This is a genomic window from Sutcliffiella halmapala (assembly GCF_002019665.1).
GTDB lineage: Bacteria > Bacillota > Bacilli > Bacillales > Bacillaceae_I > Sutcliffiella_A > Sutcliffiella_A halmapala.
The window spans coordinates 2375561-2606246 of record NZ_KV917375.1; the positions used below are offsets into that span (position 1 = coordinate 2375561).

Here is a 230686-nt window from a genome sequence, read left to right on the forward strand (position 1 = left end):
CATTGGCCTGTAGTAATGCCACCAAATAATCAATACATACTAACCTTTGAAGACGGTCGAGTGGTAGTAGGAGCTACACATGAGGATAATGTCGGCTTTGACTACCGAGTAACTGCAGAAGGTGTCAATGGTATTCTAAGTAAAGCAGTAGAAGTTGCTCCAGGATTAGCTTCTAGTACGTTATTGGAAACTAGAGTTGGTTTCAGGCCATTTACTCCTGGATTTTTACCCATTATCGGACCATTGCCAAACATAGAAGGAATCTATATAGCTAATGGACTGGGTGCATCCGGTTTAACGAGTGGTCCATATCTAGGAAGAGAACTTGCTAATCTTGCATTAGGAGAAGCGACTGAACTGGATATCAAGCATTATGATGTAGGTGGTGCGCTAAAATAATTAAAGCTTTTCCAATCAAACTGATCGTAACTACAATAGCTTTTCCCACACATGTGTGATACCATATATCTCTACAGAAAAAGAGGACGTGACTAAACATGATAAAAATAGACATACCAAAACCGAGCATATCTATTACAGAGCGCCAACAAATAAGAAGAGATAACGAACCCATGATCACTCCAATCAATGGATTTATCGACCTTCACCAGATTCCAAGAGACTTGGGCGGAATCTTCCTATTCTTCAACATTAATGACGAGCTACTTTTTGTTGGAAAAGCAAGAAAGCTTAGACAACGCGTTAAAAAACATTTTGAAGACAATGTCTCTCCCATTAAAAACCATCGTGATGAGGTGTACAGAATTGATGTATGCATCGTGGAGGACCCAATGGAAAGAGAGATTTATGAAACATACATTATTAACGAGTTAGAATCGAAATATAATGTAGATAAAGTTTTTTACAAGTAATAAAGTGACGGATATATAGAAGAGCTATCTCCTAAACTTGTGAGAGGCTCTTTTTTCTTTGTGTTTGATTAATTGTTCTGAATATAACACGCGATTATATTCCTTATTTTTTACTTTACAGTTAAAAGCTGACTAACAATTTTTTGTTAGTCAGCTTTTTCATATTTTGATAAAAAAGGTCATTTTATCAGAAAAAGTGACGGATTTGGGTTATTTTTTTGAACCGAAAGAAAGAGGAATAGGAATAAATGATAATAAAAATTAGATACTTGCTAAATTAGCTAGTTATTAGGACCTAAAACCACTACTATTTGTCTAACATTTTTGTTTGGAAGCAAACAGAATTATCCCAATTTACACGCTTATTAACCTGTGACATATTTAATAAAAAGAGGGGAGGGAATTATCGAGAGAGAGGCTTTACTAATCCAAACTAAATAAAGTTGGTGAACATCTATGAAGAACAAAAAGGGAAAGAGAATAGCACAATTAGTATTTTTCCTACTACTAATATTGATTATCTACATGGCTGTATCTATCTATCAAGCCAAAAAAAATGGGGCTGATTTACCTCAATTCTTTGGTTATACACCGTTAGTTGTCCTTTCTAATTCGATGAATCCTTATTTGGAAACAGGTGACTTAGTTTTTGTCAAACGAATTCCATTAGACGACAATATTGCAGTTGGAGATGTTGTCACTTTCCGGGAAGAGGCCGATAAGTTCATTACCCATAGGGTCGTTGAGATCGTGGAAGAGAATGGACAAGCTGGGTTAATAACTCAAGGAGACAATAATAATACCTCAGATGAAAAGATTGTCGTTGCTGATAATTTTATAGGCAAAGAGGTACTATCGATTCCAAAAATCGGACTGTTTTCAAATTTACTCTCTCAACCTATAGGATTTATGTTGTTTTTAGTTTTACCCTTCACAGGATTTGTTTTTTTAACCGTTTATGAAAAATTGGTTACGCCGAAAGGAAAAAAAGCCTAAATACTATCTTAAAGGAGAAAAGATAATGAAAAAATTAGTAGCTGCAAAAAAAGCATTATTAGGAGCAACTTTAGCTGGAGCAATCGTAATTGGAGGAAGCTATGGCACTTATTCATGGTTTACATCTGAAGTGAAAGCCACTGGAGAAATCATAAACGGAACACTTCAGTTAAATAACGGAGAAGATATTAGTACGAGTATTGTTTCTATCGATAACTTCGCTCCTTCTCAATTAGTATGGGGTGATTGGATGACTTTAGAGAACACCGGAACGATGGATGCTCATTTACAAGCAACACTTCATCAACAACTAGATAAACAAGTATCAGTTGATACATATAAGCTTGGCTATGTTGCTTATAAATACAAGGTTCAATTAGATGATGAAACATTAGAAGCAGCTCAACTTGCGTTTGAAGAACTTTTTGATGGTACAACAAATGAAAGAACTTTTTCTGCACCAACCGTTAAAGAGATTGCACCTGGAGTAGAAATGATTTATGGATTTGTAAATGTAGAAGAAAAACAAAAGACAGCTGGGAATATTGGTGAAAAGACAGTATTACTAGGAGATGGAGCTGAATCAGGTCATATCAACGAATTCTGGCAGCTTGATTCCGATGAGTATATTGACTTATCCTTTGCAATTAAGTTAGATGAGCATGCAGGAAATGAATACCAAGGAGTAACATATAACGCTGAACTAACAGTAAAAGCAAAACATAAAGATGACGGATCTGAGTATAATTAATCAATTAAGTTTAATATGAAATGAAACACACACCACAGAAAAGTCGTGGTGTGTGTTTATTAAGTTCACTAATCTTATCTTTATAGCTACCTGATACCTGCTGCACGTTCTACCTGCAGTTGGTGTGTTGGATCAGGCATACCATCTTTATGGCGAGTACTGTTAGAGAAATATACATCAAAATGGCCAGTTATCCCATTATTGGCTATATATTCGACATCATGTGGCATAAAGCTCATACTTCCAGCTAGTTTCCTACCATCGACTTCGACAATTACAGCTCTTGGCGTCCATGAAAAACCACCCCAAATGGACTTAGCAATTTCAGTATCAATAACAGATACCGTTTCCGAATCTGCGTGATTTGCACCGATGGTTCGCTTAATATAAAAACTTTTCCCTGTAGCAAAATCTGTTACTTTAGCGGTCTTACCTATCGAGAATACATATTGAGCTTCTGTCCACCAATCTAAGAGCTCGCCGTGTTTTTCGCTGACAGTACTTTTAACAGCTATGTGGTGAACAGGAATAGTTAGCATTTGTCCTATAGTTAACACACTACTATTAGTTAAGTTATTAGCTCGCATTAATTCTGATTGTGGCAAGCCGTAACGTACACTTAATCCCCAGAGCGTATCACCTGAAACAACTCTGTAGGAAGTAAAGGTAAGTGTATTACTATTTGTTTGAGCAGGAGCGTTTTTACCTTCTTGTATTACTAACGCTTGGCCTATCTGTAAAACATCTGACTTCAAGTTATTTACTGATCGAATAGAGTCAACCGTCACGCCAAAGCGATTTGCTATAAGCGACAAGGTATCTCCTGATATGACCCGATAAGTAAATGTGGATATTTTTAATTCAGACGGTATAGTCGGTTGAGATGGAGCTATTTGTTCTCCCGCAATAGGAATAATTAAGGCTTGACCAATATGAAGATTATCCGTTTGTAAGTTGTTTGTGCTTCTCAAGGCATCAATCGTCGTTCCTAACAGCTGTGCTATTTTCCATAAATTATCGCCTGCTACTACAGTATAAGTAGTGGTAATCGGCTGCACTGGTATTGGTTCAGGTGTTGGTTTCGAAGTTGGCGGTGCCACTGGTTGAGATGGAGTAACTTGCTCTCCACCAGTAGGAATGATTAATGTCTGGCCAATCTGCAGATTATCCGTTTGTAGATTGTTTGTGCTTCGCAAGGCATCAATCGTCGTTCCTAACAGCTGTGCTATTTTCCATAAATTATCGCCCGCAACTACAGTATAAGTAGTATTTGGTTGTGCTGGAGCTGGTTCTGGCGTTGGTTTTGGTGTTTGTACAGGTTCAGGAGTAGGATCCGGAACAGGTGTGCTATTTCCATTATTTTTCGGAAGGATAAGTATTTGTCCAAGCTGTAAAATATCTGACTTAAGATTATTCGTCGTTCGTAAGGCATCCACAGTAACACCATAGTGTTTGGCTATGACTGATAAACTCTCTCCAGCAATCACTGTATGTACAGGATTATTGATTGGTTTTTCAGGAGTAGTACTAGTCAGATTACCAGATGGGATGATTAAATTCTGCCCAACTCGGATTACATCAGAAGATAAATTATTTGCGCTTCGAATCGTTTCTAAAGAAACACCAAATCTTTTTGCAATTACAGATAAGCTATCGCCTGAAACAACAGTATAAGTTTTAGTCTCCTCTTGTGCAGGCGGTTGGGTAGGTGCTGGAGATGATGATGACCCCTTTTGATTAACGAGAACTGGTATGAGTAATAGTTGCCCTAATCGAACATTATCACTTGTTAAGTTATTTGCTTCTCGAATAGCTGCTACACTAGAATTATAGTCTCTAGCTAATACAGATAGATAATCACCAACTGCAACAGTATGAAAAGCTTTAGGGATGATTAATTTTTGGTTTAATTGCAACGTATCTGATTTTAAACTATTTCCTTTTTTGATAAAATCAACGGATGTGTTAAACGTTTTAGATAAAGACCAGAGTGTGTCACCTGGTAAAACATGATAATAAATAGCTGATGCCTGTGTTGTCTGAGTAGCAGTGGTATTTCCTTGCGCTGATACAGATTGCGGATTAGTGAGAAGTGGCAGGGAGGAAACAATCATCCCTCCCATCATCACATTTACTACAGTTATTCTTATTCCTGGATATTTTTTACTTATTAATAGTAAGGCTGTCTTTTTTATATTTTCCTTCGTGCGAGGTTTTGTGCCTAATTCTTCAGCAAATTCTGTAAACTGTGAATCAAGATGAATTACTAGTGCATATTCTTCTGTATTAGGACTGATTTTTTTCAACTCATGTTTCTTATAATAATCCATATTTTCATCCCCCTAAAATAGTTGTAACAACTGTAGTTTCCTACCGTGTTAAATTTTTTATTCCAAAGTATGAACATAGGTATACTAATGAAAAATCTTAATTAATGAATAAAATAAATATTGCGCTCATTTGAATATTTCGGTAAGATGAAATCAGAAACAGTACCTTTTTATTCTAGGTAGGTGAAAAACTATGTTTAACCGTGAGTTAGTTAAAGGGAGTACTTCTTTAATCCTGTTACAGCTCCTTGCAGAGAAGGATATGTATGGCTATGAAATTGTGAAAGAGATGGAAGCTCGTAGCGGGAACGTGTTACAGGTAAAAGAAGGTACATTGTATCCAGCATTACACAAATTAGAGAAGCAGCTCTACATCGAGGCATATTGGAGAGAGCCTGATAAAGGACCAGCTCGAAAATACTATCGCATCACTGATGAAGGAAAGACGATTCTGAAGGAAAAAACGAGTGAGTGGCAGGATTTTGTAAAAACCATTGATAAGGTAATTGGGAGAAAAGGATATGATTCAATCTAAACAAGCATATTTAGAAGAATTGCATAAAGAACTTAAGAAACTTCCGAATTGTGAAGAATTGTTGAGAGAATATGATTTACATCTATCAGAAATGTTAGCTGATCTCATTGAGATAGAAGGATTAGAGGAGAAAGAGGCAATGGGAAAAATCGTTCTACGCTTCGGAGCTCCAAAGGATATCGCAGCTTGTTATAAAGAAAATCTCGATATTACTCCAACAAAAATGAAATGGACCTTTATTTCTGTCAATCTGTTCTTTTTTATCAGCGGTATTAGTTTAACTGTTATGTATAATCTCCTACCCTTTCCGTTTATCAGCATACTGTGGAATATACTGACGAGTATCCCAACTTTATTGATTCTCTTATATATGTTTTTCTGGGTACTTCTAGGGTATGAAATAGGGAAAGAGTTTGGACTTGGCGGAAGAAAATTGTTGAGGAATACCTTTTATTTTTCACTTATCCCAAATTTGGTGTTGATGTTGCTAGTGATTTTCCGTGTAGTACCTGAAAGTTGGTTTGGTCCTCTGTTAACTCCAAGTTTTATTGCAATATGTATTGTTTGTACATTAATCTTGTTTCCAATTAGTTATGCCGCATATCGTTGGGGAACGATTCGGTCTATCTAATTTTTTTTGAAGTACTATATAGAAATTCTAGGTGTACTTTTTACTTAACTATTTAGAAATTCTCAGTATTTTTTTATTTATCTATATAGAATAACTATGTAGTTGAAAGGGAGTATAAAAAATGAAAAAAGAGTGGTTATTTTTTATCGGATGTCTTGTATTGGGAATAGTAGCAGAAGCGACTATTTTTATCGAAAGTATTGGAATTTCGTACAGTGTTTTTATCGCAGCTTTTTATAGTTTTTTCTTTTATCAACATCGTAAAAGAGCATTGCATCATAAACAAATCAATGGATTCTTATTTCTAGCAATTTGGGTGTTGACGTTGACATTTACCATCTATTCAAATCCGATTTTTTATGGATTGAACTATTTGCTGCTTCCAATACTCGTAGTTCTTCATACTGTTTTGTTAACTAGTTCCAAAAAAACAAATTGGTATACGTCTATGTTTGTGGTACTTATAATAAAAAAAATCTCACAGTTTTTTCATTTCTTAAAAGTAACGTCCAAATTTTCAGGAAGAAAACTAAAAAGAAGAGTGAACGAAGATACGTATCAAACAGGTAAAAAGGTATGTATAGGGATAATAATTTCTATTCCATTACTCTTTGTCATTACAACTCTTTTGTCCTCGGCTGACGAAAAATTTTCGAGAGTGCTTTCATCGATACCCGATATATTTTTTAGCTTTCAAACGGATATTTTATGGCGTGTTTTGTTCATCAGCTTTTTGACTATTCTCTTTTACTGCTATTTAAAAGTAGTAGGGAAGAAAACGAATATTGCGACCGTAATCCTAAAAGAAAGACAAAAAAACTGGGATGCTATAATTGTTACCACTATTCTCCTAGTTATTAATCTTATTTATGTTCTTTTCATCGCGGTACAGTTCCAATATTTCTTTAGCGGCACACTTCAGAACGGGCTTTCCTATGCAGAATATGCACGAAAAGGTTTTTTTGAACTGTTACTAGTTACATGTATTAATTATGTTATTTTAATCTTTACAATGTCATTTACGATACAAGATAAATTCCGAATGGTAAAGGTATTGCTTTCTTTATTGATTGTATGTAGTAGCGTATTATTAGGCTCTGCGTTTATCCGATTACTGCTTTATGAAGCAGCTTATGGGTTTACGTATACTAGAATTTTTGCTCATGCTGCGATGATTTATCTATTTGTCATGTTCGTCTATACACTTATTAAGGTTTGGGCGAATCGTTTAATTCTATCGCGCTTTTATTTAATGTCCAGTCTCTTATTCTATGTTGGACTAAATATCGTGGGGATAGATCAATATATTGTTACGAAAAACATCGAACGTTATGAGGAAACAGGGAAGATTGACATAGAGTATCTTGGAAATCTATCATATACAGTTATCCCTCCTTTAGTTGAATTATATGAAAAGAATCCAAATGTAAATGGGCTAAAGCTTATGCTTGAAAATAAGAAAAGGGAGCTAAAGGAAGAAAAAGCAACATGGCAATCCTATAATCTGTCAAGAGAGAGGGGGAGGGAAGCATTATCTAGATTAGAATAGTCCAATTAATTGGGATTACATGTAGGAAAAGGATGCCTAGGTATTTCACCCAACTGGCATCCTTTCTAATATTAATTTCTTCTCCTAGTTTTAGAATATTCAAGAGATATAGACAAAATTACAAAGTTAATTGCATGTTCTTTTATAACCTTCAGGTATATTTACACTTAAATGTTATCCGTAATATTCCAAATACCTTGCAGCGATTTCATTTGCTTTTTGGTACTGAGAAGTATTTCGATAGTGATAAAACAATTCTTTTTCATACATACTGAGAAGTGACAGATTGCCAACTTCTCTTAAATGCGGAAGAAAGGTCGTTTTCAAAAATTCGAAGTAGTCGTTGTTCTTTCCAGTGTCCATCATTATTTCAAGCAAATAAAAAACATGCAGAAAGGTTTCATTCCCTTGTCTCTTAGCTAATGCTTTTCCTTTTGCAAATAAAGCACTCATTTCTGTTTTGCTGTAATTCCCTAATTGTAGGGAACAATGAATATATCCCCTTAACGCAAATAGTTCCATTTTAAGATAGTTCGTTTGTTTGCTCTTTTCTAGTACATTATTAAATGCATGTTTCGCTTCCTCATAACAATCTTTTCTCTCATACTCTACTCCTAGATTGTGCCAAAGCATGGTTTCCTTTGCTATTTCCTTAAATGTATGACAGGTTTTTATTAACGAATGATATTTTTGGACAGTTTCTTCAAAATGAAATATGTCATTGTAGCCAATTTGGAGTAACATTAACGTTTCAGTATCTAGTGTTCTTTTAAAGTTGTTTGTTTTTCTAAAATAAGAAAGAGCTAAATTTCCGTAATGGTAAGCCTTTACTTTAGCTTGTATTTGATGCGATGCACATGCGAGGTGGTAGTAAAATTCATGGTTATTATATTCAATTGGATTTATATTCTTAAGATAATCAATGGCTTTCTTGCTTTTTCCTAGTGAAAAATAATAGATTCCCCAAGTATGGTCGAGTAAATGCTTTTCATAGCGATCGATAAGATTCCACTTTGATTGGCAGTTTTCTAATATATCTTTTGCCTTACTTAGATTACCTTTTAATATAAAATATCGTCCTAATAAAATACGATAAGAGTGTTGTACTTCCGAAATATGAACATATGTATTATCTTCAATTTCTTTTTTTATTTGCTCCAAGTCTTCCATTTGTTGTTTTACCATTACTTCGAGCCATTCTTGTAGCTTCTTTTCTAATAGATCATACTGTTCTTTTTCCTTTTGTAAATCAATATTTAGTCTCTGGCAAATTAAATTTGTTATCTCTGATGAATATTGTGTATTTCCTCTTTCGATTTTACTTACATGAGTGACTGAGCAAATACCTTCTCCTAGTTGCGTCTGTGTTAAGCCAGCTCGCTCACGATACAATTTAATGATTAAACCTTCCTTCATGTATCCTCACTCCAACTATGTTTTTCCCTATATTAGCACGTTTTTTTGCACTTAAACAGATAGTAGTGCATGGTTAGATGTCAGTTGTTAATGGCTGATAAAAAACCAACTATATCTATGTGTTTGGTTATTCTTTTTGTACTGACGGAAGGCTGAATCTAATTATGGTGTACATTCAGTTAGTAGAAAATAGACTTACTTATCGGATAAACGATACTACTTAATGTACATAATAAATTTCTTAAAAGAATGTCTATGATAGATGTTTCTTTATTTTGATTTTACGTCTATCTGATTATTCTATTATTTGGTAATATTAAAAAGTGAAACTAGTAAAGAACGAGGGATTAGTATGATGATGCGTAGCAAAAGAAAGAAGCAAACAGTTTTAATTTTAGGAGTAGCACTACTACTATATAGCGGAATATTCAGCTATTCTTTTTATCAAAATCAAACTTCGGATGATCTACTAATTCAGGATGTAAGTAGATTAAATCCAGTAAAAGTACAAAAGATAATACAAGGGGAGGTAGAGGAGGGGCTACAACAGGCAGTACGAGAAGCGGGAGAAAAAAATTTAAAGATATCGATTGCTGGAACCCGACATAGTCAAGGTGGTCATTCTTTTTATGAAGATTCTTTATGGTTGGATATGCGAAGCTACAATAAAATACTTAATTTCGATGAACATGCAAAAACCATCACAGTTCAGAGTGGAACTACCTGGAATCAAATTCAAGATTATATAAATCCGTTTGGGCTATCGGTTAAGGTGATGCAATCGTCTAATGTATTTACTGTCGGTGGTTCATTGAGCTCTAATGTTCATGGACGAGATCCGAACTACGGACCGATTATTGAAACTGTTCAATCCTTTCGACTACTACAAGCAGACGGTTCCATTTTGGAGGTTAGTAGAAACGAAAATGAAGAACTATTTCATCTAGTGATTGGTGGTTATGGTTTGTTTGGAGTGATTTTGGATGTGACTATCGAACTAACAGAAGATGAGCTCTATGTTTCCAAAACAACAAAAATGAATTATCAAGATTACTATACCTATTTTCAGAAACATATTAAAGGTAATAACGATATTGGTCTACATTTCGCTCGCCTATCAGTAACACCCGAAACGCTGTTAGACGAAATGTATATGACAACCTTTGAAAAATTAGAGGAAGGGGATAAAGATTATCCGTCAAGCACAGAATTAGAAGAACTTAGAACGCTTAAAGAAGAGAAAAATGTTCAACGAGACAAGTTTTTTCTTGGATTATCAAGAAAATATGACTGGGGAAAAACCTTAACTTGGTACCTTCAAAAGCGAATTTATGGAGATGGTACAGAAGGGGAAATTGTGAGTCGTAATAATGCAATGAAGCCTCCTATACAATTTTTAGACTATGAATCTTCTAGAGACACTGATATATTACAAGAATACTTTATTCCCACTGAAAATTTCGCTAGCTTTGTCGAGACTCTAAGAGAAATTGTTCAAGAGGAAGAATTAAATTTACTGAATGTGACAGTGCGCTATACACCTAAGCATGACGAAGGAATGCTACGATACTCAGAGGAGGAGACCTTTGCACTTGTCCTCTATTTCAATCAAAAGCTATCAGATAAAGGAAAAAAACATATGGAGCAAGCTACTCAAAGAATGGTCGATGCAGCAATAGCCTTAGATGGAAAGTATTATTTAACGTATCAATTATATCCAACCAATGACCAAATTCGTGCTGCATATCCGAAAGTAAATTTATTCTTTGAACACAAGCTAAAATACGATCCAGATGAACGATTCTTCAATAACTTTTATGAAAGATATGCTCACAATGAATCTTAAGTGGGTGATCATCTCTCAAAGTGTTGTGTTGTTTGGAACAGGGCTGGTGTTTCCGTTTTATATTCTTTTTTTAAGAGAGGTTGGCGGAAACTTTTCAGAGTTTGGTCTCGCCTATGGTTTATTTACAATAAGTGCAGCGTTAGTTCATCGTTGGATTGGATCGTACTCCGACAAATGGGGAAGAAAAATCTTTCTCTTATTAAACGCCTGGGGAACGGCTACCCTATTTCTATTGTTTCCATTGGTTACGACTATTTGGCAAGTGTACCTGTTACAAGTTATTTTAGGAGTTTTCGGTGCCATGCAGAAAACAAGTGAAAAAGCTATTATTGCTGATTTTACGGACGGTAATAGTCGCGGCCGTGCTATTGGCCATTATCACTTTTGGATCTCAATTTTTTCTGGCTTTGCTGTAATAGCAGGAGGCTATGTAATCGATTTTCTTACGATAGATTTAATTTTTTACATAGGTTCTTTGATTTTGTTTATAAGTGGTTGGTTTGTAATGAAAGTAGTAGAAACGCCTTTATTACAAGATGTAGCAACAGAAGATAAGTAGATTGTACCTGTTTTAGTGTTGATGCAAAAAAAGAAAAATATATATCGATAAAAAGTGGAAGTAAACTTTTGAATTACTAATCTTTCTACTCAAAATTTAAACAGTTGTGGAATAAACCACTTCATTAAAATCGGCCCTTCATCTTCTGTCATACCAGCGAGATGAAGGGCTTTTTTTCATCCCTTCGTTATCTCCCCAATATCTAAACAATAAAGAACAGACCCCATTCTATTTTTTCTACAAACCCCTACAATAGCTGACCAACCTAAACAATGAAACGAAAAATTGCACCATGGATGATGAAGAAGAGCGTAAAGTATCCACGTCTCCCCTGCAACGGAGATCTACAGGGAGTTTAAAGGTGAGACCATATTTTCAGAGTAGAAAGCCATGTAATGTAAAGATTAGTACTTTCATCGTATGTTTATCCTTTTTCTAGGGATAATAACAAAAATATCCATTCTATACAGAGTTAGGTGAAGGCAATGAAACGAAGAAATATAAAAAAATTACTCAATAACATTGGAGACATTGAGGATACTGATGCAGATGGAAAAGAGTTAGTACCTGACAAACAACCTAAAGAACCACCAACTGAAGAAAAGTTGACTTCCTTTAATCAATTACTGGAAGAATTCAAAAAATCCGATGATTTTATTCACTCTGTCTATCATCAAGCAAATACACCTTTCCATTTATATTACTTTAGTTCATTAGTAGAGAACGATATTATTCAAAGAGATATTCTACCTTGCTTCAATAACTTCCAATTAAGTACTTTAGAAGAGTTAATTCAAAAAATACCGATTGATGATATAAAAAAAACGGATGATTGTACTAAAATTAAAGAGTATTTATTATACGGATATATTGCAATCCAATTAAACAGGGAAGACTCAACTGTTGCTTTACTACCAGCAGTTGCACAAAAAGGGCGACAAGTATCATTACCAGAAGTAGAATTCAGTGTTGTTGGTCCCAAAGAGGCATTTGTCGAGTCACTAGATGTGAATTTAAATTTGGTGCGTAAAAGACTGCCAGTACCTGAGTTAGAGGTAAAAGAATTTGTCGTTGGAAAGCTGTCGAAAACCAGAGTCGCAGTTGTATATTTAAAAGATATCGCTAACAGTGAGAATATTCACACGGTTATACAGAGAATTGAAGATATTACATTTGATCAAATAAATGATAGTTCTTATATTACTCAGTTAATTCAAGACAATAATAATTCCCCTTTTCCTCAATTCATTGATACAGAACGACCAGATAGGGTGGCATCTGTTTTAGCCGAGGGGAAAATTGTCATACTTGTTGATGGTGCCCCGCATGGTTTAATAGGTCCGACAACACTTTTTGAATTTTTTTCTGCTTTTGAGGACTATTTTTTAAATTGGATTATCGCATCATTTTTTAGGTTGGTTCGTCTATTCGCTGTTATTTTCTCTATTTTAGTAACTCCGATCTATGTGGCGGTTTTAACGTATCATTATGAATTAATCCCAAAGGATTTAGTCAGTACGTTGGTTACATCCAGAAGTCCAATCCCTTTACCACCTATATTAGAAGCGATTATCTTAGAACTTGCAATCGAATTGTTACGAGAAGCAGGCGCAAGACTACCTACAAAGGTAGGTCAAACAATTGGTATCGTAGGCGGGATTGTAATCGGAACTGCATCTGTAGAAGCAGGACTTACAAGTAATGTATTACTAATAATTGTGGCATTATCTGCACTCGCTTCCTTTACAACTCCTGTCTACCAGATGGGTAATACTATTCGTTTAATTCGGTTTCCATTTTTAATTTCAGCCCACTTTTTAGGGCTATTAGGCGTAACCTTATGTTTTTGTTTCTTGCTGATTCACTTGTTGCGGTTAACTTCTTTAGGAAGACCATTTTTAGAACCTATTTACCCTTTAAGGCTTGCAGATTTAAGAGATGCTATTATACGGTTACCGTTTACTCTTCAATCCAAGCGTCCTATTGAAGTTCAGTCAGAAGATACTGTCAGATTTAAACCAAATAATAATAATAAGAAAAAGCTTAAAGACATTGACGAGTTTTACTCATAGGAAGGTTTGTATGACAAAGAAAATAAACGAAGTCTTTCAAGTATCTCCATATTTTGTGTTTTTTCTCGTTCATTCTGTTCAAGTTGGTGTTGGAATTTTGGGGTTTCAGCAATCACTTGTTGCTGAGGCTGGTAATGATTCTTGGATAGTTGTAATACTTGCTGGAATAGGTGTTCACATCATAATTTGGATTATCTATCAGTTATTGAATCGAGCTCAAATGGATCTAATTGACATCCATAAGTTTCTTTTTGGTAAATGGTTGGGTAATTTTTTTAGTCTAATTTGGGTAGCTTACTTTACAAGTGTGGGAATAACGGTTTTATTTTCCTATTTTGAAGTAATTCGGGTGTGGATGTTCCCAGAGATCAGTGTATTTTTGATGTCACTTTTATTTGGTTTGCTTGTACTCTACTGCGTTTTTGGTGGGTTCAGAACAGTAGCGGGCATTTGTTTTTTAGGAGTAGTGATACCAGCTTATTTAATCCTTACATTTTTCTTCCCTGTTCCTTATGCAGATTTCCTATCCTTGCTCCCTGTTTGGAATCACTCTATTCAAGAGATGGGAAAAGCTTCACAGGAGATGACACTAAGTTATTTAGGATTTTCCACCATCTTATTTTATTATCCGTTTATAAAAGAAGCGAAAAGCTCTCAAAAATGGGCTCAATTAGGCGCTCTATTAACGATGCTTACTTATCTTTTAATAATAGTTATTTCCTTATGCTATTTTAGTGAAGAACAATTATCTAAACAGTTGTGGGCCACATTGACCCTATGGAAAATTGTCGAAATGCCCGTAGTAGAGCGGTTCGAATATATAGGCATTACCTCTTGGGCAGTAATAATCTTGCCAAATGTATGTCTCCTTTTTTGGGCAGCCTCAAGAGGATTTAAGAAGATTTTTCATATGAACCAAAAACATGCAATGATGGGGATCATCGTATTAGTTCTGATATTAAGTTTTTTCTTTATTAAGAGAGAAGATATTCTAACATTAAGTAAATGGACTACAAGAGTAGGTTTATATTCAGAATTTGTTTACGTCCCTATTTTATTTCTACTATACCTTATCCTTTCAAAGGTAAGGAGGAAAAAAAATGAATAAGTATCTTTGTATAGTAATCATTCTATTGCCATTATTTTTGACTGGTTGCTTAAAACAAAAAATATTAGATGATGTTCAATTAGCTACTGCAGCAGGATTTGAATTAGGAGATGATGAAAATACACTAATAGCTACTGCTGTTGTTCCGATATATAAACCAGACCTTGCTGTTATCAATAAAACATACACTTCCTCTTCAACTCTAAGTAAGATAATTCGTGATCAACTGAATAGAAAGTCACCTAAACCGTTTGTAAGTGGAAAAATTGAAGTTGCCTTATATGATAAAAAATTGGCAGCAAAAGGAATACATGAGATTGTCGATACATTTCGACGTGATCCATCCACAGGAGCTAATATGTTTCTTGCGGTAGTAGATGGAGATTTGAAAAAGCATTTACAAATCCAATATGGGGAAACAGATAACGGAATGTACCTTTCAAATTTAATTGAACACAATATAGAAAGCGGCATACTTCCAAAAACAAACCTCCATTTGTTTACAAAAAACTATCATGAAGAGGGAAGAGATCCCATTCTCCCTTTTTTAAAGATGGATGATAAAGAAGCTATTATTCAAGGAATTGCTTTATTCAAAGAAGATAAATACATCGATTATATTAAAGGAGAAGATAACTACATTTTTATGTTTATTAATGAGAAGTTCACTTCAGATGCAACTTTAACAGTGAGTCTTGGGGAAGAAGGTATTTTTGCATCTGTCTTTCATGTGCATTCGACGAGAAAATATAAGGTGAAGAATGCAGAAACTAATCCGGAAATTTCATTAACAGTTAAAGCAGAAGCCATCATTCAAGAGTATTCAGGTCAAGAGTTAACTAGTGAGATAAAGGAAGAAATCGAGAAGAAAATGGAGGAGGATATTAAGTTTAAGGCTGAAAGGTTAATTGGTCAATTTCAAGAGTTAAACATTGATCCTTTAGGTATTGGATTTCAAGTAAGGCATCGATCGAGGAAATGGGATTTAAAAAAATGGGAAGACCTTTATCCCAATATACCTATTGAAGTAAACGCTGCAATTAAAATTTCAGAAGCTGGTGTTACAAATTAAGATTTTATTCTAATAAAGGTATTCGCTATAAGAGGCTGGGACAAAAGAATATTAGTTAAAGAAAAATACGAACTATTATGCGAAATTCTAAGTAGAGTATTGCATAAGTTCGTATTTATTTCGTTTGGTTGTTTAACAGATCCTTTATATTGAGGCTCTCTTTAGGTTAAATTGTTCGTAAATGAAGCTGGGAATTTAATGTATGTCCTAGCCTCTTTAACTGTTAATGTGAATAGTCTAATATTTTCTAGTAAAATATTAATTTACTACTCGAAATTTGTGAAAATAATGGTAAAATAGTCGATATGACAACATTTGGAATAGAAAATAGGGGGATTTAATGTATGAGAGAACAATTAAACAAGCCAAAAGGGTTTGGAGAGATTTTGGATGTCACGTTTCGATTAAGTAAACACCGTTTTAAAGATTTTTTTATGATTTTTCTCATTTTAGTAGGACCAATCTACCTGCTACAAGCTATCATTCAGTTAGCTGCTGGAACAAGTTTTTTAAGAGAAGTTGGGGAAGGTAATGGCTGGTTGGAACAATTGATGGCTAGCTTTGATGAGACGGAACCTGTAATCACTTCTAATCTCGGTGCTGACATAGGTCTGATACTAGTAGGCCTTATAAGCTTTTTTATGTATCCAGTTGCACAGGCTGCTATTCTTTATGGGGTTAATCAGTTAAAGCATAATGAAGACTTTACAGCTGGATCATTAATAAAGAGGAGCTTTAGTCGTTTTTGGCCAATTATTGGTAGTAGTATTCTTTATGGAATTATAATGTTTTTCATAATTGCTCCAGCTATATTCTTAGTAGTATTTTTTGGATTTTTTATAGTGGCATTTGATTTAGTTATAGGAATTATTGTTACAATATTTTTAGCGATTGGTACTGCTATTTTGGTAGGGTACTTATTAACAAGGTGGAGTTTTTACTTTGGTTCTGTTGTTATTGATAAGCAAGCTCCTGGTTTATCTAGAAGTTGGAAACTTTCAAAAGGACGCACTTGGGTTTCCATGGGACTATATATCATTTTCTTTTTAATTATTAGTTCAATTAGTTTTGCCATAGAGTTGTCATTTACATTATTTTTAGGTAATAGTGTACTTCTGGGAATGATTGTAAGTCTTGCTACATTATTTACGACGTTTATTATGTCAGTAGGATATGCTGTTATGTACTTAGATTTAAAAACGAGACATGATGCAGATGATTTAAAAGATATGATCGACGACTATCATGTTAGCTAATAATTCCTTCTTCCTAGTGAAAGTTAGGTGATGATTCATTGTTAAATGAAGAGAAAGCAAGAGAAGAGTTAGAAAACATCTTACAACAAAAGGAATATCAAGACTATTACGTAGACACAAGAAACACATTTGAAATTCTATGGGATAAATTACTGAGTTGGTTAGCAGAATTGCTAACCAAGTTTTTCCCTTCCTTAGAGGCGACAAGTGGTACAGCAGGCAATATATTGTTTGTAGTCATTTGCCTTGTCATTGTGACGTTAGTGATTATTTTTATTATGATCATGAGTAAACATCGACGAGACCGCTCGATTCGTAATCAACAACCTTTTCAATCCGAAAATGAACTGGAATGGACGTATTATCAACATTTAACTGAATCAAAAAAACAAGAAACCTTAGGTGATTATACTTTATCTACACGTCATTTGTTTCTTGCTTTACTTTTATATTTTCACGAAAAGACTTGGTTAGAAGCTAGGATATGGAAAACAAATTGGGAGTACTATGAGGAGCTCCGTAAAGTTCACAAAGAAAGTGCCGTTACTTTTTTTAATTTCGCTTTATTATTCGATCGTGCAACATATGGAAAACAGCAGATTCAGAAAGAAGAATATATCCCTTATCGTAATGAAGCTTTAAAGTGGTTCGGGAAAGAACAGAATGATGTCTTAGATGAAAGGAGGAAGGAATAAAATTTGTTAAGTAAGATGTCGAAAAATCGAGGTTGGCTATGGCTAACGGCTTTACTTGTCTTATTTATGTTAGGTAGCTATTTTATTCTTTCAAAAGATCCACAGGAATATCTTTCATATGACACACACTCTCCTTCACCGACTGGATTAAAAGCTTTTTATACATACTTAGATAACGAAACCAATGCGGTTAACCGGTGGAATGAATCTCCTGAGCTCTTACCAAAAGGTGATAATCAATTACTCATTATGGTAGAACCATACACAGTTCCGAATGAAAAAATAATGGCAGATTATATAAGTTTTCTGGAAAACGGAAATACCATTCTACTCTTAATGGGAAATCCAAATTCTATGTTTGGGTTGAATACTGAATACATAGAGAATCCTCCAAGTGAAGCTACAATGGAACTAACAAATCAAACCGGTACGGAGTTTGAAGCGCAAATTAATTCTCCCATTCGCCTTTCTGCTGAGAACGATGATCAAATATTACTAGTTGACTCAGAAGGAACTATCGCGCTAACACGTTCATTTGGAAAAGGGTCTTTAATAGTTTTCAACACACCGCAATGGATGACAAATGAATTTATAGTAAAAGAAGATCATCTTTCACTAATTTTGTCGATCTTACGAGAAGAGGTTCAACATCGAGAGGTAATTTTATTTGATGAGTTTAGTCACGGAGATCAATACAATGTTACAATACTTTCCACCTACCCACAGTGGTTTTTACTAATAATGTTACAAGGGATTTTACTTTCCCTACTTTTTCTATGGAAACGAGGGAAAAGGTTTGGTCCTATACTTTCTCCTAGAGAGGAATACGTTCGCTTTAGTGATGAGAGTCTACGAGCTTTAGCTGCGTGGCATATTAGAGGGAAACGCTATCAGGACTCTTTAGTCATTCAAGCTGATTATGTGAAATATATGTTACAAGAACGATGGGGTATTTCGGTAAAAAAAGCATGGATCGATCGTGCAGATCAATTAGATCGTAAATTGAAAAATAAAAACCTAGAGGAAATTCGAGCATTCTTGAAAGAATTATCAACTGTTTTAGCAAAAGAGAACGTGAGTAAACAGGAATATTTGGAATGGTCAAAAAAATTGGATCAATTAAGGAAAGAGGTGGAAGAGGGATGAAACCAGAATTAGCATCCTTACTTGAAAAATATGAACAACGAATTTTAGGGCAAACTCTTAATTTGAAACTCTTGCTATCTGCTGTTCTTTCAGGAGGACATGTGCTATTAGAGGGAGTACCTGGTACTGGTAAAACACAAATGGTGCGAACACTTTCAAGTTTACTAGGTGGAACGTTCACTCGTATACAATTTACTCCAGACTTATTACCCAGTGATATAACTGGAAGTACCATATACAACTTGAAGGAAGGAGTCTTTCAAACATTGAAAGGGCCTATCTTCACCAATATATTACTTGCAGATGAAGTCAATCGTACTCCAGCAAAAACGCAAGCGGCTTTACTAGAAGCAATGGAAGAGAAACAAGTAACAATTCAAGGAGAAACCTATCCTTTATCAGATGTATTTTTCGTTGTAGCAACACAAAATCCAATTGAATTTGAAGGGACTTATCCATTACCAGAGGCACAACAGGATCGTTTTCTCTTTAAACTTCATATCCATTTTCCATCTTTAGATGAAGAAACAAGTATTTTAAGACAGGTTATTGATAAGAGCTTCGACACTACTAAGGTTCAGTCTGTTTTAGATTTGGAATCTTTCTTAGCTATTAGAAAAGAAATAGAAAAAATAACGGTAAGTGAGAGTGTTCTACATTATATTATGCAAATTGTTCGGCAAACACGAGAGTCTGATTCCATTCGTTTTGGAGCAAGTACACGTGCTGGGATTTCTATCGGTAAAGCAGCACAAGCTTGGGCTTACTTAAGCGGACGGGATTATGTGACACCTGATGATATTAAAATGGTAGCCAAACCAGCTTTACGACATCGTATACAATTATCTCCTCATATGGAATTGGAGGGAGCGACTGTTGATCAAATTATTGAAGAGCTTGTGGGGGCGATTCCTGTTCCGAGATAGGGGCATTGTACCTACTAAAAAACTAGTGTTATTGTTCACTTTACTTTCTTTAATACTCCTATTAGGAACAAGATGGGTATTACCTTGGTCGTTTGTTATTTTAGCTAATATAGCCATTCTGTTATTTAGTTTATTCGACTTGTTTTTTACCCCTAAAAAACAACAGATAACGGTTAAGCGCTCCATCTCTAATGAAATGGAAAGAGGTATTACTTATAAAGTGGCAATTGATATAGTGAATTCGTCTATTTATGATACTAGACTAAGAATCATTGATGGACTGCCACAATCCTTTGATCGTCCATTTCCTTTGACAGGGATGATAAAGAAGGAATCTGGATCCAAAATAAGCTATGAAACAAAAGCGCCTACTCGTGGACTATATAGTGTTGAGAAGATATATATTCGATATAGAAGTATGGCTGGTTTATGGGAAAAGCAAATTAGTTTTTCAATAAAGAATTCGGTTAAGGTAATTCCTGATATGACAGAAACAAAGCAGTTTTTAGAAAATGCACAGAAGTTTTTAAATTATGACGGAGTAATGGTTAGAAAACACAAAAGTGGTGTTGGTGAATTTGCAAAAATTCGATCTTATGTGGTTGGAGACGATCCTCGGAAAATTAACTGGCGACAAACTGCAAAGCTCCAAGAAGTCATGACCAATGAATATGAACCAGAGCATGGTAAATATATTACCGTTTTAATTGATTGTGGCAGAATGATGGGTGCCGAATTGAAGCATGGAAATCGCTTGGAAAAATCTATTGAGGCAGCATTAACTGTCACTGCAGCTGCTTTACAAAAAGGTGACTATGTTGCAGTCCTTGCCTTCTCGAAAAAAGTCAAAGTCTTTATTCCACCAGCAAAAGGTTTGGTACACCTTCAAACGATTTTGCATGCAATTTATAATCTTGAAGTTGAGGCAGCGGAATCTAACTACGGAGAAGTACTCCATTATTTACAGCTTGTTCAAAAGAAACGTAGTCTTATTTTGCTATTTAGTGATATTCAAACATTTTTATATGAAGAAAATGCACTAGTTTATTTAAAACGATTGCGACAAAGGCATATGTTTCTGATGATTGGTGTAGAAGATGAGGCGCTTCTATCTAGAGGGAAAATGGAGCCTGAAAACGTACAACAAGCCATGATAAAGAGTATGGCCCAGCAACAGATTATGGTAAAAAAACGAGAGAAAATAAAATGGGAAAAACAAGGCCTCCTAATGGTAGAGGCCCGTGAAGAAAAACTAGCAACAGCAGCTGTTTCGTATTATATTGATATGATTAATAGAGGGCTATTGTAAGGAATTAGCTTGGCTACGGAACTTTCCAATCCCAATATAAAGTATTAAGCCTAATACTGTTAAGATAGCTACAAAATATTTAGTTTCTAGTGAGATAGCTGCAGGTGTAATAAAGCCTTCTATTACACCTGCAATAATAAATAAAGGGATCGTCCCTAGTAATAGTTGCACAGAACGTTTTGCTTGTACTTTTAGTTGGTAAGCCCTTGAGTAGTCTCCTGGTACAACTAGCTTATATCCCATTAATAACCCGGCACCACCTGCAATGAAAATTGCTGTAAGCTCAATCATCCCGTGTGGAACAATATAGGCCCAAAATTCATAGGTTTTCCCATAATGCCAAAATAAAGCGGCAATAGCCCCGACAATAATACCGTTATAAATTAATACATAGATTGTTAATAGTCCAAACGTTATTCCACCAGCAAATGCTAAAAAGGCAACTTGAATATTGTTCGTCATAATACTTGCTGACATTAATGGTGCATCAACTTGTCCATCAATTTCTCCAAGTCTCATTGGATCAAAACTATTTGCCATTTCAGGAGGGAGTATGGAATATAATAGAAGTTGGTCACTCGCCACAGCCGCAAAACTTCCTACACCACCTAAAGTGAAAAGAAGCATTGCTAGTAGAACAAACTTCCATTGTTCAGCAAGTAAACCGACAAATTTTGTCCCGAAAAAGTAACGTGCCTGTTTCCAGCTAGATATTTGGTCCTTATAAAGAAGGTTATGAGATTTTGAGACAAGCCCATTTAAATAAGGAGTCACTTCTTCGTTTGGAAAAAAAGTTTGACTATAGGAGAGATGTTGGGCAATTTTTTGATAAAGCCGATGAAACTGTCTTAATTGTGTTCCGGTTATATTTTTTCTTTTATGTAAGTTTGTTACTATTATTTCTAGTTCTTTCCATTCATCTCGATGTAGTTTAACAAATTGATTAACATTCATATAGGTACGCACCCTCTTATAAGATTCATTATTCTACCTTATTATAGTAATTTTATAGAAAAATAGAAACACTTCCAGTAAAATTTATCCAAGAATGGAGGTAATCTTTTTGAATGCAGAACAAATAGATATCAAAACACCCGAATATGTATCCTTGCAATTTCAATCAGCAGGGCTTGGTAGCCGTGCTGCCGCATTTATTATTGATCAAATTATTTTAACGTTAGTAAGTATCTTAATGCTCCTCGGTTTACTTTTCATGTTAAATGGTACGTTAATGGATTTTTTCCTATTCGATATGCCTTCATATTTAATTGGTGGTTTAATCCTTTTATTATTTTTGCTCCGATGGGGATATTTCTTTGCATTTGAATATTTTTCAGGCGGAAGTACCATTGGGAAAAAAATAGTAGGAATTCGAGTTATCCAAGAAAATGGGCACAGTATTACTTTGCTTTCTAGTTTGATTCGCAATTTATTACGTATTATCGATAGTCTGCCAACAAATTATTTATTAGGCATGATAATGATCTTTTTCCACTCTAAGCATAAACGATTAGGTGATTTGGTAGCAGGTACAATAGTTGTTCATGAAAGAAGAAAAAAGGGGACAAAGATAAAAATAACGAAAATAGAAAAAGAAATTATTAATCGAGGTTTAACAAGAAATCTTCTTCCTATAAGTGAATGGGAGCTTAAGCGATTCAACCAAAAGGACTGGCAGTTATTAAATACATATTGTCATCGCTTTTTACAACTGTCAGCTGATGACAGAATCCAATTGACCCGACAAGTTGCTAATATTCTTTCTCCGAAATTAGAGATGAATATTAGCGATAAAAGCTATGAAGAGCTAGAAAATATTCTACTTAGTCTTTTTTTAGTACTAAAGGATGAGTGGGAGTTTGAGTTGTAAATAGTTTTGCTATTATCTTTTAAGTGGTCAACTTGAATAGACTTATTTTAGTGGTTATGACGTTCTTTACGTAAGGTTTTTTCGACCTTTTTCCACGCCATTTATAATTTATATTTAAATACTATTTGCTTTTCCAATTTTTATCTGTTATTCTAAGTAAGAATTATTTTTGTTCGGTATGTAAGGAACGAATAAGTGTACAAACTTTTCTCCTTTGATATCCAATGAGCAACTATAGTAATAAAATGTGGATTAAATCCACCCAGGAGGAAACAAACATGCAACAAGGTACAGTAAAATGGTTTAACGCAGACAAAGGTTTCGGTTTCATTGAAGTAGAAGGTGGAGAAGATGTATTCGTACATTTCTCAGCTATCCAAGGTGACGGTTTCAAATCTTTAGACGAAGGTCAAAAAGTAACTTTTGACACTGAGCAAGGTCAACGTGGACTTCAAGCTACTAACGTAAACAAAGCATAATTGCGATGAAAGGACTCTATTTTAGAGTCCTTTTTTCATTTGTAAAAAGTTAAAGTGACAAAATAAACAACGACTTTAAGTGCTAGTTAGTAACCTCATATCTCTATATCTTCCAATAACGCTACCTTCTAAGAATATTACTTTCTTCGATGTCCTCTACATTAATTTGGCTCACATGAGAAAGGATATACATACATAGATACCAGTTACTATCACTGAAAATAACTGCAGTTTACCTAAATTTATTTGACACGGTTTTATTACCATGGTATATTTATCTCGAATTCAAGATATTTTCATTGTTAATTAATTGACACTATATAGAGTAAATTGGAGGTATGAAAATGAATGGATTAAAAGGGATTCATCATGTAACAGCAATTACAAGTAGTGCAGAAAAAAATTATGAATTTTTCACTTATGTGTTAGGAATGCGACTAGTGAAGAAGACAGTGAATCAGGATGATATTCAAACATATCATTTATTTTTTGCAGATGATAGTGGCAATCCAGGAACAGATATGACTTTTTTCGACTTTCCAGGTATTCAAAAAGGGTCACATGGTACGAATGAAATTTTTAAGACAGGATTCCGTGTGCCAACAGATGCTGCACTAGAATACTGGATTAAACGCTTTGATCGATTAGATGTAAAGCATACAGGAATCAACGATCAATTCGGTAAAAAAACAATATCTTTTGTTGATTTTGATGATCAGCAGTATCAATTAATTTCTGATGAGAAGAACAAAGGTGTGGCTTCAGGAACTCCTTGGAAAAATGGACCGATTCCTTTAGAGTATGCGATTACTGGGTTGGGGCCAATTTTTATTCGTGTAGCAAATTTCGATTTCTTTAAAGAGGTTTTGGAAAAGGCTCTGCTATTTAAGCAAATAGAACAAGAAGGAGCTACCTATTTATTCGAGGTAGGCGAAGGAGGAAACGGTGCGCAAATTGTGGTTGAACATAATTCCGTTTTACCCCAAGCTGTCCAAGGATATGGCACTGTTCACCATGCAGCTTTCAGAGTAGCGGATCGATCTGTAATTGAAGAATGGGATGAACGACTAAAGGGATTTGGCTTCAATACTTCTGGATATGTAGATCGATATTTCTTTGAGTCCTTATACGCAAGAGTTGCTCCTCAGGTACTTTTTGAATTTGCAACAGATGGACCTGGTTTTATGGGGGATGAGCCTTATGAAACACTGGGAGAGAAATTATCCTTGCCACCATTCTTAGAGTCAAAAAGGGAACAAATTGAAAGTTTAGTTCGACCGATTGATACTGTGAGAAGTACCTTAACCTTTGAAAAAGAATAAATCCAAAATACCATCCTCTAATTAAAGCTAGAGGATGGTATTTTTTATGAAGTTGAAGAGTACTATTAGTTGAATGCCCCTATTAAAATCTTTATTTAAGAAGCGTCTAACGTCATTTGTGAATTTATGCTATTATTTAGAAAAAACAAAAAATAAAAGAGGGATTTTGTGCATGTTTGAATTTTTCTTACCACCCTTGATAGGGGCTATTATTCTTAGTGTCATCTTATTTTTTATCCTTGCCATATTTAAGCGAAGAAACCTTCAAATAGCTACTTTAATAATTGTTTCGATGGTTGCATTTTTTATTATGATAGGTGTTATTAGTTTTTTAAATTCCCCCTAAAGAAGGAAAATCCATTTTATTTTAGTCAGGAGGGATTGGATGAAAAAACATATACATGACAAGGCAAATGAAAAAGAATATAAAAAAAATCCAATGGCTAATTTTGCTGATAGTACTAATCGATCTACAGTAGGAGATTTAAACGGAATAGCACGGAGCGGATGTTTAACAAAAATGATAATTCTAGGACTACTTTTTATTATTGGATTATTTCTTTCGTATTGCTCCTATCAATAAAGGAAGGATAAAAGAGAGAGGTATGACCAACTCTCTTTATAAGGCTAGAACTACTATTAGAATCAATGGTAATGTTAAAGTAAATCCTCAATCGCATCTAAATTTCTTCTTGCAGCTTTAATTAACCTTTTAGCGATTTTTTTTGTAACTTTACGACATTTTCTTACATCACCTAAAGAATTTACTCCCAAACTTCCAATAAAATTAGAAACTCTATTCACAATCATTCACTCACCCCCTTCTATTTACTATCATATGAAATACGCTAGAAGGTGTAAGGGTGTTTGACCGTATGATAGACCCATTTGATAGATTTCTTATCGATTTTAGTAGTCAGACTCCTGTTTTAGTTTTTCTAATTCTAACTCTACTTGCTTCAGATTGATTCTTTCGAATAATGGCTCTATATTTTCCAATTTACTTGGATGAGTATATATCGTTCCCCAGGTGGTTGATTTCACTTGTAGCATTTGCTTCACTTTTTCACTAGAGAATGGTAAGAATGGACTAAGCAGATGGGCAAGGTTCGTAATAATAAACACACAATTAGCGATTGTTTTATCACAAGCTACTCTGTCTAGCTTTATTTGCCTCCAAGGTTGTTGTTCATCAAAATATTTATTGCCATAACGGACTAATTGGAAAATCTCCTCCAAGCCCTTTTTAAAATAAGTCTTTTCAATTAAATCTCCTACAGTTTGATATAGTATATCCACCTCATTTTCATGAGCAGAGAGGAGCTTCGCATTAGGAACGGTTCCGTTATAATACTTGGTGATGAACTTGAATGTCCTGTTAACAAGGTTACCATAGGCTCCTAATAACTCACTATTATGACTATAGATAAATTCGCGCCAAGAAAAATCAGCATCTCGATTTTCTGGGGCATTGATCGTTAAGAAGTAGCGAATAGAATCTGGATTGTATCGCTCCAAAATGTCTGGAACCCAAACAGCCCAATTTTTACTAGTGGATAGTTTCTTTTTCTCTAGGGTCAGGTACTCGTTTGAAACAATGTGTGTGGGTAAAGGTTTCATTTCTAGACCAGCTAAGATTCCTGCCCAGATAATGGAGTGGAATGGAATATTATCTTTTCCATGTACATAGTAAGAGAGGGTATTTTCACTCCAAAACGTTCCTGAATCTTCATTGTTTTCTGAAGCCCATAGTTTGCTTGCAGAATAATAACCAGCGACCGCCTCGATCCAAACGTAGATTTTTTTCCCCTCATAGCCTGTTACTGGAACACTTACTCCAACTGATAAATCTCTAGAGGCGGCTCGATCCTGTAAACCTTCGTTTAAGTATCTTCTAGTTAAGGAAACAGCGTTATCTCTCCAGTTACTTTTCGATGCCTCGAGATAGTCTTCTAATACACATTGAAGCTTGGATAATGCAAAGTAAAAATGTTCCGTTAGCTTAGTTTTCGGACTGCCTTTACAAATACTACATTTTTTATCAAGTAAATCTATTGGATCTAAAATAGTGGAGCAATGATCGCACTGATCTCCACGTGCATGCTGATGGCACTCAGGACAAGTACCGACTACGTAACGATCCGGTAAAAACTGTCTACACGTCTCACAATAGGTTTGCTCTATTTCCTTTTTATAAATAAGTTCATTTTCTAATAACTCTAAGAAAATTGCTTGAACAATTTTATGGTGGTGCTCCGTATCTGTTCGTGTATAGAAATCGTAACTAAATCCTAACTTCGAGAATGACGTAACAAATTCATCATGGTACCGATCCGCAATTTCCTTAGTTGTCAATCCTTCTTGTTTTGCCCGAATAGTAATAGGCGTTCCGTTACAATCACTTCCAGAAACGTATAGAACTTTTTCACCTTTCATTCGATAATACCTAGCCAAAATATCTCCAGGTAGCAAGCTGGAAATATGACCAAGATGCAATGAACCATTCGCATAAGCCCAGGCTCCACCAATAAAAATACTCATCATAATAACCTCCTTGTTTTTTAAAAAAATGAACACAAAAAACCTCGCCCTAACAATAATTGTTAAGGGCGAGGTTTGATTTCCACGCGATACCACCTTATTTCACAAATAGCTCACACTATTTGTCTCTACAAGTACGGAGTTTGACACTCTTATACTGTGACATAGATAACGAGTGCCAAAACTCGTTGTAGCCTACTAATCCACAAAAGATGTTCAGTACAAAGCTCAGAGTTCATGTTCAAATGGGCGTTTTTGCTTCTTTTCAGCTCCCGAAGCTCTCTGTGTAAAACAGCATCATTTTACTTTATCTCATCATTGCCTTTATCAGGTAATTTTTTGTATTATATGTTGTTTTTGTTTGATTGTCAATATTAACTAATAAAATGATGAAATAAAGAAAATTAATTTTATTGTTGACACCCTACTAAAAACGGTGTAATGTATAAATCAATTAACCAAGCGATTTTCAAATACGAATATTCTTATCCAGAGAGGTGGAGGGATTGGCCCTACGAAACCTCGGCAGCAGGCTTTTATTAGTACTGTGCCAATTCCATCAAGCTTACTTAGCTTGAAAGATAAGAAGAGAAAAGTGATGTATGCTACCCTCTTCTTTTACAAGAAGAGGGTTTTTATTTACTTAAAACCTAGTATTCTGATTGCTAAACTTAATATTTGATTATTTTCTTATCCAGAGAGGTGGAGGGACTGGCCCAATGAAACCTCGGCAACGGACATGTTAGCATGAACCGTGCCTATTCCTGCAAGCGAAAGCTTGAGAGATGAGAAGAGCAAGGTTTTTTATTGCCCTCTTCTTGTGTTTAAGAAGAGGGTTTTTATTTTTCTATGGAAAGTAGGAGGAGCAGCATGATTACATTTGAAGGTGTTCGAAAAGTCTATGATAGTAATGGAGATAAGGTTACTGCGCTAGATGGGATTGATTTAACGATAGCAGCAGGGGAAATTTATGGAGTAATTGGCTTTAGTGGTGCTGGTAAAAGCTCGCTCATCCGATGCGTTAATCTATTAGAACGACCTTCTTCCGGAAGAGTATTAGTCGGAGGACGAGATTTAACGAGATTAACAGCAAAAGAGCTAAGAGAGGCGAAGAGAAACATCGGGATGGTGTTTCAACACTTTAATTTACTTAATTCAAAGACTGTCTATGATAATGTCGCCATGCCCCTGTTAGTAGGGAAAACTCCGAAAGCAGAAATTAGAAAAAGGGTAAAAGAATTATTGGATTTTGTTGGGTTAAGTGATAAGAAGGATAATTACCCAGATCAATTATCAGGTGGCCAAAAACAGCGTGTTGGAATAGCGCGGGCTTTAGCAACAAAGCCTTCTATCTTACTCTGTGATGAAGCTACATCAGCCTTAGACCCACAGACAACAAGTTCTATTCTACAGTTATTAAAAAAGATCAATCAGGAATATCAAATTACCATCTTAATGATTACACATGAGATGTCCGTTATCCGTGACATTTGCGATAAAGTGGCAGTGATTGAAGGCGGAAAAATTATTGAACAAGGATCCGTATTCGATCTCTTCTCTAATCCAATAACAAACACAGCAAAAAATTTCGTAAGTTCTGTTATGAATGATAAGATTCCAGAATCCATTCAAAAACTAGTAAACAATCAAGGCGAACAGCAAGGAATCTATCGAATTAGTTTTGTTGGGAACTCTACTGGACAGCCGTTTCTTTCACAAGTTGCCAAAAGATTTGATGTAGATGTCAATGTTCTTTTTGGAAACATTACAGAGCTTCAGGGAATTCCATTTGGAAATATCATCGTGGAGTTAAGGGGCGATCAATCAGAAATCAGACGCGCACTTTTCTATATTCAACAAGAAAAAGTACAGATCAAGGAGGTGAATGCACATGCGAGTTAGACCAGAACACATTATAGATGCCCTTTTAGAAACGGTGTCAATGGTAAGCTTTTCATTATTATTTTCGACATTGATTGGACTTCCATTAGGAATCTTACTTGTTGTAACACGTAAGGGTCACCTTTTAGAAAATGTAGGATTCTTTAATATTATTAATCCCGTAATTAATGTACTAAGGTCCATTCCTTTTATTATCTTACTTGTTGCCATCATTCCAATAACAAGGTTAATTGTTGGAACGTCAATTGGGACAGCAGCAGCGATAGTACCGCTCGTATTTTACGCAGCACCTTATTTTGCAAGACTTGTAGAAAATTCATTATTAGAGGTGGACCCTGGCGTCATAGAGGCAGCAGAAGCAATGGGAGCCTCCCCCTGGCAAGTTATTTATCGCTTTTTACTACCAGAAGCATTAAGTTCTTTAGTGCTTGCGATTACTATTGCAACAATCGGCTTAATTGGCGCATCTGCAATGGCTGGTGCTATAGGCGGAGGTGGACTTGGTGATTTAGCGATTACATACGGCTACCAACAGTTTGACGAAGTAACGATGTTCATTACAGTCGCAATCTTAGTAATCTTAGTTCAATTCATTCAAAGCTCAGGAAATATTTTATCAAAAAAAATTAGAAGAAGATAAGGGAGAGAACAACATGAGAAAAATTTTATCATTCGGTATTTTATTTATTTTATTATTGACGGCAGTAGGCTGCACAAAAGGGGACGATGCAACATTAAAAATCGGAGTAAGTGGGACCGATAATCGAATCTGGGATTATGTAGCAGAAAAGGCGGAAAAAGAAGGACTAAATATTGAGATTGTTAGCTTTTCTGATTATGTCCAACCAAATTTAGCACTAGCTCAAAAAGAATTAGATGCAAATGCTTTCCAAACGATTTCTTATTTTAACGCATTTATTAAAGAACATGACTTAGATTTAACACCGATTGCAACAACTGTTATTGCTCCTATGGGTTTATACTCGGACAAATACGATAATGTGGAAGATATCCCAGAAGGCGGGAAAATAGCGGTACCAAACGAAGCAACGAACATGGGAAGAGCATTTCTATTGCTTCAAGAGGCAGGTCTGATTACGTTACCTGACGATTTTGACGGTAATGGTTCCTTAGATAAAATTGTAGAAAATCCAAAAAACCTAGAAATCGTACCAGTTATCGCGGGGCAAGCACCACGTGTTCTTCCAGATGTAGCAGCTTCCATAATTAATAACGGAATCGCAGTAGACGCTGGTTTTAACCCAATTGAGGATTCAATTTTCCATGAAAGTGAAACTGCAACACCTTACATTAATATCATCGCTGTACGTACAGAGGACAAAGATCGCGAGGACTTACAGAAACTTGCTGAAATTTACCAACAAGAGGATGTAAAGCAATTCATTATCGATGAGTACAAAGGCAGTACAATCCCGACGTTTGTACCTTTAAGTGATATAGGTGTAAAACATTAAAAAGTAGGAGGAATTAAAATTATGACAACTCAACTACAAAACAGCATCTATTTGCAAGAAGCACTTATTCTCGACATTGACAAGAAGAAGGAACGTTATTTATCTACTAGTCATCAAATCCACGAAAAGCCTGAAATAGGGAATGAAGAATTTTTCGCTTCTTCCCTCCTAACAACTATTTTAGTGGAAGAAGGATTTTTAGTTGAAACCGGTGTCGCAGGACATGAAACAGCTTTTCTCGCCCGAAAAAAATCTAGTAAACCAGGTCCGGCAATTGGTTTTTTAGCTGAATATGATGCTCTTCCTGGATTAGGTCATGCTTGCGGTCATAATATCATTGGTACTACAAGTGTAGCGGCAGCTGTTGCATTAAGTAAAGTGATCGATGATGTTGGTGGTGAGGTAGTTGTCCTTGGAACACCTGCAGAAGAAGGGGGACAAAATGGAAGTGCAAAAGGAAGCTTTGTGAAGAGTGGTCTTGTTCAAGATCTTGATGTTTGCTTGATGATTCATCCTGGAAATGCGAATAGATTAACAGGAGCTAGTCTTGCTGTGGATCCTTTAGATTTTGAGTATATCGGGAAGCCTGCACATGCTTCAGTTTCTCCTCAAGAAGGAATCAATGCACTTGATGCAGTTATACAGTTATTTAACGGAATTAATGCGTTGCGTCAGCATGTAACAAGTGATGTTCGGATTCACGGAATCATTACTCATGGTGGTGATGCACCTAATATTGTGCCAGAATATGCAAAAGCCAGATTTTTTATTAGAGCAGCTACAAGAGAAGTTCTAGATGAGGTAACAAACAAAATTAAAGCAGTTGCAGAAGGAGCTGCACTTACCACTGGTGCGAAGCTGAATATTATTGCCTTTCAAAACCAAATAGATAATATTCTACCAAACAAAAGCTTTGACCATGTTTTTCAAGAGGTGATTGAATCATTGGGAGAAGAGGTGGATGTGGCAGAAAGAAGCGGTCTAGGCTCTACAGATGTTGGGAATGTAAGTCAGGTTGTCCCTACGATTCATCCGTATTTGAAAATTGGACCGAAAAATTTAGTAGGGCATACGGAAGCCTTTAAAAATGCAGCAAGGTCAGCTGAAGGAGATCATGCACTAATACTTGGGGCAAAAGCATTAGCACTTACAGCATTGCGATTAATATCCGAACCAAGCACTTTAGAAGCTATAAAAAATGAATTTAATGATAGAAAAAAAGTCTAATAGGAAATGGCTCAACCACAAAGGTTGAGCCATTTATTTTGACTGTTTAGCTAAAAAAAATCACTTTAAGAATTACACCATACACAATGGCGAATAGAAAAGAAGTTAAAGTTCCTAATAAAAAATATTCTGCCCAATCTCGATCATCCATTTGTTTAAAGCGAGTCAGCGATTTTGCTGCCACGATAAATCCTACAGCAGAAAAAGATCCCATCAATATTAATGCTACTACGAGCAAGCGCTCTAAATAACCTATAATTTTCCCACGCGAAAGATCTTGATGTTTCATGACCATGTATGTATATTCTTCTGACATATGTTTTTGACTAGAGGGGCTAACTGCTAGATCCTTTAATGTATACTTTCCTTCGAACAAAGAAAGATGATTTGTTAAGGAACCAAGCATGATTTTAATAATGTGACCAGTAACTGACGTTATGATAATAAACATGATAATAATAAATAGAGTGCTATTAAGTAAACTTAATTGTTGAATTGGCCCATCTTGTATATTTAGGGAAACAAGGATAAATTCCAATAGTTCATTTAAATTTACATCGAAAAAATAATAGCAAACTATTAAAATCGTAAAGATGTGTAATAATTGATCTGCTAAAAAAAGGCCAAGATTCCAGCCGTTTTTTTGTTTTGTAAACCTTACTTTTTCTTGTAATAGTATTTTTAAATCATCTATAAAATAATGTAACAATACTAGTAATAAAGTTGGAGTAATTACTTGTAAGTAAAAATTCGAATCATTTTGTCCAAGATAAATTACTGTTAAAGCAAGAAAAACTAAAAGACTATGGTGCATAAGGTGGAGCTTTAAAAAACGCTTTTTTTCTCGCACCATGTTTTCTGTTTGAAAATAAAAATCGGCAACCAAATGAGCAAGAATGAGGCTAAGAATAATCATATGTCAGCTCCTAACTTGAAAACTTATTTTAAGAGTAGGATGTCTAGGTTTTGCTTCAGCTGATTTTTTATTGTCTTGTTTAATTCCATCGTGAGGTTTTTTGGATAAGTGTCAGCATAAGTTTCCTCAAGATGATTTAATGTTTGTTGGATAGTGTGCAATGTTTTAAATAGTATCTCACAATTTCCTTTCTTATAGTGACTAGAAATAGTAGAAGGGGACTTTCTTAATAGGTCTGCAATCGTTTTTTGCTCCTCCAATACGGAATAAAGTCCTGATATTAGTCGTTGTAACTTTGTTTGCTCATTTATTAGTTTTCCTTGATACTCTAACAATAAATTTAACATATCTAAAGATTGTATTGATATCACTTCAGAGTCCGGAAAAAGCAAAATGGATGTTCGATTTGTCGAGGCTTTTATTTTCTCATTAGCTAATCTAGCTTGTCTCATCAACGGATGATTCCATTTATCAATATCAATTTTCGCAAGGTCTTCTTCTACTAATCCAAAGGACATTCCAAAATAAGGAGGTTGATCTTCCAGTCTCCATAGTTGGTTTAAGTAAAAAGCAACCGTATAGGCAGTAGAAAAATGGTCAAATATACAGACAATCTCATCACCTAGTCGGTGTTTGACATGTGCATTAGGTAGCCCTCTTGTCCAAACTTTTATATAACCTTCTAATGCTTCTAAATAGTTCGTAATATCATTCCAATTTCTACTGGAATTTGTTACATCCATCATAAATATGGAAACAGGCTTTTTCATGGCTGTCCCTCCTCACTTAGATAATCTTTTAACTATCATAGTATATGCTATTATTTTAATTCAATTCGACTATTTAATCAAACTATACACAAATTCGATAGATTAATCGAATTAAAGATATGTAGATAATATAGTCAAAGCGTTATAGAATAAGAACGAATTATTACTTGCTCTTTTAAGAGAAAATAAAACAATGTGTTAGAGGAAGAACATTTTACTTCTTCTTCCGTAAAATAAAAAATAACAATTTGCTTGTATTAATTTGTAACATCCTATAAAATAAATAAAAATTAAAGATTGTAAGTAATGATAGGAATTCAGTAGTGTATTATCTCCCTGTTTAAGAGAGCTGATGGTTGGTGCAAATCAGTACAAAGATAAACGCGAAGTACCTCCTTGAACTTTTTCTGTGAAAGAAAAGTAGCAGAAAACGGCCGAACCGTTATTCGTTTGAGTGGAAGAGAAATCTTCAACAAAGGGTGGTACCACGTAAACCACGTCCCTTTCTTAGGGGCGTGGTTTTTTATATTTCGGAGCGGTTAAACATTTATAGTGAAACGAACCCAACAAAGTATTTAAAGGCGCCCCCCTTTATTCAGGGGAGACACCCATGCAAACAAAATTTGCACCATGGCAGATGAAAGTGAGACTCGGATCATCAACCGCTATGATTCCCTCGTCTCCCCTGATGATTGGAGTGCAAGGCATGAGACTCCTGGAGCGACCGAGCAAGGTCGTAATATATAACGGGTGGGATTCCCGTCGAGAAAGAACTAACCATTCACTCGTAGCGAGTCTTGGAGGATATGTGGTAACACTATATCTTTAAGCGTAGACAGTTAGGGAATGGGCCGTAAACCGAATAAAGGTTGAAGGGATTGAGCTCCGAAATCAGTGCCAAGTTAGGAAGGCCGATGTGTTCGGGAGTGCAGAAGGCAACATTGTTATTCTCGTAATGGTGAGAGAATGACAACTTCCTCGGAGTCGATGACCGTGGCACGTTTCACATTGATATATTACGGCAACTCGGGAGGTCCTTTAAGTCTCTCCTTCATATCGGAGAGTAATGACGAACAAGCGATAACAAAGTGAGGGCTGTCAAACGCTTAAAGGAAGTCGGATAGTGGCATAGTACCTATTAAAATAATGATAGGAAAGGCCATTACTCGTCATCGACCTTGAAAGAGACACACTTACTACACACGGAGGTAGAGAGAGAAGTGGAAACAAAACTAGCAAGGATAACAGAATTAGCGAAATCGAATCAAGATATAGTTTTCACTTCGTTGGCTCATTTACTTAATGAAGAGAATCTTAAACAATGTCACCGAGAGTTGCCAAGCAAGAAGGCAACAGGCATAACTGGCATGACAAAGGCGGAATATGACACAAATCTGGATGAGAACACCAAAAGACTAGTGGGGAAATTAAAGAAGAAGGCTTATCGTCCTATCCCAGTAAAACGAACATACATCGATAAACCTGGAACGAAGATGAAAAGACCACTGGGTATCCCAGACCACGAGGATAAAATCGTTCAACAAGCCATTGGGAAAATTCTCAAAGCCATATTTGAGCATGAGTTCCTGGACAGTTCCTTTGGATTTCGACCAGGTAGAAACTGCCACGATGCATTAAAGATTCTGAATGTGTATATTGAAGAACGCCCCACCAACTATATAGTGGATGTTGATATTAAAGGATTCTTTGACAACGTTAATCACGAGTGGATGATGAAATTCTTGAAACAACGTATCAATGACCCAAACTTCTTAGGAATTATCGCTAGGTTTCTAAAAGGTGGGTACATGGAAGAAGGTAAATATTTCGATACGGATAAAGGAACTCCCCAAGGGGGTATCATTTCACCAATTTTAGCGAACGTATATCTACATTATGTCCTAGACTTATGGTTCGAAAAAGTGGTTCGTAAACAGTGTAATGGTCAAGCTTACATGGTCCGTTATGCGGACGACTTTGTGTGCTGCTTTCAGTACAAAAGCGATGCAGATGCCTTTTACTCTGCCCTTATCATGCGTTTACAAAAGTTCCATCTTGAAATTGCAGAAGATAAAACGAAAATCATTTCCTTTGGTCGTTATGCAGATAAAGATAGTAAGCGGAATGGACAAGGAAAACCACCAACATTCGATTTCTTAGGCTTCACTCACTATTGTAGTGAGAGTAAGAAAGGGTCATTTAGGGTTAAACGGAAGAGTAGTAAGAAGAAAGTAACAGCCAAGTTAAAGAAACATAAGGAATGGCTCAAAGCTAATCGAACAATGGACATCAAGGACATTATGAAAAGCATTAACCGTTCCTTAACAGGCTACTACAACTACTACTGTATTACCGATAACACTCAACATGTCGAGAGTTTTCTGTATCGTATCCGACTACTATTGTTCAAGTGGATGAACCGAAGGAGCCAAAGGAAATCATTCACATGGGAGAAGTTCAACATATTTTTAAGTAAATATCCTTTGAAGAGTCCAAGGGCGAAAGTAAACATATATCAACTGAAGAAAGACATTAGCTACATTTTGTGAAGGGTGATGAGAAGAGCCGTGTGCGATAGTATCGCATGCACGGATCTGTGAGGAGTGAGGAGAACACAGTAAAAGTGTGGCTCCCGCTTACTCGACCGGAAGGCAGCGTGTTTCGGGAGAACCCACAGGCGCTTTTGCGCCGAGGAGGCTCCCGAACCGCCCGCGGAAAGCGAATGCCTGGCACGGAAATCATCAGGGTGTTTAAAGTGATAACCCTATTTTCAGGGTAGCCGATATTTTTTAAAGGAGGAAAAGCCAAAATGGAGAATATATTAAACAAGCTATCAAATGAACAAAAAACAGAAGTAGAGAGACAATTTACCCTCTATAACAATGGAGTATCCGAGATAATCCCAGCAAACGAATTAAAACAGAAGATTGCCAAATCACTAATAAATGATCAACCCTTAAAAATAAAATTAGGCTTAGATCCATCAGCTCCAGATGTTCATCTAGGCCATACAGTTGTCTTAAATAAGCTAAAACAGTTTCAGCAAAACGGTCACATTATACAGTTAATAATTGGTGACTTTACAGGTAAAATCGGTGATCCAACAGGAAAATCGATAGCAAGAAAGCAACTAACTGACGAGGAAGTAAAGCATAATGCTAAAACATACTTCGAACAATTCGGTAAGGTACTCGATATGGAAAAAGTCGAATTATACTACAATTCAAAATGGCTATCGGCTTTACGATTAGAAGAAATTATTAACTTATCAGCAAGTATAACAGTCGCTCGACTTTTAGAAAGAAATGATTTTTCAGAGCGACTATCATCAGGAAAGCCAATCTCGCTTCACGAATTTTTCTACCCACTCATGCAAGGCTACGATTCTGTTGAATTAGAAAGTGATGTTGAGCTTGGTGGTACCGATCAACATTTTAATGTATTAATGGGACGTCATTTGCAAGAGCATTTTAAGAAAGAAAAGCAAGTGGTCGTGTTACTTCCATTATTAGAAGGTTTAGATGGTGTAGAGAAAATGTCTAAGTCTAAAAACAATTACATTGGAGTAGATGAAGAACCTTCACAAATGTACGGGAAAACCATGTCGATTTCAGATGAGTTAATCACTAAGTACTTTCATTTAGTGACAAATTTAACAGTAGAAGAGAAAACGCAAATAACAGGCCAAATAGAGAGTGGAGATATACATCCTAGAGATGCAAAGATGAAACTTGCTAAACTGATTGTTGAAATGTACCATGACGAGCTAGCTGCTCAACAAGCGGAAGAGCATTTTAAAACGGTTTTCCAAAAAGGTGCCATACCCAGAGACATTCCAACTATTGATTGGAATGGAGAAAAGGAAATTGGGATTCTAGATTTATTAGTTCAGTTAAACTTGCAGAATTCCAAAAGTGAAGCACGACGCATGATCCAAAATGGCGGGATTAGAATAGCGGGAGAAAAAGTAATGGATCCTAATCTAATTGTCGAGTTAAAAAATGAAATGACTTTACAAGTTGGGAAGAGGAAATTCCTTAAAGTACACATTATTTAATACGTGCAGGATTAATACCTGCACGTATTAAAATCTATTTGATAGGGGATGCGAACAAGTGGAATCAGAAAAATTAAAAATTTTTGATGAATATAGAAATTTTCTAGGTGTAGCTACGAGAGCAGAAGTACATAAAGTTGGACACTGGCATGAAACGTTTCATTGTTGGGTAGTTAGCAGGGAAGAGGATGGTGATTATATATATTTCCAACTTCGTAGTCCAATAAAAAAAGACTATCCTAACCTTTTAGATATTACCGCTGCTGGTCATCTTCTAGCTAATGAAACAGTAGAAGATGGAATTAGAGAAGTAAGAGAGGAAATAGGTCTTGAGGTTACGATAGGAGAACTTCATTCGTTAGGAATTATACCATACAGTAATCAACAAGGAGATCTCATTGATAAAGAACTAGCTCACGCATTTTTACTTATAAGGAATTGTGAAATGGAAGATTTTCAGTTACAGCTGGAAGAAGTAGTTGGAATCGTAAAAATTAGGTTGGATGACTGTAGGGAACTTTGGTCAGGAACTAAAGAAACCATTTTTATTTCTGGGTTTAACATAACCGCAGCTGGTGAACACATAAAGGTAAAAAAAGCTGTTACGAAAGAAGCGTTTGTTCCACATGAGGATCATTTTTATATTGAAACATTTAACATCATTAAATCCGCCATAGAAAGTAGGAGTTAAAAATGAGTAATCCATTTAACATGCAAGCAGTAACGCCCATTTTTCGAATGATTGATGTGGACCAAACAACAGAATTCTATTTAGATTTCTTAGGTTTTCAGAAGCAATGGGAGCATCGTTTTGAGCAGGATTTTCCATTATATATGGAGATATCACTAGGCTCATGCGTTATCCATCTATCTGAGCATTTTGGAGATGCAAATCCTGGATCAGCTATCAGAATTGAAACGAATGAGCTAGATGCATTTCATTTATTTTTAAGTAATAAGAAGTATAAGTACGCTAGACCAGGGATAGAGCGCACTCCTTGGGGCACGAGAGAAGTGACTGTTTCAGATCCCTCTGGTAATCGATTGGTCTTTTTTGAGAAGGTAAAGTTAGAGGAACTCTAGAGGAGTTTGACCATTATTAATTAACCTTCTCAAACGATAAAACCTAACAAAATAATCTTTGCTAGGTTTTATCGACTAGTATTTAATATTTCTCTTTCCCTTTAGCTCCCCACAGAAACAAGATAAATACTGCAAACCCCACAATGAGAGGTGGAGCGATCATAATTAAGAAGTTATTCATTTCATTTCCTCCTTACTTTTTTCCCTGAACGTATTGATTATCAAATAAGAAGAGACGCATTAACAAATAGAGAGATGGGATTAACAAACATAGACCAGCAATAAAAGCTGTAATCAATGCTATGGCCATCGATTCATTGGTGAATCCATCATAGATTGTTAAATAAGGATATAAAAGATATGGCAAATGAGATGCTCCGTATCCAAAGAAAGCTGTTGCGAATTGAAGCATAACGAGAATGAAGGCTAAGCCTAATCGTTGTTTCTTCCACATTAAGAAAACTGCCCCTAAAAAGAAGAGAAACGATAAGCTAAACATCCAGGATAATTCTAACATTTTACTAAAGTGTGTCGGATTATGGTCACTAAGTGCAAAGAAAACTAAGACACTAGCTAGAATTGTTGGAAGACTCCAATTTAGAGCGTATTTTCGTAACACTTCGAACGCCTTTTCGTCTTTTGCAGATTTTGCATAGTAGGCTAAAAAATAGGCAGAGATATAGAGTACACTTACTAGCGCTAAAATAACAACTGCCCAAGAGTAGAAGCTAGAGAATAAGGCGTGATAGTCCAATGTCACGACATCACCAGCTAAACTAATAAATCCTCCTTCAGAAATGGTTAAAACGACTGAAAGTGCTGCTGGAATTAATAGCCCAGTTGCTCCGTATAAAAGCTGATAAAACGGACTTCCCTTAGTACCATAATTATGGAAAGCATAATAGCTGCCACGGATGGCAAGTAAGATAATGGCAATACTTCCTGGTATAAGAAGGGCAGTTCCATAGTAATACGCAGTGGAAGGGAAGAACCCGACGATTCCAATAAAAAAGAATACAAGGAACACATTCGTTACCTCCCATACCGGTGAGAGATAACGAACAATTACTTTATCAATAAGGTGATCCTTTTTTGTAATCGTTGAATAGTAGTTAAAAAATCCTGCACCAAAATCAATCGATGCGACAATCAAGTAGCCATATAGAAAAGTCCATAACACGGTAATTCCGACTATTTCATAGTTCATATGCTTCCCCTCCTTTACTCTAATCCTCTATCCCGAAGTTCTTTTTCGATAGGATTATTCTTAAACATTTTTCTAATAACTGTCAGACAAGTTGTACAAAGCACAATGTATAATAATATAAATATAACGAGCATTAAATCGACGTGATTGGAGGTAGTTGCCCCTTCTGAGACTGTCATATGACCTACTAGTAACCACGGTTGTCTGCCAATTTCGGCAAAAAACCAACCCATTTCAATGGCTAATAATGCAAGTGGAGAACCTGCAACAATTGCCCAAAGTAGAGGTTTATTCCGTTCATTCCACTTCTTCACCTTAGCAAAAAGTACATAAAGTATAGAAATAAGAGCCAAGAACATTCCAATTCCGACCATTAAATCAAAGAAATAATGAACGATTAACGGTGGGAGCTCTTCTTCTGGAAATTCTTCTAATCCTATCACTTCAGCACTTGGATCACCATGTGCAAGAATACTTAATGCATACGGTATCTCAAGCCCATACTTCACTTCATTATCTTCTGTTAAGTATCCACCTAATATAAGTGGAGCTTCAGTAGACGTTTCAAAATGCCATTCAGCAGCGGCTAGTTTTTCAGGCTGATACTCTGCTAAGAACTTTCCAGATAAATCGCCTATGATTGCGGTTGATATTGCGAAGACAGCCGCCGCAGTCATAGTTAGATGTAAGGCCTTTTTATGATACACATGATCTTTTCCACGTAATATTGCAAAAGCCGCAATACCGGCTAAAACAAAAGCTGTTGTTAAGTAAGCAGATGATAGAACATGAGCAACCTTTGTGGGAGTTGCTGGGTTAAACATCGCTTCTAAAGGACGAATATTCGTTAAAACACCATTTTCAATATCGAAGCCTCGAGGTGTATTCATAAAACTATTCACCGTTGAAATGAAAAACCCAGAAGCAGTAGCTCCGATTGCAACAGGTATTAAGAGGAAAAAGTGATAAATTTTCTTTTTAAATCGATCCCATGTATATAAGTAGATACCGAGAAAAATCGCTTCAAAGAAGAAGGCAAATGTTTCCATGAACAAAGGTAAACTTATGACATGACCTGCTAGCTGCATAAAATTAGGCCATAGAAGACTTAACTGTAATCCAATTGCCGTTCCAGTTACAACACCTACGGCAACAGTGATAACAAACCCACGTGCCCAACGTCGTGCAAGAAGACGGTAATGTTCATCATTTCTTTTAATCCCCATCCATTCTGCTAGTGCAATCATTAATGGCACACCAACACCAACCGTTGCAAAGATTACATGAACAGCAAGGGTAACTCCAGTTAGGATTCTACTGTAAAGAACCGGATCGTACTCAAACATAAATTTCACTCCTTCAAATGCAATAGAATAACGACATTAATATTATTAATTAATTCTATAAGAACTATTTTACTATATAATGCTCACTATTTCACAATATAAGATTATTAATTTCCCTATGTTCATAGTATATTCCCTTTTATAATTTTGCAAAACCGGGTAGAACACTCTGTTTATGACAACTTTATGGCGAGGTAACGACGAAATTGTGACAAGGGAAAGAGCATGATAAATGAAGATAGATAAAAAAATTAACAGAGAATTTTACTGAATATTGTACATATATGTAGAAAACAATGGTAAAATATTCTTATATTTCACAAAAAGGGTGTATGCATTGAGAAATGGAGAAATTATTAAATACTACCGAAGCCAAAAAGGAATGTCGCAAGAAAAACTTTCTCAGGGTATTCTTACCACTTCTCATTTATCCGATATTGAAAGCAATCAATCGGAACCAAGTCATAACCACCTAGAATTACTTGCTGACAGACTTGAATTAAATATGAATGTTTTTAAAGATTCAATAATTACAGATATCGATGATAAACTATTTAGTTGCTACAACAGTACGGTTTCCCAAAATGCAAAAGAAGCACGTAAGATGTTCAATTATATTAATGAGGAGTATAGAATTGGATTAAAATCGATGCATCCTGATACGCAACTACTATATATAGTCGTTAAACTTAAATTCTATCTTCTAATACTGAACAAAAAAGTCATTGAATCTCTTTATAATCAAATGAAAGAACTACCAATTAGCTTAAATCCTGTTATAGAGTATATCCGAAAAAAGACGCTTGGAATCTATTACTATCGAATTAATAATAACTTAGAATCAACTTTAGCATTAAAAGATGCTTTAGCTATGGCAAATGAACTGAACATTACAGAAGAAGATAAAGCAGAACTTTATTACCAAATAGCCTTAACAAGTGAAAAAACTTCAGCAGTATTTGAATCTATTCACTTCGCAGAAAAAGCCTTGATATTGTATCAAAAATTATACTTTTATCGTAGATCAGCGGAATGCCATGTGATACTTGGCTTAAACTACCACAAAATCCAACAGTTCGATAAGGCTGAGAAAAACTATATATCGGCTAAAAAAATCGGAGTAGAACTGCAGGATGTTTACTTAGAATCTATGGCTATGCATAATCTCGGCTGCATTCAATCATTCATAGGGAATTCAGAAGAAGCAATATTTTACTTTTTAGAATCATTAAAGATGAAAAAACAAGAAGATAGAAGTCTCTACTCAATTTGCACATTGGTTAGAGAATATCACAAACTAAATCAATTTGAGTTTGCAAGGGGTTGGGCAGAAGAAGGCCTGATGCTGGCAAATAAGAATAACGTGGAAGATTATATTATCCATTTTACAGTGCTATTATATCAACTCGATCAAAATCCGAAAATAGAAAATTATGTTTCAAGTTATGTAATACCTTACTTTAGAAATGCAGGTACGAAGGACGAAGTTGTAAGGTATGCTGAACTACTCGCCAATTATTATTCAGAAGCTCAAAATTACAAATTAGCCTGTGAATATTTTGAAATCTGCTTACAAGTACAAAAAGAAAAAATGATTGCAACATAATAAGCGCTATATAAACAAATATAGCAATCCAAGAAACATACTGACTAGTAGAGTTAGTGTGTTTTTTTGTGTATAAATCAAACATATTTTTATTGAATTCGGGTATTAGACCATTATTTACTATCCTGAAAAGGGGCGATTCTAATGTTTGGATTTAACGACTTGTGGCTATTCTTTCTCTCTTTTTTCCTTGTACTTCCTTTGGTCACGATTATTCATGAATTAGGCCATTATTTCTTCGCTAAGATATTCGGTGGAAAAGTGATCGTACATATAGGGACTGGCAATGAATTGTTCCGTATCGGAGCTATTCGAATTCGTAAGCTATATTTTTATGATGGATGGTGTGAATATATTACGATAAGTAAGCGTGCAGCGAAGGTAGAAAAGGCTTTGGTGTATTTAGGGGGATCACTATTTAATATAGCTTCTATCTTAATGATAAACGGATTAATTAATAATGGAGTACTTGAACCAAATATTTTCATCTATCAATTTACTTACTTTTCTTTTTATTTCACCTTTTTTTCTCTATTCCCAATCAATCATTTAAATGGATGTCCAAGTGATGGAATGGCAGCCCTAAATGTACTTACAAATAAAAAGTTTGAAAAAAACCCTTCCAATTAAGATAAAAAACAGATGATGTTCTTAGATCTAAAACTACAAAATATTCTAATAGTAAGGGAAGGATTTTCTGTAAATTGGCGAGAATAAAATGTATAGAAGGAGGATTACTATGAGAAAAGTATACTGCTTTATCGTTCTAATCATAGTTACGATTGTTTTTGCAGGATGTAATAATAATACTCAAGTTAATTCCACTAACTCGAATGATTCCTCAATAGTTGAAGAAAAAGATGACAATAAGGTAAATGGTACGGATGAGAACGAAGAAGAAATTCTAACAGTTGAAGAAACAGCGGAACATATCGTCTCGCTTTTAAGCACTAAAGATTTTGCCGAATTGGAAACCTTGGTACATCCGGAAAAAGGAGTCCGTTTTACTCCTTATGGCTATGTTAATGCCGAAGAAGACCAAGTTTTCTCGTCTAAAGAAGTAGTGGATCTTTGGGAAAATGACCGAAGTTTTCTCTGGGGGTATTATGATGGAACTGGTGATCCTATTGAACTTACTTTTCAAGAATACTATTCGCGTTTTGTCTATGATGCCGATTATGTAAATGCCAAAGAGAGATCCATCAATCAACGGCTAGGGCAAGGAAATAGTCTGGATAATAGTAAAGATATATATCCAGAAGGGACAGTAATTGAATTCCATTTTCCTGGTTTTGATGAAAAATATGAAGGAATGGATTGGAAAAGCCTTCGTTTAGTATTAGAAAGAGATGGGGATAAGTGGTTTTTAGTTGGAATTATACATGACCAATGGACTATATAAAGAATGGGGATTATAAAAACTAATTCAATCAATTCTTTTATAGAGAGAACCCCTATTATTGAATGGTAACCTTAATCAATAATAGGGGTTCTTCTTAAGAAAAAAGTTTTACATTACTTTCCTATTTAATATGATAAAATAAAGAAAAGGTAAGCTATCCATAAGTAAACGGGGTTACAATTTATGCAAAAAAGATTTGGGTTCTTTCAAAAGGGTTCTGGTATAAACCCTTATATTTGGACGGTTTTCAGTATATTACCGTTCTACTTTATTTTCCAATCGTCCTCTACTGCAGAGATAATTGTCGGACTCATACTTACCATCTTGTTTTTTATCTCTTACAGGCTTGCATTTATTTCGAAAAAATGGCCGGTTTATTTATGGACATGTATCCTCATTGGGATTTCCATTACGATGACCATTGTTTTCCATTTTATCTATTTCGCTTTTTATATTGCCTATTACAACGGGAAAATTAAAAATCGACTTGCCTTCATTACCTTATATATTATTCATTTAGTCGCCACTACGGTCGCCATTAACATTAATGTCGTCTTAAGAGATGAGTTGTTTTTAAAACAGTTGCCTTTTATCGTTATTATATGGATCAGCGTTATATTACTACCATTTAATTTATTTAATAAAGGGAAACAGGATATGCTTGAGGCTAAGCTAGATGTGGCAAATAAACGTATCTCAGAGCTAGTAAAACAAGAAGAAAGACAAAGAATCGCTCGAGATTTACATGATACTCTCGGTCAAAAACTTTCTTTAATTGGCCTAAAAAGTGATCTTGCAAGAAAACTTATATACAAAAATCCCGAACAAGCAAAAACCGAGCTTAAGGATGTACAACAAACTGCCAGAACTGCTTTAAATGAAGTAAGGAAAATGGTTTCTCAAATGCGTGGCATTCGCTTAAAAGAAGAAATTGTTCGGGTAAGACAAATCTTAGCGGCAGCTGAAATTGAATTCACAATCGATCATGACCTGCCTTTAAAAAATGGATCCTTGTTTTTAGAAAATATCTTAAGTATGTGTTTAAAAGAAGCAGTGACAAATGTAGTGAAGCATAGTAAAGCTTCTTCCTGTCACATACATATCGAACAAATAGGGATGGAGTTATGTCTGACTATTAAAGACAACGGGATTGGTATAGAGGAGCAACAGGATTTAACAAAAGGGAGCGGACTTCTTGGGATGAAGGAGCGCTTGGAATTTGTAAACGGAACACTGGAGATTATTGCAGACGAAGGAACGTCCATAGTCATAAAGGTGCCGAATGTCGTTATTAAAAGAGAGAAGGGGGAGCACTAATGATACGGATTGTCATTGCTGAAGACCAGCGAATGATGTTAGGTGCCTTAGGTTCATTACTAGATTTAGAAGATGATATGGAAGTAGTAGGCATGGCGGGAAATGGGGAAGAGGCTATTGCCTTGTATGAGCAACACAAGCCAGACGTCTGTATTATGGACATAGAAATGCCTGAAAAAACTGGACTAGATGCAGCTGAAGAACTAAAGGGGACAGACTGCAAAGTAATCATATTGACTACTTTCGCACGAACTGGTTATTTTCAACGAGCTCTAAAAGCTGGAGTAAGAGGTTATTTACTAAAGGATAGCCCAAGTGAAGAATTAGCTAGTTCGATTCGTAGCATCATGTCTGGTAAAAGAATATATGCTCCAGAACTTATGGATGATGTATATGGCGAAGAAAACCCACTTACAGAAAGAGAAAAAGCAGTGTTAGAGCTTGTTGCAGATGGAAAAAACACACAAGAGATCGCAGAAGAGCTAAGCATTAAAAGTGGGACAGTACGTAATTATATTTCTACCATTCTTGATAAATTGGAAGTAAAAAACCGTATTGAAGCGATCACACAATCGAAGGAAAAAGGTTGGTTTAAGTGAAAATTAGTTTAGTTGTTAGACGGACTTCCTAATATGGAAGTCCGTTTTTTATTTTTTGTTAAACTTGGTTATGTTATAGTTATAAAGCAATTAACAACGTACATATTTGCATAAATAAGAAAAGAGACGTGATATATTTGACTGATTTTTTACAGCTAGGCATTAGAAAAGAAATTAACCATACTTTAAAATCTCTAGGCTTAGTAGCGCCAACCCCTATACAAGAAAAAACGATTCCTTCTGTGCTAGAGGGCAAAGATGTTATTGCTCAAGCTCAAACTGGAACAGGTAAGACATTAGCATTTGTCCTGCCAATAATCGAGAAAATAAATGTCGATAAACCAGAAACCCAAGCACTTATATTGACACCTACACGGGAATTAGCGCATCAAATTACAAAAGAAATAAAGAAAATGCTTGAGAATGTGGAAGGTGTAAATGTACTAGCTATTTATGGTGGACAAGATGTCCAACATCAATTAAAGAAACTGCGTGGAGCACAACATATTATAGTAGCAACTCCAGGACGTTTATTAGATCACGTCCGCAGAAGAACTATTGATCTTTCAACTATTACCAAGCTTGTAATAGATGAAGCAGATCAAATGCTTTTAATGGGATTCCTTCCAGATGTAGATAGTATTATTGGAGAGACTTTTTCTTCTCGCCAAACGATGTTATTTTCTGCGACAATCCCAAATGAAATTCATGCTTTAGCAAACAAGTATATGATAGAGCCTGTTCATATTGAAATTAAAGAAAAGCAAGTCACCGTAAAAAAAATTCAGCAATTTAAAGTAGAAACAACAGATCGTCGAAAAGAAGGCACCTTACTTCATTTACTCGAAGAACATCGTCCTTATTTAGCGATTATTTTCTGTCGTACGAAGGCTAGAGTACAAAAGCTTCAAGAAACATTGAAACAAAAGGGTTTTAATTCCGATGAACTTCACGGAGATATCCCACAATCTAAACGTCAAAGAGCAATGAGAAACTTCAGAGATGCAAAGATTCAATATCTAGTAGCAACAGATGTTGCTGCAAGAGGGCTTGATGTAGAAGGAATTACTCATATATATAATTACGATGTTCCACAAGATGTCGAGTCCTATATACACAGAATCGGTAGAACAGGCCGGGCAAGTGGTGATGGAGCAGCATATACGTTATATGCCCCTCGCGATGTGGATTTTCTGCAAATGATAGAAAAAGGGATAAAACAAACATTAGAACATATTGTAATTAAAGGGATTAGCATTCCAGACCGCGAAGATTATGATAAAGAGCGTAATGAAAATATTGCCAAAGCTAGGCGTTCTGCAAAAAGAGATAGTGAAAGGGCATCTGACTCTCTCAATAGTCGCAAAAATCTTCAAAAGAATAAATATAAAACGACACCGGAAAGTAAACGATATCGCTAATTGGAAAGGATGATTAATAATGAATATAACTGGACATGAGGTAGAAAAACTGAAAGACCCTACTGGAATTCTTGAGGGAGAACGATATGAATTTATATTAGATATCGAAGTTCCTGAAGATGATGAATTATTTTCAGATAATGGTCTATATTTGAAGGTAATCATCGCCGTTGATGATAACGATACTCGTGTTGCCCAATATAATCTTTTTGAAGAAAACTCGAGTAAATTGCTAGACTTTGAATTAGAGGAAGAAGAAATAAGCATAGTAAAAGAATATTGCGTGAAAAAATTAGAAGATAGTATTAATCAGTAATAACCGAAAGAGGATGGGACAAAAGTAAAAAAACGCTTACAAAAGACGAACAATTTAAGTACCGGCTCTAAAAACCGCTATTGATTTCCGTGCAAGACTTCGCTTTCCGCGGGTGACCCGTGAGCCTCCTCGGCTTCGCCTGCGGGGTCTCACATTGGCCACTTCTCCCGCAGGAGTCTTCGTCTTGCACTCCAATCAACCGCTGGAGTCGCCTAAAAATTAAAGGTATAGTTGAACACTTAAAAAAACCCGAACTAATTTGATTTTAAAACTCAAATTAGTTCGGGTTTTTCTTAGACTAAAACTCTTTTGTCCCAGCCTATTTTCTATAAAACAAAATAAGATTTCACTTCGATCACCAAAGTACTTTTCTTTCCTATTGAATATGATAAAATTACTTATAGATAGCAGATATTAATACTTGGTCATAACAATTGGTAAGGGGAGAAAAGCGATGAAGAAAAGAGTGGTTATTACAGGTATCGGTGCGATAACACCTTTAGGTAACACTGTAGAAGCAACATGGAAAAAACTAATCAACGGTGTCTCAGGAATCGCCCCATTAACGAGGATTGATGCAGAAAAAATCCAAGTAAAAGTTGCTGGAGAAGTAAAAGATTTTGATCCTAATGACTATATCGATTTCAAAGAAGCAAGAAGAATGGGGCGCTTTACCCATTTCGCTATAGCTGCTAGCAAAATGGCAATACAGGATGCTGGTTTAACTATTGGAGAGAATGTCGATGCAGAACGAACAGGAGTATGGATTGGTTCAGGCATTGGTGGCTTAAATGAGTTTGAGGAGGAACATAAAAAATTCCTTAAAAAAGGCCCAAAGCGTGTTAGCCCTTTCATTATTCCGATGTTTATTCCTGACATGGCGTCTGGCCGTGTATCCATTGAGCTAGGTGCAAAAGCCATGAACAATTGCTCGGTTACTGCTTGTGCATCTGGTGCAAATTCAATCGGTGATGCCTTTCGTGTCATACAGAATGGAATAGCGGATGTCATGATTGCTGGAGGAACAGAAGCCGCTATAACGGAAATGACGATTGCAGGTTTTACGAATATGACAGCCCTTTCAACGAATCCAGACCCAAATACTGCTAGTCGTCCGTTTGATAAAAATAGAGATGGGTTTGTCATTGCAGAAGGATCGGGAATCGTTATCTTGGAAGAATTACAACATGCTTTAGATCGAGGAGCAACTATCTACGGGGAGTTAGCTGGATATGGAGCAACTGGTGATGCGTATCATATCACCACACCTGCACCAAATGGAGAAGGCGGTCAACGTGCGATGAAGCTCGCATTAAGTGATGCCAATGTTTCTCCTGAAAAAGTAGACTATATTAATGCCCATGGTACCTCAACCCACTACAATGATTTATATGAGACAAAAGCGATAAAAGAAGTATTTGGCGAGCATGCTTATCAGCTTTCCGTCAGCTCTACTAAATCAATGACTGGTCATTTGCTTGGTGCAGCAGGTGCTGTAGAAGCCATTTTCTCAATACTTGCAATTAAAGAAGGAATTATTCCACCAACGATAAATTATGCAACATCAGATGACGAGCTAGATTTAAACTACATACCAAATGTTGCAACAGAAGCTACCGTAGACGTAGTTATCTCTAATTCATTAGGTTTTGGCGGACATAACGCAACATTGGTTTTTAAAAAATTTGAATAAATGATAGAAAATAAGTACTTGCACAAAATTGCTTTTCTTTCCATAAATCGGAAACTAATTGGAGTTGCAATTTCATTCATTATCCTGTACTATATTAAAACAAGCTACGATGTGCGTAACCATAACAAAGTTTTAACCTTTAAGCTGTAATAGGGAGTTTTATATAGAAACAAGAATGTCAAGCCTCCGCGATAGAGGACGACAGGATGGTTTTTGCGAACACCCACTTTAAGGAGTGGTGGTTTAAAACTTTCTTATACTAAGTTACGGCAGCTGTGGCTTGTTACTTTTAAACATTCGAATTATTGATAAAAAAACCAGTTTCCCAATAGGAAGCTGGTTTTTTCATTATGATAGCGTTAATGGTATATTAGCTAATCTGGAAGACCAAGGGCGTGCTTGCTCTAATTTTCCAGCTAAGCGAAAAAGAGTAGCCTCATCGCCATATGGAGCAAAAAACTGTACTCCGATTGGTAAGTTGGCTTCATTCCAAAAAAGAGGGACTGACATAGCTGGGATGCCAGTAGCGTTGGCAAGTGGTGTGTAAGGAACCCAGCCATTAGCTAACCTAGAATACTCTTCTAGATCGCCTTTATAAACTAATTCACCAATTTTTACTGGTGGTTTTGAAAGAGTAGGAGTAAGTAAAATATCATAGTTAGTAAAGAAAGTAGCCATCGTCTGAGCAAGTTGTTGCATATAGGACATGGCTGACAAGGTTTGTACCCCTGTATAGCTTCTCCCAATCTGTCCAATTTCCCATGTTAGCTTCTCGAAATATTCCGGATTGGGTTCTTTACCGACCATTTTAGGAAGAGATGTTATCCCTAATGTAACCATCTGATACCATAATACAGTGAAAGCGTCGGTAAAATCTTGAACATTTATCTTGGGGCTAGCTTCTTCGACATGATGACCTAAATCAGCACAAAGTTTGGCGGCATCTTCCACTGCTTCTACACAGTCAGGGTGGATTGGCTTCCCGTCAAAAGTTGTAGATAAATAAGCAATTCTTAGTTTACCTGGATCTGCCGTAACTTCACTTAAAAAGGACCGTATTGGAAGTGGGGCAATGAAAGGGTCTCCTAGCCCTTGTCCATGTGTTGCATCTAATAATGCCGCACTATCCCGTACACTACGTGATACACAATGACTTACCCCAAGGCCCAACGTATCTGGGTTTCTTGGATTTCTACCTCTACTTATTTTCATGCCAAACAAGCCGCAGCAGGATGCCGGGATTCTAATCGACCCGCCACCGTCTGAAGCATGTGCCATTGGAACGATACCAGCAGCAACTGCAGCCGCAGCGCCACCACTGGAACCTCCCGCAGTATAGTCAGGATTCCAAGGGTTTCTCGTGGGACCAAATAATTCCGGTTCTGTAATTGGTTGAATCCCAAATTCACAAGTATTCGTTTTTCCAACCGTTATAAGACCAGATTTTCGGATTCGAGAGGACAGTACAGAATCGGTAGGGCATACAAAATCACTCATAAGCCTAGATCCGCCAGTATACGGTGCTCCAGCAAAGAACTCTAAGTCTTTCATTAAAAAAGGTACGCCAGCAAAAGGACCCGATAAATTCTCTGAGTTCGCCAAAATTCTCGCATCATCATACATTTCTGTTACTACTGCATTGATAGATGGGTTAACCTCTTTGATACGCGTAATAGTAGATTCAACAAGGTCACTAGGTTTTATCTCTTTCTTTTTCACTAACTCCGCAAGCCCAACTGCATCAAAAGAACGCAAATCTCTCATAAGAACACCTCATAACATATAGATTTCCTATTAATAGATTAGCACATTATGGTAAGATGAACAGGTATATTAATTTTCGAAAAAGGAAAATAATAGTTAGACTATACAAAGTAAGAAGGAGAGATAAATATGGATAAGTTAGAAGTAGCAGTTGGGGATATTTTTATCGTGCAGGATGAGAATGATCAAGACCAAGAATTAGAAGTACTAGGTACTATGGAAGTGGATGGTTCCACTTACGTCGCTGTTGGATTTGTCGAAGAAATTGAAAACCAAACAACAGAGGACATTGATGTCTTTTTCTTAAAAGTAGAAGAGGATGGCGAGCTTTCAGAAATCGAATCCGATGAAGAGTTTGAAAAGGTATCTACTGCATTTGATGGTGAAATAGAAGACGAAGAATAGAACAATATAAAAAAGTAGGAGGCACAAATACTGGTGCCCCCTATTTTTTTTGCTTATGGATGAAGAAAATAGCATGTTCATCATTTCCGCCCATAAGATGTAATGAAGAGCAAGCTCTTCTCTAATTTTGATTAAAGGGAGGAAAGACAGCATGACCACTTTTTTAATTGTCCTCAATATTATCTTACTACTCTTACTGTGCTACGGGCTTTACAAGATGCAAAAGAAGGGAGTTTCCTTTGCGAAGAGGGTATTTGCAGGTTTAGGAATTGGTATTATTTTCGGACTTGGTTTGCAGTTTGCTTATGAATCTGGTTCAGAGGTTCTAACTGGCTCCATCGATTGGTATAATATAGTCGGTTCAGGCTATGTGAAATTCTTGCAAATGATTGTTATGCCTTTGGTATTCATTAGTATTATCGCTGCCTTTACCCGCTTAACGCTTAAGAGCAACATCGGGAAGATAAGTGCCTTAATTATCGCGATTTTACTAGGAACAACAGCAATTGCTGCAGCAGTAGGAATCGGTACCACCCTCGTGTTTGATTTAGAAGCGATTCAAATTGAACAGGGTGAAGCGGAAACAGCGCGTGGAGAGCAAATGGAAGCACGTGCAGGAGACATTGCCTCTAAAACGTTCCCGCAGCAAATGTTAGATCTCATTCCATCTAATGTATTCTTAGACTTTACTGGTGCTAGATCCACCTCTACAATTGCTGTCGTCATATTTGCTGCCTTTATTGGAATTGCGTATCTTGGAGTACGCAGAAGAAATCCTGTACAGGCAGAATTATTTGCTAAGATAGTAGATACCTTCTATACCATTATCATGCGTGTGGTAACATTAATTCTCCGTTTAACACCATATGGGATACTGGCAATCATGACCCGAGTAACAGCGACAAGTGATTATGGAGCGATCGCAAAGCTTGGTGAATTTGTTGCCGCATCCTATGTAGCACTTCTTATCGTGTTTGGAATTCATTTACTATTACTAATGTTCGCAGGCTTGAACCCATTAACCTATCTCAAAAAAGCATTCCCGGTATTATCCTTTGCCTTCACTTCCAGAACCAGTGCAGGGGCATTACCGCTAAATATCAAAACCCAAACGAAAGAGCTAGGTGTATCAGATGGTGTTGCTAACTTTGCAGGTTCCTTTGGATTATCAATTGGACAAAACGGATGTGCAGGAGTTTATCCGGCAATGCTCGCGGTAATGATAGCACCAACCGTTGGAATCAACCCATTAGATCCATCTTTCTTGTTTATGCTTATATTAGTTGTAGCTATTAGTTCCTTTGGTGTAGCGGGTGTTGGTGGTGGAGCAACCTTTGCCGCGATTCTAGTGTTGTCTGCAATGGATCTTCCAATTGCCCTAGCAGGTTTATTAATATCTGTAGAACCACTCATTGATATGGGACGTACTGCAGTAAATGTAAGTGGAAGTATGACAGCAGGTGTGTTGACAGGGAAAGCAACGAATAATCTAGATACGACTGTTTATAATAGTGCACCGTCGACTGATTTTGAATCGGACGTTTAATAGGTGATAAGAGAAAAGGGAGGGGCAGAGGGTTCTGTCCTTCTTTTTATTGTCTCCCTTGAAAACAATGGAACTTCATTAAACTTCCTGTTGATCTCCGTGCCAGGGGGGCGGGTAAACTTTAGCGTTTAACTGAATATATGTCTTTTATTTTCATACTTCATGGTGCGAATTTTATTTGCATAGTTGTCTACCCTAAAAATAGATTGGGTCCGGTTAGACAACCTGGAGGCTTATTGTGCAGATGTTCGATTTCCGCAGGATTCTCACATCTTCCACTACAATCATCAGGGGAGATCAGCTTAAAGGTAACGTTAAAAGAACAGAGCCTGATGAATCGCTCTGTTCTATGCTTGATTCTAGTTTGCTATTTTAAAATCTTCATCCTTTAATAAATGTTCCGGATTCTTTCCAATCGGATCTTGATGGAAGTACTCGCGAATAACCCCATCCTTTAAAAAATTAGTTATGGAGAGTAAAATCATTCCTTGATCTAAAGATAGGTAAGTGTGAGCAACTTCGCCAGTCTTTAAATTAACCGTATCATAGAATCCGTAATCTTCTCCAAACATCTGTAACTCTTTCAACGCTTTTATGTTAGATAAAGCTTCGTCTGGTGCGTGTTCTAAGGCAAGAAATGTTGCATGCGCTGTAACGGTAGCATTATCCTCATAACCTTCTGTACCTAATATCGGAACGCCAAATTCCTGATAATTATTGCGAATGGCTGCAGGAGAAAAGCCCCAAGCTTCGTACTCATTTATTTCTGCGAAACGAATTTGTCCTTCTACATGATGCTTATTATTTAACCCTAAAGCATTTGTTCCTAACTCATTCTCCTTTATCACAAGGCTTGGCATAAGCGCTTCAAACATACTGCCACCCCAGCTTGGAACAAACTTTATACCTTCATACTCATAATGACCTTGATAAAGTTCAATTCCATCATAGGTTTCCATTGTTCCAGAAGGTCTTTGATTTTGCCAATCAAATTCTGGCGGGAAGGCACGGTAAAGCTTCCACCAGTGTTCTTCTGGAACATCTCCTTTTCCAATAGCTAAGTAACTTGCTACACGTGGTTCCGTATAAAGAAGTCCATAATGGTGAGAAGTAACACTTTGCTTCTCCGCATCATAACCTCCATAAAGGTGTCCAACATTAGGATCATATAAAGTAGAGTAATCCATGTTTTCGACTAAAGGATCTGTAAGATCTCGTAAATCTTCGAAATATTGTCCAGCTACGATTAATCCAGCCGTTAACCAGCCATTATCAACGCTAGAAATGAACTGTCCCCAATCCTTCTTCAAGGAACCGTCCTTCGTGAAATACCAGTTATAATATAGGCCATTCCATGTTTCCATGTCGTTTAAAGTGTGCAAGGTCGTTTCCACTTTTACTTGCGCATCTTCTTTGGAAATAAACTCTAACTCCACAGCAGAAACCATCCCCATTATATACATCGCAATATTTGTTGGAGAAGTATACTCTGCTTTCACCTCTCTAGTTTCAAAATCAACACGATCCATCGTTAATCCAGTATTAGAATCTGTATAGTCTTCAAAAAATTGAAACGTTTTTTCTGCGGCATGAATTAGCTCTTGACCAAGTTCACCTTCCACCTTTAAGTTACTGCCAGGACTACTATTTCTTTTATCGACAAAAGAAATAACGATGGAAACAACTAGTATTAGTGCTAATGCAAAAAATAAGTATTTTTTCATTACGAAACCTCCTATATGTATTTACTTTTCCTGCTAATATTGCCTATTACACTTTCAATATAACAACGGCGAAACGTTTCGATTGAACGGTATGAAAAGGCATTCATTTGTGTAAATATAACCTTTTTCTTACTCGGAAATCAACAGGGAATTATTAATATTGAAGCCTATATTTCTTTTAAAATATCATCTACAATTTATAAGAGTAAAAATAATAAACAAAATTCATAACTTTTATTGTGTTTATACGTCTAAACATAGATTCAATTTCAAGAGAGGGAGGTGGGAAAGCATTTTGGCTAAAAGCAGAGAGGAAGAAGTAGTAGCATGGTTCGACCAGTACCATCAAACCATTTTTAAATTTATTGTATTGATCGTAAAGGATTATTTCCAAGCAGAGGATCTTACACAAGAGACCTTTGTGAAGGCATATCAGTATTATCCATCTTTCAAACGAAATGCTAGCCCTAAAACATGGCTTTTTTCCATAGCTCACAATGTTACGGTCGACTATTTACGTAAATCAAAGCCCATCCGATTGTTTAGAGAAGTGTTTTCTTCTAGTAAAAAGGATCCTGAAATGTTACCTGAAGAAATATTAGAAGTGAAAGAAAGCTCTCGGGAGTTATATGATGTGTTAAATAAAATGAAGGAATCTCATCGAAAAGTCCTTGTCCTTCGTAAAATCAAGGGCTTTTCTATTGTGGAAACCGCTCAAATTTTAAACTGGTCGGAATCAAAGGTAAAAGCAACGACATTTCGGGCCATGGGTGTTCTAGAAAAGGAATTAAAAAAGGAGGATTTCTATCATGAGCAAACAAGAAAAAAGCATCTATGATAAATCACTTCAAAAGATTGAATACGAGATGGATTGGAAGGCTGAACGAACTGCCATCGCCCGTGAAAGATTTACTGAAAAGGTACAAAAGCAAAAAATGAAGCGAACATTGCGGAATTTATTTATGTATTCATCAAGTCTAGTAGTAGCTGCGACACTGTTACTCTATTTCTATCATACTGAGCTAAATACTCCTGATATATTCCAAAGAGAGAGCGTCAAAGCTACTGGTACCGAGAATGGAACGAAACTTTATGAAAGGAAAGTTGTTAATAAAACGTATAACACAGAAAGGTTAATATTAACGGAAAAGGGGAAGCAGCAACTAGTTTATCCGATAGAGGCTTATAAAAAAATAAACACCATCCTAGGAGAAGGTTCGGTAGGTGCAAATTTTGATAGGATATCAGGAAAAGAGGTTCTCCATTCAAGTGTATTTTATCAATCCTCCATTAGTAAGGATATCCATATTCATAATTCATACCATAATTCGACAGCAGAAGAGAGAATAAAAGTTTTTCTTCCACACCCTAAGTTTCCATCAAATTCTTATTCGACAGAAGTAGTGACGATTAACGGACACCAAGCTGTCATCCGCCAATCTAATCAAGACTATGGCGTGACAAGTATGAATATAGTAACAGATACTTATGAATATTATCTTTCTACTAGTCAAACGATGGAGGGTTTATCGGAAATAGAAAAGAAGGAAATTCGTGAAGAACTAATTCAACTAGCTAGTTTATTTATGTTTGAGAAAGAGAATGCGGAGTGGTGATTTTCTTTCACTAATACATGCTTAGATAAATAAAAGGTTCGATTTACAGGTACATTACTACTCATGCAAGCATATGAACAGTCCGATTCTTCGATAAATGGACTGTTCATTTTTTTATGACAACCCTAACTCAATTTGGTATTTATGTTAAAATAATAGATGGAATATTATGTGAAAAAGGGGTGTCGTATGAATAATAGAGTGAAAGAAGCCTTTACTGAACTTGCCAATGATTATGAACATAATGTTGATACAAAGAATGTATATAACATTGATTATGAGAGACCCGCGATGATGAAACTACTTCCATCTGATTTAAAAGATTGGAACGTTCTTGATGCAGGGTGTGCAGCAGGCTGGTATACGCATCAATTAGTAAACCGTGGAGCAAAAGTAACGGCATCTGATATAAGTCGAGAAATGGTAGAAGCTACTAAAAGGCGAGTTGGGGAAACTGCGGAAGTTTTGTGTTTAGACTTAGAGGAGCGGCTTCCTTTTGAGGATCAATCTTTTGATCTAATTGTGAGTTCGCTTGTCCTTCATTACGTAAAGGATTGGAGTAAAACATTTAGCGAGTTTCGACGAATATTAAAACCAAATGGGAGATTGCTTTTTTCCATACACCATCCGTTTATGGATATTAAATTGTCGACAAATGATGATTACTTTGCTACTGAACTTATTGTTGATAAATGGAAAAGGCAAGAGAAAATGATTGAAGTCCCGTTTTATCGACGTCCTCTTCAAGTGGTAGTAAATGAAACACTTGAGTATTTTTCTATTGAGAAAATAATTGAGCCTCAACCTACGAAAGAATTTAAAGAAAAAGAGCCAGAGAAGTATGTGGGACTAATGAAAAATCCTCATTTTATGATTATAAAAGCGTTGAGGAATTCATAAATCAAAGAAAATCTTGATAACCTAACTATAGAGACTGGCAAACTAATTGCTGATTTTTTAACGAAGGATACCACATTAAAGACCCTGTAGATCTCCGTGCCAGGTGTTCGCTTTCCGCGGGCGGTCCGGGAGCCTCCTCGGCCCTAGCCTAGCGGCCTGCGGGGTCTCCCTTGTCCCTTCCTCCCGCAGGAGTCTCACACCTTGCACTCCAATCTACAGGGGGGACGGGTTAAGCCTGAAGCTTACAATCTAAATCTCCTTTTCATCCGGCTGGGGTCTTTATAGAGCTTATAACAGAACCTTAACTAAAGAACTGAAAGTCATCATTTATTTTGGTTACATAGAATTATTGGTGGTACGTTAGTAACAAAATGTCTCGTTCTTCGTCTAAAATAATGGGGTGTTATTGGATGATTAGATTGTTTTCAAAATTTGTTACTATATTAGTTTGTCTATTATTAGGTGCTTGTTCTGATGCTAATTTAAAAAGTTCCAATTTTAATGTAGAGGAACAACATTCTGAAGAAATCACCATCATTAAAATGCATGATGGTGTCGTACCAGTTATTTTAACTGAGGAAAAAGCCATCACAACCATTCAAAATGTCATTGAAGGGGCAATCAAGCATCCAGGTATTGTAAATATGGCAAGTCCTCCTTACAAGATAAATATGGGAGATGAAATATTTTTCTTATGGACTGATCGAACTAATGGGACAACTGCTGGAATTATGAATGCTGAAGATACAAATACTATTTATACCTTGTCTGAAAATTTAACGAATCAAGTTAATGAATTACTACTTGAAAATAAATTATTAGATTAGACCTATCATTGAAGTAAAACCGAGTAAGAAAAAAGCCACATATAAATAGAACTGGGTCAGAGTACAAAAAGCTCTGCCCCTTTTTTACATTCAAATACAAGTGCCTAGTTAGTTTTCGTTCTAATTCTTAAATTCGAACTACCAACTTCAAAAGTGAGAGAGAGAAATGAATTTTAGAGTAATAATAATTACTTTTAAACGAAAAAACCCTTGCTTTCTAAAGAAAAATCTATTACTGTTAAAAGTAAGAAAGGAGTGAAAAATTTGGAAAACTTACGATTAAATGTTGCGCTTCTTAGAAGACGTGTCCCAAATTTAACGAGTGCAGCAAAAACAGTTGGTTTACGTCCTGCGACAGTATCCAATCTGTGTACAGGGAAAATCCCAGTTGGAAGGTCAGAGGTTCGTACTTTAGTTGCTTTAGCGGAATTAGCTGGATGTAGTCTAGATGAGTTGATTATTAGAGGGGAGAAGGTAGAGATGATTGAAACGAAAATTAAATCATTAGATCTTTTTGCACCATTAACGAAAGGAGGAACAAATGGTTTAGTGGCAAGGCCTGGAATGGGTCAGCTTGTATTACTTGCCGAACTTTTCTATCGCTTAAAGAAAGACGGATTTACAACAATGTTATTAAAGCCTGAAGGGAATTTTCCAGAAGTGAATGATATTGTGGGAGAAATGGAACTTATTACGAATTCCATCGAAGAAAGCTATGAAAAGCTCGTAGCTTTGGGGAACAGAAAAGAAGTCGCATTTGCAGCAGATCGCAGTCATGTTGTATCTGGCAAAATCCAAGAATTACAAGAAAAACTCGAAAATGTAGGAATACAATCCGTCACAACATTCCTAGTCGACTTAAGCGGAGAGGTTGTCGATGAGGATTTGCCGTATGGACCTCTTGAAACACTTTGGCAATTTGATGCAGATCTTGCAGCAAGACAAAAATTTCCCGCAGTTAACCCTTTATACTCCACATCTTCGGTCCTTGAAGGGGCTCATCTAGATCAACATCATCTTACTATTCAACAACGAGCTCAGAAACTCTTACGCCGCTATCGTGAACTGCGATCCCTAGTTCAAGTGAAGGGGATGGAGCTAATTCCTCAATCTGAGCTACAAACATTTAAGCGAGGAGAACGCTTAGAAGCCTATTTAACACAGCCTTTTTATGTAGCAGAACAATTTTCTGGCAAAAAAGGCGAATCCGTCAGCCTAAAAGACACGTTAGAGGACGTAAGAAAAATCCTCGACGGCATGATGGATTCTGTAGAAGTCGCATCGCTCCAATATGTTGGAGCAATTAAATAAGTAGTGCACAGGAAGACTTCGGATAAATTTTCCGAAGTTTTTTTCTTGTCAATGATTTCTAAAATACAAGGTAGATAGTTGCAATAATAGAACAGTTTTTGCTATAGTAGTATGTTGTATGTTCTTTTCAGAAATACACATTAGATAAATATACTCATAAAAGGTACTGGTGATAAAAAATGAATCAAGAATATAGAGTGTTATTGTATTATAAATATGTTGAAATCGAAAACGCTGAAGAGTTTACACAGTCTCATCTTGAATTTTGTCAGCAATTAGGCCTAAAGGGGCGCGTTTTAATTGCAAGTGAAGGAATAAATGGGACAGTTTCCGGAACGATAGAACAAACAGATGCTTATATTAGCCATATGAACGCAAACCCACTTTTTGCGGATATGATCTATAAAATTGACGAGGTTACTGAACACGCGTTTAAGAAGATGAAAGTTCGTTTCAGACCTGAACTTGTTACACTTCGCCTTGAAAATGATGTAGACCCTAATAAAACGACTGGAAAACATCTAAAACCAAAAGAATTCTTCGAAGCAATGCAGCAGGAAGATACCGTTGTCATAGATGCAAGAAATGATTATGAATTCGATCTTGGTCACTTTAGAGGATCAGTGCGACCAGATATTAATACATTCAAGGAATTGCCTCAATGGATTAAAGAAAACAAGGAACAATTTGAGGGAAAAAAAATATTAACGTATTGTACAGGTGGCGTACGTTGTGAAAAGTTCTCAGGATGGTTATTAGACGAAGGTTTTGAGGATGTTTCACAGCTTGACGGTGGTATTGTTACCTATGGTAAGGACCCTGAAGTACAGGGGGCATTATGGGACGGGCAATGTTATGTATTTGACGAGCGTATCAGTGTTCAGATTAACCAAAAAGAGCATGTTATTGTTGGAAGAGACCACTTCTCTGGAGAACCTTGTGAGCGATATGTGAACTGTGCAAATCCAGAATGTAACAAAAAGATTCTTAGCTCTGAGGAGAACGAGCATCGTTATTTACGCAGCTGCTCCGCTGAATGTAGAGCACATTCGCGTAACCGTTATATCCAAGAGCATAATTTGACGGAAGAAGAAGTACAAGAAAGATTACAAGCTATCAAGGAAGAAGAAGCACAGGTGAATTAATCACTTACTATTATCCACCCCCCGTAGAAAGCGGAGACTGGATTGAAATCATACAAAGCAAAAAATAAAACGGGCTCAGATAAACTCTGAGCCCGTTTTATTTTAAATCATTAATATATACTAAGTCTTTCAAAATTGAAATTTCAGAATATTTATTCTAGTATTATAATACAAGGTTTGATTCTCCCGCAATCCAATGATAAAAAGTTTTGGATACTTCCCTCTTAGGAATAGAATTATAAGAAGAGCATGACTAATTGAAAGGACGGGTGATCATGGAATATCGCATCGAAAAAGATACAATGGGTGAAATTAAGGTTGCAAAGGACCGATTATGGGGTGCACAAACGCAAAGAAGTACGGAGAATTTTGCAATTGGTACAGAAACAATGCCTTTTGAAATGATCCAAGCGTTTGCTTTATTGAAAAAAGGGGCAGCAGTTGCAAATTATAAATTGGGGAAGCTTTCCCTTGAGAAAACAGAAGCTATTACACTGGCTTGTGAAGAAATCTTACAAGAAAAATGGAATGACCATTTTCCACTAGTCGTGTGGCAAACTGGAAGTGGAACTCAATCGAACATGAATTTAAACGAAGTAATTGCTAATCGTGGGAATCAAATACTTAAAGAAAGAGGATATGATGAAAGTCTACACCCTAATGATGATGTGAATATGTCGCAAAGCTCAAATGATACGTTTCCTACTGCACTCCATATAGCAGGTGTTTTAGCTGTTGAAGATCAGTTAATTCCCGCACTCTCCATGTTGAAGGAAACATTTGAAAACAAGTCGAAAAGCTTTGATAACGTTATTAAGATAGGAAGAACTCACTTACAAGATGCAACTCCACTAACTTTAGGACAAGAAATTAGCGGCTGGCATCATATGCTCCAAAAGAATGAAAGTATGTTAAAGGAAAGTATTCCTTATATGAAAGAACTTGCGATTGGTGGGACAGCAGTTGGCACTGGCTTGAATGCACATCCGGACTTTGGGGGGATGGTGGCAGAAGAGATTAGCTTATATACAGGAAAAATCTTTACTTCCGCTACAAATAAATTTCACGCTCTTACCAGCCACGATCAAACCGTTTATGTACATGGCGCACTAAAAGCACTTGCGGCAGATTTGATGAAAATTGCTAATGATATAAGATGGCTAGCAAGTGGACCGCGAAGTGGTATTGGAGAAATTTTCATTCCGGAAAATGAACCAGGAAGCTCGATCATGCCAGGTAAAGTAAATCCGACACAAAGTGAAGCGATAACTATGGTGGCTACTCAAGTAATGGGCAATGACGTAACAATTGGAATCGCTGCTAGTCAGGGGAATTTCGAATTAAATGTATTTAAGCCTGTCATTATTTATAACTTTCTTCAATCAACAAGGCTGTTAGCTGATTCGATGAGAAGTTTTAATGATAAATGCGCTATCGGGATTGAACCCAACTATAATAAAATAGAGCATAATTTACAAAATTCTCTTATGCTGGTAACAGCTTTAAACCCTCATATTGGCTATGAAAATGCCGCAAAAATCGCAAAGCTTGCATATAATGAAGGAATTACATTGAAAGAAGCTGCAGTAAAAACAGGGTTGTTAACAGAAGAGGAGTTCACTGCTAAGGTTAATCCAGCTGATATGATTGGATTAAAGAGGGATGATACATGATTTGGAAGTGGAAATGAACAATAGTCAGTTGAATAATTGGGGTGGAGGTCCGCCGTATATAGGATAAAAGGAGGCGGAAGACCACCACGAATAACTAATGGTCTTCTGCTTCCTATTTTTCGATAAATTCTCCTTCACTTATCTTTTCTATTTTCTCGACAAACATCTGAAACACTTTTCTTTTTTCATCTAATTCTTTAATATATTGTTTAAGTTCATTGAATTTTTCTTCATATGGTCGGTGATAAGTGTCTTTAATTGTATTGATAATTTCATCATTTATTGTAGATTGAATGACTTGTTTGGTTATGCTGAATTTAATGGAGTAAAGTTGTAAATCACATTTAACCTTCTCGTATTCTTCATCTATTTCCTTTTTCTGAGTTAATATTTCTTCTTTCCATTCTCTTAATGATTGCCTTACATATGTTGATTTCATCAACCTCAACTCCTCCGTAAGATGTATAACAATAATCAGGACAAAATGAATACATGTAATGAATTCATACTAATACACTATTAAACAGAACTCTTTATTTTCTGGGGGTATTTTAAAAGATAATTATTTTTTCATGACCCGTATCTTTTCAATATCTTTAAAACGTTAATATATTGAGTGGTGTTAAAGGAGTGAACAAAACGATGACGGAACGACAAAGAGCAGAAATAGCCAACGATTTAGCGGAAGAACAATTACTAAATAAGTACAAAAAGCTACTACAATACTGTTTTTTTCTAACGCGAAATGAATGGGATGGAAATGATCTTGCCCAAGAAACCTTTGCTAAGATTTTATATAAATACAGACAAAGCTCCATTATTAGTACAAAACTACTTCAGAAAACAGCTTATCACCATTGGATCGATACAACACGTAAAAGAAAAAGGGAAGAATTGTTGGAAGAAGTTGAAGAGCAAGCTTCTTTTGATAAAGTGGAAGATCCATTTATCATTAATGACCTACTTTTAAAGATATTAACACCGAAGCAAGCGGTTACGTTTCTCTTGAAGGAAGCATTTCATTATAAGTCCAATGAGATTGCGGAAATTTTGCAAATGTCAGAAGGATCGATTAAATCCATCATTCATCGTTATAAAAGTCGACTCAAAAAGGGAGATTGGGATGATGAGAGCTTAATCATCAATTCTTTCTGGGAAGAGGAGGAATTTGAGTGGATAACTCACTTAATGAATACGAGTATCCGTACTCAAGATCCTTCCATATTAATTAAAGCAATCCCATCAATCCAATCGTTAAAGCCGAATGCTCCAGTTCTCTTGCATCATCATCGTTCTGCTCGTTCCCAGACTCCTCGTTGTCTATTAAATGCTGCGGCATAGGTAGTAAAATAAGAAGGAGGAATTTAAAATGAACACGATCCCATATGTTATTGAGCAATCCAGCAAGGGGGAACGCTCCTATGATATATACTCTCGCTTGTTAAAAGATCGCATTATTATGCTTGGAGACGAAATAAACGAACAAATAGCAAACAGTGTCGTTGCACAACTGTTATTTTTAGCAGCCGATGATCCTGAAAAAGATATTTCCATATATATTAATAGTCCTGGAGGCTCCACTTCAGCTGGTTTTGCCATTCTTGATACGATGAATTATATTAAACCAGATGTCAGAACCATTTGTATTGGGATGGCGGCCTCATTCGGCGCCCTTCTATTGATGGCAGGAACAAAAGGGAAACGCCTTGCACTTCCGAATAGTGAAATAATGATTCACCAGCCGTTAGGCGGTGCCAGAGGGCAAGCAACCGATATCGAAATATCTGCTCGCAGAATTTTAAAACTAAAAGAGGATACGAACAAATTAATTTCAGAATTAACTGGACAGCCGGTTGAAAAGGTTGAACGTGATACAGATCGCGATAATTTTATGACAGCCGAAGAAGCAAAATCTTATGGAATTGTAGATGAAATTATAAAAAACACGTGAGAAAGCTGAGGAAATGACTAGTTTATTTTTGGGTAAAAAGTGTGATTCACAACCGAGTAAAATGAGCTGTAGTAGAGAAAACGCAGAAGTTTTAGTAACTTCTGCGTTTTGCATTCATATATACGATTAAGGATTTACTTTTGATATAACATACATATCATTTTTCAATGAGTATTGAAGTTTATACTCCTTGCCTACTTCAAATTGGGAACAAAAATCTTCCACATCATGCTTGTCCTTATTTACATAAACGTATTCGGCATCAACGTTTTCTTCTTTGATTGTGCATGCATATTCGTTGTTGTAACTTGATGCTTGGACATTACCTACGATAATAGATTTCTCTCTCGGTATCTTGTTGAATGACATTGCAGCCCCGAAGAACACAAGTCCAATAATTAGGCCAATGACACTTTTTTTCTTGTCCGTTTTTACAAAGAAACTGAATAAACAAAACCCTATAAAACCAATTGAAACTGCGTATAAAACAAGTGTCAGGTAGTAAAGATAACCCATTTTAACTCTCCCCCTTCGACTAGTAGATAATAAGTTATACGAATATGAACCTATAAAGTTTCATAATCCAATTTCTAGTCGTTTTTTTTACATTTACCATTACTAGTTTAATATAAAATTCCATTTAACCTTATGAATACTCAAAAAATAATACAAGTTATTTTCCTTGGCTAATCTTAGATTAATTATATCGTTCCAATCAAGCGCACTTTCTGTAATACCCAATCTTTGTGCTGGTGTCTTGGATACGGTCTCTCCGTCTTCCTCAAGTACCCTCTAAGCAATTCGATCTATTCTAACAACCGGAGATTATGTGAAATAATCCCCAAATATATATTATTTAAAAAATTCTTTCAATTATTCGTTGACAATACCTATAAGTATGGTAGGATTAATTTCAACAATAAATATCGCTTATCTAGAGCGGCTGAGGGACTGGCCCGTTGACGCCCGGCAACCTGCGCAAGCAAGGTGCCAATTCCAGCAAAATGGAGATCATTTTGGGAGATAAGGTGCAATTATTATGACAAAGCGCCTTTTCCTATTTGGGAAAGGTGTTTTTTTTAGGAGGCGAACAAGCTGGAATCAGTGGAATGGGAACATATCGTAACACATCTAGAAAGAATGCTGCAGTCAGTGAAATTTGGATCTATTACGTTGGTAGTACAGGATGGAAAGGTCATACAAATCGAGAAAAATGAAAAGGTTCGTCTTCAACCAAATAAAACACGCTGACTAGACAAACTAGAGGCGGTCCTTTTACTTGAATCATCATGTAGAAGGACTGCCTTTTTACTTGGAAAGGAGATAAAGGCAAAATGGGCACAGTTGTAACTTATGAAAATTGGAAGGAAATTTCGAACACTTTTCCAATAGAGGATAAAACTAAAGGAGCACGCCTTGTTCTAGAGTGGGCATACCGTGTGTATTCTCCAGAAAAAATCATTTATGCTTCAAGTTTTGGGGCGGAAGCAATGGTTCTCATTGATTTAATCCAAGAGATAAAGCAGGATGCTCATATTGTTTTTTTAGATACCAATCTCCATTTTTTAGAAACATATGATGTCATTGGAAAGATCGAAAGGCGCTTTCCGAAGCTACAAATAAATCGAAGGCGTCCAGCCCTCACCCTAGATGAACAAGCAGCTGAGTTTGGAACAGCTCTTTGGAGAAGGGAACCAAACAAATGCTGTGAAATTCGGAAAGTAATCCCTTTAAAGGAAGCTCTATCACCGAAGGATGCCTGGATCTCAGGCCTAAGGAGAGAACAGTCCGAAACAAGAGCACATACAGAATTCGTTAATAAAGATGCAAAGTTTCAAAATATCAAAATCTGTCCACTAATTCATTGGACATGGGAGGAGGTCTGGAGCTATATCCGAGAAAAAGAACTACCTTTTAACGAACTACACCAACATGGTTATCCAAGTATAGGCTGCTTTCCCTGTACCCAAGCAGCAACTGATAAAGAAAACTCCCGTGCTGGCAGATGGGCTGGTAGTACGAAAACAGAATGTGGCCTGCATGGAGGGAAATAAAAAATAGATTAATGGAAGGTTGATGAAAATGGCATTACCAAAACCACATGGTGGAAACCTGATTCAAGCATTTGATCCAAATTATGATTATTCTCTCATTGAAAAGGAAATTAAGCTCGATGCAATTGCATTAAGCGACTTAGAACTAATTGGAGTTGGATTATTTAGTCCTTTAACAGGATTCCTCGGAAAAAGAGATTATGAATCTGTAGTAAAAAGAATGAGACTGTCAGATGATACTGTCTGGTCGATTCCTGTGACATTACCTGTTACATACGAAAATTCCGGAGAACTTGAAAGAGGAAAATCCTTTAAGCTTACCTTCAACGGAGATGTCTATGGAGTGATTCATGTATCAGAATGGTATGAGCCTGATTTAGCGACAGAAGCCCGTGAGGTATATAAAACGGAAGATTTAGACCATCCCGGTGTAAATCGCTTATTCGAACGAGGCTCGGTATACGTGGCTGGTGAGGTGATACTTATCAAGCGTCCAGAAAAAGGGGTTGCTAAAGATGTTTGGCTCGAACCGAAAGAGACTCGTGCTTTATTTCAAGAAAAGGGCTGGAATACTGTAGTAGGATTTCAAACAAGAAACCCTGTCCACCGTGCTCATGAGTACATTCAGAAAGTTGCCCTTGAAACGGTAGATGGACTTTTTCTTAATCCACTTATTGGGGAAACAAAGTCCGATGATATTGCGGCTGATGTCCGATTGAAGAGCTATCGTATCTTGCTTGAAAAGTATTATCCAAAAGAACGTGTTCAATTAGCTGTTTACCCTGCTGCAATGCGTTATGCAGGACCACGTGAGGCGATATTCCATGCGATTGCCCGTAAAAATTTCGGTTGCACGCACTTTATCGTTGGCAGAGATCATGCTGGTGTAGGGGATTATTACGGTACATATGATGCCCAGTACATTTTCAACGAATTTACAGAAGAAGAATTAGGAATTAAGCCATTGTTTTTTGAACATAGCTTTTTCTGCAATAAATGTGAGGGAATGGCATCAGATAAAACATGCCCACATGGTACGGAAGATCGAGTGATTTTGTCAGGTACAAAGGTAAGAGAAATGCTTAGAAATGGTGTACTGCCACCGTCTACCTTTAGCCGTAAAGAAGTAATTGAAGTTTTAATTGAAGGCTTAAATCAAAAAACACCAGTTTAAGGAGAATTCGTCAATGACTAAAGCAACGAATATTACATGGCATGAAACAACGATTACAAAAGAGGAGCGCCGCGCCCAAAATGGGCACGGAAGCTGTGCATTATGGTTCACCGGTCTTTCTGGGTCTGGCAAATCAACAATTGCTAACGCGGTCTCAAAGGAACTATATCGTTTAGGAATTAATGAATATGTATTAGATGGTGATAATGTCAGACACGGCTTGAATAAGGACCTCGGCTTCTCAGAAAAAGACCGAAAAGAGAATATTCGCCGAATTGGAGAAGTCGCTAAGCTCTTTGTGGATAGTGGGAAAATAATTACCACTGCGTTTATTTCTCCATTCATTTCGGATCGAGAACAAGTTCGTACTATTTTTGAGGAAGGGGAATTTGTGGAAGTGTTTGTGGATTGCCCCTTGGAGATATGTGAGCACAGGGATCCGAAGCAACTCTATGCAAAAGCTCGTCTTGGTGAAATCAAAAATTTCACTGGAATCGATTCACCATATGAACCGCCGTCAAGGCCAGAAATAGTTATTCACACTGATAAGCAAACAGTAGAGGGAGCAGTAGATCTTATTATTAACTATCTTCGCGAACAGAACATTATCTAGGAGGGGAAGTACATGGCATATATAAAAAATTGGGCTAATAATGAAAAGCTAAATAAAACGGAAGTAGCAAAATTGGAGAAAGATGGTCTGAGAATTTTAGATGATATTCCTTACTATGCGGAAAATGGTTTTGAATCTATACCTAAGGAGCAATGGGATTTATTTAAATGGGCAGGACTTTATTTACAACGACCAAAAGAAGCTGGCTATTTCATGATGCGAGTAAACATACCTTCTGGAATTTTAACAAAGCCACAGGTAGATACACTTGCAGGGGTTGCTCGAGACTATGGTAGGGGTGTTTTTGATATCACAACGAGGCAAGCTGTCCAGTTTCATTGGCTCGAAATTTCACAGATACCAGACATTTTCAAACGTTTGGAGGCGGTTGGTCTTTCCAGTGCAGGAGCATGTGGAGATATCACTAGAACCATTGTTGGGAATCCTATTGCCGGTCTTGACCCAGAGGAACTGTTTGATACAACTAGTATTGTCCAGGAAGTATATAACTTTTTTCAAAAAAATGAGGATTTCTCTAACTTACCAAGAAAATACAAAATGTCGATTAGTGCAAATACAAAAAATGCTTCTAATGCAGAGATTAACTGTGTCTCTTTTACACCGGCTGTTAAGCTAATCGATGGCGAAAAGAGGAATGGTTTTCATCTAAAGGTTGGTGGAGGATTATCCTCCCGTCCTTTCCTTGCTGAAACAGTTGATGTATTCGTTGATCCAACACGCACACTAGAAGTGGCAATCGCGGTTACAACCATTTTCCGTGACCACGGATACCGGGAAAAACGTCATCTGGCTCGTTTGAAGTTTTTAATTGCGGATTGGGGGGTGGAGAAGTTCAAAGAGAAGCTTCTAGAATACACTGGACCACTTCCTAGCAAAGGAGAAGAACCCGTTCAACAATGGAACGCCGGTTATTTCTATGGAGTACATGATCAAAAGCAAGCAGGACTTAAGTTTCTAGGATTTAATGTACCAGTCGGCCGGCTTGATGCGGAAGAGGTTTTCGAAATCGCTCGAATTTCTGAACTTTATGGGAATGGAGAAGTTCGTACATGTAACTCGCAAAACTTAATCATACCTAATATTCCTACTAAAAATGTCCCGGCATTACTCGCCGAACCAATATTTAAACGGATTTCAATAAGTCCACATTCCTTTATCGGCCATGCAGTCTCATGCACAGGAATTGAGTACTGCAACTTAGCTCTTGTGGAAACTAAAGAACGGATGCGCTTGGTAGCTGAGGAACTAGATCAACGGATTAGTTTGGATGTCCCGATTCGGATTCATATGGTAGGGTGCCCCAATTCCTGCGGGCAGAGACAGATAGCAGACATCGGCCTTCAAGGGATGAAACTACGTAATTCAAATAAAGAAATGGTCGAAGCCTTTGAAATATATGTTGGAGGAACCCTTAACGCAGGAGGACAATTTAATCAAAAACTAAAAGGCAAAGTAGCTGCCGATGAGTTAACAGATGTTCTAGAAGAATTATTAATTTTCTTTCTTAATGAAAAAGTAGCAGGGGAATCCTTCTTTGACTTTGTTGGTAGAGTAGGTCTAGAAACGTTGCAAGAGGTGCTCGATACTATATTGGGGAAAGAAACCTATGGCGTATCTATATAGATTTGATGTAACAACGGCGGAGAAAGAAGTAATAGCAGTTATTTATGCAGAAAACGATGAAGCTGCGTTTTTACATTTAGATGTTGAGCTTGAAAAATTCTATCTAAAAGATCCAAAAGTGAAAGAAATTGCTTTAAGAGAGAAGAAAAGAATTGGGAAGAAGAGTGGTTTCATACTGGATCCAGATGAGAAGGGGTGGTAGGGAAATGACAGGAAAAGTGTTTTTAGTTGGAGCGGGTCCAGGAGATCCAGAATTGATTACAGTAAAAGGGCTACGTTGTCTAGAGCAAGCAGATGTTATTTTATATGATAGATTGGTTAATCCTGAGCTTCTACAGCATGCCAAGGAAAACGCCCAGCTAATTTACTGTGGAAAGCTTCCTCATTATCACACGATGAAACAGGAAACCATTAATCACTTTCTTGTTAAATACGCAAAAAAAGGCTTAAAGGTAGTGCGTTTAAAAGGAGGAGATCCTTTTGTTTTTGGAAGAGGTGGTGAAGAGGCAGAGGAGTGTGTCAATCATGATGTACCCTTTGAAATAATCCCAGGAATTACGGCTGGTATTGCCGCTCCTGCTTATGCAGGTATTCCTGTCACCCATCGAACGTTAAGTAAAAGTTTTGCTTTTGTGACTGGGCATCAAGCAGGTGATGTGGAAGCAGAGCATAAATGGGCACATTTAGCTCATGCTGTCGATACGATTTGTATTTACATGGGAGTTTCACAGTTACCTAATATTATTCATCATTTAATTGAAAATGGGAAACCCTCTAACACACCAATTGCACTTGTCCATTGGGGAACCTTGAATGATCAAAGGACTGTAACAGGAACACTTTCAACAATTGAAGCAAGGGTGAAGGAAGCGGGTATTAAAAACCCGAGTATGATTGTGATTGGAGAGGTTGTTAGCCTTCATCATAAATTAAATTGGTTTGATCAAGAGATTCTCCCGCATCTTCCAGTTGTACATGGATAAACATCTACAAGTCTACTAAAAATCCAGAAAGGAGGTTTATCATGAAAGCTCTCCTATATATTGGCCACGGAACCCGTTCTAAGCAAGGAGCTGCCGAAGCAAAGCAATTTTTACAAGCAGTCATCGAAAGAATAGACATACCTATTCAAGAAGTAAGTTTCCTAGAGCTGACTGAGCCATCTATACATGATAGCTTCACAACATGTGTCGCTAAAGGAGCAAAGGAGATTACCCTAATTCCAATCTTTCTTTTAGCTGCGGGACATATTAAACAAGATATTCCTCTTGCACTAGAACCTCTACTCAAAAAGCATTCAGATATTAAGGTAAGCATGATTGATCCATTTGGAGTAGATGACCGAATCTTAGATGCTATCAAAGAACTAGTTATAGGAACTGTATCAGAAATAAGGCCTAAAGATTCTATTTTGCTAGTCGGAAGGGGTAGCAGTGACCCTGCGATTCATCAATCTTTTGATTCAATCATAAAGGGGTTAGGGGAGCGGCTTCATATTCAAAATATCTCTGTTTGCTATTTAGCAGCAACTACCCCGATATTCAACCAGGCTATAGAAGAAATGAGTAGGATAAGTCAAGGACGTTTGATTGTAATTCCCTATTTATTATTTTCAGGGCTTCTTTTAAATGAAATAAACCTTGAAGTCAAAAAGCGGCAAAGGCAAGGGCAACAAATTATACACACAGGTCCACTAACCAAGCATAAAGTAATACAGGATATTGTTATGGACCGAGCTAATCGAAAGGAGATTCTAGGTGCAGCCATTAATCATTGATTTAAAGGACAAAAAGGTAATTATTGCTGGAGGCGGGAGAATTGCTGCTAGAAAAGCGAAGGTATTGGAGATGGAAAAGGCTGATATTACATTTGTCGCCCCAGCATTTTCAGAGGAAGTGATAGAACTTTCTTCAGTAAAGGGATATACCCTTATACAACGGAAAGCAGAGCCCTCTGACTTTAAGCATTCATTTCTAGTAATCTTAGCAACGAACAACAGAGAAGCAAATAAAACGTTAGCTGACTCACTCTTTCCAAATCAACTAGTGTGTGTGGTAGATGAATCTGGAGAAGGCAATGTTACATTTCCAGCAACCGTACGCCGAGGACATCTTCAAATCGCAGTCACTTCAAATGGGGCTAGTCCGAAGCTTACTCGAAAATTAAAGAGAGAGCTTGAGGAACAATTTGATGTATCTTGGCAGCAATATACACATTTTTTAGCAGAATATCGATCACTTATAAAAAAACTTCCAATCTCCTTTGAGGAAAAGGATGAACTACTATGGGAGATTTTAGAGGAAAAGTATCGCTTACAAGAAAGGGCGCGACAGGAAAAATGGGATCAGCTATTCAAACAATATAGTAGCTTAACATCGTATGAAGGATGAATGAACCGTGTTGACATGTTCAACACGGTTTTTTTGATTGTGATTAACAGACCTTTTAAATAAAAAATCAGGAGAGTGTAGTTACATAAATTGTAGTCAACTGGGAATAATTAAATCAATTACTTTACCCAGGAAAGGGAACCTGATTATGGACAACATATTACAGGGAATAAAATCAGCTCTTGGAGATAATGAAGATTTCTTTATGATGGATCATTTTTTTGGTAAACTCCCGGTTATCCTTTTAGGGTACAAAACACTTATTGATATGCCGAAAACTATCTCTACTATTCAAGAACAGTTAGGTTATGAATCTTTTGATGAAAAGCAATTAGAACAAAAACTTCTCGGAATAGGGGATAAAATTAATCGTGATTATAACGAAGTAATTTCTTCAATCTTGACAGGTAAATTAATAATTCATCTACGAAATGATACAAATTTTGTGATTGAAGTATGTCCGGTTGGCCAAGAATTGAATCGATCTATTGAGTCACCTGTAAATGAGAATGTTATTATTGGTACTTTAAGTTCTTTTAATGAGGATCTTCTCACAAATATAGGAATTGTGCGAAAACATATAGCTTCCGACCAACTAAAATTAAAGTGTTTTTCCGTCGGTACCGATTATTCGAAAAATTTAGCATTACTTTATAGCAATAACACAAAAAATATGCAGTTAATTAGTAAAATTACAACTGCCATCGAATCAAATAAATCTCTCAATTTAAACAGTTTACAAGATGTCACAAATATTTTAGGTCTTTCAAAGTGGGGTATTTTGCCTCAATACACCTCTACAGAGCTACCACAAGAGGTTACAAGATCATTAGAGAAAGGGAGAATCGTTTTATTTGTAGATAGAATACCACTTGCACTTATTCTCCCAAGTTATTTATGGGATATGTTTTCATCAGAGAATGATCGGAATTTCCCTGTCATTCTAATGTCTACCATTCGCTTCTTACGAATATTTGCTTCCCTTTTAGCTATCATTATTCCTGGGCTATATGTTGCGCTAGTTTCAATCAATCCAGAAATACTAAGAATTGAACTTGCATTGTCAATTGCGAATAGTCGTGACGGAGTACCGTACCCTGCTTTAGTAGAAACACTTATCATGCTAATTATACTTGAACTTACGCTAGAGGCGAGTATTCGATTACCTAAAAGCATCGGGCCAACCATAACAATGGTTGGAGGAATTATTCTTGGGCAAGCTGTAGTTGAAGCGAAGCTAGTAAGTAACCTTTTAATTATCGTATTAGCAGCGACAACAATTGCGAATTCTGTTTTAGTTGGTGTTCAAAATACAATGTTCATTCGATTTTTTAAATATATTATCTTAATACTTGCATCTATCTATGGAGTATTAGGTATATTAATCGGTCTCTTTTTTTTATGTAGTTACATTGCTAGTATTAACTCCTTTGGTATACCGTACCTCCACTTTAATTTTAAGGGGGACATGAAGCGTGGATAAAACATTTTATGTTATTGTGACATATTTTTTAGTGCATTTAGGATTAATTTTCTTTATGTACCCAGGTGACATAATAGCTAGTACAGATCAGGGGCACTGGTTACCGATTCTTATAGGTGTCGCTACTCATATTGTGCTTATTTCCTTGTATATGAATGGGCTCAAATTTTTTCCGAAGAAAGACATTATTGGAATCTATACAGAGGCAGGAAAAGCGATGGTTTTCTGTTTTCTCATCCCAACTGCGTTTTATTTTTCGGTACAAATTGTGTTATCCATTCGTGCTTATTCAGAAATAATTAATATTGTTTTTTTGTCCACAACCCCTCTATGGGCAGTAATGGCAGCGTTATTCCTTTTTTCAACTATTTTAGCCTATCAGGGACTCGAAGCCATATTTAGAACTGGAGTATTGCTTAGTTTTATATTTATACCACTAATTCTGTTTATCCTTGTTACAGCATTACAAAATACAGATGGGTACTATATTTTTCCGATATGGAATGATCAGTATACTTTCTTTAAAGAAGCTTCCTATTATAAAAGTTATTTTGCAATAGGAGGTGGCTTTTTGTTTCTAGGGTTTGTGGGACCTCACTTCACATTCAGTAAAAAAAAAGTTTTACTTACTGCGTGTTGTTTAATCCCGTTCTTTTTTATTTCAGTCTATATACCTATTTTAACATTTGGTCAAGCAACCGCTTCAACATTTATGTTTCCTTTTGTACTAGCAGTGGATTCTATCAGTATAAATTGGGTCATGTTTGATCGAATATCGATGTTCTTTTTAATGAGCTTAATTACCTTTATCATGCTTTTTTTATCTTTAACATTATGTAATCTTGTTCGCATCATTCAAGCTAGTTTCCCGAAAATTAAATATCAAAAACTCGTCATCCTACTTTCTGTCATTCTTTTTCCAATTTGTTTAGTAATACCAACATGGGAAGACGTCACGCAGCTATTTCAGTGGAATACCTTTGTACGATTTTATGTCATACTTACCGTACCACTATCTATTTTTTTCTTAAGTTTAAGATCTAGAAAGAAAGGTGAGGCACAAAGTGTATAAGCGTTCAATCAGAATAGCAATAGTATGGACTTATCTGCTACTCATGCTTTCTGGCTGCTGGGACAACAAGGATATTAACCATCGAATAATGCCCGTAGTTTTAGGAATTGCCTTGGAGGATGGTAATTATAAGGCGTTTTTAGAAATACCTTATCCTAAAGAAGATACCTTTGAACTTAGGATCGTTTCTGCCGTTGGTAATTCCCTCAATCAAGTGATGGAAGACATGAGTAAAAATTTAGAAAGCGATGTAGATCTTCTTCATGTCAAAGTGATTATTATTGAAAAAGGACTTGCAGAAGAAGGGGTAAAGGATCTGTTTGCAGGGTTTATGAGGTCACGGGATCTCTCTCCAAAGGCACTAGTAGCAATATCTGAGAATGATTTGGATGATTTTTTCACAGCAATAACCCATGAAACAAATCCTGATGGCACCGGTTTATTAGATTGCTTTGAAAAGAATGCTGGATGGGGACCACAAATTGCCTTAACAAGAGTATGGCAAGTATACCGCAGTATCCATTCTTATACACAGGATGTTGCAATCCCTATCATAAAGCTTGGATCGAGTACGGATTGGATACAAGTTGGTTCTGCAGTTATAAAAAATGGACGGATGGTTGGTCAAATCTCTTCAGATGAGACCTTACTATATAACGCTTTTCAAGGAGAAGGGACATACGGAAAAATTGAGGTTTTAGGCGGTTCTAGTGTCTTGATTATAGGAGATAAAATGAACCATCGCAGCAAAATGGAGAATTCAACTCCAAATCTGCAATCCAACATTCGTCTAAAAGTAATGTTATTAGAAACGCGAGGAGATCCTACAGTAGCAGAGATAAAAAAAGAATTAGAGCTTCTTCTAACCCAACGTTTTAATGATATGTTCACGATGCTTCAAACAAATGAAGCGGACATTTTAGCTATAGGACAGCTTTTTAGAAAGAATCTTTCACGAGACGAATTAAAAACATGGCGTTCCGGTTATTTTCCACGTCTAAATATGGATTTAAATGTGCAAGTGGAAATTCAAAATACCGGAAATCTAATTAGTCCAAAAAATTAAGTTGTTAGGGTTTATAGAAGAAGGAATAAGATAGGCATTGATTCTATTTAAAAAAGGTTCTTCATTAAATTATGAAGGACCTTTTCAGATTATTTTAACTCAATCTCTCCCAGCCTTAATAATAAGATCAGCTATCATACGCGGCTCAGTTCTTGCTGTTGAAAAATGATCGCCGTGACCTTGAATTAGGCGATACACGCCTAATCGACTTGATAGATGAGGATGCCACCCATACTCCTCTCCAGGTGGAGTAGCAGTATCCTCCATTAAATTTATATAGCTTTTGGGAATAGTTAATTGATAAAACCTTTTTAAATCTAATTTTTCGGTCAGTGGTCCTGCAGGCTCTGGGGAAATTTCATGATATAACTTTGAAGCAAGTGGAAGATCCGCTAAATTGGCGAATGTTTCTCTGAAAAAAGGAAAAGGGAGTAAAATCGTATTGTTATCAGATTGTTGAGCAAGCCCGAGTAGGAATTCTTGGGTGGAAGGGGGAAACTGATCTGCTAAGCTCTCCCCATCACGCAGAACAAATGCATTCCAGAATACTAATCGTTTGATTCTGTCAGGTATTTGTTCTGCGACTTTTTGAATGACTGAACCACCAAAACTATGACCTACTAAGACAATTTGATGTAGATTCCTTTGCAAAATAAAATCTACAACTGATTTGGTAATTTGAGCATGAGTAACATTCTTTTCATTAACCTTTCCGTGACCTGCTAATGTAGGTGTATATACGGTAGACCCGCGTTTTCGCAGTTCATCAGCAATACCATCCCAAAAACTCCCGTCTGCCCATGATCCATGTATTAAGACAAAGGTGAGGGGCGGCTGGCTTCGGGATTCCTGAAATATTTGCAAAGGATAAGTGCGTTGCAATAATGCGTTTGCCTTATTTAATTGATTCCAATAGTTTGTGTAGTACATTGGGTCAAAAGTATTCATATTGTATCCCCTTTCTTTTACCAATAATAACCGTAAGAATACCGTTGATCTGGGTAATACTGACGGTAACTTTGATTCGGAGTGTAGTAGCCTGTTGGTCCCTGAACATGCTCTGTGCGTTCGCATTCTTTCGGCGGCCCGATAAAAGTGGAAGATTGAACTGGGGCAATCGTTTTTATCCATTGATCTTCGTCCATGCAATAAGTATGGGCCATGATATTTGCCGGTGTAAGAGTTAAAAGATCCGAACCTAATATGACTTCAGGGGTTGGTGCATTAAAAATTGCAAGTAGATGTGTTTGATCGACAGTCGCAACCTCATAATGCCACCAGCCACGAGGTATATTCACAACTTGACCAGGAGTAATGGAGTAATTATGGAGCTTTTTTGTAAATGGATTTAACAGCGAAACAACCGCCGAGCCCGAAATACAATAAACTAACTCCGCAGCATTTTGATGATAGTGAGGCTCTATTACATTATTTTTGCTTAAAAAAATATCCAATAACGATATATTATCTAATGTATTGAGTTGATCTACACCTAGCACATTTATATAATTTTGATTATCTTTCGTAAATGATCTGCTATTGTTTACATCGAATGCGAATTGCGTATTAGGTGAAGTGTAATCAATGTTTTTCCCCATTTATTTTTCATTCCTTTTGTTTAGAAGTTGATGGTTCAACTATAAACTATTCAAATGGTAAGTTACTGTGCATGTACCTAGAAGGAACTGAAAAATGAGGTACTTACAAAAGTTATAATTGATAGTAGTTTCTGATTTTCGGGAAATGAATACTAACCTTTGTATATTCACCTTCTAGCGACTCAATGGTTATTTCATGACCTAACTTTATCGCTAATTGTTTAGCAAGATAGAGTCCCATTCCTGTTGATTTAGTATGTGTTCTTCCTGTTGAACCTGTAAAACCTTTTTCAAATACACGATTGATATCCTCTGAGTTAATTCCAATCCCATCGTCTTTTATTATAAGTTTTTTTTCTTTCCTATCATCTTTTAGGGTAATTACAATATTTCCACCGTCATTTGTATACTTTAAAGCATTGGCAATAAGTTGATCAATTACATAACTTAGCCATTTAGAGTCACTTTGAACAAAGTGATCGATATCATCAATCACCAAGCTAATATCTTTGTTGATGAATAGTTTGGCGTGTTTTTTCACACTTTCTTTAACCATACTTTTCAGAGAAACTTCTTTAATAAAATAATCCTTTGCAAAAGAGTCCACTCGAGAAAAATAGAGCGCTTGCTCAACATAATTATCGATTTTTCCAATCTCATCTTCTAACTTATCTACAAGAAACTCTACCGATTTATCCAAGCTATGCTCCATTAGTAACCGACTAGCTGCGATTGGTGTTTTCACTTCATGGATCCAAGACATAATAAAGTCTTGCTGTTCTTTCTTCTCATCGTATAGTTTTTGTAACTCGTTTTGAAAGTTAATCGATTGCTTTTTCAATAAATTTAGGTGCAATTTTTGTTGATTGTTTTGGGGAGTAGGTAAGTTGGCGGTATGTAATAATCGATCGCTAGAAATATTGTCAAATAAATCTTGATAGAAACTTCTTTTGAAAAAGTAACCAAGCGTGATATACAAGAGCACCATTAGCAAACAACAAATATGTATATAGATTAAATTACTGTATGTACTTACGTTTAGATCACTCAAAATAACCATGATTGATATAAAAAACATAATGACCAAGTAGAATGCTAGGAAAAAACGCTTATCTTTTACGTATTCAAAGAAACTCATTGTATAATGTATCCCTCGCCTTTTTTCGTTAGGATAAAATTCTCTTTACCAAGATCCGCTAATTTTCTTCTTAACCGCGTGACATTTACCGTTAGCGTATTATTGTCAATAAAGTTTTCATCCTTCCATAGGCTGCGCATTATTTTATTTCTACTTACAATCTCTCCTTTATTCTCCATCAGTAGGTTTAGTATGATGAACTCAGTTTTAGTCAAGCTTGTTTTTTCCTCTCCAAAATGCAGATCCCAATCCTTAAGATTTAATACAATCCCTTTATGCTCAAGGACTAATGGTTTTGACTCTATATAGGAGTAAGAACGTCGCAAAAGAGCATTAATTTTGGCCATCAATACATTTGTATCAAACGGTTTTTGGACAAAATCATCCCCGCCCATATTCATGGACATAATCATATCCATTGGAGTATCACGTGAAGAAATAAAAATAATAGGCACTTTCGATAGCTCTCTAATTTTACCGCACCAATAAAATCCATCAAAAGAGGGTAAATTTATATCTAATAAGAGAAGATGAGGTTCGAAGGTAAGAAAAGTCTTAAGAACCTCATCAAAGTTCTCCACTTTTACAATTTCTAATCCCCATTTTTCAATAGTTTCTCCAAGCAATTCCCTAATAATAGGATCATCTTCCACAATCATAATTTTCATTTTCATTTACCTCCAGCTAGACATCAGTTATTTGGAATCATGTTCATAACAAGAATATCTGTTACTAATACTAGCTGAAAGTATCGTGTTTTGCATCTTAGTGACAATATTGTAAGGTTGGAGATGCAATCTGTAAGATAAGAGGTACTTTGCTTAAGATACAATAATGTCAGAGAGAAGATATTTCATAGACGGAGGAAATAAAGGATGAAAACAATCGTAGAAGCTAAAAGAATAAAAAAAGCATTTGGAAAGAAAGGAAATATATATACTGCATTAAATGGAATCGATTTATCGATAAGAGAAGGAGAATTTGTAGGTATAATGGGACCTTCCGGTGCTGGTAAATCGACACTCCTTAATGTAATAGCGACAATAGATGATCCTTCATCGGGTGAAATTACGATTGATGGGGTGAATATCCTTTCCATGAATGAGGAGCAACTATCTTCATTTCGGAGAGAGAAACTAGGATTTATCTTTCAGGATTATAATCTATTAGATAGTTTAACGCTTAAAGAAAATATATTATTACCCTTGGCATTAGCGAAAGTTCCCATTCCTGAATTAGAAGAAAGAGTACAGGAAGTGGCAGATAAGTTTGGGATAGGCCCCATCCTAGATAAATATCCATACCATGTCTCAGGTGGACAAAAGCAACGAACAGCAGCGGCGAGGGCCATTGTTTCGAAGCCAAGCCTTCTTTTAGCAGATGAACCTACTGGTGCCCTTGATTCCAAATCAGCAACGGATCTTTTAGAGAGCTTAAAGGGCTTAAGTGAGCAGGATAAAGCAACGATCCTATTAGTGACACATGATGCGTTTGCGGCAAGCTATTGTAACCGTATTTTGTTTATCAAGGACGGAGAAATGTTTACAGAGCTTGTTAAAGGTACTTCTTCGCGTAAAGAATTTTTTAACAAAGTATTAGATGTATTGTCCACACTTGGGGGTGGGACCATTGACACTATTTAGTTTAGCAAAAAAGAATATACAAGGAAATTTCAAAAGTTACTTATTATATTTCCTTTCCATGATTTTTAGTGTCGTAATTTACTATACATTTGTATCGTTACAATATAGTACGGAAATTCAACAGGACCTACAATCCTCCCAAAATTTAAGCAGTATTTTCTTACAAGCCTCCATTATATTAATTGTTTTCGTAGCAGTTTTTATTTTGTACTCTAATTCCTTTTTTACGAAAAGAAGAAAAAAGGAATTAGGTCTTTATTCTTTACTTGGTGTTAGGAAGAAAACAATTGCACGTATGTTATTTTATGAAAATCTTATAATGGGTGCTTTTGCTTGTGTTATCGGGATTATAGCGGGAACTTTTTTATCAAAGCTATTTACACTTATTTTATTTAGACTCATGGGATATGTAGTCGAAGTAGGCATGAATTTTTCCATTGAAGCTGTATTAAACACGCTACTTGTGTTTGGCATTATCTTTCTATTCACTTCGATTCGTGGATACAGAATCATCTATAAATTTAAGCTTATCGAATTGTTTCAAGCTGAAAAAACAGGAGATGTTGTACCAAAAGCCTCTTTATTTAAAGCGATTAGCGCAATCATATTATTAGCGATAGGTTATTTCGTTCTCCTACAGCCAATTGAAAGTGATATACAGTTCTTCATTTATTTAACGATTACCACTATTACACTAAGTATAGGGACGTTTTTATTTATTTCATTTGTTACCGTATATATGTTAAAACTAACACAAAAGAAGAAGTCTTTTTTTTACAATGGAATGAATCTGATTGGCTTGACTCAACTTTTATATCGAATGAAAGAAAACGCACGATCATTAACGATAATTTCTTTGCTAAGTGCAGTAACGTTAACATTGATTTGTACCGCCTATAGTATGTACTATTTTAATGAACAACGAGTAAATGAGTTTATTCCATTAAGTTATGTGCACCAATCGCAATCTAAGAACTTTGATGAAAAAGTTAAACAAATTATCTCAGGAGATGATGAGCACCCGCTAGAAGCAGAATTAGAAATTCCTGTACTAATATTAGATGGAGTAGATTTCGAAGCTCCTGGAAACTATGTAACTAACCCTACAAAAATCATCTCTGAGTCTACTTTTAACGAAGCTGTTTTAGCTGTGAATTCTAAAGATACTGTAAATCTCTCCTTGGAGGAAGCGGTTGTATTAAAACCAAGATTAACCGAGCATTCGCTTAAAGATTATAGTGGGAGAGAGGTAAGGCTGAATAGTGACCTAGGAGAAACTAATTTAACTATAGTAGATATGAAGCTTAGTCATATACTTCCTTGGACATATCCAGATTTCTATCTCATTGTTTCGGATGAAGCATATGGACAACTAGGATCGGTGGTGGAGACAGAAATATTGTATAAAGGGTATAAGGTTGAGAATCATAAAGCAAGCGAAGTGACTTCTAACATACTATTAAACCTGGAAATTTCCGAAGACAAGAAAATGTATACCTACTACAACGAGTATAAAAAAGGATTAGAAATGTCCGGTGTTAACTTATTCTTATTAGGATTTTTAGGCCTTGTTTTCTTATCGGCAACGGGGAGCATCATTTATTTTAAACAGTTGACAGAAGCCCATGCAGAAGTTAAAAAGTATGAAGTCTTACGAAATCTTGGAGTTAGTAAAAAAGAAATTCGCTCCACAGTGGCCAAACAAACATTTTTTGTACTTGCTTTACCTCTGTTGATCGGTATTTGTCATAGCTTAATGCTACTTGAAGGAATAAAAACCATTTATGGAGCATCTTATTATGATTTAACAATCCCTACTATTTTTTCGATGGCTTCCTATTTCGTTATTTATCTTGGATATTATGTCTTGACCTTTTATTCATACAATAAGGTAGTAAATGAATAAAGCGTGGATACCTGTGGGGAGGTATTTACTTTAATTTGATGTATTTTCCTATATAATAATAAATGAAATAAAATGTGAAGGGACATGAGCGATGATTAGTGAAGAATTAGAATATTTGATAGCAAAACTTGAACTTCAACCACATCCGGAAGGCGGATATTACAAACAAACCTTTGTTTCGGAAGAAAAAATTTCTGATAAAGAATTAAGTGTAGATTACAGTGGTTCGCGCAAACTGTTTACTAGTATCTATTTTCTATTAACCGATAAGAATATAAGCCATTTACATCGTCTTAAATCTGACGAACTCTGGTATTTCCACGGTGGCAGCTCATTAACCGTGCATATCATCCACGAGAACGGGGAGTATCAGGAATCCAAGCTAGGCTTGGATCTAGAAAACGGCGAAGCACCACAAATTTTAGTTCCCAAAAACGCCATTTTTGGATCATCTGTGGAAATAAAAGATTCCTTTGCACTTGTTGGTTGCATGGTATCTCCAGGCTTTGAATTTGAAGACTTTGAATTATTTACTCAAGCAGAGCTATTAGAAAAATATCCACAGCATGAAGAGGTCATTATGAGAATGGCATATAAGGAAATACCCTATTAAAGATACAAACTAAAAGTAACTCACAAGGAGAAATAAATGGATTATTTAAAGAAAGTATTTAATTGGATGGTAGTAATTGGACTCGTACTTTTATTAGGAAGAGTCATTACTGCGGTGTTCTTTTTCCTCGATATTCCTTTCACCACATTCTTTAGAGATTATAATGTCATTTCATTTATCATTTTAATTATTGGTGTAATTGGTCAGCAAATGATGAAGGGCGATAAAAAATAGAATGAACAGCACGACGATTTAATAAATCGGAATAGAATATAGAGTAGTAAGTTTGTAATGGTAAAGAGCCCACTTTTCATTAACAGAGAAGTGGGCTCTTTCTACTCCAGAACATTTACATAGTTTAAGAGGAACAATTATAGATATTACTGAGATGCGTTGTACACCTATCAATTGGATCAGAAGTGAAACAATTGACAGGTGCCGCATATAATTCCTATTCATACTTACTAGCAACTCAGAATTATAAAAAAAGAAAAAAAACAAGCCATTAAGGATAGTACACCATCTCTTGATAATCCAATATCTGTATTTTTTCGATTTGCACTACAGAATGATGGATAGAACAAGATCTTAAGGGCTTAAACTCAAATAATTCACTAAATAACTATCCCTAACAAACTGTTAGTGACATGGAGAGTGGGTAACCCTCATATAATTATATTTAAAACATTATTATTTAAGGGAGGGATTACTTTGCCGAAAAAAATTCTGCTTTTTTGTGATCCTGGGATCGATGATTCCTTGGCCATTATGTATGCACTTTTAGACCCTGGATTTGAACTAGTTGGTATCGTGACTAGTTATGGAAATGTATCGAAAGAACAAGCCACAGCCAATACTGCATATTTATTACAATTAGCTGGTAAAAACGACATTCCTATCATTCCTGGAGCAGCAATGCCAGTGCAACAAGATGACCTTATCTATTATCCACAGATTCATGGCGAGAACGGCATTGGTCCTATCCAGCCCCCAAGAAATTTGCAGTATCAGATTTATCCTTTTGATACTATTAGAATCATGATAGAAAGGTACGGTAATGAACTTATCATCGTTGATACAGGCCGAACAACTACGTTAGCTACTGCGTTTATCCTTTACCATGAACAAATAAAAATGGTTAGCGCTTTTTACTTAATGGGAGGAGCATTTTTTGTTCCAGGTAACATCACAGCCCTTGCGGAAGCGAATTTTTTTGGAGATCCAACCTCAACTAATTTCATACTTAAACATGCCCATAATTTAACGATTACTCCTTTAAACGTTACCCAACACGCCATCATCACTCCTGAAATGGTTAATTATCTTATCCAAAATGCTGAAAACCCTTTCTCCTTATTGATGAAGCCTATTTTCGAGTATTACTATGCAGCATATAAAGGACTGGTGCCTGGTATTTCTGGTGCTCCGATCCATGATCTTGTTACGTTAATGGTGGTGAAAAATCCTACCATTGTTGACTATTTGCATTATACTGCAAAAGTGATTGAAGATGAAGGAGCAAAAGGTATGTCCTATATCGACATTCGCCCAACCAGTCAAACAGGGAAGACAAGAATTGCAATAAAACTTCACTATGATGCTTTTATCCAAGAGTTTTTCAACATTATGTGTTGATAATCTAAGCGTATAAAAGCAAAAATACAAAAACAACGATTTCTTTTTATTCAGATTTGAATTACCAATTCCCAGATTAACAAAAGGAATGTTTTTTTATGAACCTTTTCTTCAAAAGGCAATTCCCGCTTCCAACTATTCCACAAAGTAGATGAATGTTATACTAAAAGGGCTTTTTTGTAACACAACCTACTAAATTAACTATGGGGAATGTATTCAATGTCCTGGAAACCTGACCGAAAATTAAAAAAGGCTATTTACAAACAAATTGCTGAATATATCGAAAAAGGCATAGCAGATGGGACTTTTCCGCTTGATAAACCACTACCATCTGAAAGATATTTAGCGAAGGAGTTTAACATCAACAGAAGTACCGTGGTTGCCGCATTCGATGAATTGGAATCTAATGGACTCATTCAAAGGAAAAGAGGAAGCGGGACAACTATAAGTAAGGATATCTGGGGAATAACTAGGAAACGTATTCCTAGCTGGAACAGATATATTGAGGCAGGGTCGATTTTACCCAATTTACCCATCACCCAAAAAATACGAAATGAAATGATAGATCAAAAGCTGATAAATTTAGCCAGTGGAGAATTGTCAAAGGATCTTTTCCCACTGGCTTCTTTAAGAGAAATTACTTCGACACGATCATTTATTGGTAGCTTAGGATATGATCATCCTCAAGGTAATGAGATATTAAGACAAACTATTACCAATCATGTGAGAGATTTTAGAAGAATTGAAACAAATTCATCTTCTATTCTCATAACTTCGGGAGCACAACAAGCCTTACATTTAGTAGTACAATGCCTCCTAAAGCCCGGTGATGCCATTGCATTAGAAGATCCTTCTTACCATTATAACTTACCGATATTTAAATCGGCTGGGGTCAAAACATATTCTTTACCAGTAGATAAAGATGGAATGAACCCTGATGATTTAGTGTCATTACATAAAAAACACCGTATTCGAATGATTTTTTTGAATCCGATTTTCCAAAATCCTACTGGGGCTTTACTTCAAAAACATCGTAGAAAAGCCATTTTAGATATTTCATCTAAATTAGGAATACCAGTTATTGAAGATGATCCATATAGCTTAACTGCTTTTACAAGAGAAGAGGTATCCACTCTCAAATCAATGGATCAAAATGGAAATGTTCTATACATTAGCTCTTTATCCAAAATCGTTGCTTCAGGACTAAGAATTGGTTGGATAATAGGTCCGAGCCAAGTTATTGAGCGGTTATCAGATGCGAAACAGCAGATAGATTTCGGACATTCCAGCTTTACTCAATGGATAGCAAATGATTTTTTAAATTCGAAGGAATTCCAACTACACATTGATGAATTAGTCGTAAAGCTAGAAAAGAGAAGAAATCAAATTGTGAATAGCCTAAGATTTTATTTAAAAGATCAAGTCGAGTTTCAAATCCCTCAAGGTGGGATTCATATTTGGTGTAAAATAAATAAAAACTATCATGAGAATCAATTGCTTGAGGAGTCTATTAAACGTGGCATTATTTATGTCCCAGGATCAACAATTGGCTCAAAGAAAGGTTATGTCCGTTTCACATTTGCAAGAGAAAGCGAAGAATCCATCAATGAAGGAATTAAACGTTTCGCAGCAGCACTTAATGCTATTAGTAATTAACTACCATTATCATCCATCAAATTTGTGACACTAAGAATCATGATTAATCGTGATTCTTTTATTTTTTAGGCTTGTTAAACACCGCTGTACTTTAACAGAACCATTTTATAAAGTGGATGAGCAATTTTACAATGAAGTGGATGGTTCTATTTTATTTAATTCTTTTATAATAGAAATTGCATTATAGGTATTTAGCTTATGGTTTGTCTTTCTTGGATTAATTAAGACTCATACTTCATAAAGTGAATTGTTTGTACAGGAGTGAAAACAGCACATGATTTTTTTATTATCTATATTGGGTATCATCATATTAGTAGGCGGGTTAGTGACAACTATTGCGATTGCTGGAAAAGGGGACGAAAATTATCAGAGTGCTACAAAAGGGAACGTAACACGTCTTACTTCTATTTATGTCATTTTGCTAGTTATGATTGTTTTAGGATTTATTTTATATTTAAACTGAATTATGGATTCATTTTAGAAAGAAGCCTATAGCTGACTATAGGTTTCTTTTTATTGTAAGGGCTTATTTCATTACAGAATGAAGAGGAAATAGGGAAATTTTGCTTGAATCATTCTTAAAGTTCGAATATAATCGAACTAAATACAATAGAGTTAGATAGGAGTCGAACACATATGAATTATTCGATCGAAGTTCGTTTTCATCCGATCTATGAGCTATTAAATAGCTTACTTTCATATTCTAATTCGAGTTTTTATAAAAAGACTGAATTAGGAATGAATTGGAGAAAAGCAACTTCAAGCAAAATAAGTAAAGAACTAGCAGAGGCATTAAATTCAAAACAATTAGAGCACCTCAGCTATCTGTCTGAGTATGTTTTATGCCAACCAATTAGCAATAAGTCGATTGACCAAGTTTTAGAAGACTTACATAACACGGATGAGCAACAAGTTATTCAATTTCTAAGCGAATTACATGTCTCAAAAGATTATCTAGACTCACATAAGGGAACCTTTCACGAGACTCTTCAGCTTGTAAAGAAGTGGAACGAGGAATACTTCTGTCACATAGACTCCAACATTATTTCATCATTAGAGAGGAGCTGTGAACAAAAAAGACAAGAAGAGTATGACGGCGATTCACTAGATTTTGTCGAAAAGGTAACAAATGGGATCGTTATGAAAGGGTTTGATAAAGTGAAAAAGGTTATTTTATATCCTGTTTTCCACTCAACACCTATTATTACCATTTCTCATTACCAACACCTCCACTGTTATGGATACCCAGTCGATCTTCCCCCTTTAGCAGAGGAAGAACCGTCTCCAGCACTAATGCGGAAAGGAATAGCTCTAACCGATAAAAATAGGTTGAAAATCCTTCGCTTTCTAGGAAAAGAGGAGAGAAGCTTTACTGAAATAGTCAAGTATATCGGGCTAGCCAAAAGTACCGTTCATCACCATATGATAATATTACGTGCTTCGGGCTTAATTCAAGTCATCTTATCACCCGATACTTCAGAGCGCTTTCGCTTAAGAGAACAAGGTCTAGGGCATATTTTTCAGAATTACTATCAGTATTTATTTCCTACAGATCTTTAAACACTGAAAAACGCAAGGATGGGATTATTTTCGAGAGAATAGTCAAGAAAAGGGGATGGATTCATGAAAGAATTATTCAGGAGTAGAAAATTTGTCTTTTTATGGTTAGCACAAGCGGCCTCCGGGTTAGGGAGTACCTTTGCTGCATTTGCTTTATCTTGGCTTGTCTATGAAATGACAGGCTCTAAACTTGCGATGGGGAGTATTTGGCTATCCTTTATGCTCCCGAATATTATCATTCAAATGTTTGCCGGCCCTTTTCTAGATCGATGGGACTGTAAAAAAGTCATGATATTTTCAGAATGGTTTAGAGCGGCAGTTTTCCTTATTCCAGCCATCCTAATACCACTCGATTTATTAGAGACGTGGCATTTATATTTAGTGGCAATTGGAATCGGTATTGCCCAGCCTTTATTCTACCCTGCAAGCATGTCGTATGTGGCTGGGATTTTACCTAAAGATAAGTTAATAAAAGGGAACTCGTTGCTTGAAGGTACAGGACAAATAATGATGCTGTTAGGACCAACATTAGGCGGTCTTTTAATTTCCGCTTTCGGTACCGAATTAGTCTTACTTGTCTTAATTATCTCGTTAGGAGTTGCAGGTATTTTATTAATGATGAATCCAAGCGCAAAAAAGCAACAAATCGAGAAAAGGGAAAGCTGGTTTAAGCAATTTAAAGAGGGCTTGCAATTTTACCGCGTTTACCCAGTATTGTTTTGGGTCGGAATGATGATGATGCTCATTAATTTTAGCTCAGGAGCTGCCCAACCGATGTTCTTACCTTATATAACAGATGAATTAAGTGGTTCCGCTTTTCAATACGGTTTATTCACCTCCGCTTTTTCATTTGGGATGGTTGCAGGCTCTTTCTTAACCGGAACCTTAAAGGAACCAAAAAACAGAAAACGCGTGATGTTAGGATCACTATTACTTAATGGTATTTTATTTTTAGGATTAGCCTGGACACCCTATTACTGGTTAGCGCTCGTTTTTTGTTTTGGGCAAGGATTGTTTGCTATCATATTTAACATCAATAATACAACGCTTTATCAACGAAGAGTGCCTGAGCATTTACGCGGTCGTGTTTTCTCTGTCCGAGTCTTACTTGCCCAGGCGGGAATACCTTTTGGCGCAGCATTAGGGGGCCTGTTCGCTGAAGTATACTCCATCCCACTCCTATTCACGGTTTTAGGCTGTATGATTGCGTTAACGACCATTGTTTGCTGGCTACATCCTATTTTTGAAAAGCTTAATGATAATGATGTGATTAATTTAGATGTTCAAATAAAAGATGAAGGCGAACATAAAGTATCATCATAGATTACACTTCAAATAAAAGTAACAAAATCCCATTTATTCAGGTAAAAAGAATGGGATTTTGTTATATTTACATCCTTTTTTATAGAAAAATGCCATTTTTTCCACACGAGAACAAGTGTTCGTTAGTTCTGATTTACTGGTATTTAGTAGTAAACCTAGTCTCACTCTTCCTTAAATATCCCTTCCTGCCAGCGCTGATAAGCATAAATGACAAGTGCAAGTCCGAGCATGATTAAAAAAATACCCCAATTAGGCATATTAATTAGCTTATTTATTCCAAACTTTGCTGTAAGTTTAAGAACGCCAAAATTAAAGATGGCTTCTACGATAATGTTTGTGATCAAATAAATTTTAAAATTACGATAAGTAAAATGGAAGATCCATATAGTAGCGATAAAAAAAAGACCATATGCAAATGAAATGTTCGTTATATAACCCCAAGGAACAATTGTCTCTTTAATCACCCACCAATTAAATGTATAACCTATTTCATAAATGATTGTCAGTATTAAAGTTACGAAAATTGCTACAGGCATATACCGCTTAATGCTTTCTTTTTTCATAAAAAATAATGATAACCAAGGAACAATTAAACATAGCCATAGGAATATTTGATTAAACAAATGCTTCACCGCCCATACATTTATTGATAGATTATTTTTCCCTATATGGAATTAATTATGTGAACGATAAGCTGGTTGAAATAAAAAAAATAGAAGTAAAGTATGTTAATCCGTTACTATTAGAACTATAAGAGAAATGTGATTATATTTAGTAAAGAACAAAAATCTTCATGTTATGTGCAGCAAGTCTTACCCGCTTTTTTTCTCAATAAGGCTTATGCAATATTAATTTAATCGAAAAATTGACACACTCAAGGGGAGAGGAGATCGGCATGAAGAAAGCTATTATATTTATTACTGGCATGTCTGGAACTGGGAAATCTGCTATTTTAGAAAAATTATCAAATATAGGATATCAAACCATTGATACGGATTATAATCAACTTTCAAAAAAAACAATGAACCAGGATGGCCATGAATCAGAATGGCTTTGGGATGAGGGGAAAATAATTGAAATCATCCATAGTCATCGTGAAGGAATCTTGTTCATTTCCGGTACTGTTTCAAATCAAGGGAAGTTTTATCGTTATTTCAATGAAATAATCTATTTATCCGCTCCCTTAAGCACGATTTTAGATAGAATCCAAACAAGAACGACTAACAACTATGGTAAAACGGATAAAGAGAGACAAGAAATCATCGACAACTATCACGCTTTCGGGTCTATCATTGAATCCTCTTCAACAATAAAAATCGATACAACAAACGACCTGGAAACTATTGTGAATGAAATAGAAACCCTTGCTATGAAGATACTAGTTTAGTAAACAAAATACACAGCAATAACAAGTCTTTAAAGGTACTTCAAGGAATTTAAACTGAAATAGCTCATAATTTTTCAATTTAACCCAACAGATTCTAGAGTATGTACAAAAATTGTTGTCAATTTTTGTACATACTTTTTTTGTCTAAAGGAACAAATATGAAGTGTGTATTCAAACTTCGCTCACACTCTTTTATCTCAGAAATCTATTTAAAGAAGAGTTGTATTGAAATACGAAAAAAATTATCGCTGACATATTAAAAAAAAATAAGATTCCTTGAAAAAAAACGGGGTGCTCAGTTGTATTATAGGTGAAAGGGGGGCATGCGGTGTACGATTCATATGAGCTCAATGAGTCTATACAACAAGCTGTAATAAAATATTCAGATAGTCTTGTACGGGTTGCATTCACTTATCTTAAAAGCGTTTCAGATTCAGAAGAAGTGGTTCAGGAAGTGTTTTTGGCTTATTTTCAAAATCCCCCTGTATTTGCAACCAGTGAACATGAGAAAGCATGGTTAATAAGGACAACAATAAATAAAAGTAAAAATGTATTAAAAGCAGGATGGTTTAAGAATAGGAATCGAATTCCTGAAAATTTATCTTATATTCCATCAGAAGAACATATGGTTTTGCAAGATGTTTTGTCTTTGGATAAAAAATATCGAATTCCTATACATTTGCATTATTATGAGGGATATTCCATTGATGAAATTGCCGATATCCTTCAAGCTAAGCCCGCAACAGTTGGAACATGGCTTGCTCGCGGTCGTAAATATCTTAAAGAAACGATAGGAGGTTTGTGAAAAAATGAAAAAATCAATTTACAAATCTGCTATTTCCCAATTAAAAACTAGCGAGGATTTTAAAGAAAAAACTATTCAACGAATAAATCTAGAGTTGGCTGAAGGTCAGCAAAAAACAAAACACAAGGGAGATAGTATAATAATGAAATCAATAAAGAAACCATTAGTATCGTACACAGTTGCGTTATCTGCATTAGCAATTATTTCGATTGGAGGTGTAGGTTTATATTCTACATTCCAACAAGAATCAGCTCCCGAGAAAATGGAAGTAAATGACCCAGGTATCACAGCAAAGCAACAAGTAAATATTGATGGAATTATTACAGAAGTAAGCGAGGATGGAAAAAGCTTTAAAGTAGGAGAGCTATGGGTGACGGTGACAGAAGATACAGTATTCGGTATCACTGGACCGACAGCACCGGATCCTGAAGATCAGCTGTTGGAAAAAGAGTTTAAAGTGGGGAATGCGGTGTCTGGTTATACGAATCAGGATATAACAAGTGGGAATGTTATAGCAAACAATATTTATAATAACTTTTCTGTTGAGGAAGAATAGAATCATAAATATTATAAAAAAACAATCAGTTGCAATAGACTGGTTGTTTTTTTTGCATAAATATATATGACTAATTGAGACAGGGCAAACTATCTAAAATGTTACATGTTACATCCCGTGATATTGAAACATCAGAAATTCAATTCAAAAAAATTTTGATTAAACTCTTGCCATGAAGTTAACTTTATACTTTAAAGTCTAAATGGGGGTGAGTAAATGTATCGAATTTCAGAGGTATCTGATCAGTTAGGAATATCTATTCCAACTATAAGGTATTATGAAAAAATTGGATTAATAGATACACCTATAAAGGATAGGAATGGTTATAGAAAATATGATGAGGATATCATTCAATATTTACGCTTTATCATTAATCTAAAGGAAACAGACATGTCCTTAGAGATGATAAAAAAATATGTGGACGCCTACAAAAATAAAGATCATCATACATGCTTCATTATTCTTAAAGATCATGCCGAAAAAATGCAACTAGAGATAGAGAAACGCCAACAAATTTTGGGGAAAGTTCAATATAAAATTGCTCACTTTAGCGAATTGAAAGGTGGAGGGAAATAATGCAAAAGTCTTTAAATAATACCTATACAGCACGAACAACTACAGAGGATGTAATTAAGGACATTAATTTAACCGGTAAGATAGTTATAATTACGGGGGGAGCTTCAGGGTTAGGTTTAGAAACGACTAAGACACTTGCAAGGGCAGGTGCAAAAGTGGTTGTTCCTGCGAGAAATATTTCTAAGGCACGTGAGACTCTAGAAGAGATTCCAAATGTGATTCTTTACCCCAAGGAAATGGACTTAAGTAAGCGTGATACTATTAAATCTTTTGTTAATTGGTTTCAAAAACAGTTTGATAAGCTAGATATACTAATAAATTGTGCTGGCATTATGGCATTATCTTCCTTAGACAGGGATGAATTCGGAAATGAATTACAAATATCAGTAAATTATCTAGGTCATTATCACTTAATAAAAGACTTAATCCCACAGTTAAAAAAGGCAAATGGTGCTCGGGTTATTAACCTTTCTTCTCGTGGCCATTGGTTTGGACCACTTAATTTTGAGGATCCAAATTTTAAAAATACTCCTTATGATAAATGGGTGGCATATGGACAAGCCAAGACAGCTGTAGCTTTATTAAGTGTAGCAATAGACAACTTATATAAAACTTTTAAAATACGTTCTTTTTCGGTTCATCCAGGAAGCATAGTAACGAATCTTTCTAGCAATTTAACTAATGAGGAGATGGCTTCAATGGGGGCGATCACTTCGAGTGGAGTAAGAGGATTTGACAGCTACGATGATGATAGAAAAACAATAGCAGAAGGGGCAGCAACAATAGTTTGGTGTGCCACAAGTTCAGATTTAGATGAACTTGGCGCGCAATATTGTGAGAATAGTAATATTGCTTCTCTTGCATTAAGTGAAATTGATCAAACAGGCGTAAAGCCTTGGGCTGTAGATAAGGAACTGGCCATTAAACTTTGGAACGAAACAGATACTTTATTTCATTAAAATTTAGGGAATGAATAGTTAAACTATTCATTCCTCTAGCTACAAGGACAAAGGCTTCTAAACTTTTCAGGGGGTTACATTGGAAAGTTTAGAAGCCTTTAAAAACGATTATCGAATTTTTATAAATTCCTTTCAAGTACTTGAAACACAATTACAAACACTTGAGGCGGTAGCGAAGTAGCGTAGCAGAAGCAAACGGCACTGCAGTGCACCAACTTACATGGGCACCAGATACACTTGAAGATATTAATGAAGATACACCTGTGCTTTTACGTGAAGCTTATGACTACTATAGAACACCTAGAGCACAACATCCTAATTCTACAAATCGATTCCAATTTACAAGTATGGACAAGCTGATGTCATTCTCAGCATCAAGCCAAATTGGCACCTACCTAACTCAACCCTTGTTATTGATTGTAGGAACGGAGGCCGACATACGTGGCTACAGTGACCAATTCTACGCATTGTCCAATGGACCAAAAGAATTAGTTGAAGTGAAGGGTGCAACGCATATCGCTATGTATGATATCGCAGAATATGTAGGTGAAGCTTTAACTAAGTTAACAGATTTCTTTGGCAAGAATTTATAAAACTTAAAGTAAATATATAGCCGCTTTCCGAAATACTTTGGAAAGCGGCATTTGTATGGTTACAGGAACATTGATAATAAGCTAAGATGTATAGAAAGGGATCTTAAAAATCACCATTGCACAAGTTAAAGCGATTCTCAATGCAAGGATTTCTTAAAAGATAAAAGAAGTTTAGAAGGGAAGGAATTATCAAAACATCATGATTTATTTATCCATATTTTTAGTTGCTTTATGTGTAATTATTATATCGTTTATAAAATTACACCCTGTATTCGGTGGTAACCCTAGAAAAGAACAAAAGGGAAAATACAATACTTTCGATAATTATGAAAATGGAAAATTTGTTAATCAGGTTCCAACCAAGATGAGCATGAGTGCATCTGATATTTTTTCCATGCTTAAGGACTATCTATCAGGTGGTAAAGACCGCAATCCAGCTGATAAAATTCCTGTTTCCGAGGTTGATTGGAACAAAATTAAAAGGGAAGAAGATAGTATTACGTGGTTTGGGCACTCTGCTTTTCTACTTAGTATCGACAATAAGAAGATTCTTGTAGACCCCATGTTAGGGCCTGCTGCTTCACCGGTTTCATTTGCCGGAAGCAAACGCTACAGTGAGGACATGTTACGTGTTATTGACGACATGCCGCCAATTGATGCTGTATTTATCACACATGACCATTATGACCATTTAGATTATCCATCCATTCAAAAGTTAAAGAGTAAGGTTGCTCATTTCTTCGTTCCTCATGGAGTAAGTGCTCACTTGATTCGCTGGGGAGTTGCAAAAGAAAAAATCACTGAATTGAATTGGTGGGACGAGCTGGAGTACCAAGGATTAACGATTGCATTTACCCCATCTAAACATTTCTCAGGAAGAGGGATTTTTAATCGAGACACTACGTTATGGGGCGGTTGGGTTATTCTCGGAAAAAATACTCGTTTCTATACGAGTGGAGATGGAGGATATGATGGTCATTTTAAGGAGATTGGGAGAAAATACGGGCCATTTGATATTACCTTAATGGAAGGCGGTCAATATGATAGACGTTGGTCTTGGGTTCATATGACACCAGAAGAAGCCGTACAAGCGCATTTAGATTTAAATGGTAAGCATATGATGTTAATTCATTGGGGAGCATTTACCCTTGCTTATCATGGTTGGACAGAACCTGTTGAACGAGCTTTAATAGAAGCAAGAAAAGCAAATGTGAACCAAATAGCTCCAAATCTTGGAGAAACAGTTACATTAACTCAAGATTTATCCATTCCGATTTCCTTCTGGTGGAAAATGAAGGGATAGAATAGGTAGGTTAAAATTCGATAAAAAAAAGCTTTACTACATCTGTGAACTGAAGTGTAGTAAGGCTTTTAAGTATGTATGAAAATATTACGGAAGATCTTATTGTACCAACCACATCAATTCATTTTTCTGAATGGGCGGTTGGGGGATCGAATTAAGCAACCGATCTGATAAATAGACGGAAAAATTTCGCTTAATTACAACTAGCATTGAAAATAGCCCTAATAGACGGAGAGATTCCGCCTATTGACCCAAAAAACGTGAAAATGAGGGATTTTGCATTGCATAATCGGAAAACCTTCCCTTATATCCTCCGAAGAGAGCTTCATTCTTTATCTAACCGAAAAATCTCCGCTTATTTTGATTTCGTTGGTTACTCAAATGAGGATAAGACTTTTATTTAAAAGGAAGTGAGGCGGGTTTTTTAAAGTTTGTTTTAATTTTTAAATTTTTCCATTTTAAAAAAATCCAAAAGAACCTCATATAGTCTCGTTAGGGTGAACCGAAAAAGCACTTTTGAATAGAACCATTATTTGGAGTTTAAAGCATAAGTTTGGAACCAAAGCCAATTTCAAACGTAAGTAATGTTAAAGATTTAGGATTAGGAGGCATAAGTATGAAGCAGCTTTATATAAAGCAGAAGTTATTAAGTCTTAGAGGGAAGTTTACAGTAAAAGATCAGCAAGAGAAGGATATATATTACGTAGAGGGAAGTTTTATGCAAGTTCCAAAGACTTTCTCCATTATGAATACAACAAGAGATAAAGTAGCACTCATTACGAAAAAGGTATTCAGCTTTCTACCTAAGTTTTTTGTTGAGGTGAATGGTCGGGAGGTATTAACAATAAAGAAGGAATTTTCCTTTTTAAAAGCACGATATACAATTGATGCGGCAGGAATTGAAGTACATGGAAACTGGTGGGATATGAATTTTCAAGTTTTACAGCATGGTAAAATCGTCGGTAAAGTGAGCAAGGAGTGGTTCACTTGGGGAGATAGCTACAAGGTTCAAATAATAGATGAAGAGATGGAAACCATTATTATTGCACTCGTTGTTGCAATCGATTGTGTGAAGGCTGATCAAGCAGCTGCTACCTCAGCAGCGCCGAATTAAATTAGAAGTGTAAAGTTAAAAAGCTGACAGTTTTAAAATATCACTGTTTGGTGCCGAGAACCTTATCATAAAAAATGAAAAGGTCATTTGTTACAAAAGTTTTCAATTCGTTCTTCAACAAACAGGCGCTATCCTGGAACAAGGATAGCGCCTGTTTGTAGTTCAACTGAAAAATCAAAGTACCCGTAAAAATAAGTTTGGTCTTACATTTGTGAAAAAATACAAAGCTTGAGGTGTTTTATAATTTTAGTTCTGATGGGAGATGATATAGAAAATACAATAATTTAATAGGTGATAGTAGTATGAAAAAGGTTGACGGGAAAAATATATACCCTAGTGAAGTACAAAAAAACATGTTAAAAAAACTCAAAGATATGGATGATTTTAATTCTATAGAATTTGACCATAATGGAATTCTATTTTCCGTTATGTACCTAGAAACTATTGTAGATCTAAGCTCTTTAAACGAATATTTTTTTAATAAAATTGCTAATTTAAATAATTCTGATGTCTTGTCTATCATCTCTTCCGTTGATTCAGAAGAAATAGACACACCAGAGTTATTGACGAAAAAAATTGTAAATGGAAAATTCGGTGTACATATTCATGGAATGGATAGTTTTTTTTCTTTGAATTTACCAAGTAAATTAAATGGAAATCGATCCATTCAGGAGCCCGAAAACGAGGCAATAATTCGAGGAGCACATGACGGATTTATAGAAGATTTACATACAAATATTTTACTTATTCGAAAAAGAATCCGGCATGAGGATTTAAAAGTGAAATATACGTTTACTGGAAGAATATCTGAAACAAAAGGAGCACTGCTTTATATAGATGGAATTGCTAACCCATCCATTATTAAGGAGATTGAAAGACGTTTATCATTCATAGATATAGATATGGTCATTGACCCTGGATTTATAGAAGAATTTATTGAAGATGATTCTTTTTCTATATTTCCTCAAACGTTAAACACGGAACGGCCAGACAAAGTTATGAGTTCTTTAATGGAAGGTAAAGTAATTCATTTAAGTAGTGATTCACCGACAGCACTAATCATTCCTTCCACCTTTAATTCCTTTTTCCAATCACCTGATGATTACAGTAGTCGATGGATTTCAGGAACATTCATTCGATTATTAAGATTTATGGCTATGATTTTGGCTATAAACCTCCCAGCTGTATATATTGCCATTAGCGCATTTCATTTTGAAGTGATACCACATGAGCTCTTATTACCATTAAAAGGTTCTGTAGAAGGAATACCATATCCACCTTTAATTGAAGCACTGATCATGGAGGTAACATTTGAATTAGTGAGAGAGGCTGGTATTCGATTGCCTAAACCGATTGGTCAAACTATTGGAATAGTTGGTGGATTAGTTATCGGTGACGCAGTTGTCAATGCTGGTATCGTTTCCAATATTATGATTGTAGTAGTAGCAATAACTGCTATTTCATCCTTTGTTGTTCCGAATAATGAAATGAGTACGACAATCAGATTACTTAGATTTCCTTTAATGATTTTAGCTTCTCTATTTGGATTTATTGGACTTATTTTTGGCCAAATATTTATCTTAGTAAAGTTAACTCAACAAGAATCCTTTGGTGTTCCTTATTTTACACCATTTGCTCCTCTGAATATTTCTGAATTAAAAGATTCGATTATTCGAGCACCTCTTTGGTTATTAAATAGAAGGCCTCTTGATGCAAAACCACAAAATATAAAAAGACAAAAAAAACATACTAGAGATTGGAAAAAACAAGATGAATACTAATAAGATTTCTAAACATCAATTGTTTTTTTTGATAATTCAATCACAAGTAGGAATTGGCATTTTAGGCTTACCTTACCAAGTATTTCAAAAATCTAAAACGGATGGATGGATATCAATACTTATTGCTGGAGCCTTAATACAAGTCATTATGTTTATCTATATTTATCTATTCAAACTGAACAAAAACCAATTGTTTTTCAATATCATTGTTAAATACTTTGGTAAATGGATAGGTAAATGTGTCGTGGTTTTATATTTTATTTATTTTTTTGGTATTTCTGCCTTAATTTCTATGCTCTTTGTTGAAATTATTGATATCTGGATTCTACCCGTAACGCCTAATTGGATAGTGGGGATTATGTTTGTATACCTTGCGTTAATGTTAGGTAGCGATTCAATTAGAACCATAGCGAGATTTAATGTTTTAATATCTCCATTACTTATCTTAATAATTGTCATGCCAGCCCTTGCGTTAAAAGAAGCTCACATCTTGTATCTCTTACCTATTGGTCAGTCCGGCATAAAAAATATAATATTAGGATCGAAAGACGCACTTCTTGCAATGCTTGGTTTTGAAATACTCCTATTTATCCTTCCTATTTCCATGGGGAGTATGAACAAGAAAGCCTTCATTCTCATGTTATCCAATCTTATTTTAACAAGCAGTTATTGTATTTTAGTCCTGATAACGTATATGTATTTTAGCCCTGATGAAATTAAAATAGTTCCACAACCATTACTATACGTTCTCAGATCTTTTTCATTTAAAATTATTGAGAGAGTGGATTTGATTTTTTTAACGATTTGGGTAATGATCGTCTATACTTCACTAGTTAATTATTTTTATTTAATGATGAACGCAGGGAAATACCTTATACCTAAAAAAAAATATCATCGAAGTTTATCTGTTTTTCTGGGATTTTCCTTAGTCCTAGTGGATTATTTAATCGACGATAATAGTTTTAAATTAGCTAAAATTGCTGAACATATAACAAACACTAGCTTTATTTTTTTCTTTGTTATTCCGACTCTTTTGTTCATTATTTCTTTAGTAGTATTCTTATTTAATAAGGGGAAATCCAATGAAAAAAATCTTTAAATTGATGTTAGTAATAATTCCAATCTTCTTTATTTCTGGCTGTTGGGATCAAATGTTAGTGAAGGATGCTAGGCTTATTTTAGCAGCAGGATTTGATAGGGTGAATCGTGAAGATTTATTATTAAGTATAAATACTCCTATTCTATCCAGCAAATCGGAGAATCAAGCAGAAACAGCTGAGTATATCTATGCAACGGGATTTTCACCAAGGGAAGCCAGGTCCAATATTGATCTAAAAGTTGGGCAAAAACTCGATACATCTAAAATCCGTGTCTTAACAATTAGTTCCGAGCTAGCTAAAAAAGATATATACCCCTTATTAGATGTCTTTTATCGAGATCCTAGAGCAGCTTTAAACGCAAAAATAGCAATAGTAGAAGGGAAATCATTTAATATTTTAAAAAATCCGTTGGTTTCAAATAGGTTAATTAGTCAAGTGCTTATGGATCTGCTTACATCTGCTGAGGATAACACTTCCATTATTACTGAAGATATTCAATCGATATGTGCAGAAATGTTTGAAGAAGGAGCAGATTTTCTAATCCCTTATCTAATCCAACTACCTGAAAATAATGAAGTAAAAGTTGGTGGAATGGCCATGTTCCACAATAGCTCCTATACTGGGCAATATATATCTCCTGATGAGTCTAGAATTTTGCTTCTACTAAAAAATAAAGCAGGTTCTAATATCCCATTTTCGAAAAAAATAACAATTAACGAGAAAGAAACCTTTGTCTCTTACAGAGTGAAGATACACAAAAGTAAGATAAATGTGAAACTCGAGGATAATATAATAAAAGTCCCTTTGGAACTTTCAATAGAAGTAACGATAGACGAATTTCCAGATGATCACTTAAGCGAAGATTCGAAGATTAAAGAATTAAATCGTATTTTAACAGAGCTTTTACAGCAAGATACTATACAGGTATTGAATAAAATTCAGAAATCTAAGTGCGATGCTCTTGAAATCGGGAGAAGGGTAAAAGCATTCCATTATGATTATTGGAAAAATATTAAATGGGAAAATGAATACCAAAATGTTCAGTTCCAGCCAACAGTGAAAGTTGAAGTTGTTCAAAGTGGTGTAATAAATTAAAGCAATTGAGAATCTATATTTTTAGCAGTTTCGCTGTCTTCACATAGGTTTTTAACTTTTTCTAATAGGAGTAGAATTAGGAAAATGAGGGTATTCAAGGGTGAAGGAATTCTACTAGTAAAAAGCCCAATTCTCTGCAAGTTAAATTAGAGAAATCGGGCTTTTTAGTCACTTCATTTTTATGTGGTTTGAATAGTGTGATACATTTGTGATTAGAAATTTAATGTAATGTATATTTAGAGAATTTCAGAAAAAAACAAGTCAAAAATCTTGCAAAAAGAAAGGTGAGGATATTTCCAATAAAGAGATGAAAATAATTTGTGTTTTTATACATTTCAAATAACCCAAATCTTACTAAAATAGAATCAAATATAAATGCTAAGATAAACGCCGTAATTATCGCGTATAAGTAGTAGTTTTTCTTTTTATTTAAAGTCCACTGGTATACAAGCATAAAAGACACAGGAACTAAAGATGAATCTAAAGAAAAACTGGGCATAAACGGGAAAATTTGATACGGAAACCCCCAAAGTCCTTTATTAATCCCGTAAAGATCTAGATACGCAAAGGCAATATGAATACTATAGCCATAAAAACAAATAACGAAGAGTTTATCTTTATCAATGTTGAGTATAAGAATGATTAATGGAATAACTAATATAGCAACCATAATCCAAAATTGTATTGTGGAAAAATTAGAATATTCTTTCCAATACTCAGTTAGATACCTGGTTGATTCCTCTCTTAAGTGAACAAAGTCAATAAACTTTTCAACACGATTATCCACGAAATTCACCTCCTAATTCTTAAGATGTCCCTATATAAGGAAATTATCACCTTATATGAAATGAAAGAAATGAATATGTTCATTTTAATTTAAATCATTGTCTTCGTGCTCATACAAGGGTTCCACTGAAAAGTTTTTAGTATTTATAATGGTTAGTTATGGACTGGTAAAAGCTATGGCATATAGCTTTTACCAGTCTTTCTTTTACAAAAGCATGCTTGAAATTTATATATAAGTATTTTATTATATAAAAGAATTATTATATAAGTGTTTTATTATATACCGTGCTATTAGGAGGTGCTAACGTGAAAAGATCAACCGTGGAAATAGAAAATGCAGCTTCACTATTAAAATTACTTGGAGATAAGACACGACTAACCATGGTGAAAATTCTTGATTCACATGATTGTTGTGTGTGTGAGTTTGTCGCGATTTTTAAAACGAGTCAACCAGCTATTAGTCAACATGTACGTAAATTAAAAGATGTGGGAATTGTTCGAGAAACACGAAGAGGTCAATGGATTATTTATTCGCTTAATAAACAAAGTGATTTTTACCCATTGATTCAAGAGTTACTGGAGCATCTCCCTAATCAAGATTTTAAATTAAAAGAATTGGAAGAACAGGGATTACGCATCTCCTGTGATCAATAGGGGGAACCGTGTGTGACACAAATCATCGTAGCTTCATTTATTTTTTTACTCACGCTTGTGCTCGTAATTTGGCAACCTAAAGGGTTATCCATTGGGTGGTCTGCTTGTGGCGGTGCCATTCTTGCCTTACTTGTGGGAGTAGTTGATTTTCATGATGTCCTAGATGTAACCTCCATTGTTTGGAACGCTACCTTAACTTTTATCGCTATTATTATTATCTCTTTAATCCTTGATGAAATAGGATTCTTTGAGTGGGCAGCGCTACATATGGCTAGAGCTGCAAAAGGGAATGGCGTTCGTATGTTTATCTACGTATCCATCCTTGGTGCGTTAGTAGCTGCATTTTTTGCAAATGATGGTGCAGCACTCATCTTAACACCAATCGTACTAGCGATGGTACGCAATTTAAAATTCGAAGAAAAAATGATTTTTCCATTCATTATCGCAAGTGGATTTATCGCAGATACTACCTCCTTACCTTTAGTAGTCAGTAACTTAGTAAACATTGTTTCAGCTGATTTTTTTGGGATTGGATTTGTGGAATTTGCTTCAAGAATGATTATTCCGAATTTCTTTGCTTTAGGAGCTAGTATTTTGGTTTTATATTTATATTTTCGAAAAGATTTGCCAGGAAACTACAACCTAACGAATCTGAAACAACCTGCGGAAGCCATTCGCGATGCCAAAATGTTTCGTTTATCTTGGTATGTGTTGGGTGTCCTGCTTATCGGATATTTTGCAAGTGAGTTTATCGGAGTACCCGTTTCCTTTATTGCAGGTGTGATTGCGATCTTCTTTTTAATCATGGCGAGAAGAAGCCCTGCCGTAAATACGAAAACTGTTGTGAAAGGGGCACCATGGGCAATCGTATTTTTCTCTATTGGAATGTATGTGGTGGTATACGGATTAAGAAATGTTGGACTTACCAATGTTTTGACCGACGTTATACAAGTAACGGCAGATCAAGGGTTGTTTGTAGCCACGCTTGGGATGGGATTCATTGCGGCTATTCTATCATCCGTGATGAATAATATGCCAACGGTGATGATTGATGCTCTAGCGATAGCCGACACGAATACTAGCGGAGTTACTCGTGAAGCACTTATTTATGCAAATGTGATTGGGTCTGATTTAGGTCCGAAAATCACTCCAATTGGTTCTCTAGCGACTTTACTCTGGTTACATGTTTTATCCCTAAAAGGAGTAAAGATTTCGTGGGGTACTTACTTTAAAGTGGGAGTTATTTTAACCATCCCAACTTTGTTTATTACACTAGTTGGTTTATATATTTGGTTACTTGTTATTTATTAATTTAACTATAAAGGAGAAATCAACATGTCTAAAAGAACGATTTACTTTTTATGTACAGGAAATTCTTGTAGAAGTCAAATGGCAGAGGGCTGGGCAAAAGAACATTTAGATGAGGAGTGGGAGGTTAAAAGTGCTGGGTTAGAAGCACACGGTTTAAATCCTAATGCGGTAAAGGCAATGAAAGAAGCTGGAATTGATATTTCCAATCAAACATCCGATACTATCGATCCTGATATCCTCCATCGAGCGGATTTAGTCGTAACGCTTTGTGGACATGCAGCAGATCATTGTCCTGTTACTCCTCCACATATCAAACGTGTGCATTGGGGATTTGATGACCCAGCCAAAGCAGAAGGAACGGATGAAGAGAAATGGGGATTTTTCCAAAGAGTTCGTGATGAAATTGGGACTAGAATTCTGCATTTTGCTAAAACGGGAGAATAAAAAATAATCATGAAAGAATAGCCCCATTTAACTAGTGAAAGGAGCAATTGGAATGGAGGATCAAGCAATAAGCACAAAAAAAGCAAAAACTTCATTACGATCGTTATTCGAAATATTCATTATTTCAACCAGGTTAGGATTAACATCATTTGGAGGGCCAATCGCACATTTAGGATATTTCCACGAGGAATATGTCCGTAGAAGAAAATGGGTGGATGAAAAAAGTTATGCAGATTTAGTGGCTTTAGCTCAATTTCTTCCTGGTCCTGCAAGTAGCCAAGTAGGCATTGGAATTGGCGTAATGCGAGGGGGAGTGATAGGAGGAATTGTCTCCTTTCTAGGATTTACTCTCCCGTCTGTTATCGCACTTATTATATTCGCTTTAATTATGCAAGGATTTAATGTAGGGACGACTGGATGGATTCATGGACTTAAATTAGTTGCAGTAGCGATTGTTGCTCATGCAATTATAGGAATGGCAAAGAATTTAACTCCTGATTTAAAACGTAAGGCAATTGCTTTATTTGCCTTAATTGTCACTTTGTTATGGCAAACCGTATTCACACAAGTAGGTATTATTTTATTGTCAGCTTTTATTGGTTATCTTATTTACAAACATCACAGTGATACTCATCAATCCAATATTCACTTTCCAATATCCCGAAGATTGGCCATTATTTGCTTATCATTATTTTTCGGGTTACTTATCTTTTTACCTATTTTAAGAGAGGCAACATCGATTCAATGGATTGCTATTTTTGATAGTTTTTATCGTTCTGGTTCTCTAGTATTTGGTGGAGGACATGTCGTTTTACCATTACTTGAACGTGAATTTATTCCAACAGGATGGGTAAGTGAAGAAGCATTTCTTGCCGGATATGGGGCTACACAAGCAGTTCCTGGGCCATTATTTACATTCGCTGCTTACTTAGGAACAGTTATGAATGGTTGGACAGGCGGTATACTAGCAACAGTTGCTATCTTTTTACCTGCATTTCTCTTAATTCTTGGTGCACTTCCGTTTTGGAACCATTTACGTCGTAATCCAAAAGTTAAGGGAGCTTTAATGGGTGTAAACGCAGCCGTAGTGGGAATATTAATTGCTGCCTTTTACCAACCTATTTGGACAAGTGCAATTCTAGGGCCAGTTGATTTTGCATTTGCTGCAATTTTGTTCAGTATGTTAGTTTATTGGAAGCTACCACCATGGGTTATTGTTGTAACAGGTGCAATCGGAGGGACATTACTAACATTGCTTTAATTAAAATTAATTAAAATCTAGCTTAAAAGAACATCAGATTACCTGGGTTCTTTTTTTATTCCCTCATTTACCTAACTTTAAATGGAGAAATAAGTTTTTATTTTCCTAATAATCTCATTAAACATATGAAAAAATTATCCAAGATGTAAGTGTAAATTACTCATGCCTATTTTTATAAATCTCCAATCAGAATTGCTATTGATAATATGAGTTATTAGCTTATTCAACAAACGGGCCAGATTGTGTAATAAGAAATATTTTTATTGCTCCTATTTAATTATGATACTATTTATATAAATAAAGATTATTTTATGTTCAAATAAAGAATTTTTTTTAAGTGAGGATAACCATGAATATATTTTTAGATACTACTATTACCTTTTCAGACCCATTTTTCAAAAGGAATTATAACCGAAATTTATTAAAGTTGGCTAGAGATTATAAAGACTTAACCTTTTATATGTCTTAAATTGTATATAAAGAAACCAAAAGACATTTAAAAAAAATGTTAAAGAGAATTTAGAAAACCTAAATAAAGCACAAAGCAAATTACAGAATTATAAAAGGGGCTATTTCGAAACAGGTGTGGATGCTAGAGCAGAGATAGAACAAAATGCGAAGGGCTTATTGAAGGACTTTGAAACGTTTTATACAGAGTTACAAGAGGAAGGTTTATTACATATCTTATCTTGTCCTGTCCTGATAACATTTTACCTGACCTTATAGATAGAGCCGTAAATCGAATAAAGCCATTTAAAGAGAACAAATCTGAGTTCCGAGATGCAGCAACATGGTTAACTTATGTGAAATACACCGAACAAAATGATTTGTCTGATTGTTATTTTATTACTGAGAATGTATCAGATTTTTTCGATGATAAAAAAGTAAATATACACACAGATTTACTCAAGGACTCAACCAAGTTCAAGCCTTTTTTTACCTTAATGAAACTTGCACAAGAAGACGGAAAAATACAACTAAATATAAAAGAAAAACAAGAAAAAGAACAAAGAATACAAGAATGGATTGACGAAAATAATATTGATGAGAACTTTGTTCTAGGATATTTTAAAGAATCTAGTTTCAATGGACTGTTTAACCAAATATACTCTCTAAGTTCTGACTATATCTCTTCATTGAATCGTATTAACTTAGATGGTATGAACTATAATGGTGAACCAAATCTTGATGGTATAGATATAACGGAAATTCAGGACTTTAACATAGAAATTATAGCAGAGGAAATTATTGTTTCAGGGGAATTGATTATAGAGGCTAACTGTATAATTCAAGAAGTATACAAATTTGATGATGAAACAATTTATGACGGCATACCATTTTCATTAGGAATAATACAACCATTTTCCTTTACACTCGAAAAGAACAAATCTAGGATAAATTTACAATTTGAAGAGATTGGTATATTTAGAAAAGCAAGGGTAGATCCAACAATACATTTCTAATCGATTTTCTACGATCGGGGCGCTATCCAGGAACAGCGCTAATTCTTTATTTTAGGGTCAGGTTCTGGAAAAAAACATTGATTTAATTTGATATTTAGAATATTATAAAATAAATAGGAGATATTTGGAAGGAGTCTTATACTTTATGCCAACATACTTGTAATGGTCTTATATAAAAGCATATAAATGCCCTTTTTTCAACCAAGGGAGTAGTATGTCTTTTTTTCCATTACAAGGAACGCGAACGCTAAGTATAATTTTTCTTTATACTGCAGAGCTGCCTTTGGGGAGCTCTATTTTTTTACCATCCTTTCTCCTATTACTCATATGCGTTCTTTGAATGAAATTATTTTATTAACTATCTACTATGTTCATTTGGAGGTAAATCTATGAGTATTATGCAGTTAACAAGTTCGAATCATGAAGAAATTATCAGACTATTTAGTAGCGACATTGAAAACTACTACTTTCTTATAAATGATTTAATTGTCAATAATTATCAAGGTGATCATTTCAAAGTATATGGAGAATATGAAAACGGAGAACTAGTATCTATATTACTAAATAATTTTAACAATATTACTTATTATTCTCATTCAGATCGGGAGGTAGAGATTTATAAAGAAATTTTAAGCAATTTATCTTTCAGTAAACTATCTGGCCCAAGTAAATTAATGCTAAAGTTTAAACCTTATATTAATTTGCAAAATGATGCTATATCTCATATGGGTGTAGTGAAGAACGTAACGGTTAAAAGAATGTACCCAGATTTAGAGATGAAAATTGTTCAATCTGATGAAGAGATTGGAATGCAATATGATTTATTTTTAACAACTGATGAGTTCCACGGTAGTCTTCCAAAGGATAGAGACGATTATATTAAAATGGAAAGTGAAAGACTGAAAAACACTACTGACCGAACTGCATTTTTAAGTATAGATAATGTCATGGTTTCATCTGTTGCTACTATTAGAGAAGGTGATAAAAGTGCCATTATAATAGGTGTTTATACAAATCCAAAATATCGTGGTAAGGGATATGGAACAGAAGTACTAACTGGCTTGTTTAATATGTTATTGAGCGAAGGGAAATATCCATATTTATTTTATAACAATCCAGTTGCTCGAAGTGTCTACAAAAATCTAGGCATGACTGAAGTTTGTGAATGGCGTGTATTAGCGGTATAGATTATTTATTCTGATGTTTAGGAAACAAATGGCATATGACAAGAGAATTTAAATATTGGAGAAAGCATTAAAAGGTTTTGAATACAAAGTAAATAAAGATAGGATCAACACTCAAATAAATAGATACTTGAAGACAAGAAGAAAATCACTTAATAAGGATAATGAAAGGATAAATACAATGACCGATAAGATTATTATTTGGATTGGAGAAAATATCTGGGCTGTCTCGTTATTCTCTTTAATAATAGGAGCATATCTCAACACATTTCTCACAAAAAATAAAGAAGTCTTGATGAAGGTTGCTGATAAAAAAGGACAATATTATGCTGATTATATCAGTGCTTTGTTGGAATTCAGTAAACCAGTTCACCAAAGGATGAGAGAAAATGATGAGATCAATAGGAACTACTACTATTTGAAAAACTTGGTGATATTATATGGTTCAAGCAAGGTGATTGAAAATCTTGCAAAGTGTGAAACAGATGGGATTGATATCAAGACAAAAGAAGGGAAAGCAAATTATCTAAATTTGATTGACTCCATGAAGGAAGATATTGAAAATCCAAAGATAATAAAATCATGGTGGAATAGAAAATTTGGTTCAGTAGAGCGTAAAGAGAATATCAATAATATATTGTTTGATTTCAAACAAAACGATTGAAAATGGAGGTTTTATATGGAATTTATAGACGTAAAAAAATATCTTCAAGTTGGGGTATTAAAGTTAATAATTATATGAAGTTTTCGGAGCGGGCAACTCTAATAATCAGTAATGATAAAGAGAAATAAATTATAAAGAGAAAGGAAAATTTAGAACAGTTTAATAGCGAATTAAAACTTATTAATGACTTAAGAAACAATAATTTTTCAACTCAATTTCCTTTAAGAACTAATTATGGAGGTTTTAGTGTTCCTTACAAAGGTTCAAATTACTCAATATATAATTATCTTGATGGTTTTACCTTTAAGGCAGAAGAGATTCTGAACAATCATATAATACCAAGGCTTCTTGGAGAAACCATTGCGGACCTAAATAAAATCATGAAATCTGCTGATTTTCTAACCGAATACCCAAATAAAGATTTATATAAAATGGTATATGGTTTTGCAGTAAATGAAATTCGCAAAGTAGATCATTCTAATGAACTATATTCTATTTATGAAGATTTGGAACAGGATGTAAAAAAGATAGTGAATATGCTTCCAAAGCAGTTAATTCATAGGGACGCTCATATTCATAATATTATATTTAATAACAACCATCTTTCTGGTGTAATTGATTATGAAATAGTAGAAATTAATGTTAACATATTTGATCTTTGTTATTGCTCCACGAGTGTTTTATGTGAAGTATTTACTAAAGAGGAATTAAGAGGAAAGTGGTTTAACTATGTTGGAAATTTAGTAACTGGATATAATCAAGTTAATCCCTTATCGGCTAATGAAAAAGAGTCTATCTGGTATGTAATGCTTTGTATCCAAACTATTTTCATGGGCTATTTTTCTAGTAACAAAGACATATATAAAATCAATAAAGCAATGTTCCAATGGATTTATGAAAATAGAAATCAAATAGAAGATAAAGTTCTACTTACCGTGAATTAAAGGTAGCGCTTAGGTACCTTTATAAACTAATTAAAGTAACGGGTGCGTTTGTTCAAGCATTAAGTAATTTTAGATTAAATAGTTATTCCATTAAAGGGCGCATTTGTTGTAAAAAATATAAGGTCATATAATATAGTTAGTGACTATATTATATGACCTTTATTTGTTATTTATTAACAAAATAAAAATGAATGCAAGGAGGAATGAAAATGGCAGAGCATCATTTTCATTTAAAGGCGCATTGGCCTGGACTACGTAATGATGTAGGGAAAATCGAAGCCGATCATTTAGTGACAAAAATCTCTATACCAAAAGAAATGAACGGTCCCGGTATTGGTACAAATCCTGACGAAATGCTCCTTGGGGCAGCAGCAACATGTTATATTATTACACTAGCTGCGATGATGGAACGTAGTCAGATAGAGAAAGAAGGATTAACGATGGAATCAGAAGCAATTGTTGATGTGACAGATGGTGTATTTACATATAAAAAAATTATCCATCGACCAGAAATAGTATTGAAACAAAATGCTTCCGATCGAGACAAAAAGGTGGCACAAAAGATTGCGGAAAAAGCTGAAAAATCTTGTATGATTAGCCGTGCAATTCAAGGCAATGTGGATATTCAATCAGAAGTAACTATTAAAACTGCTTAATTGTACATTCAAATGAATTTGTGGAAAGCCCCAACTTCATTGTGATTTTATTAAGGTATATCAGTCAATGAGAGCTATAGTTTATTTAAGAATATGGCGCATTTCTGTAATGAGAAATGTGTCTTTCCTTATTTAATCGTAATGATTATAACTAATATAACTTATTGTGGGGATTTTTAGATTATTAAATAATTGGTATTAAGTAATTGGAAAGAAAAATAGAATAAGATCCAAAAAATTTAAAAGTAATAGGGGATTTAATATGTACAAATCTATCATTGATTCGGAAAGTTATCTTGCGATTTTGGAACCAAGACACGCAAAAGAATTATATCAATTAATAGATGAAAGTCGTGATAGTATAGGTGAATGGCTTTCTTTTCCTTCAAAAACAAACAAAATTGAGGATTCAGTTACTTTCATAGAAAAGTCTCTAAAGAGATTATCACAAAATAACGGGTATTGGGCTGGGATATGGCATAATGGAAGAATTGCCGGATCTATAGGTTTTTTATATGTAGATTGGAGTGCCAAAAAGACAGAAATAGGTTATTGGTTAGGTGATAACTATAAAGGTAAAGGCCTGGCGATAAAATCAGTAAAGCATTTTATAGAACATGCTTTTAATGATCTGAATTTAAAAAAGGTTGAAATAAATGTTGCGAGTAACAATATAAAAAGCAGGGCAATACCTAAACGAATAGGGTTAAGAGAAGAAGGAATAGTTCGAAATTATGAATTTTTAAACGGTGAATACCACGATAGGGTTATTTACGGGCTACTAAAAGAAGAGTGGCGTTCTAAGAGTATTTAATCCACTTTTCTTCCATTATAGGCGCGATTCTGAAACAAAAAAGCATCAGAATTATTCATCTTATAGTTGGAAAAATAATATTTGAGGTGAATTATATGAAGAAAATCTTGTTGGCTTTTGCTTTCTTAATTCTCTTTGGTTCTTTACCAACAAATATTGGTCAGGCTGCGGTACACCCTAGTGGTAAAATCAAGAAGGAAATATATGCTTCTTCAGACGAACTCTTGGTAGATGTGCTGAATCCTTATATTACAAAGGTAGTTCGCAAAGAATGTGGAAAGCATGTAAGTTGGACTTTTGAGAGAGTCCAGAATCTAAATTTGATTGTTGACCATACTGGTTCAAAGTCGAAAAGATGGTATGAGGTAAGCATTATGATCAATACAACAAATACAGAAAATGAAGAAAATGTCTGGGGAATTGATGTTGTTACATTTAATATAGATCCGAAAACATACTTCGGTTCCTCTGAATTAGAGAGGGAAAATCTCGATGATGTAGTTATTGAGTTAGTCGAATATTTACATCTTCACGATCATAAATCAGAAAAGAACCTTTAGTAGTGCCAGAGCTGTCATAATGACAGCTTATTTTTATTTAGTATGTATAACATCAAAGAGCTTTAAAGTGTTCTTAAGTGATCGGGCGCTTATCTGGAACAAGGTAAGCTTCGTTTTTATGTGAAAATATATATTGAGTAATTGGTCGATATTTGAAATAATTGGTATTAAGCAATAGTGTAGGATTATTGAACAAGTTTTATGAACTTTAGTGGTAGCTTTATAACAACTAATTAAGGAGGGATAGAATATGAGAAATAACTTTCAAATCGTAGCGTTACAAGAGAAGGAGTTTCATAACCTATTTCTAATGAATGAAGAAGTATTAAAAAGTATCGGGGCAGTCAAAATAATAGCAAAAAACAATCCTGGATATCCTTGCAGGATAAGTTTGAAGGATGCAGAGGTAGGCGAAGAGGTAATCTTAATGAATTACCAATATCATAGTGTTAATTCGCCTTATAAAGCAAGTGGTCCTATATTTATACGAAAGGGGGCAACTACCGCTCAGCTAGATGTAAATGAAATTCCGCATATGTTACATCATAGGTATCTATCTGTACGCGGCTACAATGCTGACTCAATGATTGTAGAAGCAAGGGTTACAGAAGGTGTAAATTTAAGAGAAAATATAGATGAAATTTTTGATAATAAAGAAGTAGAATATATTCACATTCTTAACGCAAAACCAGGATGCTATAACTGCCTTGTTAATAGAGTGTGAAAAAAATGAAATGCAAACTTCTATTTATAATTTACCATATGATAATTGGGTCTAATAAGAGCTTAGTAGATCCGCTTCTTCAGCAATTTGGGAGCAATTGCTAAATAAACGCTTGCGTCCATATAATAAAATCGGGCCATATTGAGAATATTGTGTTGGTGACAAGAAAACAGAATGAGTAATGAGGGGGGATACTTATGAAAACTCACTATTATTTAGGTTGGTTTAGCAACTTTTTTCCAGAGAATCTGGGCAGGGTTTTACAGGAGGATATAACTGATAGAAAATCGCTTGTTATGATTAGCTCGAATCCATTTTTTTATGAAAATGATGGTGCTACTGAACGTTCGTGGCTTGACCAGGCAGGCATTATGTTTGATGAATATCATTTAATTAATTATCGCGTACAGAAGGAAGATGCACAAACGTTAATTCAAAATGCTTCAGTCATTTTCTTGTTGGGTGGAAGTATTCTTAAACAAAAAGATTTTTTGATGGAATATGAATTGTCGGATTTGATTAAAAAAAGCAGAGCCGTTGTTATGGGAGCAAGCGCTGGTGCGATCAATATGTCCGCTAAATGGTTGTGCTCGAAAAACTTTGGAGATGAAACAAGCTCTGTTTACGACGGAATTGGCCTTGACGATATTTCCGTCCTGTCTCACTTTGATCTTGAAAATAACATTGCGCTGGTTCAAAGTGAACTGTCTCCCTTATCGGAAGAAATGAATATTTATGCGTCGAACAAAGATTGCGCTGTACGTACCAAGGGAGACAAAATCGACATTATTGGCAATGTATATTTAATTTCCCGCTCAAAGATTCAGAAATTGGATGAGACGCTCTAGTTGTGGTGAATGGGTATGGCTTAATTGTATTAATTTCTTTATACAAAGCTTCTATTCTAAATTTAGTGAAGGAGAACTACGCAAGATAGGATTGTTTCTTCGTTATACAGAAAGCATAGATGTGCAGAACGGTCTTCAGCAATCGGGTGCGATTCTTGAACAAGAATCAAGTCTATATTTAATAAAATAATGACACAAAAGTTGCCTACTAAAATGTTATCTAAACATTAGAGATTTGATGATTCTGTAAAGGGAGAAGAAACAGAGGAAGAAATATTAGTAGGTACTTTGTTGACACAAAAGTAAGCACTTTTGTGTCAACCGTCATCAGTCAGGGATGTGAGAATACATTTTTTTATTTTTCAAATATTCTAGTTTACATAATATATATTATAGGAAGTTAAACGGAATACTGTTTTCGTGTATCAAATACCAAGTATACTATGGATAGTGAGACAGAAACTAAAAAAACACTATAATTGCTATTTATATTTATGTTCGAATTAAACTCCCATTCAATATGCAATTTTGTTACTTGATCTTTAGTTTTAAGAAACTCACCAATATTAATTTTATGTGTCTACTGTAATCTTAGAAATCCAGATAAAACTTATCTTGATTTATTTAATTATTCGTATCTCAAACTACAATTACTTTACTCCTCTATTAGAAAACGACTTTAGTTTACATAATTAATTTATGAGTGACTTAGTATGCCTCAAAACAAAAACCCGATATGTTCGGGCTTTCGATTAATGATATTCATGCTTAGGTTTAATTAATTCCTTTATGACATCTTTCACAGAAACTACTTCTGCAAATTCTTTATGTAAGGATGTTAAAGCAAGCCTGTGCACCTCTTCTGCTTCAAAGTGGATTCCATCATACGAAACTGAGTTAAAGCATGCTGTTGCATCATGACAAACGAATGTTCGATACCCTAGATTTCCTGCCATTCTTGCAGTAGTTGACACACAATGATTCGTTGTAAGCCCTACTATTACTAATGTTTCAAAGCCATTATTTTTTAAATAGGAGTCTAGCTCTGTTCCGATGAAAGAACTGTTTACTTTTTTCCTAATTAAGTACTCATCTTCCTGGGGTTCGAACCCCTTCTTTTGGGAAAATCCTGGATGTGAAGGATGTAATGTTGATTGAGGGTTTTGTGAAACATGTTGCACGTGGATTATTGGGTATTCATGCTTTCTCCAGCTACTCAACAGTTGTAGCATTTTTTCTTCTGCATTAGGGTTATTTCTAGTCCCCCAAGATGGATCATTAAATCCCTTTTGAACATCAATTACAATCAATACTGGTTTCATATTCCTACCCCTCTTCTTTGTTTTTCTTCTTGTCTATTCTATTAATTTGCAAGAGGTTTTATGTTGTTAGACTACTAAGATTGTATTGTTGATCCAAACACCTCAATGTTGTCCCTACTCCCTTTACAATAACATATTTTAGAGTGCGCAAATAGTTATCAAGAAAACATCAACCACATACGAGGATCAATTTCACTTTAGACGTGAGTTTTTTGTTAATAAGGGAAATATAAAGCAGGATTTCTAGATTAATAACAGAATTATAGCAAATGAAAGAATTGATATTATTTAGGTAATGTAATTTTAATTAATAGTTCGAATAAAAATACGGCCTGGAATGAATCTCCAAGCCGTTTTATTTATGGTTAATTTTAATAACGATTTTACTTTGTAGGTCCTTTATTCTCTACCCACATCTCGATAACGTCTCCAGCCTCTTGTTGATCAATGACAAAGGATCCATTGGAGTATCTGTCATTATTTCGATAGAGATTGGCTTCTACGGTTTCGACTGTACCTTTTTCTGATTGTAAATAGATCAGACTGTCATGTTGGACCAAATCTACTGCTGCGATTTTATGAGGATTATTCTTTACTTCACGTAGCATTACTAACCCACGTTTAGCTCGTGAAGTTTTATCAAATTCAGTGATTTTTAGTTTTTTTACTGCACCACGATGTGTCGCAATAAATAATGAAATCTTAACGTCCTTTTCAAAAACTAATCCATTTACCACCGTATCATCGTCTTTTAAGTTAATCCCTTTTACTCCGGCTGCACGTGCCCCTACCACATTAATTTCTTCTTCTGTGAACCATAAACCATAGCCATTTCTCGTTGCTAGAAACACATCTTGTTGGCCATCTGTCATGTGAATATTTACAAGTTGATCGTCACCCTTAAGGTTAATCGCCATTAAAGGTTTAGAATATCTTTGTGCTTTATACTGCGAGAGCTCCGTTTTCTTGACCATTCCATTTTTCGTAAAGAATAATAAGAACTTTGCCTCTTCAAAATTACTAACTGGAATCGCCTTTAATATAAACTCATCTCGATCAATACTTATTATATTTGCTACATGCTGCCCCATATCCTTCCAACGAATATCTGGAAGCTCATGAACAGGGAGATATAGATAATTTCCTTTATTGGTAAACAACAATAATGTGTCTGTTGTATTGATGTCAAGTTTAGAAATGACTCGATCTGTTTCCTTCATACCAAAATCCTGCCCATTAGAAGCAGAATAAGAGCGCAGACTTGTTCTCTTTACATAGCCATCTTTCGTAACGGTAACAATGACGTCTTCTGAAGGAATCATAACTTCTAAGTTGATTTTGAGCTCTTCTATTTCTTGCTCAATTTTTGATTTTCGCTCATTAGTATAGAGCTTCTTCACTCTTTTAAGATCTGTTTTTATAACAGAGAACAATTTCTTTTCACTTGAAAGAATCGCTTCTAAGTCGAAAATTTTCTTTGCCAATTCTGCAGCTTCTTGTTGAAGTGCAGTGATATCGGTATTCGTTAAACGGTATAACTGTAAAGAAACAATCGCTTCGGCTTGTGGTTCTGTAAAAGTATACTTTGCAATTAAGTTATCTTTTGCATCCTTTTTGTCTTTGGAAGCACGGATAGTAGCAATTACCTCATCTAAAATAGAGAGTGCTTTCATTAAACCTTCGACTACATGCTCGCGTTCTTTTGCTTTCGCTAATTCAAAACGGGAGCGATTGGAGATTACTTCTTTTTGGTGGGCAATGTATGCGTCTAAAAAGTGCGGTAATCCCATCAAAGTGGGTCTCTTGTTATAAATCGCAACCATATTAAAGTTGAATGGAATTTGCAAGTCTGTATTCTTATACAAATAATTTAAAATACCAGATGCATCTGCCTCTTTTTTCAATTCGATGACAACACGTAATCCTGTACGGTCTGTTTCATCACGCACTTCGGAAATACCATCTACCTTTTTATCGTAACGGAGCTCATCAATTTTTTTCACAAGGTTTGCTTTATTTACTTCATATGGAACTTCCGTAATAACGATTTGTTGCTTTCCACCACGAATATCTTCCACTTCAGCTTTTCCACGAATGATAATTTTCCCTTTACCAGTCTCATAGGCTTTCTTAATACCTTCAACCCCTTGAATAATACCACCTGTCGGGAAATCAGGTCCTTTGACAATGGTCATTAAATCATCCACTGTACTGTTTGGGTTGTCGATACGCATAATGGTTGCGTCTATTACTTCGCCAAGATGATGTGGAGGGATATCGGTTGCATAACCAGCTGAGATACCTGTTGATCCGTTCACCAGAAGATTCGGGTACATTGCAGGCAAAACTGTCGGTTCTTTGCTAGTATCATCAAAGTTAGGAATAAATTCTACTGTCTGTTTATCTAAATCACGTAGTAGTTCCGACGCTATTGGTGACAAACGAGCTTCTGTATAACGCATCGCAGCTGGCGGATCTCCATCAATACTACCGTTATTTCCGTGCATTTCGATTAACATGTTCCGTAATTTCCAGTCTTGGCTCATACGTACCATTGCATCGTAAACCGATGAATCTCCATGTGGGTGATAGTTACCGATTACGTTACCAACTGTTTTGGCCGATTTACGGAATGGTTTGTCTGCTAGATTTCCTTCCGCGTACATGGCATATAAAATACGACGTTGTACTGGCTTTAATCCGTCTCGTGCGTCCGGAAGTGCTCGCTCTTGTATAATATATTTACTATAACGTCCAAATCGGTCGCCTATAACATCCTCTAGGGGTAAGTCGTGAAATTTCTCTGTCTGTGTCATCTGTTATACCTCCTCTGCGACCAATAAATTATCATTTTCTAGTATATTAGGGTCTTCTTCTAGACCGAAAGCCACATTACTTTCAATCCATTTACGACGTGGTTCTACTTTATCTCCCATTAAGGTCGTAACGCGACGTTCCGCTCTTGCAGCATCGTCTATACGCACTCTAATAAGCGTTCTTGTCTCAGGGTTCATGGTTGTTTCCCACAGTTGATCCGCATTCATTTCTCCTAGACCTTTATAACGCTGAATGATATAACCACGTCCAATTTTTTGAATGGCGCCTTTCATTTCTTCATCGGACCATGCATATTCCAAAATTTCCTTTTTACCGGTCCCTTTACTAACTTTATATAGCGGTGGCAAGGCAATGAATATTTTTCCAGCTTCAATAAGAGGCTTCATATAACGATAAAAGAACGTCAGAAGAAGAACCTGGATATGTGCTCCATCCGTATCAGCATCTGTCATGATGATTACTTTGTCGTAATTGATATCGTCAACCGAAAAGTCTGGACCTACTCCACCACCAATTGCATGAATAATCGTGTTAATCTCTTCGTTTTTGAAGATATCCGCAAGCTTTGCCTTTTCTGTATTAATTACTTTACCACGTAGAGGCAAGACGGCTTGGAAACGACGATCCCGGCCTTGTTTTGCCGAACCACCTGCAGAGTCACCCTCTACTAAATAGATTTCATTTTTTTGTGGATTACGGGACTGAGCAGGTGTCAATTTCCCACTTAACATCGCGTCAGAACGTTTTCTTTTCTTGCCGCTACGTGCATCTTCACGCGCTTTTCTTGCCGCTTCACGTGCTTGAAAGGCTTTAATTGATTTTTTTACAAGCATGGAGCTTGTATCAGGGTTTTCCTCTAAAAAATACGCTAGATGTTCGGAAACAACAGAATCAACAGCAGAACGAGCCTCACTTGTTCCGAGCTTTCCTTTTGTTTGGCCTTCAAATTGTAAGAGCTCCTCTGGAATTCTTACAGAAATAATCGCCGATAATCCCTCACGAATATCAGATCCATCTAAGTTTTTATCTTTTTCTTTTAGTAAATTAACTTTTCTTGCATATTCGTTAAAAATTCGCGTCATCGCTGTTTTAGCACCTGATTCATGGGTACCGCCGTCTTTTGTACGCACATTGTTAACAAAAGAGAGAATTGTCTCAGAATAGCCGTCATTGAATTGGAATGCAAAGTCAACTTCCATTCCATTTTGAATTCCTTCAAAGGATACTACGTTGTGGAGTGAATCTTTCTCTTCATTCAAATAAGTAACAAAAGCCTCGATTCCGCTCTCATAGTGGAATACTTCTTTTACACCATTCCGTTCATCATTCAGCTCTATTTTTAACCCCTTTAATAAAAACGCTGACTCGCGTATACGTTCACAAAGAGTTTCAAAATTATATGTGGTCGTGCTAAATATCGTTGTATCTGGTTTAAAATGTATCGTCGTTCCTGATTGCTTTGTCGTTCCTATTTTCTCTAAGGTCGTAACTGGCTTTCCACCGTTCTCAAAACGCTGTTCAAATACATAACCATCACGTTTAATCGTTACGACAAGCCACTCTGACAAGGCATTAACTACGGATGCACCAACTCCATGCAAACCTCCACTTGTTTTATAGCCACCCTGTCCGAATTTTCCACCTGCATGTAATACCGTTAAAATAACTTCAGGGGTAGGTTTTCCCATTTTATGCATTCCGGTAGGCATTCCACGGCCTTTATCCTTCACACTTATACTATTATCTTTATGTATCGTCACAATGATATGATCGCCGAACCCGCCTAATGCTTCATCAACAGAGTTATCGAGGATCTCGTATACAAGATGATGAAGACCTCTAGAGTCCGTACTTCCAATATACATCCCAGGACGTTTTCGAACTGCTTCAAGACCTTCTAATACCTGTATCGCATCATCGTTATATTCAATCGTATTTTTTACCACAAAAAACATACCCCTTTCAAAACTACTACCAAAAACTAATTATGTATAGGTACTCTATATACCTTTTTATTTATCCAATTTGTTCGTTCAGCAACAAACAAATATTCGTATATATATTAACATACATTTTAAAGTTGTCTACGCTCTATTGTATAGCGTTCTTCAGCTCTCGCCAACATTTCTTGTCTTATCGAGAATAAAAATCCTTGTTTTGAGTAACAAAACAAGGACGAAAAGTACTATTTTGTTAAAGCATGCTCCACTTTAATACAACGATCCATGATCACTGTGTAGCCCTTTTCCTTTAATAGTTCATAGGTTTTTTCATCTTCAAGACCAAGCTGCGCCCAATATACATCTGCATCTATTTCTAAAAACTCTTTTGCAACGTCGAATAGATACTCAGATCTACGGAAAACATTAACTATGTCGACGTGCCCTTCTACTTCTTTAAGAGAAGATACTGCCTTTACTCCTAATACTTCCTCCACTACTGGATTGACAGGAATGATTTCATAACCAGCATCTTGCATGGCTTTTGAAACCATGTAGGAAGTGCGCTGCGGATTATCAGATAAGCCTACAACTGCAATTCGCTTGCTCTGTTTTAAGATCTTGCCTATTTCTTCACGACTCGGGTTTGGAACACTCATTTAATAATTCCCCTTTCTATTAAGGTATCTCTGTATGGTATACCCGTTTATATTAAATTTAACAATAGAATTTGATTTGTTCTCCTTATACTTAATTCTTCATTAGATGCAAGAAACCCTTTGCATCTTGTGAATTTTAACATATATTAAAGATAGGAATAATTACATAAAGGAGTTTATGGAATGATCGAACTTATTATCATTATACTTGCTTATCTACTAGGCTCCATCCCCTTCGCGCTACTTGTTGGAAAAATCGGATATGGAATCGATATTAGAGAACATGGTAGCGGAAACTTAGGTGGAACCAATACATTTCGTACGTTAGGTGTGAAAGCCGGACTTATCGTCACGATCTGTGATATTTTAAAAGGAACACTAGCAGCATCTCTACCTATTCTGCTAGCTGCAAATATCCACCCATTACTTGCAGGAGCCTTTGCTGTAGTAGGTCATGTTTATCCGATATTTGCTAAATTTCGCGGAGGTAAGGCTGTTGCAACTTCTGGTGGTGTTTTACTTTTTATAAGTCCATTATTATTTGTAATTATGCTATTTTGTTTCTTTCTTTTCTTGTTTTTAACTAAATATGTATCGCTTTCCTCCATGCTTACAGGTGTCGTTGCAACAATTTATAGCATCGCATTCGGAGATCTACCATTGATTATTGCGGTCTCCTTGTTAACTGCCTTTGTGATTTTTAAACACAGGGCTAACATAGGACGTATTTGGAATAAAACAGAACCTAAGATTTCATGGTTAAACTTGAAGAAGAAAAAGCAAAACAGCTAAAACAATCGCTCAGATTCTAATCTGGGCGTTTTTTTATAGGTGTTTAACTGTTTCCTTTAACGTTTCTTTTTCTGCCTCATCCCACATCGAGTATATTTCAAAAGTACCATCTGCAAAAAAAAGCGGAAAACGTTTCTTGAACCAAGGTTGCATCGGGAGTTCTAATGCCTCTTCGATGGAAACCCAATGTAAATCACCTTCTGGAGGATGTTGTAATAATTCTCCTTCAAATGAGCTTGTAATGTAATTATACACCATATAACGGTAACCTTTCTTAATATCTACATATTCGTCTAATCCCTTGTAGATTAAATTCTTAACCTTAAGCCCCGTTTCTTCCAATACTTCTCGGGTTGCGCCTTCTGTTAGACTCTCTGGAAAATCGACTTTACCACCTGGCCCAATATAACCTGGAAAACCTTTCTTATCTGGTCTATTGATAAGAAGTACTTTATCTCCATTCTGAACTAAACACATCGTATATAGATCTATCTTAATATTTCCTGTCATACTTTTGCCCTCTTTATTAGTTATTTTATTTTGAAGGAGCCACAAGTTCTACCTTTATTCGATCGGGATCCTCAAAAAACACTGCATAATAATTTTCTCCCCCTGCAAAAGGGTGCTTATCCTGATAGAGAATAGGTATATTTCTTTCTCTTAATTTCTCTGTCATTTCATCCACTCTATTTCGAGTACTAACATGGAAAGCTAAATGGTTCAATCCTACTCTACTCCTATGATAGGGTACATCTAAGAATCTTTCCTCAGCTTGCACAAAAACTAGATAGGTCTCTCCTTTCTTCCAGCTTTGCCCTTGCTCCCATTTTTGATAAACCGTGTATCCTAATTCTTCTAGGAGCCACCCCCAATATTCAGTTGATTTCTTTATATTTGACACATATAGCTCTACATGGTGTAAGACACCTTCCATATAATTAACCCTCCTATTTTATGCTTCTTCCATATCGATCTTATTCCAAATTGCAATCCAGTTCTTTTTTCGTAAACGTGCTTGGTAGATTTCCCTACGTTCTTCCGTTTCTTTGAAAAAATCAGTAGGTCGGACCCTTAAGTTTATTACATCATCCAATCCACAAGGAGCAGCAAGTATTAACCTATTATCTAAATCTAGCTTAACTCCTAAAGCCGTTGCTGTCTCTGGGAATTTCGATATGGCATCTATTGATGAAGTATATGGAGCTAACTTGTTCACCGTATGCATTCTTGCCTGATTTTTTACAGACCATGGAATGCAAGGTAGGAGAGCTTTTAATTCTTCTTCTAATACTTTTTCTACTTCTTTAGTAGTATTAAAAGGATCATAGTAAATAACATCAATATCTGGTATAGTTGTCCGTTGGAATTGATGTAGCGTGTCCCAAACTTTAGAGCGGACAAATCCGGCACAAATCCACCAATCGGGTAAGTTTAATGTTTTCACAGCTCTAATAATATCCATCATCCACTCATCATTAATGATAAGTTTTTTCACATCTTCTTCATTGTACAGCATGTTTCCGCCTCTTCCCTATAATGCGAACGTATATTCTTATTATAATAAAAAGGCATTTAGAATGAAAGTGAATTCTGAATATTAGGTGTCTTCTAGTGAATTGGACGAATGGAGAAGGATTTTGGACGAATCTTTGCTCAAATCGGACGAATGTAGAGTAATTTCGGACGAATCCCCACCTAGATTCGACGAATGTACTGTAATTCCGGACGAATCCCCACCGAATCGGACCAATGTCCAATAATTTCCGACGAATCCGCCAGTGAAACAGGCAAATGATAAAAACTAGTGCATCAAAAAACAAGCTACCACATAAGAGCAGCTTGTTTTTGAGTACTTTTTATAAACGAGCGTCTAAAAACGTTAAAATTGCTTGGAAAACCTTAATTTCATTTTCTTTTTTCGAGAATCCATGTCCTTCATCATCGAGTACAAGGTATTCAACTTCTCGACCCTTTTCTTTCAATGCTTCAACAATCTGATCGGATTCCTGTTTTACCACACGCGGGTCATTAGCTCCTTGGATAATGAGCATTGGCTTCGTCATCGTGTCCAAATAGGTCGTTGGAGAATCAACAATAAGTCTATCTTTATCCTCTACCGGATCTCCTACCCATTGCTTCATTATCGGTTTCCAATGCTCTGGGACAGACTCGATAAAGGAGAACAAATTACTTACTCCAAAGATATCGATAACCGCCTTAAAGTATTCAGGATGTCTTCCGTGTAGAAGAAGCGCCATATAGCCACCGTAGCTTCCTCCCATTAAGAAAATTTTGTCACGATCTGCATAGCCATTTTCGATTAACCATTCTAATCCTGTTATATTATCTAATCTAGGGCCGTGTCCCCAGTCTCCTTCCACCATTTTCATGTAATTCAAACCATAATTTGAGGAGCCACGGAAATTCGGAGCAAAAATACTATAGCCACGATTCACAAGAAATTGGAAGTATGACCGGAAAAACTTTCTTTCCGAACTTTGTGGTCCCCCATGAGGCCATAGAATGACATGGCCATTCGTTACTTCTTCCTTAGCTTTGAAAAATAACGCCTCAATTTCTAATCCATCAAAAGAAGGGTACGTTAGTACTTCCGGATCTGATAGATTTTCATCTTCCACTGCTGGAACACGATTATTGGTTAGGGCTTCCCATGAGCCATCCACTTGTTTATACAAATTAGCTGGTTTACTCGCCGTTTTACCTAATACATATACAGTACCGCTCTCTGCGATAATAACTTTGTCAATGATATCTACCGGTGTTTCCACCTTATGTAGTTCCTTTTTCTCCAAGCAGTAAGAATAGAAGGTATCCTCTACCCCTTTGGAAGAAACAAGATACAATTGGTTACCTTTTTTGTCAAAATACATATTAGTGAGGTGTAAATCATGCTCTTCTGTAACCCTTGAGAACGTTTGTGTTTCAAGATTATAGCGTGCAAGATACCCATTATCATCTTCGTAATCAGTCACTAAATAGATAGAAGTTGGATCAGTAAAAATCGCACTATTCACAGTATGTTGTTTCTTCGTTTCAGGCGTTAATAGTACGGATTTTCCATCCTTCACTAAATAGGCTAATGTGTAAGTATTTGCAAAATGCTTTATAATGATAAGACTTTTTTCATCTGCCGCAACATCCACCAAGAAGTTTGGGGCATCTGTGCCTTCCACAATCATTGTTTCTTCTTTTGTTTCTATGTTATAGCAATAAGTATTCAAATAGGTTTGATTATTCTTTGAAGAAGTGAAATACAGTCTTTGGCCATCTTTAGAGAATTTCGGAAGCATATGACGATGTTCTTTATCTACTCGAAGCTCCTCTAATTCCCCGCCTTGATTCGGCAATGCATAAAACTGGGTCAACTCATTTCCATCCTGATCAAAACTCGCTAAAATGTAAGCTCCATTTGGCTCATATTTTAACTCATGGCAGCTCTGATTATTAAATGTTAACGGATAGGGATAGTTGTTCGGTAAATCCATCGCCCACAAGTTATAATGACCTGTTAAATTTGTGCTATAAACTAGCTGCTTTTCATCCGGACTAATGGTGAAATCTTGGATATTGAAAACTTTAAAGAATTGTTCCACTTCTGGTTTTTTAAATGCTAGCATACGTTATTCCCCTTTCAAATCAATTGACTCCTATACTGTACTTCGGGAAACAAATGAAAATCCCTGCAAAAAATTTGAAAATTCGACTTTTTTCCTAGAAAAGGATAACAAAAAGCTGAAAAATGTATTATAGTGGAGGGTAGAAAAGAATAAAAAAGGGGTCAATATCGTGAAAGCTAAATGGAAAATAGTTTTACCTATCCTATTAATCTTAGTAATAGGAACTGCTTTTTCAGCGTTACTACTCAATCAATATAATTCTTCTTCCTCAAAAACAGGGGATTCGATACCTCAGGAAGTAAGAATACACCAGAACAAACAAATGGAAGCACAAGAAAAGGCGTTCCGCACCGAAGCAACGATTTCTGCTGTTGGTGACCTGTTAATCCATAGTACTGTTTATGATGCTGCAAAAACTGGAGAAAGCAGCTACGATTTTAATCCAATGTTAGACCGAGTAAAGGGTTATCTCCAAGACACGGATATTTCCATTGCCAATCAGGAAACAATTATTGGTGGTACGGAAATAGGGTTATCTAACTATCCAAGCTTTAATAGCCCATTTGAAGTAGCGGACGCCCTGCAAAATGCTGGAGTAGATATTGTAAGTATCGCGAACAACCATACGCTTGATCGTGGAGAAAAAGCCATAATGAACGCTATTAATCATTATGAAACAATTGACATGCAATATGTTGGTGGATATAAAAGTAAAGAAGATCGAGCTACACTTCGTACTATTACAAAAAAAGGGATTACCTTCTCCTTCCTGTCCTATACTTATGGCACAAATGGAATCCCTATTCCAGAAGGAAAAGAATATTTCGTGAACCTGATTGATCGTGAAGTAATCGAACGTGATGTAAAAGAGGCTCAAGAAAATTCCGATGTTGTGGTAGTCGCGATGCATTGGGGTGTCGAATACATCTTATTACCGAACAGTGAACAAGAAGACCTGGCAGATTTCTTAGCAGGCTTGAATGTGGATATTGTCATCGGGCATCATCCACACGTTCTTCAGCCAATGAAGTTCTTAGAGCGTCCAGACGGTAACAAGATGTTTGTCGTCTATTCGTTAGGCAACTTTTTATCTGGACAAAAGGATGACTATAAAGATATCGGTGGAATCGTTCAATTAAAAGTGGAGAAATTTGTCGATGGGGATAACACAAAAATTGATATTAAAGTAGATGATTTTATCCCAACCTATGTTTCTCAAGTTAATCCTACAAAATATCATGTTGTTCCATTAAAGGATGCTGCTTCCTTTGGTTTTCCAAATGCAAAAGCGAAAACAGAAGAAATGTTAAACCATATGTATCAATGGCTAGAAGATGAGGAAATAAACTAAATAAAAATAGCTGATGGGCCGAAATCCGTCAGCTATTTTTATTTTTTGTGCTAGATTTCTTCAATTATTGATTTAAAAGAACGTATTCATCTGAAAAATTAGAGTTCGCTTGTCCTCTTAAAATCAGCAATTATTCTTTATTAAACTGAATAAAAATAGAAGTAGTTTTCTTCTTTTACAAAGCCGATTTTTTCATACAATCTCTGGGCATTTACATTATCTTGCGCTGTTTCTAGCAATACTCCAGATGCACCAGTCTCATTTGCAAAAGCAATTGCTTCATTCACGAGCTTCTCTCCGAAACCTTTGCCTCGAGCCTTTTCATTAACAAACAAATCATTTAACACCCATGTTCGCTTCATTTTCACAGAGGAAAAGGTCGGATAAAGCTGAGTAAAACCAACGGCAATTCCATTGTCAAAAGCCAGGAAAATCACAGATTCTTCATTCATTATTCTTTCTTTTAAAAATCCTTTCGCTCCCTCGATATCTGTTTGTTGTTCATAGAAAACTCGATATAAATCGAACAATGCTCCTAATTCTTCTAATTGATCTAAAGTGGCTTTATGTATAGTCATTTCTCTATTTCCCCTTTGTACTATTTATTTTAACCCCTGATAGAAATATGGGATTGTTGTTACTGTTTTAACATCAATATTAGAAATACCTATGTGTTCTCTTGCAACTGATGCATCCATCCATACTACCTCTTCAATTTCCTCTGGTAGCGAAATTTTCACCTCACCACTAACCATCTTCCCTAGAAAAATAAAGAATACTGCATGATGGCCTCTTTTTCGGAAAAACGCTTCTGTAATCCCTACAATGCCATTCACTACCACATTTAAACCAGTCTCTTCCTTGGTCTCTCTTCTTGCGGCTTCCTCTAACGTCTCTCCTTGTTCCACAGCACCACCTGGCAACGTGAAATAAGACGGATCTTCTCCTTCGCCTTTGTTCAACACCATTAGTATTTGGTTCGTTTCCTCGTTATAGAGAAGTACGTAAGCTACATCCACTCGAATCATCATTTTAATCCTCCGAATACCATGAATATTAAGAAATTTTATTGTAAAAAGAGCCAAATACAAGTAGTTGATTGATCTTATTTTGCCACTACTATCCTGCTATGCTGTTCAGTTCTCTGGCTACCTGCTTTAGAAATTAGCGAATCCGCTAAATCAAACACCTTATAATCTATAATTCCTCCAGATTCCGAGTAGAAAAAAGCATGTTCTTTCGGTTTGCCTTCCGTAAGGATATACGGTAAAAAGTATGGCATATTGCTCACCACTTCTGAAGAAGTCTTTATCCATTCTAGCGGCTTCCATTCCAGTTTTCCTTCAGGCCCTTCTAAGAGACTACCTTCTGTATCAGAACCAGTATACACATACATACCACCTTTCTTGTTCCAGGTGACAATCCCTCTAAAAGACAGATCCTTAATAATCAGCCCTGTTTCTTCCCAAGCTTCCCTTAAAATAGCTTCATATGGTATTTCATTTAACTCAATCTTCCCTCCAACCCCATTCCACTTACCTTTATTAGGTGCCTTGTTGCGAAATAGTAATAGGATAGAGTCTCCTTTTGTTATAAAGCAGATCGTGTAAGGTAATTCCAATGTTCTCCCCCCAAGTGGTTTCGTTTGGTTCATATAGTGGAATTTAGTTATAATAAGAAGGTACATATTCCGTATGATTTTTATATAATGGAAACTCCATTATTTTTCAAAAAATTCATGCAATCTAAAAATAAAGGAGTTACAAAAATGAAAATGACAATGGCTCAATCAGCGTTAGACTGGTATAAGCGTGAACTTGAATTAAAAAGCGGTGACAATATTCGCTTTCATGTTCGATATGGTGGATGCAGTACCGTTCAAAAAGGATTCTCTCTAGGAATAATAAAAGAAAATCCAGATCAACCAGCAGCTAGTGTAGAACATGATGGAATTACCTTCTTCGTGGAGGAAAAAGAGGAATGGTATTTTGACGGTCATGATCTCCATATTTCCTTTGACGAAGAATTAAAAGAACCTAAGTTTGATTACGCATAAATCGCTTTAAAGAAAGAATTAGGAAGCATCCTAATTCTTTTCTTCTGGAAAGAAACGATAAATTTGTTCCCATTGATTTTCAGTTTTTAGAATTGCTAATTGTTTGTCTCCGATTAGATCGAAATGAGGGTACTTTTCACGTTTGTGGATCCATTCTTCTTTTAAACCGTAAGAGTTCCCCCATGCAATAAGTTTCTTCAAATCATTACACCCAGCTTTTGTTACGGTATGGATACCCTCGAAGCGTGGATGTACCCAATAATGAGTAATAAACGCCAATTCTCCTCGAGCTACTTGTTGTTTCCACCTTAGCAGTTCATCTCGAGCAATTCCAAAAGCCATGATTATTCTCCTTGTTTTTTCGCGTTTTCATAGGCAATATGCCATTCTGGAAACTTCTTTCGAATGATAATAGGCTTAAAGTTATCCTTTTTCACACAAACATGAGACGAGGTACCGATTAGCGCCACCTCTTCCTTCGGTGTCAAAATTTTATAGCCATACACCACTCTAAATCCGTCGTAAGTTTCAATCCATGTATGTATCGTAGCGACTTCACCATAACGCAGTGACTTTTTATAAGAAACATTTATATCAATGACTGGCGAAATGATGCCATCCTGCTCCATTTGTGCATAAGAAAACCCTAAATCCTTTATCAGTTGCGTTCTCCCAAGCTCCATCCAAACTAAATAATTCGCGTGATACACAACTCCCATTTGATCGGTTTCAGCATATCTTACTTCTATTTCTTTTGTAGATACTAACATATTCTATCCCCCGTTTGCTAAGAAAGTATTTATTTATAATACCATAAATGAATAATCTTCCATATGAAAAACAATCGAAAGAGATAGAAAAGAGGCGGGCACCCTATATGCCCACCTCTTTATAAACTATTGATGTCCGTTTTCCCGAGAACTCGCTTCGTCCTTAATCTCAGCCCTAAAAGCTGCAATACTTTCTTCCCGTCGATGGTTTTTCGCTTCGATAAGCTCTCGTTCCTCTGGACCAGCAAATTGCATCGATTCATGTGCCTCTTCAATATTTTCAATTGTATTTTGTACCATACTCTGTAATTTCTCAACATTGTCACTGCGATCATCCGGATTTGGTTGATGCTGATGTTGGTTGTTTTCAGCCATAACAAAACGCCTCCCATATCTCATGAAGATTAACTACAAGTATTATTGTGTACAGGAAAGGCATTTAAATAACTTGAAAAACATGGGTTTCTATTCACCTTTTGTTTGAATAACTTGTGCGTGCTTGCCTGATTTGTCTTGCATTTGCTTCCCTTTATTGCCTCCCGCTGCTCGCGGCTGTGTACCAATATGGTTTGGGTTAAAATGATTACTACTTCTTTTTGGATTACTCATAAAAACATCCCTCCTACCTTTACTATCTCAAGGAAGAGGGATAATCATAACTAGAAATATTTGAAAGTTATTCGGCTTTATTTAACATCTTCTGTTCTAAGCGGTCTTCGATTTTACGAAGAGCTTCCTCATCTTTTAAAAGTAGCTGCTTATTTTCTAAAACTAGCTCTTCAAAAGAACGTTTACGTATTCTTCTCATAGTATCACCTACTTACTTATTATTGTAATAGTATTAATGTCCAAAATACTTTAAAATTATGATAAATTTCCGACAAATTGATGAGATTTTCATTAGAATAGTGTTCTTGATTAGAAATGAGTGAAATCCGGAGCAATTCATGGGGTAAAAAAAGCTATCTAATTAAGGTATAGCCCTTTTTCCAGGTTTCCAAACAGATAATTATCAAAATTTTTTAAATACAAAATATAAATAACAAAACAGAATATATGTTCTTGTTTTTGTGGGGATTTTCTAATATCATAAAAGTAGTGTAACAAATAATAAAAATATACGAGGGGGAGCTTTTATGGAAAAGGTAAAAGCATATCGTTCTTTTGAAGAAAACTTAGATTTTTTCCTTTCCTTATCTGAACTGTCAGAAGTCGACTTAACGAATCCTATTGCAGAAGGAAAATGGTCAACTAAGGAAATCATTGGACATATTTATTACTGGGATAAATTTATTATCGATACAATGATTCCAAATATGGAAAAGGAAAGCAACTTGTCGAGTTTTCCAGACCATGACTTATATAATGAAAAGGCAATACCATACATATCCAAATACCCTACAACCACAGCGTTAATCAATGAATTTGAAATGACTAGAAGGGCATTACTTGAAAAAATCTCAACCCTTGACCAATCAATAAGCTTTACCATCGGAAATGGTAAACGCAACTATACTCCAGAAAGCTTTATAAATATGTTCGTCAAGCATGACTTACATCATATTCAACAAATAAAAGTGGCCTTAAACTTTTAGAGATTTCCTCCTATCACCAAGTACTTTGTCTACTAGTTTCACGACTATGTTAGAATATATTTGAAAATAAGAAAAATTATATATATGGAGGTAAGTAGTGAAGAAAAAGTTCCTTTATTTCTTGTCCTTTTCATTTCTATGCGCTCTTTGCTTCCTACTTTTATTTAGAAACGGAATCATTCTAGATCACCTTGGACTACATTTAAACTCACCATTTTCTAAGAAAGTAACTGTACCTGATGAATACTCTTCTGTTGACCGGAACAACAACGGAATACCCGATCCCATCGATTTCGTGAAAGCAGCAAGAGTAGAAGTAGAGCAACGAACAAAATATAAAAGTACTTATTATGCTGGTGGGTATCCTCCAGACATAGAAGGTGTTTGTACAGATGTCGTTTGGAGAGCATTTATAGGGGCTAATATCGTGCTTAAGGATCTAATGGATGCAGATATCCTCGACAATACAAAGCTCTATCCTAGAGTTGCTGGAAGTCCTGATCCTAATATTGACTTTCGAAGAGTTCCTAATCAAGATGTATTCTTTCAACGTTTTGCAGATTCATTACCAACTGAATTGATAATTGGTGATGTCAATAACTTAAAGCAGTGGCAACCAGGAGATATAGTCGTTTTCCTAGAGGGGGATTTTGATCATGTGGGAATTGTCTCTGACAAAAGAGCAAAGGATGGTACACCATACCTTCTTCATAATACCTACCCATTTGCTGCAGAAGTTAAATTATCATCCTTTAAATCACCAATCACTGGCCATTATAGATGGAAGTACTGACATTAACTGATTGAAAAAGACGCTAAGGCAAAGTTCTTAGCGTCTACTACCAAACATATGTCTAATTCATTTTATTAATCTGTTCCTCCATCAATTCATATGTCATGGGACCCAGGTGACGATAGGAAACAATTCCTTCTGAGTCAATGAAATAAGTCGTCGGCATTGTAAGCACTTCATAATAACGGAAAAGGTCCACCTCATCTAGAAGAATTGGAAATGTATAACCCCCCTCTTCCACATAAGCCTTTACATTATCAATACTGGTCTCTGAGCTTGTTAAATTCACTGCTAACATAACGACATCCTCTTTGTTACCTTCAGAAAACTCTTGCATTTCGGGCATTTCCGCTCGACAAGGCCCACACCAAGTTGCCCAGAAATTGAGAATTACTTTCTTCCCTTTATAATCAGTGAGCTTAGCCGTTTCTCCGGTTAGTGTAGTTAATTCAAATTCCCTTGCCATCTCGCCTACCTTATTTCCCACAGTAGGATCATCTTCAGAAAAAACTTGAAATAATGCATATCCACTTAAAGCCACTAAAAATACAATAGCTATTATTTTTTTCATGCGTATCTCCATCCTTTTACAAGAAGTACATCATTATAAAGTAGCTTAAAACTATGATCGCAATACTTGGAATTACAATGATGGTCGTTGTTTTAAAATGTATGTTTGATTTGTACATTTTCCAGTAAAAATATAAAATCCCCAGTAAACTTGCTAAATAGATCCCATTTGTTCCTCCAGTAAAGAAGATGAGTCCAAAAGGATTTGTCCAAAGTATGGAAGGTCTAAAGACGAGGATACTAAACTTAAACACTAAAATCCACAATAAAGTAACAGAAAGCAAATGTTGTTCAATTACTTTAAGCCTATCAGGTTCCCTTTTATGTAATATAGCAATATAAAGATATGCAATTAAACAAGAAAAAAGAAGGACAAGAATTGATTTCTTTAGAAGTAGCGGACCAATTTGTATCGCATCCATCGTTGTACATACCTCGTTTACTTTTAATTTAATCATATAGGAACACTTATACGTTATATTCTTGTGTCTATTTTATAACATTTAAAATAAAAAAGCTGATCTCCCTTTTTATCAAAGAGTAGACCAGCTTTTTCACTTCTATTATGCTTTTAGTTTGTCACGTAATACCATTGGAAGGATTCCACCATGACGGTAGTAATCAATTTCAATGTCACTATCAAAACGAACTAATGCGTCAAATTCTTTTTTGTTTCCTTCTTCATCTATTGCAGTAACTTTTACAAAATCACGTGGTTTAACGGACTCATCCACTTGAACTTCAAATGTTTCTTTTCCGTTTAATCCTAGGATTTCAGCGCTTTCGCCTTCTTTAAACTGTAAAGGTAACACACCCATAAGAACTAAGTTACTACGGTGAATTCTTTCGTAGCTCTCCGCGATAACTGTTTTAATTCCAAGTAAGTTCGTTCCTTTTGCAGCCCAGTCACGAGAGCTTCCCATTCCGTAATCTTTTCCTGCTATTACCATTAGGCCAGTTCCATCTTCTTTATACTTCATGCAAGCATCATAGATAGACATCACATCATTTGTTGGCCAATACGTCGTCCATCCACCCTCTGTACCTGGAGCAACCTGGTTACGAATACGGATGTTAGCAAATGTTCCACGCATCATTACTTCGTGGTTACCGCGTCTAGAACCATAAGAGTTGAAATCACGTGGAGCTACGCCATTAGCTTGTAAGTATTTACCTGCAGGCGTATCCTTTCCGATTGAACCAGCTGGTGAAATGTGGTCTGTTGTAACAGAATCCGCAAATTTACCAACAACACGTAGACCATTTAATGGTGCTACCACACCTGGCTCTGGTTGTAATCCTTCAAAGAATGGAGGATTTTGAATGTATGTGGAATCATTATCCCATGTGTAAAGTGCTTCATCAGACGTTTGGATTTCATTCCAACGAGCATTATCATCAAAAACATGCTCATATTCTCTACGGAATAGCTCAGGAGTTACAGTAGTTTTCACTACTTCCTTTACTTCTTCCATGGAAGGCCAGATATCTTTGAAGAATACATCGTTTCCATCTTTGTCTTGACCAAGTACGTCGTTTTGAAGGTCAACGTCAACCGTACCAGTTAGTGCATATGCCACTACTAGAGGTGGGGATGCTAGGTAGTTACCTTTTACTAACGGATGAATACGACCTTCAAAGTTACGGTTACCAGATAGTACAGATGTCACTAGTAAGTCGTTTGCAGCAATTGCTTCTTCAATTTCATCCTCTAATGGACCAGAGTTACCAATACACGTTGTACAACCATATCCAACGATATTGAAACCTAAAGTATCTAGATATGGTAGTAAACCGGAATCTTGCAAGTATCCTGTTACAACCTTAGATCCTGGTGCTAAAGACGTTTTCACATAGCTAGGTACACTTAGTCCCAACTCTACTGCTTTCTTCGCCACTAATCCGGCAGCAACTAACACGTATGGGTTAGAAGTATTGGTACAGGATGTAATAGCTGCTATAGCAATTGCGCCAGTTTTCATTGTTGTTTTTTCACCAGAAGCTAATGTGAATTCTACTTCTTTGTTAATATCAGTAGGTGTTAAACCATAGCCTTGGTTCCCTTGTGGTGCAACTAATGCATTATGGAATGTTTCTTTCATCATCGAAAGTGGAACAAGATCTTGTGGACGTTTAGGTCCAGAAAGATTTGGTTCAATTTCTGCTAAATCGATCTCTACAACGTTAGTGTAGATTGGATCTGCATCTGGGCTAAAGAATAAGCCGTTTGCTTTACAATATGCTTCTACTAGTTTGATTTGATCTTCGTCACGACCTGTTAAGCGCATGTAGTCAAGGGACTCATCATCAACTGGGAAGAATCCACAAGTTGCTCCATATTCAGGTGCCATGTTCGCAATTGTTGCACGGTCTGCAAGTGGAAGTTCAGATACACCAGGACCAAAGAATTCAACAAACTTACCAACTACTCCATTTTTACGAAGTACTTGTGTAACTTTTAACGCTAAATCTGTTGCAGTTGTGCCATTTGGTAAAGTTCCAGTAAGCTTCACACCTACTACTTCTGGTACTGGGAAGTATGAAGGTTGGCCAAGCATTCCAGCTTCTGCTTCAATACCACCTACACCCCATCCAAGTACACCGATACCATTAATCATTGTTGTATGAGAATCTGTTCCAACAAGTGTATCTGGGAATGTTACCAATTCACCATTTTCTTCTACAGCGTGAACCACATTTGCTAAGTACTCAAGGTTAACTTGGTGAACGATACCAGTTGCTGGTGGTACTGCGCGATAGTTGTCAAAAGATTTCTTTGCCCAGCTTAGGAACTTGTAACGCTCTGCATTACGTTCGAATTCGAGCTTCATATTGAAGTCTAATGAATCGAATGAACCTGCTTTATCAACTTGTACAGAGTGGTCAATAACAAGATCCACTGGGATTTCAGGGTTGATTTTATCCGGGTTTCCACCAAGATCAGCCATTGCCTTACGTAAAGAAGCTAAATCTACAACTGCTGGAACTCCTGTAAAGTCTTGTAGGATAACACGAGATGGTTTGAAAGGTACATCTATCTCTCTTTGCTCATCTGTGCCCCATTTAGCTAAATTTTCAACATGCTCTTTTGTAATTACACGACCGTCTACTTGACGTAAAACGGACTCCAATAATACTTTGATGGAATATGGCAGACGAGAAACGTTGCCAACATTTGCATCTTCAAGCGCTTGCAAAGAATAGTAATGATACGTTTTGCCGTTGACATCAAAGGATGCACGTGCGTTAAAAAAATCTTTTTTCGTCATATGTATTACCCCCTGCTACTCATAGTTTAATAGGACTTCGCTATGATTAATTAATAGGCATTGAAAAACAAGCTTTCTATATAGAAAGCGTTTGCGATTGTTTTTCTTTGAGACAAAATACGAGTAATTTCTCCCACCAAATAGTCCTTACGACATTATCTTAATACAACATTTAACATAAGTAAATATCAATAAAGTTATCAAATACAATAAGTTACTCTTATCTTTCATAATATTCCACAAATACATGCATTTCAAACGTTGGGAAAGAATACTAATAGGGAGGTGAAAAAGATGGCAAAAAGAAAGGCAAACCATGTCATTGAAGGCATGAACGCAGCAAGTGCACAAGGACAAGGTGCAGGATATAATGAGGAATATTCCAATGAACCTTTGACAGAAGAACAGAAGCAAAATAATAAAAAACGAAAGAAAAATCAGTAATCGCTCAAACAATAAAATATTATATCAGAGCAAGTGGTTCACGACTGCTTGCTTTTTATTTTGTGACAAGTTTTGAAATCTTATAAAACATTATTGGTTTTCTTTTTTTGATTTTCAGGGAATGTTTGGACGGACGATCTGATGCTCTGTTTTTCCTCCTCCTCCAAATTCATGACCTTAACCTGTCACTCTGATGTCCTCCTTATCCCCCTATTCCATATTCATGACCTCAGTCCGTCGCACTCGTGCCCTGCTTTTCCCCATTATCCATTTTCAGAACCTCCATTGGGAGAGAAAAACTTCGAAAAATAAAAAAACTACCTAACCGATAATCCCCAACAGTTAGGTAGCTTTCGAATATTATTCCTCCAAAGTTCCTTGTTGTAAAATAGTATTCAAATCCTGCTGAAATTGCATAAGTTGAGGACGTTGTGTCTCAGATGCAACCTCTAATGCATTGTTAATTTGTTCCATTGCTTCATTTACTTCATTTTCAAGACGTTTGAAGTCATGACCATAGTCCGGGTCGTTTCTGACAATCGCTTCGTATACATCTCTTGCTTGCTCGGTCCCTTGCTGGGCTGCTTGAAACGCTTGTTGCTTATTTTTATGGTAAGGCATGGATGTTCGCTCCTTTGTAGAAAATTATAGCTCTACCTATACTGCCCATAATCCCAAAAATTATTCCTAAAAACACTCCGAATAAACGCAATGATTTTTCAAAAACTAATAGCAAAGGAGGAGATAATATGAACAAAAATGATCATAAAGATATGAAGAAAAACGCACCAAAAGGAGATCAACCAGGTCAACCTGAACCATTAAGCGGTTCCCACAAGGTAAAGAACCGTAACCATACTCGACAAAAGCATAACTCAAGTCATGATATGTAACTAACCTAAGTAGCTTTATTATTAGAGAGGTTCCCCTTGCTCCATCGTTACAAATCGTATAAACCGTACGATTTTACTTAATGATGCTGCTTGGGGGAAACCATTTCAGAAGAATACCTAATCAAGAAACTCACCAAATTCTTCATCATCATTATTAACCTGGAAACACTTCTTACCACACACTTTTACTACACTTATTTTTGTAAAAGTTTTAATATGAGTTCCTGAATTTCCACTTCCTGAACCAGTAACTCCTGTTTCTTCTGCAATAGGACAAATCTTAAAAATGTTTCCGAAATTCACGACACCACCGCTTACTTCCTTAATAACGACCTTATTAATAAAACAAGCCATCTCCGCCACTCCTTTTTCTTTTAGCGTATGAGGGCATGTTTATGCTTGTATAGGTGGACGTCTTAAACTAACAACTCATTTTTTATAAAATCTTTTGAGATACTCCTGCCAGTCCTCTTCTGTCCACTTTGTTTTATTTTTTTCTTGCAAGAATGCTTTTTTCCATTGTCGTTTCTTGTTTTCTACTTCATTTGCCTGAATACTACTTTGGTTTAAGGCTTGAGCCCGAATCTCATCCAACAAATGGCTTTGAGGCTGGGTTAACCTTGATAAATACGGGTTAAGAACGTTCTTAATAACCTTAGCTAATAAGACTAATGTGAGAAGCACTTTGAAAAATATATGTATAGGTAGAATGACAATAACGATGAAAGTCACTATTAAAAAGCTCCAGAATTTAACTCCCTTACTTTTAATGACATCATCTTTACATTCTATTTTGTTAAGTTCAATTTGGACTTGAAACTTAGATTCAATATGACAATCGACGCAATAAGGTTCGATTTCTTTATTAATGGAATTAAAGCGTTCAGCTAACAGTTTTTTATGTTTCGAGCAATATAAATCCAATGTGAACCTCCAGCATATAACTTTTTATTTTATTATAACAATATTATAGTAAGTTCTGAAAGAAGCAAAAATGATGGTAGTTTATCCAATGGTAGACGCAAAATAAATAAGAGCCAAATCTAATGAATTTTTAGAATTGGCTCTCATTTTTTGAATTATTATAATTCAATTTCCATTTTAAGAATTGGATGCGCTTTTTAGATATGTATAAATAAAATTAATCTTTTCTTTTGCCTTCATGCCCTGGTTTACTATTACAGTTGTATAAATCGTGGTTAAAAACAAACCTACGACAGCTAACCAAAACAATGTTTCCATCTTCTTTTTTACAGTAAACAAGAAAGTTCCTCCCTAATCGTCACTTCCAGTTTTTACACGCGCTAACCAACTTCCATAGGTAATACTTCTATTTGAATACAATATTTTTTGGATAACATGCAGAAAGCTTTCCACTTCACTTTCCGTTAAATGACTAATATCTAACGGAAATGTACTTATTTTATCCACTTCAGAAATTAAATCCTGTAATAGGATCATCCCAGAATCTGTGATTTTCACCTCCTTATATTTAGGACGCTTATCTGGTGTGATAGTAATAAATCCTCTATTCTCCATCGGCTTAATTAACCGTGAAACTGTAGAGATATGCCAACCTCCTAGGTCGCTTAACTCAGACGGTGATAATATTTTGGATTTTGAGGAATACAGCAAAAACAAAACGTGCTGCTGTGCTGGTGATATATTGTGGTTTTTTCCTAGCTCTGCCCATTTTTCCTCTACACAAAAATATAAAGCTCTTATCATCAACAATAAATTCTGCTTCAATAATAAATCCATATTTTTCACCTCACTTGTAAATACAACTGAGAATATTATTTCTCAAAGATAGAAATTTATTCAAAATCACTCAACGCAAAAAGACCCCCTTTTCCCATAACTTAGGGAGGGTGTCTCTATAGTGGAGGATAAAGTTAGACTTATTTAAACTTAAAAATAGCTCAAACCCATGTTATTAAAAAGAGTATCTTTTTTAACTCAAACCTCTAGAGTTCGATAAGATAATAATTAGAACTTAATATACTTCCCTCAATATCTTTTCAATCGTTGTTTTTTGCTCTTCAAACAATATTTTGTATTTCTTTTTCAAAATTTCGAAGTAAACTTCTCCGTCCTGCGTCACACTATAATTATATAATACTTGACGTTTTCCTTTTATTTCTTTCCTCTTTGTCAGAAATCCCTCTGCCGACATATCATGTAAAGCATTTAATAATGTAGATGGAGCTGGTTGCCAGTTTCGAGTAATGAATTTAAATTCATCTTTAAACTCTTCCGCAATCATCGTTGGTCTTTTATGAAGAAGGTAAAGAATGTAAAATTTAGTGAATTGTGCAGCAGTCATATTTAATGCGAATTTTTTTGGATTTTTGTATTCTTCTTTATCTGACATGAAAAAGCTCCTTTCATCATTAAATTTGCTACTTTTATTATACTACTAAGTCGTATTATGTAGTAAATAATATTTTGATTATTTGGGTAATTAACAAAACCTATGATATTCCGTTTAATTAGCGATTATTTCCGAGGTTTCTTTCTTTTTCAATATCTCCTAGCTGCGGTTTTTGGTTTTTTAACGTTCTGAGTTGCTAGTAAGTATGAAGAAGTTCTCTGTTTTGTTACCCTCTCTCAACAGAATTAGATTGAAACACAAAAAGACGCTAATACTAAGCGTCTTTTTGTGTTATAAAGCTCCTATATTAAATTAATTAAAAGAGTAAAGCATTTCTGTCATAAAAAAACCTTATTTGTAGTTACATTACTTAACGTACTGGAGAACGGGACTATAAGAGTAAACGCAATTTCTACCATTTCTTTTGGCAACGTATAACGCTTGGTCAGCCTGTTCCATCAGCCTTTGTATGATTTGTCGGTCATCCGCTCTTGTAACTAGTGAAGAAGCTACTCCAAAGCTAGATGTAACTAAAATTTCTCTTGTGTTGATTTTAATTGAACTCTCCGAAATTTTCTTGCGAAGGGTATTTGCAATATCATATGCCATAGATAAAGAAGTATCAGGTAAACATATGATAAACTCCTCGCCTCCATAACGACCAATAATGTCCGTTTCACGTAAATTTTGTTTCGCTACATGCGCGACATGAGTTAATACTCTGTCTCCAGTTTCATGGCCGTATGTATCATTCACAGTTTTAAATAGATCGATATCAAACATAATGACGGATAAATCCCCACCTTTTATGGCAAGTTCATCCAAGGTTTTTTCTGAATTTTTCATAAAAAAAGTCCTATTGTATACTAGCGTTAATCCATCGATACTCGCTAATTTTTGTAGTTGCTCTTGTGTATTTACTCTTTCGGTTACATCGGAAAATGTGATAATTTGGCCGATATGTAGATTGCTTTTATTAACCAATGATGTAAATCGAATTTGATAGTGTAGCAATCTTTTTTCTACATCCATATCAAAATCAATTTGCTTCTCTTGCCTAATAATTTGGTAAAGCTTTTGATTGTCACTAAGTACTTCTTCGATCGACCTTCCAATTACGTGTTTCTTAAATTGAGGGATAACTGTTTGAATCGCATTGTTGTAATCAACAATTACTTTATTTTGATTTAATACAATGACCCCTTCCTTCATGTTTTCGAATACTTTATCTCGTGCAATCGGAGATACATTAAACATTTGATAGGAGACTAAAGCTACGAAATGTAGTAAAAAAGTGATACTCATAGACACTGGTCCGAGGTCAATTCCATATGGACTCATGCCATTTATATAGAAATGATTTGCTATGAGAGGAATAATAAGTCCAGCTACCATCGTTAATACTTGCATGCGAAATCTAAACAATGATTTCTTTAATTGCATAAGCAAAATAATCACACTTAACATGATGCATACAAATAAAAACATAGAATGAACATAAAACCACGGCCCACCCTCTAACTGTAGAATAGGAAATGGGGTGTCATTTCGGACTTCCATCGATGTGTAGTATAAGTGATGAAGATCATTTGTATTGTGCATAAAGATTGTAATGATAGGTGTAGCAAAAAGGAGATAGTAAATCCATTGGTTGATTTTGTGTCCAACATAGTCCAAACACATTAAGAGAATCAATACTGGTATGAACGGCATAGCAAGATATTCGATACTTAGCCAAAATTTCATTTGCTCTATGGATATGCTCGCTAACTCAAAACAGTATGCAAAAGTGAAAATTGTGGACATTAACGTTACTAATATATAATATTTTGCACCTGGTGCATCTTTCATCTTGAAAAATGCATACACGCATAAAAAAAGACTTAATGAACCTGCTAGCATTACTACTACTATATACATCAATAATTCTTGTGCCATATAAACCTACTCCATTTAGTTTCATTCATTATATAGTAGATTATCATCCTATTACTAGTATAATTTCCCTTAATTGTTTTAAATAGTTACAATTGTGTGAAAAAGACACTTTTTCTATCTTGCAATATTGTTTTATAAAAATGTATTTGTTGGTTTGGAATAAAGTTTGATTAGAAAATGCTATTCAAACCTTTTGTCATCATTTCTCCATTAAAGCGCCCGATTGCGGAGTAATGTCCGTATTCTTCATTACAGGAATGCTGCCTTTAACTTAATACCAATTATTTCAAAACCAAGTGATAAACTCAATCTTTTATCTTCATTCAATTTAAAAAATCACCCTCAAAAATAACCGTGATTTCTTAAAAGTATTTACTGGAGAAATCCTTTCTCAATTTCCCACTCAGTTGAGCATAAATCCTCGTAGTTCCACTCTTTTCGCAGCCAAGTAAACTCTATATCACTTCAAGAGGAGCTAGCTCCATTGTTAATCATATGAGTCCCGTAGCTGTGCCTTAATTGAAGTGGATGTATGCTCTTCTTAATTCCAGCTCCAGAAGATATACGCTTAAAGATGTATCTTATTAGTTCGATACTCATTCTTTTTTTTGTCTTCTTTCCGTAATGAACAAGCAAGGGTCCTGGTCATCACGTTCATCGAGATATCTCTTTAACTACAAAGAGCAACGAGTATTAGTACACCTCCCGTTCTTTATCTCTTTTCCATGAAAAATGACGGAACTTGCGGCAAAATTGATATCATCATGATTAAGTTTAACAATTTCGCCAATACGACAACCCATTGAGTAGAAAAATTTCAAATAACGCATTCTCCATGGCACTTTGACAGGACTAACGGAGATGTTCAATTTTAAGTTAGGTTAGGAATTTTGGAATTCGCTTCCCTAGCTTCGGTTCTTTCAACTTAGCTACAGGATTCTTCTTTGCCTTCGTCATTTGCCCATTTGAATATTGATTTAATGCACCGAACTCTATGAACCAAGCTAGAGTATGACACAGTTCTCCGTATTGTATCAAGGTGAGGTTTTTATTCCTTTAGAATACACAGCTACTAATGCTGTTTCCACACCGTTTATAGTTCCCAGATATCTCTTTCTGTTCAGTATAAATAAACATTCAAAGGTCCTCAAATTACTCTCAATCCCTACTTCTTTGTTTAAAACAAGTATAAAATGATTTTTACTTCAAATAATATAGAAAATCTATTGAGGGATATGTTTCAAATGACAAACCATCTAAATGAAATTAGCTGCCCTAATTATGAAAAAGTAAAATCCATCCTCAACCAATCACCAGACTTGATTTGTAGAACACTTGAAGTTGGTGGAGTTTGTCTCGAAGTTATTTTCATGAAAAATTTAATTAAAAAAGAGTTACTAAATGAGTATGTAATTAAATACATTCAACAACTTCCAAAAGAATACATAACTTGCTCTTATTTATTGAAAAACATACCAATGGACGAAGTAATGTCAAACCTTGAGGAACAAGAGGTTATCTCTTCGCTCTTAAATGGATTCGCTTATATTTACTTATCAGACGAAAGTAAAGCATTTATGGTAAATTGCTCCAACCCAATTGAAAGATCCATCGAAAAAGCAGAAACAGAATCTTTGGTATACGGTCCTAAAATATCGTTTACAGAATCATTATCTTCTAATATTAAAATTATAAGACAAAATCTAAATGATTCTAAATTGTGTACAGATGAATTAGAAATAGGAGAACGTGTTAAGAAGCAAGTAAGAATTATATACCTTAAAGATATAGCGGATGATGAAACCCTTAAAACACTTAAGGAGAGGTTTGAAAATATAAAAACTGATGATATTAGTGACAGTTCAGTATTGGCACAATGTCTTGAAGATAATCATTACTCAATTTTTCCACAGTTTATACTAACTGAGTTGCCCGATAGATTCATCTATTCTATTTTAAACGGAAGGATTGGTATTTTTATAGATAGAAGTCCAATTGCTATTATTGGACCTGCTAATTTTTTTTCATTTATTGAATCAACAGAAGATATATATTTGAGATGGTCCTTAAGTACCTTAATAAGATTTATACGATTTTTTGCTATGACAGGGTCACTTTTTTTTACAGCATTTTATGTTGCAACCATGACATTTCACTTTGAACTAATTCCATCTAAATTGTTACTTATAATTGGGCAATCACGTTCACAAGTTCCTTTTCCACCTTTGCTAGAAGCACTTTTAATGGAATTATTAATTGAATTACTTAGAGAGGCTGGGGCACGCCTTCCGTCAAAAGTAGGACAAACAATGGGGATTGTAGGAGGTATTGTTATTGGCCAAGCAACTGTTGAGGCAGGTTTAACTAGCAACATTTTAATTATTATCGTGGCATTTAGTGCATTAGGTGCGTTTACAGCTCCTATTTATGAAATGGGGACTGCTATAAGAATTGCTAGATTTCCTTTCATTATTCTAGCAGGAATTTGGGGATTAAATGGGATTATTATCGGAGTCAGTGTACTGATGGTCCACTTGTTAAAATTGACATCATTAAACAAACCTTATCTCGCACCTTTATACCCGTTTAGGATAAAGGATTTAAAGTACTTCTTAATACGTCTTCCACACCATTTTTATAAGAGACGTCCTGTTGTCACTCATCCAAAAGACACATTTCGCACAAGGTGGAGATTTAAAAAAACAGAAAAAGATTTAGATGAATTTTGAGGTGGATAATGAAATCAAATATTAGTTTTGTAAATGCCTATATTGCTTTCTTTATTATACACACTTCCCAAATTGGAATGGGCATACTTGGAGTTCCTAGGATTATTTATCTTGAATCTAAGAAAGATGCTTGGATCTCAGTTTTACTATCTGGTCTATTCATTAGTCTTATCACTTGGATTATTATTAGCATACTTAAAAAACATGGAAACTGTAATCTTTATGAAATACACGAAAATTTATTTGGTCGCTTTATAGGAAGTATCATCAATACCTTAATTGTCATTTACTTTATTGCTGTAAATTACTCTATTATCATCAGTTATGTTGAATTGTCCTTAACATGGGGATACGAAGGAGTTTATGAATGGATAGGCACCTTAGCGCTATTATTAATAACAATTTATGCAGTATCAGGTGGATTCAGAGTAGTTGCAGGAATATGCTTCTTATCCTTTTTGATGACTATATGGCTGCTATTAGTGATATATCCACCACTTGATTCCATGAACTTAACTAGAATTTTACCCGTCATGTCGACAACTCCGTCAGAAATGATGAAAGGAGTTTTTAAAAGCAGTTTTACAATGTTGGGGTTTGAGACTCTATTTTTTATTTTTCCTCTTATAAAGGAGAAAAATAAACTACTTCTATTCAGTCAATTAGCAATCTGGTTTACCACCCTTCTTGTTTTAATTGCAACTGTTATTTCCATATTATTTTTTAGCCCTAAAGAATTAGAAATACAGATCTGGCCTATTGTCAGTATGATAGGCGCTGTCCGTTTTCCATTTATTGAGCGCTTTGAATTTATAGCAGTTGCATTATGGATATTAGTTATTTTTCCGAATTTATGTATAACTTTATTCATTTCTTCCAAAGGAGTTAAACAAATATTTCATTTAAAAATAACACATGGAATATGGGTAATCTCAATAATCATCTTTATCATGAGTTTTTTTGTCACAAAAAGAGTAGATAACAACCGTTTTTTTGATAAAGTTGGTGAAATTGGCTTTTACCTTTGGTTTATCTATCCGATATTCTTATATTTCATTTTAATCATCAAATCTAAAATCTTTTTACGTTTAAAACGGAGTTGAAAAAATGAAAATATGGCTTATTCTACTTTGTTTCTTTCTCTGTACTGCATGTATGCCACAGGAAAAAATATTAGAAAGGCAAGGAATTTCAACTATTATTGGTTTTGACTTACTTGAAGAGGATACATACAAAGGCACTATTAGCTTATTACAATTCGACCGTAAACAAGAAAAGACGAGTGTAACCATTTCTGCCGTCGGAACTACAAGCAAACAAATAAGACAAAGGTTAGAGCAACAGACAAGCCACGACATTACCTCTGGACAATTAAGGACAATTTTATTTGATAAATATATGACAGAAATGATTGGGATTTCATCTTTTCTAGACACAATGCAACGAGATAGTAGCATCGGATCTTTAGTATTTTTGGCAATTACAAACAATGCTGAGAGTACAATTAATAATAAAAACTATGAAGAATACCCTGAAATGGGGTCATATATTTATCAATTATTAGATAAGCACGAAAAGAAGGAAATGTTAATAAACTCCAACTTACATGATTTTATTTCCACACTATATGAAATTGGTATCGATCCTACCTTACCTATTCTATCGAATGAGAATGGTGTAGCACCCTATTTAGATGGGGTTGCATTATTTAGGGATGATAAAATGGTTGGTTCTATTTCCATGAAAAAAACCTTGTATATAAAATTATTCACCAATCATAATGCTTTTTTGGGGGATATAACTTTAAATATTCCTGTAGAGGTATTAGAAGAAAAGGGAATAAAACTAGTCGAAAAGCAAAAAGGAGATAAATTTAATATTACAATTCACCCAATAAAGTACCGCGGAAATATTGAATTATCTCAGGAAGAGTCGGTTAATTTAAATGCATCTATTTTAGTTTCAACTATAGAATTACAGCCTTCTATTACTCTTAAAGATAAGGAATCAATAAAAAAAATGGAGCTAATAATTGAAGAAGAACTAAACAAAGAATTCGGGGATATAATTGAGGAGTTTAGAAAATTAAATACTGATCCAATTGGCATTGGAAGAAAAATAAAAAGTATAAGAAAATATTCCAATTTAAATGAAAAAGATTTGAGAGGAAAGTATTCCACATTAAATTTAAAACCAAGTATTAAGGTAGAGATCAAACGAACAGGGGCAATAGATTAGGAAAATATAGTAGAGAAAACTACGTTCACGAATTTACCTGTGAAGAACCTCATTTACTTATGATAAGGCTCACCATAACGCCTTTAAAGGTAAAATTAGCGAATTTCAAAATTTCTCATAATAAATTTTTTGAAATTTCCCTCCAAGAAAAAAGGATCTGGAAGCTTACTTTCAGATCCTGTCCATATTGAGGCTTTGAATTCCTTTATTTTCACATCAAACCCTTATGAATTTTTCAGTGGTAACTAATTATTAATTCGTTTGTTAACTTCAATTGTAATGAACTCCGGCAAATAATTGGGAGTACATCCTTTTGATACCATTTCATCTTTGTAAAGACCCGTTTTCTCACCAAGTTTAATACAACGTGTTCGATATTTTTCAACATAAACGCCTATCCAGCCTGCGGTGAAATTCATAGCCCATTGAACTTCCGGTTCTTCCTGCGTAATATTAGCTTCAATTGCAGATAGTAAGTCTGCGGTGTTATCAGGCGGTGTTTGTCCAGTCCATCTCAATCGCCCTTGAAAATACCAGAAAGCTCGCCTTTGAAGAGCAGAAGGACTATTTTCCCATATCTCCATCAATGCAATGTTCTTCTTGTCTTTAGTGAGCTGATTAGCCATTAACCAATCCATTAAGTTATTTCGCTCATCAAATGTGTGAGTCTGCATATCCTTATCAAGCTTATTTAGTACATCTTGTGAAAGAAGTTTTTTGTCCATAATTAAGATTGCCAATAGTCTGGGCAAAAACTTTCCGGTTGACCAAAGTTCCATAGCTAGTTCGTGATCCTTTTTAATGTCCTTCGCGATTTTTCGTAAGTCGCCTAGCTTAGTTTTACTATTGATCTGAGGTAGAATGTTTTCTGCTTTTGATGAGTGTTTTATTTCTGTGCTTTTATTTTTATTCATTTGACACAACTCCTTATTAAAGCACTGTTTCATAATATGTCATTGGCGGGATATTTCAATAACTAAATTTCGTTATAAGTCTTATTGCACATAATTGTACCATAACAATGTAAAAGGAGTGATTCATTTCGCCGTTACTTATGGTACGGTTCCCCACTACTAGTGCTAAACTACATCTTCAACAATCTGGTCATTTAATGGAATAATTTTATTATTACCTTTTATAAGCAGTGCAAATTCATCTCAAATCAACAGTATTTCTCCTACATATGTGTTAAATGCATTAACAAAAATGGGCTATACTATATGTAGGAAGGTGATAAAATGACATACAAATTAGATGATATTTTAATTACAGAAGATCAATTGAAAGATAAAGTGAAAGAAATAGGAGCCATGATACGTCAGGATTTTCAAGATGAATCCCTTGTATTGATTGTTGTACTTAAAGGGGCATTTGTCTTTGCTGCCGATTTAATTCGAGAACTAAATGGCGAAGTTACGGTTGATTTTGTAGCTGCTTCCAGTTATGGCAATCAAACAGAGACAACTGGAAAAGTACGCTTATTAAAGGATATAGATGTTAATATTACAGACAAAAATGTCTTGCTAGTGGAGGATATCGTCGACTCTGGCTTAACACTTAGCTTTTTAAAAGAGCATTTTCAACTTCATAAACCAAAATCCATGAAAATATGCACCTTGCTTGATAAACCGGAGCGTCGAAAAGTAGACTTAGTTGCGGATTATGTAGGATTTGTTATTCCTGATAAATTCATTATTGGATACGGTATTGACTATGCAGAAACGTACCGCAATCTCCCCTACATAGCTACTGTGAAAGAAGGGTAAGGCAGAACTTTCTGCCTTCCTTCATTGGCAGTTCAACATTCTATCAAAGGAGACTTAACAATCTCATTGTCTCTTAAACTACTTTACAAACACTTTTTTATTAAAATTCCCCGTACCCACCCTCACGATAATAAACCAGTACATGGTAATAATTCGTAACATTTCAACGTTCTATTGTGACATTTCTGGGTCTAAATGGTTAATTGAGGACTTGAACCTCAGGAGTCACCCCGAAACCCCTACCATTATTCAACGTACCCCGTTGATGGGTTTGTACTCGCTTTTTATTATCGCTACCAAACTATCAATTCTACTCCGACAAATCAGTAAGCCAATTCAGCTCTTGAATTTTTGTATCGACTTCTCGATATTGCTTAGCTAAGTCATCTACTTTTTTTTGAAGATCTTTCACATTAAATGGCGTTACATACTTTATTTCTGTTCTCGAATAACGATCCTGTCTCGTTGCCGCTTGCTCAGCTAAATCACTATAAACCTTACGTTCCTTAGCTAAGATTTCTCTTTTTATCAGCGCATCCCCAAGAGATAATTCATCATCAAACGCAGTTTGATGATTTGTTCTATTAATGCGGCTCATCAAGTCTTTTAATTCCTTCAATACCTCCCCCAACTCATTTTCTAATTCTTGTGGGCTTTCAAATGGCTTCTCCCCTTCTTGTATCCTCGCAATATTTAGCAATCTATGTTTTAATTGTTCCGCTCTTTTTTGATAATCAGCTCTTCTAATCAAACCTTCTGCTAACTTCACCCGCTCTTCTCTCCTTTACTTTTGTAAAATCTATAATTAATTTTAACATGTTTCGCGTTAAAATAGATGTAATTTTCTGAAAACCAAACAACATATGTTGCTACTTTAAGTTTGATACTATTTAGCTCTTAATCATATCCACCTGTTCCAGACGGCAATTTTTGATACTCTTTTTTCGTTACGATTAATTCTTTATGAATGAAATCAACAAAACCCTCTAATTCCAACAAATCCTGCGTTTGGCAATTGTCAGTAGTCCAACTAACTTCAAGTGTTTCTCCATTTATGACCATACTAATAATTGTCGATTCAACTGGATCTGAGCCACAATATGACCCATCTTCAGTCTGGTTCGTCACTTTTTTTGAACGTACTAACAATTCAATCTTTTTCATTTCCCCATATATTCTCTCCCGTTCCTCATTAGTAAAAACTAGTTCCGTTTGTACTACCCCATCTAAAACTAAGTCTTTGGTATATACTCCTTTAAAAGTATCGATTTCATTTTTCGCCCCTACACCATAGCTCATCTTAAAATGAAAATCATCTGGCATTTTATCAGGCATAGTATCTTCTTGAAGAGGCTTTGTTACGGTTGCTTTACCACTCCATTTGTTATTAGAACAACCCGTAGCTAACCCTATAACTAAAATTGCAATAGTTAGTAATTTCAATAACTCCACCGCCTAATAGCTTTTAAAAAATTTGACGTTAATTATATGTATACGTTACAAAGGGTCCTGAACTTATAACGTGAAAAACTGACGTTAAGTTCGGGACCCTATTAACATGATAATACTATGATTTTCTTTTACATATTTATCCTTGACGGACTATGTTTAAGTGAATGTGAGCAAATCACTTATTTTCTTCCTGCCGATAGCACTTATTAGGAGTGGTAAGCGTGGTCCATTGTTTAGATTTAAAACTAGTTGATATACGTGTTTGAAAAGGTCTTTTTGAGATTCTTTCATTGCTTTTTTATCCTCTTGGTGACAAATAGCATACACTTCTTTCATTAATAAATCTCCACTGATAGCTTCGTTACTAATGAAAGTAGTAAGTATTCGAAGTCTTTCTTTTTGTTCATCAGATAAAGTACGGTAATAAATCTCATTCTTCTCTTCATTAACTTTAATCATTCGATATTGATTCCAATGTTTGATCCAATAAGCTACACGATCACTTATTATCTTAAGTTCCTCTAATGCATATGTTTCCCCTATAGTAATTAGAGCGTTTTGCATGACCAATTCATTAAAATCTATCAGAGGAAAGATCCCAGCAACCTGAGAAAAGCTTGGCGTATTTCTCTTCACATCACCCTTGCTTAAGATTAATGACTGAATGATATTTTCATCTTGTACCATACCTTTAGCATAAGCGTTTTGATAGTGTTGAAATTCAGAAAAAATACGGATTACCTCGTCATCAAAACCTATATTAAAAGCAGCATTCGGTTTGTACTTGGCAAACATAAACAGGATGATCTCAGGTGTATAAATGTTCAATAAATCTTTAGGTGTGATGACATTCCCTGAAGAACTAAACATTTTTTGATTAGTGCCTTTTAAGCCGATAAATTCATAAGCCGTATAATCGGGAGCTTCAAAATTAAAAATCTCTTTAGCGATAATCTTTGATACATTGTAGCTGCCAGTTGCTGAGGAATGATCTCTTCCTCCTGGTTCAAAAACAACATCCTCTACCATCCAACGCATCGCCCAGTCCACTTTCCAATTGAGTTTTATCTGGCGACTAGTGCCAACTTCTTGCGATCCTATTTTTCCACAGCGGCACTCATAATCAATTCGATCTTGCTCTTCATTATAATAAATGATGGTTGTTGTATCCCTCAAGCAATCCTCACAGTACAAGGAGAGTGGATAAAATGCTTTCCGGTCATCATTCTTTGGATCTGTAGATTTAAATTGCATAAAGATATCATAAATCTCTTTTCTTCTCTTCAAGGCAATCGAGATATAAGGCGCATATCTTCCTGAGCGATATTCTCTATTCTGATATATGAATTCTGGTTTTATATCAAACTCTCGTAGTGCCCCTTCAAACTCCTTTTCAAAATGAATAGCGTAGCTACCTTCACCGAATGGATTCGGCACTTCTGAATACGGTATACCTAGATAAGTTTGATAGCTTTCTGGAATATTTTGCGGGATTTTTCTTAAACGATCAAAATCATCCCAAGAGAAAATAAATCGAGCTTTCTTCCCCAAATTCTCTAACGCTTTTACGACAAAATAGGTTGTGAGAACTTCGCGAAAATTCCCTACATGGACAGATCCTGAAGGGCTAATACCTGAAGCGCATGTGAATATCTCTTTTTCCGGATGCTTGGTTATTAATTTTTCAGCAATTTGATAAGCCCAGTGCATACCTTTCACCTCTTTTTATTAATACTTTAATCAAAGCAAATAAAAAACTCCCACCTCCAAGAATTAATCTTGAGGGCGAGAGTAAGGATTCGCGGTACCACCTCAGTTTACTTATTGATCACTCAATAAGCCTTATCAGGTACAGCCAAAAGAGCGATACCTTATCCCGATAACGTGGGAGATCGTCATAGCATCCCTAAGAAAATAAACTTAGTTCCGTATGAAGCTCAGAGGCTTTGTTCAATAAGATTTCCCTTCCCTTTTTCCACCATCCAAGGGTCTCTGTAAAGCTTCCTCTTATCTACTCGTCTCGTCATTGCTTATCATTGCAGTTATTAAATAATTCTCATGATATTATCAAATTCATGCAAGCATTTCAAGTAATTTTCAAAATTTTTGTGCATTAGAAGCTTTTTTCTAGCTCATCCACTAAAGATCCGACATAAGCCACTGCTTTTTGAATCGGTGCTGGAGTTGACATATCGACTCCAGCTAAATTCATAAGCTCAAGCGGCTTTAACGTTCCTCCAGCCTTTAAAGCGGATAACCAACGATTTACTGCTGGCTCCCCTTCTTCTTTTATCGATTGAGCGGCAGCTGTTGATGCGGTTAATCCAGCTGAGTACGTATATGGATAGAGACCCATGTAATAATGGGGCTGGCGCATCCACGTTAATCCTGCGCCTTCATCGATTTCTACAGCATCTCCCCAAAAATTAGCTAATAACTCTATTTTTTGCTCACAAAGAAGTTTCGCGGTAATCGGTGTACCTTTATCCGCCAATTCATAAACGCGACGTTGCAGTTCCCCTTCTAAAATATGGGTCACAAAGTTATGGTAATATGTTCCTAATGATTGCAAAATAACCCAGCGACGCATTTGATTATCCGTCGACTTAGCTAAAATATGCTGACTTAATAACATTTCATTCATAGTAGATGGCGCTTCAACAAAGTACCTTGATGGACGAGTATTAGAAATACTTTGATAACGAGACGCAAGGCTAAAATGACCAGCATGCCCTAATTCATGTGCTAACGTGAAAGCATTACGCATGGAATCATTCCATGTTAACAATATATATGGATGCACTCCATATGGACTTGAACAGAAAGCACCTGACGATTTTCCAACATTATCAGCTAAATCAACCCAGCGATTACGTAGCCCTTGCTCCATGATCTTCCTATATTCAGGTCCCATTATTTGCAGAGAATCAAGGATAAGCTGTGAAGCTTCCTCATAAGTTATTTTCGGATTATATGCTGGGTCAAGTGGCGCTTTTAAATCACTGAACTGCATGGATTCTAAACCTAAAACTCGCTGCTTCAACCTAGCAAAGCGACGCATATGTGGAGCCAACTCTGTTTGGATCGTATTTAATTGATTTTCATACATTTCCTTTGTTACCTGCTGCTCGTGCAGAAGCATATCGGTAACGGAGTCATAGTTTCGCATCCGCGCTTCAATCACTTGTTTTTTTACCTCTGTGGCATATGTCGCAGCATACGTGTTTTTGTACTGTTTAAGTGTCTCATTGAATGAATGATACGCTTTTCTACGGAGCTCCGTATTCGGTGATCCTTCATAGGTTGGAAAAGAATTAAATGTTAATGGATGCACCTCACCACCATTCGTCGTGAAAGAGGCGAACTGCATATCAGACGTTTTACTTCTTTCATAAATCATATACGGCGCACCATGGATTTCCCCAAAGGATGCTAAAACTTCCTCCGCTTCAGGTGAAAGCTTATGAGCCTTTGTTTCTAAAATATCGGTTAGCACCTTCGTATATAAGGTCAATCCTGACTCATGCTGAAGATATTCTAAGACAACTCCATCTTCTAACGCCAAGATTTCCGAGTTCACAAATGAAACACTAGCTTGGAAATTGGCAAATAGAGAAGCAACACGCGCAGAATTACCTTGATTTACTGGATTAGTTCCATCCTCTGATTGACGTAGCGAAGCAAATGTCATCACTCTGGACAAGCGTTCTGTCAATGCGTCTTTCGTACGTAAACAATCTAGTAAAACTTTCGCATTTTCATGAAGTCTCCCTTTAAACTTTGTAACTAAGTGAAGGTCCTTATGTAACGTGTGTAATTCTGATTCCCAGGCTTGTTCTGTTGCAAATAAATCACTCAAATCCCATGTTTGTTCAGTAGGTACCTCGGACCTGACTAACGTTTTTTTCATTACTTTAGTCATCAATAAGCTCCTCTCTAATAACAAAATATTTCGTATATCGAATTAAGTCCTTTTCATTATATAAGAATTTTCAATTAATTCAAATGATATTATTAAAATTTGATTAGTCATGAGCCGTATACTTCTTTTAAAATTTTTGTGGAGCCTTCTAATATTCCAACAAAAATTCGGTTCCTCATCTCTTTTCATAAAATAAATCACCGTTGGTTACATTAAGAAAATAAAGCTAGGAGGGTTCAACATCATGTCTTCAACTCAAGCACCGATCGCTTCTTCGGAATTAGCAAATTTGTGGATGGCTTATCAAGAAAGAACGATGATCCTTAGAATAACAGAGCATTTTTTGGAGCATGCAGAAGAGGAAGGAAAACAACTTCTTCAAACTCTCTCTAATAATGCCACGAAGAATATCGAGACAATTTCCAATATCCTTCATCAAGAAGGAGCAGTCATTCCAAATGGGTTTACAGAGAGCGATGTACGTAAATCAGTACCAAGATTATTTGATTTCTATTACGATATCATGTATTTACATATGATGACAAAAGTCGAGATGAATCTTTATGCACTTTTTACAGGTATGTCCTATCGAAAGGATATTAAGGATTTCTTTATAAGCTTGACAGCAGAAGCCTTAGCACTTAATGGCGAAGCAACTCAATTCTTATTGGAAAAAGGGATTTTGGTACGACCACCATATGTGACAATGCCTCAAGAGGTGAATTTTGTTAAAAATCAAGAGTATATGGGAGGGCTAAATTGGTTTAGTGATAAGCGAGTCTTAAATACAGTAGAAGTTTCACTTATACACCATGCCATTGAGACAAATCTAGTAGGAATGAAATTAATGATGGGATTTGCTCAGGTGTCAACCAATAAAGAGGTTCAAGCATATTTTGTGGATGGAATGAAATTATCCAAAAAAATTGAAGTGAAACTCGGTGAATTTTTACGCGATATCTATATTGAGCCGCCAGCTACACACTCTGGGAGAGCCACTACTTCAAAAACCGCTCCTTTCTCTGAAAAATTAATGATGTACAACACTAGTTTGTTAACTTCCTTTGGTCTAGGTAGTAACGCACTAGGAGGAGCATTTAGTTTACGAAGTGATTTGCCAGCTACAATGGCAGTACTAATGAAAGATATTTATGATTTTGCACAATCCGGTGGAAAAATTATGATAAAAAACGGCTGGATGGAAGAACCACCGCAAATGGAGGATCGAGATCAACTAACTAAATAGCAAAAGAAATCTAGTTTTAAACAGTTAATTAAGTGATCTAGAAAGCACATTTTAATAACCATTTACCTTTATTTTATATAACCGACTAAAATAAAAGATCGTCTACATTGTAAAGTGTAGCGATCTTTTTCGAATTCTTATAGCTTGTTGTGGAGCAAAATCATACATCTCTCGAATAGGATGTCTCATAGTTGCTACTTGAGCCTTGTTTATCATTAACTGCGAAATGGATTGTTGTAATAAATGCAATCGCCATACCTACTATCACAATAATAAAGTTCATTAAATCTGTTAGTGTCGTTGCGGGATTTTCTACTGTTAACGTAAAATAGACCGAGAAAAAAAGGACAAATATGAATACACTAGATAAAACGGTAACTTCTAAGACATTTTTAGTAGCCATTAAACTATAAAAAATGATTGGAACAGCAATTCCTAACGTTAATACTAGATAGCCAACGTCAAATATTCCCTTAGCAAACAAAAACTGTCCACTAACTACCCTCACCAATATAGCGGAAACATAAACTATAAATGCTGAAACGACTATATTTACTCCCAACACATTCAACTTATTTTCTTGCATTTCTTCCACATCCCCTGCTTGTTTTAATTATCGGAAAATTCACTATTCAAATTCATTATATACCAATAATTAAAAGCTACATCTAACAATTATGGAAAATTTGTGTATTTTTCAGAGGAACTGATAGTTTTCTAACGAGTAAAGGAATTTATTGACGAGTAGACGTTATTTACACATGATTAATAGCGCTCTAACTAAAAAATCTCATTAGACAAGTGTTTGAATGACACTTGTCTTGTCTAATGAGATCATCTATCAAACTCAATCAATTTAAATACTGATTAAGATTCATGTTTATTTAACTACACTACCTGCTTTACTTTGACTTTGCACCGACTTTTCATGCTGAAGGAGCCATTCCTTCCTCCACAAACCGCCTGCATATCCTGTTAATTTGCCATTTGATCCAATTATTCGATGGCATGGAATCACAATGCTTAATTTGTTTTTCCCATTTGCGCTTCCTACTGCCCTGATCGCTTTTTCATGCCCAATAGATAAAGCTAAGTCTTTATAGGAACCTGTTGTTGCAAAAGGAATACAGGTTAAAGCGTCCCACACTTTTTTCTGAAAAACTGTACCTTCGTAGATAAAGGGAAAGGTGAATTCTTGGCGTTTTCCTTTAAAATACTCATCTAGTTGCTCGTAGCAATCTTTTACTACTTTTGGTGTTTCATCCCGAAAACTATTTGAAACCTCATCTGTCTCCTTAAACATAATAGAAGAGATTGCTTCATCTGTACCGATTATTTCTAACACCCCAACTGGTGAATCGTAATCTAATTTATGTAGTTTCATCATATAAAGACCTCCATAGATAAAAAGTGGCATATGCTTGCCAGCCTTCCCAATATGTTGCCATCTCTGTAATTTCCTCTATTGTCGGCTTATGCTCTAGCCCTAATTGACTCTTTAGTGCGTTGTGGAGTCCGACATCTGTAATGGGGAATGCAGATGGATGGTGTAAACATTTCATCAGGACATAATCTGCTGTCCATGCACCAATTCCTCTAATGGCCACTAGCGATTTTTTCATTTGTTGATAGTCTTGCTTTTGGGACAGACCTTCTTTGGTTAATGTTCGATTCTCCATCTCTTTCGCAACTCCAATTACATACTCTGCCTTCCTACCGATAAATTGAAGCTTTCTTAAATCCTCTATACCTATTGTTGCTATCCTTTCATACGTTGGGTATAGCCAATAAGTATGTCCATCGACGGTTAAGTTCTCCCCAAAGTGTTCTACAAAACGTTTTTTCAAAGTGTAAGCAAATGTTAAATTAATTTGTTGGCCCATAATCGCCCAAGTCAAGGCTTCAAATAAGTCTGGAATACACATGATTCGTAATCCGTAATAGTTATCCACTAATTGCTGTAAGACTTTATCTTGACTAGCTACTTTATAAAAAATCTTCAAATCGGCTTCAAAATCAAACCATTCCCAGATATAAGCCTCAACCTCTCTCCGAATAGTTGTATCTGGGGCACCTAAAGGAAATTCTACTCGTATTATTCCATCGGTAAATCCCATTTTGAATAATACTAATTCAGTTTGCACTTTTAACAATTTAAATAAAAAATCACCCTGTATTTGGTGCAGTACTTCATGAGAGGATCTACCTAAAAACACTAAGCATTCTTCGAAATTAAATTCTTTTGGAGGAAAGATTTCTATATAGGAAATATGATCGTTCCAATTCATAATCATTACTCCTTACTGCTATTTCGATATTCAGTAGGTGAACAATTTTTCAACCGGCGAAACACCTTATAAAAATTAGAGGTGCTCAGAAACCCAACTTCATAGCAAATCTCCAAGTTCGTTTTACTAGTGTTTTTCAGAAGGTGTGCCGCTTGATCAATACGGATTTTTTCTAAATATGTTCGGGGTGTTTCTGCAGTCTCCTGTTTAAACAATCGTTCTAAATAATAAGCACTTAATCCCACATGAGTAGCAATGTCCTGTAATTCCAGCTTTTGTTTATGATGGTTTATTAAGAAAGCAATGACATTTCTTACAACACTAATGTGTGGGGAATGCTCTACTTCCGGCTGACATCTTTTGCAAGCGCGATAGCCAGCATTTTCAACTTCATTAATATCTTGATAGAATTCAACATTTACTTTTTTCGGTTTTCTAGATCTACAAGACGGACGACAGTAAATCTTGGTTGTTTTCACCGCTGTATAAAATAACCCATCATATGTTGAATCACAAGCCATGATTTTCTCCCACATTTCCTCAAACGATAGCTTGATTTTCTCCATGATAAACTGCCTCCTCCTGCTCACGTTCACGTTAAAATCAAAAACCCTTTACCTTGTAACTTTCTAAAACAGCTATAATCTTGTCCGATAGTGCATTAGCAACGTTTCTATTATTGTTAATTTCTCCTTGTTAACGATGTCCCTATTCTAACAAGGAATATGTTTTTATTTCGTCCTCATTCTTGCTCTTATGGTCGATGAAAATAATCTAATCTACCTGTCGACTTTTTCTGTCCATAATACAATTAGCCTAACTCATTTTATATAAGTTAGGCTTCTTTCCGTTTTTTAACGCTCCGTCTGTTACTAATTTCGAGTTAGTCTCCGCTTACCTGCTAGCTTGAAATACTGAAGCAGTAGCATGTATTTCCTTATAAAAATCATATAGGATTAACCATTAAACTTATAATTAATACTTCCTTTGACATTCGTTTGCAACGTAAATATTCCTCCTGCATGAGGATATTTTTCTAGCTGCTTCTCACTCGTATCTGTTCTAGCTGTAGTAATATATATATTGTTTAAATCGTTACCACCGAACGTACAAGACGTTACATTTACAGCTGGTACGGGGATGAAATCTAATTGCTTTCCCGTTAATGGATTCCATCTTGAGATTCCACTACCACCCCAGTGGGCAATCCAAAGCATTCCCTCTTGGTCAATTGTCATACCGTCTGGGAAACCGACATTATCTGAGAAAGTAACTACCACCTGTGGCTGTTCGATTTTTCCGGTTCGAATATCATACTTATATTGAACAACTTGCCTAGTTGGGGTATCAATGAAATACATAAATCTATTGTCAGGTGACCAGGCTAGTCCATTCGAAATGCTGACATTTTCAATTTGTTTACTTACCGATATATTTTCGTCTACAACATATAAGGCTCCTTTTTTCGCTTCACCCTTCAAATGCATCGTGCCAGCCCAGAACCTTCCTGCTGCATCACACTTTCCATCGTTAAATCGATTATCCACTAAATGACTCTCCGGATCAGTTAGCTTTTCTAATAAAGCGCTGTCCCAATCATAGAAATGAAGCCCGTTTTGCAACGCTAAAATAAATCCGCCATTTTCCCTCAGAGCCATACTACCGATATATTGGTCAAGCTTAACCTTTTGGGTAGTTTCTGATTCCGGTTCATATTTAAATATTTCTTTTTCCATAATGTCTATCCAATAAAGGACTTTTTTATCATAGTCCCAAATCGGCCCCTCACCTAAAGTCGCTTTTGCGTCTATTAACAATTTCACATTCAACTTATTGCCCTCCAACTAAAAAATTGTTGTGCTAATTTCATGACATCGCCTACGTTTTAGCTTTATTGTACTATATCGCTTTTGACCATGTACGATTACCATATCAATCCGCTCAATTTTTTTCAGAGATTGAACTAAGATTTATGAGTTTGAAAATCCTAACTTTCTCTTAAATAAGCACAAAATTTATCGATGCCTTCTCTTATATGCTTCTCATTAGCAAAAGAATAGCTTAAACGGAACCAATTATCTAATTCATTATTGGCGTCAAAGATAGGGCCAGGCACAAACGAAATAGATTGTTTGTTACAAAGCGAAAGCAGTTTGACTGAATCAATATGCTCGGGTAGCTTTACCCACAGATTCAACGCTCCATTTGGACTGATCCATTCTAACCCATACTGTGAAAGGGAAGCCTCCATGACTTCCTTTCGTACCTGCAAAGCAATTCTCAACTTCTCTAAATGTATTTGCATTCTTTCAGAGGTGAAATAATGAAGGAACACTTTTTGGTTCAACAATGGTGTGCCGTTATCAGCTAACGATTTCGAGGTCAAAAGGATTTTCATCAGCGGCTGTCGACTTGCCACCACTCCAATCCGTAATCCAGGCGCTACATATTTACTATAGCTTCTGATATACATAACATATCCAGCTGTATCGTAAGTGAACATCGGAGCTGGAGGCGCTTTGTCAAAATAAATATCATGAAACGGGTCATCCTCCACCAGCACTTTTAATTTCTGTGAAGAATGAGTGCTAATATGCTTGCTATTTGGGGGAATAATCGTAATATTAATTCTAAAAGTATAACTATCATTACCTTCTAATGTCAGTAACTATTAGTTTATTTTATTTCCCTGTGTTTCTCATACCAACATAGTGCTTGCTGTTCCATCTCTTTTACAAATGTCCTTTTCGCGGGACTATATTCACTCGTGTGGACAAATCGTTGAGCTAAGTCTTCTTTAAAACTACTGTAACGAGCAACCTCCTCAGGATGAAACCGCAAATAATCTCGAAAAATTAAATGTCGATTAATATGAGGATTATCTATTTCATAGAAATGAATATGATGCGTCCTCTCCTCGCCGCCTTTGCGAAATAACCTTCTACCTGCAATCCCCCAATCTCCAGCAACATCATAGCCAAGTGAAACCATTTTTTCATTAAACGAGTCTATTTTCTCTATGTCTTTGACGATACACATCATATCAATTACTGGCTTTGCTTTTAGCCCAGGTACGGCTGTACTACCGAAATGTTCGAACCGGATAATTTCTTCACCAAAAATGCTTGTCAAAACCTGTACTTCCTCCTCATACAATTGAACCCACTTCTCACTAAAATCGGTTAGTCGAACCTTCATAGTTATTCCCCCTTGAAAACTCATTTCGAAAAAATATCATTCTACCTCTCGCCCAAATTCTAAATTTGTCTCAATCTCCCAGTACCTCGTCAATACGTTTCCTTTTTGAAAAACGATTTCTATTTCTACCAGCTCATTATCATTTTCGAAGAGTAACGTGCCATGAGGCAAATGATCATAACGAAACCCATTGGTTGGATGAAATGTTCTTGGACTAGTATTTATTTTCCTCATTATTCTATTAATCTCTTCTTTATTATGTATGACATATAAGCTATCTCCCATTTTACTAATGGTAAGCTTATTATATTGGCCTTCGATAATTTTGTGATGGTAGAGCCATATTAGCGCAATCGATAAAAGCAAACTAATGACTACTAATATAGTAATGATACGCTTCTTTTTCATTCCTTTACGCACCCTTTCGAACTCCATTCTCACTTAGAATCTATAATTTTCTCATTGGATAGATCTATTACTCTCATCTACTCTAATTTTAACATTAATATCCAGTACAACCAACATCTTCGTACCTTTACAAAAAAAATAACGTGCTCCTATTTTTGAAGCACGCCTTGTAATTATTCTGCCAATCTATTAAAAAGGACACTCTTTACTGCTATAAATTCCCACCAAAGATAGCCACATTCTGCTGGTCAGGACCGAATATCTGCCCATTCCATTTCAAAGTGGTTTGCACATAGCCAAGTGAATCAGCATTGTATCTCCCAGCTATCCTCTGGTACGCTTGAAGCTCATAAGTGCCATCTCTGTTAAAGTCAATCGGATATAATCCAGACAAAGGATTAACCCATCCTTCTATGGGTGCCTTCAACACGCCATTTTCCTGATAAATTTCCGTTAAATATTCTTTTCCCTTGTAAGTAAGATCCAGAATGTATTTTTCTTGTAGCTTCTGACTGATCACAGACGCTTTGTATTGATCCTGATAGTTCACGCTGTATTGATACTCCTCATTAAATCTATCAGAATCGAAAATCTGCCTTAATTGTCCATTAATATAGGAAAATACATAAGAATAAATAGCCCCACCGCTTCCACCTGTATCAATGACTATTAAAATATCATCCGCTTTGTTGCCTGTAAAATCACCTAGAAAGAGAGTAGGGTTGTAGCCGGAATTATTTTTTAATGGAATCTGTTGAGACTGATTGGTTCTTTCATTGTGGACGACAAGCGTTATATTTTCCCAAAAAGGACTATCAGGCGTTTTATTAGCGGTTAGTAGCACACTGTCTTTGGTGCCATCCCCGTCAATATCACCACGTTTGGCACTCACAACAGTTGGTCGATTTGAGTTCATTTCCCTTGAAACTACTTCTTGAAGCTTTTCTTTCGTTTCCAAAAGCCTTTCCTTTAAAGGCTCAGATTTCGAGTGTAACAAGGCTTGTTCAATCGTTTGTAATGCCTCATTTCGTAATCCAGCTTTCACCTGTGTATCGACTAGATAATACCAGTAAGAAGGATTATTTGTTTCTTGTAATTTTGTATGATAGTAATGGATTGCATTTCTAAAATAATTCGAGTCCATAGTCAGTCCACCTTCCGTATAATTCTTCCTAAAGAATTATATGCTGGAAATTGTGGGTATAACCTAATAAGCATGTTTATTTCAAATTAGATATTAAATGGTAAACACATAGAATATGATTATCACCATAAATAGGAACGCAAGGATAACACCTACACATACCGCTAGAGCATTTGATTTCCATGTATACCCTTTCAAATCTGCTACTGAAGTGGAACGATCGACTTTTCTGATATGTAATAGCATGCTAACATTTAGCAATAAGGTAAAAATAAAGAGCAGAATAAACCAAAACTGAAAGTCCGCTTTCATAACATCTTCACCTAAGTATGGGTCCCAATAAACTCGGAATAGCATGAATCCACCTAATAATACATTCCAAACGTACCCTATTATCCTCTGTTTTTTCCACTCACTTCCCATCTTTTCTTTTTCATATTTTGCTACTTTCTCTATAATAGGGAAGATAGATTTGGTAGAATCCCTTTTTAAGAAACCGATTATCGCCTGGACAATTAAAAGTACACCTAAAAACAGAAAAAAATGTGAATACGTAATTTCAAAAGTACGTATTAAACAATAAAAAAGGATTAAAGCCGCTATTAATAAAGTATTTAAAAAGATATATTGATTCTTTCGCATTTGCTTTATTTCCGCAACATTCATGTACAACTCCCCTTGTTTCGAAAATTCTACTCTTTCACTATTTTAAAATCGAAATCTCCAATAATGTGCAACAATTCCAAGCAAAATGACTAAACAAACAATCGCAATTAGAAAAAAGGGAGTTATAAAATCTCCGAATAGGAGCGTAAATATTGGCTTGAATATAATGATAACACCTAAAAAAATCGTAACGACTCCAACATTCCTAGCATATTTTTCTTTATCACCATAAAAGGTAGCATTACTATAACCGATAATTAAGTGCAGCATCTTTTTCTTCCAAATAAGAAGACCAAAAGAAACCATAGCAAGCCCACCAACAATATACCCTAATGTCTCCATCATTCTAATCACCCACTTCTCCTATTTAAGAGTTCCCTCCCTCTTATTACGATAATAAATAGAAATAGTTACAAGATATAGTAATTTTTTAGTAAAGGTACATATGTAATTACTTATTTGTGTACTGCATCAAACAAAAAAATGGAAGTATTTTCGCTACTTACTCAATAAGCGAAAATACTTCCAACTACAATTATTTAGTGCATTATATTATTCATTAGTTATACATGTAGTATAGCTTTCTTAATCATTTCTTCGCTCTACTAAATTAACCCCTACCCCCATACAAATAACTCCAATTAAAATCATGAGAACTATTGGTAAAGCAATTTCATTCCAGCCTGCACCAAACAATGCAACATTCATCATCGCTTCCATTGCATGACTTAAAGGAAATAAATCAGCAATAAATATTAGAACCGTATTACTGATAGTTCCTGGTGGCATATACACTCCACTTAAAAGCGGAAGAATAGGGATTACAGATGAATAGACGATATTAAATTGCTCCGGCGTTTTTACAAAGCCCGTAAATAACATTGCCATGCTAACCGTACTTAGCGTATAAACGGCAGCAATCACGAGAATCAAGCCAAAATTATCGCCCAAATTATATTGGAATATAGAAGTAAATACTAAGAGAACTACTAACAATTGTAAAAAACCAATGAAGAAACTATACAGCAAATGTCCCGTATACATCCCTGTCTTCGTTACAGGAGAGAGGATCATTCGATTCCACACACCACTAACCTTATCTACCATCACACCATTGACCTTAAATCCAATCGTAAACATGGCCATAAAGAGTGTAAAACCAAATAGCAATTGAATCCCCATATTATGCTGTGAAACTACTCCGCCATCAAGTGACTCGGTTACCATTTTAAATGGAGCATTATCCAAGTAAACCTCTACGTCACTTCTAATTTTCTCGATATTTTCTGAAGCAGCAGCTTCTAGTAAAGCTTCAGCGGTAAACACCGAATGGACATACTGCTCAACAAGTTGAATGGATGGCATTTCCGCGGCTGCAATAATTTGATAATCATTTTCCTTCAAATTAATGGCACTATCAGTTTTTCCTTTTAAAACATCCTCGCGAGCCACTGCCTCATCTGTAATGACAAACTGAAAAGCATCATTATTATTTAATAAAGGCTCCCACTTTTCTTCGATTTCTCGACCATTAGCTTCACTGCTAAAAATAGCTACCGGCGTTTGAGGATTATAATTACTATCACTAAAAACAATCGTTAACACAATACTAAGTGTGAAAAACATAATAACTGTCATTGGACTTCGCTTGTCTTTCATCCACTGCGCTTTAAAAACTGGGAACATTAGATCCTCCCCCTTTTAGGAAACATTAGGCTTGCGATGATGATACAACCAACAGAAAACAGGAAAAGCTTTATCATCGGAATAACTAATGAACTTAAGTCACCAGATTGAACCCACTGTATATAGACGGATAGGCTTAATCCATTTGGCGTCCATTCTCCAATTCTTTGGATCCATTCTGGAAGACCATAGATTGGGAAGAAGTTTCCGCCAACAACTGCCATCATCATAATAATCATAGTGAACAAACCATTCGCTGCATCTGAGTTTTGAAGTTTCAAGGTTAATAACGTGAACACGGCAGACATGCCCGCTACGGCCATTGAAAAGAAAGTAATGATAAGGATGATTCCGAACCAAAATTCCATTGATTTACTAGGAAAAACATTTAACAGTAATTGTGAAACGCTGAATATAATCATAAGTTGAAGCCAAGCAAAACAAAAGGTAGAAAGTACTTTGCCCATTAAATACGAAATTGGATTACTATTCGTTAAAAGAATTCGATTAAAAACACGTTCTCTTTTTTCCGTTACAGTCTTCATTGCAACTGTCGCCGCAATAAATAACGTAAAAAGGGTAGTCATCGCATGCGTAAAATATTGAGATATCGTTAATGTCTCGATACCTTCGATCACTTCTCTTCCCCCAAGAGGTAATATTGGAGCTATTGCTTCGCCATCCGTCACACTAGAAAGGGCAAGTTGAAAATTGAGTGTATCCAAGTAACGCTCCATAATGTTATAGAGCACATCGGATTCTAGGGATTGCTCTTCCATTTGTATCGCAAGTGAGGTATTGGCAGATTCCCCTAATATTATTTGACCAAGGACATCATACGTATATCCTTCTGGGATCTTAATTACAGCATCTAACTCGCCACTCTTCACCAGCTGCTTCGCTTCTTCTGCACTTAATTGCTTTGTGTTTAGCCATTCACTTAGTTCAGGATCGTTAAGGAACGCATTTAATAACCCGACTGGTGAAAACATAGCAGCCTGTTCGGTCATTGCTTCTTTTTCTTGCTCTGGCAAATCCATTGCTAGAATTACTTCCTCGAACTGTTGCAGTCCAAGAGATTCGTCATCCTGTAAAACGATTCCAACGTTTATATCCATCGTCTCTGCATCTTCACCCATCAAACCAGAGAAGGCAAAAGTCAAGACAATAATAATCACAATCGGAACTAGTAAGGAAATGAGTATTTCCTTTCGATCTCTCCAAAAGACTAATAAATCTTTTCTAAAAAATGAGCCCATCTTCTTTTACCTCCTCTAATCTCTTAACGTTCGTCCAGTTAAATGTAGAAATACATCCTCAAGACTTGGTGTTTCCATATGAAAATTCGTCACTTGAATCCCTTCACTTTCAGCGGCATGCACTAAGTCACTTAGAATGTTACTGCCTTTTTTTGAAACAATTCGAATCCCTTGCTCCGATTCATCTATGCGACGTACATGTTCCATGGATTTTATCTTCTCCACAAGCTCAGCGCTCGTTTCACTCAGCTGTACTTGAATCGTATCTTCACTGGATAAAATACTTAATAGCTCTGATTTACTTCCTGATGCCACGACTTTCCCGTGATCCATAATGTACACGCGATTACATAATTGCTCCACTTCTTCCATGTAGTGACTCGTATAGAGAATCGTCATCCCATTCTCTTCATTTAGTTTTCGAACCGTTTCTAAAATATGGTTTCTTGATTGAGGGTCAATTCCGACAGTTGGTTCATCCAAAATAAGGATTTTAGGATTATGCAACAAAGCAGCGGCAATATTTACCCTTCTTTTCATCCCACCTGAAAATGTTTTAACAAGATCTTTTTGTCGATCTTTCAAGCCGACCATTTCAAGAACGTCCTGAATTCGCTCTTCTAAAATGCTTTTTTTCACTTTATAAATTTCCCCGAAAAACTTTAGATTTTCATAGGCTGAAAGCTCTTCATATAAAGCTATTTCCTGTGGTACAACTCCGAGCACTTTTCGAATTTCTGCTGGATTTTTTATCGTACTGTCGCCATTTAGTTTTACATCACCAGATGAGGGCTTTAATAAGGAAGAAATCATGGAAATAGTTGTGGATTTCCCTGCACCATTTGGCCCGAGTAAACCAACCGCTTCCCCTTCGTCTAAGTAAATGTTAATTTCATCAACCGCTTTTTTTCCTTTGTAGGTTTTGCTTAGCTTTATCGTTTCGATCATATTTGTTCGCTCCTTTATTGGATGGTAGTTTAAGATTACATAAAAAAAGTCAGTGTCACCACTATCTCTGGTCATTATCATGGTTGTTAGCCGTGACTTTAGTCATTTTTGTTTTATTTTTTCCAGAAAATATGTAGAGACTTGTTAAACGCCCTGTAGATTTCCGCTGCAGGAGTTCGCTTTCCGCGGGGCGCTTGTGGAGCCTCCTCGGCTTTGCAGCCTGCGGGGTCTCCACAAAACGCTACTTCCCGCAGGAGTCTCACCCCTTCCACTTCAATCTACAGGGGAGACGGGTTCTACAATAGCTTTCGACTTTTTCATAAATAATGGTGCTAATTTCTTTGCGTGAAGGTCTCCCCTGAAATTAACTAAGTAGCTGGTAAAGATGCTGTTCATAATTGGAAGTAACAATCGTGACTATACCTTTATGATAAGAAAGATAATTGCTTAACAAGGTTTTTAGGAGTTTTTGTAGAATAATTATCTATTGGTCTAATAGTAAATATAGGGAGTCGAGTAGAATGGGATATGTTCGTGAGAAGTTAATGATTACGACGGAAAGGCTTGTCCTTCGATTGTTTCAAACAACTGATGCGGCAGCGGTTGCGAAGCTTTGCAATAACTATAATCTTTACAAAAATACATTGTACCTAGCTTATCCGTATAGTTTAAATGATGCTTTGTCGTGGATGGAGCACCATTATGATAATTTTATAGCGGATAAAAATTATGAGTTGGCGATAACAGATAAGGAATCTGGCGAGCTATTTGGAGCAATTGTATTATCCAATAATAAACATTTTAACCACGGGGAAATAGCTTATTGGATTGGTGAGTCATATTGGGGAAAGGGCTATGCGACAGAAGCAGCAGAGGCGATTATACAATTTGCCTTTGAAGAAAAGAAACTGCACAAAGTATTTGCACGATATTTTCCTACGAACCCTGCTTCAGGAAAAGTTATGGAGAAGCTTGGTATGAAAAAAGAAGGGATTTTAAAGGAGCATGTCATAAAAGACAGGAAATATTTAGATTTAGTGCTGTATGGAATTATTAATGAAAAGGATGAGTAAGTAACATGCAAAATCAACCTATGGAGGCTGTGCACCATACGAAAAAATAAGCGTATTCGAGTATCATTTCGAATACGCTTATTAATTACTCGTTAACTTACCATTCTTTTAATGAATGATTAAACTAGATTATGACGAATTGCGTAGATGGCAAGTTGCGTTCGATCTCTTAGCCCTAACTTAGTTAAGAGCTGACTTGTATTATTTTTCACGGTTCCTACAGATAAACCCATTCTTTCTGCTATTTCATTATTACTTAGCCCTTCTCCAATGCACGTTAAAATAGCTCGATCACGCGGACTAAGGGAAGGATCAGCACGTTTTTCTTCTTGTTTTTGGAGTAACAGAGGCATAACCTTTGCTGCAACTTGATCCTCGACTGGTAATCCTCCACTCAACGCACTTCGAATCGAGCGGACCAACGATTCTGTATCGGCATTTTTAAGTAGATAGCCGCTGACACCAATTTTTAACGCATCCATTACATATTGGTTATCATCAAACGTCGTTAAAATCAAAATTTTGGAATCCTTCCAACGGGATCGAATGATTTTTGCTGCCTCGATACCGTCCATAACAGGCATCCGTATGTCTAAAATAATAATATCAAATGCCTGCTTTTCACAGAGATCAACTGCTTCCTTGCCGTTGCTTGCTTCCCCGGTTACTTTTATTTCGTCATCTGTTTCTATCATCATTTTTAACCCTTGCCGAACCATCACTTGATCTTCAGCTAGTAGTATCCGAATCATTATGTTCCTCCACGTTGAATAATTTTATATAGCCGCTTACAATAAACTTCTCTGTCGTTCTTTGTACATCCAATTGTCCACCGATTTTTTCGAGTCTCTCTCGCATAGATGAGAGGCCAAAGCCTTCTTGAAAACGATTGTTATTTTTAACGGGATTACTTATTTCAAAACGAAAGATACTTCCACCTGGAGCGTCAAACGTAATCTCAGCCGCCCTAGCATTACTATGCTTCATTATATTCGTTAAAGCTTCCTGGACCGATCGATAAATAATAAAAGACTGCTCCCCAGTGAGTGGGGCCGCAAATGCACCAGACTTCACAGTAAATTGGATACGGATAAAGCTTTCCGTTTCCAATTTTCGAATTAATCGTAAAACCCCGGGAAGCCCACCAACATCACTTCTTTTTAACATCTTCACAGCACTTCTCGTTTCTTCTAAACTCTGATTTGCAAGAGCCTTCAACGATTCAACCTGTCCTATATCCCGTTCAGAGGCTTTTAATCGAAATACTTCCAATTGCATCAGAAGCGCAGTTAACTTATGACCGACCGAATCATGAATTTCATGCCCAATTAGCATTCGTTCTTCCTGCCTAGCCACTTCTTCATCAGAGACCAGACGCCTTTTTAATTCTCGATATTCACTCAAAAGTGCATCATATCGTGCAGCAAGTCCATCCTTGCCTTCCTTCGTTAGTTTATAAATAATGACGCCAGCAACGAGCAAAATAAAATAGATCGTTATAAACGTAAACTCCCAAGCAGAAAGCTCTGTGCTGACCATTGTAACCAATACTCCAACTACACTGACTCCCCCTACAATACTCGCATGTCGAATGGATAAGCGATAAAATGCTTCCGCAATTAGCAATGCTATTAGAAGCAGTAAAAAGGGATTAAAGCCTTGAGCTTCTAAGGGATATAGCGTGATAATCATCATGCATACATTGATACTTAGTAAACTCATCACAACAACCGGTCGTCTATCAACAAGTGGCATAATAAAAAATACGACGAAAAATACCGCAACACCAACTAATCGCCACATGATCTCTTCCATACTCCCTGTAAAAAACACAAAAGCAAACAGCCAAGGAACAGTGTTGAATAAAAGCCATATCCAGTACAGTTTCATAAATTTCCTTTCTGGTGCCTGACCCGCGCTTCTATATAGGATTAAAGCGCTTTTGAATAAACACCTACAAAAGTTGTTTTTTAACGTTTTGTTACTTCACTTCTTCTTCATTTGGAGTATTGTATTCTGGGCTCCTTGTCACATACTTATGTAACTTTTTGTACAATTTTCTAACAATCTCTATTCTAATTTTAACATAAGTAAATATCGAGAATTTAGACCAATATGAGTAACGAGCAAATCTAGTTTTTTTAATTCTTCTATAATATGTAAAAATGTACGAGAGTGAGATGATTGTTGAAGCTACCTGTACTCAACGAATGATGCCTATGATAAAATTAGGTTATCGAAATTTTCTAAATGATTAGCGAATTACGTTAAAGAACATTAAATTCGCAGAAATGGGGAAGTCAATTGGAACAAAGCACACAAAATATATACTCACCGCCAAAACATATAGTCTCAGCAGCAACTATTGTATTGAATGAACAAAGGGAAATACTATTAATCAAGGGACCTAGAAGAGGTTGGGAAATGCCAGGTGGACAAGTTGAAGAAGGAGAGTCTTTGAGAGATGCGGCAATAAGGGAAACTAAAGAGGAAACAGGGATTGATATTGAGGTTTTAAAATTTTGTGGAATCTTCCAAAATGTGAACGATTCAATATGCAATACGTTGTTTTTAGCTCAGCCAGTTGGAGGCATATTAACTACTTCAGCAGAAAGTTTGGAAGTAGGGTTCTATCCTATTGAGCAAGCCTTAGAAATGGTAACTTTTATGAATTTTAGACAAAGAATTGAATACAGTTTAAATGAAGACACACAACCTTTTTATATTGAATTTTAATGATACTATACTCCATTATAGAGGGATTTAGTTAAGCAAGGGAACTCCAAGACAATTACGGAGCTCCCTTGCTTTGTATAAAAAACCAACACTAACAATTAACATAGGATGTTTAACTTCACCCTGGGTTATTTTCTTTATTCCCTATTAAACTCTCTGCCTCACGCTTAATAATTTCGATGTACTTACCTTTAGTAAAGGGTTTTAGATTAATTAGAAATAAAATACTTTTCTTTGAAAATTGGACTTAGTTCACTCCAGACATCAAATTTATTTCCATCTATATCTGAAAAGACAAAATTCCTTCCTGAGTGTCCTCTATTTTCAATATTTCCCACATTAATCTCATTTTTCTTGAATTCACTATGTAATGCTTTTAAAGCGTCTAATCCATTAACTTCAAATGTTAAAGAAAAGCGCTCTTTACCATAGATATCAATGAAGTTAGAACTTTGATTTTCGTTTGAATTCACAAGGAAGATACTTTGATTTGCAAGATTTAAAATTGCTTTGTCTTCATCTTTATAGCTTAACTCTGCTCCCAATTTATTGACATACCAATTAGACGAAAGATCAACATTAGTTACTGGAATGTATGTAGTTCCAACCCTTAATAATTTCTCGTTCACTAAAAATCCCTCCAAATTTTGTAATATATTAATAATTCATTTTTATGTTTCAAATTTTTTTTGCCTAATCTACCTATTATCTCTACATATAGATGAAGATCTTCCTAATAAACTAAGAGCCTTTTCAATTACATTATGATAATCGAACCCTGTTATCGCCCATACCCCGTTATTACTTCTAGTATAAAGTGTTTTACTCTCATTATAGTTAATTAAAATACATACTTGATCTTTCAAAGTTACTTTTTCAATAATTGGTGTGCCTTCATCAACCACTGCATGTGCTAATTCAGAGACATTTGGCATGAGTAGCCACCCTAAATCAAAAGTTCCTTCGCTATTTTCTACCCATTGCCAACCGAAGGGGTTTTCAAAAATTGACCGATTATCATCTGTGATACCACATGGAATGACGCTAAGTGCTGGTGTATGTGCAGGAGGTCTTTCTAGCCTGATCACATTTACTTTTAAATTTTCATTTTTGGATGCGCCAACAATTTCATAGTTCATAAAGCCTCGAAGATTTCGAAAAGAATATAGTTCTGATAACAACGGAACATCCCATTTAATTCTTTCATCATCTGTTGTATTCGGATCTATTTTGGGGATTCGATACACTCCACCAAATGGAATTACTTGAGTTCCATATTTAAGTGGCAATCCTTGACTTAATAACCATCTATCCAACGCAAGTGCAGCTAACCATTTTGGCTTAAAACCTAATTCAACAGCTCTTACACTTAATTGATAAGCTTGCCACCAATCTTCTTGTGCCTCGCCGTGTTGATAGATAATAGCAGCATGTATGAAATCTATTCCAACTGTTGCCCCACCGTTATCAAGAACTTGTTTAACTTTTTTTCTTCTTTCCCTATCTCGATCTACCCTATCAAACCGCATTGTACGAAGATCATGTTGGTCTTCTTCAAACAATTGTTTTAATGTTTCATTCAACGTAGGATCCTCCTTAATTAGTAACATTCATCTTCATTTAAAAAAGCACTCGGTCATGAGAAACAGTTGATGGCGCAGATTTTTACTAATTTCAAATATTCAATTCTATAAAAATTCTTCCTTTAATAGATTCTTCACTGCTTCATCACCAGTTAATTTCACCTTAATCAAGTCTGCTTCTCCGCTCACATAGATAAAGAAACGTATAAATGGACAACAACGATTTTCGTACGAAATCCATTCAGCAATTTTCACTAAAGCTGAGTACTGATTAGGATAATAAAACACATAGCCATTTGGAATTTCCTCAAACGAAGCATCCACCATTAGTTCCTTTCGTAGCTCTTGATAACGAATTCTTTCTTCTGGCTTAAATGCTAACAAATTACAGGCCACTACTGGCGTACCCTCACAATGATTATTATTCATACTCATTCCCCTTCCTCTTAATTACTTACTACAAACGCCACGCTACTATAAAGTATTAAAGCGGAACCTGGCACCATTTTCTTTAAATCGGAAATATCACTTCCATAAAACGGAAGCGTCTGATTGTGGAAGTTATTTTTGCTGTCAATCTATGATGTTGTTATTATACTTTTTTAGAAATACTTCTAATATATTCGTATATAATTGGGGTTGCTCGGCATGCACTAGGTGGGAAGCAAATGGTATTACGGAGACATGGATGTTTTCATTTGCTTTCGGGTATGTTATTGCTCCGATTACTTCATGTTTTTTTCCTTCACCAACTAAAAATAAAACAGGAACTTTAATCGCTGTAACATCCTTTGTTTCATGGAATGGGTACCAATCAGACTCTAATGTTAATTGAAGCATTTCTCTCCAGTTCGAATAATGAACAGAGTCAAAGTACTTTCCTAATTCTTCATTTTGGAGAAGACCTGCTAGTTTTTCCGCTTCCTTTCCTTGTATCACTTCCCAATCCTCAGGTTTTTCAGGAATTACCCCAGAAATGGTCAAACTTTTTACTCGTTCAGGGAAACGTTTTGCAAACATTAACCCGATCATTCCCCCTAAGGAGCAACCAACAATATGAGCAGTTGGAACGTCTAAGCTATTAAGTGTATCTACTAAATCCAGAACAGAATCCTCGAAAAAATTGTCGAGTTTCTCTGTTTTTGATTGTCCGTGGCCACGTAAATCTGGAAGTATTACTTTATTATACTGTTTAAAATATTCTCTTTGATACTCAAAATCTGTTAATCCAGTTTGTAAACCTGTATGTAAAAAAACTATTGCTTCTCCATTGCCAAATATGGAAGTATGTAAGATCATCTTATCACTCCTAGGTTTGTTTTCTTTCCAATATCTCATTTGATTTCATAGCAGCTTTCACAGATGATTTTCCCTTCATTTTGAATGTAAGCTTTGATTTCTGTCATCCCTCTACCTTTTGGATATTTCATTTTCACAAATACATTCTCTTCCGCTTTGATGTCTTTATCACAAATCGAACACTTAGGTTTTATACGGAACATTTTTCTACCTCCTTTTTCCCCTCTGCCTTCTATACGAGTCTAGCGACAGATAAGTTTGCTTCTTTATTAATCGACTATAAACTCCGCCTCATACTCTCTTTTTATCTACTACTGCAGTTATTATCATTACCAATTTTATTTCCACAAGCGCTATTTTTTTCTGTTAATTTCCTTTAATAACTCAATAACCTGATCATTCTGCTTTTCAATAGATTTTAAAGTTTTTTCAATTGTGCTTGAAGTGATAAATAAGACTAGCAAAATTGCAATTCCAACAAATAACATAATAATTCTCCATTCTTATAAAGCTGAAAGTATTTTTTATAAACTATTTTATTCAAGCAAAGCTCCCAATAATTAAATAACCATATTTATGATAAGTTTTAAGTATTTAAAAAAACATCTAACCTTTTTATTTACAACCGACCAAAGAATAAATAGAACTTGACCGGAGAAACTATTGGAAAAATAATTGGGTGATAAAATGAATAAGCGTTTTTTCCTTCTACTCCTCCTTTTCTTTTTACTGATTTTTCAAGGAGATATTAACAAGATATACGCTAATCAAGTAAGAAATATTGGTGAACACAAAAAGGATCTTGAAGATAATCAAGTGGTTACAGCAATGGTTCATTCAGATATTTGGTATGAAAACATTTTTTTACTGGCAAAAAAATTCAATTCGATGGCTCATAAGAATTTTACGATTCAAGTCGGACTTAGTGGTAGCAGTAGCGTACTGCAATACAATTTTCCAGAATGGTATAATGATAAATTTTCTCCTGATTTATTTTATGAGGATTTAAACAAGGATGAATTAAAAGACATTATAGTTGTATTAATAAGTGGTTCTGGCACTGGGTTGTCTACAAAAGACATCCATATCTTACATCAAAAAGTTGATCCTTATCAAAGATTTGAAGAAGTATCAGTTGACCCCATCAGCAGTGTAGTCAAAAGACTTGTTAAATTTGAAAAAGAGGGTGAAATGGCAATCATTACAATTGGTAAAAAGACATACAAAGTGGATGTTTCAAAGTTTGACTATAATCCGAAAACATATTTTCCAAAGCCATTTACAGGTGGTGTAGAAGAATATCGCATTGAAAAAGGAATTCTATATGGAACGACAGTGGTTTATATTTCTCCTTCCGGTAGTATTGGAGAACTGGAAATAGAGTATCTCTGGGATGGAACTAAGTATAGTCCTAACAAGATTGAATTTAGACCACAGAGACCTTCACCAAGTGAATAATGAATTAAGGGAACATCCAATTACAGAAGTTCCCTTTCTAATCCCGCAATCGCTTGTAGTTGAGTGAGAGTTTCGTCTTTTACCAATCATTAAAATAATTCTAAAATTCGATTCATCCAAATGTTTAAATAAAACATTTTATCAAAAAATAGTATTAACCCAATCACTATCATTAATATTCCGCCTAATTTCATTAAACCTGAAGAGTACTTAGTTAAAAGCTTAACTTTTGAAATAAATAATGCCATTATAATAAATGGAATGCCAAAGCCTAAAGAGAAAGCTGTTATGTTAATAAATGTTTCACTAGGATAAAGAACATTGGCATATATAATAGCTCCAAAAATCGGACCAATACACGGAGTCCACCCTGCTGCAAAAATTAACCCTACTAAGAACGAGTTAATAATATTTCCACTCTTTTTAACGAAAGGCAATCTCTTTTCCTTTAATAAAAACTCTGGAGAAAAAATTCCAATCATAAATAACCCCATCGTAATGATAAAAATGGATCCTAACATTCTAAATAAATCATTGTACTGTATAAATACCTTTCCAAAATAACTAGCTGAAAACCCTAGCAGATAAAATACTATAGAAAAACCTAAAACAAAGGCAATTGAATGCTTTAAGACTACACTTCTTATTTTCAGTTCATTTTTCTTAAGGTCAGAAACTGAAATTCCAGTAATATAAGAAATGAAGGTTGGATAAAGTGGTAAACAACACGGTGAAAAAAACGAAAGTAATCCACCTGTAAAAGCTAACCATAACGTAATATCTTGCATAATGACCCCTTTATAATTAATAATTTTAGTGAATCTAGAATTCTATTTAGTTAATTCATTTAAGTTTTACTTTAAGTTGTTCTAACATTTCGAATGTTAATTCTCCAGCATAACGGTCTACTATCATTCCATTTGAATCAATAAAGTATGTTGTTGGTAGATTTATGACTTGGTAATGCCTGAAAACACCTTCTGTATCTAATAAAATGGGAAATGATACATCTAATTCGTTCACAAAATTTCGGACACTCTGTTCATTACTTTCCTGACTAGTAATATTGACACCTAAGATCACAACATCCTCATAGTACTCTTGATGAAATCTATCTAATTCTGGCATTTCATTCTCACACGGCTCACACCAAGTTGCCCAAAAATTAAGGATTATTGGCTTACCTTTGTAACCAGATAGTTTAGTTGGTATGTTATCTAATGTTTGTAATTCAAAATCAATTGCAGATTCACCAGGGCTATTACCAGCAACAATATTTTCTTGGTCGGTAAAATGCAAATAGAAAGCCGTAATGACTAATGAAACAATAATCAAAATACCAAGTATTTTTTTCATCTTCTATTCTTCCAACCTCATTTCCTCTAAATTCCTATGTATATTTCTTTTAGATTACTAACATCCTTCTCCATTACTTAATACCAATTATTTCAAAAAAACACCTTGATCACAAGATGTTTTTCACAAAAAAGAAACATATCTTAATCCTGATACGCTCCCTTAAGGGAGCGTATCAGTGTGGAATACGTTTTCCTGTTAATCTATAAGGTGGTTAAAATTATATTGCGCTTATGTTCACCATTAGATTTAAAATCTTAAATTATTTCTCTTTAGAAAGAATTTCATAAATAATCTCTGCAAGGATATCTGCTGTTCTGTATTCCTCCTGCAACGTATTATCAACCCCACCAATTTCAAGTAAAACTGAGTTTCCTAAGAGGTCCTGATTATACGTATTTTGGTTTGGTTGATTGTCTTTAACTTGGACTCCTCTTGATAGGAGAGGATATTTGCCTTCCAATTTATCATGAAGAAGTTCAGCAAATTTGATGTTTTCTTCGTAATTTATACTTGATCGAGATACTATTAATGCGATTCTTGGGTAATCTTTTCCGTTTAAATGAATAGTAGTATCACTTCTTTTACTTGAATCTCTGTGTATATCAAATACCATTTTAATGCTCTTGTGTTTTTCTAAGGCTTCATGTAACGGCTCTCTTGAAACAGTATACGTTTCGCTATACGGTAAGCTTCTTTCTTTTAGAATTTCCGCTACATTAGTTGTATCATGGATGGAATTAATACCTCTCTTTTTCAAAGATTGGCTTAATCTCTCTCCTACTAAAGTAATATTATTTGTTTCGTGAATCGCTTTACTAGGGTCTTTCGTTTTAGCTTCTGTGAAAAATGACTCTACATTATGTGATTGATAGATATATATTAAAGAATCCTGTTCGTTAACAGAAGATGCTAAACCACCTTCACTAAGGGTGTTGAAATTCTTGATGATCACATCTGTTCCGCTAAAAAAGATAAGCCATGTCAAAGCAATAGTACATATTGCTACACTAGTTGAAGCAAACGAAAAGTATTTAATTTTTCTTTTCCTGTTTATTTTCCTTGCAGCTTGCCTAAGTCTTCTCGATGTATCCGATACAAATTCTGGTCTAGGATTAAGTGGGTGCGATTCTTTTATAAGGTCAAATAATTCCTTTTCCGTTTTCATTTCCAAGAACCTCCTTTGCATTAATATTTAATTTCTTCTTAAGTTCTTTTAAAGCTCTATGAAAATCAACCTTGACCTTTGACTCGCTACATTGAAGGATTTCAGATGTCTCTTTAATGGAGAATTCGTTAATACCTCTTAGGATAACGACCGCTCTAAAAGTTGGTTTTAGTTTGGATAATGCTACGTGCACAAGTTTTTTCATTTCATTTTGTTCCAATATTTCATTAGGTTCCATTTCAGTGGAAACAATTTGTTTGAAAAATCCTTCTGAAAAAATGGAACTAAATCTTTTCTTTCGATAGTGATCAATTGCTACATGCTTTGCTATTGAAAAAATCCAAGTTTTTAAGTTACCTGTATTAAAATTTGATAAATGATTCAATACACGAATAAACACTTCTTGAGTCAAGTCCTCTGCATCGTTTTGACTTCCAGTAAAACAAATTAGAAATCGATACACATCTAAATAGTGGAGACGATAGATTTCATTAATCCTGTCTTCTAAGTTTTCAAAATCAAGCAATTGTTTTCCCCCTCAATTATGTTTTCATTTATTAATCGTTTAAGCTTTTGGAAAAGTTACAAGTTTTTACTTTTCTATTGAGGAAAGAATTTTGATAGCAAAGTTCTCAATAAAAAAACCATCAATTACGACGGTCTAGTACATTGAAATAATTTGCTTGATAAGCGAAGCAGATGGTTTCATCTAGTATTAAATTCTTTATTATGTATGAAAATCCTCTTCATTAACTTGAACTTGCGGTGATTGATTAGGTTAATACCTAAGTCACTATAAAAGACCTCATCATAAAAGGAAAATTGATACCAAATAAGGAAACATATGATACACTTAGGCTATCCAAATTCACGAAATAATCATAATTTTTATTCAACTAACAAGCAGAAGAATTAAATTGTAATAGGGGGATGATTGATGAACAAGCAAGCAATGGTATATTTTATTTTTGGGATTATTATCTTACTGATCAGTTCACCTTTAGGGTACAGCCTAGTTAATATCGTGTATCGAAACCAGAATTTAACTGGAGAATTTGTACCACTTCTAAACGGATTTATACATTCATTGATGTTAATTGGTACCTTGGTGTGTAGTATTGGAGTAGTTACTTTACTAAAAGAAAAAAGATAATTATTGCATTAACTGGAGTGAGAATTCAATAAGAGCAGCCGCTTCTTGTACCTTGTACTAACGGTAGCGTTAGTTGAAGAAACCATTAATAATAACGTAAAAAACCTCCATATATTCGGAGGTTTTTTTAACATAGTAAAAAACAACATTGAACTTTAACAGAGCCTATTATTTAAAGATAAAAAGAAGCCAAAATGGATTCATATAAAGCAGATTAAAGTATTTGCATTATAAATATGTTTATTTCATACAATTCATTAGAGGTGATGAAAAATGGCAAGAGTAAAATATACAGATAGTGACGTTGCTTTAGTTGCAAGGATGATGAGGGCAGAAGCTGAAGGAGAAGGAAAACAGGGAATGTTAATGGTTGGAAATGTAATTGTTAATCGTGTTAAAGCAGATTGTTTGGACTTTAGAGATGTCAGATCCGTTTACGACGTCATTTTCCAAATACAAGGAGGGAATTATTCCTTCGAAGCAGTTCAAAAAGGTAATATTTTTTATAACAGAGCAAGAGAAGTAGAAAAAAGATTAGCGAAGCAAACCTTAGACCATTGGAGAGAACACCCTTCAAAGTTTTCCCTTTGGTATTTCAATCCATATGCTCCGTGTCCACCTACGTGGTACAATCAACCTTTTGCAGGACAATATAAACAACATTGTTATTATGAACCAATTGCCGATACATGCGAAAGTGTTTATGGGTGGTAAAAAAACCACCTCACACATTGTGTGGGGTGATTTCATATTTCAGTAACTTTAACTCTCAGAACCGTTTTTAATTTTTCTGGTGCTGTTTTTCTCGCATCAGAAATATATATTTCTTTATGTGTTTTTTCTAATCTTTTGAGTTTGTTTTGCCTACAGAACTCTTCCATCAAAGCAAAAGTTTCGGGTTCGTTATCATAACTTCCAATATGCATAGCTTGGACGCATACCCCCTCCTCAATCTGTTCAAATTTTACTTTTTCTAGAAGGAGGTCAGCCTTTTTTGACTTTGCAATATGTATAGCTGTGTGAAATAACTCTTCTGTTACAAAATCCGGTTGTCTGATCATTAACACAAAATGGTCCTTGCTTAAATAATCTAATTTCCGACCTTCTTCATCTAAATCCCATATTCCCTCCAGAGGGAAAACTGTATATTCATAATATCCCTCAGGTGTTATTCCTTTTTTTGGCATCATTCTTAGTGCGTACGAAACAGTATATAAAGTTTCGATATTTTCTTTAAATCCTTCACTATTCGGATTCCCACTACCTTCTATTGTGAAGAATTGCATAGCAGGAACTTCAACCACTGTTGGTTGATTCTTTGGTAGATAAAGTTCCTTTAACTCTTTACGCCATTCGAATTTTTTCATTGTTTGTCATCCTTACTAAGTTAGTCTATCATCTAGCAGTTTTTCACCTGTCTTACTACACAAAGTGTTTTTCAATGATAATCTTTGCTCTTTCATCGAGGTTAGTAGGTAAATCTTTTGGTGAGAAGTATTTTAAATCCAAACTTTCACCATCATGCAACACCAATTCACCATAGGCTCCTTCAGCTAAATATACGCTTATAACATTAAACACTTCATCTCCATTGGGGTACTTAAAATAAAATTCTTTTCCCGATAGCATATCAATGAAGGTAAAGTTGCTTGCCTTTAAACCCGTTTCTTCAAACAATTCACGTTTGGCCGCCTCCTCCAGACTTTCACCTAATTCCATCGCTCCACCTGGAAGTCCCCATTCTTTTGTATCGGAGCGAAGTTGGAATAAGATTTCTTGTTTGTCATTCAACACAATAACTGTTGACCCAACCAAAATAAAAGGTCTTTTCCCTATCATTCTTCTTATATCTTTTATGTATTCAGCCAATTCTAAGATCCCTCCTTCTTATAATTTCCTATGAGTGTCATTGACTTAGGGAAGATTTTTCAATGTAACAATTATGATTTATCTCCCTTATTATCACAGGTAACTCCATCAAGTCGTCAACTATATAATCAGCTTCTACATCATTGAATTGATTGTCCTTCTTCCAGATGCTTATCATTCCAATATCCTTAGCACCTTTTACATCGTTCAAAGGATGATCGCCTATAAAAATACTTTCCTGCGGAGAAATATTTAGTTTCTCAATTGCTCTATGAAATAGTTGAGAATCAGGCTTTTTTATGCCTTCCCATTCAGAAATTAAAATTACATCAAAATACGCTTCAATGCCAAGTGCCTTAATATTGTCCATTTGAAACTGCCCAAATCCGTTTGTAATCATACCTAACAGAAAGTTTTGCTCTTTTAAGGTATCTAACATCGTTATTAGATTTACAAAAGGTTCACAACAATTTTTGAACTCCGTCAAATAATCTTGAAACAGCTCTTCCCAAGTAATTCCCGTTATCTTACATTCTTTTACCAACTGTTGATACACTTGATCTTTCCAAACATATCCACGCTTTTCTAACTCTATGAATCTAGTAATATATGTTTCTTTCGGAATATGTCCAACATATGCATTCAATCTCTCATATTGTCGATGAATGAATAACTTGACTGACTCATCTCTATTTAATAAGGTTCCATCTAGATCAAATATAACTGCTTTAATCATTTAGGTCCTCCATTATTAATCATTATTGTGATTTTCAAATGAAACCACTCTATTAAATTCTTTAGAACCATTTTTTTGTATACTCAATATTTGCCAAGATCTATCTCTTATTTGTTTACCTAAAAATAGGATTTGACCGACATGATAGCTAATGTGTGCTATTTCCGTTTGAATCGCTTGCATTACACTTAAAGGTTGTTGTCTTAATGTCACTTGTTTCATTAAATCGTCGTCTTTTATAGAGTACAACGTTTGAAACAATAATTTCCATCCTCCTTCCCAATCCTCCATTAATTTAGCTCTTGTATGAGATTGATCAAGAAATTCCGAATCTCTATCTCTGAAAGCTTTTTCTCCGTCCGTTGTTAAAAAATCTAACCAACGAGAACTCATGTTTCCACTAATATGTTGCATAATAACCGCAATATTGTTCGACTCCTCACTCGGTTTCCAATGCAGCTCCTCATCAGACAATTGCTGGATGCCTTTTTCTGCACGTTCTTTCAAATGCTTTAGTTGTTTGATGGCTACTATAAGATATTCTTTCCCTATACTACTCAATTTCGTTCCCCCTATAACTTTTGGATGTTAAACAACTTAATTGAACATCCATTTTTAAACTAATTTTTTTGTGAGTCAATGTTGCTAATTCAGTATTTCCTTTGAAAATATCGTACCATAACACATAGAAGATAGAATGGTTGTTAGGCTAAGCTGTAGTCCACTCTACTAATCTCATACCCTTGCATCACCATAACTTCTATCGATGAATTCAAGCATGATACTTAAATAGGGTGCTTTCTGATAATTTATAAAAAATTAATGGGATTTTATGTTAATACATAACTGACGATGGTATTTAGCAAAAAATGCAGGATTCTGCCATAACAACCAAGGAGGCAGCTATTATCCAATTGCCTGTGTTAATAGAAAGATGGTTAGGAGGCTAACCTTATTGAGTAAACTAAAAATAAGGTATTTATTCGTTTCTCTGTTGGTAATAATGAGTGTATTTATTATATTTCACTTTTATCAGTTTCGGGAGCAAAATTTAGGCGATGTACTAGATATTAATAATGTTGAGAAGGTTTACTTTTTTGAGAATCCCAAAGAGAACTCCGATTTTAATACACACATAATTGAAGTGATTTCACACACAATTGAAGATGAAGAAACCATAAATAAACTTGCTGAATTTTTTAAACAGTATCAGATAAAAGCGAGTAAGCAAGAGGGATGGGTGTCCGAAAATGCAAGCGAACAATTTCACTTCTCCTTCGTATATAACGATGGCGATAGTGCACCATATATCTTTGATAGAAATATAGTTGTATCATCCAATATATACAAGGTAGTTAACGATCCAATAGATTACAAATGGTTATATGAACTAATGCAAGATATCAAATCTAATTAATATCTAGAAATTACTCGAAACCAAAAGCCATTCAAATTGAATTCTCTCAAATCGAATGGCTTTTCATTAAAACTTAAGTTACAACTCTCCAAACACAGATATTATCGATATAGTTTACACTTAGGAAATTCTAAGAATTCTTGATACTCAACGCTGGTATAATAGCTTTTAATTCTCCTAAATCATCTATGACTACATCAGATTGTGCTAGCTCTGCTTCTTGAGCGAAATCGAAATTACACCCAATTGCTGTTAACCCATTAGATTTTGCAGCTTTAATATCTGTCAATCTATCTCCAATGACCGCACCGTTCACTATATTGTATTTTTTTAGGATTGTTTGGACTAAATCAGCTTTATTTTGTGATTGAATTTGTTGAATACTAAACACTTCTATCACCCACTCATCTAGATTATAGTATTTTACGATAGCGTTTAAATATTCTGTTACACCATTACTTGCGATAAAAATAGAATAGTTATTATCTTTCAAATAACTCAGTATCTCCACAGCATTCGGGTATAGTGCCCCTTTACCTTCATTAATTTTAGTTATTAAATCTGCATGAAAATGCTCATTTGCAATAGTTCGTACCTCATTAGAATGGTTCGGTAATAATGTTTCCCACACAACTTCTATCGGGACTCCCATAATCTCACGGTACTTCTCTATTGGTGTTGATCCTTCCCAATAATTCAGAGATTTTAAGTATGTAAATGTTTCATCTAGAGATGCCTCTAGTATTATATTTGTTTGAAATAATGTTCCATCCATATCGAAAATCATCGTTGATCCCATCATTTATCCATCTCCTCCAAAAATCAATTACTACTCTTTTAATCTTTCGTACTAGTAAAATTTTTCTTCATTTTGAAACAAATTACTAAAGAAATGAAGTACACTTTATTTAATCCTATCACGCTACCTTATCGTTTCAAACAGTTAATTACTTAACTCAAGAAATTTCACTAAATTTTCAAACACATCACAACGTTCAAATTTCTATCACTGCACCCTACTACTCTATTAATGTTTAAACATTAAAACAAATAGAACTGAGAACATGGTAGCTAGGACATACTCTTTAACTAACTTACATATATTTAACATATTGTACTTAAAAAGGAGGCAGAGTTTCTTGCATGAATTGCTAAAAGTTGCTTTTAGATTATTTGAAATCTTGTTCTTCTTAACAATAGGCTTTTTATTAACAGAAAGTGTTTTGAAAAACATTTATGATAGTTTCGGAATAAAACTTATAGGAAATGTTTGGGTGAACTGGTTCGGAGTTTCTTATATTCTCTTTGCATTATATGTCATAGTAGTTGGTCAATTATTAAAGAAAGACTATGTACTTTATAATCTACGTCTTTCTTCATCTTTATTCTGGGTGCTTTTTATAGCTTCCATTTTTACCGTTTTGATTCCGTTTGTGAAAGGGGAACATCCCTTCTGAAGGTTGAGGTAATATTAAGACAGTTTTTGAGTTGTAGTATATATTCAGTTCAATAGCGATTTCCCTGTTCGTTTCAAAGTAAATATATGCTAATTACCATACTTCAATACGTACTCTTCTAATCCCTCCTTCCAATCACTATTTCACAAGCAGGCGTAGTAGACAAATAAAGTTTATTAACGGAAGAAAGAAACCTAAAGTTTAAAAAAGGGCAATGATAAAATTATCTTTATCATTGCCCTTGTACTATTTCGTTCTATCTCGCACTGTATCTCTTTCAATCAGTTCGCCCTTCAATGAATTCACTTTAGGTGTTTCACAATCATTATTGATGTGAGTGATTAATACATCTACAGTGCTCTCCACCATTTGATCTACCGGTTGCTTCCAGGTTGTAAGGGAATAGCTAGACCAATTGGACATTTTGATATCATCAAAGCCGATGATCGAGATATCCTCAGGTATGCTTAACCCTTTTGAGCGAATCGCGTCCATTGCCCCAAAGGCTGTTATATCATTACCACAGAATATCCCATCAATATTTTTGTGTTTGTTCATTAATCGAAGTGCTGCCTGATATCCACCTTCGTATGTATAGTTTCCTTCTTCAGTATAGAAGTCAGAGATACCACCTTCGATAAGCGCTTTGGCAAATCCGCTTTTTCGATCTACTGTAGTGGAGGTATTTGGGGGACCTGAAATAAAGGCTAAATTCTTATGGCCTTTTTCCACAAGGTATTCCCCTATTTGATAGCCAGCTAAAAAATTATCGCAGTACACTGCATTGTAATTTGCATCGCTTATATAACGATTAAAAAGTACGACAGCTATATCATTTTGAATAAATCTCTCTTCAGCTGAGGAAGACAAAAGTGCGTCAGTTATTATAACCCCTTCCACATGGTATTCAATTAACTGACGTATTTCCGGTTCCTCAATTTGATTATTTTCAGAACTTATAAAAAGTAAGTGGTAACCTTTTTTCGTTAATTTTGCATAAAATTTTTCCAGTACTTCTGGATAGAATGGATTTTGTACATTTCTCATGACAATTCCAATCATTTGCGTTTTATTTGTAATCAATCCTCTTGCTATTGCATTTGGTTGATAGCCTAATTTTTCTGCAGCATCTAATACTAGCCTTCTCTTTTTTTCCGTAACATTTGTTTCTGAACCAAAAACTCTGGATACAGTTGGCTGTGAAACTCCAGCTAACCTCGCAACATCTAGTGCTGTGACCTTTTTTTTCTCCATAAGCCAATTCCCCCCTGCAACTCTAGGCAGAAAAGATTATATCATACCTTTGGCTTAGAATTAATAGTTAACCATTATTTAGGTAGTTAGATTGACTTGGCCCCTATTTTTCTTTGATTCCAAATCCTTTTTCAACCAATATATGAGCTCTTGCTCGCGTTCTTTGTTCCGTATCTGAGATTGTTCGATTGACCAAGTATAAAATCCTGCCCCATTTTTCTGCCCGTATTTTCCTTCCTCCACAAGCTTTCTCATTGCTTGAAATGATTCTTGATGAGTGCTTAAATCTGGGAATAGATAAGATGAAATGGCATCAAATACATCAAGTCCACCCATATCAGCAGTCATAAATGGGCCTGTCACAGGTAGTCTACGACCGATACTATAGCGAACCGCTTTATCGATGTCTTCCATCGTGGCTGCTCCTTGCTCTAAAATATATTGTGCTTCGCGGAATAATGCATATTGCAGACGATTTCCAATCGAACCGAGAATGTCCTTTTGAACAAGGATCGGTTCTTTTCCCATGCTTTTTAGTAATTTCATCGATCTCACTACAGCTTCATCCGATGTTTTCTCACCACGAATCACTTCTACAAGCGGTATCAAATGTCCTGGGTTCCAAAAGTGCGTAACCAATGTTCTTTCTGGGTGAACGATTAAGGAGGCAATTTCCGTCGGGCTAAGACCGGACGTATTACTTGCGATGATGACATCAAAATCACACAAAGCTTCCAACTCTAGAAACATCTTCTGCTTCATTTCAAGGTCCTCAGGAATACATTCAATAATAAACGTAGCATCCTGCACACACATTTCTAATGAACTACTAAATTCTATGCTTGATTGTACTTTTTCTGTTTCATGATGTTTAATTACATCATTATCAACAAGCACACTTAACTTTTCAGCAACACCAGTCATGCCACGTTCAATATCCTGATTATTCATCCCCCATACTTTCACTTTAATTCCTGCCATCGCTGCAGATAAAGCAATGGAATGTCCCATTGTGCCTGATCCGATAATCGCTAACTTTTCACATGTAGAATTCATATTGCCGTCCAACCTCCATCCACTTTTATCGTTTCCCCCGTAATAAAACGAGCCATATCTGATGCAAGAAAAAGTACTGCTCCTGTAATATCAGATACCTCTGCCAGCTTACCTAAAGGAATTCTATTTAGGACATCTTGATAAAATACTTGATCGTCCAACATATTATTCGTTAATTCTGTCTTGACAAACGTAGGTGCCACGGCATTTACCTTTACATTCGAAGTGGCCCATTCGACAGCCAGTGCTTTTGTTAGCTGAACAGCACCACCCTTGCTTGAACAATAAGCCGCACGTTTCACATAACCGACAAATGCCATTTGTGAGACGATGTTGATAATGTTCCCCCCACCATGCTTCACCATATGTTGTGCTGCTCGCTGTGAACAAAAGAATGTCCCTTTCAAATTGGTATCAAGAACCTGGTCCCAATCATCTTCAGTAACCTCCAATGCCGGCTTGGCGATATTAACACCGGCATTGTTGATGACAATATCTAGTCCTCCAAGAATGGAAATAGTAGCATCAACCATTTGATAAACACTTTGTACATCCTGGATATCTGCTACCAAATAAAATGAGGAAGGTTGAAATTCCTGTAATTCCTTTACGGTTTCTATAAGTACCGTTTCATTTCGGCCGGTAATCATTATTTCCGCCCCAAGCTTCGCAAAGGCAAGAGCTATTGCTTTTCCAATTCCTTTGCTGCCACCAGTAATCAATATTTTTTTACCATTCAAGTCACTAAAATTGTCCATTTCTACTCTCCTTTCAATAGAGAACAAGTTTATATCGAATCTCTTTGACTTGTAATTTAGATTTTTATAAACCAAGTGAGAATAAGACAACTGCTAGTATGACACCTAATAAAGGTACTACCACAGTTAATGCACCAAAGGCAGGATAAGCATCCTTATGGGTTTCGCCACAAATTGCACGTATTGTCGTTACCACATAGCCTCCATGTGGAAGTGAGTCTAATGAACCAGATGAAATCGCAACAACCCGGTGTAACGCATCTGCATCTACTCCCATATCAAGATAATGAGGCGCCAATAAAGGTAATGCAATCGTCTGACCACCAGATGCTGAACCAGTTAAACCTGCAATAACACATACAGCAAGCGCACCTCCTATGAGTGGGCTACCTGGAATACTTGTCATAAAATCTATTGCTGTAGCAAATGCAGGTGTTGCTTTAGCAACTCCACCAAAACCTACAACAGCGGAGGTATTTGCAATCGCAATAAGTGCTCCCATTGTTCCTTCAGAAACAGCATTCCATAGATTTGAGAAGTATTTTCTGTTAAGTATATAGGTTGTAAATACTCCTCCCAAAAGAGCGATAATAAGAGCGGATTGTGCCAACGAATCATGGAAAATAAAAGATATAACAAGTACCACTAAAAGTGGAATCATACTAACAATTGGATTCGGTAAATTTTCACGTATTTTCGTATTATCCGTCTCTCTTACAACAAACGACTCTCCATTTTTAACCGCTTTCATAACCATGCGCTTTAACCACCAATAGCCAAAAATCATCATAAAAAGGGCAACAATTAAACTGACTTCCCAACCAGCATAAGGAGAAGTGTTCAAAAATTGAATGGGAATCCAGTTTTGAATCTCAGGCGAACCCGCTGATGTCATAGTAAAGGTAGTAGAACCGAAGGCAAGTGCCGCAGGTATAAATCTTCTTGGCAAATTCGCTTGTCTAAATAAACTGATCGCCATTGGATAAACGGAGAATGCCACTACAAATAAACTAACTCCCCCATAGGTTAAAACAGCACATGCAATTACAATAGCTAACGTTGCATTCTTTAATCCTATTTTATCAACAATCCATTTAGATACACTATCTGCTGCGCCGCTATCCTCCATCAACTTCCCGAATATTGCGCCAATTAAGAACATCATATACCATGAGGCAATAAAACCTGTAAATCCTCCCATATAATTAGAAAGGAAATTAACCTCGCCTTCTCCTACTAATTGAGGAAAGAGTGGTAAACCATTTAAAACTGCCACGAACAAAGCAGATAGAGGTGCAGCTATGAGAAGGTTCATTCCTCTCATTGTTAACACAATCAATAGTAGGAGACCCCCAAGCAAACCAATCATACTAATCATTTTCCATTTCCCCTTATTCATTGAATTAAAAAGGAGCCACACAAATTCTATAAATGGCTCCCTCAGTTCTCATTACATCAGACTATCATTCTTTTATTTGTTGCCGTAACGGCGTACACGGAGAAGTGCTTGCTCTGCATGGCCAGCAAAATTTTCTAATTGACATAAACGAGCTGCATATTCACCGATATATGCACTAGCTTCAGGTGTCACTCTTTGATAGGTACAAGTCTTTAAGAATTTCCCTACCCACAAACCACCTGTATAACGAGCTGCTCCTTTTGTTGGAAGTGTATGATTTGTTCCAATTACTTTGTCCCCATAAGCTACATTCGTCTCAGGTCCAAGGAAGAGGCAACCATAGTTCGTCATATTCTCCAAAAAGTAATTAGGGTCTTCTGTTAAGATTTCTACATGCTCAAATGCTAGCTTGTCCGCTTCCAATAAAGCTTCTTCTTTCGAATCTACTAGAATTATTTGACCATAATCCTCCCAGGATACGCTTGCCACATCTGCAGTTGGCAATACCTTTAATTGACGCTCGATTTCCAAAAGCGTTTCTTCCGCTAATTTTTCAGAAGTAGTAATTAATGCTCCTGGAGAAGTCGGTCCATGCTCTCCTTGTCCTAGTATATCTGTCGCAATCATTTCTGCATCTGCTGTTTCGTCTGCTACCACTAATGTTTCAGTAGGGCCAGCAAATAGATCTATCCCGACACGACCATATAATTGTCTTTTCGCTTCTGCCACAAAGGCATTCCCTGGTCCAACGATCATGTCAACCGCTTTAATCGTTTCCGTACCGATTGCCATCGCACCCATTGCCTGTACGCCACCAAGAATATAAATATCATCTGCTCCTGCTAAATGCATCGCAGCAACCGTAGCTGCAGGAATTTCCCCATTAATAGGAGGCGTACAAGCGATAACTCGTTTAACACCTGCAACTTTTGCAGTCAGTACACTCATATGAGCTGAAGCTACCATTGGATAGCGTCCACCTGGTATATAACATCCAACACTATTTACCGGAATATTTTTATGACCTAAAATAACCCCTGGTAATGTTTCCACTTCAATATCTTGCATTGACTTGCGTTGTTCCTCTGCGAATCCTCTCACTTGTGTTTGAGCAAATTTAATATCTTCAATGGTTTCAGCAGGAACAGTACCGATAATTTCTTCAATTTGTTCTTGACTCAGTTTAAAGCTTTCTGGTGACCATTTATCAAACTGACTAGAAAACTCCTTTAATGCAGAATCCCCTTCATTTTCAATCCTTTTTAAAATTTGACTAACAATCTCAGAAACTTTCGCATCGTTCTGTGCGATCTCTTCTATACTTTTCCCATGCTTTAAAATCCTCGCCATATTTAACATCCCCCTAAATTAAAAAGCAATTTTCTATAAAAATAGAACGCTTTCATTATTTTTGAATACGTATTCAAAAATTAGTAAAAAAATAAAAACTTCTTTTTGAATACGTATTCATTTGATATTAGTAGAATAGTAGAAATTATCTAACTTGTCAACCGATTTATTTTTATATTTTTTTGAACTTCTACCATTTTATAAGATATCCTCTAAATTATTCGACTAAAAAGACCGCCATATTTTCTTTGGATTAACAAAAAAGAAAAATAGCGTTTCATAAAAAATACAAACTAAGTACTTTTATATATAAGAATATTGGATTAGGTACTAGTTTTCCCCATACTTCTCTAGATATTTTTCATTATAGTTTGTTATCCACTCCATATCGATTGGTCCATTTAGAACCTCATAATAATTGCCCACGAAAATATGTACATTGTTACTCATTACTTGTACAATTGCTGGATTAGCTTTGGAGTGTGAAATAATAAATTCAAAACTTTCACTATTTAAATGTACATTGTAAGTCTCTTCATTAATCCTTTTCACGCGGTACTGTGCTAGAAATTTCAGTAATTCCTCGGTTGTTTCCTGCTCATCTGTCCACCACTCATATCCTCGATCATTTGGCACCTTCTCTCTATCTTTCGTAAATGCAAATGGATAAAAATCTTTTGGTTTATAACTAATTAATTCATCTAAGTTTCTTTCTCTATAGTCATTAAAAGTTTTTAATGAAAAAAATATAATGCTTGCAATAATTACGATCCATATGTATTTTCGTTTGTTACGGTACATGATGAAAATTGCTCCTTTTATCTGCGAGATACTTATACTTCCTCTTAAATTCCAGTAAAATTATACTACTATAACCAATCATGACCCCCACTGTATTCAAAATCACATCATCAATATCCATGCTGCGTCCGATAAAAGATTGGATGATTTCTATACAACAGGTTACTGCTACCCCTAAAATGAGTACTTTTCTAAAAGACCTCCAATACCTCCAAATAAGTGGTACTAAAATACCTAAAGGTAAAAATAAAAGCATATTCGCGGAGATATTTAATAGTGAAACGCTACTCCAGTCGTCAACATTCGCATTATATTGAAAAAAATTGTCATAGAGTGTTTTAAAAGGTATTAAATTAACGCTTGCGCTTTCATTTATAGTATTTATCGTAAAGTAGAATTCTCCTGTATCACTAATAATTCCCGCATGCCAATTCGGTATGATTGTTTGTGAAGCTAGTCCAATACTATAGATGACAAACATCGCTAATAAAATCTCGCGCACTATTTTTACTTTTAATTGTTTCTTTTTTAATAACACCAGTCTACCAATTACATAAAACGGCATCGCCATCATCATATAACCGATCATACTCTTTATATATAGCATCACTAAACTCATGTTTTCCTCCGAACTAAAATGCTACATTAATTTTTTTACCATAGTAAAATAACTGCTGCCAGGTGGATAATCTTTGATTTCCCCTACAACTTCATAGCCTTTTTTCTCGTAAAACGCCCGTGCTTGAAACTCAAAGGTAGTTAACAGCGCTTTGTTGGCCCCTTTATCCATCGCTTCCTTTTCAGCTTTATCGAGTAGAGTCCCACCTAAGCCATTCCCTCTGTATTCTTCCTTAAACCAAAAATAGTTTATTTCAATCCAATTCCAATAAACCTCAGCAGTTAATCCGCCAATCCATTGGTTATTTTCATCTGAAACCATAATATTTATTGGCTGTACAGAATCCTTCTTCCTGATTGCTTTATGATGATTGGAGTGAACATTGTTAAATTCCTTTATCTGTTCGTTTAAGTAAGTAGAAAACTTATCGTTCTTTTCTAATGAAACTCCAATACTATAATTCAACTTCATTCTCCTCCTTCTGAATCCGCTACCTTTCTTGTTACACAGATTCACAAAAAATTATCGTTTTATTTTTTTGGTCATCCCGATAGAAAATTTTTCAAAACCAATAGATTCATAATATGCCTCTAAGTTTTCAGCACAAAGAAGTTGAGGAATGACTCGATTGTTCTCACAATGGTCAACCATTCTGTGCAACATTTCTTTTCCAATTCCTTTTGACTGAAAACTTGGCAGTACACATACTCCACAAATAACACCAGTAATCACGCCATCTGAAATAATGCGACCCATGCCAATTAATTTTGCATCGTTAAAGGCATAAATAGTGTACCAACTTTGCTTACACATTTGTTCTAACTCATTAACGGTTAAATTAAGTGAATTCCATCCTAATACTTCATATATAGATAGTAATTGAGTGAAATCATCTGGTGGTTCTAATGAAAAATGTATAGTTTCGTTCATAGTAATCTCCTATTTTATTGTTTATTCTACCTATGTATTAACCAATTAAACTCTATAGTTTGACAAAATGCTCTATAGGAGAATATTTTATTAATTCTTTTAAAACAAAGTTTTCACGGTGTATCCAACCGTTTTGAACACACTTATTTAGAGTTTCTTGATTTTGTTTAATAGCATCCTCTAAAGGAACCCATTTAGGCGTAAAGTCTTGTTCTTTTTCATAATCATCTAATTGTTGAGTGCCCTGTTCACTCGTCACTTTACATAAATAATAGTGCGAGGTCATTTGAAAGACGGCTTCTTTCACATACTCATCCTTATATCTTTCTATCACTATACCTATTTTTCTTCCAATTACTGCATTGTGGTACCCTGTTTCCTCTTTCACCTCACGAGCTAAACCTACTGCATGGCTTTCACCTTTCTCTAAACCCCCACCTGGAAATTTATAATCACCTAAATTAGAATGAACCAGCAGAATTTTTTTATCTTTAATAATGATAGCTCTAACTGCTTCTCTATTGTTTAGTTTAGTAGTATCATGATTAGTTTCCTGTATCCCTAACACTTCATTAAAAATCAAAGCTACACCTCTTCTTAAACGAATTGATTGGTAAGTAATTTAGTTTATTATTCTGCAACTTCATTAACTCCATGGAAAATAATACAAATAAAAACGACTTCAAAACTATCCATCATATTACAATTTCAAGTAGAAACTAATACCAGCTCTATCCACCCAACTAAATTTTTCAATATCAGCATTTACCAGTTCAGATAATTTAGTCACTGTTATCCATTTTACATCCTTTGATCCATCACCTTTTATCATTATTTCTCCGCTCACATTACAACGGAAATAAACCCCCATTGAATCAATTGGCCCTTTTGTTGTTTGATAAACAGCGAAAGGCTCCATACATTCAACCTCAGAATTGAAAATTTCGCTTTTACTGATCACCTTATTATCTGAACCAATTATGCTATCCACGTCTAATCCAGTTTCTTCTTTCACTTCTCTTGAAAGACAATCGATTAATGATTCGTATTCCTCTAACTGCCCACCTGGTAATTCAAATAATTGGGGCTGGTTTGGTTTATTTCGCGTTTGAATGATTATTTCTTTTTCTCCCTTGTTATCCCGTTCGATAATTGCTCTTACGTTTACAAACATATTAAGTACTCCAATCTTTTTTAAAATAGAATAGTATCCCTATAGTTGAAGGAGAAAATGATTCACTTTATTCTCAATCAATAATCAATTAAGTCTTTTATTGGATTTATACTCCCCTTGGTTATATCTTCAAAGCATCGGATCACTATTCTAATATTCTTTTTACCTAATTGTACCATTTAAGTGGCATTTCTAGCTAAAATATAGTCTAAAAATTCTTTTTTCGTTCTATGAGCAAATTATGAATTAATCATATTACTGCAAAAAAAGCGCCTATTTCCAATAAATAGAAATAGGTGCTTTTTTTATTCGCTACATGTTTAACGTGACTCTTTTGGTGGTTCACACACATCACATTTACGCTGGGAATTATTTTTAAATTTCGTAAATGTTTTTTCAAAATTACTACCACATGCACATTTAAATAGTAATTTTTGAGAAAAACCGTGATATTCGGTCGAAAGCAATTTGCTTTCCGAATTCTTCTCAACAAATTCTTTAATTTTACTGATTGTCCATCGTTTATTCATTCTCTAACACCTCCATATTTTATCGCTAGGCAGAGGCTTTTCTTGGCATCCGAAATTATGAGCAAAAGTCGTAATTTATCCTAAGTTTCTCATTATAACATGAGCGGGCATACAATAAAACAGCTCGTTATTAGTTAATTGAGTGCTACTTGATACACCGGGACAGTTCTGTTGCTTCTATTATTTAGCAAAACCAAAGAAGCAAAAAATCCGTCCCCAATTCTTCCTTGTTACTGTCCTTTTTTTCGGTATACCACCCGTTAGTTGAAGAAGATTTTACTCTATATACTCAATTAATTTCCGCGGGACTGTTTCAAAAATTAAGATTTCAGGATTCTTAAATGGCTTGTGTTTCAAATACTCATCGAATGTATTCATACTCTCCCAATACTGTTTTATTAAATCTTCTTTAGAAGTTAATCCTTCAGTAAAGTACCCTCCGCCCACATATTCATCTTCTTTATAAGCAAATAAATCATTTGATATATCTAGATTGAAAACTAAAATTTTATCACTAGACACAGTAAATCTAAGGTGAGAATTTACAGGTGGTTCAAATTCAGCACCGAAAGCAATTTTAAAATCAATCCATTTTGGTGAATTTATCGGTTTGAAACGGGCTGTTAATTTTGGAAATAAACTACCACCGTTTGTATACCATCTTGTTACCGTTTTACAATTTAATCCTTCATTTAAAGCATTTTGTGGGCTTATATATATGTCGTCATCTTTTTCATTTATCATATGGTATAAATACAAAACTATCGCCCCCGTTAACTACCACCCTGCTTATTTTTTATTAATACAGATAGGTATGGAACATCTCAATCCATTTTTTTTAAAATAGCCACTTTTACTCGATTGTTACCAATCAAGAACTCTTTCATAATTTCTGTATTTCCAATTATGAGGTTGTTCACGAGTACATTTTTACGGATTAACTCTTCGTTTTGTTGAATTGCTTTCTTTATATCTTCATCTCCATCAAGAGCAAAGTCAACACGGAGATCGATTGGTAGGTTTTGTTGCTTACGCTCATCTTGGATAACACGGATCACTTCTCGAGCTAGTCCTTCGAGGCGAAGTTCTTCTGTAATGGTAGTATCTAAAACAACGTAAAAGTTTTGATTCGAGCCCAAGGATAGTCCTGAATCAGCTACACGATCCACGTTTAAAAGGTCTAGAGGTATGTCTAATACCTTATTACTAGTTGGGACAAGAACCTTTTCATCTTGAATAACTTTTGCTTTTTCCTCATCAGACAACTTTTCTAGATAAGTTTTTACAACGCTAATATTTTTACCAAGAACAGGACCAGCAACTCGGAAGTTTAACTTGACATCATAGCTGACAAAATTATCAGAGGACTCCTTTATCACCACATTCTTTACATTAATTTCATCTCGAATGATGCTACTATACTTTTCTAATGTTTTCCCTACTTCAGGTTTATTTGGGATAACTACAAGCTCAGAGAGTGGCTGCTTTGTCTTGATTGCTTCTGTGTTACGTACACCACGTGCCAATTCCACCACTTGGAGGACAGCATCCATATCCTGTTCTAGCTGTGTGTCTACTTCTTTTTTATCAACTTTCGGGAAATATGCGAGATGAACACTTTCCCCAGTTAAGTTTAAATGAATGTCCTCTGCTAGAAACGGTATAAAAGGGGCTAATAGCTTGCTCATCTGCACAAGTACTTGATGAAGTGTGTGATAGGCAGCTTTTTTGGTTTCTGTCATCCCTTCTTTCCAGAAACGATCGCGGGAACGACGGATGTACCAGTTACTTATTTCATCAACGTATTTTTCCAGTATTTTCGCGGCTTTTGTAAAGTCGTATTCATCCAATGCATCACTTACTACTGAAGTCACACTATTTAAACGCGATAATACCCATCGATCAAGCAGCGTCTTCTCACCTGTTTCCTTTTCATCATAATGGTACCCATCAATGTTTGCATAAAGAGTATAAAACCCGTGAGTATTTACAAGTGTATCAATTACTTTTGATTTCGCCTCAATCACGACCCGCTCCGAGAAACGCTTATTGTTCCATGGTGCGCTGTCAGCTAGAAGTGCCCAACGAAATGCATCCGCCCCAAACTTGTTAACTAGTTCCATTGGATTCAGCGCATTACCTTTACTTTTAGACATCTTACGTCCTTCTTCATCTAAGATGTGTCCTGTTGAAAGAACACGTTTATATGGAACTTTTCCCGTAAACAAAGTTGAAACAGCAAGCAAGCTATAAAACCAACCACGAGTCTGATCAATTCCTTCACAGATTACATCTGCTGGAAATTGTTTCTCGAATTTTTCTTTGTTCTCAAATGGATAATGATGCTGTGCAAACGGCATAGAGCCACTGTCAAACCAAACATCTATTACTTCTGAAACCCGGTTCATTGTGCCTTCACACTTTCCACATTTTAATTGAACTCGATCAACATAAGGTTTGTGAAGCTCCACGTCTCCAATATCACCAATAGCTTTCTCCTGTAAATCTTTCTGACTATGTGGTGCATATTGATGTTCACAAGTATCACAAATCCAGACAGGTAGCGGAGTACCCCAATAACGATTCCGACCGATATTCCAATCAACCATATTTTCAAGGAATTTCCCAAATCGTCCATCTTTTATATGTGCAGGATACCACTCCACCTCCTGATTGTTCTTGAGGAATTGATTTTTCAGTTCAGTAGTCTTAATAAACCAGCTCTCTATTGCATAGTAAAGCAAAGGAGAATCACAACGCCAGCAGTGAGGATAGCTGTGTTCATATTTTTCTTTATGAAAAAGAAGTCCTGCGTTTGCTAAATATTTTACGATATCTACGTCACAGTCTTTCACAAATCGACCTGCATATAGAGGGATATCCTCCGTATAACGACCTTGGCCATCAACAACATTGAAGAAAGAAAGATTATGTTTTTTTACTAAATTATAATCATCTTCACCATAAGCTGGTGCAATGTGTACAATCCCCGTTCCACTCTCAGCGTTTACAAAATCAGCCTCTACAACATAGTGACCACGCTCTGGCTTCATAAACGTAAATGGTGCTGTATAACCGAGATTATTAAACTCACTTCCTTTATGGGTAGAAATGATTTCAAAATCTTCTCCAAGGTTCTTTTCTGCTAATGCTTTTGCAACAATATAAACTTCATCACCCTTCTTCGCTTTTATATAAGTAAGGTTAGGGTTTACAGCAAGTGTTACGTTCGCAGGCAAGGTCCAAGGTGTTGTCGTCCATCCTAAGAAGAATTCATTTTCTTTGCCATTCACTTTAAATTTTGCTGTTGCTGAAAGGTCTTTTACATCTTTATAGCCTTGGGCAACTTCATGAGAACTTAAAGTAGTCTGGCAACTCGGACAGTATGGCGTTACCCGGTGACCTTTATATAGCAGTCCACGGTTATGTAAATTACTTAAGATGTACCAAACGCTTTCAATGTAACGATTTTGAAGGGTGACATAAGGATCGTCCATATCTAGCCAGTAGCCAATCGATTCGGTAAACTCACGCCACTGTTTTTCATAGTTAAATACACTCTTTTTACATTCTTCAATGAACTTCTCTACGCCATACTCTTCTATTTCTTGTTTTCCAGAAATTCCAAGTTGCTTTTCCACTTCAAGTTCTACCGGTAATCCATGTGTATCCCAGCCTCCCTTACGTAATACTTGGTAGCCTTTCATCGTTTTATAGCGTGCAACAAAATCCTTAATGACACGCCCGAGCACATGACCAGCGTGGGGAAGACCATTCGCTGTTGGAGGTCCTTCATAGAATACAAACGTTTCTGCACCATCTCGATTTTCCATTGAACGGTTAAACACACGCTCAGCATTCCAGAAATCTTTCACACGATTTTCACGATCTAAAGCCGCTTCTTTTGTATAGACACTTCGCATTTCATCCACCTCTTTATCTATTGAAATTTTTAACACATCACTCTAGAGATTTTTACCGAAGAAAATAAAAAAATCCGCCCCTGTATAAAAAACAGGGACGGATTGAATCCGCGGTACCACCCATATTCCGTGTTGATTTTACACGGCACTTGGTTAACAGAACGTATAACGGCCGTCTACCGGTTCTCCCTAATTTAGACATTTCAGGAAAACTTCTCGAAGATGATTTTCAGCTTTAATATGTCATCGCATTTCAGCTAACAGCGACTCTCTGGGGACAGGGATTTTAGCCTACTCTTTCTCGTCATTGAAATTCAGTTAATTACCAATATGATACATTTTAATTTAATGAATGTCAAAATTTTTCGTTTATTAAACACGAAACAAGTAATGGTTTACAATACTTCAATTAGGTTAACAATCATCTTGCATCCGTTCTTACTATAAATGCAAATAAAGGAGTAGAATTTTCTTTATTAGTTTGAACAATGAAGCACCTTAGTGTGTTTCCTTGTGAATAATCTTCACTATCAGAGCTAAAATTTATCGCATTGTTTCTTTGTAAAGTAATTAAAGATTCCCCGTTATTAACCGGAATAGTAGATACTTTCGCAACATCCTCAGCATATTTAAATTCCCCAGTTCTAGCAAGAATATAGTCATATACTTCGATTTCGTTCATATCTGAATAAGAAGTTTCTATAAAAATAGTTTCATTTAAAGATACATAGGTCAACTCTTCCCAACCAATATCATTAATTACTTTTTTATGTACTTCTTCTAAATCTTTCATAGTTTGACCACTTATGTTTTCATACGAGATAACTTGAATATCCTGATTTCCGGCAATAATCTTAATTTGTGATTTTTCAGTGATACCTACACTACAACCAGACAGAATAAACGCTGTTAAACATATTGAAAAAACAAATAGCATTTTTATGCTACATTTCATTACCATTCCCCCATTTTATACAGTTTTTTGTTACTGCTATCTTATATATTTCCAATCAAGAAGAAACTAGCGATTGTATTTGGCAATTAAAAATGATGTTTACGGAAGTATATTTTTTGAATATAAATTAAGGCTTCATATACAAATAATGCATAAAATCTTGTATATAAAGCCTCATTTATAATAATTACTTATTAAATTAAAGTGCCCTTTTGCGGAATAACCACCAATCCATATTTGTCATTCGTATGATGTATTGAGCTCTCGTTCTTCGTTAGCTTAACGAGGAGGCCTTGATTTTTTCTTGTTTGAGATTATTATTTGCTTTTCATTTTTAGACAAAATCCAGTCTGCAACCAATCGCTGCTGCTTTTTTCAACCCGTCTTGTCCTCTCTTCATATCAGTCTATGAACAGGGCGGAAAGGCTGCCATAAAGAAAGGAAGGAAGCCGTGTTTTCCGCGCAGCTTCCGTCTCGATCTTCCGAACAACTAACTCAAATACCGATTTCGGATGACCCCCATATGATGAATCTCGTGTCCTGCGATGCCGTACGCGAGGGCACGCGCCGTAATGCTTGCGTTGTTGGCTGTGCCTTTGCGGGACCACGCCTCCGCCGGTAACCCGCGCAGCAGTGTGATCGTCGATTGCCGTACGGCCCGGTAGTCTTCGGCCAATTGCGCGGTTGTCCAGCTTCCGAAAGGAGGCATGAACAATTCCTGGTCGAAACCGGACAGAGGCGTCTGGTCCCCTCTTGCGAACCGGAGCAGGCGGTAGGTCATGACGCGTTCTCCGTCTGCGATGTGGCCCACCACTTCTTTCAGCGTCCATTTTCCTTCCGCATACCGATACGCGCCATGGCTTTCGGTCAACGATGCCAGCAGCTCGGTCATTTGCTTTTCCTGGGCGAGCAGAATGTCGATGATGTTGCCATCCGGCACCAACCGGATATACTTTCCGAAGTCTCCGGCATATTCTTCTTCTGACGGTCTTTGATTCATGCGTAATCACCTCTCTATGGAGTTATAGAAAATTAAAATGCTCTTTCCAATGCTCTACCGCGTTTTTTTGCGAATTTCGTAATTTCGGCATGTATAATGAATTCGCGAAAGGATAAAACTTTCCTTCCAATAATTGAGTGTACGCAACCACTTAGTTAGTAAGTAACTCTTACCAAGTCTGTATAAAAATTAGTACCTATACAATATCATTATAAATTTTATTACATAATCCTCTATAAACATACTGCCAAAACATACATAAATTAAATGCCAGAAACAACTAGCGATTTAACTCCCTTTTTTCAAATCAATCTATGGAATATGAATATATAAGAAAACGACCAGACATCAATCTAGTCGTTTTGGTAATTACAAAGCTATCATATATGTCAATTTAATAGGCGATTTACACTTATTTACTTTTTGTACTCCAATCCAAAGTCAATTTTTAACATCTAACATATTTACGTTTAAAACCTATCCGCCCTTTATCCATATCTTTTTGAATACTCTCGTAAGGATTTAGGAGACTGCTTTTTTTCTTCTCTCGTTTGACTTCTGCTATCCCTACTGCCTTTGCGGTCTCAACCGCTTTTTCATTGAGCGGCACATAAGAGATTCCAACTGTGTATAGAAAATTATTCATCGCAGATTTCGTTCGTTCTGGTGAATCGTGAATCGTATTTTCAACTTTATCAAGCATATTGGAAATCTTGCCTTCGGAGAATTCATGGTCTTTGCGATTTCCCAAAAGCCAGCAATAGCAACTCCAGCCAGCTGACATTCTCAGCTCTTCTCCACTTGCAATCCATTTATCAGCGACACTTTGGGCAATATCTGACTCTGATAAAGTTACTGCCACCACATAATCGGACAGCATATAGAAATACGCTGCATCCATCCAACGATCAAAATCTGACTCAGTCATAGCTTTTGGATCTGCAATAATGCCTGCAAAGTACATGGCATCATAGTTACCTGTTGCATAAAGCTCTTCCGCTAACGGTTGATTTATTTTTATTTTCTTTGCGATTGGTTTCATCACTCCAGTCGCCACACCAAAAAGCGGCTCGTGCGCACCATTAGATATGTACATTTTTTTCATTCTTTCCTTACCTAAAGCTTCAAGCTCTTGCATAACTGTTTCGAAATCCATCGTTTTACACTCCTTTTCTTACTATTATTACCGAGACCGCCATTGGCTTATCATCATCATTATAATTCATGTTGCATACTGCTCTACTTTATCACAATTCAAAGTAAGGATAGTCAAAGTCATTATTATTAATCACTACATCCGCATGTAGGTGCGGGGAATGCTGATCCAAATAGAGTTTCGACGCAGCATGATAACGATGAAGGAACATCTTATCCGCTTTTTCGTAACTGCCGAAATTCGCTTCTTCTCTTTTAGCCCCTCTTTTTCTAGCAATCTCAAAATCAGTGTTTATCAAAATTTTAAAATCATAAAAATCGCTTAACTCTTTTTTGAATAGAAAAGTCCCATCTATAATAAATAACGAATCTCTATCGGCCACTTTTGCGTCTTGAGTAACAAATTCATCCTTTACTAAATCTAGCGACATGGTTTGATAGTGGCGACTTCCCTCTGGTCCCAAGGGGAGTAGCATCTTCTCTTTAAAGGATATGTAATCATGGGCATCCTCGTAATACCCTTTCGCCGATTCTTTGCCTTGTCTATATCGTATCACTCTTGGATTATGAAAATGATCAATGCTAGTCCTAACCACATTCCTTTTTCTAACCCGAAGTGCGTCCGCAAGTTCATCGGCAAATGTACTCTTTCCAGATGCTGTTATCCCGCTGACTCCAACTCTAGTAGGATGAGGGAGCTTTAAACTTTCTATTCTATTGGCAATCTCAGAGATAAGTTCTACACGCAACATTGTGTTCCCACCTTACATCGAAATGATTTCAGCCCTTTACTTTAGGATATTAAACAATTCAACATTAAACTTCGTAAGCCCTTCTTTTATATAAAAGGCTATGTTAATGTTTAATGTTGATATTTATAGAAAAAACAGAACTTCCATCTAATTGGGAGTTCTGTTTAGTTTATTGCCTTATATAACTAACTTTCCCGTTAGTTATATAGGAAGAATTACACAATAATTGCATATTAAGTGATGTGACGACAAGTCATTGTTTCTTACTTTTTCGTTCTAAAAGTATAGGTGTTATATTTAGTAAGATAGAAACAATCGTCAAAAACCATAATGCCCTCTCCATACCAGGTACTACATCCAATAAAGCTGCCCAATCTTCCACTTCTACCCAATCCGATACAAGACTGTATTCTGCACAAAGTGTTAATGCTGTAAATGATAATCCCATCGCCATAGCAAGCTTATAATCCTTTCCTGCTGCATACATATAAAGATTTATAAAAGTTACTACTATTGCAATAACCCCTAATATTACCCACATAACTATTCCCTCCATATATTTTTATTTATACCGTGCAATAATACTAATGTGCTTCATCTAAATTTTTTGCATTATTTATTATCAGACATTAATACGTCTAATCTTGTTTTGCAGTAAATGCTCTTCCTTTTGTGATTTCTTATTGAACAAACCTGTACTGTTAGTTGAATAAAGACATAACCTTTATATAGTAAACTTAGATAATCTTAGTTATCATATGTTTCGACAATTGGAATTAAATTCCCTTTAATTATCATATCATTGCCCGTAACTTCATTAAGTTGATGCTGGATAATTACAAGCAATTGGAACCACGCAAGGTAGTTATCAAGATATAAAGAAAGATCTGCTCAATAGCAGATCTCAGTTTGTAGAGAAAAGGGTTCGGCATGGTTTCAAATACGATCCATTTTGGAAAGAGAAGTGGGATAAATGATAGAATATAACTAACCTCATTAACTGACTTTTTGTGGACTAAAAAGGGGGCCAGCCCTTCTGCTCCTTGCACTATTAATAAGTCCTATTTGCAGAAAAAATATTACTATTATTATGAATCCCTATGTTCATACTCCAATAGTTTGGAACCCCATGCATTTACTTCTATTTTTATTGTATCCGTACCATTGGGCGAATTATGAGCTCCTACATATGTATGGACCTCCACTGTCACATTATATGAACCACCTTCTCCATATAACTGTTCTACTTTAAGTATTTTTGTATCCCAAGGTGCCCATTGTCGCTTTCCCCCTGGTTTATCCTTATAAATTTCTTCCATTGCCTCGAATATTATAGGTCCTAAACTAACAATTAGTGCATACCTTATTTTTTCACAATTTTCTTTATCTAGTTCTACGTTATTCGCTTTAGTTTGAGAAAGAGATAAATTAAAGGCTATTAGAAATGCTGTAAAAATTATTATATAGCTTCTTATTTTTCTCATAAAACTCTCCTTACTATTAAGTTTCTTTTATTTTCCCAAAGTTAACATCTATCATAAATCCACTATTGTTTCTCCATTCAAAATTATTCCAAAGTTAAAACCACTCGTAATCACGGAAGGTTTACTCTATGGCGAATCTACTCTGAAATTCATAGAAACTTTTCCCTTCTGTTTTCTATGAAGGACATAAGAGGGAAGGTACTAAAAATCATATATTTAGCTACACAATATCCTTTATAGACAGAAAAAACCTCTATAATCGAACTGATATGGAGGTATTGACTTTATTTCTTCTACATCTACCTTTATCCACTTTCTACTAGTTCTATTTACTTTTTCCATAATATTATTTCCATGTTTGTTTTTGAAAATAATGTAACCGCCATTTTGTTCTTTGTTTATAAATACAAATTTCACACCGTAATATTCACCTACTAACTTATCGGTCAAACTTGAAATCCTTGTATCGTATTTGCCTAAGTCATGATACAGTTTTTCAATATCATCATGAGAATTATATTCAGTATACTTAGTAGTATCAAAATTAAAACTCTTTATTAGATCCTGTTTTATTTCATTAATATAATACTCCCTAAACTTTTGGGAAACTTCCAGGCATGTGTCGCTGACTTTGAATTCCGACCCGTACACATAAATCGGATTTAGGATATACACTGATAATAAAATAAATACAAATTTGTACATTTAAACACCCCTAAACTATACGCATTAGGTTTATCTTGTCACTAATTATTAAGAACAATTCTGTAAAGTTAACTTACTTACTAATAAAGGTTGGGTAATTGATCAAAGAATTTGAAAAGCAACAGAAAATTGTGATTAATGCAGACTTTCATACGTTTCTTCAACCGGAAGGAAATGTAACAATAGGATGCAAGGTAATGCTTTCTATACACATGGTGTCAGCATTGTGGATTTCTTCTTCAGGACATTGAAAAAGAAACAGCTGTATTCCAGAAAATCGTTGAAACAATCAAAGACTAACAATGGCAACAAAAACAACACCTGTATTGCCAAATAGTTGCGGACATGATTGCTGGGACATACTCTTTAACTAGTTTGCATATTGTTCTTATAAAAGGGGCGAGTTTCTTGCATGAATTGCTAAAAGTTGTTTTTAGATTATTGGAGATCTTGTTTTTCTTAATAATAATAGGTTTTTTATTTACAGAAGCTGTCTTGACAAACACATATGAGAGTTTCAGAATAAAACTTGGAGGAAATGTTTGGTGAACTGGTTCGGAGTTTCTTACATCCTATTTGCCTTATATGACATGGCAGTTGGTCTATTAGTAATGAAAGGCAATGCTCTTTATAAACTAAGTCTTTTTTCTGTATTTTTCTGGTTGCTATTTTTGACTTCCGTTTTTACTATTTTGATACCGTTCGTGAAAGAGGAAAATCCCTTCTGAAGCTTGAGGTAATGTTACAGACAGTTTTTTGAATTCTAAGGTTGAAACATTAACAGTAAAGTTTATCGTAAAATTGGAGACATATTTCAATGAAAGTCGAATTCACTCTGAAATTAAGTGAATCTTTTCCTCTCTGTTCCTAAGGACAAAAGAGGAAAGATACTAAAGTTCAGCTATCAAGAGACTCATTATCCTTTTTATAATTTTCTCTCTCATAATCCATCGCTATTTCAAGCATTGATATTCCTTCATTTTTCCAGTTATCCCCCATTTCTCTAACTAAAACTAATAAAGGATACATGCTACATGGGGATAGTTTAGTCGCTTCTTTTGTTTAGCAAAGCAAAAGGGTCAATCCCTAATGCTTAAAAAGTACCATTTTATTGTCTTAATGTCGACTTATTAGATAGACTCGTTTACTAATATTGTATAAAAAACAAGTTAAGGCATTAACTTATAAATTTCCTTTATTTTATCTGTTGTTTTCCTTTCTACGATAAGTATATCTTCATCCTCATAAACAGAATATACTTTTGAACCTTTTTCTAGTTCACTAGCATATAAATGACGTCTAGTTTTTTTACTAGTCTTCTTAATGACACCAACTTCTTCTTTAATTGTATATTTTATATTTTTGTTACTTTCTATATCGTCTACTCGCCCCATTCCTTCATAAGTTTTACCGTCAAAATTCAATAATCTTGCCGGTAATCCTGAATCACTTTGACTACATGAACTTAATATAAACAATATAACTAGCACTTCTAGTATTTTTTTCATTACCTTTACTCCTTCCTTTTTCAGGAATAAATATAATGTTAGTTAAAAGTATATATTCTGAAAAATTGTGACTTAGTATCGTGTTTGTAGCAGCCTAAATCTATATTGTCCTTCATCATTAATTGAATTTCATCCTTTAATGACAATGCAATCCACTCCTAATTTTCTAAACTACAGTCCTAGTAAGGGTAAAACTATTTTGCATAAAGTAATGGTTGAAGGTCTGTTTCAGAATAGTACCTAATAACCTTATCTTTTCTTTTAGCGTATTCAATTTCGTTTCGGGTACTTTTACCTATATATTTATCAACATCTATAACAAAAATTTCATCACTCATATCAATTTTCCGGAAATGCATTTGTTCAAAAAGTACTTCTTGCTCTTTTGATAATATTATATTCTCACTTTGGTCAAAGAAACCAAGGCTGAGAACAATATTACCCTGATAAGTAAGAGTTGCTTCTGCTTCTCTAAACTGTTTTTTAAATTTTGTAGATCCACATAAAGTAATAACTTTCATTCTTTCACCTCTAACTTAATTTCAATAAATTTTCGATAAACTAAGATAAATTCCTTTTAAATTAATCTACCAGTTAATTTAATAACTTCTACAAAAAACGGCACTTTTCCTTCTTAAGAAAGTACCCTTTAGTTTAATATCATTTATTATTTTTTCACAACATAAGTGATAGCATTTGTTTTAGTTTGAAACCCTTTTCTAGTGAATCCGTATATTTAAATGTAGGAAGTACAGAACTATTAATGGACTTATTTACAATAGGAGGTAATGTTTTATGCCTTTTGAAACAATAATTACAGTTCTCATTGGGATTTTTGTTATGGCTGTGGGATTCTTGGTGCTGAAGAAAAAAGCCCTATTTCTGATAAATCTTGTTTTATGGAATAGTGTTACAGGTGACGAAACCCTTTTATCCCGTATATTCGGAAGTATTCTGTTAATTGCAGGACTTATTGTAGTCATTCTGCCATTAATACTTTAAATAAATTAATATAATAAATTTGATGTCATTGGAACTATGACTCTCTCCCTAATCGGTTATACTCGCCTACCACCTAGGGAATCTTAGGGTCTGTATAGGCAGTAACATAGATTAAAGGAAATTCGCCTTTTTGTTCAACTAATCAAAGAAGTTCATAATAACCCTTACACGACCCTTTGGAAGTGCAAGGAATAGGTGAGAATGAAATTACTAATTCAATTTTAAATATAACTTCTACCCCAGGGTGCGGCAATAATTGAAACCTCTTGCACTAGTAGCTCTTCTGGTGTACACATACACAGAATTAAATAAAAATGAGCGAAAATAGTAAGGATGCAAGAATATAAACATTTATAAGAAAAATGGAAAGTTTGGCCATGCTTTTTGTTTTGTTTAAACTACTTAATTTTTAAAATTATTTTCCCCTTAGCCCTTCCCGACTCGGCATATTCCATCGCCTTTTGAGCTTCATTAAAGGGGTAAACTCGATCAATTACAGGTTTGATTTTACCAGCCTCAATATAGTCTGCTATAATACGTAACTGCTCTCCACTTGGCTTCATAAACAAAAACGTATATTGAACATTATGCTTTTTTTCAAGAGCAGTAAGTTTAGTACTTGCTATTGAAAACAGCACCGTTTTCAAATATCCCGAACCATATTCTTTAGCGAAACGAGCATTCGGTATTCCCGAAATGGAAACAATTTTTCCTCCGTCTTTTACCACATCGAATGAGTTTTCGAGGATCTTGCCTCCAAGTGTATCCAAAACTGCATCATAATTTTTCAATATATCTTCAAATCTTTCTGTCTTGTAATTAATAATTTCATCTGCACCAAGAGATTTTACTAAGTTCGTACCAGCTTCACTTGCAGTCGTTGCAACAGTGGCACCCATTAATTTTGCCAGTTGAATAGCAAAGGTACCGACACCACCCGCACCAGCATGAATCAAAATCTTTTGTCCTTTTTGTAATTGCATGATGTCATGTAAGGCTTGATATACGGTTAACCCGACCAGAGGAATCGATGCTGCTTCCTCGAAGCTTAAATTTTTAGGTTTTAACGCTATATCATTTTCATGAATGGCGATATACTCTGCAAAAGTACCGATGTTACTCTTACGTGGACGGGCATATATTTCATCCCCAACTTTAAAACGAGTCACTTTTGCGCCGACCTTTGCCACGACACCAGAAAAGTCATTCCCAAGGATAAGAGGCATTTTATATTTAACTAACATTTTCACTTTCCCATCGCGTATCTTAAAATCAACAGGATTAATACTAGCTGCATGAATTTCTGCTAGTACCTCATATTCACCAATTTCAGGTGTAGGCATTTCTACCAAATTCATTGGGACTTTCCCATATTTCTCAATAACCATTGCTCTCATTGCCGATACCTCCAATTATTTGTATGTTTATTTTCAGTAATTTCAATAAAACTTCTCCATTAACTCTTCAATATCCGTTACAAGAGTTTTTAATAAACCTAATTTTGTACGTACATTAATGTAATAAAAGTTTTTTGTACCTTCTTTACGCATTAAAATAATACCGGCATCTCGCAAAATTTTAAGATGATGGGACACTGCAGGACGAGAAAGATGTGTTTGTCCTGTAATTTCACCTACACGCAATCCTGATTGACAATCCGTCCCCATTAAAACTAACAAGATTGATTGACGTGTTTCATCACCAATCGCCAATAGTACTTTTTGACAATTTATAAAATCTTCTTTGATAATATTTAATTGGTCCTGTTTATTCATTCTATTAATTACCTCCAATAATCGGTTGAACAGTTTAAGTTGATGAACCATATGACTGAATACAACATTATCCTATTCTTGTATTCGGTGCAATATTGAGAAAGCAAATCGAGACGAATCAAATCTTAACAGTGGTGTATTCCAGAAGAAAGTTGTATAAAAGAGAGACTAACAAGTACAACTAACTATAGCCACAAGAATGTACTATCTCTGCTTGTTTTTTACCAGCACTTGCCACGCAATTTACCACTTGATGTCAACATGTTACCAATAGAAGAACGTCCACGTTTTTCAAGTGAAAAAGCCCAATCCTCTTTATTTTTAACGAGGAATTAGGCTTTGGTCTTCTACAACAATCGCGCCAATTGTGGAATATCAATTTTATTGAATAGTATGGTTGTACTGTGCAGTAAAAACTTTTATTTGTTAGTTGCTCTTATCCAACATGAGAATCCATTAAAATAAGTAAATTGTTCACAAAGCTGATTCACCTCATACTTTTAATAGGGACTCTCATTTATTAAGGAAAGCCTACTTGAATTTATAGCAATTTTTGCTTGCAAGTTTGAGTTATGTCAGGAAAAGAGTTTATAAAGTTGCCCTGACTAAAACACAAATATTAGTACTTAGATAAAATATAAGTCAATACATCTCCGTCTATATTACCTCCGGATAAAACAAGAGCAATGTTTTTTCCTCCAATTCGCTCTCTGTAATCTATAACAGCAGCTACTGTTGTGCAACTACCTGCTTCCACAATATACTTCTCTTTTTTTGCCATGAAACTAACTGCTTTAGCAATAGACTCTTCTGAAACAACTATAAAGTCGTCCACATAATTTTTGGCTAACTCATAACTAAGCTTACCCACTCCTCCAACAAGAGCATCACATATTGATTCCTCGCTTGGATATTCTTCATAAAAAATATTGTCCTCATATGATTTTATCATAGCAGGACATGCTTCTGTTTGTACTCCAATGATACGAATTTCTGGTTTTATAGCTTTAGCCGCAACAGCTATTCCAGTAATTAGGCCACCTCCTCCTATCGGTACAACGATAGTATCAATGTCATTATTCTGCTCTAAAATTTCTAGCCCTACTGTACCCTGACCACCATAAATTTCTGGATCACTATAGTAAGCATCAATATATGTTAATTGGTGTTTTTTTATAAAATCAATTCCTAATGAATGAGCTTCATCATAATTATCGCCCAAAAGTATTACCTCAGCTCCAAAATGTTGGATTTTATCTATTTTGCTCTGCGGTGTAGTTTTAGGAACAATGATTTTTACATTATTTATTCCTAGGATAGAAGCTGCATAGCTTACGGAACTTCCATGATTACCTGAAGAAATTGCTGCAACTCCTTGACTCATTTCATCCTTAGTTAAGGTCATCATTTTATTTAAAGCCCCACGAATTTTAAAACTTTTTACTTTTTGAAAAGATTCAAGTTTAAAGAAATACTTATTACTTTCGTTCCCCAAGTAAAAAGATTCCTCAAGAGGTGTTTTAGGTACATGCTTTTTTATACGTTCATAAGCATTTTTAACATGATTAACATTAAAACTCATTATTAGTTCCCACCTTCTAAATTTCTGATTTTATTCCAAGTCCTTTTTCTTCTGCAACTTGTAGTGCAAATTTTGCTGTATAAATATCTAAAAGTGCCATTCCTGTTGCATCAAATACAGTTATTTCTTCAACGTTGGACCTTCCATTAATCTTTCCTAGTATTAAGTCACCTATCTCCCCAGTAATATTACTCTCTGTGATTATGCCTTGTTTAAGGGGTAATTCAATTTCACCAACCTGAACACAATGCTCCTTATCATCTACAAATATGCTTGCATTTGACATGATTTCTGATTCTATTTCCTGTTTACCAGCCATATCCGCACCTATACAGGAAATATGTGTTCCTTTTTGTACCCATTGATGTTTTATTAACGGTACTTTTGAAGAAGTAACAGTTATGATGATGTCACTGTTTTTAACTGCACTTTCCAAACATTCAACTTCTTCAAATATGATCGTGTCTGTATCGATCCCGAAGTCTTGTTGTAGACTTTGAGAAATACCGCTGACAAAACTCTTTAGTTTTATCTTATTTCTGGCTGCTATCCTGACCATTTTTATATTCGCCAATGCTGTTAATGTGGCAGCAATCTGAAAAATTGCTTGGTTTCCTGCTCCTAGAACAAGTAGATTCTTAGAATTTTTTCTGGCTAAATATTTAGCACCTATTGCACCAGATGCTCCTGTTCGTATCCCTGTTATGAACGAAGCATCCGTTATCCCTAAAGGCTTACCTGTTTCAGCATCAAACACGGCAATCACTCCTATTAAAGTTGGAATGCCCTTTTTTTCATTATTACCAAACCATGTTACGGTCTTATGTCCAAATAGCTTTTCGCTCTTTAAATAACCTGATTTTATGTCCATATCTGCCTTACCCGGTTCAAAATCATAAAAAATGGTTGGCCAGGTTTCTGCTTTACTATCACTTTTTGACTGGTAAACTGTTTCAACTAATCTAATCACCTGCTTGACGTTTAATACCTGTTTTACATCCTCATTACTTAAAACTCTGATTTTAAACATAGATATTAACCTCCTTTTGCTTTTCAAATAAAAATGATGACTTAAAAAACAAAAAGCATTGAATCTCACCCCTCCTAAAAATAGGCCCTAATGGGAATGAGATTCAATGCTTTTTATAGTTTTTACCCGGGGATAAAAACAGCACCGTGTTATTTTATTAGCATTAATATAGCATAAATATTATTAAAGTTTCAATAGAGAATCGTAAAACTACCCAACGTAAATGTTTTTTCTTGTTCAACTCCCGTTATGTGAAATACTTCACAAAACCCTCTGAACTAGAGGATGTTTATTACGCAGTATCCGTCTACTACGTATTACAAGAGTTAATCTAGACTGTTTGCATAAGGCTTACCTTATTGAGAATCAATCAATTTTTTATATCTTTTATCACCAGATTAATTGCAATGGTAAACAATCTGTCATTCTTTGGTACACTTTTTTGTGATTTTACGGGAAATTATATACTAGAGGTAGTACATCTCAATAGCTGTAATCATGCAATAAAAACAACACTCGCATTGCCCTAAGTTAAGGACAAGATGGCTGGGACAAACTCTTTAACTAGTTTGCATATTGTTCTTATAAAGGGAGGAGTTTCTTGCATGAATTGCTTAGAGTTGCTTTTAGACTATTGGAGATCTTGTTTTTCTTAACAATAGGATTTATTTACAGAAAGTGTTTTGTCAAATATATATAATAGCTTCGGAATAAAACTTGCAAACAGTCCAGATTAACTCTTGTATTACCTACTAGACTAATATTGCGCAGCAAGTTATTAACCAACTTGCATATATACGCATAGTTTCATAAGTGGAATAAATAATTTACTTAAACCTATCTTCCAACCAAATAAGTAAAAATATATGAGAATTGAAAGGGACTTTTTCTATAAAACCTAAAACATACTAAGATTAATTAAATCCCCATCTCTATTTACGAACGATTTAATCTAAATGCCCTTTTAAAGTACACTTTTGATTTTTAGAGTACCTAGCTGTTGATTGGAGCACAAGGCGAAGACTCCTTGCTTAGAGGTAGCGTTTTGTGGAGACCCCACAGGCGAAGCCGAGGAGGCTCCACAAGCGCCCCGCGGAAAGCGAAGCCTTGGGCGGAAATCAACAGCGGTGTTTAACAGAGTCCAAAAAAATCCGAACTAATGCAAAACTCTACTTAGAATTTCGCATAATAGTTCGGATTTTTCTTTAACAAATATTCTTTTGTCCCAGCCTCTTTCCGGAAGGCGAATTAATAGTTAGACTTGTAATTTCTAAACGTCTGCCCTCTCCATAAAATCGCAAGAGCAATAATTAATCCAACAATAGAAAAGGACAAAATGACTAATTGAATATCAAATCCTCTAGAAACGAGTAAAGTTACACTTGCATAGGCAAGCGGATCAAACCCATTCATAGCTAAGAAGACAATACTCATGACCCTCCCCATAATGCGTGGATCCGTATCTTCTTGTGCGGAAGTGAAAAACGGGATTGCAACAAAGGTCATGGTAAATCCAATGAAGAACGCTAATGCTGTCAAAATATATAAATTAGGAATTTGACTAAATGCTATCGCTACGATTAATGTTGCGATTAATCCAGTAATCGAGGTTAATCCTCTACGGCGTATTTTGATCATACCGATTATTGCTGTACTTACTAGCATCCCACCCCCTAAAGCTGCATCAATGTAACTAAGATTAATGGGTGTCCCTCCATACGTTTCCACTAAAATTGGGATTGCAATGGATATCGCTCCGAAGGCAAAAAAGTTTAACGTAATTAAAATAAGGATACCTGTAACTAAAAATTCACTTGCTTTTACATAGGAAAACCCTTCTATGAGATCTTTAAGCGGTGTTTGTTTAATTGTATTGTCTACAGGACCTTCTTTTAATAAAGGTGGAAACATAAAAAAGGCAGACAAAAGAACAATAATAGCCGAGACTAAATAACTAGTGGTTACGCCAGCGAATTCCATGACACTCCCACATATAATAGGTCCAATAACAAAACCAATCTGACCCAATCCCTGAATGACGGCATTTGCTTGTTGTATTTGGTTTTTCTGTACTATTTTCGGGATTAAGGATGTCCCAGCTGGTCCAGAAAAAGCATCTAATGTTCCAAAAAAGAATCCTAAAATGATCAGGTATACAAATGTTAATTGATCTGCATTGTTCAATAAAAATATGATAACTAGTAGAATTCCTTGAATGGAACTCGTACTGAACATAATGGTCGTCTTCTTGAATTTATCAGCGAGAACCCCACCAAATGCCATCATGAGAATACGTGGCACAGTAATGGCAATAAGTATAATGCCCAATGAACTAGCAGAACCTAAATCAGAAATGACAAACCAAGTCGTTGTCATGAAAAACATGCTAAAACCAATAAGTGCCAAAAAACTACCAATAAATAGAAATATAAAAGGGCGATTTCGAAATAATGATTGTTGTTCCATACATAACCTTCCTCTCAAACTTAATATAGAACCAATCATAAATTGTGACGTAACGTCGTAAGCAACCTTTTTTAATAGGCTTTGTTAAAGTACATTGTTTATTTTTAGGTACCCTAGCTGTTGATTGGAGCACAAGGCGAAGACTCCTGCGGGAGATAGCTTTTTTGCTAAAAGCCCAAAGAGCCTTCTAATAAATAGTAAAACTATTAACAAGTCTATTGATTGCGACCTTACGTAACAGTATATAATTCAGTAAGGTGGTGTTAATATGGAAGTGACAATTGGTCAATTTGCAAAATTAGTAGGTTCAACGGTGAGAACACTACGGTATTACGATAAAATGGAGTTACTTACCCCCAAAAAACATAATAAAAATGGTCGAAAAGTATATACACGACTAGACTGGGAACTTTTTCAACAAATCATGATTTTAAAACATTTTGGTTTATCCTTAAATGAAATAAAAGAACAAATGACTAATAAGAAGTTAAAAGGTCGAGAGTTTTTGCAGGTGCAGAAGCAGTTAATTGAAAAAAAACAAGCGGAATTAAATGATAAGTTAGAAGTAATTACGAGAATGGATCGGCTGTACAACATGGAAGGTATTTCTGAGGAAGAATTAGATGAATTTGCTTTTATTATGCTTGATTTATTTAGGCGGGAAAAATCACAAATACAAGCATGGGAAGAATATTTTAGAACTGACAAGCAGCTCATGAAAGAAATAAAGTTGCTTCATGATCCAGAATATAAGGAGAAAATGGATAGAGAAGTATGGAAATTAATTCAAGCGATTAAAAATGCTATTCAGCATAATGATTCTACAAGCAGAAAAAAAGTACAAGAAATTCTAAACGAAATGGATAACCTATTTCCAGCGAGTAGAAACTTTTTAAGTCTTATTGATGATGTTAACTTTTTTGCCAAGTACAATCATGAGTTCAATAGCTATTTTCCTGAAAACATAGCTAACTATATTTATAAAGAATTGAACACGTATTATGATGATAAAGAAAATAGTAAAGGTAATAATAAGTAAGATACAATGGGTAACTGAAAAGTAAATGACTCTCAAGAGCCTTTGTTCCACTAACGGGAGCTTATGTTGAAGAATAACAACTAATAAAACATCCCAAGCTTTTTTCCTTTAATATACTGTTCTTGTTCAATTAAAGCTCCCGTTAGTACAAGAAAAACGTTATTTATAAGAATAGTGTTAAGTTTAAATATCTTTATTTATCGTTCTTCTAAACTTTATAAGTTTCTCAAAACGAAGATAAATAAAGCTAACTGAAAAACCAACAATGAAACCACCTACTACTGCAACACCACTCCATTCAACAATATTGCCTAGAATATCACCCCAAAATACACTTTTCCAATTCCCCCAGAAGAATGGGTCTCCTTGACTGGATATATGTAATTCTGGTCTTGTTGAAACTCCTATAAAAGCAAGCTGAAATGCCATGTATAGGTAATAAGAAATAATTGAAAAGAGCCATGTCAAATTACTCGCCAAACCAGACCTCACTATTGATTTGGAAATACGTGCTTCATATAGAGCAATGGGGACAATCGGTACTAACCAAACACCATAAGTCAATACTCTCCAAAAAGCCTCTCCCTGAACAAGTACATTAGAAATAAACCTATGGGAAAAAAAGTCAAACACTCCAAATATAATTCCAATTACTATATAGATGAACCAGCGTATTTTCACTAAAACAATACCTCTTTTCAGATTTATTTATCTTAAAATAGATAGTTATTATTGTATATACGGTTTACTTCTTCAACAAACCTTCTTAGTTAGCGAAAGAACTGAATTTTCATATTTTTTACCACATAATGCTATAAATCCTTAAATTTACAAGAAATAGACTAAAATTGTGATTACAGCCACAAGAATGTATCATCTCTGTCATGTTTTTTACCAGCACTTGCCACGAAATTTACCACTTGATGTCAACATTTTTTACCAATAGAAGAAAGTCAACGATTTTTAATTAAAAAAGCCTAATCCCCTTATCTTTAACTAGGAATTAAGCTTTGGTCACGGTTCCATTGAAAGTATTAATTTCATTCTTTTTTTTAATACCGAACTGAGTAGAAAAATTAAAATCACTTGGCATACCTTTTGGCGTATTTTGAGTGGTAGTATTGGCTACATTTTTAGAAATCTCGTTGTCAAGTTCCTCTTCTTTACCCCTTTGCTGGCAGCCCAATAAACCTATTGACAAAAATATTAAAGATAAAATTAAGCTAAGTTTTTTCAATATCATCACCCCTTTAATAATTAGACAGAATTTTGTAGTTTATACGGAAAACCTTAAGCAAGGGGCGACCATCTATGCTGCAATCATATCCGTTAGCTTAACTATAAACCTGGTACTAATTTAATGGAAAATTCTCCTTATATTATTGAATTATAAATAACTTTGTTACACTAAACTGCCCTATTGCTTAATAATCTATATATTCCTACAATATGTTTTCACCTTGGTAAAAATAAAACGAGCGCAGCTCCTTGTTACAGGATTGCGCCAGATTACTTATATCACTTAACACCAGATGTAAGTCCGTAAAACCACCAACAATCAAAAACGTTGATTGCTAATCGTGACGTAAAGAATAGGTAATTGTCGTTTATTATCATTCTCTCTATTTACATTATACTGCTATTTACAAGTTATTTATAGACTGTTCTTTTTGTAATTTGGATACTATACTCTTATATGCAACCTAAAAATATAGGAGGTGTATCAGTATGAATAACGAAAAAGATGTCTTAGATAATGGTCCATTTTTCCATGGTACTAAAGCAGAACTAAAAATTGGGGATTTATTAGAACCACAATACTTATCAAATTACCAAGAAAAAAAATCTAACTATATCTATTTTACTGCGACACTGAATGCTGCTAAATGGGGTGCTGAATTAGCAAGATCTAATTCAATAGAAAGAATTTATATTGTAGAACCATTAGGTGATTTTGAAAATGATCCGAACTTAACTGACAATAGATTTCCTGGAAACCCAACACGTTCTTATAGGTCTAAATCTCCTTTGAAAATAATAGCCGAATTAAGTTCATGGGAAAGACATTCCGAGGATGAAATAAATCATATGCTTACATCTTTAAAAAAGTTAAGTGAACAAGGAAAAAATACAATATACGATTAATCCTTAAAACCTATAAAAGCATAACTCAAGAAAACCAGAAATCAATTTTCGTTTACAAAGGGCATATATCGTACGATTAAGTAGTTCAGTTTTTGTGGAGAAACATCGTATATAGGATACTAATTAGCAGATTTAATCACAAATTAACTCAGTCTATTCTAATTACCGTTACTTCAACATTTATTCGCTTTTGACACAGAAAATAACATAGCAAATATCACCCTGTTATTTAGGTTGTTAAATTGATTGTTAATTGACTTTCAACTTGAAAGAATAAAAGGGAAATTCTAATTATATGTTAAAATAGGTATATAGATTGTTAAGAGTTGAAACGAAGTAGTTTAGCTTTAAATTGATTGAAGAGGGGATTTAATAATGAAAAGAATTTGCAATCAATGCCAAACTGAAATGTTAAAAGATTGTAAAGTAACTGTTGAATATGACGTATCTGGAATTACGATTAGTCAAACGCGTAAAGGACTTTTCAAAAATGTTTCTGCAAAGACTAAAGCAGCTGTATGTCCAAATTGTGGGAATCTAGCTTTCTATATTGATGATTACCAAATATTTAATAAATAATTACTTATTCAGCGTACGGGAACTTTAACAGAATAGGTGTAATAATAAAAATCTCAGAGGACTATAACTCTGAGATTTTTTATTTGTTATTTGGTGTGAGATTTCCACTGTGAATTATGGAGCTATTTGTAAAGATTTTTCTTTTTTCTCCACATTATCTAAACTACTTATCACACGATGCATAGCCTTTTAGTCAGTAGGCGACTTATTATTTTTAGTGAATCGTTCTGGAAGTTTAGACCCCTTCTCCGATTCATCTTTTAAAAATTGAAACAAATCCTCTTTCGATAATGGATAACTTATGAAATATCCTTGCACTTCATCAGAATTCATTTCTATAATAGTTGCTAACTCTTCTTCTGTTTCAATTCCTTCACAAACAACCTTGATGTTTAAATCATGTGCTAGATTGATCATCGCAGAAGTAATTGCAGCATTTTCCTTTGCACCAGGTAAACCTGTTATAAACGAACGGTCAATTTTAAGTATATCAACCGACAATCTTTTCAAATAGGAGATAGACGAATTGCCTGTTCCAAAGTCATCAATCGATAAACATACGCCTAAAGCGCGTAAGTTATTTAAAATAAATGATATTTCTTGGTCATCATTTATGAGAATACTCTCGGTCACTTCAAGTTCCAAAGAACTAGGAGGCAATTGATATTGTTGGAGCATGGCGTTTACCTTTTGGTCAAAGTGTGAATGGTATAGCTGTCTAACTGAAACATTGACAGAGACTTTCAAATCTATCCTTCCAGCCAAATGAAGATGTTTCAAAGTTCGTAAGGATTCCGAAAGTACCCATTCGCCCAACTGGACAATATCGCCCGTTTCTTCTGCTATCTTGATAAATTCAACAGGATTTACTACACCTAATTCTAGATGTTTCCAGCGCACTAAAGATTCGAACGTAGAAATTTCCCCAGTTTTTACATCCATTCTAGGTTGATACATCAGATAGAAATCATTAGTCTTAAGAGAATTTGCTAATGTAGTCTGCAAAATAAACGTTCTTTCCTCTAGTTCGCTCAAATTTGACTCAAAAATTTTAAAATAATCCTTACCTCTTGATTTTATATAATACATCGCTTTATCCGCTTTGCTAACCAGTTCATTTATTTCCGTTCCGTGAATAGGGTATGCACTAATTCCAATACTCGCTGTCGTGCGAAACAATTTATTATCAATAATGAAACCTGGCTTAAAAGATGCCATAATCCTTTTTGCGACTCTTGTAGTAATTTTTACATTTGGAATATTAGGGGTGATGACAACGAATTCATCTCCCCCTACGCGAGCAAGGGTATCTTCGGCTCGAATGCTATTAAGTATTCGTTTCCCCGCTTCTATGATTAGTTCATCTCCGTAGACATGACCTAAATTATCATTAACAAATTTCAAGCGGTCAAGGTCTATATACAAAATTCCCATCATAAGCGAATTATTCTTCGCTTCTTCAATATGTAAAGTCATTAGTTCCAATAGTCTTCTTCGATTTGGTAATCCTGTTAAATGGTCTTGATAAGCTAACTTTTCAATGGTTTTCACGTGTTCCTTTTGTTCCGTTATATCTTTAGCAATGCAAAAAACACCTTCTACTTCGGACTTCACAGTGATCGGCATGAAGGTCACGTCTAAATCAACAAAATGCCCTTCCTTATGAATGGCTTGGAGCTGGATTCTTTTCGGTTCGCCCTGCAATACCTGCTCAAATAAACGTTTTGCTACTTCAATATAATCAGGACATACGACATTGATGGCAAATTGATGTAGGATCTCTTCTTTGTTATAACCAAATGTCCTTAACCCCATCTCATTAATAGACAGTATATTTCCTTCTATATCAAGCAAAACAACCGTGTCTAAATTGTTTTCAAAAAGGGATTTGTATTGAACTTCTGAACGTTCTAACCTATTTTCCTCAAAGAGTCTTTTTGTAATGTCTTGCATGGTCCCAACAATCATGGTAGGTGGTCCATTCTCGTCCTGCATGGATTGTGATACGGTAAATACCGTTCTTATAGAACCGTCATTTCTAAGAAGTCGAAACACATTAGTGACAGAGTGTCCCTTTACTTCCTGTTCCTTACTAGTTATAAGCAGCTCACGGTCATCGGGATGAACTTTTGATAACAATAATTCAAAACTCGCTTCTTCATTTTTCGGGATTTCAAGCAGCTCGTAAATGGGGGTGCTCCAAATAAGCTTTTCATGAATAGTATCGTATTCCCAATAAAAAATGCCAGCAGTTTTCTGTGCCTGAGTAAGAGCTTTTTCACGTTTTTCTAACTCAATTTTCATCAGGTGTTTTTCAGTTATATTTACAACATTTCCTATAATAACATTTATTCCATTAAACAATTCTAATGATGGATATAAATCTAAATATAGCTCAACCCCATCTTTTCTTCGAGCACTTATTTGATAATTAGCAGCAACATCTTTTCCTTCAAGTCTATCTTTCATGTTTTTAGAAAGTATCTCTTGAAAATTAACTGATACAAGATCACTAAGTCCAATTTTCCTTCCATAAAATTCTTCTCTTGAATAACCGAATAACTCTGCAAAGGCAGGGCTAACATACAAAAAACCTTTATCGCTGATAATATAAGCGGCTATAGTAGAGCTTTCCAGTGTTAATCTATATTGTTGTATTTCTATTTGGGAAGTAATGTATTTCTTGCGTTGTTTCCTTATGTAATTGAATATTATCAATAAAGGTAATAACAATAATATCAATAGGATTCCATGAAGGATATAAGGGGGAATATGAAGGGCATCGGAAAGTTTGTGAATAATAAGTTGGTCTAAAATAATAGCGAATATAACGAAGACGATGGCAAAGATTCCTAACCCTAATGAATAAAATGCAGTATTTTTCAATATGCCAACCTCCACACTTTTCCGAAATAAATCTTCAATAGAAATACCTTCTCATCATTTAATTAGTTCTTATTTATTATAACTAGCAAAGGAGTTCTTTATGAAATTTTACATAACCCCTGTTTGTAGTACAAATAAAATAGGGTTGCAATATATGAGGTGTAGAATTCGACATCCCTACAAATCACAGGGGTGTCATCATTCCCTATCAGTTGCTCGGAGTTAAAATGCTTGTTTCAAAACATATTAAGTGAAGCCTGACAACTTACATGTAATACATTGGGCGGTAGTCGGAATTTCCTCAGTCTTAATAATGATCTCATTCTTGAACTGATACTTTGGTTGCAATAGCTGAACCAAGAGAGACGATTGCTATTAAAGTGGTCGTCTTTTCTTAATTGATTATTCTAAACCTATTAAGTAAATTCCCATAGCAGGTCCATATGCTATATTCAAAATCTGAGTCATTACACAATAAATGATGGTAAATAAAAGTAAATACACTTTACTATCTCCCTTTATCTTTATTCCATTAGGTGGACCTCTGTAGAATATCAGTTAAATGTTGCTAAGAAATAATAAAATACAATAGATAACAGGACATATGAAAATGGCGATTTTCAATGCACGATCAAGTTTTTTTCCTTTAAAAACTAATGTTAATAATAAATATGTTATGGTTGCAAAAAACATTGGGATAAAACCATGATAAGATATACTTAACAAGCCAAATATAATCGACAATACTAAAATACATAAATTAAATTTAGTGAAATTAGTGGAACTAATTTTATTATATTCCAATTTTTTCAACTCCTTTATTACTATAATAAACTTCTAACTTTCTTAAATCCATAATATTCTATTAAGATAATTGATTCTATTAGTGCTAGGCGAAAGCGTTAAAAAGATCAGAGTATAAATAGCACATCTTCTAATTTAGAATAAATAAGGACAGCATAGGTCTGTCCATCCAATATAGTAAAACGAGACTTGTCCTTATTTATCTTATCAATCAACTCTCTCTTTACCTCAATACGCAATCTCTGATAATTCTCCTAAGTAATCGGTAATAATTTCGCTTTCTATTATTTCTCTATCTACACATTTAACATAGTATGCCTTTGCTTTTGGTCTGGAGCTTACAGAGGTAGTTAGTGTTTCATTTTTAAAATGAAGAGCAGCACCGTCATCTACCGCGTAACCTTCTTTTATTTTTCCCTCTAAAATTAATTGGTGATAGGAGGGTTTCCTTTTATTCTCTCCATCATAATGAGGACAATTGCTGCCCTTCAAATAGCCTAAACAATCTAATTTATATAATGGTGCGTTTACAGGGTCAGTTAACCCTTCTTCAAACCAACAAATGGAGCCAGCACTAAGTCCAGCAAGGATAACCCCCTCGCTCATACGCTTTTTTTATAGCCGCATCTAACCCCCATTCTTTCCACAGAACAAGCATATTTCTGGTATTGCCACCACCGACATAGATGACATCTTGCTCAAGAACATATCTTTCTATGTCTGTAAATTCTGGCTCGAATAAAGATAAGTAAGAAGGTTGGCAAGGAAGCGTCTTGAACGCTCTATAAAATCTATCAATATAATTTGTTTGGTCACCACTTGCGGTTGGAACAAAACAAACCTTCGGAAGATCCTTTTTCACTTGATTTAAAATGTATTGATCCAGCAAAAGATTTTCTGGTTCCATCGAAAACCCTCCGCCACCCATTGCTATAATCTGTCTCATATATTCATCCCCAGATTCCCCATCATAATTTATTAATCTCCAACCACAGCTTCTCGATTATTCGCTATCCCACTCAATTTCCATATGTTCTAAGTCTGCGAAGCTCTTATTTGTCGCAAAACTAATTTGAAAGATATTATTCTTATTTTCTATCCAATATTCGTAGGTAACATCAGGTTCACTCTCAAAAATGACCCCTATATAATAGGGATTTTTAGATTTATGGCCAGGTAAACGGTGAGGTACTGTTGAGATTACCCATTCTTCACCTGGATATCGTTGTTTCAAGTAAGGCACCAGTAAGTCTACTTTTTCACTAATTTGTACATCAATCCAATGCGGACGAACAACATAAAAAATAGAGTATGCTATTAAAATAACGATCGCTACTGTCCAGCCAACTTTTCGCCATTTACCTTTTAGAAAAAACGAGACAGCGATTATCGTGATAAGTACTGCACCAACAAACATGAGCTCAATAATTTCTACTGGATGCATTTTTCGCCTCCTTATGTTCGTCGGTAATTTACAAATATAAAAATTTTTAATTATTTCAAACTTCAGAAAATAACAGAGAAATTACTCCTACATAGTTAGATATACTCTGTATCGTTATTGAAAATTCATTATTAAATAATGCTTATGAAAATGTAGAGATTTCTAAATTCTCCGATTGAAGAACTAAGGCCGTTAACCCTGTTTCACTACCAGAAATATGCCCTTCCCCTTTTTCCCAAAAACTCCTTGCCCCTTTTTCAGCAACTTTCTCTGATTCTCTTCTCCTTCTACCCATCCCTCACCTTGAACGAATATGAATAACTGAGGTACTTGTGCTTCGTGGTACCCAACTACTCCACCTTGGTCAATATGAATCAAACCAATATTTGTTGGTTCCTGCGTCTTCATTATTTTTGAGTAAAAAGCAGAAATAGAGTTGTAGTTACCAATACTACTTCCAATTTCCTTACTGAAATCTAAAATTTTCATTTTTATTCCCCCGATGAGCTGCTCCGCTTTTTATTGATGGAACTGTTTTTCGAACTAAGATTAATTAGATGATGTTATATTTTTTCAATGCATATTCTATGCCATCTTCACTCGATTTTTTTGTCACGAAATTAGCAACCTGTTTTAATTTTTCATTTCCATTCCCCATAGATATACCAAGTTGTACTAGCTGCAACATATCAATATCATTCTCTCCATCACCAAATGCAATAGCCTCTGACTTATTAAAGCCAAAATAGTCCAAGGTTTTCTTGATCGCAACAGATTTAGAAACATCTTCTTGCAAGACATTCAATACATATGGGTGCCACCTTCTAAAGGAAAGACCAGGGAACTTACACATATATTTTTTTACGGTTTCATCATCGGCAAATAAGCACATTAAATATATTTCCTGATTGTCCACTAAAGAATTAATCATAGGATACTTATCTAGGGATAATGTTTCCTGCAAGGCCGATAATATGTCCATACTCTCGACACCATTCATACTAAACTCTTCGGTGTAAAAGGACAAAGCGTTATTTTCTGTTCTAGCAAACTCATAAACTTCTCGAACAATAGTGTTATTCAAGACGATTTTATGAATAACCGTTTCTTTGTGCTTTACATAACCACCATTGGCTGTGATAAAAGTGTCGATTCCTAATTCTTTTATATCCTTACACATTGACAATGGTCTGCCTGTCGCAGCCACGACTCTAATTCCCTTATTTATCAATGCTTTAATAGCTTCCCTTGTCTTAGTTGATATACTTCCGTCTTCATGACTGGTAATAGTCCCATCTACATCGAAAAATGCTATTTTATAATTCATTATAAACGCCAACTCCACTTTACCTAATTATACCATCTTAGTGATATTATAGGTTAGAATTTGTGGGGATTTTCTTTGTACGGAGCGAGATGCTTGAATTGTTTTTATTAAGCTATCCAACTATACAAGTGTGGTTGTGGTAATACTTGCTCACTTATTTTGGTCGGTTCCATTGTCTATTTGGTTGTTCCGCAAAACGAAAGAAGCAAAGGTCCCTCCCTTTGCTTCCTTTTGAACAACACCTGTATTTAGTGTGGCCAACAGACCTTGATTACTTCGTCGCTTGATTCTTGGAAGTTACTTAGGTATCAGCAAGAAAACCATCCTTCGTTTCACAAATCTGTTATTGAATACCCCTGTTTCTTATAGGCAAGTTTGATCTTATTTATTGCTTTCCCCATTTTATTCTGTCAAAAGCATAACCAAAACTAATGCCTATCACTTTGCCATCAAAGTGCACAAAAGATAATTCTAAATTGTTTTGATGGTCAACATATCCTATTATATAAATGGTTTGTTCTCTGTCTTCAAAAGTGAAATAATCCTCTCCATAAGCAGAAATCACCTCTTCAATTGGTATGCCTAATTTAATTCCCTTTGCACTTGAAGATGTATCGTTGTCTTCCAAAACTCCGACTTGTAAAATTTCCTTTGTTTCTCTATCAACACTCAAAATAATATCTTTATTCCGATACTGATCAGTATTTCTTTTCCTGGCATAGTATTCATTATCTGGATGCGGTTCAAATTGTCCGTGTTTCCTTATTAATGTTTCATCATTAATGGACATACTTACTTTAATATCATCAATACTCTCACTTAATAAATCTGTGGATATAACTTCTCTCATAGCGTCTTCCATATTTTCTGTATTACAGGCTGTTGTCAAAGTTAGTATCACAGTTAAGCAAAGCAATAAACACATCCTATTAATTAACATCTGGGCAAAACCTCACTATTTTATCTATTAATCAAGCATAAAGTGACGTTCATTTTTTGCTTGTTCTAATAGGAATATTCTCTTTATTATGTAGGATATCAATTATTTCCTTCACTATTAACTTCTGCGCTTCGTCTCCATGTTTTGGTAAGAATAGTTTCCCCGCATATAACCCTTTCCCTATGTAAAAAATATAATTATTAGGCGTAGATACAATAGTTAATTTAGCGTTTTTCGTATATTTTTCTTGCTCTCTTCCGGAAAAAACGAACCACTGACTCTTCTTATCAAAGCGTATATCAAGCGACATGGCATTTCTTTTCTTATGAGTTTTGTATAACTTTTTACCAAAAGATTTTACAGCGTATTTCCAAAAAAATTGACAAAGAATATACAGAATAAAACCCAATATTATCCCCAGTAATATAGCATCATTATTAAGCTTCGATAAGTGTTCAGCGTTCTCTGCTATAGCTAAATTTGCTCTTTTGTGATGAAAATATCCCAATAATATTGCAAAAGGAATACTTAATATAAGTATCCAGTAAGCGAATCTTGTAGCAGGTAGGTTCCTCATCATTTCTTCGCAATCATTTTGTGTGACTTTTAACTTAGTTTGTAATACTTCCATTTTATATCTGCTTCCTTCCTTATAATTTCCATATAAATCATAACATAAAATAAGGAAAACCTATGACTCTACTATTTTATTTAGTTCTTAGGATATTTGAATTTACATTACTTATTGTTACATTAAAATACCAAACTAAAACTGTGAATAGGAATTATAACAACACAAGCAAATTACGTTTGCGAACAAAATAAAGCCCCCTATAATTGTCCCGTTAATCTACAATAAAAACACTAATCTATACAACGTCCCTTATAATTCAATTTTAATTAATTGAGTAACTTTTTCTCAAGAATGATTTTATGTACTCCCTTTTCATCCGTATCGGTACTGATGACATCAAATCCATGTTTAATATTCAAAATTAACATGCTACGCCATTTGTTCATTGTTTTTGTTCGGACGATCTTATAGCCTTTACTCTTCAAATATTGGTGTTGTTTATCTATTAAATTAGTGAAAAGAAATAAATGCCTCTCATTAGATATTCGTAACGAGAGGACAAGCCTCATACTGGTCTTTAATTAACAAACTTTGATTGTCAAGTTAGCTATAAATAACGAACTATCGCGTTGAGCCTGAAAATTCTATCTGTCTATTATTTAACATCTTTGCCCATTCACTATCATTCCAAATATTAGGATTGTCAATCGTTTGATTTTCACCACGTACCAAGAAATCATAACTATCTTTTGCACCAGTATACCAATCAACAATGACCAAATTGCCGTTTATATTACGTATTAGAAATTCAGTGATTTCACTATAACCACCTACAGCCTTGTTAATATCCACAGGTAATTTTAAATAGAGAAAACCTCCATCCACATCATCCGTATACTCTACTTCCCAATCGCCAATCGTAATATTTTGGACATTATCATTTAAATTACCGTACAAATCATGTTGGGACTGAATTTTCTTTTGCATATACTGTTTAAGGTTATCGTTATCGATAACTGTTACCAACTCAATATCCAATCCGTTCCAGACGGCTTTATAATAGTCAGTAAGCACACTCTCACACATTACATAAGCCATTTCAAAATCCAGTTCAGATAGTTCCCCTTCATTTTCAGCTAAATATTAAGGATATTTTTGTAATACATTCCGTTCTGTACTTGATGTAATCTCAGTGCTTATAGCACTATTTGTGGTACTATTTCCTGAGATTTCAGGCGTATTCTTTTCGTACTCATTAGTAGTATCACAGGAACTCAGGGTAAATAAGACTATTAATAAAAAAGCAAATTTCATTGTATCCCCTCTAATTCAAAAATGAACTTCAAAGCCTACTCCTTTAATGTTTCAGACGATGTTAATGTTAATTTCGTTACAAAAAGACTCATTCTTGAACAATTTCTGCTTCGTTAGTACAATAACTTTTACAGAAAATACACTAACCCTCTTTTTGAATTAAATGCCGTTAGTTAAAGAAGGAAAAAGAGACGCTTAGTATACAATTGCGTCTCTTTGTTATACAATCTATTTTAAAAATTGTCGTTCTATTTTTGCTGTTTCTATACTTGGCATCTCAAATTTATACAGTATTGACATGAAATATCTAATAATAAAATTCCCAATACAAAATATTCACACATAAAATAACTGTAAAAATAACTGTGATAATCCAAACTAGTTTTTCACGTTTGCTTAAACTTTGATTTTTTATCTTAACACTTAAAAATCCACAATTAACAAGAGCGATAACTATATATATAAGATTTAAAGTTAAAAATGGTTTGAGAAAGGCATAACTCGTCATTGATAATGTCTTATAACCTATCCAAAGAACGTTCATAAACATAAGTACATTTAAAACATGTTGGCTAAAAAGGAATATATGCAGCTTGTTTTTATTCCATATCCTTCTTAAAATAGTGACCAAACTATAGATGAAAGAAAACGTTACGGCTACTAATCCTAGAATAATTCCTCCCCACTCTAGGAAGTGTTTATAGTAAGGAATGTAAAGTAAATCTGAATATGTATTAGATAACACGTTTTTCATTTGTGGATGTTTTGAATAAACATCTAGACTGTACAAACTAGGACCATCCTCTGTTTTGTAAATACCTGGTTCTAGCTGTGAATAATTTAAGTCGTTCATTATTAAATTATTTGATCCACTATGTTTCGTTTTACCTCTTAAAAATAATCCATATACCTTACTAAACCCATAGCTGGGCAACCGAGCCGGCTCATAAATACCATTCCATTGAGATGAGTTTTCCAAATTTACCTCATTTTCAACATGTGCATATTCACCAAAAATGATTTCAGGTATTCCCGATGTGAACGTGCTTTCATCCTTCATGTTGGTCAACACTAAAACTCCGATACGTTCTTTTCTATCTACATAAAAAGAGGAGCTAAAGGCCATAGAATTCCCACTGTGACCATAAACATGCTGACTTTTCGATGGTAAATAAAATAAACCGTTTGCTGCCCTTGGGATATTGGTTCCCGGATAATATAGTGTTGGTTCAAACATTATATCAATCGTTTTTTTATCCTTAAATAAAGGGGTTCCGTCTTCAGCTAATAACGCTTGTAATAACTTTTGTAGATCTGTAGCTGTCCCGATAGCACTACCTACCGGATACATGGGAATCGAGTAAAAATTAGGTTCAATCAATTGCAGTGCATTCGAATAGCCCTGCACCTTTCCCCTCTGTTCTTTTACCCATTTGTTATCGTCTAGTTCGGAATCTATTGCAGTTTTCGTCATTTGAAGTGGTTCAAAAATATTCTTCCGTATGTATTCCAGATAGTCTAGACCACTAACTTCTTCAACAATGAAGGCAGCGAGACCACTTCCATAATTTGAATAAGCAACCACATCACCAGGAGGAAATATTTGTTTAATATCTGCTTCTTCGAGTACTTCTCTTAATGAACTCTTTTTCGTTGGACGATGAATCATTAAATCTGTATAACTATCATCAAATCCCGCTGTATAATGCATTAAGTGATGCATCGTGATAGAATCCTCAAATCTTGTTTTGGAGCGGAAATCATTTGGCAAGTAAGTTTCGATATCTGTTTCTAAATTAAGCTTTCCAGTCTCTACTAATTGTAAAACACTGATCCAAATAAGAATTTTAGAAACGGGTGCCCATTCAAAAACAGTATTTTCATTAACCAGAATTTGTTCTTCTATATTTGCATAACCTTTCATTTTGTAAACTATTTCATCCTGGTCTATCACAATCGTTGCTAATCCAGCAACATCTCCCCCATGTTCTATCATATAATTCTCTAATTTATTTTCTAACACAGTATTTTCATTTGCAGAAAACGTTGAAAGAGGATTATATCCAAATAAGATCCAAAGGAGTAGAAAACAAATGAACGTCTTAAAAGCCTTATTATTGTGATTACTCACTGTGTTTAGCCCCCTTTCCAACTATTGAACTAGAAGTATAATCTTTATCCTGAATTCTTCATGGATCTATTCCAAGAAAGTAGTCCCTTATCTCTTTTGGTAACTCTTCCACTGCAAGAACTTGTAACCTTTCCGTTCCGGGTGTAGTCATCACCATATATGTTTTTTCATCATATTCAAAAATAGTAAACTGACTTATTCTATTTGGTGAGATATCCAATCTATTAATATAATCATAATCTTCTTTATCGAAATTAGCTTCATATCCCTCTAACATTACCTTTTGTGCCTTTTCAAAATTATCAGCAAAAGAAATCGCTTGATATAATTCTAGAGAATTTTTAGGAGTAAAAAATAGAATATAATATGTTGCAGTTCCAATTATAAATACAGCTACTATCATAGTAAGAAGCCATTCTTTCATTGAACTTTTCTTAATAATCCCCACATGAAAGCTCTCCTTTATTTGCCTAAGTTTATCTATCTTCAATATTTATGTATCGTTAGGCTAAAAACATTACTTTACTAATTTTGGTACATCAGGACGATCCCGTTGCTTCTTTTCTATAGTCAAACGATAGAAGCAACAAGTCCGTCCCATTTGCTTCTTTAGAACATTAGTTTACTAAATATGAAGCAGTGAATGCTTATGTTCAATCCTTATTCTAAAGTGATTCATAATTCGTAGTTGTTCCTCCGTTAATTTTTCTTTATTCCAGTACATATGCATCAAACTGTATTCAAATACTTCCTTCAGTTTAATGAAAAGTGGAAGTTGCTCTAACATCTCTGGAGATATTTCATTTGCCTCTTGATACCCTTCGATAATTGCTTTTGTAATAGAACGTCCGTAATCAACTATGTTGCCATTCCCTACAAATGTGTACTCCAAAGCACTATAGATTGGAACGGCTAAATCAAATATATAAAAATGCTTCTCACAATCTTGGAAATCTATCATGGTTAATCTATTATCGCGATCTACCAATATGTTCTCCAGCCATAAATCACCGTGCAACAAACCATAGGTATCATAACTTTTGGGTAAGTTTTGTATGGTGCAAAGAACCTCTTGTGCAATCTCTCTAATTGCACTTTCTTCCTTAGGGATATATTTAAGAAAAGCATATTCCTCATTATCATACCAATCATTCATGTATTTAAGTGTTCGCCTATTTTCATATTGTTTTGATAAAAGATGTAAATGCCCTATTTGCCGACCCAATTCTTTAAATACATTGGCATTCCATTGAGCTCTTGGTAAATGCACACCAGAAGCAGCTTTATATAAAACAGTTAAAGTTTCTTTATCCAATGTTATCGTTTCTACTAATTTACCGTTTAAAGAAGGTATTGTTGGAGAAACACCAAATCCTTCATTATATAAAAAGTTCGTATAATCAACTTCCTCTAACTGTTCATCATACGTTTTATAGTTCGTTATTCTTGCAAAGTAATTCCCTTGTTCTGAAATACATCTGAACATTTCATTGGTTACTGCCTCTACTTTTATAAAATCCAATGGATATAATTCGTTGAGTAATGAAAGTATCTTATGTTCCATATACTGCTCTGCTCCCGTCTATTTATATGAATATATACTTGCTTACGGATATTTTTCGGACTCACTCCGAAATAATAATAACATAAATTCCCAAAAATAAGTTAGCGCTTTCAGAATTTTTTAATTTTTCATTTCTCTTAATAATAGAAAAGGCTGTCATCAAAAGAAATACTTTTTGGACAGCCTTTTCTTATATTATAAAGTTGAGTGTGAAACTTTTCGCTTACGACACACGTCACTCTCATGCCCTAGAATAGAGGTTTCTAGTCTTGCATGCATCTTCCCACCACGATACCCAATTTTTTGATAATCTCATAATCTTACTAACTTTCCTTTATAACTTCCTGAAGCTTTTCCATTACCCTTGTTAAAGCAAATAATGACTTAGTTGTCCCATATTCTCCGACGTCTAAGGAATGGTTTGCATCTTGGACAACTTCTATCATTAAATTCGAGTTACTTAATTTGACTATTTGATTTAGATTGAAATGAGGATCTTTGTCTCCGATAACTAATAGTCCTTGATGTTCACTATTCAAAATGGCATCAAAAATTAAATCGAACTTTAGCAATGGAGTAAGTATAATCATTTTCGATTTTAAAAATTCATCTCTTTTTATTAAGTCATAAGCAATTGGAATTGTTCCAAACGATTTTCCTAGAAAAATCGTCTCGTTGTATTTTCCATTTTTATGTACATCTAAGATGACTGGGTTAATATCTTCCATCATTTCCTTAGATATTTCTTCAAGTGGTTTTTTCCATAAATGTTCCCCATAGGAATAATGGATATGAACAATATCAATATTCTTTTCTAGCATTGCCAACGTTGCATAGTAAAATAGAGGCTTGTCATAATTGTATCCTGCCCCTGAAAACATAAAGCAAATGGTTTTCGACCCTGTTGCAAAATGTGTATAACTAATAGTTTTATTGTTCGTTTCTAAATTCTTTTTATTAGCTTTCATTTCCAACCCCTCAAAAAAATGCTTTTCTGACTTTTTTCTTAACATTTACTGTTAATCACTTTTTCTATTAAATCATCTATAGTTCCAATTACTTTTTCAACTTCAGACAAATGATAGAAGGTACTTGTTGTTTCAAAGTTATTTACCTCATTATTATGCGAATAAAGAAATATCTTTTTACCTTGTCCTAAAGCTATTCCAAATTCAATATGACTTCCCTTGCCTGCTGGCAATAAAACGATTAAAAAATCTGCTTCCATTACTGCCGTTTTTTCTGCTTGACCTACTTCTTTTAGTTCTTCAAATGTCGATGCTCTTTTATTTTTTGTCCAATCATAAGTTTGAATATAACCCTGATCTTTTAATTGTCTACTAACAATTCGAACTGTCTCTTGATTTTGAAAACTTGATGCAACATAAAATTTCCTCATTATTTCACCTATATCCTTCATAATAAAAACTAACCCTTAGCTAAAAAACCGATTAATTACAGGAATACATCAGAACGATTGTTTTACTTCGTCCCCGTCTCGTAAATTAAGCAACCTCTTTTTATTATCCCAAATTAATCTAATGCCCTCTAATATCAAATATTGATTATGATAAGTATCTACTTCCAAATCATTATTAATGAGGTTAGATAGTCCTCCAGTCAGTACAACTTTAAATGGTAAGTTCATTTCTTCTTTTATTCGCTTAATAATCCCTTCAATTTGACCAATAAAACCATAATATGTACCTATGTTCATACACTCATGTAAATCCTGACCAATAACACTTTGGGGTCTAGTTAATGCTGAATTATACAGGTTCCATATTTTTAAAGTCATAATATCGCTTGATACTTTTATTCCAGGTAAAATCGCTCCTCCTATAAAAAATCCTCTTTCATCTATAACAGAAATTGTAGTTGCCGTTCCACAACATACGACTATACATGGAGCTCCATATACTTTTAAGCTTGCATATCCACATACTATTCGATCAGTACCTATTCGACCGTCACAATTACTGTCTATCTGTAAATCTATTTCAAGGTTTACACCTATAATGTAAACAGGAAGTTGAAAACAGTCTTCAAAAATTTTTCGCAGTTTCGTTGTTAATTCTTCAACAACTGAACAAATAACTACAGCTTCAATAGTCAATACATTGATAGAGTCTTGGTTGATGATTCGCTCCATATTTTTTGCTAAATCTTTTATCTTTAAATCCTTTTCTGAAGTAAGACTCCAAACTTTTTCTAATTGCTTACCTTGAAAATATGCTATTTTAATATTTGTATTTCCTATATCTACTGTTAAAATTCCGTTCATGAAGCTAGCTCCTTTTAATTGTAAATACACTTTGTAAAATCATTAGCCCCACTCTAAATATGGTACCTGACCCCCATTATGATAGAGCATTACTGTACCGGGGGTCAGGCACCGAGTTTATACTCAAGATTTAAGTGGATAACAAAAAGATATACAAAAGATAACGTCAATCTATACTATATTTCCGTTAATCATGTCTTTCCAGTAGTCAAAAAATATTTGTATTATATAAAACTACTCTTTTTATTTATTTTTATATAACAGAGTAAATTTTTCTTCATTTTCTCCCCAAGTAATTTTCACTTCAATTTCATCATCCT

241 protein-coding genes, 1 other RNA gene, 5 pseudogenes, 3 riboswitches and 4 other annotated features (2 of these 254 cut by a window edge) are annotated in these 230686 nt (G+C 35.3%); of the genes and pseudogenes, 118 read left to right on the forward strand and 129 right to left on the reverse strand.

Translation table 11 applies throughout. The features are described from left to right. The 4 genes from BK580_RS11575 to BK580_RS11590 all read left to right on the forward strand — a co-directional run. Window positions 1-399 carry the end of an NAD(P)/FAD-dependent oxidoreductase gene (locus BK580_RS11575; protein WP_078380475.1) on the forward strand. 717 nt of this gene lie to the left of the window's left edge, so only the last 399 of its 1116 coding nucleotides appear in the window; its start codon lies beyond the left edge, outside the window; its stop codon occupies window positions 397-399. Window positions 400-497: 98 nt separating this feature from the next. Continuing rightward, a complete protein-coding gene (locus tag BK580_RS11580) occupies window positions 498-872 on the forward strand; it encodes a nucleotide excision repair endonuclease (RefSeq protein WP_078380476.1) in 375 nt (124 codons plus the stop codon). 456 nt (window positions 873-1328) lie between these two features. After that, a complete protein-coding gene (locus BK580_RS11585; RefSeq protein ID WP_078380477.1) occupies window positions 1329-1868 on the forward strand; it encodes a signal peptidase I in 540 nt (179 codons plus the stop codon). Between the two features lie 25 nt (window positions 1869-1893). Continuing rightward, on the forward strand, window positions 1894-2619 hold the full coding sequence (locus BK580_RS11590; RefSeq protein ID WP_169864951.1) for a TasA family protein: 726 nt from the start codon (window positions 1894-1896) through the stop codon (window positions 2617-2619). 86 nt (window positions 2620-2705) lie between these two features. Here the strand turns inward: BK580_RS11590 and BK580_RS11595 are convergent, their stop codons facing one another. Continuing rightward, window positions 2706-4949: a LysM peptidoglycan-binding domain-containing protein gene (locus BK580_RS11595; RefSeq protein WP_078380479.1), complete on the reverse strand. Its 2244-nt coding sequence runs from the start codon at window positions 4947-4949 to the stop codon at window positions 2706-2708. Between the two features lie 193 nt (window positions 4950-5142). Between BK580_RS11595 and BK580_RS11600 the strand changes: the two genes are divergently transcribed. From BK580_RS11600 to BK580_RS11610, 3 genes are all read left to right on the forward strand, one after another. Next, window positions 5143-5484, forward strand: a complete 342-nt coding sequence (locus BK580_RS11600) for a PadR family transcriptional regulator (RefSeq protein ID WP_078380480.1) — start codon at window positions 5143-5145, stop codon at window positions 5482-5484. Further along, the gene (locus tag BK580_RS11605; protein ID WP_078380481.1) at window positions 5471-6115 is read left to right on the forward strand and encodes a DUF1700 domain-containing protein; all 645 of its coding nucleotides are present in this window, start codon (window positions 5471-5473) and stop codon (window positions 6113-6115) included. Before BK580_RS11600 ends, BK580_RS11605 begins: the two co-directional genes overlap by 14 nt. A 121-nt stretch (window positions 6116-6236) precedes the next feature. Continuing rightward, window positions 6237-7664: a DUF4153 domain-containing protein gene (locus BK580_RS11610; RefSeq protein ID WP_078380482.1), complete on the forward strand. Its 1428-nt coding sequence runs from the start codon at window positions 6237-6239 to the stop codon at window positions 7662-7664. Window positions 7665-7838: 174 nt separating this feature from the next. Here BK580_RS11610 and BK580_RS11615 read toward each other — a convergent pair whose 3' ends face one another. Next, the gene (locus BK580_RS11615) at window positions 7839-9080 is read right to left on the reverse strand and encodes a helix-turn-helix domain-containing protein (RefSeq protein ID WP_078380483.1); all 1242 of its coding nucleotides are present in this window, start codon (window positions 9078-9080) and stop codon (window positions 7839-7841) included. 355 nt (window positions 9081-9435) lie between these two features. Between BK580_RS11615 and BK580_RS11620 the strand changes: the two genes are divergently transcribed. From BK580_RS11620 to BK580_RS11665, 10 genes are all read left to right on the forward strand, one after another. Beyond that, complete coding sequence (locus tag BK580_RS11620; RefSeq protein ID WP_078382744.1) at window positions 9436-10926, forward strand: FAD-binding oxidoreductase; 1491 nt, start codon at window positions 9436-9438, stop codon at window positions 10924-10926. Further along, window positions 10916-11485 carry an MFS transporter gene (locus tag BK580_RS11625; RefSeq protein ID WP_139364881.1) on the forward strand — a complete coding sequence of 190 codons (570 nt, stop codon included), beginning with the start codon at window positions 10916-10918 and terminating at the stop codon, window positions 11483-11485. Before BK580_RS11620 ends, BK580_RS11625 begins: the two co-directional genes overlap by 11 nt. 485 nt (window positions 11486-11970) lie before the next feature. Then, window positions 11971-13557: a spore germination protein gene (locus BK580_RS11630; protein WP_078380484.1), complete on the forward strand. Its 1587-nt coding sequence runs from the start codon at window positions 11971-11973 to the stop codon at window positions 13555-13557. 10 nt (window positions 13558-13567) lie between these two features. Continuing rightward, window positions 13568-14665, forward strand: coding sequence for a GerAB/ArcD/ProY family transporter (locus BK580_RS11635; RefSeq protein ID WP_078380485.1), 1098 nt, complete (start codon window positions 13568-13570; stop codon window positions 14663-14665). Next, entirely contained in the window at window positions 14658-15737 is a 1080-nt protein-coding gene (locus BK580_RS11640) for a Ger(x)C family spore germination protein (RefSeq protein WP_078380486.1), read from the forward strand. The genes BK580_RS11635 and BK580_RS11640 overlap by 8 nt, the downstream gene beginning before the upstream one ends. Window positions 15738-16081: 344 nt before the next feature. Further along, a complete protein-coding gene (locus BK580_RS11645; RefSeq protein ID WP_078380487.1) occupies window positions 16082-16993 on the forward strand; it encodes a hypothetical protein in 912 nt (303 codons plus the stop codon). 38 nt (window positions 16994-17031) lie between these two features. Beyond that, complete coding sequence (locus BK580_RS11650; RefSeq protein WP_078380488.1) at window positions 17032-17688, forward strand: hypothetical protein; 657 nt, start codon at window positions 17032-17034, stop codon at window positions 17686-17688. 3 nt (window positions 17689-17691) lie between these two features. Further along, window positions 17692-18834, forward strand: a complete 1143-nt coding sequence (locus BK580_RS11655) for a DUF4350 domain-containing protein (protein ID WP_078380489.1) — start codon at window positions 17692-17694, stop codon at window positions 18832-18834. After that, window positions 18831-19760, forward strand: coding sequence for an AAA family ATPase (locus tag BK580_RS11660; protein WP_078380490.1), 930 nt, complete (start codon window positions 18831-18833; stop codon window positions 19758-19760). Before BK580_RS11655 ends, BK580_RS11660 begins: the two co-directional genes overlap by 4 nt. Further along, complete coding sequence (locus BK580_RS11665) at window positions 19711-21069, forward strand: DUF58 domain-containing protein (protein ID WP_078380491.1); 1359 nt, start codon at window positions 19711-19713, stop codon at window positions 21067-21069. The genes BK580_RS11660 and BK580_RS11665 overlap by 50 nt, the downstream gene beginning before the upstream one ends. Here the strand turns inward: BK580_RS11665 and BK580_RS11670 are convergent. Beyond that, the gene (locus tag BK580_RS11670; RefSeq protein ID WP_078380492.1) at window positions 21061-22023 is read right to left on the reverse strand and encodes a stage II sporulation protein M; all 963 of its coding nucleotides are present in this window, start codon (window positions 22021-22023) and stop codon (window positions 21061-21063) included. The genes BK580_RS11665 and BK580_RS11670 overlap by 9 nt on opposite strands. 109 nt (window positions 22024-22132) lie before the next feature. On the opposite strand from BK580_RS11670, the gene BK580_RS11675 reads away from it, so the two are divergent. From BK580_RS11675 to BK580_RS11690, 4 genes are all read left to right on the forward strand, one after another. After that, complete coding sequence (locus BK580_RS11675) at window positions 22133-22939, forward strand: RDD family protein (RefSeq protein WP_139364882.1); 807 nt, start codon at window positions 22133-22135, stop codon at window positions 22937-22939. A 278-nt stretch (window positions 22940-23217) separates the two neighbouring features. Then, complete coding sequence (locus BK580_RS11680; RefSeq protein WP_078380494.1) at window positions 23218-23418, forward strand: cold-shock protein; 201 nt, start codon at window positions 23218-23220, stop codon at window positions 23416-23418. 344 nt (window positions 23419-23762) lie between these two features. Then, entirely contained in the window at window positions 23763-24740 is a 978-nt protein-coding gene (locus BK580_RS11685; protein WP_078380495.1) for a ring-cleaving dioxygenase, read from the forward strand. A 385-nt stretch (window positions 24741-25125) separates the two neighbouring features. Then, the gene (locus BK580_RS11690; RefSeq protein WP_078380496.1) at window positions 25126-25323 is read left to right on the forward strand and encodes a DUF6366 family protein; all 198 of its coding nucleotides are present in this window, start codon (window positions 25126-25128) and stop codon (window positions 25321-25323) included. 74 nt (window positions 25324-25397) lie between these two features. Here the strand turns inward: BK580_RS11690 and BK580_RS23600 are convergent, their stop codons facing one another. Both BK580_RS23600 and metG read right to left on the reverse strand, forming a co-directional pair. Beyond that, window positions 25398-25550, reverse strand: a complete 153-nt coding sequence (locus BK580_RS23600; protein WP_169864953.1) for a hypothetical protein — start codon at window positions 25548-25550, stop codon at window positions 25398-25400. A 99-nt stretch (window positions 25551-25649) separates the two neighbouring features. Further along, entirely contained in the window at window positions 25650-27281 is a 1632-nt protein-coding gene (gene metG / locus BK580_RS11695; protein ID WP_078380497.1) for a methionine--tRNA ligase, read from the reverse strand. A gap of 61 nt (window positions 27282-27342) precedes the next feature. After that, window positions 27343-27609 (reverse strand) — a binding site (T-box leader). A gap of 154 nt (window positions 27610-27763) precedes the next feature. Continuing rightward, a riboswitch (SAM riboswitch) is annotated at window positions 27764-27869 on the forward strand. A gap of 99 nt (window positions 27870-27968) precedes the next feature. Continuing rightward, a riboswitch (SAM riboswitch) is annotated at window positions 27969-28073 on the forward strand. 78 nt (window positions 28074-28151) lie between these two features. Between metG and BK580_RS11700 the strand changes: the two genes are divergently transcribed. From BK580_RS11700 to BK580_RS11715, 4 genes are read left to right on the forward strand one after another with little or no spacing between them, the layout of a single operon-like run. After that, window positions 28152-29183 (forward strand): methionine ABC transporter ATP-binding protein, encoded by a 1032-nt coding sequence (locus BK580_RS11700; protein WP_078380498.1) that lies wholly within the window; start codon window positions 28152-28154, stop codon window positions 29181-29183. Next, window positions 29173-29823 carry a methionine ABC transporter permease gene (locus BK580_RS11705; RefSeq protein ID WP_078380499.1) on the forward strand — a complete coding sequence of 217 codons (651 nt, stop codon included), beginning with the start codon at window positions 29173-29175 and terminating at the stop codon, window positions 29821-29823. Before BK580_RS11700 ends, BK580_RS11705 begins: the two co-directional genes overlap by 11 nt. Before the next feature lie 13 nt (window positions 29824-29836). Further along, window positions 29837-30658, forward strand: coding sequence for a MetQ/NlpA family ABC transporter substrate-binding protein (locus tag BK580_RS11710; RefSeq protein ID WP_078380500.1), 822 nt, complete (start codon window positions 29837-29839; stop codon window positions 30656-30658). Between the two features lie 21 nt (window positions 30659-30679). After that, window positions 30680-31885 (forward strand): M20 family metallopeptidase, encoded by a 1206-nt coding sequence (locus tag BK580_RS11715; RefSeq protein WP_078380501.1) that lies wholly within the window; start codon window positions 30680-30682, stop codon window positions 31883-31885. 46 nt (window positions 31886-31931) lie between these two features. On the opposite strand, the gene BK580_RS11720 is transcribed toward BK580_RS11715, so the two are convergent. Together BK580_RS11720 and BK580_RS11725 are read right to left on the reverse strand one after the other, a co-directional pair. Next, window positions 31932-32801, reverse strand: a complete 870-nt coding sequence (locus tag BK580_RS11720; RefSeq protein ID WP_078380502.1) for a DUF3307 domain-containing protein — start codon at window positions 32799-32801, stop codon at window positions 31932-31934. Window positions 32802-32824: 23 nt separating this feature from the next. Next, window positions 32825-33571 carry a hypothetical protein gene (locus tag BK580_RS11725; RefSeq protein WP_078380503.1) on the reverse strand — a complete coding sequence of 249 codons (747 nt, stop codon included), beginning with the start codon at window positions 33569-33571 and terminating at the stop codon, window positions 32825-32827. Between the two features lie 297 nt (window positions 33572-33868). Continuing rightward, window positions 33869-34078: a binding site (T-box leader), on the forward strand. Window positions 34079-34791: 713 nt separating this feature from the next. Between BK580_RS11725 and ltrA the strand changes: the two genes are divergently transcribed. From ltrA to BK580_RS11750, 4 genes are all read left to right on the forward strand, one after another. After that, the gene (gene ltrA, locus BK580_RS11735; RefSeq protein ID WP_078380098.1) at window positions 34792-36120 is read left to right on the forward strand and encodes a group II intron reverse transcriptase/maturase; all 1329 of its coding nucleotides are present in this window, start codon (window positions 34792-34794) and stop codon (window positions 36118-36120) included. A gap of 260 nt (window positions 36121-36380) precedes the next feature. Then, window positions 36381-37628, forward strand: coding sequence for a tyrosine--tRNA ligase (gene tyrS, locus BK580_RS11740; RefSeq protein ID WP_078380505.1), 1248 nt, complete (start codon window positions 36381-36383; stop codon window positions 37626-37628). A 58-nt stretch (window positions 37629-37686) separates the two neighbouring features. Further along, window positions 37687-38319, forward strand: coding sequence for an NUDIX hydrolase (locus tag BK580_RS11745; RefSeq protein ID WP_078380506.1), 633 nt, complete (start codon window positions 37687-37689; stop codon window positions 38317-38319). 2 nt (window positions 38320-38321) lie between these two features. After that, a complete protein-coding gene (locus BK580_RS11750; protein WP_211279026.1) occupies window positions 38322-38711 on the forward strand; it encodes a glyoxalase superfamily protein in 390 nt (129 codons plus the stop codon). Window positions 38712-38793: 82 nt separating this feature from the next. Here the strand turns inward: BK580_RS11750 and cydS are convergent, their stop codons facing one another. The 3 genes from cydS to BK580_RS11760 are packed head-to-tail and all read right to left on the reverse strand — an operon-like array spanning window position 38794 to window position 41264. Then, entirely contained in the window at window positions 38794-38892 is a 99-nt protein-coding gene (gene cydS, locus BK580_RS24145; protein WP_408055242.1) for a cytochrome bd oxidase small subunit CydS family protein, read from the reverse strand. Between the two features lie 12 nt (window positions 38893-38904). Beyond that, the gene (locus BK580_RS11755; protein WP_078380507.1) at window positions 38905-39918 is read right to left on the reverse strand and encodes a cytochrome d ubiquinol oxidase subunit II; all 1014 of its coding nucleotides are present in this window, start codon (window positions 39916-39918) and stop codon (window positions 38905-38907) included. 14 nt (window positions 39919-39932) lie between these two features. Then, the gene (locus tag BK580_RS11760; protein WP_078380508.1) at window positions 39933-41264 is read right to left on the reverse strand and encodes a cytochrome ubiquinol oxidase subunit I; all 1332 of its coding nucleotides are present in this window, start codon (window positions 41262-41264) and stop codon (window positions 39933-39935) included. 337 nt (window positions 41265-41601) lie between these two features. On the opposite strand from BK580_RS11760, the gene BK580_RS11765 reads away from it, so the two are divergent. The 9 genes from BK580_RS11765 (at window position 41602) to ssrS (ending at window position 49904) form a co-directional block, all read left to right on the forward strand. Next, on the forward strand, window positions 41602-42870 hold the full coding sequence (locus tag BK580_RS11765) for a helix-turn-helix transcriptional regulator (protein ID WP_078380509.1): 1269 nt from the start codon (window positions 41602-41604) through the stop codon (window positions 42868-42870). A gap of 144 nt (window positions 42871-43014) precedes the next feature. Beyond that, window positions 43015-43500 (forward strand): zinc metalloprotease, encoded by a 486-nt coding sequence (locus tag BK580_RS11770; protein ID WP_078380510.1) that lies wholly within the window; start codon window positions 43015-43017, stop codon window positions 43498-43500. Between the two features lie 109 nt (window positions 43501-43609). After that, on the forward strand, window positions 43610-44272 hold the full coding sequence (locus BK580_RS11775) for a hypothetical protein (protein WP_078380511.1): 663 nt from the start codon (window positions 43610-43612) through the stop codon (window positions 44270-44272). A gap of 183 nt (window positions 44273-44455) precedes the next feature. Beyond that, the gene (locus BK580_RS11780; protein ID WP_078380512.1) at window positions 44456-45589 is read left to right on the forward strand and encodes a sensor histidine kinase; all 1134 of its coding nucleotides are present in this window, start codon (window positions 44456-44458) and stop codon (window positions 45587-45589) included. Beyond that, a complete protein-coding gene (locus BK580_RS11785; RefSeq protein WP_078380513.1) occupies window positions 45589-46188 on the forward strand; it encodes a response regulator transcription factor in 600 nt (199 codons plus the stop codon). The genes BK580_RS11780 and BK580_RS11785 overlap by 1 nt, the downstream gene beginning before the upstream one ends. 128 nt (window positions 46189-46316) lie before the next feature. Next, a complete protein-coding gene (locus tag BK580_RS11790) occupies window positions 46317-47609 on the forward strand; it encodes a DEAD/DEAH box helicase (protein WP_078380514.1) in 1293 nt (430 codons plus the stop codon). Between the two features lie 19 nt (window positions 47610-47628). Further along, window positions 47629-47925, forward strand: coding sequence for a DUF6509 family protein (locus BK580_RS11795; protein ID WP_078380515.1), 297 nt, complete (start codon window positions 47629-47631; stop codon window positions 47923-47925). 454 nt (window positions 47926-48379) lie between these two features. Beyond that, a complete protein-coding gene (gene fabF, locus BK580_RS11800; protein WP_078380516.1) occupies window positions 48380-49618 on the forward strand; it encodes a beta-ketoacyl-ACP synthase II in 1239 nt (412 codons plus the stop codon). A gap of 98 nt (window positions 49619-49716) precedes the next feature. After that, a non-coding RNA gene (ssrS, locus tag BK580_RS11805) (6S RNA) lies at window positions 49717-49904 on the forward strand. A 62-nt stretch (window positions 49905-49966) separates the two neighbouring features. On the opposite strand, the gene BK580_RS11810 is transcribed toward ssrS, so the two are convergent. Beyond that, entirely contained in the window at window positions 49967-51382 is a 1416-nt protein-coding gene (locus BK580_RS11810; RefSeq protein WP_078380517.1) for an amidase, read from the reverse strand. Window positions 51383-51511: 129 nt separating this feature from the next. Here BK580_RS11810 and BK580_RS11815 point away from each other — a divergent pair, with 129 nt between their 5' ends. Then, window positions 51512-51787 carry a DUF1292 domain-containing protein gene (locus tag BK580_RS11815; RefSeq protein WP_078380518.1) on the forward strand — a complete coding sequence of 92 codons (276 nt, stop codon included), beginning with the start codon at window positions 51512-51514 and terminating at the stop codon, window positions 51785-51787. Between the two features lie 151 nt (window positions 51788-51938). Then, the gene (locus BK580_RS11820) at window positions 51939-53333 is read left to right on the forward strand and encodes an L-cystine transporter (protein WP_078380519.1); all 1395 of its coding nucleotides are present in this window, start codon (window positions 51939-51941) and stop codon (window positions 53331-53333) included. 359 nt (window positions 53334-53692) lie between these two features. On the opposite strand, the gene BK580_RS11825 is transcribed toward BK580_RS11820, so the two are convergent. Further along, a complete protein-coding gene (locus BK580_RS11825) occupies window positions 53693-55057 on the reverse strand; it encodes a glucoamylase family protein (protein ID WP_078380520.1) in 1365 nt (454 codons plus the stop codon). 295 nt (window positions 55058-55352) lie between these two features. Here BK580_RS11825 and BK580_RS11830 point away from each other — a divergent pair, with 295 nt between their 5' ends. The 7 genes from BK580_RS11830 (at window position 55353) to fumC (ending at window position 62529) form a co-directional block, all read left to right on the forward strand. Then, entirely contained in the window at window positions 55353-55895 is a 543-nt protein-coding gene (locus BK580_RS11830; RefSeq protein WP_078380521.1) for an RNA polymerase sigma factor, read from the forward strand. Further along, window positions 55867-56673, forward strand: coding sequence for a hypothetical protein (locus tag BK580_RS11835; RefSeq protein WP_078380522.1), 807 nt, complete (start codon window positions 55867-55869; stop codon window positions 56671-56673). The genes BK580_RS11830 and BK580_RS11835 overlap by 29 nt, the downstream gene beginning before the upstream one ends. A gap of 189 nt (window positions 56674-56862) precedes the next feature. Further along, window positions 56863-57573: a class I SAM-dependent methyltransferase gene (locus BK580_RS11840; protein ID WP_078380523.1), complete on the forward strand. Its 711-nt coding sequence runs from the start codon at window positions 56863-56865 to the stop codon at window positions 57571-57573. Between the two features lie 410 nt (window positions 57574-57983). After that, on the forward strand, window positions 57984-58400 hold the full coding sequence (locus BK580_RS11845) for a YhfM domain-containing protein (RefSeq protein WP_078380524.1): 417 nt from the start codon (window positions 57984-57986) through the stop codon (window positions 58398-58400). Window positions 58401-58664: 264 nt separating this feature from the next. Next, window positions 58665-59711, forward strand: a complete 1047-nt coding sequence (locus BK580_RS11850) for an ATP synthase beta subunit C-terminal domain-containing protein (RefSeq protein WP_078380525.1) — start codon at window positions 58665-58667, stop codon at window positions 59709-59711. 179 nt (window positions 59712-59890) lie between these two features. Next, window positions 59891-60856 (forward strand): oxygen-dependent tRNA uridine(34) hydroxylase TrhO, encoded by a 966-nt coding sequence (gene trhO / locus BK580_RS11855; protein ID WP_078380526.1) that lies wholly within the window; start codon window positions 59891-59893, stop codon window positions 60854-60856. A 275-nt stretch (window positions 60857-61131) separates the two neighbouring features. Then, window positions 61132-62529 (forward strand): class II fumarate hydratase, encoded by a 1398-nt coding sequence (gene fumC / locus BK580_RS11860; protein ID WP_078382747.1) that lies wholly within the window; start codon window positions 61132-61134, stop codon window positions 62527-62529. Window positions 62530-62641: 112 nt separating this feature from the next. On the opposite strand, the gene BK580_RS11865 is transcribed toward fumC, so the two are convergent. Next, window positions 62642-62968, reverse strand: coding sequence for a hypothetical protein (locus tag BK580_RS11865; protein WP_078380527.1), 327 nt, complete (start codon window positions 62966-62968; stop codon window positions 62642-62644). 203 nt (window positions 62969-63171) lie between these two features. Here BK580_RS11865 and BK580_RS11870 point away from each other — a divergent pair, with 203 nt between their 5' ends. Both BK580_RS11870 and clpP read left to right on the forward strand, forming a co-directional pair. Then, window positions 63172-63870: a sigma factor-like helix-turn-helix DNA-binding protein gene (locus BK580_RS11870; RefSeq protein WP_078380528.1), complete on the forward strand. Its 699-nt coding sequence runs from the start codon at window positions 63172-63174 to the stop codon at window positions 63868-63870. A gap of 16 nt (window positions 63871-63886) precedes the next feature. Further along, a pseudogene (clpP, locus tag BK580_RS11875) lies at window positions 63887-64480 on the forward strand (ATP-dependent Clp endopeptidase proteolytic subunit ClpP); the annotation flags it as partial. Between the two features lie 126 nt (window positions 64481-64606). On the opposite strand, the gene BK580_RS11880 reads toward clpP, so the two are convergent. Then, a complete protein-coding gene (locus tag BK580_RS11880) occupies window positions 64607-64996 on the reverse strand; it encodes a hypothetical protein (RefSeq protein ID WP_078380530.1) in 390 nt (129 codons plus the stop codon). A 411-nt stretch (window positions 64997-65407) separates the two neighbouring features. Beyond that, window positions 65408-65510, forward strand: a riboswitch (SAM riboswitch). Window positions 65511-65599: 89 nt separating this feature from the next. Between BK580_RS11880 and BK580_RS11885 the strand changes: the two genes are divergently transcribed. From BK580_RS11885 to BK580_RS11940, 12 genes are all read left to right on the forward strand, one after another. Then, on the forward strand, window positions 65600-65731 hold the full coding sequence (locus BK580_RS11885; protein WP_408055260.1) for a YezD family protein: 132 nt from the start codon (window positions 65600-65602) through the stop codon (window positions 65729-65731). Window positions 65732-65814: 83 nt separating this feature from the next. Then, entirely contained in the window at window positions 65815-66534 is a 720-nt protein-coding gene (locus BK580_RS11890) for a phosphoadenylyl-sulfate reductase (protein WP_078380531.1), read from the forward strand. Between the two features lie 28 nt (window positions 66535-66562). Beyond that, entirely contained in the window at window positions 66563-67708 is a 1146-nt protein-coding gene (gene sat / locus BK580_RS11895; RefSeq protein ID WP_078382749.1) for a sulfate adenylyltransferase, read from the forward strand. 13 nt (window positions 67709-67721) lie between these two features. After that, on the forward strand, window positions 67722-68321 hold the full coding sequence (gene cysC / locus BK580_RS11900) for an adenylyl-sulfate kinase (RefSeq protein ID WP_078380532.1): 600 nt from the start codon (window positions 67722-67724) through the stop codon (window positions 68319-68321). A gap of 12 nt (window positions 68322-68333) precedes the next feature. Further along, window positions 68334-69965 carry a nitrite/sulfite reductase gene (locus BK580_RS11905; RefSeq protein ID WP_078380534.1) on the forward strand — a complete coding sequence of 544 codons (1632 nt, stop codon included), beginning with the start codon at window positions 68334-68336 and terminating at the stop codon, window positions 69963-69965. Beyond that, on the forward strand, window positions 69949-70167 hold the full coding sequence (locus tag BK580_RS11910; RefSeq protein WP_078380535.1) for a DUF3906 family protein: 219 nt from the start codon (window positions 69949-69951) through the stop codon (window positions 70165-70167). The genes BK580_RS11905 and BK580_RS11910 overlap by 17 nt, the downstream gene beginning before the upstream one ends. Window positions 70168-70171: 4 nt before the next feature. Beyond that, window positions 70172-70948 (forward strand): uroporphyrinogen-III C-methyltransferase, encoded by a 777-nt coding sequence (gene cobA, locus BK580_RS11915; protein WP_078380536.1) that lies wholly within the window; start codon window positions 70172-70174, stop codon window positions 70946-70948. 41 nt (window positions 70949-70989) lie between these two features. Further along, window positions 70990-71742 carry a sirohydrochlorin chelatase gene (locus BK580_RS11920; protein ID WP_078380537.1) on the forward strand — a complete coding sequence of 251 codons (753 nt, stop codon included), beginning with the start codon at window positions 70990-70992 and terminating at the stop codon, window positions 71740-71742. Further along, the gene (locus tag BK580_RS11925; protein WP_078380538.1) at window positions 71723-72355 is read left to right on the forward strand and encodes a precorrin-2 dehydrogenase/sirohydrochlorin ferrochelatase family protein; all 633 of its coding nucleotides are present in this window, start codon (window positions 71723-71725) and stop codon (window positions 72353-72355) included. The genes BK580_RS11920 and BK580_RS11925 overlap by 20 nt, the downstream gene beginning before the upstream one ends. Before the next feature lie 148 nt (window positions 72356-72503). Then, the gene (locus tag BK580_RS11930) at window positions 72504-73838 is read left to right on the forward strand and encodes a spore germination protein (protein ID WP_078380539.1); all 1335 of its coding nucleotides are present in this window, start codon (window positions 72504-72506) and stop codon (window positions 73836-73838) included. Then, the gene (locus BK580_RS11935; protein WP_078380541.1) at window positions 73831-74910 is read left to right on the forward strand and encodes a GerAB/ArcD/ProY family transporter; all 1080 of its coding nucleotides are present in this window, start codon (window positions 73831-73833) and stop codon (window positions 74908-74910) included. Before BK580_RS11930 ends, BK580_RS11935 begins: the two co-directional genes overlap by 8 nt. Continuing rightward, window positions 74903-75976 (forward strand): Ger(x)C family spore germination protein, encoded by a 1074-nt coding sequence (locus BK580_RS11940; protein WP_235864038.1) that lies wholly within the window; start codon window positions 74903-74905, stop codon window positions 75974-75976. The genes BK580_RS11935 and BK580_RS11940 overlap by 8 nt, the downstream gene beginning before the upstream one ends. A gap of 99 nt (window positions 75977-76075) precedes the next feature. On the opposite strand, the gene BK580_RS11945 is transcribed toward BK580_RS11940, so the two are convergent. The 4 genes from BK580_RS11945 to BK580_RS11960 all read right to left on the reverse strand — a co-directional run bounded on the left by BK580_RS11945 (window position 76076) and on the right by BK580_RS11960 (window position 79380). Beyond that, window positions 76076-76924: an alpha/beta fold hydrolase gene (locus BK580_RS11945; RefSeq protein WP_235864039.1), complete on the reverse strand. Its 849-nt coding sequence runs from the start codon at window positions 76922-76924 to the stop codon at window positions 76076-76078. 17 nt (window positions 76925-76941) lie between these two features. Continuing rightward, window positions 76942-77574, reverse strand: a complete 633-nt coding sequence (locus tag BK580_RS11950) for a cupin domain-containing protein (protein ID WP_078380542.1) — start codon at window positions 77572-77574, stop codon at window positions 76942-76944. 112 nt (window positions 77575-77686) lie between these two features. After that, window positions 77687-78712: a sensor histidine kinase gene (locus BK580_RS11955; RefSeq protein WP_078380543.1), complete on the reverse strand. Its 1026-nt coding sequence runs from the start codon at window positions 78710-78712 to the stop codon at window positions 77687-77689. Further along, complete coding sequence (locus BK580_RS11960; protein WP_078380544.1) at window positions 78709-79380, reverse strand: response regulator transcription factor; 672 nt, start codon at window positions 79378-79380, stop codon at window positions 78709-78711. The genes BK580_RS11955 and BK580_RS11960 overlap by 4 nt, the downstream gene beginning before the upstream one ends. Before the next feature lie 207 nt (window positions 79381-79587). Here BK580_RS11960 and BK580_RS11965 point away from each other — a divergent pair, with 207 nt between their 5' ends. The 9 genes from BK580_RS11965 to BK580_RS12005 all read left to right on the forward strand — a co-directional run bounded on the left by BK580_RS11965 (window position 79588) and on the right by BK580_RS12005 (window position 89048). Further along, entirely contained in the window at window positions 79588-80355 is a 768-nt protein-coding gene (locus tag BK580_RS11965) for an ABC transporter ATP-binding protein (RefSeq protein ID WP_078380546.1), read from the forward strand. After that, window positions 80342-82261, forward strand: a complete 1920-nt coding sequence (locus BK580_RS11970) for an ABC transporter permease (RefSeq protein ID WP_169864955.1) — start codon at window positions 80342-80344, stop codon at window positions 82259-82261. Before BK580_RS11965 ends, BK580_RS11970 begins: the two co-directional genes overlap by 14 nt. Window positions 82262-82352: 91 nt before the next feature. Further along, window positions 82353-82874, forward strand: a complete 522-nt coding sequence (locus BK580_RS11975; protein ID WP_078380548.1) for a cupin domain-containing protein — start codon at window positions 82353-82355, stop codon at window positions 82872-82874. A 36-nt stretch (window positions 82875-82910) separates the two neighbouring features. Further along, a complete protein-coding gene (locus BK580_RS11980) occupies window positions 82911-83108 on the forward strand; it encodes a hypothetical protein (RefSeq protein ID WP_078380549.1) in 198 nt (65 codons plus the stop codon). Window positions 83109-83579: 471 nt separating this feature from the next. Further along, entirely contained in the window at window positions 83580-84509 is a 930-nt protein-coding gene (locus BK580_RS11985; protein WP_139364986.1) for a nucleoside hydrolase, read from the forward strand. 219 nt (window positions 84510-84728) lie between these two features. Beyond that, window positions 84729-86165: a MocR-like pyridoxine biosynthesis transcription factor PdxR gene (gene pdxR / locus BK580_RS11990; RefSeq protein ID WP_078380550.1), complete on the forward strand. Its 1437-nt coding sequence runs from the start codon at window positions 84729-84731 to the stop codon at window positions 86163-86165. Between the two features lie 274 nt (window positions 86166-86439). Continuing rightward, the gene (locus tag BK580_RS11995; RefSeq protein ID WP_078380551.1) at window positions 86440-86628 is read left to right on the forward strand and encodes a hypothetical protein; all 189 of its coding nucleotides are present in this window, start codon (window positions 86440-86442) and stop codon (window positions 86626-86628) included. 173 nt (window positions 86629-86801) lie between these two features. Beyond that, window positions 86802-87725, forward strand: coding sequence for an ArsR/SmtB family transcription factor (locus BK580_RS12000; protein WP_078380552.1), 924 nt, complete (start codon window positions 86802-86804; stop codon window positions 87723-87725). 63 nt (window positions 87726-87788) lie between these two features. Next, window positions 87789-89048 (forward strand): MFS transporter, encoded by a 1260-nt coding sequence (locus BK580_RS12005; RefSeq protein ID WP_078380553.1) that lies wholly within the window; start codon window positions 87789-87791, stop codon window positions 89046-89048. A gap of 161 nt (window positions 89049-89209) precedes the next feature. Here the strand turns inward: BK580_RS12005 and BK580_RS12010 are convergent, their stop codons facing one another. Next, window positions 89210-89671, reverse strand: coding sequence for a hypothetical protein (locus BK580_RS12010; protein ID WP_078380554.1), 462 nt, complete (start codon window positions 89669-89671; stop codon window positions 89210-89212). Window positions 89672-89943: 272 nt separating this feature from the next. Here BK580_RS12010 and BK580_RS12015 point away from each other — a divergent pair, with 272 nt between their 5' ends. The 11 genes from BK580_RS12015 to BK580_RS12065 all read left to right on the forward strand — a co-directional run bounded on the left by BK580_RS12015 (window position 89944) and on the right by BK580_RS12065 (window position 100317). Continuing rightward, the gene (locus BK580_RS12015) at window positions 89944-90435 is read left to right on the forward strand and encodes an AAA family ATPase (protein WP_078380555.1); all 492 of its coding nucleotides are present in this window, start codon (window positions 89944-89946) and stop codon (window positions 90433-90435) included. Window positions 90436-90763: 328 nt separating this feature from the next. Then, a complete protein-coding gene (locus BK580_RS12020; RefSeq protein ID WP_078380556.1) occupies window positions 90764-91240 on the forward strand; it encodes an RNA polymerase sigma factor in 477 nt (158 codons plus the stop codon). Window positions 91241-91244: 4 nt separating this feature from the next. After that, window positions 91245-91796, forward strand: a complete 552-nt coding sequence (locus BK580_RS12025) for a hypothetical protein (protein WP_078380557.1) — start codon at window positions 91245-91247, stop codon at window positions 91794-91796. A gap of 216 nt (window positions 91797-92012) precedes the next feature. Next, a complete protein-coding gene (locus BK580_RS12030) occupies window positions 92013-92372 on the forward strand; it encodes a MerR family transcriptional regulator (protein WP_078380558.1) in 360 nt (119 codons plus the stop codon). After that, complete coding sequence (locus BK580_RS12035) at window positions 92372-93331, forward strand: SDR family NAD(P)-dependent oxidoreductase (RefSeq protein ID WP_078380559.1); 960 nt, start codon at window positions 92372-92374, stop codon at window positions 93329-93331. Before BK580_RS12030 ends, BK580_RS12035 begins: the two co-directional genes overlap by 1 nt. Window positions 93332-93537: 206 nt before the next feature. Further along, a complete protein-coding gene (locus BK580_RS12040; protein ID WP_078380561.1) occupies window positions 93538-93924 on the forward strand; it encodes an alpha/beta hydrolase family protein in 387 nt (128 codons plus the stop codon). 199 nt (window positions 93925-94123) lie between these two features. Then, window positions 94124-95227 (forward strand): MBL fold metallo-hydrolase, encoded by a 1104-nt coding sequence (locus BK580_RS12045; protein WP_078380562.1) that lies wholly within the window; start codon window positions 94124-94126, stop codon window positions 95225-95227. Between the two features lie 616 nt (window positions 95228-95843). Then, a complete protein-coding gene (locus BK580_RS12050; protein WP_078380563.1) occupies window positions 95844-96341 on the forward strand; it encodes an LURP-one-related/scramblase family protein in 498 nt (165 codons plus the stop codon). 302 nt (window positions 96342-96643) lie between these two features. After that, the gene (locus BK580_RS12055) at window positions 96644-98122 is read left to right on the forward strand and encodes a spore germination protein (RefSeq protein ID WP_078380564.1); all 1479 of its coding nucleotides are present in this window, start codon (window positions 96644-96646) and stop codon (window positions 98120-98122) included. Then, a complete protein-coding gene (locus BK580_RS12060; protein ID WP_078380565.1) occupies window positions 98112-99221 on the forward strand; it encodes a GerAB/ArcD/ProY family transporter in 1110 nt (369 codons plus the stop codon). Before BK580_RS12055 ends, BK580_RS12060 begins: the two co-directional genes overlap by 11 nt. Beyond that, window positions 99205-100317, forward strand: a complete 1113-nt coding sequence (locus tag BK580_RS12065) for a Ger(x)C family spore germination protein (RefSeq protein ID WP_078380566.1) — start codon at window positions 99205-99207, stop codon at window positions 100315-100317. Before BK580_RS12060 ends, BK580_RS12065 begins: the two co-directional genes overlap by 17 nt. Window positions 100318-100537: 220 nt before the next feature. Here BK580_RS12065 and BK580_RS12070 read toward each other — a convergent pair whose 3' ends face one another. Continuing rightward, window positions 100538-101104, reverse strand: a complete 567-nt coding sequence (locus BK580_RS12070) for a CBO0543 family protein (RefSeq protein WP_078380568.1) — start codon at window positions 101102-101104, stop codon at window positions 100538-100540. Between the two features lie 305 nt (window positions 101105-101409). Between BK580_RS12070 and BK580_RS12075 the strand changes: the two genes are divergently transcribed. The 13 genes from BK580_RS12075 to BK580_RS12135 all read left to right on the forward strand — a co-directional run bounded on the left by BK580_RS12075 (window position 101410) and on the right by BK580_RS12135 (window position 112630). Beyond that, window positions 101410-101757 carry an ArsR/SmtB family transcription factor gene (locus BK580_RS12075; protein ID WP_078380569.1) on the forward strand — a complete coding sequence of 116 codons (348 nt, stop codon included), beginning with the start codon at window positions 101410-101412 and terminating at the stop codon, window positions 101755-101757. Window positions 101758-101769: 12 nt separating this feature from the next. Further along, window positions 101770-103068, forward strand: a complete 1299-nt coding sequence (locus tag BK580_RS12080; protein ID WP_078380570.1) for an arsenic transporter — start codon at window positions 101770-101772, stop codon at window positions 103066-103068. A 24-nt stretch (window positions 103069-103092) separates the two neighbouring features. Further along, window positions 103093-103512, forward strand: coding sequence for an arsenate reductase (thioredoxin) (gene arsC, locus BK580_RS12085; RefSeq protein WP_078380572.1), 420 nt, complete (start codon window positions 103093-103095; stop codon window positions 103510-103512). A gap of 52 nt (window positions 103513-103564) precedes the next feature. After that, a complete protein-coding gene (locus BK580_RS12090) occupies window positions 103565-104773 on the forward strand; it encodes a chromate transporter (protein ID WP_211279027.1) in 1209 nt (402 codons plus the stop codon). A 689-nt stretch (window positions 104774-105462) separates the two neighbouring features. After that, window positions 105463-106236, forward strand: coding sequence for a PIN domain-containing protein (locus BK580_RS12095; RefSeq protein ID WP_078380573.1), 774 nt, complete (start codon window positions 105463-105465; stop codon window positions 106234-106236). Window positions 106237-106625: 389 nt separating this feature from the next. Beyond that, complete coding sequence (locus BK580_RS12100) at window positions 106626-107423, forward strand: GNAT family N-acetyltransferase (RefSeq protein WP_078380574.1); 798 nt, start codon at window positions 106626-106628, stop codon at window positions 107421-107423. 55 nt (window positions 107424-107478) lie between these two features. Further along, on the forward strand, window positions 107479-108084 hold the full coding sequence (locus tag BK580_RS12105; RefSeq protein WP_078380575.1) for a hypothetical protein: 606 nt from the start codon (window positions 107479-107481) through the stop codon (window positions 108082-108084). Between the two features lie 131 nt (window positions 108085-108215). Then, window positions 108216-109028, forward strand: a complete 813-nt coding sequence (locus BK580_RS12110; RefSeq protein ID WP_328589092.1) for a phosphotransferase enzyme family protein — start codon at window positions 108216-108218, stop codon at window positions 109026-109028. 209 nt (window positions 109029-109237) lie between these two features. After that, entirely contained in the window at window positions 109238-109684 is a 447-nt protein-coding gene (locus BK580_RS12115) for an OsmC family protein (protein ID WP_078380579.1), read from the forward strand. A 262-nt stretch (window positions 109685-109946) separates the two neighbouring features. After that, the gene (locus BK580_RS12120; RefSeq protein WP_078380580.1) at window positions 109947-110498 is read left to right on the forward strand and encodes a GNAT family N-acetyltransferase; all 552 of its coding nucleotides are present in this window, start codon (window positions 109947-109949) and stop codon (window positions 110496-110498) included. Window positions 110499-110593: 95 nt separating this feature from the next. Further along, a complete protein-coding gene (locus tag BK580_RS12125) occupies window positions 110594-111058 on the forward strand; it encodes a DUF3888 domain-containing protein (protein WP_078380581.1) in 465 nt (154 codons plus the stop codon). Between the two features lie 250 nt (window positions 111059-111308). Continuing rightward, the gene (locus BK580_RS12130; protein ID WP_078380582.1) at window positions 111309-111782 is read left to right on the forward strand and encodes a DUF1203 domain-containing protein; all 474 of its coding nucleotides are present in this window, start codon (window positions 111309-111311) and stop codon (window positions 111780-111782) included. Window positions 111783-111979: 197 nt separating this feature from the next. After that, a complete protein-coding gene (locus tag BK580_RS12135; protein WP_078380584.1) occupies window positions 111980-112630 on the forward strand; it encodes a Type 1 glutamine amidotransferase-like domain-containing protein in 651 nt (216 codons plus the stop codon). Window positions 112631-113382: 752 nt separating this feature from the next. Here the strand turns inward: BK580_RS12135 and BK580_RS12140 are convergent. From BK580_RS12140 to BK580_RS12155, 4 genes are all read right to left on the reverse strand, one after another. After that, complete coding sequence (locus BK580_RS12140) at window positions 113383-113952, reverse strand: cysteine hydrolase family protein (protein ID WP_078380585.1); 570 nt, start codon at window positions 113950-113952, stop codon at window positions 113383-113385. Between the two features lie 383 nt (window positions 113953-114335). Beyond that, window positions 114336-116768 (reverse strand): DNA topoisomerase IV subunit A, encoded by a 2433-nt coding sequence (parC, locus tag BK580_RS12145; protein WP_078380588.1) that lies wholly within the window; start codon window positions 116766-116768, stop codon window positions 114336-114338. A gap of 3 nt (window positions 116769-116771) precedes the next feature. Then, window positions 116772-118736 carry a DNA topoisomerase IV subunit B gene (gene parE / locus BK580_RS12150; RefSeq protein WP_408055244.1) on the reverse strand — a complete coding sequence of 655 codons (1965 nt, stop codon included), beginning with the start codon at window positions 118734-118736 and terminating at the stop codon, window positions 116772-116774. A gap of 239 nt (window positions 118737-118975) precedes the next feature. Next, window positions 118976-119389 (reverse strand): CoA-binding protein, encoded by a 414-nt coding sequence (locus tag BK580_RS12155; protein ID WP_078380591.1) that lies wholly within the window; start codon window positions 119387-119389, stop codon window positions 118976-118978. Window positions 119390-119572: 183 nt separating this feature from the next. Between BK580_RS12155 and plsY the strand changes: the two genes are divergently transcribed. Then, the gene (plsY, locus tag BK580_RS12160; protein ID WP_078380593.1) at window positions 119573-120181 is read left to right on the forward strand and encodes a glycerol-3-phosphate 1-O-acyltransferase PlsY; all 609 of its coding nucleotides are present in this window, start codon (window positions 119573-119575) and stop codon (window positions 120179-120181) included. 33 nt (window positions 120182-120214) lie between these two features. Here the strand turns inward: plsY and BK580_RS12165 are convergent, their stop codons facing one another. The 4 genes from BK580_RS12165 to BK580_RS12180 all read right to left on the reverse strand — a co-directional run bounded on the left by BK580_RS12165 (window position 120215) and on the right by BK580_RS12180 (window position 123819). Continuing rightward, on the reverse strand, window positions 120215-120691 hold the full coding sequence (locus tag BK580_RS12165; protein ID WP_078380594.1) for an 8-oxo-dGTP diphosphatase: 477 nt from the start codon (window positions 120689-120691) through the stop codon (window positions 120215-120217). 25 nt (window positions 120692-120716) lie between these two features. Continuing rightward, a complete protein-coding gene (locus BK580_RS12170; RefSeq protein ID WP_078380596.1) occupies window positions 120717-121115 on the reverse strand; it encodes a VOC family protein in 399 nt (132 codons plus the stop codon). A gap of 18 nt (window positions 121116-121133) precedes the next feature. Beyond that, window positions 121134-121697 (reverse strand): nucleotidyltransferase family protein, encoded by a 564-nt coding sequence (locus tag BK580_RS12175; protein WP_078380599.1) that lies wholly within the window; start codon window positions 121695-121697, stop codon window positions 121134-121136. A 340-nt stretch (window positions 121698-122037) separates the two neighbouring features. Further along, window positions 122038-123819 carry a S9 family peptidase gene (locus tag BK580_RS12180; protein ID WP_078380600.1) on the reverse strand — a complete coding sequence of 594 codons (1782 nt, stop codon included), beginning with the start codon at window positions 123817-123819 and terminating at the stop codon, window positions 122038-122040. A 169-nt stretch (window positions 123820-123988) separates the two neighbouring features. Here BK580_RS12180 and BK580_RS12185 point away from each other — a divergent pair, with 169 nt between their 5' ends. Continuing rightward, complete coding sequence (locus tag BK580_RS12185; protein ID WP_139364884.1) at window positions 123989-125170, forward strand: CapA family protein; 1182 nt, start codon at window positions 123989-123991, stop codon at window positions 125168-125170. Between the two features lie 140 nt (window positions 125171-125310). Here the strand turns inward: BK580_RS12185 and BK580_RS12190 are convergent, their stop codons facing one another. The 3 genes from BK580_RS12190 to BK580_RS12200 all read right to left on the reverse strand — a co-directional run bounded on the left by BK580_RS12190 (window position 125311) and on the right by BK580_RS12200 (window position 126791). Continuing rightward, window positions 125311-125748, reverse strand: a complete 438-nt coding sequence (locus BK580_RS12190; RefSeq protein ID WP_078380602.1) for a GNAT family N-acetyltransferase — start codon at window positions 125746-125748, stop codon at window positions 125311-125313. A gap of 24 nt (window positions 125749-125772) precedes the next feature. Further along, on the reverse strand, window positions 125773-126198 hold the full coding sequence (locus BK580_RS12195; RefSeq protein ID WP_078382755.1) for an NUDIX hydrolase: 426 nt from the start codon (window positions 126196-126198) through the stop codon (window positions 125773-125775). A 77-nt stretch (window positions 126199-126275) separates the two neighbouring features. Then, complete coding sequence (locus BK580_RS12200; protein WP_169864958.1) at window positions 126276-126791, reverse strand: NUDIX hydrolase; 516 nt, start codon at window positions 126789-126791, stop codon at window positions 126276-126278. Between the two features lie 147 nt (window positions 126792-126938). Between BK580_RS12200 and BK580_RS12205 the strand changes: the two genes are divergently transcribed. Continuing rightward, entirely contained in the window at window positions 126939-127226 is a 288-nt protein-coding gene (locus tag BK580_RS12205; RefSeq protein WP_078382756.1) for a HesB/YadR/YfhF family protein, read from the forward strand. 30 nt (window positions 127227-127256) lie between these two features. Here the strand turns inward: BK580_RS12205 and BK580_RS12210 are convergent, their stop codons facing one another. From BK580_RS12210 to BK580_RS12230, 5 genes are all read right to left on the reverse strand, one after another. After that, a complete protein-coding gene (locus BK580_RS12210) occupies window positions 127257-127568 on the reverse strand; it encodes a hypothetical protein (protein ID WP_078380606.1) in 312 nt (103 codons plus the stop codon). Between the two features lie 2 nt (window positions 127569-127570). Beyond that, the gene (locus BK580_RS12215; protein ID WP_078380609.1) at window positions 127571-127996 is read right to left on the reverse strand and encodes an acyl-CoA thioesterase; all 426 of its coding nucleotides are present in this window, start codon (window positions 127994-127996) and stop codon (window positions 127571-127573) included. Window positions 127997-128122: 126 nt separating this feature from the next. After that, complete coding sequence (gene tlp, locus BK580_RS12220; protein ID WP_078380610.1) at window positions 128123-128371, reverse strand: small acid-soluble spore protein Tlp; 249 nt, start codon at window positions 128369-128371, stop codon at window positions 128123-128125. A gap of 90 nt (window positions 128372-128461) precedes the next feature. Continuing rightward, a complete protein-coding gene (locus BK580_RS12225; RefSeq protein WP_078380611.1) occupies window positions 128462-128605 on the reverse strand; it encodes an acid-soluble spore protein N in 144 nt (47 codons plus the stop codon). Between the two features lie 67 nt (window positions 128606-128672). Then, window positions 128673-128804, reverse strand: a complete 132-nt coding sequence (locus tag BK580_RS12230; protein ID WP_078380612.1) for an FbpB family small basic protein — start codon at window positions 128802-128804, stop codon at window positions 128673-128675. Window positions 128805-129132: 328 nt separating this feature from the next. Here BK580_RS12230 and BK580_RS12235 point away from each other — a divergent pair, with 328 nt between their 5' ends. Further along, window positions 129133-129591, forward strand: a complete 459-nt coding sequence (locus BK580_RS12235) for a DinB family protein (protein WP_078380613.1) — start codon at window positions 129133-129135, stop codon at window positions 129589-129591. A gap of 97 nt (window positions 129592-129688) precedes the next feature. Then, entirely contained in the window at window positions 129689-130384 is a 696-nt protein-coding gene (locus BK580_RS12240) for a DUF1287 domain-containing protein (RefSeq protein ID WP_078380614.1), read from the forward strand. Window positions 130385-130445: 61 nt separating this feature from the next. On the opposite strand, the gene BK580_RS12245 is transcribed toward BK580_RS12240, so the two are convergent. The 3 genes from BK580_RS12245 to acnA form a co-directional block, all read right to left on the reverse strand. Then, entirely contained in the window at window positions 130446-130955 is a 510-nt protein-coding gene (locus BK580_RS12245) for a TlpA family protein disulfide reductase (RefSeq protein ID WP_078380615.1), read from the reverse strand. 16 nt (window positions 130956-130971) lie between these two features. Then, window positions 130972-131412, reverse strand: a complete 441-nt coding sequence (locus tag BK580_RS12250; RefSeq protein WP_078380616.1) for a hypothetical protein — start codon at window positions 131410-131412, stop codon at window positions 130972-130974. A 105-nt stretch (window positions 131413-131517) separates the two neighbouring features. After that, complete coding sequence (gene acnA / locus BK580_RS12255) at window positions 131518-134223, reverse strand: aconitate hydratase AcnA (protein ID WP_078380617.1); 2706 nt, start codon at window positions 134221-134223, stop codon at window positions 131518-131520. Between the two features lie 294 nt (window positions 134224-134517). On the opposite strand from acnA, the gene sspO reads away from it, so the two are divergent. Further along, window positions 134518-134667, forward strand: coding sequence for a small acid-soluble spore protein O (gene sspO / locus BK580_RS12260; protein ID WP_078380619.1), 150 nt, complete (start codon window positions 134518-134520; stop codon window positions 134665-134667). Between the two features lie 360 nt (window positions 134668-135027). Here sspO and BK580_RS12265 read toward each other — a convergent pair whose 3' ends face one another. Next, complete coding sequence (locus BK580_RS12265) at window positions 135028-135288, reverse strand: hypothetical protein (RefSeq protein ID WP_078380620.1); 261 nt, start codon at window positions 135286-135288, stop codon at window positions 135028-135030. A 128-nt stretch (window positions 135289-135416) separates the two neighbouring features. Between BK580_RS12265 and BK580_RS12270 the strand changes: the two genes are divergently transcribed. After that, window positions 135417-135560, forward strand: a complete 144-nt coding sequence (locus BK580_RS12270; protein ID WP_078380622.1) for a small acid-soluble spore protein P — start codon at window positions 135417-135419, stop codon at window positions 135558-135560. 117 nt (window positions 135561-135677) lie between these two features. Here BK580_RS12270 and BK580_RS12275 read toward each other — a convergent pair whose 3' ends face one another. From BK580_RS12275 to BK580_RS23915, 7 genes and pseudogenes are all read right to left on the reverse strand, one after another. Further along, window positions 135678-135914 carry a spore germination protein gene (locus BK580_RS12275; RefSeq protein ID WP_078380624.1) on the reverse strand — a complete coding sequence of 79 codons (237 nt, stop codon included), beginning with the start codon at window positions 135912-135914 and terminating at the stop codon, window positions 135678-135680. A 75-nt stretch (window positions 135915-135989) separates the two neighbouring features. Next, on the reverse strand, window positions 135990-136484 hold the full coding sequence (locus BK580_RS12280) for a hypothetical protein (RefSeq protein WP_078380625.1): 495 nt from the start codon (window positions 136482-136484) through the stop codon (window positions 135990-135992). Window positions 136485-136661: 177 nt separating this feature from the next. Then, window positions 136662-136823, reverse strand: coding sequence for a hypothetical protein (locus tag BK580_RS23605; protein WP_169864960.1), 162 nt, complete (start codon window positions 136821-136823; stop codon window positions 136662-136664). A gap of 12 nt (window positions 136824-136835) precedes the next feature. After that, window positions 136836-137321, reverse strand: a complete 486-nt coding sequence (locus tag BK580_RS12285) for a MarR family winged helix-turn-helix transcriptional regulator (RefSeq protein ID WP_078380626.1) — start codon at window positions 137319-137321, stop codon at window positions 136836-136838. Between the two features lie 235 nt (window positions 137322-137556). Then, the gene (locus BK580_RS12290) at window positions 137557-137934 is read right to left on the reverse strand and encodes a PadR family transcriptional regulator (protein ID WP_078380627.1); all 378 of its coding nucleotides are present in this window, start codon (window positions 137932-137934) and stop codon (window positions 137557-137559) included. 366 nt (window positions 137935-138300) lie between these two features. Continuing rightward, window positions 138301-139872, reverse strand: coding sequence for a histidine kinase N-terminal 7TM domain-containing diguanylate cyclase (locus BK580_RS12295; RefSeq protein ID WP_078380629.1), 1572 nt, complete (start codon window positions 139870-139872; stop codon window positions 138301-138303). 362 nt (window positions 139873-140234) lie between these two features. Next, window positions 140235-140881: pseudogene (locus BK580_RS23915) on the reverse strand (tyrosine-type recombinase/integrase); the annotation flags it as partial. A 235-nt stretch (window positions 140882-141116) separates the two neighbouring features. Between BK580_RS23915 and BK580_RS12305 the strand changes: the two are divergent. Genes BK580_RS12305 through BK580_RS12315 form a run of 3 tightly spaced genes read left to right on the forward strand, consistent with a single transcriptional unit; the run spans window position 141117 to window position 144839 of the window. Then, window positions 141117-142601, forward strand: coding sequence for a spore germination protein (locus tag BK580_RS12305; RefSeq protein ID WP_211279028.1), 1485 nt, complete (start codon window positions 141117-141119; stop codon window positions 142599-142601). Window positions 142602-142609: 8 nt separating this feature from the next. Further along, the gene (locus tag BK580_RS12310; RefSeq protein ID WP_078380631.1) at window positions 142610-143704 is read left to right on the forward strand and encodes a GerAB/ArcD/ProY family transporter; all 1095 of its coding nucleotides are present in this window, start codon (window positions 142610-142612) and stop codon (window positions 143702-143704) included. Between the two features lie 4 nt (window positions 143705-143708). Continuing rightward, on the forward strand, window positions 143709-144839 hold the full coding sequence (locus tag BK580_RS12315; protein ID WP_078380632.1) for a Ger(x)C family spore germination protein: 1131 nt from the start codon (window positions 143709-143711) through the stop codon (window positions 144837-144839). Window positions 144840-145084: 245 nt separating this feature from the next. On the opposite strand, the gene BK580_RS12320 is transcribed toward BK580_RS12315, so the two are convergent. Continuing rightward, window positions 145085-145753 carry a DNA alkylation repair protein gene (locus BK580_RS12320; protein WP_078380633.1) on the reverse strand — a complete coding sequence of 223 codons (669 nt, stop codon included), beginning with the start codon at window positions 145751-145753 and terminating at the stop codon, window positions 145085-145087. A 324-nt stretch (window positions 145754-146077) separates the two neighbouring features. Between BK580_RS12320 and hpt the strand changes: the two genes are divergently transcribed. Further along, the gene (hpt, locus tag BK580_RS12325; RefSeq protein ID WP_078380634.1) at window positions 146078-146605 is read left to right on the forward strand and encodes a hypoxanthine phosphoribosyltransferase; all 528 of its coding nucleotides are present in this window, start codon (window positions 146078-146080) and stop codon (window positions 146603-146605) included. Window positions 146606-146915: 310 nt separating this feature from the next. On the opposite strand, the gene BK580_RS12330 is transcribed toward hpt, so the two are convergent. The 4 genes from BK580_RS12330 to pepF all read right to left on the reverse strand — a co-directional run bounded on the left by BK580_RS12330 (window position 146916) and on the right by pepF (window position 151979). Beyond that, window positions 146916-147374: a DIP1984 family protein gene (locus BK580_RS12330; RefSeq protein WP_078380635.1), complete on the reverse strand. Its 459-nt coding sequence runs from the start codon at window positions 147372-147374 to the stop codon at window positions 146916-146918. Between the two features lie 128 nt (window positions 147375-147502). Then, window positions 147503-148048 (reverse strand): hypothetical protein, encoded by a 546-nt coding sequence (locus BK580_RS12335; protein ID WP_078380636.1) that lies wholly within the window; start codon window positions 148046-148048, stop codon window positions 147503-147505. A gap of 165 nt (window positions 148049-148213) precedes the next feature. Next, window positions 148214-149767, reverse strand: coding sequence for a lysine--tRNA ligase (lysS, locus tag BK580_RS12340; protein ID WP_078380637.1), 1554 nt, complete (start codon window positions 149765-149767; stop codon window positions 148214-148216). A gap of 68 nt (window positions 149768-149835) precedes the next feature. Then, window positions 149836-150093: a binding site (T-box leader), on the reverse strand. 77 nt (window positions 150094-150170) lie between these two features. After that, window positions 150171-151979 (reverse strand): oligoendopeptidase F, encoded by a 1809-nt coding sequence (gene pepF / locus BK580_RS12345; protein ID WP_078380638.1) that lies wholly within the window; start codon window positions 151977-151979, stop codon window positions 150171-150173. Window positions 151980-152220: 241 nt separating this feature from the next. On the opposite strand from pepF, the gene BK580_RS12350 reads away from it, so the two are divergent. Beyond that, window positions 152221-153225: a DUF3231 family protein gene (locus tag BK580_RS12350; RefSeq protein ID WP_408055261.1), complete on the forward strand. Its 1005-nt coding sequence runs from the start codon at window positions 152221-152223 to the stop codon at window positions 153223-153225. Between the two features lie 160 nt (window positions 153226-153385). Here BK580_RS12350 and BK580_RS12355 read toward each other — a convergent pair whose 3' ends face one another. The 14 genes from BK580_RS12355 to BK580_RS12420 form a co-directional block, all read right to left on the reverse strand. Beyond that, on the reverse strand, window positions 153386-153811 hold the full coding sequence (locus BK580_RS12355) for a hypothetical protein (protein ID WP_078380640.1): 426 nt from the start codon (window positions 153809-153811) through the stop codon (window positions 153386-153388). A 294-nt stretch (window positions 153812-154105) separates the two neighbouring features. Next, window positions 154106-154612 carry a methylated-DNA--[protein]-cysteine S-methyltransferase gene (locus BK580_RS12360; protein ID WP_078380641.1) on the reverse strand — a complete coding sequence of 169 codons (507 nt, stop codon included), beginning with the start codon at window positions 154610-154612 and terminating at the stop codon, window positions 154106-154108. Then, complete coding sequence (locus BK580_RS12365) at window positions 154596-155513, reverse strand: DNA-3-methyladenine glycosylase family protein (protein WP_078380642.1); 918 nt, start codon at window positions 155511-155513, stop codon at window positions 154596-154598. The genes BK580_RS12360 and BK580_RS12365 overlap by 17 nt, the downstream gene beginning before the upstream one ends. A gap of 5 nt (window positions 155514-155518) precedes the next feature. Then, window positions 155519-156079, reverse strand: a complete 561-nt coding sequence (locus BK580_RS12370; protein WP_078380643.1) for a bifunctional transcriptional activator/DNA repair enzyme AdaA — start codon at window positions 156077-156079, stop codon at window positions 155519-155521. Window positions 156080-156469: 390 nt separating this feature from the next. Further along, window positions 156470-157342, reverse strand: coding sequence for an SMP-30/gluconolactonase/LRE family protein (locus BK580_RS12375; RefSeq protein ID WP_078380644.1), 873 nt, complete (start codon window positions 157340-157342; stop codon window positions 156470-156472). Window positions 157343-157500: 158 nt separating this feature from the next. Continuing rightward, entirely contained in the window at window positions 157501-158076 is a 576-nt protein-coding gene (locus tag BK580_RS12380; RefSeq protein ID WP_235864040.1) for an aminotransferase class I/II-fold pyridoxal phosphate-dependent enzyme, read from the reverse strand. A 113-nt stretch (window positions 158077-158189) separates the two neighbouring features. Next, the gene (locus tag BK580_RS12385; RefSeq protein ID WP_078380645.1) at window positions 158190-158711 is read right to left on the reverse strand and encodes a GrpB family protein; all 522 of its coding nucleotides are present in this window, start codon (window positions 158709-158711) and stop codon (window positions 158190-158192) included. Between the two features lie 36 nt (window positions 158712-158747). After that, window positions 158748-159119: a hypothetical protein gene (locus BK580_RS12390; protein ID WP_139364886.1), complete on the reverse strand. Its 372-nt coding sequence runs from the start codon at window positions 159117-159119 to the stop codon at window positions 158748-158750. Window positions 159120-159330: 211 nt separating this feature from the next. Continuing rightward, the gene (locus BK580_RS12395; RefSeq protein WP_139364887.1) at window positions 159331-160263 is read right to left on the reverse strand and encodes a VCBS repeat-containing protein; all 933 of its coding nucleotides are present in this window, start codon (window positions 160261-160263) and stop codon (window positions 159331-159333) included. Window positions 160264-160356: 93 nt separating this feature from the next. Continuing rightward, window positions 160357-160929 carry a hypothetical protein gene (locus tag BK580_RS12400; RefSeq protein WP_078380647.1) on the reverse strand — a complete coding sequence of 191 codons (573 nt, stop codon included), beginning with the start codon at window positions 160927-160929 and terminating at the stop codon, window positions 160357-160359. Between the two features lie 42 nt (window positions 160930-160971). Continuing rightward, window positions 160972-161274, reverse strand: coding sequence for a DUF3784 domain-containing protein (locus tag BK580_RS12405; protein ID WP_139364988.1), 303 nt, complete (start codon window positions 161272-161274; stop codon window positions 160972-160974). A gap of 240 nt (window positions 161275-161514) precedes the next feature. After that, entirely contained in the window at window positions 161515-162615 is a 1101-nt protein-coding gene (locus BK580_RS12410) for an ABC transporter permease (RefSeq protein ID WP_078380649.1), read from the reverse strand. Further along, window positions 162615-163874, reverse strand: a complete 1260-nt coding sequence (locus tag BK580_RS12415; RefSeq protein WP_078380650.1) for an ABC transporter permease — start codon at window positions 163872-163874, stop codon at window positions 162615-162617. Before BK580_RS12415 ends, BK580_RS12410 begins: the two co-directional genes overlap by 1 nt. 15 nt (window positions 163875-163889) lie before the next feature. Next, window positions 163890-164822, reverse strand: coding sequence for an ABC transporter ATP-binding protein (locus BK580_RS12420; RefSeq protein WP_078380651.1), 933 nt, complete (start codon window positions 164820-164822; stop codon window positions 163890-163892). Between the two features lie 521 nt (window positions 164823-165343). Between BK580_RS12420 and BK580_RS12425 the strand changes: the two genes are divergently transcribed. After that, window positions 165344-165895 carry a GNAT family N-acetyltransferase gene (locus BK580_RS12425; protein ID WP_078380652.1) on the forward strand — a complete coding sequence of 184 codons (552 nt, stop codon included), beginning with the start codon at window positions 165344-165346 and terminating at the stop codon, window positions 165893-165895. 119 nt (window positions 165896-166014) lie between these two features. Here BK580_RS12425 and BK580_RS12430 read toward each other — a convergent pair whose 3' ends face one another. Then, window positions 166015-166647 (reverse strand): response regulator, encoded by a 633-nt coding sequence (locus tag BK580_RS12430; RefSeq protein ID WP_078380653.1) that lies wholly within the window; start codon window positions 166645-166647, stop codon window positions 166015-166017. Next, on the reverse strand, window positions 166625-167785 hold the full coding sequence (locus tag BK580_RS12435; RefSeq protein WP_078380654.1) for a sensor histidine kinase: 1161 nt from the start codon (window positions 167783-167785) through the stop codon (window positions 166625-166627). Before BK580_RS12435 ends, BK580_RS12430 begins: the two co-directional genes overlap by 23 nt. 414 nt (window positions 167786-168199) lie before the next feature. Here BK580_RS12435 and BK580_RS12440 point away from each other — a divergent pair, with 414 nt between their 5' ends. Then, complete coding sequence (locus BK580_RS12440) at window positions 168200-168631, forward strand: NUDIX hydrolase (RefSeq protein ID WP_078380655.1); 432 nt, start codon at window positions 168200-168202, stop codon at window positions 168629-168631. A gap of 209 nt (window positions 168632-168840) precedes the next feature. On the opposite strand, the gene BK580_RS12445 is transcribed toward BK580_RS12440, so the two are convergent. The 5 genes from BK580_RS12445 to BK580_RS12465 form a co-directional block, all read right to left on the reverse strand. Beyond that, window positions 168841-169260, reverse strand: coding sequence for a VOC family protein (locus tag BK580_RS12445; RefSeq protein ID WP_078380656.1), 420 nt, complete (start codon window positions 169258-169260; stop codon window positions 168841-168843). A gap of 69 nt (window positions 169261-169329) precedes the next feature. Then, window positions 169330-170214, reverse strand: coding sequence for a hypothetical protein (locus BK580_RS12450; protein ID WP_078380657.1), 885 nt, complete (start codon window positions 170212-170214; stop codon window positions 169330-169332). Between the two features lie 105 nt (window positions 170215-170319). Beyond that, window positions 170320-170649, reverse strand: a complete 330-nt coding sequence (locus BK580_RS12455) for a hypothetical protein (protein WP_078380658.1) — start codon at window positions 170647-170649, stop codon at window positions 170320-170322. Between the two features lie 138 nt (window positions 170650-170787). Next, window positions 170788-171513: an alpha/beta fold hydrolase gene (locus tag BK580_RS12460; RefSeq protein WP_078380659.1), complete on the reverse strand. Its 726-nt coding sequence runs from the start codon at window positions 171511-171513 to the stop codon at window positions 170788-170790. Between the two features lie 35 nt (window positions 171514-171548). Beyond that, entirely contained in the window at window positions 171549-171716 is a 168-nt protein-coding gene (locus BK580_RS12465; RefSeq protein WP_078380660.1) for a Fe3+ hydroxamate ABC transporter substrate-binding protein, read from the reverse strand. Between the two features lie 484 nt (window positions 171717-172200). On the opposite strand from BK580_RS12465, the gene BK580_RS12470 reads away from it, so the two are divergent. Continuing rightward, window positions 172201-172971, forward strand: coding sequence for a hypothetical protein (locus tag BK580_RS12470; protein WP_078380661.1), 771 nt, complete (start codon window positions 172201-172203; stop codon window positions 172969-172971). Window positions 172972-173060: 89 nt separating this feature from the next. Here BK580_RS12470 and BK580_RS12475 read toward each other — a convergent pair whose 3' ends face one another. The 4 genes from BK580_RS12475 to BK580_RS12490 form a co-directional block, all read right to left on the reverse strand. Then, window positions 173061-173759 carry a cytochrome c biogenesis CcdA family protein gene (locus BK580_RS12475; RefSeq protein WP_078380662.1) on the reverse strand — a complete coding sequence of 233 codons (699 nt, stop codon included), beginning with the start codon at window positions 173757-173759 and terminating at the stop codon, window positions 173061-173063. A gap of 55 nt (window positions 173760-173814) precedes the next feature. After that, window positions 173815-174327 (reverse strand): TlpA family protein disulfide reductase, encoded by a 513-nt coding sequence (locus BK580_RS12480; protein ID WP_078380663.1) that lies wholly within the window; start codon window positions 174325-174327, stop codon window positions 173815-173817. Between the two features lie 262 nt (window positions 174328-174589). Next, on the reverse strand, window positions 174590-175495 hold the full coding sequence (spoIIP, locus tag BK580_RS12485) for a stage II sporulation protein P (protein WP_169864963.1): 906 nt from the start codon (window positions 175493-175495) through the stop codon (window positions 174590-174592). Next, window positions 175470-176021, reverse strand: coding sequence for an RNA polymerase sigma factor (locus BK580_RS12490; RefSeq protein ID WP_078380665.1), 552 nt, complete (start codon window positions 176019-176021; stop codon window positions 175470-175472). Before BK580_RS12490 ends, spoIIP begins: the two co-directional genes overlap by 26 nt. Window positions 176022-176432: 411 nt before the next feature. Here BK580_RS12490 and BK580_RS12495 point away from each other — a divergent pair, with 411 nt between their 5' ends. Beyond that, window positions 176433-176648, forward strand: coding sequence for a glycosyl transferase (locus BK580_RS12495; protein ID WP_078380666.1), 216 nt, complete (start codon window positions 176433-176435; stop codon window positions 176646-176648). 273 nt (window positions 176649-176921) lie between these two features. Then, a complete protein-coding gene (locus tag BK580_RS12500) occupies window positions 176922-177362 on the forward strand; it encodes a cell wall hydrolase (protein ID WP_078380667.1) in 441 nt (146 codons plus the stop codon). 32 nt (window positions 177363-177394) lie between these two features. Here BK580_RS12500 and BK580_RS12505 read toward each other — a convergent pair whose 3' ends face one another. The 4 genes from BK580_RS12505 to BK580_RS12520 form a co-directional block, all read right to left on the reverse strand. Beyond that, window positions 177395-178015, reverse strand: coding sequence for a GyrI-like domain-containing protein (locus tag BK580_RS12505; RefSeq protein WP_078380668.1), 621 nt, complete (start codon window positions 178013-178015; stop codon window positions 177395-177397). A gap of 55 nt (window positions 178016-178070) precedes the next feature. Next, the gene (locus BK580_RS12510; RefSeq protein ID WP_078382758.1) at window positions 178071-178487 is read right to left on the reverse strand and encodes an NUDIX hydrolase; all 417 of its coding nucleotides are present in this window, start codon (window positions 178485-178487) and stop codon (window positions 178071-178073) included. A gap of 67 nt (window positions 178488-178554) precedes the next feature. Continuing rightward, window positions 178555-179253, reverse strand: a complete 699-nt coding sequence (locus tag BK580_RS12515) for an HAD family hydrolase (RefSeq protein ID WP_078380669.1) — start codon at window positions 179251-179253, stop codon at window positions 178555-178557. A 15-nt stretch (window positions 179254-179268) separates the two neighbouring features. Further along, window positions 179269-179814, reverse strand: coding sequence for a DUF1572 family protein (locus BK580_RS12520; RefSeq protein WP_078380670.1), 546 nt, complete (start codon window positions 179812-179814; stop codon window positions 179269-179271). A 394-nt stretch (window positions 179815-180208) separates the two neighbouring features. Here BK580_RS12520 and BK580_RS12525 point away from each other — a divergent pair, with 394 nt between their 5' ends. After that, on the forward strand, window positions 180209-180670 hold the full coding sequence (locus BK580_RS12525) for a hypothetical protein (RefSeq protein WP_078380671.1): 462 nt from the start codon (window positions 180209-180211) through the stop codon (window positions 180668-180670). A gap of 130 nt (window positions 180671-180800) precedes the next feature. Here BK580_RS12525 and BK580_RS12530 read toward each other — a convergent pair whose 3' ends face one another. Next, entirely contained in the window at window positions 180801-181469 is a 669-nt protein-coding gene (locus tag BK580_RS12530) for an HAD hydrolase-like protein (protein WP_078382759.1), read from the reverse strand. Window positions 181470-181809: 340 nt separating this feature from the next. Here BK580_RS12530 and BK580_RS12535 point away from each other — a divergent pair, with 340 nt between their 5' ends. Continuing rightward, window positions 181810-182127, forward strand: coding sequence for a hypothetical protein (locus BK580_RS12535; protein WP_078380672.1), 318 nt, complete (start codon window positions 181810-181812; stop codon window positions 182125-182127). Window positions 182128-182373: 246 nt separating this feature from the next. On the opposite strand, the gene BK580_RS12540 is transcribed toward BK580_RS12535, so the two are convergent. From BK580_RS12540 to BK580_RS12640, 22 genes and pseudogenes are all read right to left on the reverse strand, one after another. Beyond that, on the reverse strand, window positions 182374-183381 hold the full coding sequence (locus BK580_RS12540) for a LacI family DNA-binding transcriptional regulator (protein WP_078380673.1): 1008 nt from the start codon (window positions 183379-183381) through the stop codon (window positions 182374-182376). A 78-nt stretch (window positions 183382-183459) separates the two neighbouring features. Continuing rightward, entirely contained in the window at window positions 183460-184437 is a 978-nt protein-coding gene (locus BK580_RS12545) for a 3-hydroxyacyl-CoA dehydrogenase family protein (protein ID WP_078380674.1), read from the reverse strand. Continuing rightward, on the reverse strand, window positions 184434-185195 hold the full coding sequence (locus BK580_RS12550) for an SDR family NAD(P)-dependent oxidoreductase (protein WP_078380675.1): 762 nt from the start codon (window positions 185193-185195) through the stop codon (window positions 184434-184436). The genes BK580_RS12545 and BK580_RS12550 overlap by 4 nt, the downstream gene beginning before the upstream one ends. 64 nt (window positions 185196-185259) lie before the next feature. Further along, window positions 185260-186573, reverse strand: a complete 1314-nt coding sequence (locus tag BK580_RS12555; RefSeq protein ID WP_078380676.1) for a GntP family permease — start codon at window positions 186571-186573, stop codon at window positions 185260-185262. 93 nt (window positions 186574-186666) lie between these two features. Further along, window positions 186667-187944 carry a histidinol dehydrogenase gene (hisD, locus tag BK580_RS12560; RefSeq protein ID WP_078380677.1) on the reverse strand — a complete coding sequence of 426 codons (1278 nt, stop codon included), beginning with the start codon at window positions 187942-187944 and terminating at the stop codon, window positions 186667-186669. Window positions 187945-188274: 330 nt separating this feature from the next. Next, on the reverse strand, window positions 188275-188745 hold the full coding sequence (locus tag BK580_RS12565) for a hypothetical protein (protein WP_078380678.1): 471 nt from the start codon (window positions 188743-188745) through the stop codon (window positions 188275-188277). After that, window positions 188735-189364: a VanZ family protein gene (locus tag BK580_RS12570; RefSeq protein ID WP_078380679.1), complete on the reverse strand. Its 630-nt coding sequence runs from the start codon at window positions 189362-189364 to the stop codon at window positions 188735-188737. The genes BK580_RS12565 and BK580_RS12570 overlap by 11 nt, the downstream gene beginning before the upstream one ends. A gap of 21 nt (window positions 189365-189385) precedes the next feature. Next, window positions 189386-189829, reverse strand: a complete 444-nt coding sequence (locus tag BK580_RS12575) for a GNAT family N-acetyltransferase (protein WP_235864041.1) — start codon at window positions 189827-189829, stop codon at window positions 189386-189388. Window positions 189830-189886: 57 nt separating this feature from the next. Further along, window positions 189887-190294 (reverse strand): GNAT family N-acetyltransferase, encoded by a 408-nt coding sequence (locus BK580_RS12580; protein ID WP_078380681.1) that lies wholly within the window; start codon window positions 190292-190294, stop codon window positions 189887-189889. Window positions 190295-190346: 52 nt separating this feature from the next. Beyond that, window positions 190347-190877, reverse strand: a complete 531-nt coding sequence (locus BK580_RS12585) for an NUDIX hydrolase (protein ID WP_078380682.1) — start codon at window positions 190875-190877, stop codon at window positions 190347-190349. A 117-nt stretch (window positions 190878-190994) separates the two neighbouring features. Continuing rightward, the gene (locus BK580_RS12590) at window positions 190995-191468 is read right to left on the reverse strand and encodes an NUDIX hydrolase (RefSeq protein ID WP_078380683.1); all 474 of its coding nucleotides are present in this window, start codon (window positions 191466-191468) and stop codon (window positions 190995-190997) included. Between the two features lie 320 nt (window positions 191469-191788). Beyond that, complete coding sequence (locus BK580_RS12595; protein WP_078380684.1) at window positions 191789-191998, reverse strand: hypothetical protein; 210 nt, start codon at window positions 191996-191998, stop codon at window positions 191789-191791. 276 nt (window positions 191999-192274) lie between these two features. Next, on the reverse strand, window positions 192275-192757 hold the full coding sequence (locus BK580_RS12600; RefSeq protein WP_078380685.1) for a hypothetical protein: 483 nt from the start codon (window positions 192755-192757) through the stop codon (window positions 192275-192277). Between the two features lie 65 nt (window positions 192758-192822). After that, complete coding sequence (gene ileS / locus BK580_RS12605) at window positions 192823-195921, reverse strand: isoleucine--tRNA ligase (RefSeq protein ID WP_078380686.1); 3099 nt, start codon at window positions 195919-195921, stop codon at window positions 192823-192825. Between the two features lie 90 nt (window positions 195922-196011). Further along, window positions 196012-196238 (reverse strand) — a binding site (T-box leader). Between the two features lie 104 nt (window positions 196239-196342). Next, window positions 196343-196876 carry a hypothetical protein gene (locus BK580_RS12610; RefSeq protein WP_078380687.1) on the reverse strand — a complete coding sequence of 178 codons (534 nt, stop codon included), beginning with the start codon at window positions 196874-196876 and terminating at the stop codon, window positions 196343-196345. A 490-nt stretch (window positions 196877-197366) separates the two neighbouring features. Further along, window positions 197367-197876 (reverse strand): DinB family protein, encoded by a 510-nt coding sequence (locus BK580_RS12615; protein WP_025025942.1) that lies wholly within the window; start codon window positions 197874-197876, stop codon window positions 197367-197369. A gap of 448 nt (window positions 197877-198324) precedes the next feature. After that, window positions 198325-199032 (reverse strand): DNA alkylation repair protein, encoded by a 708-nt coding sequence (locus tag BK580_RS12620; RefSeq protein ID WP_078380688.1) that lies wholly within the window; start codon window positions 199030-199032, stop codon window positions 198325-198327. 91 nt (window positions 199033-199123) lie between these two features. Further along, window positions 199124-199783, reverse strand: coding sequence for a nucleoside/nucleotide kinase family protein (locus tag BK580_RS12625; RefSeq protein WP_078380689.1), 660 nt, complete (start codon window positions 199781-199783; stop codon window positions 199124-199126). A gap of 253 nt (window positions 199784-200036) precedes the next feature. Then, window positions 200037-200324 carry a hypothetical protein gene (locus BK580_RS12630; RefSeq protein WP_078380690.1) on the reverse strand — a complete coding sequence of 96 codons (288 nt, stop codon included), beginning with the start codon at window positions 200322-200324 and terminating at the stop codon, window positions 200037-200039. A gap of 183 nt (window positions 200325-200507) precedes the next feature. Continuing rightward, window positions 200508-200659, reverse strand: a pseudogene (locus BK580_RS23340) (IS1595 family transposase); the annotation flags it as partial. Window positions 200660-200871: 212 nt separating this feature from the next. Then, entirely contained in the window at window positions 200872-201267 is a 396-nt protein-coding gene (locus BK580_RS12635) for a DUF3888 domain-containing protein (RefSeq protein ID WP_078380691.1), read from the reverse strand. A 234-nt stretch (window positions 201268-201501) separates the two neighbouring features. Continuing rightward, window positions 201502-201972, reverse strand: a complete 471-nt coding sequence (locus BK580_RS12640; RefSeq protein ID WP_078380692.1) for a hypothetical protein — start codon at window positions 201970-201972, stop codon at window positions 201502-201504. A gap of 545 nt (window positions 201973-202517) precedes the next feature. Between BK580_RS12640 and BK580_RS23345 the strand changes: the two genes are divergently transcribed. Continuing rightward, complete coding sequence (locus tag BK580_RS23345) at window positions 202518-202700, forward strand: hypothetical protein (protein WP_139364888.1); 183 nt, start codon at window positions 202518-202520, stop codon at window positions 202698-202700. Window positions 202701-203141: 441 nt separating this feature from the next. On the opposite strand, the gene BK580_RS12650 is transcribed toward BK580_RS23345, so the two are convergent. Both BK580_RS12650 and BK580_RS12655 read right to left on the reverse strand, forming a co-directional pair. Further along, window positions 203142-203480, reverse strand: a complete 339-nt coding sequence (locus BK580_RS12650; protein ID WP_078380693.1) for a membrane lipoprotein lipid attachment site-containing protein — start codon at window positions 203478-203480, stop codon at window positions 203142-203144. A gap of 194 nt (window positions 203481-203674) precedes the next feature. Then, entirely contained in the window at window positions 203675-204001 is a 327-nt protein-coding gene (locus BK580_RS12655; protein ID WP_078380694.1) for a hypothetical protein, read from the reverse strand. 274 nt (window positions 204002-204275) lie between these two features. On the opposite strand from BK580_RS12655, the gene BK580_RS12660 reads away from it, so the two are divergent. After that, window positions 204276-204482, forward strand: coding sequence for a hypothetical protein (locus BK580_RS12660; RefSeq protein WP_078380695.1), 207 nt, complete (start codon window positions 204276-204278; stop codon window positions 204480-204482). Window positions 204483-204880: 398 nt separating this feature from the next. Here BK580_RS12660 and BK580_RS12665 read toward each other — a convergent pair whose 3' ends face one another. The 5 genes from BK580_RS12665 to BK580_RS12685 all read right to left on the reverse strand — a co-directional run bounded on the left by BK580_RS12665 (window position 204881) and on the right by BK580_RS12685 (window position 211335). Then, window positions 204881-205879, reverse strand: coding sequence for an NADP-dependent oxidoreductase (locus tag BK580_RS12665; RefSeq protein WP_078380696.1), 999 nt, complete (start codon window positions 205877-205879; stop codon window positions 204881-204883). Window positions 205880-205921: 42 nt separating this feature from the next. After that, complete coding sequence (locus tag BK580_RS12670; RefSeq protein ID WP_139364989.1) at window positions 205922-206266, reverse strand: ArsR/SmtB family transcription factor; 345 nt, start codon at window positions 206264-206266, stop codon at window positions 205922-205924. Window positions 206267-206876: 610 nt separating this feature from the next. Continuing rightward, window positions 206877-207839 (reverse strand): threonine ammonia-lyase, encoded by a 963-nt coding sequence (locus BK580_RS12675; protein ID WP_078380698.1) that lies wholly within the window; start codon window positions 207837-207839, stop codon window positions 206877-206879. A 16-nt stretch (window positions 207840-207855) separates the two neighbouring features. After that, window positions 207856-208869 carry an ornithine cyclodeaminase family protein gene (locus BK580_RS12680; RefSeq protein WP_078380699.1) on the reverse strand — a complete coding sequence of 338 codons (1014 nt, stop codon included), beginning with the start codon at window positions 208867-208869 and terminating at the stop codon, window positions 207856-207858. 1248 nt (window positions 208870-210117) lie between these two features. After that, window positions 210118-211335, reverse strand: coding sequence for an MFS transporter (locus tag BK580_RS12685; protein WP_078380700.1), 1218 nt, complete (start codon window positions 211333-211335; stop codon window positions 210118-210120). A 268-nt stretch (window positions 211336-211603) separates the two neighbouring features. On the opposite strand from BK580_RS12685, the gene BK580_RS12690 reads away from it, so the two are divergent. Next, entirely contained in the window at window positions 211604-212374 is a 771-nt protein-coding gene (locus tag BK580_RS12690) for a MerR family transcriptional regulator (RefSeq protein ID WP_078380701.1), read from the forward strand. A gap of 183 nt (window positions 212375-212557) precedes the next feature. Here BK580_RS12690 and BK580_RS12695 read toward each other — a convergent pair whose 3' ends face one another. Further along, on the reverse strand, window positions 212558-213055 hold the full coding sequence (locus BK580_RS12695) for a hypothetical protein (protein WP_078380702.1): 498 nt from the start codon (window positions 213053-213055) through the stop codon (window positions 212558-212560). A gap of 322 nt (window positions 213056-213377) precedes the next feature. Beyond that, window positions 213378-213611, reverse strand: coding sequence for a hypothetical protein (locus BK580_RS12700; RefSeq protein WP_078380703.1), 234 nt, complete (start codon window positions 213609-213611; stop codon window positions 213378-213380). 491 nt (window positions 213612-214102) lie between these two features. Here BK580_RS12700 and arr point away from each other — a divergent pair, with 491 nt between their 5' ends. Further along, a complete protein-coding gene (arr, locus tag BK580_RS12705; RefSeq protein ID WP_078380704.1) occupies window positions 214103-214519 on the forward strand; it encodes an NAD(+)--rifampin ADP-ribosyltransferase in 417 nt (138 codons plus the stop codon). 375 nt (window positions 214520-214894) lie between these two features. Beyond that, a complete protein-coding gene (locus BK580_RS12710; RefSeq protein ID WP_078380705.1) occupies window positions 214895-215098 on the forward strand; it encodes a hypothetical protein in 204 nt (67 codons plus the stop codon). Window positions 215099-215287: 189 nt separating this feature from the next. Here BK580_RS12710 and BK580_RS12715 read toward each other — a convergent pair whose 3' ends face one another. From BK580_RS12715 to BK580_RS12795, 16 genes and pseudogenes are all read right to left on the reverse strand, one after another. Beyond that, window positions 215288-217984 carry a sensor domain-containing protein gene (locus tag BK580_RS12715; RefSeq protein ID WP_139364889.1) on the reverse strand — a complete coding sequence of 899 codons (2697 nt, stop codon included), beginning with the start codon at window positions 217982-217984 and terminating at the stop codon, window positions 215288-215290. Window positions 217985-219016: 1032 nt separating this feature from the next. Continuing rightward, a pseudogene (locus BK580_RS12725) lies at window positions 219017-219734 on the reverse strand (Type 1 glutamine amidotransferase-like domain-containing protein). Between the two features lie 57 nt (window positions 219735-219791). Beyond that, window positions 219792-220232, reverse strand: coding sequence for a hypothetical protein (locus BK580_RS12730; RefSeq protein WP_078380708.1), 441 nt, complete (start codon window positions 220230-220232; stop codon window positions 219792-219794). A 192-nt stretch (window positions 220233-220424) separates the two neighbouring features. After that, window positions 220425-220721, reverse strand: coding sequence for a cupin (locus BK580_RS12735; RefSeq protein ID WP_235864042.1), 297 nt, complete (start codon window positions 220719-220721; stop codon window positions 220425-220427). Between the two features lie 64 nt (window positions 220722-220785). Beyond that, window positions 220786-221559 (reverse strand): Cof-type HAD-IIB family hydrolase, encoded by a 774-nt coding sequence (locus BK580_RS12740; protein WP_078380709.1) that lies wholly within the window; start codon window positions 221557-221559, stop codon window positions 220786-220788. Between the two features lie 385 nt (window positions 221560-221944). After that, the gene (locus BK580_RS12745) at window positions 221945-222499 is read right to left on the reverse strand and encodes a hypothetical protein (protein ID WP_139364890.1); all 555 of its coding nucleotides are present in this window, start codon (window positions 222497-222499) and stop codon (window positions 221945-221947) included. Window positions 222500-222548: 49 nt separating this feature from the next. Then, window positions 222549-223130, reverse strand: a complete 582-nt coding sequence (locus BK580_RS12750) for a hypothetical protein (protein WP_078380711.1) — start codon at window positions 223128-223130, stop codon at window positions 222549-222551. Window positions 223131-223399: 269 nt separating this feature from the next. Next, window positions 223400-223582: pseudogene (locus BK580_RS24150) on the reverse strand (GNAT family N-acetyltransferase); the annotation flags it as partial. Window positions 223583-223694: 112 nt separating this feature from the next. Further along, a complete protein-coding gene (locus BK580_RS12760) occupies window positions 223695-224171 on the reverse strand; it encodes a hypothetical protein (protein ID WP_235864043.1) in 477 nt (158 codons plus the stop codon). A 523-nt stretch (window positions 224172-224694) separates the two neighbouring features. Then, entirely contained in the window at window positions 224695-226518 is a 1824-nt protein-coding gene (locus BK580_RS12765) for a serine hydrolase domain-containing protein (RefSeq protein WP_078380712.1), read from the reverse strand. A 58-nt stretch (window positions 226519-226576) separates the two neighbouring features. Continuing rightward, the gene (locus tag BK580_RS12770) at window positions 226577-226966 is read right to left on the reverse strand and encodes a hypothetical protein (protein WP_235864044.1); all 390 of its coding nucleotides are present in this window, start codon (window positions 226964-226966) and stop codon (window positions 226577-226579) included. A 177-nt stretch (window positions 226967-227143) separates the two neighbouring features. After that, window positions 227144-228082 (reverse strand): phosphotransferase enzyme family protein, encoded by a 939-nt coding sequence (locus BK580_RS12775; RefSeq protein WP_078380713.1) that lies wholly within the window; start codon window positions 228080-228082, stop codon window positions 227144-227146. 323 nt (window positions 228083-228405) lie between these two features. Next, window positions 228406-229050 (reverse strand): alpha/beta hydrolase, encoded by a 645-nt coding sequence (locus BK580_RS12780; RefSeq protein ID WP_078382761.1) that lies wholly within the window; start codon window positions 229048-229050, stop codon window positions 228406-228408. A 38-nt stretch (window positions 229051-229088) separates the two neighbouring features. Next, a complete protein-coding gene (locus tag BK580_RS12785; RefSeq protein ID WP_078382762.1) occupies window positions 229089-229481 on the reverse strand; it encodes a group-specific protein in 393 nt (130 codons plus the stop codon). Window positions 229482-229550: 69 nt separating this feature from the next. After that, a complete protein-coding gene (locus BK580_RS12790) occupies window positions 229551-230366 on the reverse strand; it encodes a type III pantothenate kinase (protein WP_078380714.1) in 816 nt (271 codons plus the stop codon). Between the two features lie 243 nt (window positions 230367-230609). Then, window positions 230610-230686: the 3' end of a hypothetical protein gene (locus BK580_RS12795; protein WP_078380715.1), read on the reverse strand. The gene runs 298 nt beyond the window's last position; 77 of the gene's 375 nt are visible here — the last part of the coding sequence; its start codon lies off the right edge, out of view; its stop codon occupies window positions 230610-230612.

What these genes read in the sequence shown, in the direction of transcription:
- BK580_RS11580 (WP_078380476.1), top strand. Translation starts at nt 498, where the DNA reads ATGATAAAAATAGACATACCAAAACCGAGCATATCTATTACAGAGCGC.
- BK580_RS11585 (WP_078380477.1), top strand. Translation starts at nt 1,329, where the DNA reads ATGAAGAACAAAAAGGGAAAGAGAATAGCACAATTAGTATTTTTCCTA.
- BK580_RS11590 (WP_169864951.1), top strand. Translation starts at nt 1,894, where the DNA reads ATGAAAAAATTAGTAGCTGCAAAAAAAGCATTATTAGGAGCAACTTTA.
- BK580_RS11595 (WP_078380479.1), bottom strand. Translation starts at nt 4,949, where the DNA reads ATGGATTATTATAAGAAACATGAGTTGAAAAAAATCAGTCCTAATACA.
- BK580_RS11600 (WP_078380480.1), top strand. Translation starts at nt 5,143, where the DNA reads ATGTTTAACCGTGAGTTAGTTAAAGGGAGTACTTCTTTAATCCTGTTA.
- BK580_RS11605 (WP_078380481.1), top strand. Translation starts at nt 5,471, where the DNA reads ATGATTCAATCTAAACAAGCATATTTAGAAGAATTGCATAAAGAACTT.
- BK580_RS11610 (WP_078380482.1), top strand. Translation starts at nt 6,237, where the DNA reads ATGAAAAAAGAGTGGTTATTTTTTATCGGATGTCTTGTATTGGGAATA.
- BK580_RS11615 (WP_078380483.1), bottom strand. Translation starts at nt 9,080, where the DNA reads ATGAAGGAAGGTTTAATCATTAAATTGTATCGTGAGCGAGCTGGCTTA.
- BK580_RS11620 (WP_078382744.1), top strand. Translation starts at nt 9,436, where the DNA reads ATGATGCGTAGCAAAAGAAAGAAGCAAACAGTTTTAATTTTAGGAGTA.
- BK580_RS11625 (WP_139364881.1), top strand. Translation starts at nt 10,916, where the DNA reads ATGAATCTTAAGTGGGTGATCATCTCTCAAAGTGTTGTGTTGTTTGGA.
- BK580_RS11630 (WP_078380484.1), top strand. Translation starts at nt 11,971, where the DNA reads ATGAAACGAAGAAATATAAAAAAATTACTCAATAACATTGGAGACATT.
- BK580_RS11635 (WP_078380485.1), top strand. Translation starts at nt 13,568, where the DNA reads ATGACAAAGAAAATAAACGAAGTCTTTCAAGTATCTCCATATTTTGTG.
- BK580_RS11640 (WP_078380486.1), top strand. Translation starts at nt 14,658, where the DNA reads ATGAATAAGTATCTTTGTATAGTAATCATTCTATTGCCATTATTTTTG.
- BK580_RS11645 (WP_078380487.1), top strand. Translation starts at nt 16,082, where the DNA reads ATGAGAGAACAATTAAACAAGCCAAAAGGGTTTGGAGAGATTTTGGAT.
- BK580_RS11660 (WP_078380490.1), top strand. Translation starts at nt 18,831, where the DNA reads ATGAAACCAGAATTAGCATCCTTACTTGAAAAATATGAACAACGAATT.
- BK580_RS11670 (WP_078380492.1), bottom strand. Translation starts at nt 22,023, where the DNA reads ATGAATGTTAATCAATTTGTTAAACTACATCGAGATGAATGGAAAGAA.
- BK580_RS11680 (WP_078380494.1), top strand. Translation starts at nt 23,218, where the DNA reads ATGCAACAAGGTACAGTAAAATGGTTTAACGCAGACAAAGGTTTCGGT.
- BK580_RS11685 (WP_078380495.1), top strand. Translation starts at nt 23,763, where the DNA reads ATGAATGGATTAAAAGGGATTCATCATGTAACAGCAATTACAAGTAGT.
- BK580_RS11690 (WP_078380496.1), top strand. Translation starts at nt 25,126, where the DNA reads ATGAAAAAACATATACATGACAAGGCAAATGAAAAAGAATATAAAAAA.
- BK580_RS23600 (WP_169864953.1), bottom strand. Translation starts at nt 25,550, where the DNA reads ATGATTGTGAATAGAGTTTCTAATTTTATTGGAAGTTTGGGAGTAAAT.
- metG (WP_078380497.1), bottom strand. Translation starts at nt 27,281, where the DNA reads ATGAGTATTTTTATTGGTGGAGCCTGGGCTTATGCGAATGGTTCATTG.
- BK580_RS11700 (WP_078380498.1), top strand. Translation starts at nt 28,152, where the DNA reads ATGATTACATTTGAAGGTGTTCGAAAAGTCTATGATAGTAATGGAGAT.
- BK580_RS11705 (WP_078380499.1), top strand. Translation starts at nt 29,173, where the DNA reads ATGCGAGTTAGACCAGAACACATTATAGATGCCCTTTTAGAAACGGTG.
- BK580_RS11710 (WP_078380500.1), top strand. Translation starts at nt 29,837, where the DNA reads ATGAGAAAAATTTTATCATTCGGTATTTTATTTATTTTATTATTGACG.
- BK580_RS11715 (WP_078380501.1), top strand. Translation starts at nt 30,680, where the DNA reads ATGACAACTCAACTACAAAACAGCATCTATTTGCAAGAAGCACTTATT.
- BK580_RS11720 (WP_078380502.1), bottom strand. Translation starts at nt 32,801, where the DNA reads ATGATTATTCTTAGCCTCATTCTTGCTCATTTGGTTGCCGATTTTTAT.
- BK580_RS11725 (WP_078380503.1), bottom strand. Translation starts at nt 33,571, where the DNA reads ATGAAAAAGCCTGTTTCCATATTTATGATGGATGTAACAAATTCCAGT.
- tyrS (WP_078380505.1), top strand. Translation starts at nt 36,381, where the DNA reads ATGGAGAATATATTAAACAAGCTATCAAATGAACAAAAAACAGAAGTA.
- BK580_RS11750 (WP_211279026.1), top strand. Translation starts at nt 38,322, where the DNA reads ATGAGTAATCCATTTAACATGCAAGCAGTAACGCCCATTTTTCGAATG.
- cydS (WP_408055242.1), bottom strand. Translation starts at nt 38,892, where the DNA reads ATGAATAACTTCTTAATTATGATCGCTCCACCTCTCATTGTGGGGTTT.
- BK580_RS11755 (WP_078380507.1), bottom strand. Translation starts at nt 39,918, where the DNA reads ATGAACTATGAAATAGTCGGAATTACCGTGTTATGGACTTTTCTATAT.
- BK580_RS11760 (WP_078380508.1), bottom strand. Translation starts at nt 41,264, where the DNA reads ATGTTTGAGTACGATCCGGTTCTTTACAGTAGAATCCTAACTGGAGTT.
- BK580_RS11770 (WP_078380510.1), top strand. Translation starts at nt 43,015, where the DNA reads ATGTTTGGATTTAACGACTTGTGGCTATTCTTTCTCTCTTTTTTCCTT.
- BK580_RS11775 (WP_078380511.1), top strand. Translation starts at nt 43,610, where the DNA reads ATGAGAAAAGTATACTGCTTTATCGTTCTAATCATAGTTACGATTGTT.
- BK580_RS11780 (WP_078380512.1), top strand. Translation starts at nt 44,456, where the DNA reads ATGCAAAAAAGATTTGGGTTCTTTCAAAAGGGTTCTGGTATAAACCCT.
- BK580_RS11785 (WP_078380513.1), top strand. Translation starts at nt 45,589, where the DNA reads ATGATACGGATTGTCATTGCTGAAGACCAGCGAATGATGTTAGGTGCC.
- BK580_RS11795 (WP_078380515.1), top strand. Translation starts at nt 47,629, where the DNA reads ATGAATATAACTGGACATGAGGTAGAAAAACTGAAAGACCCTACTGGA.
- fabF (WP_078380516.1), top strand. Translation starts at nt 48,380, where the DNA reads ATGAAGAAAAGAGTGGTTATTACAGGTATCGGTGCGATAACACCTTTA.
- BK580_RS11810 (WP_078380517.1), bottom strand. Translation starts at nt 51,382, where the DNA reads ATGAGAGATTTGCGTTCTTTTGATGCAGTTGGGCTTGCGGAGTTAGTG.
- BK580_RS11815 (WP_078380518.1), top strand. Translation starts at nt 51,512, where the DNA reads ATGGATAAGTTAGAAGTAGCAGTTGGGGATATTTTTATCGTGCAGGAT.
- BK580_RS11820 (WP_078380519.1), top strand. Translation starts at nt 51,939, where the DNA reads ATGACCACTTTTTTAATTGTCCTCAATATTATCTTACTACTCTTACTG.
- BK580_RS11825 (WP_078380520.1), bottom strand. Translation starts at nt 55,057, where the DNA reads ATGAAAAAATACTTATTTTTTGCATTAGCACTAATACTAGTTGTTTCC.
- BK580_RS11835 (WP_078380522.1), top strand. Translation starts at nt 55,867, where the DNA reads ATGAGCAAACAAGAAAAAAGCATCTATGATAAATCACTTCAAAAGATT.
- BK580_RS11840 (WP_078380523.1), top strand. Translation starts at nt 56,863, where the DNA reads ATGAATAATAGAGTGAAAGAAGCCTTTACTGAACTTGCCAATGATTAT.
- BK580_RS11845 (WP_078380524.1), top strand. Translation starts at nt 57,984, where the DNA reads ATGATTAGATTGTTTTCAAAATTTGTTACTATATTAGTTTGTCTATTA.
- trhO (WP_078380526.1), top strand. Translation starts at nt 59,891, where the DNA reads ATGAATCAAGAATATAGAGTGTTATTGTATTATAAATATGTTGAAATC.
- fumC (WP_078382747.1), top strand. Translation starts at nt 61,132, where the DNA reads ATGGAATATCGCATCGAAAAAGATACAATGGGTGAAATTAAGGTTGCA.
- BK580_RS11865 (WP_078380527.1), bottom strand. Translation starts at nt 62,968, where the DNA reads ATGAAATCAACATATGTAAGGCAATCATTAAGAGAATGGAAAGAAGAA.
- BK580_RS11870 (WP_078380528.1), top strand. Translation starts at nt 63,172, where the DNA reads ATGACGGAACGACAAAGAGCAGAAATAGCCAACGATTTAGCGGAAGAA.
- BK580_RS11880 (WP_078380530.1), bottom strand. Translation starts at nt 64,996, where the DNA reads ATGGGTTATCTTTACTACCTGACACTTGTTTTATACGCAGTTTCAATT.
- BK580_RS11890 (WP_078380531.1), top strand. Translation starts at nt 65,815, where the DNA reads ATGGGCACAGTTGTAACTTATGAAAATTGGAAGGAAATTTCGAACACT.
- sat (WP_078382749.1), top strand. Translation starts at nt 66,563, where the DNA reads ATGGCATTACCAAAACCACATGGTGGAAACCTGATTCAAGCATTTGAT.
- cysC (WP_078380532.1), top strand. Translation starts at nt 67,722, where the DNA reads ATGACTAAAGCAACGAATATTACATGGCATGAAACAACGATTACAAAA.
- BK580_RS11905 (WP_078380534.1), top strand. Translation starts at nt 68,334, where the DNA reads ATGGCATATATAAAAAATTGGGCTAATAATGAAAAGCTAAATAAAACG.
- BK580_RS11910 (WP_078380535.1), top strand. Translation starts at nt 69,949, where the DNA reads ATGGCGTATCTATATAGATTTGATGTAACAACGGCGGAGAAAGAAGTA.
- cobA (WP_078380536.1), top strand. Translation starts at nt 70,172, where the DNA reads ATGACAGGAAAAGTGTTTTTAGTTGGAGCGGGTCCAGGAGATCCAGAA.
- BK580_RS11920 (WP_078380537.1), top strand. Translation starts at nt 70,990, where the DNA reads ATGAAAGCTCTCCTATATATTGGCCACGGAACCCGTTCTAAGCAAGGA.
- BK580_RS11930 (WP_078380539.1), top strand. Translation starts at nt 72,504, where the DNA reads ATGGACAACATATTACAGGGAATAAAATCAGCTCTTGGAGATAATGAA.
- BK580_RS11945 (WP_235864039.1), bottom strand. Translation starts at nt 76,924, where the DNA reads ATGAATACTTTTGACCCAATGTACTACACAAACTATTGGAATCAATTA.
- BK580_RS11950 (WP_078380542.1), bottom strand. Translation starts at nt 77,574, where the DNA reads ATGGGGAAAAACATTGATTACACTTCACCTAATACGCAATTCGCATTC.
- BK580_RS11955 (WP_078380543.1), bottom strand. Translation starts at nt 78,712, where the DNA reads ATGAGTTTCTTTGAATACGTAAAAGATAAGCGTTTTTTCCTAGCATTC.
- BK580_RS11960 (WP_078380544.1), bottom strand. Translation starts at nt 79,380, where the DNA reads ATGAAAATTATGATTGTGGAAGATGATCCTATTATTAGGGAATTGCTT.
- BK580_RS11965 (WP_078380546.1), top strand. Translation starts at nt 79,588, where the DNA reads ATGAAAACAATCGTAGAAGCTAAAAGAATAAAAAAAGCATTTGGAAAG.
- BK580_RS11975 (WP_078380548.1), top strand. Translation starts at nt 82,353, where the DNA reads ATGATTAGTGAAGAATTAGAATATTTGATAGCAAAACTTGAACTTCAA.
- BK580_RS11980 (WP_078380549.1), top strand. Translation starts at nt 82,911, where the DNA reads ATGGATTATTTAAAGAAAGTATTTAATTGGATGGTAGTAATTGGACTC.
- pdxR (WP_078380550.1), top strand. Translation starts at nt 84,729, where the DNA reads ATGTCCTGGAAACCTGACCGAAAATTAAAAAAGGCTATTTACAAACAA.
- BK580_RS11995 (WP_078380551.1), top strand. Translation starts at nt 86,440, where the DNA reads ATGATTTTTTTATTATCTATATTGGGTATCATCATATTAGTAGGCGGG.
- BK580_RS12000 (WP_078380552.1), top strand. Translation starts at nt 86,802, where the DNA reads ATGAATTATTCGATCGAAGTTCGTTTTCATCCGATCTATGAGCTATTA.
- BK580_RS12005 (WP_078380553.1), top strand. Translation starts at nt 87,789, where the DNA reads ATGAAAGAATTATTCAGGAGTAGAAAATTTGTCTTTTTATGGTTAGCA.
- BK580_RS12015 (WP_078380555.1), top strand. Translation starts at nt 89,944, where the DNA reads ATGAAGAAAGCTATTATATTTATTACTGGCATGTCTGGAACTGGGAAA.
- BK580_RS12025 (WP_078380557.1), top strand. Translation starts at nt 91,245, where the DNA reads ATGAAAAAATCAATTTACAAATCTGCTATTTCCCAATTAAAAACTAGC.
- BK580_RS12030 (WP_078380558.1), top strand. Translation starts at nt 92,013, where the DNA reads ATGTATCGAATTTCAGAGGTATCTGATCAGTTAGGAATATCTATTCCA.
- BK580_RS12035 (WP_078380559.1), top strand. Translation starts at nt 92,372, where the DNA reads ATGCAAAAGTCTTTAAATAATACCTATACAGCACGAACAACTACAGAG.
- BK580_RS12045 (WP_078380562.1), top strand. Translation starts at nt 94,124, where the DNA reads ATGATTTATTTATCCATATTTTTAGTTGCTTTATGTGTAATTATTATA.
- BK580_RS12050 (WP_078380563.1), top strand. Translation starts at nt 95,844, where the DNA reads ATGAAGCAGCTTTATATAAAGCAGAAGTTATTAAGTCTTAGAGGGAAG.
- BK580_RS12055 (WP_078380564.1), top strand. Translation starts at nt 96,644, where the DNA reads ATGAAAAAGGTTGACGGGAAAAATATATACCCTAGTGAAGTACAAAAA.
- BK580_RS12060 (WP_078380565.1), top strand. Translation starts at nt 98,112, where the DNA reads ATGAATACTAATAAGATTTCTAAACATCAATTGTTTTTTTTGATAATT.
- BK580_RS12065 (WP_078380566.1), top strand. Translation starts at nt 99,205, where the DNA reads ATGAAAAAAATCTTTAAATTGATGTTAGTAATAATTCCAATCTTCTTT.
- arsC (WP_078380572.1), top strand. Translation starts at nt 103,093, where the DNA reads ATGTCTAAAAGAACGATTTACTTTTTATGTACAGGAAATTCTTGTAGA.
- BK580_RS12090 (WP_211279027.1), top strand. Translation starts at nt 103,565, where the DNA reads ATGGAGGATCAAGCAATAAGCACAAAAAAAGCAAAAACTTCATTACGA.
- BK580_RS12100 (WP_078380574.1), top strand. Translation starts at nt 106,626, where the DNA reads ATGAGTATTATGCAGTTAACAAGTTCGAATCATGAAGAAATTATCAGA.
- BK580_RS12115 (WP_078380579.1), top strand. Translation starts at nt 109,238, where the DNA reads ATGGCAGAGCATCATTTTCATTTAAAGGCGCATTGGCCTGGACTACGT.
- BK580_RS12120 (WP_078380580.1), top strand. Translation starts at nt 109,947, where the DNA reads ATGTACAAATCTATCATTGATTCGGAAAGTTATCTTGCGATTTTGGAA.
- BK580_RS12125 (WP_078380581.1), top strand. Translation starts at nt 110,594, where the DNA reads ATGAAGAAAATCTTGTTGGCTTTTGCTTTCTTAATTCTCTTTGGTTCT.
- BK580_RS12130 (WP_078380582.1), top strand. Translation starts at nt 111,309, where the DNA reads ATGAGAAATAACTTTCAAATCGTAGCGTTACAAGAGAAGGAGTTTCAT.
- BK580_RS12135 (WP_078380584.1), top strand. Translation starts at nt 111,980, where the DNA reads ATGAAAACTCACTATTATTTAGGTTGGTTTAGCAACTTTTTTCCAGAG.
- BK580_RS12140 (WP_078380585.1), bottom strand. Translation starts at nt 113,952, where the DNA reads ATGAAACCAGTATTGATTGTAATTGATGTTCAAAAGGGATTTAATGAT.
- parC (WP_078380588.1), bottom strand. Translation starts at nt 116,768, where the DNA reads ATGACACAGACAGAGAAATTTCACGACTTACCCCTAGAGGATGTTATA.
- BK580_RS12155 (WP_078380591.1), bottom strand. Translation starts at nt 119,389, where the DNA reads ATGAGTGTTCCAAACCCGAGTCGTGAAGAAATAGGCAAGATCTTAAAA.
- plsY (WP_078380593.1), top strand. Translation starts at nt 119,573, where the DNA reads ATGATCGAACTTATTATCATTATACTTGCTTATCTACTAGGCTCCATC.
- BK580_RS12165 (WP_078380594.1), bottom strand. Translation starts at nt 120,691, where the DNA reads ATGACAGGAAATATTAAGATAGATCTATATACGATGTGTTTAGTTCAG.
- BK580_RS12170 (WP_078380596.1), bottom strand. Translation starts at nt 121,115, where the DNA reads ATGGAAGGTGTCTTACACCATGTAGAGCTATATGTGTCAAATATAAAG.
- BK580_RS12175 (WP_078380599.1), bottom strand. Translation starts at nt 121,697, where the DNA reads ATGCTGTACAATGAAGAAGATGTGAAAAAACTTATCATTAATGATGAG.
- BK580_RS12180 (WP_078380600.1), bottom strand. Translation starts at nt 123,819, where the DNA reads ATGCTAGCATTTAAAAAACCAGAAGTGGAACAATTCTTTAAAGTTTTC.
- BK580_RS12190 (WP_078380602.1), bottom strand. Translation starts at nt 125,748, where the DNA reads ATGACTATACATAAAGCCACTTTAGATCAATTAGAAGAATTAGGAGCA.
- BK580_RS12195 (WP_078382755.1), bottom strand. Translation starts at nt 126,198, where the DNA reads ATGATTCGAGTGGATGTAGCTTACGTACTTCTCTATAACGAGGAAACG.
- BK580_RS12205 (WP_078382756.1), top strand. Translation starts at nt 126,939, where the DNA reads ATGAAAATGACAATGGCTCAATCAGCGTTAGACTGGTATAAGCGTGAA.
- BK580_RS12210 (WP_078380606.1), bottom strand. Translation starts at nt 127,568, where the DNA reads ATGGCTTTTGGAATTGCTCGAGATGAACTGCTAAGGTGGAAACAACAA.
- BK580_RS12215 (WP_078380609.1), bottom strand. Translation starts at nt 127,996, where the DNA reads ATGTTAGTATCTACAAAAGAAATAGAAGTAAGATATGCTGAAACCGAT.
- tlp (WP_078380610.1), bottom strand. Translation starts at nt 128,371, where the DNA reads ATGGCTGAAAACAACCAACATCAGCATCAACCAAATCCGGATGATCGC.
- BK580_RS12225 (WP_078380611.1), bottom strand. Translation starts at nt 128,605, where the DNA reads ATGAGTAATCCAAAAAGAAGTAGTAATCATTTTAACCCAAACCATATT.
- BK580_RS12230 (WP_078380612.1), bottom strand. Translation starts at nt 128,804, where the DNA reads ATGAGAAGAATACGTAAACGTTCTTTTGAAGAGCTAGTTTTAGAAAAT.
- BK580_RS12235 (WP_078380613.1), top strand. Translation starts at nt 129,133, where the DNA reads ATGGAAAAGGTAAAAGCATATCGTTCTTTTGAAGAAAACTTAGATTTT.
- BK580_RS12245 (WP_078380615.1), bottom strand. Translation starts at nt 130,955, where the DNA reads ATGAAAAAAATAATAGCTATTGTATTTTTAGTGGCTTTAAGTGGATAT.
- BK580_RS12250 (WP_078380616.1), bottom strand. Translation starts at nt 131,412, where the DNA reads ATGATTAAATTAAAAGTAAACGAGGTATGTACAACGATGGATGCGATA.
- acnA (WP_078380617.1), bottom strand. Translation starts at nt 134,223, where the DNA reads ATGACGAAAAAAGATTTTTTTAACGCACGTGCATCCTTTGATGTCAAC.
- sspO (WP_078380619.1), top strand. Translation starts at nt 134,518, where the DNA reads ATGGCAAAAAGAAAGGCAAACCATGTCATTGAAGGCATGAACGCAGCA.
- BK580_RS12265 (WP_078380620.1), bottom strand. Translation starts at nt 135,288, where the DNA reads ATGCCTTACCATAAAAATAAGCAACAAGCGTTTCAAGCAGCCCAGCAA.
- BK580_RS12270 (WP_078380622.1), top strand. Translation starts at nt 135,417, where the DNA reads ATGAACAAAAATGATCATAAAGATATGAAGAAAAACGCACCAAAAGGA.
- BK580_RS12275 (WP_078380624.1), bottom strand. Translation starts at nt 135,914, where the DNA reads ATGGCTTGTTTTATTAATAAGGTCGTTATTAAGGAAGTAAGCGGTGGT.
- BK580_RS12285 (WP_078380626.1), bottom strand. Translation starts at nt 137,321, where the DNA reads ATGGATTTATTATTGAAGCAGAATTTATTGTTGATGATAAGAGCTTTA.
- BK580_RS12290 (WP_078380627.1), bottom strand. Translation starts at nt 137,934, where the DNA reads ATGTCAGATAAAGAAGAATACAAAAATCCAAAAAAATTCGCATTAAAT.
- BK580_RS12295 (WP_078380629.1), bottom strand. Translation starts at nt 139,872, where the DNA reads ATGGCACAAGAATTATTGATGTATATAGTAGTAGTAATGCTAGCAGGT.
- BK580_RS12305 (WP_211279028.1), top strand. Translation starts at nt 141,117, where the DNA reads ATGACAAACCATCTAAATGAAATTAGCTGCCCTAATTATGAAAAAGTA.
- BK580_RS12310 (WP_078380631.1), top strand. Translation starts at nt 142,610, where the DNA reads ATGAAATCAAATATTAGTTTTGTAAATGCCTATATTGCTTTCTTTATT.
- BK580_RS12315 (WP_078380632.1), top strand. Translation starts at nt 143,709, where the DNA reads ATGAAAATATGGCTTATTCTACTTTGTTTCTTTCTCTGTACTGCATGT.
- BK580_RS12320 (WP_078380633.1), bottom strand. Translation starts at nt 145,753, where the DNA reads ATGAATAAAAATAAAAGCACAGAAATAAAACACTCATCAAAAGCAGAA.
- hpt (WP_078380634.1), top strand. Translation starts at nt 146,078, where the DNA reads ATGACATACAAATTAGATGATATTTTAATTACAGAAGATCAATTGAAA.
- lysS (WP_078380637.1), bottom strand. Translation starts at nt 149,767, where the DNA reads ATGCACTGGGCTTATCAAATTGCTGAAAAATTAATAACCAAGCATCCG.
- pepF (WP_078380638.1), bottom strand. Translation starts at nt 151,979, where the DNA reads ATGACTAAAGTAATGAAAAAAACGTTAGTCAGGTCCGAGGTACCTACT.
- BK580_RS12355 (WP_078380640.1), bottom strand. Translation starts at nt 153,811, where the DNA reads ATGCAAGAAAATAAGTTGAATGTGTTGGGAGTAAATATAGTCGTTTCA.
- BK580_RS12360 (WP_078380641.1), bottom strand. Translation starts at nt 154,612, where the DNA reads ATGATGAAACTACATAAATTAGATTACGATTCACCAGTTGGGGTGTTA.
- BK580_RS12365 (WP_078380642.1), bottom strand. Translation starts at nt 155,513, where the DNA reads ATGAATTGGAACGATCATATTTCCTATATAGAAATCTTTCCTCCAAAA.
- BK580_RS12370 (WP_078380643.1), bottom strand. Translation starts at nt 156,079, where the DNA reads ATGGAGAAAATCAAGCTATCGTTTGAGGAAATGTGGGAGAAAATCATG.
- BK580_RS12385 (WP_078380645.1), bottom strand. Translation starts at nt 158,711, where the DNA reads ATGAAGGTTCGACTAACCGATTTTAGTGAGAAGTGGGTTCAATTGTAT.
- BK580_RS12390 (WP_139364886.1), bottom strand. Translation starts at nt 159,119, where the DNA reads ATGAAAAAGAAGCGTATCATTACTATATTAGTAGTCATTAGTTTGCTT.
- BK580_RS12395 (WP_139364887.1), bottom strand. Translation starts at nt 160,263, where the DNA reads ATGGACTCGAATTATTTTAGAAATGCAATCCATTACTATCATACAAAA.
- BK580_RS12400 (WP_078380647.1), bottom strand. Translation starts at nt 160,929, where the DNA reads ATGAATGTTGCGGAAATAAAGCAAATGCGAAAGAATCAATATATCTTT.
- BK580_RS12405 (WP_139364988.1), bottom strand. Translation starts at nt 161,274, where the DNA reads ATGATGGAGACATTAGGGTATATTGTTGGTGGGCTTGCTATGGTTTCT.
- BK580_RS12410 (WP_078380649.1), bottom strand. Translation starts at nt 162,615, where the DNA reads ATGTTCCCAGTTTTTAAAGCGCAGTGGATGAAAGACAAGCGAAGTCCA.
- BK580_RS12415 (WP_078380650.1), bottom strand. Translation starts at nt 163,874, where the DNA reads ATGGGCTCATTTTTTAGAAAAGATTTATTAGTCTTTTGGAGAGATCGA.
- BK580_RS12420 (WP_078380651.1), bottom strand. Translation starts at nt 164,822, where the DNA reads ATGATCGAAACGATAAAGCTAAGCAAAACCTACAAAGGAAAAAAAGCG.
- BK580_RS12425 (WP_078380652.1), top strand. Translation starts at nt 165,344, where the DNA reads ATGGGATATGTTCGTGAGAAGTTAATGATTACGACGGAAAGGCTTGTC.
- BK580_RS12430 (WP_078380653.1), bottom strand. Translation starts at nt 166,647, where the DNA reads ATGATTCGGATACTACTAGCTGAAGATCAAGTGATGGTTCGGCAAGGG.
- BK580_RS12435 (WP_078380654.1), bottom strand. Translation starts at nt 167,785, where the DNA reads ATGAAACTGTACTGGATATGGCTTTTATTCAACACTGTTCCTTGGCTG.
- BK580_RS12455 (WP_078380658.1), bottom strand. Translation starts at nt 170,649, where the DNA reads ATGAGTATGAATAATAATCATTGTGAGGGTACGCCAGTAGTGGCCTGT.
- BK580_RS12460 (WP_078380659.1), bottom strand. Translation starts at nt 171,513, where the DNA reads ATGATCTTACATACTTCCATATTTGGCAATGGAGAAGCAATAGTTTTT.
- BK580_RS12465 (WP_078380660.1), bottom strand. Translation starts at nt 171,716, where the DNA reads ATGTTCCGTATAAAACCTAAGTGTTCGATTTGTGATAAAGACATCAAA.
- BK580_RS12470 (WP_078380661.1), top strand. Translation starts at nt 172,201, where the DNA reads ATGAATAAGCGTTTTTTCCTTCTACTCCTCCTTTTCTTTTTACTGATT.
- BK580_RS12475 (WP_078380662.1), bottom strand. Translation starts at nt 173,759, where the DNA reads ATGCAAGATATTACGTTATGGTTAGCTTTTACAGGTGGATTACTTTCG.
- BK580_RS12480 (WP_078380663.1), bottom strand. Translation starts at nt 174,327, where the DNA reads ATGAAAAAAATACTTGGTATTTTGATTATTGTTTCATTAGTCATTACG.
- spoIIP (WP_169864963.1), bottom strand. Translation starts at nt 175,495, where the DNA reads ATGAAAACGGAAAAGGAATTATTTGACCTTATAAAAGAATCGCACCCA.
- BK580_RS12495 (WP_078380666.1), top strand. Translation starts at nt 176,433, where the DNA reads ATGAACAAGCAAGCAATGGTATATTTTATTTTTGGGATTATTATCTTA.
- BK580_RS12500 (WP_078380667.1), top strand. Translation starts at nt 176,922, where the DNA reads ATGGCAAGAGTAAAATATACAGATAGTGACGTTGCTTTAGTTGCAAGG.
- BK580_RS12505 (WP_078380668.1), bottom strand. Translation starts at nt 178,015, where the DNA reads ATGAAAAAATTCGAATGGCGTAAAGAGTTAAAGGAACTTTATCTACCA.
- BK580_RS12510 (WP_078382758.1), bottom strand. Translation starts at nt 178,487, where the DNA reads ATGATAGGGAAAAGACCTTTTATTTTGGTTGGGTCAACAGTTATTGTG.
- BK580_RS12515 (WP_078380669.1), bottom strand. Translation starts at nt 179,253, where the DNA reads ATGATTAAAGCAGTTATATTTGATCTAGATGGAACCTTATTAAATAGA.
- BK580_RS12530 (WP_078382759.1), bottom strand. Translation starts at nt 181,469, where the DNA reads ATGGGATCAACGATGATTTTCGATATGGATGGAACATTATTTCAAACA.
- BK580_RS12540 (WP_078380673.1), bottom strand. Translation starts at nt 183,381, where the DNA reads ATGGAGAAAAAAAAGGTCACAGCACTAGATGTTGCGAGGTTAGCTGGA.
- BK580_RS12545 (WP_078380674.1), bottom strand. Translation starts at nt 184,437, where the DNA reads ATGAATTCTACATGTGAAAAGTTAGCGATTATCGGATCAGGCACAATG.
- BK580_RS12550 (WP_078380675.1), bottom strand. Translation starts at nt 185,195, where the DNA reads ATGGACAATTTTAGTGACTTGAATGGTAAAAAAATATTGATTACTGGT.
- BK580_RS12555 (WP_078380676.1), bottom strand. Translation starts at nt 186,573, where the DNA reads ATGATTAGTATGATTGGTTTGCTTGGGGGTCTCCTACTATTGATTGTG.
- hisD (WP_078380677.1), bottom strand. Translation starts at nt 187,944, where the DNA reads ATGGCGAGGATTTTAAAGCATGGGAAAAGTATAGAAGAGATCGCACAG.
- BK580_RS12565 (WP_078380678.1), bottom strand. Translation starts at nt 188,745, where the DNA reads ATGTACCGTAACAAACGAAAATACATATGGATCGTAATTATTGCAAGC.
- BK580_RS12570 (WP_078380679.1), bottom strand. Translation starts at nt 189,364, where the DNA reads ATGAGTTTAGTGATGCTATATATAAAGAGTATGATCGGTTATATGATG.
- BK580_RS12580 (WP_078380681.1), bottom strand. Translation starts at nt 190,294, where the DNA reads ATGAACGAAACTATACATTTTTCATTAGAACCACCAGATGATTTCACT.
- BK580_RS12590 (WP_078380683.1), bottom strand. Translation starts at nt 191,468, where the DNA reads ATGTTTGTAAACGTAAGAGCAATTATCGAACGGGATAACAAGGGAGAA.
- BK580_RS12595 (WP_078380684.1), bottom strand. Translation starts at nt 191,998, where the DNA reads ATGAATAAACGATGGACAATCAGTAAAATTAAAGAATTTGTTGAGAAG.
- ileS (WP_078380686.1), bottom strand. Translation starts at nt 195,921, where the DNA reads ATGCGAAGTGTCTATACAAAAGAAGCGGCTTTAGATCGTGAAAATCGT.
- BK580_RS12610 (WP_078380687.1), bottom strand. Translation starts at nt 196,876, where the DNA reads ATGAAATGTAGCATAAAAATGCTATTTGTTTTTTCAATATGTTTAACA.
- BK580_RS12615 (WP_025025942.1), bottom strand. Translation starts at nt 197,876, where the DNA reads ATGAATCAAAGACCGTCAGAAGAAGAATATGCCGGAGACTTCGGAAAG.
- BK580_RS12620 (WP_078380688.1), bottom strand. Translation starts at nt 199,032, where the DNA reads ATGGATTTCGAAACAGTTATGCAAGAGCTTGAAGCTTTAGGTAAGGAA.
- BK580_RS12625 (WP_078380689.1), bottom strand. Translation starts at nt 199,783, where the DNA reads ATGTTGCGTGTAGAACTTATCTCTGAGATTGCCAATAGAATAGAAAGT.
- BK580_RS12630 (WP_078380690.1), bottom strand. Translation starts at nt 200,324, where the DNA reads ATGTGGGTAATATTAGGGGTTATTGCAATAGTAGTAACTTTTATAAAT.
- BK580_RS12635 (WP_078380691.1), bottom strand. Translation starts at nt 201,267, where the DNA reads ATGAGAAAAATAAGAAGCTATATAATAATTTTTACAGCATTTCTAATA.
- BK580_RS12640 (WP_078380692.1), bottom strand. Translation starts at nt 201,972, where the DNA reads ATGTACAAATTTGTATTTATTTTATTATCAGTGTATATCCTAAATCCG.
- BK580_RS12650 (WP_078380693.1), bottom strand. Translation starts at nt 203,480, where the DNA reads ATGAAAAAAATACTAGAAGTGCTAGTTATATTGTTTATATTAAGTTCA.
- BK580_RS12655 (WP_078380694.1), bottom strand. Translation starts at nt 204,001, where the DNA reads ATGAAAGTTATTACTTTATGTGGATCTACAAAATTTAAAAAACAGTTT.
- BK580_RS12660 (WP_078380695.1), top strand. Translation starts at nt 204,276, where the DNA reads ATGCCTTTTGAAACAATAATTACAGTTCTCATTGGGATTTTTGTTATG.
- BK580_RS12665 (WP_078380696.1), bottom strand. Translation starts at nt 205,879, where the DNA reads ATGAGAGCAATGGTTATTGAGAAATATGGGAAAGTCCCAATGAATTTG.
- BK580_RS12675 (WP_078380698.1), bottom strand. Translation starts at nt 207,839, where the DNA reads ATGAGTTTTAATGTTAATCATGTTAAAAATGCTTATGAACGTATAAAA.
- BK580_RS12680 (WP_078380699.1), bottom strand. Translation starts at nt 208,869, where the DNA reads ATGTTTAAAATCAGAGTTTTAAGTAATGAGGATGTAAAACAGGTATTA.
- BK580_RS12685 (WP_078380700.1), bottom strand. Translation starts at nt 211,335, where the DNA reads ATGGAACAACAATCATTATTTCGAAATCGCCCTTTTATATTTCTATTT.
- BK580_RS12690 (WP_078380701.1), top strand. Translation starts at nt 211,604, where the DNA reads ATGGAAGTGACAATTGGTCAATTTGCAAAATTAGTAGGTTCAACGGTG.
- arr (WP_078380704.1), top strand. Translation starts at nt 214,103, where the DNA reads ATGAATAACGAAAAAGATGTCTTAGATAATGGTCCATTTTTCCATGGT.
- BK580_RS12710 (WP_078380705.1), top strand. Translation starts at nt 214,895, where the DNA reads ATGAAAAGAATTTGCAATCAATGCCAAACTGAAATGTTAAAAGATTGT.
- BK580_RS12730 (WP_078380708.1), bottom strand. Translation starts at nt 220,232, where the DNA reads ATGCATCCAGTAGAAATTATTGAGCTCATGTTTGTTGGTGCAGTACTT.
- BK580_RS12735 (WP_235864042.1), bottom strand. Translation starts at nt 220,721, where the DNA reads ATGAAAATTTTAGATTTCAGTAAGGAAATTGGAAGTAGTATTGGTAAC.
- BK580_RS12740 (WP_078380709.1), bottom strand. Translation starts at nt 221,559, where the DNA reads ATGAATTATAAAATAGCATTTTTCGATGTAGATGGGACTATTACCAGT.
- BK580_RS12745 (WP_139364890.1), bottom strand. Translation starts at nt 222,499, where the DNA reads ATGTTAATTAATAGGATGTGTTTATTGCTTTGCTTAACTGTGATACTA.
- BK580_RS12750 (WP_078380711.1), bottom strand. Translation starts at nt 223,130, where the DNA reads ATGGAAGTATTACAAACTAAGTTAAAAGTCACACAAAATGATTGCGAA.
- BK580_RS12760 (WP_235864043.1), bottom strand. Translation starts at nt 224,171, where the DNA reads ATGGCTTATGTAATGTGTGAGAGTGTGCTTACTGACTATTATAAAGCC.
- BK580_RS12775 (WP_078380713.1), bottom strand. Translation starts at nt 228,082, where the DNA reads ATGGAACATAAGATACTTTCATTACTCAACGAATTATATCCATTGGAT.
- BK580_RS12780 (WP_078382761.1), bottom strand. Translation starts at nt 229,050, where the DNA reads ATGAAAGCTAATAAAAAGAATTTAGAAACGAACAATAAAACTATTAGT.
- BK580_RS12785 (WP_078382762.1), bottom strand. Translation starts at nt 229,481, where the DNA reads ATGAGGAAATTTTATGTTGCATCAAGTTTTCAAAATCAAGAGACAGTT.
- BK580_RS12790 (WP_078380714.1), bottom strand. Translation starts at nt 230,366, where the DNA reads ATGAACGGAATTTTAACAGTAGATATAGGAAATACAAATATTAAAATA.